Origin of the sequence: Pseudomonas izuensis, assembly GCF_009861505.1 — a bacterium.
In the GTDB taxonomy this organism is placed as follows: domain Bacteria; phylum Pseudomonadota; class Gammaproteobacteria; order Pseudomonadales; family Pseudomonadaceae; genus Aquipseudomonas; species Aquipseudomonas izuensis.
Genome location: NZ_WTFT01000040.1, coordinates 56,665 through 285,862, shown reverse-complemented (window position 1 = coordinate 285,862; position 229,198 = coordinate 56,665). Strand labels below are relative to the sequence as shown.

Below are 229,198 nucleotides of genomic sequence, written 5' to 3'. Positions count from 1 at the left end.
CTTACCCAATTTGCTGAAACGCGGCCAGCCGGCCACGCCTCGGTCCCCGAATTTCTTGACGACCATAGAGCATTGGAACCACCTGATCCCATCCCGAACTCAGCAGTGAAACGATGCATCGCCGATGGTAGTGTGGGGTTTCCCCATGTGAGAGTAGGTCATCGTCAAGATTAAATTCCGAAACCCCTATCTGCGTACGCAGGTAGGGGTTTTGTTTTGCCCGCAGGAAAGTTCGTACAGCAGTACCGGACAGGTCCACGCTGTCACAGTCTCCCGACAATGCTAAGGTTCGGCCCTAGCATTTGTATTTTCCAAGGAAGCCTTTATGCCGGACGCGACGTCCCTCAGTGCTGGTTTTATGGTGGTTCACGGCAACCGCCTGGACGAGTTGCGCAGCCTGGTGGTTAGCTGGATGCGGCGTTATCCGCTGGCTCCCCTGGAGGATGAGATCGCGCTGGTACAGAGCAACGGCATTGCACAATGGCTCAAGCTTGCACTGGCCGAAGATGCTGAAGAAGACGACATGGGCGGCTGTGGAATCGCCGCTGCCATTGATGTGCAGTTGCCCGGTAGTTTCATGTGGCAGCTCTATCGCATGGTGCTTGGTCGTGACGAAATTCCGGCGAAGTCCCTGCTCGATAAAGCTCCATTGACCTGGCGTCTGATGCGCCTGCTTCCGCAGCTGATCAATCAACCGCACTTCGAGCCCTTGCAGCGCTTCCTTACCAATGACACCGACCTGCGCAAACGCTATCAGCTCGCTGAGCGGCTGGCGGATCTCTTCGACCAATACCAAGTGTATCGAGCTGACTGGCTCGAAGACTGGGCAGAAGGCCATCATCAGTTACGCAATGGTAGAGGCGAAGCCAAACCGCTGCCGCCAGCGAATTGCTGGCAGGCAGAATTGTGGCGAGCCCTCTTACATGATGTCGGTGAAGAGGGCATGGCGCAGAGCCGTGCGGGCGTCCATCAGCGGTTTATCGAACGTATCAACAACCTCGACGTAGCGCCCAGTGGATTGCCCTCCCGAGTGATCGTGTTCGGGATTTCCTCTCTGCCGGCTCAAGCCCTGGAAGCGTTGGCCGGATTAGCTCGGTTCAGCCAGGTGCTGCTTTGCGTGCATAATCCGTGTCGTCACCATTGGGCGGACATCGTCGCCGATAAAGACCTTTTGCGGCATCAATACAAACGACAGGCCCGCAAAAGCGGCATGCCGGTTGTGCTCGACCCGCAAACCCTTCATCAACATGCCCATCCATTGCTCGCTGCATGGGGCAAGCAGGGGCGCGACTATATAAACTTGCTCGACAGCTATGATGATCCGAATAGCTATCGCTCGGCGTTTCGCGACGGGCGCATCGACTTGTTCAGCGACAGCCTGCCACTGAACATGCTCAATCAGTTGCAGGATGACATCCTTGAGTTGCGGCCACTGAACGAGACTCGCGAGCGTTGGCCAGCAATAGATCCGCATAAAGATCAGTCGATCCGTTTTCACATCGCTCACAGTGCACAACGTGAAGTAGAGATCCTTCACGATCAGTTGCTCGCGCGCTTTAGCGCCGATCCACAATTGCGTCCTCGCGATGTGATAGTGATGGTCCCGGATATCGACAGCTATGCACCGCACATTCGTGCGGTATTTGGTCAACTCGAACGTCATGATCCGCGCTTCATCCCCTTCACCCTGGCTGACCAGGGGCAGCGGGGCCGTGATCCGTTGCTGATCGCCGTCGAGCATCTGCTCAAGTTGCCCGACAGTCGATTCCCTGTCAGCGAAATCCTCGATCTGCTCGACGTTCCGGCGTTACGCGCCCGCTTTGGTGTAGAGGAACGCGACCTGCCGACCCTGCACCGCTGGATTGAAGGCGCAGGCATCCGTTGGGGCATGAATGCCGAACAGCGTGCGGGCCTCGGTTTGCCACAGGCACTGGAGCAAAACAGTTGGCGTTTTGGTCTGCGACGCATGTTGCTTGGTTATGCCGTAGGCAGTGCCAGTGCTTGTGGTGGAATCGAGCCATATGACGAGATCGGTGGTCTGGATGCCGCACTTATCGGCCCATTGGTTGCGCTGCTGGATGCGTTGGAAATTGCCCATCAGGAACTCACGCAGCCGGCATCGCCTCAGCAGTGGAGCGTGCGCTTGCAGGCATTGGTGTCGCTGTTCTTCCTGGCCAGCAACGAACATGACGACTTCTTGCTGACTCAATTGGAAGAATTGCGGGAAGCCTGGCTCGAGAATTGTGAGTCGGTAGGTCTGCAAGACGAACTGTCGCTGACCGTAGTCCGTGAAGCCTGGCTTGCGGGTCTCGATCAGGGACGATTATCCCAACGCTTTCTCGCCGGTGCGGTGAATTTCTGCACCTTGATGCCGATGCGGGCGATTCCCTTCAAACTGGTGTGCTTGCTGGGAATGAACGATGGCGATTACCCGCGTGCACAGCCACCCCTCGATTTCGACCTCATGGGCAGTGACTACCGTCCTGGCGATCGCTCACGGCGCGAAGATGACCGCTACTTGTTGCTGGAAGCGCTGTTGTCGGCACGAGACCAGCTATACATCAGTTGGGTCGGCCGCAGCATTCGCGATAACAGCGAACGCCCTGCTTCGGTGTTGATCGGTCAGCTCCGTGACCATCTGGCCAGCGGTTGGCGATTGACCGGGTCCGACGAAGACCTGCTTGAAGCCATTACTCAGGAACATCCGCTGCAACCTTTCAGCGCTCGTTACTTTCATGAAGGCGATGACCTGTTCAGCTACGCCAACGAGTGGCAGGTGCTTCACCACTTGACCGAGCAAGTGACTGAATGCGAGATCCTTGATCCTCATGTTCAGGAGGAGCCACTGAGTCTCGGTCAACTCCAGGACTTCCTGCGTAACCCGGTGCGGCATTTCTTCACTCAGCGGTTGAAGGTGTTCTTCGAGGCCGCCGAGGTGCCTTTGGCGGATGAAGAGCCCTTTGTACTCGACGCTTTGCAACGCTACAGCCTCAGCGACACTTTGCTTGAAGCTGCGCTGGCTGATGCGGACAACGCCGACCAGGCGCTAGAGGCGCAGGCCCGGCGCCTGCAAAACAGTGGCCTGTTACCCATGGCCGGATTCGGTGAGTGCCTGCAGCGCGAACTGATCGAGCCGTTGCCGGATCTGCTGCAGCGCTATCAGCAGCTTCTGGCTCTGTGGCCAACGCCATTGACCAGCGCTCTGCCGGTGAATCTGGAGTTGCATGACCTGCGTCTTGAAGGTTGGCTCAGTGGCCTGCATCAACGTGCCGATGGTGGCTTGCTGTCCATTACCACGATCCCCAACAGCATCGGTTCGATCAAGTCGCGCAAATGGCATCGCCTGACGCGGCCTTGGGTCAATCATCTCGTCGCTTGCGCCAGTGGTCTGGCGATGACCACGGCTTTGGTGGCCAGTGATGACAGTCTGGTGCTCGCACCAATGGAGGCGGACTCCGCGCAACGGATTCTGGGTGACCTGTTGCTGGCCTGGCAATCGGGTATGCGCCAGCCATTGCCGATCGCGGTCAAGACTGCCTTCGCCTGGCTGGGTCAAACCGAACCGGTCAAAGCCGAAGCGGCGGCTCGCAAGGCTTATGAAGGTGATGGATTGACCACTGATGGAGAACGACGCGAAAGCGTGGCGCTGGCTCGTCAGTTCCCTGATTACGATGCCTTGGTCGCCGACGAGACATTCGTCGATTGGTGCAATGCTCTGTACCGGCCATTGCTTGAAGCCGCTTGGCGTTCGATGTCCAGCGAGGAGGCACGCCCATGACCGGCAAAATACCTTTGGCCCTGGCATTTCCGCTACGCGGCAGCCAACTGATCGAAGCCAGCGCCGGGACTGGCAAGACTTTCACCATTTCTGCGCTGTACCTGCGCCTGGTCCTTGGCCATGGTGGCGAGGACAGTGGCTTCGGGCGCGAGCTGTTGCCTCCGCAAATCCTTGTCGTGACCTTTACCGATGCCGCCACCAAAGAATTGCGTGAGCGAATTCGTACCCGTCTGGCGGAAGCCGCCCGTTTTTTCCGCGAGGAAACACCGGCCCCCGATGGCCTGATTGCCGAACTGCGTGAGCAGTACTTGCCCGAACAATGGTCCGGTTGCGCAAACCGCCTGGACATCGCCGCCCAGTGGATGGATGAAGCGGCGGTTTCGACGATCCACAGTTGGTGCCAGCGCATGCTGCGCGAACACGCATTCGACAGTGGAAGCTTGTTCACCCAGACCCTGGAAACCGATCACAGCGATTTGCTCGGTGAAGTCCTGCGTGACTACTGGCGGCTGTTTTGTTATCCGATGCAAGGCGATGCGCTGAATTGGGTGCGTAACAATTGGGGTGGTCCGGCGGCATTGTTGCCACGGGTTCGTGGGCTGTTTGCCAGCGAGCGGGACAACGTCGAAGGCAAAGAGCCTGCAGAACTGATCACGGTGTGTTTGCAGGAGCGGCGGGCTGCGCTACTGGAGCTCAAGATGCCCTGGCGTCAGTGGGCGGATGAGTTGCTCGCCATCTGCCATGAGGGTGTCACCAGCAAGAGTGTCGACGGCCGCAAGATGCAGCCGCGTTACTTCGAGCCCTGGTTCGAGAAGATCAAAGCCTGGGCCGAGGACGAAACCCTTGAGCAACTGGACATCGGAACCGGCTTCACGCGCCTGACCCCCGACGGCATGGCTGAAGCCTGGAAGAAAGGCGATGCTCCCAATCATCCTGGCCTGGACGCGATGCCTGGCCTGAAGGCCTGTCTTGATGGCTTGCCGACGCCTGACGCTGCCGTTTTAAAACACGCCGCCCATTGGGTGGGTGCGCGCTTCGAGGAAGAAAAACGCCGCCGCGCGGAAATGGGTTTCGACGACATGCTTTTGCGCCTCGATGCTGCCTTGCAAGCCGAGGGTGGCGAGCGATTGGCAAGCTTGATCCGTGAGCAATTTCCAGTGGCGCTGATCGACGAGTTTCAGGATACCGACCCGGTGCAGTACCGGATCTTCGAGAGCATCTATCGCATCGAGGACAACAATCCGGAAAGTGGCCTGTTCCTGATCGGCGACCCGAAGCAGGCGATCTATGCCTTCCGCGGTGCCGACATCTACACCTACCTGCGCGCCCGTCAGGCGACCGCTGGCCGCCTGCATACCCTGGGCACCAACTTCCGTTCGAGTCATGGCATGGTCAACGCCGTAAACCATGTCTTTGAGCGCGCCGAGACTCGTGAGGCCGGACGGGGGGCCTTCCTGTTCCGTGAAAGCAATGGTGATAACCCGGTACCGTTTTTGCCGGTCGAATCCCAGGGCCGCAAAGAGGTTTTGCACATCGACGGTCAGGTGGTGCCCGCGCTGAACATCTGGCACTTGCCCGCCGAGCAGCCGTTGTCCGGTGCGATGTACCGGCAACAACTGGCCGCCGCGTGTGCCAGTGAAATCACCGCATTGCTCAACGGTGGGCAACAAGGTCGTGCGGGGTTCGTACGGGACGGCGAATTCAAAGGCTTGCTGCCGGCGGATATCGCGATCCTGGTCCGCGATGGCAAGGAAGCACAGGCCGTACGTGCCGAGCTTTCCGCCCGGGGAGTGCGCAGCGTTTACCTGTCGGACAAGGATTCGGTGTTCGCCGCCCAGGAAGCTCACGACGTGCTGACCTGGCTCAAGGCCTGCGCCGAGCCGGATGTCGAACGACCACTGCGGGCCGCATTGGCCTGCATCACACTGGATCTGTCGTTGGCGGAGCTGGAACGGCTCAATCAGGACGAACTGGCCTGGGAAGCGCGGGTCATGCAGTTCCGCCGTTATCGAGAGATCTGGCGCAAGCAGGGCGTGTTGCCCATGTTGCGATGCTTGCTGCATGACTTCCAACTGCCACAGGCACTGATTGCACGCAGCGATGGCGAGCGGGTGTTGACCAACCTTTTGCATCTCTGCGAGTTGCTGCAACAGGCGGCCGCCGAACTGGATGGCGAACAGGCTCTGATCCGTCATTTGTCCGAGCATCTGGCGCTGTCCGGCCAGGCCGGCGAAGAGCAGATCCTGCGTCTGGAGAGTGATGAACAACTGGTCAAGGTCGTGACCATCCACAAGTCCAAGGGGCTTGAATATCCCTTGGTGTTCCTGCCGTTCATTTGCTCGGCGAAACCGGTGGATGGCAGTCGGTTGCCGTTGCATTACCACGATGCCACGGGCAAGGCTCAGGTGACCTTGAACCCGACCGCCGAGTTGATTGCTCTGGCCGATGATGAGCGTCTGGCGGAAGACCTGCGCTTGCTCTATGTGGCCCTGACCCGCGCGCAGCATGCCTGCTGGCTGGGGGTGATGGACCTGAAACGCGGCAGTAACAACAGCTCGGTGCTGCACCTGTCGGCGCTGGGTTACCTGCTGGGTGGCGGCGCGGCCTTGACCGAGCCGGCGGGGTTGAGGCGTTGGCTGGAAGACTTGCAGCAGGACTGCCCTGCATTGAGTTACAGCGAAATGCCTGAAGCCACGGGCGAGCACTACCATCCGCCGCAAAACGAAGCAGCATTGCGCTCGCCGCTGGTCCCCAAGCGCAAGGCCAGCGAAAACTGGTGGATCGCCTCCTACAGTGCCTTGCGCATGAGCGACATTCTGAGCATCGGCAGTGACGAGGCGCCGGAGAGCCCGCAGGCGCAGAAGCTCTTCGACGACGAGCGTCTCGATCCGCAGGTGCCTCGGGAAATGGCTGCGGGTGGCGCCGATATCCATCGATTCCCCCGTGGCCCGAACCCCGGCACCTTTCTTCATGGCTTGCTCGAGTGGGCGGGCGACGAAGGTTTTTCTGCCACGCCGCAAACCGTGGAGGACGCCATCGCCCGTCGCTGCAATCGTCGTGGCTGGGAAGGCTGGATCACCACGCTGAGCGATTGGCTGCAGCATCTGCTCAAATCACCGCTGCCTGTGGGAGCTGGCCAAACCCCGGTGATTTTCGAGCGCCTGACCCAATACCAGGTCGAAATGGAATTCTGGTTCGCCAGCCATAAGGTCGATGTACTCAAACTCGATGCGTTGGTACGCGAACATACGCACAATGGAGTTGCCCGAGTGGCCGCCGAGCCAGTGCTGCTCAATGGCATGTTCAAAGGCTTCATCGACCTGACGTTCGAACACGATGGCCGCTACTACGTCGCTGACTACAAATCCAACTGGCTGGGCATTGATGACTCGGCCTACACCGGGCAGGCCATGGAACAGTCGATCCTCGACAACCGTTACGACCTGCAATACGTCTTGTACCTTCTGGCCCTGCATCGTCAGCTCAAGGCGCGGCTTGCCGATTACGACTACGAGCGGCATGTCGGTGGTGCCTTGTACCTGTTCCTTCGCGGTACGCGCGCGCCCAGCCAGGGCGTGTATTTTGCCCGTCCGCCAAGGGAGCTGATCGAGCGACTGGACCGACTGTTTCAGGGGAAAGCAGAACCGAAGGCCGAACCGGCATGGGAACAGGGAGTATTACTATGAGCCGCACCTTCGCCGATTTACTGCCCACCTCGTTGGCCGCTGAAAGCCTGGCGAACCTCGACCCCTTGAATAGTGCCGACGACTTGCTGCTGTTGCTCACGCGCTGGGTCGAGCGTGGCTGGTTGCGGGCGCTGGACAAAGCCTTCGTTGCCTTCCTTCATGAACTGGCACCGGACGATGACCCGCTGGTGTTGCTGGCGGCGGCATTGACCAGTCATCAACTGGGCCACGGGCATGTTTGCCTGGATCTGTTCGAGACATTGAAAGAGCCGGACTTCGCCCTGTCACTGCCACCGGAAGGCGATCTGCACAGTGGCGCGATGTTGCTGCCGTCACAGATGCTGGAGACCCTGGACGGTGCCCATTGGTGCAAGGTGCTGGCTTCGGGCAGCCTGGTCGCATTGGCCGCTGACAGACGTGAGACCGTGCAGCAGCGACCGTTGGTGTTGTCGGGAAAGCGCCTGTACTTGCGGCGCTACTGGGCCTACGAGCGGCGTATCGATCATTCGCTGCGTCAACGCCTGGCCGAACAAGAAGCAGTACCGAGTGATTTGCTCCAGCGCCTTACCGGCTTGTTCGGTGCGGCCAGGCCCGGTGAGGTCATCGATTGGCAGAAACTGGCGTGTGCTCTCGCGACTCGCAGTGCCTTCAGCATCGTCACCGGCGGTCCGGGCACCGGCAAGACCACGACCGTCGTGCGCTTGCTGGCCTTGCTCCAGGCGCCCGCAGTGGAGGCTGGCAAGCCGCTGCGCATTCGTTTGGCCGCGCCGACCGGCAAAGCTGCGGCGCGATTGACGGAATCCATCAGTCAGCAAGTCAGAACCTTGAAAGTCGCTGAAGCCATACGCAACAAGATTCCCTCGGATGTCACCACCGTTCACCGCCTGCTCGGCAGTCGCCCCGGTACGCGACATTTCCGTCACCACGCGGGCAATCGCTTGCCGCTGGATGTATTGGTGGTGGACGAGGCCTCGATGATCGACCTGGAAATGATGGCCAACCTGCTTGATGCCCTGCCGTCTCACGCCCGCCTGGTGTTGCTCGGAGATAAGGACCAGTTGGCTTCGGTGGAGGCCGGTGCGGTGCTCGGCGATTTGTGTCGGGACGCCGAGGCCGGCTGGTACAGCCCGCAGACCCGCCAGTGGCTGGAGGCGGTCAGCGGCGAAAGCCTGGAGGCCAGCGGGTTGCAGGAGGATACCCAAGGCACTCATCCATTGGCGCAACAAGTGGTGATGCTGCGCCACTCGCGACGGTTCGGCGAGGGCAGTGGAATCGGCCAGTTGGCGCGTTGGGTCAATCAGCAGCAGCCCGAAGAGGCGCGCAAGTTGCTGGCGGCTCGAAGCCACGACGATGTGTTTTGCCTGCCCCTCAAGAGTGAACAGGATCGGGCACTGGAGCGTTTGTTGCTTGAAGGTCATGGCGATGGGCCGCAGGGTTATCGGCACTACTTGAGCCTGCTGCGAAACCAGCGGCCTGCTATCGGCACGCCGCTGGACGATTCGCGCTGGATGGAGTGGGCTCGACAAATCCTGCAAGCCTTCGATGCTTTCCAGTTGTTGTGCGCGGTCCGCAAAGGGCCGTGGGGTGTGGAGGGGCTGAACCAGCGAGTGACCGAAGCGTTGCTCAAGGCCCGGCTGATCGACAGCGACCAGCAGTGGTATGAAGGACGACCCGTGCTGATGACGCGCAATGATTATGGTCTGGGCTTGATGAACGGCGATATCGGCATCACGCTCAAGCTGCCCGAACGTGATGGGCCTGAAGCGGGCAAACAAGTGCTTCGGGTGGCGTTCCCGCGCAATGACGGACAGGGCGGGGTACGTTTCGTTCTGCCGAGCAGGCTCAATGATGTCGAAACCGTTTATGCCATGACGGTACACAAATCCCAGGGCTCGGAATTTGCCCATACCGCGCTGATCCTGCCGGATGCCCTGAATCCGGTGCTTACCAAGGAACTGATCTATACCGGGATTACCCGGGCCAAGCACTGGTTCACCTTGATCGAACCGCGTGCCGGCGTATTTGAAGAGGCCGTGCGGCGCAAGGTCAAGCGCTTGAGCGGGTTGATGCTGGAGCTCAAAGAGGACGTTGTTACGGTGGATTGAAATGGCGGCACCCGGCAAAGCGATCTGTCCGAAGTGCCCCTTCTCTGTTTGTTCGCCTGACCTTGCGTTCGTGGTGAGCGCCGACTAATCGGCGAACAGCATTTCTCGGCTTGCGCCCATCAACAGGGCCTGATTCTGTTCAGTCACTTCGCGTATGTAATCCCACAACAGGGTAATCCGCTTGAGCTTGCGCAGGTCCTCCCGGCAGTACATCCAGAACTGTCGGGTGATATTGATTTCGTCCGGCAGCACCGGCAGCAGACGTGGGTCCTGAGCCGCGAGGAAGCAGGGCAGGATCGCCAGTGATCGCCCTTGCTGCGCCGCCACGAACTGGGCGATCACGCTGGTACTGCGCAGATTGGCGCTGGCGCCGGGCAAGACGTTGGCCAGGTACAGCAGTTCCGAGCTGAATGCCAGATCGTCGACATAACTGATGAATGAATGCTTGCCAAGGTCGGCCGGGCGGCGGATGGCCGGGTGTTTGTCCAGGTATTCCTGGGTCGCGTACAGCTGGAGTCGGTAGTCGGTCAGTTTGCAGCAGACGTACGGCCCATGTTCCGGGCGTTCCAGGGCGATAACGATATCCGCCTCGCGCTTGGACAGGCTGATGAAGTGCGGCAGCGGCAGGATGTCCACCGAGATCGCCGGGTAGGCATCCACAAAATGGCTGAGTTGTGGGGTGATGAAGAAACTGCCGAAACCTTCGGTGCAGCCCATGCGCACGTGACCGGACAATGCCACTCCAGACCCTGAAACCTGTTCGCAGGCCATGTGCAGCGTGCTTTCGATCGACTCGGCATAACCCAGCAACCGCTGGCCTTCGGTGGTCAGGACAAAGCCAGTGGTCCGGGACTTCTCGAACAATAACGTGCCCAATGAGGCTTCCAGCGAACTGATGCGTCGGGACACAGTGGTGTAGTCGACTGCCAGGCGCTTGGCTGCGGTGCTGGCTTTGCGGGTCCGGGCGACTTCAAGGAAAAACTTGAGGTCATCCCAGTTCAACGAGCCTAACGAGGTGATGTTTTTTTGCATGTTGGACCGGCTTTTATGTGCGTTCTTATCAGAAGTTTGCACATCTATACTCCAAAAACAGCCCGATAACCAATCGCGGCGCAAGGCTCCTCTCAAGGCGGCTATCCCGCCTTGACTCCCTGATAGCTCTCTTCCACAAGAATAATGCCCAGGAGACCCACATGAACGCACCGATCACATCTAACGAAACCACCGTACAAAAGGTCAAATTATTGATCGATGGCGAGTGGGTCGAATCCAAGACCACCGAATGGCACGACATCGTTAACCCGGCGACCCAGCAAGTGCTGGCCAAAGTGCCATTCGCTACCGCTGAAGAAGTCGACGCAGCGATCAGTGCGGCCCATCGCGCCTTCCAGACCTGGAAGCTGACGCCGATCGGCGCGCGGATGCGCATCATGCTCAAGCTCCAGGCACTGATTCGCGAACACTCCAAGCGCATCGCCGCGGTGCTGAGCGCCGAGCAAGGTAAAACCATTGCCGACGCCGAAGGTGACATTTTCCGTGGCCTGGAAGTGGTTGAGCACGCCTGCTCCATCGGCAGCCTGCAAATGGGTGAGTTCGCTGAAAACGTCGCGGGTGGTGTCGATACCTACACCCTGCGTCAGCCCATCGGCGTGTGTGCCGGCATCACCCCGTTCAACTTCCCGGCGATGATCCCGCTGTGGATGTTCCCGATGGCCATCGCCTGCGGCAACACCTTCGTCCTCAAGCCGTCCGAACAGGACCCGATGTCGACCATGCTGCTGGTGGAGCTGGCCATCGAAGCCGGCATTCCGGCCGGTGTGCTGAACGTCGTGCACGGTGGCAAGGATGTGGTGGACGGGCTCTGCACTCACAAGGACATCAAGGCTGTTTCCTTCGTCGGTTCAACGGCAGTCGGTACTCACGTCTATGACCTGGCCGGCAAACACGGCAAGCGCGTGCAATCGATGATGGGCGCGAAGAACCATGCCGTGGTGCTGCCGGATGCCAATCGCGAACAAGCGCTGAACGCGCTGGTGGGTGCCGGTTTCGGCGCGGCCGGGCAGCGCTGCATGGCCACGTCGGTCGTGGTGTTGGTGGGCGCGGCGAAGCAATGGCTGCCAGACCTGAAGGCGCTGGCGCAGAAACTCAAGGTCAATGCCGGCAGCGAGCCAGGCACCGACGTCGGTCCGGTGATCTCGAAAAAGGCCAAGGCGCGAATTCTCGATCTGATCGAGAGCGGCATCAAGGAAGGCGCGAAACTGGAACTGGACGGTCGCGAGATCACGGTTCCCGGTTACGAGAAAGGCAACTTTGTCGGCCCGACCTTGTTCTCCGGCGTGACCACCGACATGCAGATCTACACCCAGGAAATCTTCGGCCCGGTACTGGTGGTACTGGAAGTCGCCACCCTCGATGAGGCCATTGCCCTGGTCAACGCCAACCCGTTCGGTAACGGCACGGGCCTGTTCACCCAGAGCGGTGCGGCGGCGCGCAAATTCCAGAATGAAATCGACGTCGGCCAGGTGGGTATCAATATCCCGATTCCGGTGCCGGTACCGTTCTTCAGCTTCACCGGTTCCCGTGGTTCCAAACTCGGCGACCTCGGCCCGTATGGCAAGCAAGTGGTGCAGTTCTACACTCAGACCAAGACCGTCACCAGCCGCTGGTTTGATGACGACAGCGTCAACGACGGTGTGAACACCACCATCAACTTGCGTTAAGGAGCCGGACATGAAAATTGCTTTTATCGGTCTGGGCAACATGGGCGCGCCGATGGCGCGCAACCTGATCAAGGCCGGTCACTCGCTCAATCTGGTCGACCTGAACAAAGCCGTGTTGGCGGAGCTGGAACAATTGGGCGGCACCATCAGCCCCTCGGCCCGTGACGCGGCAAAGGGTGCGGAACTGGTGATCACCATGCTGCCGGCCGCCGTGCATGTGCGCAGCGTCTGGCTGGGTGAAGACGGCGTACTCGCCGGTATCGGCAAAGGCGTGCCGGCGGTGGATTGCAGCACCATCGACCCTCAGACCGCCCGCGACGTGGCCGCCGCTGCGGCAAAGCAGGGCGTGGCCATGGCCGATGCACCGGTTTCCGGCGGCACTGGCGGTGCGGCAGCCGGGACGCTGACTTTCATGGTCGGTTGCACCCCGGAACTGTTCGCCACCCTGCAACCGGTGCTCGCGCAGATGGGCCGCAACATCGTCCACTGCGGCGAAGTCGGCACAGGGCAAATTGCCAAGATCTGCAATAACCTGCTGCTGGGGATTTCCATGGTCGGCGTCAGCGAGGCCATGGCCCTGGGCGATGCCCTGGGTATCGACACCAAAGTGCTCGCAGGCATCATCAACAGCTCCACCGGGCGTTGCTGGAGTTCGGAGATGTACAACCCGTGGCCGGGCATCGTCGAAACGGCACCGGCTTCGCGCGGCTATACCGGTGGTTTCGGTGCCGAATTGATGCTCAAGGATCTGGGCCTGGCCACGGAAGCAGCACGTCAGGCGCACCAACCGGTGGTGCTTGGCGCGGTAGCCCAGCAGTTGTATCAGGCGATGAGTCTGCGTGGGGAAGGCGGCAGCGACTTCTCGGCGATCATCAATAGCTATCGCAAACCGCAATAACTAACGGAAAACCTGTAGGAGCGAGCCTGCTCGCGATGGGGCCGGCACATTCAACATTGATGGTGATTGACCTACCGCCATCGCGAGCAGGCTCGCTCCTACAGGTAGAGCATTTGCGCATCGACATTTACCGGGAGATCACGTCGGGTGATCTCCCGGCTTTTTTATGTCTGAAAGATCTCGCTCAGGTTCGTTCGCTCATCCGCACACTGGCAAAGGTCGATTCATTTCTCGCCTGCTCCAGGGCCGTCAGCGGCCGAGTCGATGCCTGCCCGGCAATGGCAAGAACCGCCGGCTTGCGACTTATTTCCGAGCCTGAGCGCTCATCGCTCGGTGGAACGCCGAAGTGCTCGCGATAGCATTTGGAAAAGTGTGGCGTGGACACGAAACCGCAGACCGTCGCCAGCTCAATGAGCGACATCGACGTTTGCTTGAGCAATTGCCGCGCGCGGATCAGGCGCAATCTGAGGTAGTAACGCGATGGCGTACAGTTCAGGTATTTCTGGAACAGCCGCTCCAACTGTCGACGTGACAGATCCACATAATCGGCCAGGTTATCCAGGTCGATTGGCTCCTCGAGGTTGGCCTCCATCAACGCGACGATTTCTTGCAGCTTGGGCTGATGCGTGCCCAGTACGTGCTTGAGCGGTACGCGCTGATGGTCCTGCTCATTGCGTATGCGCTCGTAGACAAACATCTCCGAAATGGCGGCCGACAACTCACGGCCATGGTCGCGACCGATCAGGTGCAGCATCATGTCCATCGGCGCGGTCCCGCCGGAGCTCGTGAACCGGTTGCGGTCGAGGGTAAACAGGCTCGCACTCATGCTGACCCGCGGAAAAGCTTCCTGCATGGCTGCCAGAAATTCCCAATGCACACTGCATTCGTATCCGTCGAGCAGGCCGGCCTTGGCCAGTGCCCAGCTACCGGTACATATACCCCCCAGACGCCTGGATTGACGCGCCAGGGCTTTGAGCCAGGTGATGTGCTCGCGGGTGACCACGCTCTGGATACCTACGCCACCGCAGACGATCACCGTGTCTGCCACCCACGGCTTGTCCCAGGAAGCATCGGGGGTGATCGGCACGCCGTCACTCGCCCAGACGGGCTGGCCACCGGAGCTGAAGGTATGCCAGCGATACAACTCCTGCCCCGATAGCTGATTGGCCATGCGCAAGGGTTCCACGGCGGAGGCCAGGGAAATCAGGGTGAATTGATCCAGCAGCAGAAAACCGACGCATTGGGTCGGCTTGCCGTCCAACGGGGTGGACCTTGATGACATCGTGGCCATGTCCTTACGAAAAGCGATGACGGCCAGCGGCACGGTAGCGTGGAACGCCATGCCGCTGGTATGCGCAGCCGATATCTCTCCCGGGTTATCCCACGGACGTCGCCCTTGCAGGCTGCGCAGGATGGCGCGAGGTGACCAGGCCGATAAACGAAATTGCCAGTGCCAGGCCGATGGTCGTCGTCACTTCGGTACGGTGTTGCGGCGAGACCATCATCACTACCAGCGCAGCGCAAATGAACACGATCACCAACCATGTCAGCCAAGGGAACAGCCACATGCGGAAAGTCAGTTCGACGTTCTGTCGACGCAACATCCGGCGCATGCGCAACTGCGACACGGCAATGGCCAGGTACACCACCAAGGCAATCGCGCCGGAACTGGCCAGCAGGAACTCAAACAACCCGGCGGGCATGAAGTAGCTCCAAACGGTAATCGCCGCACCCAGCACGGTACTGGCGATGACCGCCGCCCGTGGCACGCCTTCGGAGGAGGTCGCCTTCAACGCTTTCGGCGCATCGCCGCGACGTCCCAGCGAGTACAGCATGCGCGAAGCGATGTAGATCGAGGAGTTCATGCAGCTGGCCACGGCAATCAGCACTACCACGTCCACCATGAACTTGGCGTGGGGAATGTTCATGATTTCCAGCGCTCGCTGGTAGGACCCCACCTCGGCCAGCAGCGGATCGTTCCAGGGCACCACGGAGATGACCACGAAAATCGACAACAGATAGAACACGCCGATGCGCCAGATCACCGAACGTGTGGCCTTGGCGATGTTCTGCGAAGGATTGTCGGATTCGGCGGCGGCAATGGTGACCGCCTCCGTACCGATAAAACTGAACATGATGGTGATGAAGGCGCCGACGACCGCCGACAGGCCATTGGGAGCGAACCCGCCGTGTTCGGCCATCAGGCCGCTCAAGCCGCTGACTTGCCGATCGGGAATCCAGCCCATCAACACCGCGAACCCCACGCCGATGAAACCAATGATTGCCACGACCTTGGCCATGGCGAACCAGAATTCGAATTCGCCGTACTTGGAGACACTGAACAGGTTGGTGATCACCAACGCAATGATCGACAGCAGGGCGAACAGCCAGGCATCGATCTGGGGAAACCATTGGTTCAGCACATGACCGGCGGCCAGCGCTTCGATCGGGATCACCAGCACCCAAAACCACCAATAGAGCCACCCGATGGTGAAGCCCGCCCAACGGCCGATGGCCTGGTCGGCATAAGTGGAGAACGAACCGGTGTCGGGATTGGCCACCGCCATTTCACCGAGCATGCGCATGACCAGCACGACTAGCAGGCCCGAGAACAGATAGGCCAGCAATACGGCGGGGCCAGCGGCCGCAATGGCATGCCCAGAGCCTACGAACAAACCGGCGCCGATAATCCCGGCGATAGACAACATGGTGACATGACGAGGCTTGAAGCCCTGCGCCAATTGGCCAGTGGAATCCTTTGAGCTCGGGCTAATCATTATTTTTCTTCTCTGGTGAACGACATTTGAGCGTGCTGATGGGGGCGGGATAGTGTCACGGTTGCCGGATGCCCTTTCTGAACGCCGCGCTCTCCAGGCGCCGCCATTCTTGTCAGACCCATCATCGCGATGAGGTTAAATCGGTGAAAAGCAGCGCCACCTTACCCGGCTTGTCCGACAATCCAGTTTCCTGATTGCGCCACCTCGGTGTCTGATATCGACACGGGAAAACTTTGTGTTCGTTATTAGAACCAGTGGGTCACTGAGTGGCAAAAAGCAATCGCCGTGTTTTTCGAGCGTTCAGCCGATTGTTGCGGCGAAGTGTTTAGCGCGGGTGTCTGGAGCGTGAAGGGAATGTTCGGGAGGTGAGGCGAGTGCGTCTATGGAGGGTGTATCGCGCACCGAGTCGCTACTCGAGTAACGACTCGTTGCGGGTGTCGCTTTTGTAATCAGGTGTCGTTTTGCGCAGGGATCAGGCGAACACAAAATACTTGCGCACGGTTTCCACCACTTCCCAGGTGCCTTTCATCCCCGGTTCGATGACGAAAATGTCGCCGGCGCGCAGGTGGATCGGCTCTTTGCCTTCCGGGGTGATGATGCAGTAGCCCTCGCGGAAATCGCAGTACTCCCACTTCACGTATTCCACGTACCACTTGCCCGGCGTGCAGATCCAGGTGCCCATGATCTTGCTGCCGTCTTCGCTGGTGTAGGCGTTGAGATTGACGGTGTGCGGGTCGCCTTCGAGTTTTTCCCATTTGCAGGCGTCGAGTACGGGCAGCGGGTGGGTGTCGCGAAGAACGGTAATCGGTGCGGTCATGATGACTCCGGGCGTTGGTGGAGAGCTGAAGCCGCACCCTATCGGGCTTGGCCCGGCATCAGTTGTCTGTGCTCGACACTGAGGTATCCAGAAACGCTCGATCATTTGCGCACCCCATGAAAAACGCCCCGGTATTCATCGAATGCCGGGGCGTTTTATTTTGCGGGGTTACTGAGCCACTGGCAGGTTTCGATGCCGGGCCATGCGCAACCGGTAGCAACCGTAGATGAGCAACACCCATACCGGCATGGCGTATACCGAGGCGCGTACCGGCGGAATCATCCAGATGACGCAGATGATCACGGCCATGAACGCCAGGCACAGGTAGTTGGTGTACGGCGACCAGAACGCCTTGAAGCCGGGCACGATGCCGCGCTGGCCCATGGCCTTGCGAAACTTCAGGTGCGTCAGGCTGATCAGCGCCCAGTTGATCATCAACGAAGCGACCACCAGGGCGAACAGCAACTCCAGCGCTTCGTGCGGGGCGATGAAGTTGACCAGTACAACCAGCATCGTGATCAGCGCCGATACGCCCAGCGCCAGCAACGGCACGCCTTGCTTGTTCAGTTTCATCAGCACCTTGGGCGCGTCGCCTTGCTCGGCCAGACCGTAGAGCATGCGGCTGTTGCAGTAGACGCCACTGTTGTAGACCGACAGTGCCGCGGTGAGCACCACAAAATTGAGGATTTGCGCGGCGGTGTCGCTGCCGATCAAGGCGAAAATCTGCACGAACGGGCTGCCGCTGTAGGCATCGCCCGAAGCACCCAGGGTTTGCAGCAGTTGGTCCCACGGATACAGCGACAGCAGTACAGTGAGTGCGCCGACGTAGAAGATCAGCACCCGGTAAACCACCTGGTTGATGGCTTTGGGAATGACTTTTCTCGGTTCGCTGGCTTCAGCAGCGGTGATGCCGACCAGTTCCAGGCCGCCAAAGGAGAACATGATGAACGCCATCGCCATCAGCAGGCCGCTGTAACCGTTGGGGAAGAACCCGCCGTGGTCCCACAGGTTGCTCACCGACGCTTGTGGGCCGCCGGTGCCGCTGAACAGCATGTAGCAGCCCAGGACGATCATGCCGATGATGGCCACGACCTTGATGATCGCGAACCAGAATTCCATTTCACCGAACACTTTGACGTTCAGCGTGTTGATCAGGTTGACCAGCACGAAGAACACCGCGGCGCTGACCCAGGTCGGCACCTCTGGCCACCAGAACTGCACGTACTTGCCGACGGCCGTCAGCTCGGCCATGCCCACCAGCACATAGAGCACCCAGTAGTTCCAGCCGGACAGGAAGCCGGCGAAGCCGCCCCAGTAGTTATGGGCAAAGTGGCTGAAGGAGCCGGCGACCGGTTCCTCGACAATCATCTCGCCGAGCTGGCGCATGATCAGGAACGCGATGAAACCGGCAATCGCGTAGCCGAGGATCATCGACGGTCCGGCGGACTTGAGCACGCCGGCGGAGCCCAGGAACAGTCCCGTACCAATGGCTCCACCCAGGGCGATCAGTTGAATATGTCGATTTTTCAGCCCCCGCTTGAGCGTCCCCTGTTGCACTATTTCATCCGCCATCTGGTTCCCTTCTGGTTGTTGTGGCCAGGCCTGATTTCAAAGGTCGAATATTACTCTGGCTCACCTCTTCGTCATACCGCCGCACGTTGCCTTGAACGCAGGTTTTCACGGGGTTTCACTGCTGTTTGCAGTATGTAGCGCCTGGAACAAGGCTTTGGCATAGCCAGGCAGGTGATCGAACGAGCGTGCGCACAACAGCAGTTTGCGCTGTGCCCATGGCTCTTTCAGCGCGAAGCTCTTCAAGGATTGATCGACTGTCCAGCGTCGCAAGGCGGCCAACGGCACAATGCCGAGCCCGGCGCCGTGAGCGACCATGCGCATCACCGCATCGAAGCCTTCGGCACGGATGCGGATCTGCATGCGCAGGCCTGCGTGCAGGGCCTGTTCTTCCAGGTACACCGCCAAGGCGCTGTTGGCGGTCAGACCGACGAAGTGATGCTGCAAGGTATCGGTGAAGCTCGGCGCTTCGCCTTCACCCAAAGGGTGCCCGGGCGGCATGATCAACACCAGCGGATCGTCGCGAAAGGGCAAGGTGTCGAGGGTGTGGGTGTCGACTGCATCAGAGACGATCCCCAGGTCCGCCGCACCCTGGCGCAAGGCGTGGGTGATGCGCGCACTGGGCAGTTCCTGCAGATCGATGTCGAGGTTGGGGTGGTCGCGCAGGAAATCGGCGAGCACTTCCGGCAGGTACTCGGTGATTGCCGTGGTGTTGCACAGCAATCGCACCTGGCCTTTGACGCCGTTGGCGTATTCGGCGAGGTCCTGCTGCATGCGCTCGGCGTGCTGCAGCAGGGTGCGGGCGTGCTGGGCCAGGGCCTTGCCGGCAGGTGTCGGCGTGACGCCGCGCCGCCCGCGTTCGAGGAAGTCGAGACCCAATGAGGCTTCCATGGCCCGGATGCGTGCACTGGCGGCTGCCAGGGACAAATGGCTGCGGACGGCGCCGGCGGTGATGTTGCCGGTGTCGAGGATGTTCAGGTAGAGGCGCAGGTCGGTGAGGTCGAAGTGCATCGGGGCAATCCTGGGATGTGTGTTGTCAGTGCGTACGCCATCGCGGGCAAGCCTTGCTCCCACAGGATTGATGTTGATCGCGGGATCCCGGCACAACTCGGGCCTGTGGGAGCAAGGCTTGCCCGCGATGGCGTCGGTTGCCTCACTCATAATGCAGCCTCTTGTTTTGACAGAGGCACCCTCAGTATATGGCAGATTTTCAACCGACCCTACCGGGCTCACCATAGCCCCATGAATACATTCGCCGCGTTCTACCAAAACCTCGGTCTAGCCCTTTCAATACTGGTCATCGGCACCTTTCTGCTGGCCGGCATGATCAAGGGCGTGATCGGTCTCGGCCTGCCGACCATCGCCATGGGCTTGCTCGGTCTGGCTATGGCACCGTCGCAGGCTGCGGCGCTGTTGATCATTCCGGCAACGCTGACCAATGTCTGGCAACTGGCATTCGGTGGTCATTTGCTCGGGCTGATCAAACGGCTGTGGCCGATGTTGTTGGCCATTTTCATCGGCACCGGTGCGGGCACCCTGTGGATCGGCATGGCAGGTGGGCACTGGGTGGTGCGGGGATTGGGGGCGGCGTTGTTGCTCTATGCATTGAGCGGGCTGTTCCTGCGGACCTTGCGTGTCAGTGGGCGCAACGAAGCCTGGCTCGGTCCGTTGTGCGGGGGACTGACCGGTGTGATCACCTCGGCCACCGGCGTATTCGTGATTCCCGCGGTGCCGTACCTCCAGGCGCTGGGTTTGAGCAGGGATGAACTGGTGCAGGCGCTGGGATTGTCGTTCACCGTCTCGACCCTGGCCCTGGCCGGCGGGTTGTTATGGCGCGGCGCCCTCGGCGGTGGCGAGTTGAGCGCGTCGTTGCTGGCGCTGATCCCGGCGGTGCTCGGCATGTGGCTGGGGCCGTGGTTGCGCCAGCGGATCAGCGCCGTGTTGTTCAAGCGTGTGTTCTTCATCGGCCTGGGATTACTCGGTGGCCATTTGTTGATCAGCGGCTAGCGGACGACGCGCTGATCATCTCGATGGCGCGGATCTCGAAATCCCGCTCCAGGTAATCATCGCGCTGCTCAAGAAACTGCTTCATGTGCGGCAGGTTCGAATGCACATCGAGGTGGGCCTGGGACTGCCAGATCTCGTAAAAGATAAACAGGGTCGGGTCCTGTTTGTCGCGCAGCATGTGGTACTCGATGCAACCCGGTTCGGCACGACTCGCTTCCACATGACGACTGAAAAACGCTTCGAAGGCGTCGGATTTTTCCGGGCGGGTCTTGGCGTGCAGGATGAAGCCTTGCAGTTCACTCATGAACATTTCTCCTCAAGTCAGAATTGGCCGCAGTCTAAGACAACAATCCCCTCTTGATTCGTGCGTATGGGTCAAATGATTTTTGCCCCACTAGTGCTTATTCCGCGCGAGGACGATCGTTACGCTGCCGCCATCAATTTCTGACCTTCCCGAGACCTCTCATGAAAAAAGTTCTGTTGCTCAATGGCGGCAAAAAATTCGCTCACTCCGATGGCCGCTACAACGCCACCCTGCATGAAGCCGCGTTGAGCGTGCTGGACCGTGGCGGCTTGGACGTCAAAGCTACCTTCATCGACGAGGGTTACGACGTCGCTGAAGAAGTCGCCAAATTCCTCTGGGCCGACGTGATCATTTACCAGATGCCTGGCTGGTGGATGGGCGCGCCGTGGACCGTCAAGAAATACATCGACGAAGTCTTCACCGAAGGTCATGGCAGCCTCTACGCCAGCGACGGCCGCACCCGTTCCGACGCCTCGCAGAAATACGGCAGCGGCGGCCTGATTCAGGGCAAGCAGTACATGCTGTCGTTGACCTGGAACGCACCGCAGCAAGCCTTCGACGACCCGACCGACTTCTTCGAAGCCAAAGGTGTGGACGCGGTGTACTTCCCATTCCACAAGGCCAACGAATTCCTCGGCATGACCGGTTTGCCGACGTTCCTCTGCGTGGATGTGATGAAACGCCCGAACATCGAAAGCGATGTGGTGCGTTATGAGCAGCATTTGGCCGAGGTGTTTGGCCTTAAGGCGTAACGCTCGGCTACTATCGAAAGCGTGACCCATACCTGTGGGGGCAAGCCTTGCTCCCACAAAAAAGCCGTCGCTGAATTTTCGATAAGGAAAGCAGGTGAAAGCCAGATCCGATGAGTTGCAGATTTTCGTCTGCGTGATTGAGTGTGGGTCGATTTCGGCGGCGGCCGAGCAGGTCGGGCAAACGCCGTCGGCGGTCAGCCGCACGCTGTCGCGGCTGGAGGCCAAGCTCGATACGACGTTGATCAATCGCACCACGCGGCGCATGGACCTCACCGAGGAAGGCAAGTATTTCTTCGAGCACGCCAAGCTGATACTTGATCAAATGGACGAACTCGAAGAGCGCTTGTCCTCCCGCCAGCAAACGCCGTCCGGGCGCTTGCGCATCAATGCGGCATCGCCGTTCATGCTGCACGCCATCGTGCCCTACATCGATGAGTTCCGCGGGCTCTACCCCGATATTCAGCTCGAACTCAACAGCAACGACCTGATCATCGACCTGCTCGAACAAAGCACCGACATCGCCATCCGCATTGGCACGCTGACGGACTCGACCCTGCACGCCCGCTCCCTGGGCTGCAGTCCGTTGCACATCGTCGCCAGCCCGGCGTACCTGGAAAAGCACGGCACACCGACGGCGGTGGCGGATCTGTCCGGCCATTCGCTGCTGGGCTTCACGCATAACGAAGGCCTCAACCAATGGCCGCTGCGCCATGTGCAGGGTGATCGCTGGCCGATCCAGGCGTCGCTCGGTGCCTCCAGCGGCGAGACCATCCGCCACCTGGCGCTGGAGGGCCAGGGCATCGCCAGCCTGTCGCACTACATGACCATCGAAGACATTCGTGCCGGACGCTTGAAAGTGTTGCTGGCGGAGTTCAACAGTGGTTATCGCCAGCCCATCAACGCCGTGTACTACCGCAACTCGCAATTGGCGCTACGAATCCAGTGTTTCCTCGACTTCATCCAGGGCAAGTTGGCGCTTTATGCGAACTCGGATTTCAAGGACTGATTCGTGATCCCTGCGCAAGAGTGAATTGGGTCAGCGGGGATTTTTCGCCACGGATCTCTCCCTGATACTCGTTGCATCACTTATCAACGCAGGGAGTTTCTCCATGAACGTATTCGTTACCGGCGCTGCCGGTTTTATCGGCGGCTCTATCGCCACAGGCCTGATCAAGGCCGGTCACAACGTCACCGGTCTGGTGCGCAACGCCGAACAAGCTGATGAGCTGAAAGCGCTGGGCATGGCGGCGGTAATCGGCACGCTGGATGACAGTGCATTACTCGCCGATCAGGCTCGTGCCGCCGACGCCGTGATCAACGCCGCCAGCAGCGACCACCGCGGCGCGGTGGAAGCCTTGGTCAATGCCTTGCGCGGCTCCAACAAGGTGTTCCTGCATACCAGCGGTTCGAGCATCGTCGGCGATGCTTCGGGCGGCCAATCCAGTGACGTCATTTACTTCGAAGACAATCTGCCGGAGCCGACCGTGGACAAGGCCGCACGGGTGGCCATCGACAACCTGATCCTCGCCGCGGCGAAGGACGGGGTGAACTCGGCGGTCATCTGCAACACCCTGATCTATGGCCACAGCCTGGGTGTCCATCGCGACAGCGTGCAACTGCCGCGCTTGCTGAAACAGGCGCGCAAGAGCGGCGTGGTGCGTCATGTCGGCACCGGCCAGAACATCTGGTCCAACGTGCACATCGAAGACGTGGTGTCGCTGTACCTGCTGGCGCTGACCAAGAACATCCCGGGCACGTTCTACTTCGTCGAAAGCGGCGAAGCGTCGTTCATCGACATGACCACGGCCATGGCGCAGGCGCTGAACCTGGGTGAGCCGCAAGACTGGCCGCTCAAGGATGCCGAGGCCGAGTGGGGCTACGAGATGGCCAACTATGGCCTGGGCTCCAACAGCCGGGTTCGCGGCAAGCATGCGCGGGAACTGCTGGGGTGGGTGCCGAAGCGGACCTCGGTGGTTGAGTGGATTCTTAACGAAATGGTGTGAGTTCGCTGTAGACCGCATCATCGTTCATCGCGGGCAAGCCTTGCTCCCACAGGGTTTGTGTCGTTCATTTATTTTGTGAGCGACACAAAACCTGTGGGAGCGTGGCTTGTCGGATCGCCGCACCGCCGCGATGGCGTTTTCAGCAACCCAACAACTGGTCGGGCCGCCCTCGATTCCGTAACATCCGCACACTCTTTTCTCGCTTCTCCCTGCATGCGGTCCCCCATGAAACCAAAACACCTGCGCGCCGATGCCCTGGCCGGCCTCACCACGTCTTTTGCCCTGTTGCCCGAATGCATCGCCTTTGCGCTGGTGGCCCACCTCAATCCGCTGATGGGGCTGTATGGCGCGTTCATCATTTGCACGCTCACTGCGCTGTTCGGTGGTCGGCCGGGGATGGTGTCCGGGGCTGCCGGGTCGATGGCCGTGGTGATTGTCGCGCTGGTGGTGCAGCACGGTGTGCAGTACTTGCTGGCCACTGTGTTGCTGGGTGGTTTGATCATGTCCGCCTTCGGCCTGCTCAAGCTCGGCAAACTGGTGCGCATGGTGCCGCACCCGGTGATGCTCGGTTTCGTCAACGGCCTGGCGATCATCATCGCGCTTGCGCAGTTGGAGCACTTCAAGCGTGGTGATGCGTGGCTTAGCGGCGCGCCGCTGTACATCATGATTGGCCTGGTGGCGATCACCATGGCGATTGTCTACGTGCTGCCGCGCCTGACCCGCGCGGTGCCGCCAGCACTGGCGGCGATTCTGGGGGTGGGCCTGGCGGTTTATCTATTGGGCCTGCCGACCCGCACCCTCGGTGACATGGCGCACATTGCCGGTGGCTTGCCGACCTTTGCCTTGCCGGATATACCGTGGAATCTGGACACCCTGCGCATCATCGCCCCTTACGCGATCCTGATGGCGTTGGTCGGCCTGCTGGAAACCCTGCTGACCCTGAACCTCACCGACGAAATCACCGAGAGCCGTGGCTACCCGGACCGAGAGTGCGTGGCGCTGGGGGCGGCGAATATGGTGTCCGGTGTCTTGGGCGGCATGGGCGGCTGCGCGATGATCGGCCAGACTGTGATCAACCTCAGTTCCGGTGGGCGAGGCCGCGTGTCCGGCGTGGTGGCCGGGGTATCGATTCTGTTGTTCATCCTGCTTCTGTCGCCGCTGATCGAGCGCATTCCGCTGGCAGCGCTGGTCGGGGTGATGTTCGTGGTATCGCAACAGACCTTCGCCTGGGCTTCGCTGCGGGTGGTGAACAAGGTGCCGCTCAACGACGTACTGGTGATCGTCGCCGTGACGGTAGTCACCGTGTTCACCGACCTGGCCACGGCGGTGCTGTGCGGGATCATCATTGCGGCGCTGAACTTTGCCTGGCAGCAGGCTCGCGAACTCTATGCAGACAGCCACTTTGAAGCCGATGGCAGCAAGCTTTACCGGCTGCATGGCACGCTTTTCTTCGCTTCGACGACACCGTTCCTCAATCAATTCGACCCTGCCAACGACCCGTCGGTGGTGACGATCGATTGTCGCCACTTGAGTTTCGTTGACTACTCAGCCATCGCCGCGCTCAAGACGCTGCGCGAGCGCTACGAAAAAGCCGGCAAGCACCTGCGCGTGCTGCACTTGTCCGAGCGCTGCAGAAAACTGCTCAAGCGTGCCCGGGTGGATCACGATTGACGGCCTCCGGCGATGAAAATTCGCCGGTCCGATTTTCATTATTTGCGACACGGCATATCCCTCAGCGACATCACTTGCCTCTCTACGAAAATTACTTTCACCTCGTTTGAAAATCACGCCTCGAAATGTTTTAAGAGTTTCACAACTATTTCGACGTGACCCTCTCGAGGAGTACCGCATGACCCTGTCCTTCGGCTATTGGCTGCTGGTGTATGCCGCCATCGCCATCATTGCATTGATCGTTCTGATCGCCCGCTACCGGCTCAACCCGTTCATTGTCATCACCCTGATTTCCATTGGTCTGGCGCTGGTGGCGGGGATGCCGCCGTCCGGCGTGGTCGGGGCTTATGAGGCCGGAGTCGGCAAGACCTTGGGGCATATCGCGCTGGTGGTGGCCCTGGGTACGATGCTCGGCAAGATGATGGCCGAGTCCGGCGGTGCCGAGCAGGTGGCGCGGACCTTGATCGACCGTTTCGGCGAGAAGAACGCGCATTGGGCGATGGTGTGTATCGCGTTCCTGGTGGGCCTGCCGCTGTTCTTCGAGGTCGGTTTCGTGTTGCTGGTGCCGATTGCGTTTACCGTGGCGCGGCGGGTGGGTGTGTCGATCCTGATGGTCGGCTTGCCAATGGTTGCCGGGCTCTCGGTGGTGCATGCGCTGGTGCCGCCGCACCCGGCGGCGATGCTGGCGGTGCAGGTCTATCAGGCGTCGGTGGGGCAGACCTTGCTCTACGCGATTGCGATTGGCATTCCCACGGCGATCATCGCCGGTCCCCTGTACGCCAAATTCATCGTGCCGCGCATTCAGCTGCCGGCGGAAAACCCGCTGGAGCGCCAGTTCCTCGAACGTGAACCGCGTGACAGCCTGCCGGGATTCGGCATCACCATGGCGACCATTTTGTTGCCGGTGGTGCTGATGTTGATCGGCGGTTGGGCCAACCTGATTTCTACGCCGGGCACGGGTTTCAACCAGTTCTTGCTGTTCATCGGCAACTCGGTGATCGCACTGCTGTTGGCGACGTTGCTGAGCTTCTGGACCCTCGGCCTGGCCCAGGGTTTCAACCGCGAATCGATCCTCAAGTTCACCAACGAATGCCTGGCGCCGACTGCCAGCATTACCCTGTTGGTGGGCGCTGGTGGCGGCCTGAACCGGATTCTGGTGGATGCCGGTGTCACTGACCAGATCGTCGGCCTGGCCCATGAATTCCATCTCTCGCCGTTGCTGATGGGCTGGCTGTTCGCCGCGCTGATGCGCATCGCCACCGGCTCGGCTACCGTGGCCATGACCACCGCCTCGGGCGTGGTCGCGCCGGTGGCGATTGGCCTGGGATACCCACACCCGGAATTGCTGGTGCTGGCAACTGGCGCAGGCTCGGTGATTTTTTCCCACGTCAACGACGGCGGCTTCTGGTTGATCAAGGAATACTTCAACATGACGGTGACCCAGACCTTCAAGACCTGGACCGTGCTTGAGACCCTGATTTCGCTCGTCGCCTTCGGCCTGACCGTTGGTCTTTCCTACCTGATTTAGCCCTGATTTAGCCGGAGTAGCCTGCCATGGACATCCTTTACCAGATTCGCGCCCGCCAGGATTCTTTCAGCGCCGGTGAAGGACGCATCGCCCGTCTGATGCTCGACGACGTAGGATTTGCCGCCTCCGCCAGCCTCGATGAGCTGGCGCAAAGGGCGGAAGTCAGTACCGCCACTTTGTCGCGTTTCGCCCGCACGGTCGGCTGCCGCGACTTGCGTGACCTGCGCCTGCAACTGGCCCAGGCCAGCGGTGTCGGCAGCCGGTTTCTCGACCCGGCGGGAACCCCCGAGCAGTCGGCGTTTTACGGGCAGATTGTGGGCGATATCGAATCCACCCTGCGCCAGCATCTGGCGGCGTTCGATGAGTCACGTTTCGCCGATGCGGTGAAACTGTTGGGCAAGGCGCGGATGATTCATGCCTTCGGCATGGGGGGCTGCTCGACCCTGTGCAGCGATGAGCTGCAAGTGCGCCTGGTGCGGCTCGGCTACCCGATCGCGGTATGCCATGACGCGGTGATGATGCGAATCACCGCCGCCAGCCTCAGCGCCGAGCACGTGGTCATCGTCTGCTCATTGACCGGCATCACCCCCGAGTTGCTCGAAACGGTGGAACTGGCCCGCAATTATGGCGCACGGATCCTGGCCATCACTCGCGGCGACTCGCCGCTGGCGCAACTGGCCGACATCGTGCTGCCGCTGCAAAGCGCCGAAACCTCCTTCATCTACAAACCGACGGCGGCACGCTACGGCATGCTGCTCGCCATTGATGTGCTTGCCACCGAGCTGGCACTGGCCAATCCTGAAGACAATCAAGAACGTCTGCGGCGGATCAAACTCGCCCTGGACGATTACCGCGGCGGCGACGATCACCTGCCGCTGGGAGACTGACATGCAGTACGACACGCTGATCCGCAACGCCCTGATCATCGATGGCAGCAACAGCCCTGGTTACCCCGCCGACGTGGCGCTACTCAACGGTCGCATCGAGCGTATCGGCGACTTGCGCGACGCCCGCGCCGCTGAGGAAATCGATGCGAAGTGTCACGTGCTGGCGCCTGGGTTCATCGACGTGCACACCCACGACGACACCGTGGTGATCCGCCAGCCGCAGATGCTGCCCAAGCTCAGCCAGGGCGTGACCACGGTGATCGTCGGCAACTGCGGGATCAGCGCCTCGCCGGTGAGTTTACGCGGTGATCCGCCGGACCCGATGAACCTGCTCGGCACATCCGCCGCGTTTGTTTACCCTAAATTCAGTGATTACCGCGCCGCTGTCGAAGCGGCGAACACCACGCTGAACGTTGCCGCCCTGGTCGGTCATACCGCGTTGCGCAGCAATCACCTCGATGACCTGTATCGCACCGCCACGCCTGATGAAATCACCGGCATGCGTGAGCAATTGCGCGAAAGCCTGGAGGACGGGGCACTGGGCTTGTCCACCGGTCTGGCCTACGCCAGCGCCTTCTCGGCGTCCACCGATGAAGTCATGCAACTCACCGAAGAGCTCACGGCCTTCGGCGCGGTGTACGCCACCCATTTGCGCAGCGAATTCGAACCGGTGCTGGAGGCCATGGACGAGGCGTTCCAGATCGGCCGCCACGCGAAATCCCCGGTGATCATTTCCCACCTCAAATGTGCCGGCGCCGGTAATTGGGGGCGCAGTCCGCAACTGCTGACATCGCTGGAAGAAGCGGCGAAAACCCACCCCGTGGGCTGCGACTGCTATCCCTATGCGGCAAGCTCCTCGACCCTGGACCTCAAGCAAGTCACCGATGCCCACCGCATCACCATCACCTGGTCCACGCCCCATCCGGAAATGGGCGGACGCGACCTGATGGACATCGCCACGCAATGGAACCTGTCGTTGCTCGATGCGGCCCGCCAACTGCAACCGGCCGGCGCGGTGTATTACGGGATGGACGAAGCCGATGTGCGAAGGATCCTGGCGCATCCGTTGTCGATGGTCGGCTCCGATGGTTTGCCGGAAGACCCGTTTCCACATCCACGGCTGTGGGGGGCATTCCCGCGAGTGCTCGGACATTTCAGCCGAGACGTAGGACTGTTTCCGCTGCACACCGCCGTGCACAAGATGACCGGGCTGTCGGCAGCGCGATTCGGCTTGAAGGGCAGGGGCGAGATCCGTGAAGGGCATTGGGCCGACCTGGTGTTGTTCGACCCGGCGACTATCCGTGATGTGGCGGACTTCAATGATCCGCAACGGGCAGCCGAAGGCATCGAAGGTGTATGGGTCAACGGAGTGCTGAGTTACCGCGACGGTCAGGCGAACGGACGCAGGGAAGGACGGTTTCTGGCGCGGGAAGGGGATTTGCGCGACGGCTTTCTGAGCGTTTTGGGGGGTACGTCACAGTGATGGCATATTGAGATTAAAGAATGCCTGCACCAAGCCGATTCGCTGACGTACCGCCCGGCTACACTGTGGGCTACTTCTGTCTGGGAGCAACTCGATGAGCTTCGGCAAAACCACTCCGATCCTGCGGATCTTCGATGAAAGCAAGGCCGTGGAATTCTACGTCGACTTCCTTGGATTCAAGATCGACTGGCAGCACCGCTTCGAAGCCAACTTCCCGTTGTACCTGCAAGTGTCCCGTGGTGAATGCGTATTGCACCTGTCCGAACATCACGGCGACGCGACACCAGGCTCGGCCCTGCGCATCGAGACCGATGAGCTCGAAGCCTTTCAGCAGCAACTGCTGGCCAAGGATTATTCATTCTCCCGCCCGCAGATCCAGGCCATGCCGTGGGGCAGCCAGGACATGACCATCAGCGATCCGTTTGGCAATCGGTTGGTGTTTACCAATGCGATCAGCGTGTAAACGTTAGACCGCTTTCGCGAGCAGGCTCGCTCCCACAGGGTGTTCATTGAACCTGTGGGAGCGAGCCTGCTCGCGAATGGGCCTTTCATTCAATGCAGATTGAACGTCAGACGCGGAAGTGGCTGACCATCATCTGCAACTGATTCCCCAACCGCGCCAGTTCCACACTGGACTTGGCCGTCTCATCGCTGGCCGCAGCGGTCTGTTCCGATACATCGCGCACATTGATGATGCTGCGGCTGATTTCTTCGGCCACGGCGCTTTGCTGCTCGGCGGCGGCGGCGATTTGCTGGTTCATCGACTGGATGTTGGACACCGTGCGGGTGATGCTTTCCAGTGACTCGCCGGCCTTGCGGGTCAGGGCCACGCTGCTGTCGGTGAGAACGCGGCTGTTGTTCATCACTGCCGAGACTTGTTGCGTGCCGTTTTGCAGACCGGCGACCAGGCCTTCGATTTCTTCGGTGGATTTCTGCGTGCGCTGGGCCAGGCCACGGACCTCGTCGGCCACCACGGCAAAGCCACGCCCGGCTTCACCGGCACGGGCCGCTTCAATGGCGGCGTTGAGCGCCAGCAGGTTGGTCTGTTCCGCCACTGCCTTGATCACGTCCATGACGCTGCCGATCTTGTCGCTTTCCTGTTGCAGCACGCTCATGGCCTCGGTGGAACGCACCACTTCGCTGGCCAGGCGCTCGATCTGTGCAATCGCTTCGTTGACGACTTTGTCACCTTCGCGGGCTTCACCGTCGGCAGCGGCGGCGGCCTGCGAGGCCTGTTCGGCGTTGCGCGCAACTTCCTGAACCGTGGCCGTCATCTCGTGCATGGCAGTGGCAACCTGGTCAGTCTCGACCTTCTGGCTGTTGACCCCGGCGCTGGTTTGCTCGGTCACGGCCGACAGCTCTTCGGCGGCGCTGGCGATCTGGGTGACGCCGTCGCGGATCCCGCTGATCAAATCGCGCAGGGTTACGCCCATGCGCGCAATGCCTTGCTGCAATACACCGAGTTCGTCGCGGCGGGTCACCCTGACGTTATGGGACAAGTCACCACTGGCGATGCGATCGACCACGGCCAGGGTATCGCGCAGCGGACCGGTGATCTGGCGGGTGATGAGGACGGCGGCAATGATGCCCACCAGCAGCGCCAGCAATGTGCTGACCAGTTGCAGGGTGCGCGCCTTGGCGCTTTCGGCATCGCGGCGGTCGAGCTGGATCTGATACAGCTGCTCGCTCAGGGAGACGATGGCGGCGCCCTCGTCGGTCATTTCCTTGCGCGCCTGCACCACATCGATGTTCGCGTTTTTGTAAGCCTGCAAGGCGTTGCGGTAGTTGCCCAGCGCGGTGACCAGTTGAGGCAGGGCGTCTGGTTGCACGTCGGCGAAATGCACGCTCAGCGGTTTCAGGCTGGCGATGGCGGCGTCCAGTTGGGTGACGGCTTTCTGCTCGGTCTCTGCGTTGGTGGAAGCGGTGTAGCCGCGCACTTCGTAGCGGGCCAGCAGGAACGCTTCCCGGGCGGCGGTGATGGCCTGGAACTGTTCGAAACGCTGATCGCCCGGCGGCAGTTGTTGCACGCGGGTGTTCAAGGCGTTGATCAGCGTGTTGGCGGTTTCGGCATTGGCGGTCATGACGTCCCGTGCGCTGTTGCCGGCGCGGTAGGCGCCACGCATTTTGTCCAGCGACGTCTTGTAGGCGTCGATGACGGCACCTTGCTCTTTGAGCAACTTGAGGTTTTCCGGGCTCTTGAATTTCGCCAGCAGGGCCTGCTGTTGCGCGGAAAAGGCTTCCAGGCTGGTCTGGACGGTCTGGGCGGTGGTTTCGTCGCCGTTGGTCAGCATGTATTGCAGGCGAACCACACGCAGTTTGGTCAGCCCGGCGTTGAGCTGGGTGATGTCGCTCATCCAGTTGCTGCGGTCAATCAAGCTGCCAAGGCTGGTCCAGCCGGTGAGGGCGAGGACGCAGGTCAGGGCGAGGACCAGGCCGAATCCCAGGCCCAGTTTCAGGTTCACGCTGATATTGCCGAACCAGCTATTCATCAAAATTCCTCCAGGAACGTGGTGCTTCTTTATCGTCGGTTGGCTGGAAGATTGTTGTTTTTAGGTGCCAGCAAGCTGTGTAGAAGGTCTGTATCGGCCGCGATCACCAGAGCTGAAAGGATTTTGTGGATGGTTCTGTAACAAGACTTTTGCGTTTTATTTGCAGGCCTTAAGCTTTTTTTCACAATCGTTTCACTGCCTGCCCACGCCCGTCTCTGTACCCTCAGCCCATCCAACGAAGTGGTGTATGCCGGCGAGGCGGCTTGATGTGGAATTGAGACTGAGTCTGTTCGGTATAAGTCGCTCGATCGATCTGAGCCGTTTGGCCCGACATCGCAAAGCGGTCGTGGTGCTGGCCTCGGCGCTGCTGGTGATCCCGTTGGCCGTGTTTTTACTTCGTCCCGCCGCCGTACCGGACCTGGCCCATGGCAACGTCGCCGGTGCTCGGGCATTGCAGACAGGATGGGCCAAGGGTGACATCATTGTGCTGGTGCGCCATGTCGAGCGCTGCGATCACTCCTCGGCACCTTGCCTGAGCGGCAACGACGGGATTACCGATCGCTCGCGCAGTGTGGCGGTGGACGTCGGCGCGCAGTTCGAACATTTGGGTATCGACAAGGCTGACATCTACAACAGCCCGATGATGCGCACGGCGCAGACCGCTGGTTTCATGTTCAACAAGGTCGGTGTGGGTGACGAGTGGTTGGTGAACTGCAAGGGCACCATGTTGCGCGACGCACTGGCGCACAAGGTCGCCGGGCGCAACCTGATCCTGGTGACCCATAGCGAATGCATGTCGGAACTGGAGAAAGACCTCAAGTTGCCGGCCTCGACCCTGGGCTACGGCGCTTCGCTGTTTATCAATGCCGAAACGCTGCAGAAACCGCACATGCTCGGTTACATTGAAGCCTCGGACTGGCGTTCGATGACCTCTAAATAAACTCATTCTATGGATCAGGAAACACGATTTTGACTTCCACCCGCTCCCGTTTTTACTGGATGAACTTCGGTATTCCGCTGGTCTGTGCCGCCGTGGTGTTCCTGATGTTCGACATGACAAAAATCGACATCGCCTTCAGCGATCTTTTTTTTGACCCGGTAACGCAGACCTTTCCGCTGGAACACGTACATCTGTTCGAAAAGATCACCCATAAATGGGCGCGGATCATCCCGAACTGGACCGGCGAAATTGCGATCATCGGTGCCTTGTTGTCGTTTCTGTGGCCGCGGCTGAAGGCGGAGAAACACACGAAACTCATCGCGTTTCTGGAGAAAATCAAAGTCGCGCCCGTGCTGCGGTTTGCCACCAAACACCGGCGGGATTTTCTCTACGTGGTGTTCGCGTTTTCCATCTGCACCGGTGTCATCCATTACCTCAAGAGCCATACCAGCGTGTACTGCCCGATTGAAACGACGCAGTACGGGGGCAAAATCGAGCACAAGGAGTGGTACGAGAATTTCGATTTGCTGAAGGACGCCGGTGATGGCCGCTGCTGGCCCGGTGGGCATGCCTCCGGTGGCTTTACCATGTTGGCGCTGTACTTCGTCGCGCGCCGTTATCGCTGGCGTTATTCCAAGGCGCTGATGTACGGCTCGCTGGGGTTGGGTTTCGTGTATGGCACGACGCGGGTGCTGCAAGGCTGGCACTACATGTCCCACACCTTCTGGTCCGGGATCTTCGTGTGGCTGGCTTGTTTGCTGACGGCGCTGGCGTTTTATGGGCGGGCGCGGCTGGAGCAACCTGTGTTGAAAAAGCATGAAGGAACGCAGTTGGGGGCTCAGGCAGAGTCTGTGAACTGAAATTTCTGTTGCGTGGCGAAACCCGTCTCCTGAGTAAGGGGGCGGGTTTTTTGTTGTCTGGGACATCGCTTTCGCGAGCAGGCTCGCTCCCACAATGGGTTGATGTCGTTCACGAAACCTGTGAATGACGATGTTCCTGTGGGAGCGAGCCTGCTCGCGAAGAACGATAACGCGGTCGTTCAGGCTGACTCCTGCGACTCACTGCCCGACGAAGTAATAAGCCTGTTGCCCCACCTTCATCGTCTTGAGCACCTTCAATGGTGCGACAGGTTCAGCATTGCCGGACAGGATCGCGACATGATCGGGCGATGCCCTCAGAAATTCATGAAGCTGCGCCTCGGTATCGAGCCCCTTGAGCAGGCTGCGGGTATAGAACACGCTGGCGCCGCCCACCCGTTCATTGGCCTGGAACAGCGCAACCTGTTGCCCATGGGCCTGCATCGACTTGATTTGTTCTATCAGTGGCAGGAAAGACAATTTGCGATCGGCATGGGGCAGCGCCCATTGCGCGGCGGCCAGGTAGCCGCCGATGACCAGGGTCAGCGTGCCGATGGCCAGGCCGTGGCGGTATCCGGCGAGGCGCCCCAGCCAGGTCGAAGAGCCTTCCCGGGCCTTCAGGCGTTCGAACAGCACACTCGCGTATTCGGCCGCGATGACCGCAGCGGCGGGTGTCATCGACATCAGGTACACCGTGCGTTTGCTCGACGCCAACGTCAGCATCACAAACTGCGCCAGTACCCACAGGGTGAAGAACAGCAAGTAACGGTTGGCCACCAGGCTTTTGCGAAAGTGCCACAGCCCCAGGTACACCAGAATGTTCCAGGGCAGAAATGCTTGCGGCAGTTTGGCCAGGTAGTAGTAGAACGGTTCGTAATGCCCGGCCTCGACGAAGGCACCGCTGAACCGACCGACACTGTTGGTCAGCAACACATCGGTCACCGCCTGGATGCCGTCGCGCCCATACAACACGGCGAGCCAGATCATCAGAGGCACTAGCCCCAGCAGCGTCAGTAGCCCTGGCCGTAACCAGTCCGCCGGCTTCACGCGTCTGTCCATCAACGTCTCGGCCAGCAGGTACGCGAAGATCACCACCCCCGGCATGGCCAGGCCCAGTACGCCTTTGCTCAACGTGGCGACCGCGATGCCCGAGGCAAACAGCAAACCGTTGCCGACGCCCGCCTGCCGTTGCCCGGCAAAAAACGCCAACAGGGCCATGCTCACGCCGAGGGCGAGCAGCGCATCCTCGCCGACACCGCGCACGTTGCTCCAGTAACTGGCCATGGTCGCCAGCAAAATGGCGGCGGTCCATGCAACGGTGACGGGCCGGTCATAGCGGCGCAGCATCCCGTACAGCAGCATCACGCTGAACAGCCCGGCAAACGCCGATGTCAGGCGCACGGCCCAGGGTGTGCCGCCCAATTCACGGATCGCGGCGGCATCGAGCCACAGGCTCAGGGGCGGTTTTTCCAGAAACGGTTCGCTGAACAGGCGGGGCGTCACCCAATCGTTTTCCAGGTGCATTTCCATGGCGATCCCGGCGACCCGGGGTTCGGTGGAACCTTGTAACTGGTGATTGCCCAAGGCAAAGAAAAACAGCATCGCGGCAAGCAGCAAGAGCGAAGTGGCGGGGCGCGACATGGGCTTCTGGTGACCAAAGGAGGACCGGGAAAGCCCAGCATACGAGGCGATAACTTAACGAATCGTGAACGGCGAGTGAAACTTACGAAAGCTGTCGCGACCAGAGCTCGTCCGGGTTTTCGTAAACCTTGCTGACCAGCGCCGTCAGCACATGATCCTGCCAGCGCCCGGCAATATTCAGGTACGCCTTGGCATACCCCTCGCGCTCGAAACCCAGGCGCTCCAGCAACCGCGCGCTGCGTTCGTTACCGGGGATGTAGTTGGCCATGATCCGGTGCAGGTTCATGGTTTCGAACATATAACCGATGCCCGCCTCGAGCGCTTCCTGCATCAGGCCCTGGCCCTGGCGGGATTGGCAAATGTGGTAGCCGAGATAGCACGCCTGAAAGGCCCCGCGAACGATACCGCTGAAATTGCAGGCGCCGATCATCTGCTCGCTCTCGCGATCCAGCACCGCAAAATGCACCGCGTACCCTTCGTCGAAGGCCATTTCCTGCTGCGCCAGGCGCGAACGGATTTTTTCCGGGCTGTAGTAGTCGTCCGGCCGAACCGGCGACCACGGTGCGAGATGTGCCTGGTTGCGTCGATAGAAATCGCTTTCCAGCACGGCCTGGCTGGGGCTCAGGATCGCCAGCGTCAGGCGTTTGCAGGGCAGGGTGAGGATCGTCATCTGGCGCTCCGGGCGCTATGCCCTATCGGTGGAGAGAGTGACGAGCAATCTACAGGCAAAAAAAAGCCCGCGGGAGGGCGGGCAAACCGTAGTTTCTTGAATGAGCGATGGAAATGTACAGGGTGTGGCATTAAGGCGGGATGAAGAAAAGTTCATATGCCGGCCGATGTGCAGCGCTACCGCTGCCTGTGAGCCAGGCTCAGGGCAAATGATCCGCCGCAAAATCGGCGTCTGAACGTGCGCGTAACGTCCCCTTGCGGCAGGCTTGCTGGAAGCGTTCGAAGTCGCGTTCGTTTTGCTCGGTATAGCCCTGGGCATACGTGTAGAGTGCATCGGCCAGTGCGTCGCCTTTGCCGATGTAGCCGCTGATCACCGCGGCGTGTCCCGATGACTTGGCATGCGCGCGGCCCAATGCCCGCCCGCAAAGCCGCCCGTAGGCGGCAAAGCTTTCGCCATCGAAGGTTTCCAGTTCGGCCGAGATTTTCATGTCGCGCAATTGCCGAACATAAAAATGACGCCCGCTGGGGCCGGTGGTCCAGCCGAGGAACAAATCACTGGCCGATTGCATGAGCCGCTGGCCATCGACGACGCGCTGGCCTTCATGCCGTACCCGTGACTTGCGTTTAACGTAGCGGGCCAACACCGAGGGACGTGCTTCCTTGAATTGCAGGAACAACGGGAAGTTCTGCCCATCGGTCAGCAAAGCCACGAGGCAGCGGGTACCGACACTGCCGACGCCCACCACTTTGAATGCCATGTCCTGAACCTCGAAGCGTGACAACAGTTCGCGGCGGTCGGCTTGCAGTGTGACGCGATAATCGCGCATGAGCGTGTCGAACAGCGGTCGCCAGTCGGACAACCGCAGCCAGTCATCGTCGGCATCGAGCAGCGTGGTGCTGTTATGCAGGTGGAAGATTTCCGGCAGGTCATCGCGAATGATCAGGCGACCTTTGGCGTCGCGCTCACTTATTTTCGGCAACAGTTCGGCGTGGGTGCGCCGCTCGGCTTTTTCGATGGCGCGCTGCACATGCTCCAGCGTGCTTTTGTTTGCCTGCTGCAGCAGATCGTCATAGCTGATGGATTCGTACCAGGTTTCCAGCGCGCTCTGTTCGGCGCACTCAAGCAGGGTTTTCTGATAGGCCCTCACCACTTCATGACAGATCGCTTCTTCAACCGAACCGCCGTGACGCAGGTCGCGGGCGGCCACCAGAAAACTCGCGACCAGGCGTTTCAAATCCCACTCCCAAGGTCCGGGATGGGCTTCGTCAAAGTCGTTGACGCTGAACAGCAGATTGCGTTCGGGTGTGGCAAAGCCACCAAAATTCATCAGGTGACAGTCGCCGCAGATCGGCGACACCAGCCCCATGTCCGGTGTTCCCGCCAGGTCGTGCGCGTGCAGCAAGGCATTGCCCCGGTAAAAGGTAAACGGCGACACGAGCATGCGCCCGTAACGCAACTCGACCAGCGACTTGACCCGCCCCTGACTCGACGCCTTGATCAACGGAATCGGATCGCGATTGGCTTTTCCCAGCGAAGCCTGAGCGCTGCGCGGGCACTTCTTGCGCGCGTCCTTACCTTGTTTGAAATCGTCTTTGAGGGTGGTCATGGGGGCTCATTTCGGCGGTTGTTTTAGGTGGTTGCCGATTGAGTGTAGAAGGGCTTTGCATCCTGACTGGAAGGGCTTGCCTGGCGACAAATCCAGTGAATCGGGCGTGCCCTGAAAGCAGGTATGCACAATAGCTTAAATGTTACGTATACTTTACCTTTAAGGGTAAATGTTACGGTAACTGGACATGGATTATTCGCTGATCGTTTCCCGCCTGGGTCAACAGATTCGTGAAAAGAGGATAAATCGAGGCCTGACGCAAGCACAGCTTGCCGAGCTTGCCGGTTTGACTCGACAGAAAGTCATTGCGGTAGAAAAGGGCACTCTTTCTGTCGCCATGGTTGCTTATGCCCGAGTCCTGGGCGCTCTGGATTCTGAGTGCGCGGTTGTTCCGGCTGCCATGCCGACTCTTGAAGAGCTTGGAGGTTTGTTCGAATGAAAATGACCTCTCTCAAAGTCGATACGCCAGAGGGAATCAGCGGCAGAGTCCTTGCCGGCGCAGAGGACTACATTTTTCGCTATCACGAAGACGCATTACCCGCTGCTGCAATCAGCCTCACGATGCCGGTACGACCGGACGAATTTCGTCGACGGGATTTACACCCTGTTTTCCAGATGAACCTGCCAGAAGGTTATGTACTGGAGCATTTACGCAATCGCCTGGCCAAAACCGTTAACGTTGATCCCATGCTGTTGCTGGCGCTTTCCGGCAGCAGTTCACCCATCGGCAGGGTTCAGGTACGTTCCGAGACAGTCGATGCCTTACTGGCGAGTCAACAATTTGCAGGCGAGAAACTCGAAGAGATTCTGACGTGGGATGGTGCGGAGGATATTTTTGCCGACCTGCTCGATCGTTACATCCTGCGTGCCGGGATTTCAGGGGTTCAACCCAAGGTGTTGGTGCCGGAACAGCAGGATGCCGGGTTGCGACGTGTGACTTCCAGAACATCGGATTTGATCGTCAAGAGCGGTCGTGACGAGTTCCCGGGACTGGCGATCAACGAGTTCATTTGCATGTCCATTGCCAGGGACGCCGGCATACCTGTGCCGGAGTTTTACCTGTCTGATAATACGAAGCTGTTTGTCATGCGCCGATTCGATCGGGACGATCAGATGAACCCGGTAGGGTTCGAGGATATGGCTGCCCTGATGGGGCTTTCGGCGGATCAGAAGTACAGCAAAAGCTACGCGGCAATCGCCAAGGCCATTCGGTTGTTTTGCCCAGCGGAACATTTGCGTACTTCCCTTGAGCAACTGTTCGACAGTGTCGCCTTGAGCTGCATTGTCGGAAATGGCGACGCTCACTTGAAGAACTTTGGATTGCTCTACTCGCAGCCGACGCAACGCGATGCGCGACTGGCGCCGGCTTATGACATCGTCAATACCACCGTCTATATACCGGACGATGTGTTGGCGCTGGATCTGGCGGGCAATAAATCCATGTTCGCCTCACGACAAGGGGTGCTGGAGTTTGCACGGACTTGCGAGATCGAGCGGCCAAGGGAACGCATTCAGAATCTGCTGGCGGCTGTTGAAGTGGTGATTGGACGTTATCCCCAGCATCGTGAGCAGGCGCCGCATGTCATCAGCGCCATCGAGCAAGCGGCGGCGCCATTCATTCTGAGTTTTGGATAGTTTTTGTATTGCGAGCCCATGCTCACGCCTGACTCAACTTCACCACACACCCGAACGACCCAGTGACGACCCCACCGTAAATCGTTTTCGACATTGACTCTCCCGTTACGGGCACACCCTATGCTCAAAGCTCCCCATTCAGGATGTACTGATGATGAGCAAGCGAGTACTGGTGATTCTGGGTCACCCCTCAATCGACAGTTTCTGTGGTGCGTTGACCGAGAGGTACGTCAAGGCAGCAAGAACTGCCGGGCATGATGTGCGTCTGTTGCGACTGGATGCACTGAGCTTCGATCCGGTGCTGCACGATGGCTACAATCAGATTCAGCGACTGGAACCCGATCTGCTCAAGGCCCAGGCCGATATCACTTGGGCTGAGCACCTGGTATTTGTCTATCCGATTTGGTGGGGGGGCATTCCGGCCTTGATGAAAGGCTTTTTCGACCGGATATTCCTGCCCGGTTTTGCCTTCAAGTACCGCGAAGGTAAAGCCTTTCCCGACAAGCTTTTAAAGGGGCGCACGGCTCACCTGCTGGTTACCATGGATACTCCACCGTGGTACTTCAAATGGGTCTATCGCATGCCTGGGTTGCACCAAATGCGCAAGACCACGCTGGAGTTCTGTGGCATCAAACCGTTGAAGACCCTGACGTTTGGACCGCTAATCGGTTCCAGACCCAACCAGCGGGAAGCCTGGCTCAAGCAAGCCCAGGATATCGCCAGCCACTGATACACACGGTATGCAGCATCGCCTTGCAACAGGCGATGCCAGCTTCATCCTTGCCAGTGCTCTGCCATTTGACACCCTCGGGTTCCCGACTCCGTATACCTATGCAAAGATGCGGCGCGCCAGTGCGCGCCTCCCGTTCTTGTGCGAAAAAAGGACTTTTCATGTATATCGGCAAAGCAGCCCAGTTGTCGGGTACGACAGTTAAAACCATCCGCCACTATGAAGACATTGGCTTGCTGCCAGCGCCCCAGCGTGAAGGCAAGTATCGCGTTTACAGCCAGCAAAGCGTTGAACTGCTGACCTTCATCAAATGCGCTCAGAAATTGGGCTTCAAACTTAAGGAGATGCAGGCGATCCTCCAGGATCACCGGGGCCAGGAGCTGCCCTGGGATTTGGCGAACAAGGCGATCGCCGACAAAAAACTGGAGCTGATGACCCGGATTCAAGGGTTGCAGAAGGTCTATGCGGGGCTGGCGGATTTTGAAGCCAGCCTCAAGGACGCCCAGTATCAGTGCCAGTTTGAACATCTCGCCAAAACCGCTTGAACGAACTTGTTACATGGCCTGATGAAGCGCTGTGCACTGTGTGGATAGCCGCCAAGCCCCACCCTGGAGCATTTGCCGTCGGCTTTTTTGTTGCGCAATTGCCATGACATCAAGCCGTCCGGTTTCATGCGAAAGAACAGACCATCACCGTCCAGCTCAAGACTGGTGAGCAAAAAAGCGGCTAGCGGGCGGTGTTTGATCTGGTTGCGCTTCACCTCGTGTATCCCTTCGGTTTACTTTTTCAGCGAGGATGCATGGAGGGATGCACGGTCGGCAACGATATGCGGATATGTTCGGGAGCATTCAGAAACAAGAAAGCCCGCACGGGGCGGGCTTCTTGGGATGCTTCCAGTCATGTCGGAACATGTGGAAACGGGTATTTGGTGGAGCCGGGGGGATTTGAACCCCCGTCCGCCAGTACTCCGCTGTCGGTACTACATGCGTAGCCGTGTCTATTAAGTTAACCCTCAGCGACCCGACGGGCAGGGTGCTTTGGGCGAGTTGTGTAAGTTTTAGCCGCTTCGTCCACAACGTACTGCACGGCGATTCTGTTCTATATGACAATCATTTCGGGTTTACAGACATCCCCTAATGATTGCTGGACCCGAAGGTACCAGAAGCTCAGGATCTAAGGCTGCTTACGCAGCGATAGCGAATTCCTGGCCGTAGTTTTCGTCATTGGCAACTATAAGAAGTTGCAACAGTGGATTTACGAGTTCTGTTACCAACTCGGCATGCACCTAAAGTTTCGCAACCGGCGTCGAATCCTAAACGGCCCCGAACTCATTGCTCGTGAATCAAATGAGCAACAAGCCTGTACAGTCTACGTCAATGTGGCCCGGAAGGCCAACCCGAAGGTTGGCCTTGAGCCAAGAGTTACTTTCCGCCTTTGCTCGCGTTCTTGAGGTCCTGGATGGTTTGGTTGGTCTCGGCAATGCAATCATCAATACCTTGTTTGGTGCCTTTTGCCTGGTCGGCTTGGGCTTTCTCGACAGAGTCTGCTACCTGGTCAGTCATTTCGGGAGGAATCTGTGCCTTTGCGTTTTCGATGGTTTTCAGATTGAGCGCGCATTGATCTTTTTCGGCGGCAAACGAGGGGGAGGCCAGCATTGAGGCAGTAACGAACAGACCAAACAGTACAGAACGTTTCATGAGTATCTCCTTGAACTGAGTGGCCAGGCATCGCTGACCATCAGGACGGGCTGCCGAGTGTTGGGAAGGCCCCGCATTGGCGGGACTTGATCGGTGGACTGCGGCGACACGTCAGGGTTCTGTTTTTCTGTGTTGATACCCGCAAGAAACTACTGAACAGGCGCTTGAATGCGTCTTCCTTGAGGCCTTGTCATCAGGTCGCCCTGGCCTGGGTAACGCGGTCCACCAAATAGACTAGCCCGTGGTAGTCGATTCCGCCGTGTTGTGTCAGGCCGATCTCACAAGTACGGCTGGTGGATATTCCCTCGCTGCAATGCTGCACCGTCTCCTTGAGCGTGCGCAGCGAATGGGCGTTCAACTGCGGCGTGGTGAAACCCTTGTCGCCAGCGAAACCGCAGCAGTGAATACCTTCGGGAATGACCACGTTTTTGCTGCACTTGCGCGCCAGATCGATCAGCGCCTGGCTTTCTCCCAGGTGTTGGGTGCTGCAGGTCACGTGCACCGCAATCGGTGCCTCCTGCGGGGTGAACTCCAGGCGATCCATCAGATGCGTGCGAATGAAGCGCACCGGGTCGTACAGGTCGAGGCGGGCTTCACCCAGGTCTTGAACCAGACGCAGGGTGCACGGGCTGGTGTCGCAGTAGATGGGGTCGAGGCCCCCACGGCTGGCGTGGAGCAGTGCGCCGATCAGCTCCTGGCGTTTGTGCTCGGCCTGTTCGGCGTAGCCCTTGGAGGCGAAGGGCTGGCCGCAGCAGAGATTGTCCAGATTGTCCGGAAAGACTACTTGGTAACCGGCTTTTTCCAGCAGTCCGCGAGTTTTGTCGTACAGCGACATTTGTTCCTTGTCGCCGGCAGCCGGGCCCATGGCGCGTGAAACGCACGCGGCCAGGTATACCACTCGCGGTCGCTCGTCCGTCACGGGCGGGCTGAAGCGGATCGCCCGCTCAGGCTGCGGCATGGCGTTGGTCCACTGCGGGATTTGCCCTTTGGACAGTCCGGTCACGGCAGCGGAAAGCTTTGTCAGCCGCGGTGCCCCCAGCAACATCCGGGCACCGTTTGCCACATGTAGGGTCAGTCGCGCGCCTTGCAGCGCCGTGGCGAAATTTCCTTCGATCCAGTTGGCGGTTTTCGTATGGGTTGCGTGCTGGCCGCGAAGCTTTTTCACCAGCTCGCCGGTGTTAATTCCTACCGGGCAGCGTTGCGCACAAAGACCCGTCGCGGCGCAGGTTTCGATGCCCTGGTATTCGTAGGCGGTTTCAAGGTCTCGGGTATCGACCCCGGCGCGTTTTTTCGCCTGGATGTCCCGCCAGATCACGATGCGCTGGCGCGGGCTCAGGGTCAGGCCCTTCGATGGGCAGACCGGTTCGCAGAAGCCGCATTCGATGCACTTATCCACAATCTCGTCGGCGGCTGGCAGTGGTTTCAGGTGCTTGAGATGGATCTGTGGATCCTCGCTGAGGACCACGTCCGGGTTGAGGATGCCGTTGGGATCGAGCAGGCGTTTGAGTTGCCACATCAACTGATAGGCATCGCTGCCCCATTCCAGCTCGACAAACGGTGCCATGTTGCGCCCGGTACCGTGTTCAGCCTTGAGCGAACCGCCAAACTCCACGGCCACCAACTGTGCCACGTCGTCCATGAACGCCTGGTAGCGTGCGATTTCTTCCGCGCTGTTGAAGCCTTGGGTGAAGACGAAATGCAGATTGCCTTCCAGCGCGTGTCCGAAAAGAATCGCTTCGTCGTAGTGATGTTTGTCGAACAACTCGATCAGGCGGTTCACGCCGATGGCCAGTTGTTCCACCGGGAAGGTCACGTCCTCGATGATCACCGTGGTGCCGGTCTTGCGCACCGCGCCGACGGCGGGGAAGGTGTCCTTGCGGATCGCCCAGAGGCGGGCGTTTTCCGTTGGGTCTTCAGTGAAGTCGACTTGTTTCTCCACTGGGAACGAAGCCAGTGACGCCATGATCTGCGCCAGTTGTTCCTGTAGCAACGTGGACGACGCCGCGCGGGATTCGATCAGCAAGGCGCAGGCATTGTTCGACAGGTGCTGTACGAAAGCGGGCATGCCGGGTTTGTTCTGCACCGAGCGCAGGCTGCGGCGGTCCAGCAGTTCCACGGCTGACACCGGTTGGTTTTTCAGCACGGTGACGGCGTTGCAGCAAGTCTCCACGTTCGGGAAGACGATCAGCGCCGAGGCCTTGTTCGGGTGGTCGATCACCGTGTCGTAGGTCACTGCGCTGATGAAGCCCAAGGTGCCTTCGGAGCCCACCAGTAAGTGGCTCAAGATATCCACAGGCTCGTCGTAATCCACCAGGGCGTTGAGAGACAAGCCAGTGGTGTTTTTCAGGCGGTATTTGTGGCGAATTTTTGCAGCGAGTTCGGTGTTGGCGCGTGTTTCGCGACCCAGTGTCGCCAGACGTTCCAGCAGCGATGCATGGCTTTGCCGAAACGCAGAGACACTGGCGGCATCTTCGGTATCGAGACGGCTGCCATCGGCCAGTACCAGACGAATCCCGGCCAGGGTGTGATAGGTGTTTTGCGCGGTGCCGCAGCACATGCCGCTGGCATTGTTAGCGACGATGCCGCCGATTTTGCAGGCGTTGATCGATGCCGGGTCCGGGCCGATCTTGCGGCCGAACGGTGCCAGCCAGGCATTGGCCTGGGCGCCGATCACGCCCGGTTGCAGGCGAATTTGTGTGCCCTGGCCTCGGATCTCGCGACCGTTCCAGTTATCCCCAAGGACGATCAACACCGAGTCGCTGATGGCCTGGCCGGACAGGCTGGTGCCGGCGGCGCGGAAGGTCACCGGAACCTGATCGCGCTGTGCCAGTTGCAGCAGCGCCACCACTTCATCTTCAGACTCGACGCGGATCACCAGTTGCGGGATCAGGCGATAGAAACTGGCGTCGGTGCCGAACGCCAACGTCGACAACGGGTCGTCGAAGCGACGTTCCCGGGGGATCAGTTGCTGCGCATCGCGCAGGAAAGCGGCCGGTAGACTCATTGGTCCTCCAGGATCAACACCACCAAATCCTTCGGGCCATGGGCGCCGTAGGCCAGCACCTGCTCGATATCGGCCGTCTTCGACGGGCCGGACACCAGCAAAGCGTTGGTCGGCATACCCTGGGCCCATTCGTATTCCTGCTGCACCTGATAGAAGTTATCGCGGATTTCGCTGGCCTTGAGCAAAGCGAAATGCACCGGTGGCACCAGGCTCATCAAGCGCGGTTCTTCCCGTGTTGGCCAGAGAATCAGGCTACCGGTCGCCGCGATTGCGCCCAGGGTAGAGGTCAGGCTGGCCGTGGTGTCGTTGAACAGCTCGGCTTTCCATTCTTCAACCGGACGATCGTAGGCCTTGAGTGTCGGCAGGTTCGGATTTTTCGCCCAGTGCCGAGTGACGCATTGACCGTGAGGTGTCGTCGGTGCGATCAACAGGCTCGGCAGCTGACGATCCAGCAGCAGTTTCGCCAGCAAGGCCGGCCAGTCTTCACCCGAGGTCAGATGGATTTCCGTGTGCACGGCCTCCATCAGTTTGCGCAGTTGCGGGATGCGTTGTTCCGGGGTGTAGGTGTAAGGCTCGGTGACCAGACCGACGTCGAAGTTGTCGGCCACAGGTGTGGTACCTGTCAGACTTTTGCGCAGTTTGCCGAGGATGTTTTGCTTGGCGCTCATCAACGATCTCCCTGTTTGGCCAGATGCTCACGAGCCATGTCATGCAGTGAACGGGCGGCGGGTTTCGGCGCGCTGTGGTTTTGCGTCCACGGCCCGACATTTTTTGGCGTGAGTGCGCGCAGGCGCGTGGCGAAGAAACCGAATAGGCGATACAGCGTCGGTGAACTGTTGAGCCTGGCCCAGGCATTCCAGATGAACCGTTCCTTGCGCGAGTACTTGCTGCCCTGGCCGCGCATCGCTTGATGCGGGCTATCGGGTGCCTTGACGTTTTCTTCGCGCAGACGCCGCAGCAGGGAAGGGATCGGAATCTTGACCGGGCACACTTCACCGCAGGCACCGCATAGTGAAGAGGCGCTAGGGTGGTCCGAAACTTTCGCCAGGCCGACCATGTGCGGGGTGATGATTTTTCCGATAGGGCCGGGGTAGACCTCGCCGTAGGCATGGCCACCGATTCGGGTGTAGACCGGGCAATGATTCATACAGGCGCCGCAGCGGATGCAGTTCAGGGTCTGGCGCAATTCGCTGTCGGCAAATGCCTGGCTGCGGCCGTTGTCCAGCAACACCAGGTGCACTTCCTGCGGACCGTCGAGCTCATGTTCCTTGCGCGGCCCGGAGATCATGTTGACGTAGGTGGTGATCGGGATGCCCAGGGCCGAACGGGTCAGCAGTGACAACAACGGCACCACGTCGCGCAGGTTTTCCACGACTTTTTCGATACCGGTGACAGCGATGTGCACCGGTGGCACTGTGGTCGTCATGCGACCGTTGCCTTCGTTTTCCACCAGCAGCAGGGTGCCGGTTTCGGCCACGGCGAAGTTGACGCCGGAGACGCCGATGTCCGCTTCGAAGAATTTCTGCCGCAGGACCCTGCGACCGATCTGAATGAGTTGGTCAACGTCCTTGGTGTATTCCACGCCAAGTTTGTCGTGGAACAAGGACGCGACCTGACCGGCGTTCTTGTGGATCGCCGGCATAATGATGTGTGAAGGCTTCTCGTGGTCGAGCTGGACGATGTACTCGCCCATGTCCGATTCCAGGCATTCAATGCCCTGTTCAGCGAGGACATGGTTCATCTCCATCTCTTCGCTGACCATCGATTTGCCCTTGATCACTTGCCGCCCCTCGTGAGCGCGGATGATCGAGAGGACGATGCCATTGGCTTCGTCCACCGTTTCCGCCCAGTGCACTGTCACACCGTTGCGGGTCAGGTTCTGTTCAAGTTGCTCGAGCAAGTCGGGCAGCTTCGATAACGCACGGGCGCGGACAGCATTGCCCAGCGCTCGCAGGTGTTCTCTTTCATGGGCATCGCTGAAAGCCGTTGCCCGTTTTGTCATCAGTGAATCCATCGCCTTGCGAAAGTTGTTTCGCAATTGCGCATCACCCAGCGCCTCGTGAGCCCGGGTGCGGAAATCTTCTTCTACGGCGACCGTAGGAATAATCGTGGAGGCGTTCATTGTGCGCCTCCGGTTCGCTGCCAGAGGAAACTGGCCAGGTGTTGGCCGCGCAACGCTTCCTTCTGTTTCTCCAGCGAGCCATTGATGTTCATCAGGCAACCGCAGTCGGCACTGAGCACCTTGTGCGCACCGGATTCCTTCAACGATCGGGTCTTGTCAGCGACCATCGCCCCGGAAATGTCCGGCATACGGACGCTGAATGTCCCACCGAAGCCACAGCATTCACTTTCGTGATCGTGATTGACCCTCACCACGTTGCTCAACTGCGCCAACAGCTCGCGCCCGTGCAGGTGGGTGTTCATTTCACGGCGTGCCGAACACGACGTGTGCAACGCCACCTTCACCGGTTCCCCGCTGTCCTTGAGCTGCACCTTGCAGACAAACAGCAAGAACTCGGCGAGTTCATAGGTCCTGGCAGCCAGTGCCTGAACCTGTTTCAACGTGTCCGGCTCGTCCTTGAACAAATCGGCATAGTGCTCGCGCAACATGCCGGCGCAGGAGCCGGACGGCACCACCACTGGATAATCCCCGGCGAACAGCGCCAGTTGCGAGCGCGCGACGGTCCTGGCCTGTTCGGTGTAACCCGAGGTGTAGGCCGGTTGCCCGCAGCAGCTTTGCCCTTGCGGGTACTCGACACGGATGCCTTCGCGCTCCAGCAAGTGGATCGCGTCCATTCCGGCTTCCGGGTAGAACAAATCCACTACGCAGGTCCCGAACAGGTACACCCGTTGCGGTTTCTCGCTGGGGTATTGCCGAGGCTCGGGCAGTGGCGGGGCGACGCGGGTCGCATTCGGCACGGCGTTGTAAAAAAGCTCGCTCATCAGGCGTGTCTCTCGGCCGGTTGTCCGTCCGTTGAGGCTGCTGACTATAGCGATGCACGCTTTCAGCAGCCTTACGGACCAGGTGTGAATTGCTGACGCCGGAGTGGTGGTCCGGCGTCGGTTTTTTTCAGATTGGCTGTAGGACTCAGTGCACCAGCATGCCGGTGAACCAGTAGGCCTGAGCCAGGGTGATCAGGCCGACGATGGTGGCGAAGAACAGGCTGTGCTTGAGCGTGAAGCGGAACAGATCCGACTCCTTGCCCACCAGGCCGGTCGCGGCGCAGGCCACGGCGATCGATTGTGGCGAGATCATCTTGCCGGTCACCCCGCCGCTGGTATTCGCCGCCACCAGCAAGGTGTCATTGACACCGATCTGGTGCGCAGTGGTCGCTTGCAACGAGCTGAACAGCGCATTGGACGAGGTATCAGAGCCGGTCAGGAACACGCCCAGCCAACCGAGGAACGGCGAGAAGAACGGGAAAGCTGTGCCGGTGGCTGCCAACACCAGGGCCATGGTCGATGACATGCCCGAGTAGTTGGTGACGAAGGCGAAGGCCAGCACCATGCCGATGGACAGAATCGGCCAGCGCAGTTCGTAGAAAGTCTCTCTTAAAGTGGTCAGACCAGTTTTGATGTTGATCTTCAGGATCAGCATCGAGATCAGCGCCGAGAAGAAAATCGCCGTGCCGGTCGCGGAAATCGGATCAAGCTTGAACACCGCCGGAATGGCAGTCGGTGCGGCAACAATCGGCGCAACCTTGATCACCATCTGGTCCAAGTGCGGTATGGCGAAGTTGAACACCCAGCTGTACATCGAACCGCCGGCGGCAAACATCGCCTTGAACGGTTTCAGGGTCCAGATGGTGACCAGCACGGTGAGGATCAGAAACGGCGACCAGGCCTTGAAAATTTCCCCCAGGCTGTAGGGCGAAGCCATTGTGGTGCGCTTCTGGCCGAAGCCACCGGCGCTGGCACTCACGACGGAAGCGGAGACGGCACCGACGATGTGTTGGCCGGCGGCGCGTTTCGGCTGCCAGATTTTCAGGAACAGCGTCAGGGAAACCAGGCTGACCAGGGCCGACGTGATGTCTGGCAGTTCCGGGCCAATGAAGTTCGAGGTGAAGTACTGGGTCACGGCAAAGCTCAAGCCGGCCACCAGTGCGGCAGGCCAGGTCTCGCGGACGCCGCGCAGGCCATCCATCATGAACACCAGCCAGAACGGTACGAACAGCGACAGCAGTGGCAGCTGGCGGCCGGCCATGGCGCCGATCTTGAATGCGTCGATACCGGTCACTTGGCCGGCAACGATGATCGGAATGCCCAAGGCGCCGAACGCGACGGGGGCCGTGTTCGCGATCAGGCACAAGCCAGCGGCGTACAGCGGGTTGAAGCCCAGTCCTACCAGCAGTGCGGCGGTAATCGCCACCGGCGCACCGAAGCCGGCTGCACCTTCGAGGAAGGCGCCGAAGCAAAAACCGATCAGCAGCACCTGCAGGCGCTGGTCGTCGGTAATCGACAGCACTGAGCTGCGGATCACTTCGAACTGGCCGCTCTTGACCGTCAGCTTGTAGAGGAACACGGCCGCCACGATGATCCAGGCAATCGGCCACAAGCCATAGGCGAAGCCATATCCGGCGGCGGCGAATGCCATGTCCACCGGCATCTGAAAGGCAAAGATTGCCACCAGAATCGAGAGGGCCAGGGTAATGCTGCCGGCCACGTGCCCTTTTAGGCGGAACACGGCCAGGGCCAGAAAGAAAAACACGATGGGAATGACGGCTGCGAGCGCGGATAAACCGAGGCTGCCGAGAGGGCTGTAGAGCTGTTGCCAGGTTTGCATATGGGGTGGCCCCTAATTGTTGTTGGTCAGGCACTGATCAGCGTTCTTGGATAATTGGTAATACCAATTTACAATCGCTGTTGGCTAGGGTAAAAGCCTTGTAGGCGGTGTGTCAATTTGCCGCCCTAAAACTTTTGTCGAATGCGTGATCCATCGGGGCTTCCGGGGCGCGCGAGTAATTGATCACCGACAGGTGCCGACGTGCGGCGAATGGGCCAGAATAGAGCCCCGGCGAGCCGTCGGGTCGTGGAGAAATCGAGTTATGGGCTTTGATCAGATTCGTCAGCGCCGTTTGTCTGACGATATTGTCGAGCAGTTGGAGGGCATGATCCTCGAGGGCACGCTGAAGGCGGGTGAACGCCTGCCGGCGGAGCGGGCATTGGCCGAGCAGTTCGGTGTATCGCGTCCTTCGTTGCGCGAAGCGATTCAGAAACTGGTTGCCAAGGGTTTGCTGGTCAGTCGCCAGGGCGGCGGTAATTATGTGGTGGAATCGCTGGGCGCGACCTTCAGCGATCCACTGCTGCAATTGCTGGAAAGCAATCCCGAGGCCCAGCGTGATTTGCTGGAGTTTCGGCACACGCTGGAAGCATCCTGCGCTTATTACGCGGCGTTGCGCGCCACGGATGTTGATCGCGAGCGACTGACCGCGGCGTTCAACGAATTGCAGGACTGTTACTCACGACACGATGAAGTCAGTCGGGCGGAAGAGGGCGCGGCAGATGCGAAATTCCATCTGGCGATTGCCGAAGCCAGTCACAACGCGGTGCTGCTGCACACCATTCGTGGCTTGTTCGACCTGCTCAAGCGCAATGTGGTGACCAACATTGGCGGCATGTACAAGCAGCGCACTGAAACCCGTGACATGCTGATCACGCAGCACCGGGAATTGTATCTGGCGATTATCGAAGGTCGGGCGGAGGAGGCGCGGGAAGTCTCCAGCCGTCACATCCTGTATGTGCAGGAAGTGCTGGAAGAGGTGCGTCAGGAAGTACAGCGCATGGCCCGGGCGGAGCGGCGCAAGGGGATGTAAGTCAGTTTGAGTTGCGTTGAAGCATTCGCGGGCAAGCCTCGCTCCTACAGACGGGCGCGTCTGTGGGAGCGAGGCTTGCCCGCGAAGAGGTAAGAAGCGACGTTAGTCCTCTTTGCCCTTGTTCCGCACCGCACGCTGCAACTCGCGGCCGGCGTCGCGTTCGCGCTCGGTATCTCGCTTGTCGTATTCCTTCTTGCCCTTGCCCAGAGCGATCTCGCACTTGACCATGTGCTTGCTCCAGTACCAGGACAGGCAGACGCAGGCGTAACCCTTCTGCTGTACGGCGGCGGCCAGCTTTTCCAGCTCGCGCCGGTTGAGCAGCAATTTTCGGGTGCGGGTCGGATCGGCAATGACGTGGGTACTGGCCGTCGTCAGCGGCGTGATGTGGCTGCCGAGCAGCCAGGCTTCGCCGTCCTTGAGCAGTACATAGCTGTCAACCAGTTGCAGCTTGCTTGCCCGCAAACTTTTTACTTCCCAGCCGGCCAGGACCAGACCAGCCTCGAACCGATGTTCGATGAAGTAATCGTGTCGCGCCTTTTTATTTTGCGCGATGGTCCCTGTGGGGTGTTTCTTCTGTTTAGCCATAGGGGCGGCATTATAGGGAGTTGCAAGCGAGTCGGCTACGGTGATGCTGCGTGCTTGAGCAGGTTGATTGAATCCCGGACAATGCGCGCTCTTTTTTGAACGCTTGGTCGTAATATCGATGTCGACAGACAAGGTTTCTGTCCACGGCAGTTGGGCTAGCCGCTGGGTTTTCATACTCGCCGCGACCGGTTCGGCCGTGGGGCTGGGCAGCATCTGGAAGTTCCCTTATATGCTCGGCGTCTATGGCGGCGGCGCTTTTGTGCTGATGTTTCTGGCGTGTATCGCACTGATCGGCATTCCGGTCATGTTGGCGGAAACCTTGATCGGCCGGCGTGCCCGGCAGAGTCCGGCCAACGCCTTGAAAGTGTTGGCGCTGGAAGCCGGACATTCGGCCAAATGGTCCTGGGGCGCCTTTGCCGGGATGATCACGGCGTTACTGATCCTGTCTTTCTATAGTGTGGTCGGCGGCTGGTCGCTCGATTACATCATCGACATGGGACGCGGCGACTTCCAGGGTGCGACACCGGAGCAGGTGGGGGCGTACTTTGGCAATGTCATTGCCGACCCGTGGCGCCTGACACTTTGGCACACGATTTTCATGCTGCTGTCGGCGGTTGTGATCGCCAAAGGTGTGGTCGCCGGGCTTGAGCGCAGCCTGCGAGTCATGATGCCGATGCTGTTCGTGATGGTGATGGTGTTGCTGGGCTACAGCATGACCACCGGATATTTCATGGAGGGCGTGCATTTCATGTTCGACTTCCATCCGGAAAAAGTCCTCGACGGCTTACTGCCGGCCATGGGGCACGCGTTCTTTTCCCTGAGCGTGGGCGTGGGTTCGATCATGATCTACGGTGCCTACATGCCGAAGAATTCATCGATTTCCGGGACCGTCGTCGGTGTGGCGCTGCTCGATACTTTTGTTTCCCTGGTGGCCGGCCTGGCATTGTTTCCGATTGTGTTCGCTGCGGGTCTGAACCCGAGCGAAGGGCCTGGATTGATGTTTGTGAGCCTGCCGTTTGCCTTCGGTAACGTAGCATTCGGTCAGTTGATGGGCGTAGTGTTCTTCGTGCTGGTGGCGATTGCAGCCTGGAGCTCGGCGATCTCGCTGCTCGAGCCGATGGTGGCTTACCTGGTCGAACGGACAAGAGTCAGTCGTGCCTGGGTGACTTTCTGGCTGGCATTTACCTGCTGGTTTGTTGGTCTGGGCACAGTGTTTTCCTTCAATATCTGGAAGCCAGCCAGGTTTTTCGTGAACGAAGACGGCTTGTTCCACCTCTATCAATGGGGTGCCACGGGCGGGCTGGATTTCTTCGGTGTGATCGATTTCTTTACTTCGCGGATCATGTTGCCACTCGGTGGTTTGTGTTTCGTGGTGTTTGCGGGCTGGGTGATGAGGCGGGAAGCGGTGCACGACGAACTGTCGATCCGTAATCCTGCGTTGTTCGCCCTGTCTTTGTTCTTGATGCGCTATGTGGCGCCCATCGGCATTCTTGTAGTGTTTGCCGCCCAACTGTGGAAGTGACGCTGACATGACGACACACATTTCACGTTCGGCCTTGCTGCCGTATCCGGCACAAGCCCTGTATGACCTGGTCAACGACGTGGCGCGATACCCGGAATTTCTGCCGTGGTGTTCTACTGCCGAAGTGCTGGAAAGCTCGCCCGAGCATATGCGTGCCAGCGTTGGCGTGGCCAAGGGCGGACTCAGCCAGCATTTCGTGACGCGCAATACCCTGGTTCCAGGGAAGTCGATCGAGATGAACCTTGAGGAAGGCCCATTCACTCAACTGCATGGCAATTGGGTATTCAAGGCATTGACCGACAAGGCCTGCAAGATCAGCCTGGACCTTTCGTTCGATTATGCCGGGCCTATTGTTCGCGCGACCTTGGGACCGTTGTTCAATCAGGCGGCCAATACGCTGGTGGATGCATTCTGCCAGCGGGCCAAGCAAATATATGGCTGAGGCCGTGATCGAGGTCGAGGTGGTCTATGCCGCCGTTGATCGTCAGGTGCTTTTATCGGTGCAAGTACCGCCAGGATCAAGCGTTCGGGCGGTATTGCTTCAATCCGGTATTGGCAAAGCATTTCCTGAGCTGGATTTGGCGGTGTGTCCCGTGGGGGTCTTCGGCAAGGTGATCGCCGATCCTAACAGTCGTATGGTTCAGGCGGGGGATCGTATCGAGGTCTACCGGCCGTTGCTGGCGGATCCGAAGGAAGTTCGTCGGCTACGAGCGGCCAAGGCTGCCGAGGCTCGGAATCAGTGAGTCGAGTAAACGCCAGATAATAAAAAACCCGGACATGCCGGGTTTTTATTGCGTCGCAAATTATTGCGGCTTGGTATCCAATGGTTCTGGTGTCGGGACTGGAACAGTTTCTACACCGTCCACTTCCTTCTGGATCTGATCCAGCAGCGAACCCGGTTTCACTGGTTTTTCCGGTTTTGGCTGCTCGGCCTTTTCAGCCGGCGCGGTTACGGTAGTGCCGCTGTCCTTGCCGAGGATAGCCTCGTCGCGGCTCACGCCGGGCATGAAATCACCGGAGAGGCTGACAAGTTGATCATTTGGGTTGAAGATAACGCTGATGCGTTCCTGTTGGCGTTCACCGCCCCCCGGTTGCAGGCTGTACAGGTAATCCCAGCGATCGGCATGGAACGTGTCGGTCAACAGAGGGTTGCCCATGATAAACCGTACTTGCTTGCGGGTCATTCCCGGGCGTAACTGGTCTATCATGTCCTGCGTGACGACATTGCCCTGCTGGATGTCGATTTTGTAAACCCCGGGGAATGAACAACCGGCGAGTGCGAGCAGTCCCACAAAGGTGAAACTGGTTAGCAAGAGCTTGGTGTTTTGCATCGGTGGGCGACTTCCACTATCTTGGCTGGGACAACGTAAACGCCGATCATACCCGCATTAAGAGAAGCTGCGAAGCAGCATCGCGAGAAAGCTGACCATGGTTGAAAATAGCGAACTACGCAAAGCCGGCCTCAAAGTGACCCTGCCACGGGTCAAAATTCTGCAAATGCTCGATTCCGCCGAGCAACGCCACATGAGTGCCGAGGATGTCTACAAGGCACTGATGGAGGCTGGCGAGGACGTCGGTCTGGCCACGGTTTACCGTGTACTGACTCAGTTCGAGGCAGCTGGCCTTGTGGTGCGGCACAACTTCGATGGAGGCCATGCGGTCTTCGAACTGGACGACGGCAAGCATCACGACCATATGGTCAACGTCGAGACCAGTGAAGTGATCGAATTCTTCGACGAAGAAATCGAGCGCCTGCAGAAAGCAATCGTCGACAAGTATGGCTTCGAGATGGTTGATCACAATCTGGTGCTGTACGTACGCAAGAAAAAGTAAGCATGTCGCGCGAACACAAGGTTCGCGAAACGAACGAAGGCGACCCCAGGGTCGCCTTCGTGCTTTCTGCCCTACCTCAAGCTTTTGCGGCTACTACCATTTTTTTGGCGTGAGCCAGGGATTCCTTGGTCAGATCGATGCCGCCCAACATTCGAGCCACCTCTTCGACGCGATCGTTCCTGCTCAATTTGGAAACTGCAGTTCGGGTGGCGTCCTCACCTCGTACTTTGTGCACAAATAGATGTTGATGACCTTGCGCTGCTACTTGTGGCAAGTGGGTTACGGTCAGTACCTGCCCTCGCTCACCAAGTCTGCGCAGCAACTGGCCGACGATCTCTGCGGTCGGACCGCCAATGCCCACGTCCACTTCGTCGAACACCAGGGTTGGTACGCGAGAGGTTTGTGCGGTGATCACCTGGATAGCCAGGCTGATCCGCGACAGCTCGCCACCCGATGCGACTTTCGCCAGGGCTTTGAGCGGTTGCCCCGGGTTGGCGCTGACCAGCAGTTCTACCTGCTCGAGCCCGTTAGGCAGCAGTTCGTCGCCGCTGTTGGGGCGCAGTTCGATGGTGAAGCGGCCGCCGGGCATGCCCAGGCGCTGGATTTCCTGTTCCACGGCGCTGGCCAGGCTGCTCGAGGCCTGGTGACGCAAGTCGCTTAGCTCGCGGGCCTTTTCCTGGTAGTGGCGGGCATAGGACGACAGCTCATCGCTCAGTCGCTCGATGGATTCGTCGTTGGCATTCAGGGTTTCGATTTCATCCAGCAGCTTTTGCTGCATCTCGGCGACTTCGGTCGGCTGGATGCGGTGTTTGCGCGCCAGGGTGTAGATCGAATCGAGACGTTCCTCCAGATATTGAAGGCGTGACGGGTCGGCGTCGAAGTTGTCGAGGAAGCGATTCAACTCGCCGACGGCTTCTTCCACCTGGATCTGCGCGCTGGTCAGCAGGCTACTGGCCTCGCCCAGTGCGCCGATCGAGTTGTTCACGCTCGACAGGCGGTTGAGGCTGGCAGTCAGCGCGTTGAGCACATTGCCTGAATCACTTTCACTGCATTGCTCGACCACTTGCCGGCAGATACCCAGCAGGGTTTCGGCGTTGGTCAGGTTCTTGTGTTCCTGCTCAAGTTGTTCCAGTTCATTGTCGCCAAGTCCCAGGTTTTCCAGTTCTTCCAGTTGATAGCTGAGCAGTTGGTGGCGAGCACGCTGCTCGTCACCGGAATTGGAGAGTCGTTCCAGTTCCTGGCGGGTCTGGCGCCAGCGTTGGGCGGCCAGTTGTACCTGGCGGGCAAGGTCCGTCGCGCCGGCATACTCGTCGAGCAGGCGGCGGTGGGTGTCGGTCTTGAGCAGGGATTGGTGTTCGTGCTGGCTGTGAATATCGATCAGCAGTTCGCCCAGTGCCTTGAGGTCGCCCAGCGGGCAGGGCGTGCCGTTGATGTAGCCGCGCGAACGCCCTTCCGCCGTGATCACCCGGCGCAGGATGCACGGGCCATCGTTCTCGAGGTCGCGTTCGGCGAGCCAGGCGCTGGCTTCCGGGATGTCGACCAGATCGAAGGTCGCCAGGATGTCGGCCTTGTCTGCGCCGGGACGGACCACGCCGCTATCGGCGCGATCGCCGAGGGTCAAGCCAAGCGCGTCGAGCATGATCGACTTGCCGGCGCCGGTTTCTCCTGTGATCACGCTCATCCCGCGATCGAGTTCGAGATCGAGATGTTCAACGATGGCGTAGTTATGTACGGACAGGTGCACCAGCATAAAGGCCGCTCCCAGGCATTAGGTCTGGTTATTTATACAGTGTTTTGTTTCGGGCTGACAATGCCCCCCTTTAGCTCGATTCGCTTGATCCGACGAAATCCTTAGTGCGCCCTGGAATGATAATGCAGGTGTTTTTGTAGGGTTAATGCGTGGACACCCCTTGAAGGTTGATTTTGCGGCCCCATATAACTGGGCAGAAGCGCGAGTCAGGCTCGCGGACGATCTTGAAAGGAGAATTCTATGGCTGACGAACAGACAGTGGATACGCAAAACCCAGACGCCAACCAGGCGCCCGAGGCTTCGGGTGAAGACCTGGCGGCTCGTGTACAAGTGCTCGAAGAGCAGCTGGCAGGCGCGCAGGATCAAGCTTTGCGTGTGGCCGCCGATCTGCAGAACGTCCGCCGTCGTGCCGAGCAGGATGTAGAAAAAGCTCACAAATTCGCGCTGGAAAAATTTGCTGGCGACCTGCTGCCGATCATCGACAGCCTCGAGCGTGGCCTGGAGTTGTCCAACCCGGATGACGAAAGCATCCGCCCAATGCGCGAGGGCATCGAGCTGACCCTGAAAATGTTCCAGGACACCCTGAAGCGTTATCAGCTGGAAGCGATCGATCCGCATGGCGAACCGTTCAACGCCGTCCTGCATCAGGCAATGGCCATGCAGGAAAGCGCCGACCTCGAGCCGAACAGCGTGCTCAAGGTGTTCCAAAAGGGCTATCAGCTTAATGGCCGCCTGCTGCGCCCGGCGATGGTCGTGGTCAGCAAAGCGCCTGCGCCAGTTTCGCCTTCCATTGATGAGCAGGCTTGAAATTAGCCGCAAGGCCCCCATTTAGAAGTCAAGCGTTTAAGTGCTACCGCAGTTAGCCACCACTGCTGCGGCAACCAAATCCAAAGTTTCGGGAGAGTGAACATGGGCAAAATTATCGGTATCGACCTGGGGACTACCAACTCCTGCGTCTCCGTGCTGGAAAACGGCAAGGCAAAAGTTATTGAAAACGCCGAAGGCGCGCGTACCACGCCGTCGATCATCGCTTACGCCAACGATGGCGAAATCCTGGTCGGCCAGTCCGCCAAGCGTCAGGCAGTGACCAATCCGCACAACACCCTGTACGCGGTGAAGCGTCTGATCGGTCGTCGTTTCGAAGAAGAAGTGGTACAGAAAGACATCCAGATGGTCCCTTACAAGATCGTCAAGGCTGACAACAACGACGCCTGGGTTGAAGTGAACGGCCAGAAAATGGCGCCGCCACAAATCTCGGCTGAAATCCTGAAAAAAATGAAGAAGACCGCCGAAGACTACCTCGGCGAGCCTGTGACCGAAGCGGTGATTACCGTTCCGGCCTACTTCAACGACAGTCAGCGTCAAGCTACTAAAGACGCCGGCCGCATCGCGGGCCTGGACGTAAAACGTATCATCAACGAACCAACCGCAGCTGCTCTGGCCTACGGTATGGACAAGGCCAAGGGCGACCACACCGTGATCGTTTACGACCTGGGTGGCGGTACTTTCGACGTTTCCGTGATCGAAATCGCTGAAGTCGACGGTGAGCACCAGTTCGAAGTATTGGCCACCAACGGCGACACCTTCCTGGGTGGTGAAGACTTTGACATCCGTCTGATCGACTACCTCGTCGACGAGTTCAAGAAAGAAAGCGGCATGAACCTCAAGGGTGACCCGCTGGCGATGCAGCGCCTGAAAGAAGCCGCTGAAAAAGCCAAGATCGAGCTGTCGTCCGCTCAGTCGACCGACGTGAACCTGCCGTACATCACTGCAGATGCCACCGGTCCTAAGCACTTGAACGTGAAAATCTCCCGCGCCAAGCTGGAAGCGCTGGTAGAAGACCTGGTTCAACGCACCATCGAGCCATGCCGCATCGCGCTGAAAGACTCCGGTATCGACGTTGGTTCGATCAACGACGTGATCCTGGTTGGCGGTCAGACCCGTATGCCACTGGTTCAGAAGCTGGTGACCGAGTTCTTCGGTAAAGAAGCCCGTAAAGACGTGAACCCGGACGAAGCCGTTGCCATGGGTGCTGCGATCCAGGGTGCTGTTCTGGCTGGTGACGTGAAAGACGTTCTGCTGCTGGACGTCAGCCCGCTGACCCTGGGTATCGAAACCATGGGTGGCGTGATGACTGCGCTGATCGAGAAAAACACCACGATTCCTACCAAGAAATCGCAAGTGTTCTCGACTGCCGACGACAACCAGGGCGCCGTGACCATTCACGTGCTGCAAGGTGAGCGTAAGCAAGCGGCGCAGAACAAGTCCCTGGGCAAGTTCGACCTGGCCGAGATTCCACCAGCACCACGTGGCGTGCCACAGATTGAAGTGACCTTCGACATCGACGCCAACGGCATTCTGCACGTAGGCGCCAAGGACAAGGCCACCGGCAAGACTCAGTCGATCGTGATCAAGGCCAACTCCGGTCTGTCCGACGAGGAAATCGAGCGCATGGTGCGTGATGCCGAGGCCAATGCCGAGGAAGACCGCAAGTTCGAAGAGCTGGCCGCTGCCCGTAACCAGGGTGATGCACTGGTTCACTCGACGCGCAAAATGGTCGCTGATGCTGGCGACAAGGTGAGCGCTGAAGAGAAGACTGCGATCGAAGCTGCCGTAGTTGCCCTGGAAGCCGCTGTAAAAGGCGACGACAAGGCAGCTATCGAAGCCAAGGTTGAAGAGCTGTCCAAGGTCTCCGCACCAGTGGCTCAGAAGATGTACGCCGAACAGGCTCAGCCTGCTGAAGGCGCGGCACCACACGACGACAAGGCGGAAAAGGCTGACGACGTTGTCGACGCCGAGTTCGAAGAAGTCAAAGACCACAAGTAAGTTGTTGGTCGGCCGGTTGACTGCCTTTGGGCGGTGACTGGTAGGATGTCGCCGCGCGGGAGCTTGCTCCCGCGTTGGCGTGTCTGGAACACGCGAATTTTTACAGCATGCGACAAGGTTCGGGTGCTGGTGGCATGGCCGGGAATGCTCCTGCTTTCCGAGCTGAAAGTGCCAGATTGAAACAAAGACCAGGATCGTTGAATTGACGTGAGTTGGGTCCGGGCCTGTATTGGGGCTCAACGAGTTTGGCGAAGCTCAGGAGAGGTTGGCCGAACGTCCTCAAGAGTGCAGAAGACATATGGCAAAGCGTGACTATTACGAAGTATTGGGTGTTGAGCGAGGCTCAAGCGAGGCGGACCTGAAAAAGGCCTACCGTCGCCTGGCGATGAAGCACCACCCGGACCGTAATCCCGATGACAAAGCGTCGGAAGAGATGTTCAAGGAGGCCAACGAGGCCTACGAAGTGCTGTCCGATTCCAGCAAGCGTGCGGCGTACGACCAGTACGGCCATGCTGGCGTCGACCCGAGCATGGGTGGCGGCGGTGCCGGTTTTGGTGGTCAGAACTTCTCTGACATCTTTGGCGATGTCTTCAGTGACTTCTTCGGTGGCGGTCGCGGTGGTTCCCGCGGGGGCGCGCAGCGCGGCAGCGATTTGCGCTACACCCTGGAGCTGGATCTGGAAGAAGCGGTGCGCGGCACGACCGTGAATATCCGCGTTCCGACACTGGTCAACTGCAAGCCGTGCGATGGCTCGGGTGCCAAGAAGGGCTCCTCGCCGGTCACCTGCCCGACCTGTGGCGGTATCGGCCAGGTGCGCATGCAGCAAGGTTTCTTCTCGGTGCAGCAGACCTGCCCGCGTTGCCATGGCCAGGGCAAGATCATTTCCGATCCGTGCGATTCCTGCCACGGCGAAGGTCGTGTCGAAGAGTACAAGACCCTGTCGGTGAAAGTGCCGGCGGGCGTCGATACCGGTGACCGCATTCGCCTGTCTGGCGAAGGCGAGGCGGGCGCCCAGGGCGGGCCGACCGGCGACCTGTACGTGGTGATCAATGTGCGCGAGCACTCGATCTTCCAGCGCGACGGCAAGCACTTGTTCTGTGAAGTGCCGATCAGCTTTGTCGATGCGGCGCTGGGTGGCGAGCTGGAGATTCCGACCCTCGATGGTCGGGTCAAGCTGAAGATCCCTGAGGGCACTCAAACCGGCAAGCAGTTCCGTGTGCGTGGCAAGGGTGTTGCGCCTGTGCGTGGCGGCGGTGCGGGTGACTTGATGTGCCGTGTAGCGGTCGAGACGCCGGTCAACCTGAGCCGTCGTCAACGCGAAATGCTGGAAGAGTTCCGCAGCTCGCTGGCAGACGACAACAGTCATTCACCGAAGACCACGGGCTGGTTCGAAGGCGTGAAGCGCTTCTTCGGCGATTTGTAAGGAGGCAGGCATGCGACGTATAGCTGTGATGGGCGCCGCCGGGCGCATGGGCAAAACCCTGATCGAAGCCGTGCATCAAGCGCCTGGTGCGGGGTTGACGGCAGCAGTGGATCGCCCGGACAGCACGCTGGTCGGCGCTGATGCCGGTGAGCTGGCTGCACTGGGTCGTATCGGTGTGCCACTGTCCGGTGATCTGGATCGTGTCGTTGACGAATTCGATGTGTTGATCGATTTCACACACCCGACGGTGACCCTGAAGAACCTCGCCTTCTGCCGCAGGCACGGCAAGGCGATGATCATCGGCACCACCGGTTTCAGTGTTGAAGAAAAGCAGTTGCTGGCCGAGGCGGGCAAAGATATCCCGATCGTCTTCGCGGCCAACTTCAGTGTGGGTGTGAACCTGTGCCTGAAGCTGCTCGACACGGCTGCGCGCGTGCTGGGGGATGATGTCGATATCGAGATCACCGAAGCCCATCATCGCCATAAAGTCGATGCGCCGTCCGGTACCGCAGTGCGCATGGGCGAAGTCATCGCCGATGCTCTGGGTCGTGATCTGAAGAAGGTGGCGGTTTACGGTCGTGAGGGGCAGACCGGTGCGCGTGATCGTGAAACGATCGGTTTCGCCACTGTTCGCGCCGGCGACATCGTCGGTGATCACACCGTGCTGTTTGCGGCAGATGGCGAGCGTGTCGAGATCACTCATAAGGCATCCAGTCGCATGACCTTCGCCAAGGGTGCGGTGCGTGCCGCATTGTGGCTGGACGGGCGTGAGCCTGGCCTCTATGACATGCAAGACGTGCTCGACCTGCGTTAAGATGCGCCCGAAATCGGGCCCGAACCTAGCGTTTGGGCCCGGTTTTACTCCGCCAAGCGACGACCTGTCGCATTCTCCGGCCTTTCGGGCTCATTGGCGGTAGACCAAAAATGCCTTTTTCTGTAAGCTACAGCTTTAGTGTGTCCACTAAAAGCGCGCAGAATAATTCAGTGAAGAAGCGGGGTGACGTGTCCATACGTCACTCCGCTTTTTTACAACCTGCGATCGCCCTTTCAGGCTTTATTTACGGGAGGTCTTCTTGACTAAGCCAGCCATACTCGCCCTTGCTGATGGCAGCATTTTTCGCGGCGAAGCCATTGGAGCCGACGGTCAGACCGTTGGTGAGGTGGTGTTCAACACCGCAATGACCGGCTATCAGGAAATCCTTACCGATCCTTCCTACGCCCAACAGATCGTTACCCTGACTTACCCGCACATCGGCAACACCGGTACCACGCCGGAAGACGCCGAATCGAACCGCGTCTGGTCTGCCGGCCTGGTCATTCGTGACCTGCCACTGGTGGCGAGCAACTGGCGTAACACGATGTCCCTGTCCGACTACCTGAAAGCCAACAATGTTGTGGCAATCGCCGGTATCGACACCCGCCGCCTGACGCGCATCCTGCGTGAAAAAGGTGCGCAAAACGGCTGCGTCATGGCCGGTGACAACATTTCCGAAGAAGCCGCCATCGCCGCCGCCCAGGGTTTTCCTGGTCTCAAGGGCATGGACCTGGCGAAAGTCGTCAGCACCAAGGACACCTACGAGTGGCGCTCGACGGTCTGGGATCTGAAAACCGACAGCCACGCAACCATCGAAGCGTCCGAGCTGCCATATCACGTCGTGGCCTACGACTACGGCGTCAAGGTGAACATCCTGCGCATGCTGGTCGAGCGTGGTTGCCGCGTAACCGTGGTGCCTGCTCAAACCCCGGCGGCTGATGTGCTGGCACTGAGTCCGGACGGCGTGTTCCTGTCCAACGGTCCTGGTGATCCGGAGCCTTGCGACTACGCGATCCAGGCGATCAAGGATGTGCTGGAAACCGAGATCCCGGTGTTCGGTATCTGCCTCGGTCACCAACTGCTCGCCCTGGCCTCCGGTGCCAAGACCTTGAAAATGGGTCACGGCCACCACGGTGCCAACCACCCGGTCCAGGACCTGGACACCGGCGTGGTGATGATCACCAGCCAGAACCACGGTTTTGCGGTTGACGAAGAGACCCTGCCAGCCAACGTCCGCGCGATCCACAAATCGCTGTTCGACGGCACCCTGCAAGGTATCGAGCGTACCGACAAGAGCGCCTTCAGCTTCCAGGGTCACCCGGAAGCCAGCCCTGGCCCGAACGACGTAGCGCCACTGTTCGATCGCTTCATCAACGAGATGGCCAAGCGACGCTGATCGCTCGCCCTGATGTAGCAAAGCTTGAGGGCGGTCCCGATATCGGCGACCCCCTCAAGTCTTCAGAGATTGAACAAGACGGCTTGCCGACTGACCTGCGGATTTGAGTGACAAACCCATGCCAAAACGTACAGACATTAAAAGCATCCTGATTCTCGGCGCTGGCCCGATCGTGATCGGCCAGGCCTGCGAATTCGACTACTCCGGCGCCCAGGCCTGTAAAGCCCTGCGCGAAGAGGGTTATCGCGTCATCCTGGTGAACTCCAACCCGGCCACCATCATGACCGACCCGGCCATGGCCGACGCCACTTACATCGAACCGATCAAATGGCAAACCGTTGCCAAGATCATCGAGAAAGAACGTCCGGACGCACTGCTGCCGACCATGGGCGGCCAGACCGCTCTGAACTGCGCCCTGGACCTGGAGCGCGAAGGTGTTCTGGAGAAGTTCGGCGTAGAAATGATCGGTGCCAACGCCGACACCATCGACAAGGCTGAAGACCGCTCGCGTTTCGACAAAGCGATGAAGTCCATCGGTTTGGCGTGCCCGCGCTCCGGTATCGCCCACAGCATGGAAGAGGCCAACGCGGTCCTTGAGAAGCTGGGCTTCCCGTGCATCATTCGTCCGTCCTTCACCATGGGCGGCACCGGTGGCGGTATCGCTTACAACCGTGAAGAGTTCGAGGAAATCTGCGCCCGTGGTCTGGACCTGTCGCCGACCAAAGAGCTGCTGATCGACGAATCGCTGATCGGCTGGAAAGAGTACGAGATGGAGGTTGTCCGTGATAAGAAGGACAACTGCATCATCGTCTGCTCCATCGAAAACTTTGACCCGATGGGCGTGCACACCGGTGACTCGATCACCGTGGCGCCGGCACAGACCCTGACCGACAAGGAATACCAGATTCTGCGTAACGCCTCCCTGGCGGTACTGCGCGAGATCGGTGTGGAAACCGGCGGTTCCAACGTTCAGTTCGGTATCTGCCCGAACACCGGTCGCATGGTCGTGATCGAGATGAACCCGCGCGTATCCCGCTCCTCGGCACTGGCTTCGAAAGCCACCGGTTTCCCGATTGCCAAGGTCGCCGCCAAACTGGCTGTGGGTTACACCCTGGACGAGCTGTCGAACGACATCACCGGCGGCAAGACCCCGGCGTCTTTCGAACCGTCCATCGACTACGTCGTGACCAAGCTGCCACGTTTCGCCTTCGAGAAATTTGCCAAGGCTGACGCGCGCCTGACCACCCAAATGAAGTCGGTGGGTGAAGTCATGGCCATCGGTCGTACCTTCCAGGAATCCCTGCAGAAAGCCCTTCGCGGTCTGGAAGTCGGTGTTTGCGGTCTGGACGAGAAGGTTGACCTAAGCAACCCGGAAAGCATGAGCGTGCTCAAGCGCGAGCTGACCGTGCCGGGCGCCGAGCGTATCTGGTACGTGGCGGACGCGATGCGCGCCGGCATGAGCGTTGAAGACATCTTCGGCATGACCATGATCGATCCTTGGTTCCTGGTGCAGATGGAAGATCTGATCAAGGACGAAGAGAAGGTCAAGACCCTGGGTCTGACCAGCATCAACCGTGACCTGATGTTCCGCCTCAAGCGCAAAGGCTTCTCCGATCAGCGTCTGGCCAAGCTGCTGGGTGTGACCGAGAAGAGCTTGCGTGCGCATCGCCACAAGCTGGAAGTGTTCCCGGTCTACAAACGCGTCGATACCTGCGCCGCCGAGTTCGCCACCGACACCGCTTACCTGTACTCGACGTACGAAGAAGAGTGCGAAGCTGCTCCATCGGGTCGCGACAAGATCATGATCCTGGGCGGCGGTCCGAACCGTATCGGTCAGGGCATCGAGTTCGACTACTGCTGCGTGCACGCGGCACTGGCCCTGCGCGACGATGGTTACGAGACCATCATGGTCAACTGCAACCCGGAAACCGTTTCTACTGACTACGACACCTCCGATCGCCTGTACTTCGAGCCAGTAACCCTGGAAGACGTGCTGGAAATCGTCCGCGTCGAGAAGCCGAAAGGCGTGATCGTCCAGTACGGCGGCCAGACCCCGCTGAAACTGGCTCGTGCCCTGGAAGCCGCCGGTGTGCCGATCATCGGCACCAGCCCTGACGCCATCGACCGTGCCGAAGACCGCGAGCGCTTCCAGCAAATGGTCCAGCGCCTGAACCTGCGTCAGCCGCCAAACGCCACCGTGCGCAGCGAAGACGAAGCAATTCGCGCCGCTGCCAAGATCGGTTATCCGCTGGTGGTGCGTCCGTCCTATGTACTGGGCGGACGTGCGATGGAAATCGTTTACGAAGAAGAAGAACTCAAGCGCTACCTGCGTGAAGCGGTTCAGGTGTCCAACGACAGCCCGGTGCTGCTGGACCACTTCCTCAACTGCGCCATCGAAATGGACGTAGATGCGGTCTGCGACGGCAAGGACGTGGTGATTGGCGCGATCATGCAGCACATCGAGCAGGCCGGTGTTCACTCCGGTGACTCCGCGTGCTCGCTGCCACCGTACTCGCTGCCTGCGCACATCCAGGACGAGATGCGCGAACAGGTCAAGAAAATGGCCCTGGAGCTGGGTGTGGTCGGCCTGATGAACGTACAGTTGGCGCTGCAAGGCGAAGACATCTACGTCATCGAAGTCAACCCGCGCGCTTCGCGTACCGTACCGTTCGTGTCCAAGTGCATCGGTGTTTCCCTGGCGATGATCGCGGCGCGCGTGATGGCCGGTAAAACCCTGAAAGAGCTGGGTTTCACCAAGGAAATCATCCCGAATTTCTACAGCGTGAAAGAGGCGGTGTTCCCGTTCGCCAAATTCCCTGGCGTTGACCCGATCCTCGGCCCAGAGATGAAGTCCACCGGTGAAGTGATGGGCGTGGGTGATACCTTCGGTGAAGCGTTCGCCAAGGCGCAAATGGGCGCCAGCGAAGTGCTGCCGACCGGTGGTACCGCGTTCATCAGCGTCCGTGACGACGACAAGCCACTGGTTGCAGGCGTGGCCCGTGATCTGATCAACTTGGGCTTTGAAGTGGTTGCCACTGCCGGTACTGCCAAGCTGATCGAAGCGGCAGGCCTTAAAGTGCGCCGCGTGAACAAGGTGACCGAGGGTCGTCCGCACGTGGTCGACATGATCAAGAATGATGAAGTCACTCTGATCATCAACACTACCGAAGGTCGCCAGTCGATCGCTGACTCCTATTCCATTCGTCGCAATGCCCTGCAGCACAAGATTTACTGCACCACCACCATTGCTGCTGGCGAAGCGATCTGCGAAGCACTGAAGTTCGGTCCCGAGAAGACCGTGCGCCGCTTGCAGGATCTACACGCAGGATTGAAGGCATGAGCATAACGAAGTACCCCATGACTGTTCAGGGCGCTCGCGCCCTGGAAGAAGAGCACACTCACCTGACCAAGGTCGTTCGTCCGAAGCTCAGCCAGGACATCGGTACGGCCCGTGAGTTGGGTGACTTGAAGGAAAACGCCGAATATCACGCTGCTCGCGAGCAGCAGGGTATGGTCGAGGCACGGATCCGTGACATCGAAGGCCGCATGCAGAATGCGGTGGTGATCGACGTCACGACCATTCCTCACACGGGCAAGGTAATTTTCGGCACGACTGTCGAGATTGCCAACGTCGAGACAGATGAGAGTGTCACGTACCAGATCGTGGGTGAGGACGAAGCTGACATCAAGCTCGGCAAGATCTCCGTCGGCTCGCCCATTGCCCGTGCCTTGATTGCCAAGGAAGAGGGGGATGTGGTCGCCGTCAAAACGCCAGGTGGCGTTATCGAGTACGAGATTGTCGAAGTTCGCCACATCTAAAGGCAGGCGCCCGCTCCGTGCGGGCGCCGTGCTTTGGCAACTGGCCCAGATGCTATGGGTCGGCGGTCTGTGGCTGTTGCATATCGGTCTGCTGCCGGTGCTGGGGAAAATTGGCCTGGCACCGCTGCTGATCGACGAAATCGCAGGCATGCTGAATGCGCTGATGGTTGGATTTGCCGCAGCGTGCGTGGTTTTTCAGGTTTTGGTGCTGATTCAGGCCGAGGGCCTTGTCAGTCTATGGCGGGATATTCGCGGGCAACTGTTGTTGGTGGCGTTAGGTGCGTGTGCGATGTACTTCGCGGTGCGTATCGGTTGGCCTCAGGCAGTGCGTTGGCAGGTATTCAGCTATCTTGTCCTGGGTTTTTCCGGGCTGCTGCTGGTGTTGCAGCCGGTGCCGGGATGGAGTGGCAGGGTGCGCGAAGCACACCCTTGACCCTTGTCATCACTTGAAGCGATGGACGTTCGACAGCTGCTTGTTGACGCTGAAGTTTTTGCGGTAAATCAGTGCCATCTTGCCGATGACCTGAACCAGATCCGCTTTGCCGACCTTGCACAGTTCTGCAATGGACGCCAGGCGCGATTCGCGATCCAGGATGTTGAGCTTGATCTTGATCAGCTCGTGATCCGCCAAAGCGCGTTCAAGTTCGGCTAGCACACCTTCAGTCAAACCGTTGTCAGCCACAATCAAAACCGGTTTCAGATGGTGGCCAATGGATTTGTACTGTTTCTTCTGCTCTTGAGTGAGCGGCATAATCTGACCCTTTCGTCTGGATTCTGTAAAATGGCGGCCATTTTACCCGAGGGTTCGTGGATCCGCCCAACTAATCACGACCCTTATTATCGAGGTGCCCAATGGCGCGTTCCAAGACAAGCCTTGGTTGGCTGAAAAGACATGTCAATGATCCCTATGTGAAGCAGGCACAGAAGGATGGCTACCGCTCGCGTGCGAGTTACAAGCTTCTGGAGGTACAGGAGAAATACAAGCTGATCCGTCCGGGTATGACCGTTGTCGACCTGGGGGCGGCGCCCGGTGGCTGGTCGCAGGTTACTAGCCGGCTGATCGGTGGCCAGGGGCGTCTGATCGCTTCGGACATCCTGGAAATGGACAGCATTCCGGACGTGACTTTCATCCAGGGTGACTTCACCCAGGACGAAGTGCTCGCCCGGATCCTGGAAGCCGTGGGTAATTCGCAGGTGGACCTTGTGATTTCCGATATGGCCCCCAATATGAGTGGTACGCCTGCCGTAGATATGCCAAAAGCCATGTTTCTTTGCGAGCTGGCTCTTGATCTGGCTGCTCGGATACTCAAGCCGGGTGGTAATTTCGTGATCAAGGTTTTTCAGGGTGAGGGGTTTGATGCTTACGTGAAGGACGCTCGTCAGAAATTCGACAAGGTCCAGATGATCAAGCCGGACTCTTCCCGTGGCAGTTCCCGTGAGCAATACATGCTGGCTTGGGGCTACCGCGGCCGGAGTGAATAAAGCGAGGTTTTTTTGCGGGGCGATAGGTTTTTCGTATTTCGCCTTGTGGGAATTAGCGAATATTGTGTAGGAAGTGTTTCACAAAGGGTTACAGACGGCGCCTGCCAAGTTGTAGGTAATGTAGTAAGTTAGGCCGGTGAATATCATGCGAAGCGCGCGCCATTAGCGGAGCTTGCTTCAGAGGGTAGTTAATTGAACGATATGGCAAAGAATCTGATCCTGTGGTTGATCATCGCGGCTGTCCTGGTGACGGTGATGAACAACTTCTCCAGCCCTAACGAGCCGCAGACCCTCAACTATTCCGACTTCATCCAGCAGGTCAAGGATGGCAAGGTCGAGCGCGTGGCGGTTGATGGCTACGTGATTACCGGCAAGCGCAACGATGGCGACAGTTTCAAGACCATTCGTCCGGCAATTCAGGACAATGGCCTGATTGGCGATCTGGTGGATAACCACGTCGTGGTCGAAGGCAAGCAGCCTGAACAGCAAAGCATCTGGACTCAACTCCTGGTCGCGAGCTTCCCGATCCTGGTGATCATTGCCGTGTTCATGTTCTTCATGCGGCAAATGCAGGGCGGTGCCGGTGGCAAGGGCGGGCCGATGAGCTTCGGCAAGAGCAAGGCACGCCTGCTCTCCGAAGATCAGGTCAAGACTACTTTGGCTGACGTTGCCGGTTGCGACGAAGCCAAGGAAGAGGTTGGTGAGCTTGTCGAGTTCCTGCGTGATCCGGGCAAGTTCCAGCGCCTGGGCGGGCGCATTCCTCGCGGCGTGCTGATGGTGGGGCCACCGGGTACCGGTAAGACCTTGCTGGCCAAGGCCATTGCCGGCGAAGCCAAAGTGCCGTTCTTCACCATTTCCGGTTCCGACTTCGTTGAAATGTTCGTCGGTGTCGGGGCCAGCCGTGTTCGCGATATGTTTGAACAGGCGAAGAAGCACGCGCCATGCATCATCTTCATCGATGAAATCGACGCCGTTGGTCGCCACCGTGGCGCCGGCATGGGCGGCGGTCACGACGAGCGCGAGCAGACTCTCAACCAGTTGCTGGTGGAGATGGACGGCTTCGAAATGAATGACGGCATCATTGTGATCGCTGCGACCAACCGTCCTGACGTACTGGACCCTGCGCTGCTGCGTCCAGGTCGTTTCGACCGTCAGGTTGTGGTCGGTCTTCCGGACATCCGTGGTCGTGAACAGATTCTCAAGGTCCACATGCGCAAAGTGCCAATGGGTGACGACGTCGCTCCGGCAGTGATCGCTCGTGGTACTCCTGGGTTCTCCGGTGCTGACCTGGCCAACCTGGTGAACGAGGCGTCGTTGTTCGCCGCCCGTGCCGGCAAGCGCATCGTTGAAATGAAAGAGTTCGAACTGGCCAAGGACAAGATCATGATGGGCGCCGAGCGCAAATCCATGGTCATGTCCGAGAAAGAAAAGCAAAACACCGCTTACCACGAGGCGGGTCACGCTATCGTCGGTCGCGTCGTGCCTGAGCATGATCCGGTGTACAAAGTGTCGATCATCCCGCGCGGTCGAGCGCTGGGTGTAACCATGTTCCTGCCGGAAGAGGATCGCTACAGCCTGTCCAAGCGCGCACTGATCAGCCAGATCTGTTCGCTGTACGGTGGTCGTATCGCCGAAGAAATGACACTGGGCTTCGATGGTGTCACCACCGGTGCGTCCAACGACATCATGCGTGCCAGCCAGATTGCCCGGAACATGGTGACCAAGTGGGGCCTTTCGGAGAAGCTCGGTCCGTTGATGTACGCCGAAGAAGAGGGCGAAGTGTTCCTCGGTCGCGGCGGCGGTGGTCAGAATGCAAGTTTCTCGGGTGAGACGGCGAAGCTGATCGACTCCGAGGTGCGCAGCATCATTGATCAGTGCTACGGCACGGCGAAGCAGATCCTCACGGACAACCGTGACAAGCTCGACGCCATGGCTGATGCGCTGATGAAGTATGAGACGATTGACGCCGAGCAGATTGACGACATCATGGCGGGGCGCACTCCTCGTGAACCTCGCGACTGGTCGGGTGGTGCCGGTACTTCTGGAACGCCTCCGGCGGTACAGGATGAGCGTCCACAAACACCTATCGGCGGCCCGGCTGCTGACGTTTAAGGTTTGAAATGACTTCTGTTCAGTCCTCGACCCGGTTGCCTTGCGGCAACCGGGTTCTTGATTTGGCCCAGACGCATGTCATGGGTATTCTCAATGTCACTCCCGATTCTTTCTCCGATGGCGGTCAGTACAGCCAGCTCGATGCGGCCTTGCGCCACGCCGAAGCCATGGTGGTGGCTGGAGCGACTCTGATTGATGTCGGGGGTGAGTCGACGCGCCCGGGCGCCAGGGCGGTTTCGCCCCTGGAAGAGCTTGAGCGCGTTGCTCCGATCGTCGAGCGAATCCATCGCGAGCTTGATGTGATCATATCGGTCGATACCTCCACGCCAGCCGTCATGCGTGAAACCGCGCGTCTGGGAGCAGGGTTGATCAACGATGTTCGTTCGTTGCGTCGCGATGGCGCGCTGGATGCTGCGGCGGCCACGGGGTTGCCGGTCTGTCTGATGCATATGCTCGGTGAGCCGGGTGATATGCAGGATAACCCGCAGTACCAGGACGTTACGAAAGAGGTGGGAGAGTTTCTTGCCGGGCGCATGGCTGAATGCGCCTTGGTGGGGATACCGGCTGAACGAATCATTCTTGATCCAGGTTTCGGTTTCGCAAAAACCTTGCAGCACAATCTAAGCTTGTTTAAGCATATGGAGGCTCTGCATGCCTTTGGGCGGCCCCTATTGGTCGGGGTTTCGCGCAAGAGCATGATAGGTCAGGCACTGAATCGTCCGGTGGATGAGCGCCTGTATGGTGGGCTCGCCCTCGCGGCGCTGGCTTCGCACAAGGGGGCGCGCATATTGCGCGTTCATGATGTAGCCGAAACAGTCGATGTGGTGAAGATGATCGCCGCAGTGGATTCAGCCGAATAAGAATGATGGAGCACTTATGACTAGAAAATATTTTGGTACTGACGGCATTCGTGGTCGAGTCGGCGAATACCCGATTACTCCTGATTTCATGCTCAGACTTGGCTGGGCAGCGGGTATGGCGTTCCGCAAGATGGGTGCCTGCAAGGTGCTGGTCGGCAAGGACACCCGGATTTCCGGGTATATGTTTGAGTCCGCGCTTGAAGCCGGTCTGACATCGGCGGGTGCTGATGTGATGCTGCTCGGCCCCATGCCGACGCCGGCTATTGCCTACCTGTCGCGTACGTTCCAGGCCGAGGCCGGTATTGTGATCAGCGCCTCGCACAACCCGCATGATGATAACGGCATCAAGTTTTTTTCTGGCAAGGGCACCAAGCTGCCGGATGAGCTGGAGCTGATGATCGAAGAGCTGCTGGACACGCCGATGACCGTGGTTGAGTCGAGCAAGATCGGCAAGGTCTCGCGAATCAATGACGCGTCCGGCCGTTATATCGAGTTCTGCAAGAGCAGCGTGCCGACCGGTACCAATTTCTCTGGTCTGAAGATCGTTCTCGATTGTGCTCATGGTGCGACCTACAAGGTCGCACCTAGCGTGTTCCGTGAGTTGGGCGCCGAAGTCGTGGTCATGTCCGCCCAGCCTAACGGTTTGAACATTAACGAGAACTGTGGCTCGACCCACATGGGGCAGTTGCAGGCGGCCGTGCTGGCCGAGCACGCTGATATGGGTATCGCTTTCGATGGCGATGGTGACCGTGTTCTGATGGTCGATCATACCGGTGCAATCGTTGATGGTGATGAGCTGCTGTTTATCATTGCCCGCGATCTCCATGAGCACGGCAAGCTGCAAGGTGGCGTGGTCGGTACGTTGATGAGTAACCTGGGTCTTGAGCTGGCGTTGAAGGACCTTGCGATTCCATTTGTGCGGGCCAACGTCGGCGACCGTTATGTAATGGCGGATCTGATCGAGCGCAACTGGTTGGTAGGTGGTGAGAACTCGGGGCATATCGTTTGCTTCCATCACACCACCACCGGTGATGCGATCATTGCGGCTTTGCAGGTGCTGATGGCGCTGAAGACGCGTTCCGAGGGGCTGGCTCAGGCCCGCCAGGCGCTACGCAAGTGTCCTCAGGTGCTGATCAATGTGCGCTTCGGTGGCGGTGCAAATCCTCTCGAGCATGCGTCGGTCAAGGAGGCCAGTGAGCGTGTGACCAAGGCCATGGAAGGGCGCGGGCGTGTGCTGTTGCGCAAGTCCGGCACAGAACCGCTGGTGCGTGTGATGGTCGAAGGTGAAGACGAAAAGCAGGTTCGCGCTTACGCCGAAGAGCTGGCAAAACTGGTTAGTGAAGTTTCTGCCTGAATTCGGCTTGCCAGCCATGATTGTGTTGGGTAACATCTGCGCCCACTTTGACCGACGAGGTACAGCATGCGTCGCCCTATGGTAGCTGGTAACTGGAAGATGCACGGTACCCGCGCCAGCGTCGCTGAGCTGATCGATGGCCTTCGAGAGTTGGCCTTGCCGAGCGGTGTTGATGTAGCGGTATTCCCATCTTGTCTGCATGTCAATCAAGTGATTGATGGCGTGAAAGGAAAGTCGATTTCGGTCGGCGCGCAGAATTCTGCGGTGGAATCCGGGCAAGGTGCGTTGACCGGTGAGATTGCGCCGAGTCAGTTGGTGGATGCAGGTTGTTCCCTGGTGCTTGTCGGGCACTCCGAGCGCCGCCAGATCATGGGCGAGCAGGACGGAATGTTGATCCGCAAGTTCGCAGCGGCACAGGCGTGCGGCTTGATTCCGGTGCTGTGCATAGGGGAGACCCTTGAGCAGCGCGAAGCCGGGAAGACACTTGAGGTTGTCGGGCGTCAGCTGGATAGCGTCATCGAGGCGTTGGGTGTCGATGCTTTTGCAAATGCAGTAATTGCTTACGAGCCGGTCTGGGCCATTGGCACCGGGCTGACTGCTTCGCCGCAACAGGCGCAGGATGTGCACGCAGCCATTCGCGCTCAGTTGGCGGGAAAAAATTCTGAAGTCGCACAAGGTGTGCGGCTTCTATACGGCGGCAGCGTGAAGGCGGCCAATGCGGTCGAACTGTTCGGCATGCCGGATATCGATGGGGGCCTCATTGGCGGGGCTTCCCTGAATGCAGATGAGTTCGGTGCGATTTGTCGCGCCGCGGGAAACTGAAAAAATGCTGGAAACAGTCGTAGTCGTTTTTCATCTGCTGGGTGCGTTGGGCGTAGTTGCTCTGGTATTGCTGCAGCAGGGTAAGGGTGCGGATGCTGGCGCGTCTTTCGGAGCAGGTGCTTCAAATACTGTGTTCGGAAGCCAAGGTTCCTCTACCTTTCTTAGTAAGTTTACTGCTATACTTGCCGCAGGTTTTTTCATAACCAGCTTGGGGTTAGGTTACTTTGCTAAAGAGAAGGCTCATCAGCTGACTCAAGTAGGTCTCCCAAATCCAGCGGTGTTGGAAGTTCCAAAGCAACAACCGGCTTCTGATGATGTCCCGGTGCTTCAAGAGCAAAAGTCGGCTACTCCAGCGACTGACGTACCTCCAGCTCAAGAGCAGAAGTAAGAAGGGTTTCAAACGTAGTATTGCCGAGGTGGTGGAATTGGTAGACACGCAACCTTGAGGTGGTTGTGCCCATAGGGTGTAGGGGTTCGAGTCCCCTTCTCGGTACCAATTAGTCAGGAGAGCCCGCTGTTGCGGGCTTTCTTGCAGGTGGAAGGTTACATTGACCCTGTTAGGGATCGGTCGTATACTTCCGCCCCAGCTTTGTCGCGGGGTGGAGCAGTCTGGTAGCTCGTCGGGCTCATAACCCGAAGGTCGTCGGTTCAAATCCGGCCCCCGCAACCAGTTTAAGGAGCCCCTTTTAAGGGGCTTTTTGTTAGCTGGACACTTTCAACGCCGCTGTTCGACGGCGTTTCAAGGATGGGCGTTTCGCCCATTTTTTTATTTTGCATAGCATGCACATACATGCACTAGGGGGTTCAGGTGTCGAGCAAGCTAGAAGAGTTGCAGGCCTTGCTGGCCCCGGTGGTCGTGGCCCTAGGCTATGAATGCTGGGGTATTGAGTTTTCGGCTCAAGGTCGTCACTCAATGTTGCGCGTTTATATCGATAAAGAGGGCGGTGTACTGGTGGACGATTGCGCCATCGTAAGCCGTCAGATCAGCGGCGTCCTGGATGTTGAAGATCCAATCTCCGTTGAATACACCCTTGAAGTTTCCTCGCCTGGCATGGAACGCCCGCTGTTCACTCTTGAGCAGTTTGCAAAATTTGCCGGTGAACAAGTGAAGATCAAGCTGCGCTCGCCTTTTGAAGGACGACGCAACTTTCAGGGCCTTCTGCGCGGTGTAGAAGAGCAGGATGTCGTGGTGCAGGTAGATGACCATGAATTCCTGTTGCCGATCGATATGATCGACAAGGCCAACATTATTCCCAGTTTTGACTGAGACGCGGATCCCGCGGATCCAATGGCTTGCGAAAGGCGAGGCGTACGATGAGCAAAGAAGTACTGCTGGTTGTTGAGTCGGTATCCAATGAAAAGGGTGTACCGGCAAGCGTGATTTTTGAAGCGTTGGAGCTGGCTCTGGCCACTGCTACCAAAAAGCGCTTCGAGGACGAAGTTGATCTGCGTGTGGAAATCAATCGCCACACTGGTGCCTACGAGACTTTCCGTCGCTGGACGGTCGTCGAAGAGGCAGACCTGGACGATCCAGCCATCGAAACCTGGCCAAGCAAGGTTGCGGAAACGCACCCTGGCGCCAAGGTCGGCGACGTCGTTGAAGAAAAAATCGAGTCCATCGAGTTCGGTCGTATCGCGGCACAGACTGCCAAGCAAGTCATTGTGCAGAAAGTTCGTGAAGCCGAGCGCGCTCAGGTTGTTGACGCTTACCGCGAGCGCCTGGGTGAAATCATCTCCGGCACCGTGAAGAAAGTGACCCGCGACAACGTGATCGTTGATCTGGGTAACAACGCCGAAGCGTTGCTGGCTCGTGAAGACATCATTTCTCGCGAAACCTTCCGGGTTGGCGTGCGCCTGCGTGCACTGCTCAAGGAAATCCGCACCGAGAACCGCGGCCCGCAGCTGATCCTGTCGCGTACCGCGCCGGAAATGCTGATCGAGTTGTTCCGCATCGAAGTGCCGGAAATCGCTGAAGGCCTGATCGAAGTCATGGCTGCGTCCCGTGACCCGGGTTCGCGCGCCAAGATCGCCGTTCGCTCCAAGGACAAACGCATCGACCCGCAGGGCGCTTGCATCGGTATGCGCGGCTCGCGTGTCCAGGCAGTGTCGGGTGAGTTGGGTGGTGAGCGTGTCGATATCGTCCTGTGGGACGACAATCCGGCTCAGTTCGTGATCAACGCCATGTCCCCGGCCGAGGTTGCGGCAATTATCGTTGACGAAGATGCCCATGCCATGGACATCGCCGTCGGCGCAGACAATCTGGCTCAGGCCATCGGTCGCGGTGGTCAGAACGTGCGTCTGGCCAGCCAGTTGACTGGCTGGACCCTGAACGTGATGACCGAATCGGACATCCAGGCTAAGCAGCAAGCAGAAACCGGCGACATCCTGCGCAATTTCATCGACGAGCTGGAAGTCGACGAAGAGCTGGCGCAGGTGCTGGTTGATGAAGGCTTCACCAGCCTGGAAGAGATTGCCTACGTACCGTTGGAAGAAATGCTCAACATCGACGGCTTTGACGAAGACATCGTCAACGAGCTTCGCGCTCGTGCCAAGGATCGTTTGTTGACCAAAGCCATCGCTACTGAGGAAAAGCTGGCAGACGCCCATCCGGCCGAAGACCTGCTCTCGCTTGAGGGTATGGACAAGGATTTGGCGATGGAACTGGCGGTGCGCGGCGTAATTACCCGCGAAGACCTGGCCGAGCAGTCTATTGACGATCTGCTCGACATCGACGGCATTGACGATGATCGTGCCGGCAAGTTGATCATGGCCGCCCGAGCCCACTGGTTCGAGTAATTAGGCGCGGCCTGAGGAGAGAAGTGCATGACGCAAGTCACGGTGAAACAACTGGCCGATGAGGTCAAAACACCGGTAGAGCGCCTGTTGCAGCAGATGCGTGAGGCAGGTCTGCCGCACACCGCCGCCGAAGAAAGTGTGACTGACAGTGAGAAGCAATCCTTGCTGACTCACTTGAAAAGCAGTCACAAGGCGAAAGTGGAAGAACCACGCAAGATCACGCTGCAGCGTAAAACCACCAGCACCCTGCGGGTTGCTGGCAGCAAAAGCATCAGTGTTGAAGTACGCAAGAAGAAAGTCTTCGTACAGCGCAGCCCGGAAGAAATCGAAGCCGAGCGCAAGCGTGAACTGGAAGAGCGTCGCGCAGTAGAAAATGCTGCTCGTCAGAAGGCTGAAGAAGAAGCCAAGCGTCGCGCCGAAGAAGAAGCGCGTCGCCAGCCTGCTGCTGCGCCGACCGCTCCAGCCGAACCTGTTGCCGCACCTGTTGCAGTGGCCGAGCCTGTGCGTGAAAGCGCGCCGGTCGTGGCTGTCGCACCGGTTGCCGATACCCGCAAGCGTGACGAACCACGCCGTCCTGACAAACCACGTGCCGACGATAACAATCGTCGCGGTGGTGGCGATGGCGAGCGTAAAAACGCTCCGCATCGTGCTTCGGTCAAGGAAAAAGCGCCCGCTCCACGCGTTGCCCCACGTACTACCGACGAAGAAAGCGATGGCTTCCGTCGTGGTGGTCGCGGCAAGGCCAAGCTGAAGAAGCGCAACGCCCACGGATTCCAGAGCCCAACCGGCCCTGTCGTGCGCGAAGTGAAGATCGGCGAGACCATCACTGTGGGCGATCTGGCTCAGCAGATGTCGGTCAAGGCTGCTGAAATTATCAAGTTCATGTTCAAACTGGGTACTCCAGCGACCATCAACCAGGTACTGGATCAGGAAACTGCTCAACTGGTTGCTGAGGAACTGGGCCACAAAGTGACCCTGGTCAGCGACACTGCCTTGGAAGATTCCCTGGCCGAGTCCCTGAAGTTTGAAGGCGAGGCCGTTGCCCGTGCGCCGGTCGTGACCGTAATGGGCCACGTTGACCACGGTAAGACTTCCCTGCTCGACTACATCCGTCGTGCCAAGGTAGCGGCTGGTGAAGCTGGCGGCATTACCCAGCACATCGGTGCTTACCACGTTGAAACCGACCGTGGCATGGTGACGTTCCTCGACACCCCTGGTCACGCCGCGTTTACCGCCATGCGTGCCCGTGGTGCCAAGGCGACCGACATCGTGATCCTGGTGGTTGCAGCGGACGACGGCGTAATGCCACAAACCATCGAAGCTGTTCAGCACGCTCAGGCTGCTGGCGTGCCGCTGGTGGTTGCTGTGAACAAGATCGACAAGCCGGGCGCCGATCTCGATCGCATCCGCAGCGAACTGTCGGTACACGGCGTGACGTCGGAAGAGTGGGGCGGTGACACTCCATTCGTACCGGTTTCGGCGAAGATGGGTACCGGTGTCGACGAATTGCTCGAAGCCGTATTGCTGCAAGCCGAGGTTCTGGAACTGACCGCTACCCCATCGGCTCCTGGCCGTGGTGTTGTCGTCGAGTCCCGTCTGGACAAGGGCCGTGGCCCGGTGGCTACCGTTCTGGTTCAGGACGGTACTCTGCGTCAGGGCGACATGGTCCTGGTCGGCTCGAACTATGGCCGTGTCCGCGCCATGCTCGACGAGAACGGCAAAGCCATCAAGGAAGCCGGTCCAGCCATCCCTGTCGAGATCCTCGGCCTGGACGGTACCCCGGACGCTGGCGACGAGATGAGCGTGGTTGCCGACGAGAAGAAAGCCCGTGAAGTGGCTCTGTTCCGTCAAGGCAAGTTCCGCGAAGTCAAACTGGCTCGTGCTCACGCAGGCAAGCTGGAAAACATCTTCGAAAGCATGGGTCAGGAAGAGAAGAAGACGCTCAACATCGTCCTCAAATCCGACGTCCGTGGTTCGCTGGAAGCGTTGAACGGTGCCTTGAACGGCCTGGGTAACGACGAAGTGCAAGTGCGTGTTGTCGGTGGCGGTGTCGGTGGTATCACCGAGTCCGACGCCAACCTGGCACTGGCCTCCAACGCTGTACTGTTCGGCTTCAACGTGCGTGCCGATGCCGGCGCTCGCAAGATTGTCGAGCAGGAAGGCCTGGATATGCGTTACTACAACGTGATCTACGACATCATCGAAGACGTCAAGAAAGCGTTGACCGGTATGCTCGGCAGCGATGTTCGCGAGAACATCCTGGGTATCGCCGAAGTCCGTGACGTGTTCCGTTCGCCGAAGTTTGGCGCGATCGCCGGTTGCATGGTTATCGAAGGTGTTGTTCACCGTAACCGTCCAATCCGTGTACTGCGTGAAGACATCGTTATCTTCGAAGGCGAGCTGGAATCCCTGCGCCGCTTCAAGGATGACGCTTCCGAAGTGCGTGCCGGCATGGAATGCGGTATCGGCGTGAAGAGCTACAACGACGTCAAAGTCGGTGACAAGATCGAAGTCTTCGAGAAGGTGCAGGTTGCTCGCAGCCTCTAATTCGCGTACTTCAAGGGCCACGTTGAGCCGCTGCATGCAGATGCGCGGCACAGCGTCAGGACTCTAAACGCAACGCCCGGTCTGGCTTTTGTCAGGCCGGGCGTTTGCCGCTTTCAGACCCTTCGGGTTTCACCGTGGGGCAGTAACAGGTAACAAGACATGGCAAAAGAATACAGCCGTACCCAACGTATCGGCGATCAGATGCAGCGTGAGCTGGCACAGCTGATCCGTCGTGAAGTCAAAGACCCGCGCGTCGGCCTGGTCACCATTACCGCAGTGGAAGTCAGCCGTGACGTCGGTCACGCCAAGATTTTCATTACCGTGATGGGGCAGGACAACGCCGAAGACATCGCGCAAAGCATCAAGGTGCTCAATTCCGCCGCCGGCTTCCTGCGCATGCAGTTGGCTCGCGAGATGAAGCTGCGCAGCGTCCCGCAGTTGCACTTCCACTACGACGAAAGCGTCGTGCGCGGTGCGCATCTGTCGGCACTGATCGAGCGCGCAGTAGCGGAAGACAATCAGCATCCGGTTGCGGCAGAAGCCGAAGACACCAAGGAGTAATCGGTGGCTCAGGTCAAACGTATCCGTCGTAACGTCAGCGGTATCATCCTGCTCGACAAGCCGCTTGGGTTCACCTCCAACGCGGCCTTGCAAAAGGTCCGCTGGCTGCTCAACGCCGAGAAGGCCGGACATACCGGCAGTCTCGATCCGCTGGCCACCGGCGTGTTGCCGTTGTGCTTCGGTGAAGCCACCAAGTTCTCGCAATACCTGCTCGATTCCGACAAGGGTTACGAAACCCTGGCTCAACTGGGCAAGACCACCACCACGGCGGACGCCGAGGGCGAAGTTTTGCAGGAGCGCCCGGTGACCGTTGGTCGCGCCGATGTCGAGGCTGTACTGCCGAAATTTCGCGGGCAAATCAATCAGATACCGCCGATGTACTCAGCCCTCAAGCGTGATGGCCAGCCGCTGTACAAGTTGGCTCGCGCAGGCGAAGTAGTGGAGCGCGAACCGCGTTCTGTTACTATTACGCGCTTGGAATTGCTGGCCTTCGAAGGTGATACTGCGCGGCTTGCGGTGGATTGCAGCAAAGGCACCTATATCCGCACTCTGGTGGAGGATATTGGTGAGCAACTCGGTTGTGGCGCTTATGTCGCGGAACTGCGACGTACCCAGGCCGGGCCTTTCACGCTGGCGCAGACCGTCACCCTGGAAGAGCTGGAAGCGGTACATGCCGAAGGTGGCAATGAAGCGGTCGATCGCTTCCTGATGCCATCTGACAGCGGCCTGCTGGATTGGCCACTGCTGCAGTTCTCGGAAGCGAGCGCGTTCTACTGGCTCAACGGCCAGCCGGTACGCGCCCCGGATGCACCGAAGTTCGGCATGGTACGGGTACAGGATCACAATGGTCGCTTCATCGGTATCGGTGAAGTGAGCGAAGACGGGCGCATCGCGCCACGTCGACTGATTCGGTCAGAATGACCGAACGAGGGTGGCTGTTAACAGGCACGGTCACTACTCATTTTTAGATACAGGGATTTGTCCCTGGCCTGTTGAAACTGTTTTTCTGAAACAGTTTCCTGATAAAAGGATTGCCTCATGGCTCTCGACGTTCAAGAAAAAGCTCAAATCGTAGCTGACTACCAGCAAGCCGTTGGTGACACTGGTTCGCCAGAAGTGCAAGTTGCACTGCTGACCGCCAACATCAACAAACTGCAAGGTCACTTCAAGGCCAACGGTAAAGACCACCACTCCCGTCGTGGTCTGATCCGCATGGTTAACCAGCGTCGTAAGCTGCTGGACTACCTGAAAGGCAAAGACGTGAGCCGTTACAGCGCTCTGATCGGTCGCCTGGGTCTGCGTCGCTAATAAGCGATTGCGCTAGAGGTTGGTTGTCTGTCGTGCGTCAGCGGGTTTCCCGCCGGCGCATGGCAGGCTCCCAGCCTCAAGTTTTATCTGGCTTTCTGCTTTACCTGAGTGACACCTGGACAAACCGACCGGGCCGATTCCCGGCATTGCCCAAGAATTTCGCAAGAAACCCGTTTCCCCAAGAGCCACAAAAGAAGGTAGGACACCGTGAACCCGGTAATCAAAAAATTCCAGTTCGGTCAGTCGACCGTTACCCTCGAGACTGGCCGTATCGCCCGTCAGGCCTCCGGCGCAGTATTGGTCACCGTTGACGACGACGTCAGCGTATTGGTGACCGTAGTCGGTGCCAAACAAGCCGATCCGGGCAAGGGTTTCTTCCCTCTGTCTGTTCACTACCAGGAAAAGACCTACGCTGCCGGTAAGATCCCTGGCGGTTTCTTCAAGCGTGAAGGCCGTCCTTCCGAGAAAGAAACCCTGACTTCCCGACTGATCGACCGTCCGATCCGTCCGCTGTTCCCTGAAGGCTTCATGAACGAAGTGCAGGTTGTCTGCACCGTCGTTTCCACCAGCAAGAAGACCGATCCGGACATCGCTGCGATGATCGGTACCTCGGCTGCCCTGGCCATCTCCGGCATTCCTTTCGATGGTCCGATCGGCGCTGCCCGCGTTGCCTTCCACGAAAGCACCGGCTACCTGCTGAACCCGACCTATGAGCAATTGGCTGCTTCGAGCCTGGACATGGTCGTTGCCGGTACTTCGGAAGCCGTTCTGATGGTTGAATCGGAAGCCAAAGAGCTGACCGAAGACCAGATGCTGGGCGCCGTACTGTTCGCTCACGACGAGTTCCAGGCTGTTATCCAGGCCGTCAAAGAGCTGGCCGCAGAAGCTGCCAAGCCAACCTGGACCTGGGCTCCACAAGCCGAAGCCACCGAACTGCTGGGCGCTATCCGCTCCGAGTTCGGCGAAGCGATCTCCCAGGCCTACACCATCACTGTCAAGGCCGACCGTTACGCTCGCCTGGGCGAGTTGAAGGACCAGGTTGTTGCCAAGCTGTCCGGTGAAGAAGGCCAGCCTTCTGCTGCTGACGTCAAAGCGGCTTTCGGTGAAATCGAATACCGCACCGTTCGCGAAAACATCGTTAACGGCAAGCCACGTATCGACGGTCGCGACACTCGCACCGTTCGTCCGCTGAACATCGAAGTCGGCGTTCTGCCGAAGACCCACGGTTCGGCACTGTTCACCCGTGGTGAAACCCAGGCTCTGGTAGTCGCGACTCTCGGCACTGCCCGTGACGCACAGTTGCTGGACACCCTGGAAGGCGAGAAAAAAGACCCGTTCATGCTGCACTACAACTTCCCTCCGTTCTCGGTGGGCGAGTGTGGTCGCATGGGTGGCGCTGGTCGCCGCGAAATCGGTCACGGCCGTCTGGCTCGTCGTTCGGTTCAGGCCATGCTGCCAGCCGCTGACGTGTTCCCGTACACCATTCGCGTTGTATCGGAAATCACCGAATCCAACGGTTCCAGCTCCATGGCTTCCGTTTGCGGTGCTTCCCTGGCGCTGATGGATGCTGGTGTACCGATGAAGGCACCGGTTGCCGGTATCGCCATGGGTCTGGTTAAAGAAGGCGAGAAATTCGCCGTTCTGACCGACATCCTGGGCGACGAAGACCACCTGGGCGACATGGACTTCAAGGTAGCCGGTACCGCCAAAGGCGTAACCGCGCTGCAGATGGACATCAAGATCAAGGGCATCACCGAAGAAATCATGGAAATCGCTCTGGGCCAAGCCCTGGAAGCGCGCCTGAACATCCTCGGTCAGATGAACCAGATCATTGGCCAGTCGCGTACCGAGCTGTCGGCCAACGCACCGACCATGATCGCGATGAAAATCGACACCGACAAAATCCGTGATGTCATCGGTAAAGGCGGCGCGACCATTCGTGCAATCTGCGAAGAAACCAAGGCTTCGATCGACATCGAAGACGACGGTTCGATCAAGATCTTCGGTGAAACCAAGGAAGCGGCTGAAGCTGCACGTCAGCGCGTTCTGGGCATCACCGCCGAGGCCGAGATCGGCAAGATCTACGTCGGTAAGGTTGAGCGCATCGTCGACTTCGGCGCATTCGTCAACATCCTGCCTGGCAAGGACGGTCTGGTTCACATTTCGATGCTGAGCGACGCTCGCGTTGAGAAAGTGACCGACATCCTGAAAGAAGGCCAGGAAGTGGAAGTGCTGGTACTGGACGTGGACAACCGCGGCCGTATCAAGCTGTCCATCAAAGACGTAGCAGCAGCCAAGGCTTCGGGTGTTTGATCTGCCCTCTAGCCTGACTGTTTCAACGTTGTAAGAAAGGCCCCGCAGTGAAAACTGCGGGGCCTTTTTTTGCCTGCGGAAAAACGAAACGGTGGACGAAGTTGCCGGCATGGCTTCGCGATGCTAGGTTTAGCCCACTGCCCGTGTAGCTCAGTCGGTAGAGCAGCGCACTCGTAACGCGAAGGTCGCAGGTTCGATTCCTGTCTCGGGCACCAGCGACACTCTGTTTTCAGATGATCCCGAATGGTTCTGAAGGCCAGAAAAGCCAGGCTTCAATAGGTTTTTTTGCGTCAGAGAGATCCTTGATGATCCAGATCCATCTTCCATTCCCCAGATCAGCGAGAACGCCATGACCGTTAAAGAATTGACTCAAGAAGCCAGACACGAAGAAGCCCTCAGGAAGTACGTGCTGGACGCACCCGAATTGATGGAAGAGATCAAGGACTTGCCAGCCGATGATCAGAAGGACCAGATCCAGTGGGCGTTCGAGGATGAAGCGGAAGCCCAAGGCTTGCAGCCGTGGGAGCTGACGCTCAAGTACACCTCAAGCCCGGAAGAATACGAGGTCGAGCGCCTGAAGCTGCATAAGGAAGCGGCCGAGGTGTTGGGCGTCGAGTGGGAAGAGTACTGCGAGATGAACAATCTGGTGGTCTGATGCAAAAACGCCAGCCTTATCGAGGCTGGCGTTTTTTATTGCGCGCTGATCTCAGAGGCTCAAGCGCATCGACAAGTCGACAGCCTTCACGTCCTTGGTCATCGCGCCAATCGAAATATAATCCACACCGGTTTCGGCGATCGGCAGCAATGTGCTTTCGTTGATCCCGCCACTGGCCTCCAGTTTTGCCTTGCCGCCGTTCAGGCATACGGCTTCGCGCATATCATCCAGGCTCAATTCGTCGAGCATGATGATATCGGCGCCGGCCGCCAAGGCCTCTTTGAGCTCGACCAGGCTTTCCACTTCGATCTCCACCGGTTTGCCCGGTGCGATTTTGTGTGCAGCTGCGATAGCCTGGGAGACCCCTCCGCAAGCGGCGATATGGTTTTCCTTGATCAGGAAGGCGTCATACAGGCCGATGCGGTGGTTGTGGCAACCGCCACAGGTCACCGCGTACTTTTGCGCCAGGCGCAGCCCTGGCAGGGTCTTGCGGGTGTCGAGTAATTTCACCTGAGTCTGGGCCACGAAGTCTGCCAGGTACTGCGCGCGAGTGGCCACGCCGGACAACAGTTGCAGGAAATTCAGCGCGCTGCGTTCACCGGTCAGCAGCGAGCGAGCGGGACCTTCGAGGTGGAACAGCACTTGATTGGGCTTGACTCGTTCGCCATCGGCGACCTGCCAGTGCACCGCTACCCGCGGGTCCAGTTGCCGAAACACGGTATCCACCCAGGCAGTACCGCAGATGACGGCGGCGTCACGGGTAATGATGGTGGCTTTGGCCAGGCGTTCGGCCGGGATCAATTGCGCAGTGATGTCGCCACTACCGACGTCTTCGAGCAACGCACGGCGCACGTTGGCTTCGATTTCGGCGGTCAAATCGGCGAGACGTAGATTCGGCATAACGGGCTCCACAAACAAAGTGGCTCGATTATAGGGCCATGGTGCTGGGCAACCCAAGGTATCCGAAGTGCTCCCATCGCTCTGAAGCCTGCATTTGGTCGATTCCCGCCAGGGACCGAGGTCCGGGCAATCCCGGTGATGGCCGAAGTAAGTCGGTGATCGGCCATCTGCGACACCACAATCGCGGCAAGTGATCGCGTCTGGAGGGGCTATCGCGGCATACTGGGCACCAACACAGTCGTCGTTGAAGGAATCGGTATGCAGTTGGACCCCGCGAGCGGTTGGTGTCAGGACGTACGTTTGTGTCCCTCACCCAACTTCAATGCGCGCCCCACGGGCGAAATTTCCCTGCTGGTGATTCACAACATCAGCCTGCCGCCGGCGCAATTCGCCACCGGCAAGGTGCAGGAGTTTTTCCAGAATCGCCTGGATGTCACTGAGCACCCTTACTTTGAAGGGATAGCCGATCTACGGGTGTCTGCGCACTTTCTGATCGAGCGTGACGGCACCGTCACCCAGTTTGTCTCTTGTCTTGAGCGCGCCTGGCACGCAGGGGTGTCGAGTTTCGAGGGGCGGGAAACCTGTAACGATTTTTCCGTGGGCATCGAGCTTGAAGGCACGGATGATCTACCGTTCACCGATGCCCAGTACGATGCATTGATTGCCCTGACCCGGCAGCTGCAAAGCGCCTTCACGGCCATTACTCCACAGCGTATCTGCGGGCACAGCGACATCGCGCCGGGACGCAAGACCGATCCGGGGCCGGCATTCGACTGGACACGCTATCGTGCGGCCCTGGCCAAGGCCGCTGGGGACAAAGAGGAACGACAATGAGTTTTCTGGTGTTGCTGCTGGCGGTGTGGATCGAGAAATTCTCGGCCCTGCGCCATCAGGTTCAGCGAGATGGCGGTTGGGTTCGCGAGTTACACAAGCTTGAATCCAGCCCGCGCCTGGCTAAAAGTCCATGGCTGGTTTTGGTCGTACTGGTATTGTTCCCGGTCGCGCTATTGGGGTTGCTGCTGCTGGTGCTGGACCCGGTGGCCTACGGTCTGCTGACGCTGCCGGTGCACCTGCTGGTGGTGATTTACAGCCTGGGGCGGGGCGATCTGCTGGGAGGGCTGGGGCCGTTTCGCGACGCCTGGCGCCGGGAGGACTTGCAAGCCGCGGCCCATGTCGCCAAACGCGACCTCGATATCTGCGCCGACAGCGGCGAGCAGCTGCTGGAACGGGTCGAAGGGCATTTGTTGTGGGAGGCCTACCAGAGTTTTTTCGCGGTGATTTTCTGGTACTTCCTGCTGGGGCCGGTCGCCGCCCTCAGCTACCGGCTGCTGGCCCTGGCTGAAGAGCATGGGCAAAACCCCACGGTAGTCGAGCGCGCTGCTCAACTGCGTCATGCTTTCGATTGGGTGCCGGTACGCTTGCTGGCGGCGAGTTTTGCCCTGGTTGGCAATTTTGTCGCGGTCAGCCGGGTGATGTTGCACGAGCTGCTGAACTGGAACATCAGCGCCGCTCAATTGATCGAGAAGGCCGGGCTGGTGGCCGCCGAAATCCCGGCACCTGTGGTCGGACCGGAAGGCATCATCAACCTTGACCGGATCTGGGAGTTGCTGCTGCGGGCGGCAGTGCTCTGGTATGCGGGGTTTGCATTGTGGACGGTGTTGCCGTAACCCGTTGAAGCATATTCCATTGTGGCGAGGAAGCAGGCTCCCTCGCCACAGGGCGTTCATCCGTCCGACGATCTGCGTCCGCCGTTAACCTTATGTTACAAAACCCTCCCTTGATTTGAGCTATATAGAGATAGCGCCCAATAGTGGCTATCTGCTGTCGAGCTGCGCCTGCCAATAAAAATAAGAAATCAAAGGGAGACTTCCAGTGAAGAGCTTGCTCTATCCCGCCGTCGCGCTGATGAATCGCCTGAGCTTCGGCATGAAGTTCAGCCTGATCAGTGTCTTGTTCCTGGTGCCGATGCTGGTGACCAACTTTTATCTGGTGCGTGATTCCTATCGCGAATTCCAGGGCACCCGGGTCGAACTGCAGAGCCTCGACCTGTTGGGCAGCGGCCTGACGCTACGGCGTGACCTGGAAACCCTGAACAACCTGGTGCAGATCAATGTCACCCTCGGTCAGTCCGGCAAGGCCGGTAACGTCGAATCGCAGATCAGCACCCTGGGACAAAGCGTGCTGAACCGTTTGCAGGGCCTGACGGCGATGACCACCGACCCGGAGCAAATCGCGGTTTTTGAGGGCAAGCGTGATGAAATGATCGCCGCGTTCAAGGCTCAACAGGCTGAAACCTCCCTGCAAAGCAAAAGTGCCTTGATCGCAAAGTTGCTGGGCAATGCGCAGATTTTCAGCCAGATCATCGCCAGTCAGGCAGGCTTGAGTCGCGATACCCAGAGCGACATGCGCCAGTTGAGCGAACTCATCACCAGCGTCACCCCGGCCGTCACCCAGCTATTGGGCGAAGGCCGGGCGATGGGGTCTTACTCGTTGGGGCAGGGCTTTCTCAATTCATCGTCGAGTACCCGTTTCGATGAACTGTTGGCGCAGATCGAGAAACTCCAGGGCGAATATGGCTTGAAGTTGCAGGATGCGCTGGCGTCCAGCAAAGCCGCACGAGAAACCCTGGCCGCGCAGGCCGACACCAGCAAGGCGACGCTGAAAAAAGCCAGTGAGTTGTTCGAAGAGCAAGTGGTCATGGCCGACACGCTAGATGCGCCGTGGCAGACTTTTTACGGTCAGGTCTCCGGCCTGATGGACCAGACTTACCAGCTCAACGAAGCCACCCTGAAGTTTCTTGGCGCCCAATTGCAGCAGCGCCTGGAGCAGAACCGCACCCACATGATCTTGCAAGCCGTGGCGTTGTCGGTGGTGTTCGTATTGATCTTTTACCTGTACGGCGGCTTCTATGCCTCAACCCGCACCACGCTCAAACGCCTTGGCGGGGTGATGGATAAAGTGGCGGCCGGGGACATGACCGTCACTTTCAGCGCCAACAGTCGTGATGAGTTGGGCGAGTTGGGTGAGGTGTTCAACGGCACCGTAAAAAAAATCCATGACCTGATCGAACGTGTCGGCCACACCGTCAGTGAAGTCGAGCGCCAGGCCGGGCAGGTGGAGAATGTCTCGGCGCAGAGCAACCAGGCCGTGGCCGGGCAGCGCACGCAGATCGAGCAGGTTGCCACGGCAATGAACCAGATGTCCGCCACCTCCCTGGAAGTCGCGAGAAGTGCCGCTGCGGCAGTCAACAGTGCCCACAGTGTCAACGACGAAACCATCAGCGGCCGCGGGCTGGTGCAATCCCAGCAGGGCAGCATTGCCGCGTTGGCTGGCGAGATCGATCAATCGGTGCTGGTGATCAATCAGCTGGCCAGCGACAGCCAGTCCATCAGCCGCGTGCTGGAAGTGATCAAGAGCATTGCCGAGCAGACCAACCTGTTGGCGCTCAATGCCGCGATCGAAGCGGCACGCGCCGGAGAGCAGGGGCGTGGTTTCGCGGTGGTGGCGGACGAGGTCCGGACGCTGGCCAAGCGTACCCAGCAGTCGACCGAGGAAATCGAGCAGATGATCGCCAAACTCCACGGTGGAGTCGGCGCGGCGGTGAAGGCCATGGGTGTCAGCCATGAGATGGCCAACGGCACTGTAAGTCAGTCGGAAAAGGTCCAGCTGGCGCTGGAAAACATCCTCGGCGCGGTGGGGATGATCGTCGACCAGAACCAGCAGATCGCTGCGGCTGTGGAGCAGCAAACCGCCGTAGCCCATGACATCGATCAGAACATCGTCGAGATCAATCGCGCAGGCGAGCGCACTGCCGAAGGTGCGCACCGGACCGAAGATGCCAGCCGTGCGTTGTCGGCGCAGGTGGTGGAGCTCAAACAACTGATCAGTGCGTTTCGGGTTTAACAGGCAGCGCGGTAAAAAATGTGGGAGCGAGCCTGCTCGCGAAAGCGGTTAGTCAGTCACATGGATGTTGGATGTGGCAACGCTTTCGCGAGCAGGCTCGCTCCTACAGGTGTTTTGTATTGTCGGTGATTACCAGTTGAACAAGTCGCAAGCATTGGCCGTGCTCGCGGCGGCCAACTGCTCCGGCGTGACCGCCATGATCCCGGCCAGCGCTTCACAGATCGCCGGCAAGTGCGCCGGACTGTTGCGCTGGCCCGCAAACATGGCGGGCGCCATGTCCGGTGAGTCGGTTTCCAGTACCACGGACTCCAGTGGCAACTCGGCCAGTACGCGGTGCATGCGCAGTGCCTGTGGCCAGGTGGCGGCACCGCCCAATCCCAGTTTGAAACCGAGCTTGATGTATTCCCGGGCCTCTTCGCGACTGCCGGCGAAGGCGTGGATGATGCCGGCACGCTTCAGGCGAAACCGTTTGAGCGTGGCAATCACCGCCGCATGGCTGCGCCGTACATGGATCAGCGCCGGCAGATTGAAATCCGCTGCCAGTTGCAATTGTGCGTCGAACAGCGCTTGTTGGCGTTCACGGTCGAGGGTTTCGATGAAGTAGTCGAGGCCGATTTCACCCACCGCGCACAGTTGCCGATGACCGGCGAGCCGGGTCAGCCAATCCCCGAGTTCCGCCAGGTGTTCGGGATGGTGATCGTCCAGGTACACCGGATGCAAGCCGAATGCGGCATGCAGGTCGGGATCGCTTTGCACCAGATCCCAGACCCGCTGCCAATTGCCCTGATAAACCCCCAACACCACCATTTGTCGCACCCCAAGGGCGCGGCTCTCGGCCAGCAACGCCTGACGGTCGGCGTCGAAGTCCGGGAAATCCAGATGGGTGTGGGTGTCGATCAGCTCCACGGTTCAGTCCTGGCGAATGCGCTGCTTGAAGGTGCGGGCGATGGCTTGCACGCCGGGTTGGTAATCGGACTGCTCGATGGCGGCCAAGGCCAGTGCCAGGGCTTTGTCGGCGATCAGCTGATGTTGCTGGGCCATGGCATTGACCGGCAACGGCAGAAAGTCCAGCAACTGGGTGTCGCCGAATGTGCCGAGGCGCAATGGGCGGGTTTTCAAAGGGAAGTCATGCAAGGCATCGAACACGCCCTGAAGCAGCACGTAAGACGTGGTCACCAGGGCTTCGGGCAAATGTCCTACACGCTGGAGCAGTTCTTCCATCAACTGTTTGCCACATTCACGACTGAACGATTCGCCATGTTCGATCAGCACTACACCGTTGTATCCGGACAGCGCCTCTTTGAAGCCCGCGGCCCGTTCCTGGCTGATGCTCAATTCCGGGCGGGCGCCGATCAAGGCGATCTGTTTGGGCAGCGGGTCGAGCAGGCTGCGGGTCAGGTGCAGGCTGGCTTCGCGGTCGTCGCTGATCACCGAGCAGAAATGCTCCGGCTCCATGACCCGGTCAATGGCGATGATGGGAATGCCCTTGGCCTGCAACTGGCGATAGCTGTCATCTCCGGGCGGCAGGCAACTGGCGACAATCAATGCGTCACAGCGCCGGGCGCGGAACAGTTTCAGCAATTGCCGTTCGCTGTCCGGTGCGTCGTCGGAACTGGCGATCAGCAACTGATAGCCGCGAGCCCGTGCGCCTTGTTCCAGCAGTTTGGCGATTCGCGCGTAACTGGGGTTTTCCAGATCCGGCAAAATGAAACCCAGCGTACGGGTGTGGCGACTGCGCAGGCCGGCGGCCTGGGGATTGGGCGTGAAGCCATGCTGATCGACCACCGCGCGCACGCGTTCGACGGTGGCACTGCTGATGCGTTGCTGTTCGGCCTTGCCATTGATGACGTAGCTGGCGGTGGTAACGGACACACCGGCCAGCTGGGCGATATCACTGAGTTTCAACCCGTTATTTCCTTGTTTTTGCGAGCATGCCCGACATTTTCGTCAATCCTAACCGATTCGGGCAGTCGACCATTGTCGTGACGCATCCGACAATTGGACTTCATGTGGGCGAGATTATCGAGTAACGTGCCAATCATGCTAGATTAAACGTTTCAGCAAGCGTATTTTCCAGATAATTGGTCCCTTTGGCCGGTTCTGCCGCAAAACCGCCAAATACTGTCTTCAGACAAGCGCGTAAGCTGAATCATTCAAAAACAATACCTGGTGCCCACAGGCGCCAAAAAGGAGAAAGCATGCTCGAGCTCACTGTTGAGCAGATATCCATGGGCCAGTCGGCTGTGGATAAGTCAGCCGCCTTGCAGTTGCTGGCCCGGCATCTGGTTGCCGACGGCCTGGTCGCCGAGGGTTACCTCGCCGGTTTGCAGGCACGCGAAGCCCAGGGCTCGACCTTTCTCGGTCAGGGTATTGCCATTCCCCACGGAACGCCGGAAACCCGCGACCTGGTGTTCACCACCGGCGTGCGCCTGATGCAGTTCCCCGACGGCGTGGACTGGGGCGACGGGCACATCGTCTACTTGGCGATTGGTATTGCCGCCAAATCCGATGAGCACCTGCGCCTGCTGCAATTGCTGACCCGAGCCCTCGGCGAAACCGATCTGGGCCAGGCGCTGCGACGCGCCGGTTCCGCCGAAGCCTTGTTGAAACTGCTGCAAGGCGCACCGCAGGAACTGGCGCTGGACGCGCAAATGATTGGCCTGGGCGTTGCCGCCGAAGATTTCGAAGAGTTGGTCTGGCGCGGCGCACGTTTGCTGCGCCAGGCCGACTGTGTCAGCAATGGTTTTTCCGCTGTGTTGCAGCAGGTCGAGGCGCTGCCGCTGGGCGATGGCCTGTGGTGGCTGCACAGCGAACAAACGGTCAAGCGCCCGGGGCTGGCCTTCGTCACGCCCGACAAACCCTTGCGTTACCTCGGTCAGCCGCTGAGTGGGCTGTTCTGTTTGGCCAGCCTTGGCGAAGCCCATCAAGCCTTGCTCGAACGCCTGTGTGCGTTGCTGATCGAAGGCCGCGGCCACGAATTGGGGCGCGCCACCAGTTGCCGCGCGGTGCTGGAGGTGCTCGGTGGTGAACTGCCGGCTGACTGGCCGAGCGCGCGTATCGCACTGGCCAACGCCCACGGTTTGCATGCACGTCCGGCGCAAATCCTCGCGCAATTGGCAAAAAGCTTTGAAGGCGATATTCGTATCCGCCTCGTTGATAGCCAGGACAGTGCAGTGTCGGTGAAGAGTCTGAGCAAGTTGCTCAGCCTCGGCGCCCGTCGCGGGCAGGTGCTGGAAATCATCGCCGAGCCGGGCATCGCCGCCGATGCATTGCCGGTGCTGTTGAAAGCCATTGAAGAAGGCCTCGGCGAGGAAATCGAACCATTGCCGGCGGTGAGCCCGCCACGGGAAGACGTCGTCGAAGTGGCCGAAGTGCTGTTGGCCCCCGCGTCCGGCAGTTTGTTGCAGGCGATTGCTGCCGCACCGGGCATTGCTATCGGCCCGGCGCACATTCAAGTGCTGCAACACATTGATTACCCGCTGCGCGGTGAGTCCGCAGCCATCGAACGCGAACGTCTCAAGCAGGCGCTGGCGGATGTACGGCGTGACATTGGCGGCTTGATCGAGCGCAGCAAGGCCAAGGCCATCCGCGAGATTTTCGTCACCCACCAGGAAATGCTCGACGACCCGGAACTGACTGATGACGTCGACACCCGGCTCAAGCAGGGTGAAAGCGCGGAGGCCGCGTGGATGTCGGTGATCGAAGCCGCAGCCCGGCAACAGGAGTCGCTGCAGGATGCATTGCTGGCCGAGCGCGCCGCTGATTTGCGTGATATCGGTCGTCGCGTGTTGGCACAGTTGTGTGGTGTCCAAACCCCAAGTGAGCCTGAGCAGCCGTACATTCTGGTGATGGACGAAGTCGGCCCGTCCGATGTAGCGCGTCTTGATCCGACCCGCGTCGCCGGCATTCTCACCGCCCGGGGTGGCGCCACCGCCCACAGCGCCATCGTCGCCCGGGCACTGGGTATTCCGGCACTGGTCGGCGCCGGCGCGGCGGTGTTGCTGCTGGCATCGGGCACACCATTGCTGCTCGATGGCCAGCGCGGTCGTTTGCATGTGGATGCCGATGCAACGACCCTGCAACGTGCCATCGAAGAGCGTGACACCCGTGAACAGCGACTCAAAGCCGCTGCCGAACAACGTCATCAACCGGCGCTGACTACCGACGGGCACGCGGTCGAAGTAGTCGCCAACATCGGTGAAAGCGCCGGTGTTGCCAGCGCAGTGGAGCAGGGTGCCGAAGGCATCGGCCTGTTGCGCACCGAACTGATTTTCATGGCCCACCCGCAAGCGCCGGACGAAGCGACCCAGGAAGCGGAATACCGCCGTGTGCTCGATGGCCTGGCCGGACGGCCGCTGGTGGTGCGCACCCTCGATGTTGGCGGTGACAAACCGCTGCCCTATTGGCCGATCGCCAAGGAAGAGAACCCCTTCCTCGGCGTACGCGGCATTCGCCTGACCTTGCAGCGGCCGCAGATCATGGAAGGGCAGTTGCGCGCCCTGCTGCGGGCCGCCGACAACCGCCCATTGCGCATCATGTTCCCCATGGTCGGCAGCGTTGATGAGTGGCGCCAGGCCCGGGACATGACTGAACGCCTGCGCCTGGAAATTCCGGTGGCGGACTTGCAGCTCGGGATTATGATCGAAGTGCCATCAGCCGCCTTGCTGGCGCCGGTGCTGGCCAAAGAGGTCGATTTTTTCAGTGTCGGCACCAACGACCTGACCCAATACACCCTGGCCATTGACCGTGGCCATCCGACCTTGTCGGCCCAGGCCGACGGCTTGCATCCGGCGGTGCTGCAACTGATCGACATCACCGTGCGCGCGGCCCATGCCAATGGCAAATGGGTTGGCGTGTGCGGTGAGCTGGCGGCCGATCCGCTGGCGGTGCCGGTGTTGGTCGGGCTTGGCGTGGATGAGCTGAGCGTGGGGGCGCGCAGCATTGCAGAGGTCAAGGCGCGGATTCGTGAACTGAGCCTGGGCCAGACCCAAACCCTCGCCCAAGCGGCACTCGCCGTGGGCAGCGCCAATGAAGTGCGCGCATTAGTGGAGGCCCTGTAATGGCCAGGATTTTAACGTTGACCCTCAACCCGGCACTGGATCTGACCGTGCAGTTGCCGCAACTGGAACCCGGTCAGGTCAACCGCAGCGATGCCATGCACACCCACGCCGCCGGCAAAGGGGTGAACGTGGCGCAGGTGCTGGCGGACCTGGGGCATCAATTGACCGTCAGCGGTTTCCTCGGCGAAGACAACCAGCAGGCGTTCGAAACCCTGTTCGCCAAACGCGGTTTTACTGATGCGTTCATCCGTGTGCCGGGCGAGACGCGCAGCAATATCAAACTGGCGGAAAGCGATGGCCGCATCACCGACCTCAATGGTCCAGGGCCACAGGTCAGTGCCGCGGCGCAGCAAGCGTTGCTTGATCGGCTCGACCAGATTGCGCCGGCCCATGACGCTGTCGTCGTCGCCGGCAGCCTGCCCCAAGGCGTCAGCCCGCAGTGGTTGCAGGCTTTGGTGCTGCGCTTGAAAAACCTCGGTTTGAACGTTGCCCTCGACACCAGCGGCGAGGCCCTGGCGGCCGCGCTCAAGGCCGGCCCGTGGCTGATCAAACCCAACACGCAAGAACTGGCCGAGGTGCTGGGTGGCGAGGTGATTTCGGTGCTGGCCCAGGCCGAAGCGTCGAGCCGCTTGCACGCCCAGGGCATCGAACACGTGGTGATTTCCCACGGTGCCGAGGGCGTGAACTGGTTCAGCGTCGGCTCGGCGCTGCATGCCACGCCGCCCAAGGTCAGCGTTGCCAGTACGGTGGGCGCGGGTGACGCGTTGCTGGCGGGCATGCTCCATGGGTTGCTCAGCGCCGACACGCCCGAACAGACCTTGCGTACTGCCACAGCGATTGCCGCGATGGCGGTGACACGGATCGGTTTCGGCATCGACGATGCGGCGTACCTGGCGCAGCTCGAACAGGGTGTGCGCGTGCGTCCCCTGACAGAACAATAAGAGGGTTGGTCATGAAGTTAGCCATTGTTACTGCCTGCCCGAACGGCATGGTCACCAGTGTGCTGTGCGCCCGTTTGCTGGATGCGGCGGCCCAGCGACAGGGCTGGAGCACCAGTGTCGAAGTCAACGATGCGGCACATCCCGAGCGGCAAATGTCGGCGGCCACGATTGAAGCAGCCGAGTGGGTGTTGCTGGTGACCAGTGCACCGGTGGATATGTCGCGGTTCGTCGGTAAACGCGTCTTCCAGAGTACGCCGGCTCAAGCCCTGCAAGATGTCGAAGCGGTGCTGCGGCGCGGCGCTGAAGAAGCTCAGGTTTACGCTGCCCCCAACGCCATGGCCGAGCCTGTGACCCTCGCTAAAAACGCCCCGCGTCTGGTCGCGATCACCGCGTGCCCGACCGGTGTCGCTCACACCTTCATGGCTGCCGAAGCCTTGCAACAAGCCGCCAAGCGTCTGGGCTATGACTTGCAAGTGGAAACCCAGGGCTCCGTGGGCGCGCGCAATCCCTTGAGTACGCAAGCGATTGCCGATGCCGACGTGGTGCTGCTGGCCGCAGACATCGAAGTTGCCACCGAGCGTTTTGCCGGCAAGAAAATCTATCGTTGCAGCACCGGCATTGCCCTCAAGCAAGCCGAAGCGACGCTGAACAAAGCGCTGGCCGAAGGCGCGCAGGAAAGCGCGGCGACCGGTGCGAAAGGCCCGGTCAAGCAAGAGAAGACCGGGGTCTACAAACACCTGCTGACCGGTGTGTCTTTCATGTTGCCGATGGTGGTGGCGGGCGGTCTGATGATCGCCCTGTCATTCGTGTTCGGCATCACCGCGTTCAAGGAAGAGGGGACGTTGGCGGCAGCGCTGATGCAGATCGGTGGCGACACGGCGTTCAAGCTGATGGTGCCGTTGCTGGCGGGCTACATCGCCTATTCGATTGCCGACCGACCGGGCCTGGCCCCCGGGATGATCGGCGGCTTGCTGGCGAGCACCCTGGGCGCGGGCTTCATTGGCGGGATCATTGCCGGGTTTATCGCCGGTTACGCCGCCCAGGCGATCAATCGTTATGCGCGGTTACCGCAAAGCCTCGAAGCGCTGAAACCGATCCTGATCATCCCGCTGCTGGCCAGTTTGTTCACCGGTCTGGTGATGATCTACGTGGTCGGCAAACCGGTGGCTGGCATGCTTGCCGGGCTTACGCATTTCCTCGACAGCATGGGCACCACCAACGCGATTCTGCTCGGCGTACTGCTGGGCGGCATGATGTGCGTCGACTTGGGCGGGCCGATCAACAAGGCCGCGTATGCGTTCTCGGTCGGGCTGCTGGCGTCGCAGAGTTATGCGCCGATGGCGGCGACCATGGCGGCGGGCATGGTGCCACCGATTGGCCTGGGGATCGCCACGTTCATTGCCCGGCGCAAGTTTGCGCAAACTGAACGCGAGGCCGGTAAGGCAGCGTTGGTGCTGGGCTTGTGTTTTATCTCCGAAGGCGCGATCCCGTTTGCCGCCAAAGACCCGCTGCGGGTGATTCCGGCAAGTATTGCCGGTGGTGCGTTGACCGGTGCGTTGTCGATGTATTTCGGCTGCAAATTGATGGCACCCCACGGCGGTTTGTTCGTGATGATGATTCCGAATGCGATCAATCATGCTCTGCTGTATTTGCTGGCGATTGTGGCGGGGAGTTTGTTGACGGCGGTGGTGTATGCGCTGGTCAAACGGTCCGAAGTGGTGGAGTTGGCAGTCGACCCCGTCAGCGCCTGACACCGACCCCCTTGTGGGAGCGAGCCTGCTCGCGAAGGCGGTCTGTCAGTAAAGTAGAAGTAGACTGACACGACGCCTTCGCGAGCAGGCTCGCTCCCGCAGAGATCGCGTTTTCACACGGGCGTCATGCGCACGTGCTTCAGTTTTCCTTTTTCAGGGAGAACACCATGAGCGAATTCGACCTCGGCCGTCGTCGAGTCATGCAAGCCGTCGGCGCCGGGCTGTTGTTGCCGGGGTTGGCGCCGGCGGTGATCGCTTCGGTCAAGGATCGGCCGCAACTCACCGACGGTGTGCAGTCGGGTGACCTGCTCGGCGACCGCGCAATGATCTGGAGCCGCTGTGATCGTCCGGCGCGAATGGTGGTGGAGTGGGACACCCGCAGCCTGTTTCCCAACCCCCGGCGGTTCGTTTCGCCCCTGGCGGATGCCCGCACCGACTTCACGGCTCGGGTGGAGCTCACTGGGCTGCCCGCCGATCAGGCGATTTTCTACCGGGTGCAATTTGAGGATGCCCAGAGCGGCGTCACCAGCGAACCCTGGTTCGGCCATCTGCGAAGCGTGCCCCAGACTCGCCGCGACATTCGTTTTGTCTGGAGCGGCGACACGGTCGGCCAGGGCTTCGGCATCAATCCGGACATCGGCGGTATGCGCATCTATGAAGCCATGCGCCTGCGTCTGCCGGACTTCTTTATCCACAGCGGCGACACCATCTACGCCGACGGTCCCGTGCCTGAGCAGATCGTCACCGAAGGCGGCCGGGTATGGCGCAACCTCACCAGCGAGGCCAAGAGCAAAGTCGCCGAGACCCTGGACGATTACCGTGGCAATTACCGCTACAACCTGATGGACGAGAACATCCGCCGCTTCAATGCCGAAGTGCCGCAGATCTGGCAGTGGGACGACCACGAAGTGGTGAACAACTGGTCGCCGGGCAAACAACTGGACCAACGGTACAAGAGCAAAGATATCCACAGCCTGGTGGACCGCGCGCGCCAGGCCTGGCTCGAGTACGCACCGATGCGCTTGCAGGGCGCCGATGGTGGCGGGCGGATTTATCGACAGCTCAGCTATGGGCCCTTGCTGGATGTATTCGTGCTCGACATGCGCAGTTATCGCGGCGCCAATGACGACAACCTGGGTGCCGCCAAGCCTTTCCTTGGACGTGAACAACTGGACTGGCTGAAGGCTTCGCTGAAAGCCTCCAAGGCCCAGTGGAAAGTCATTGCCGCCGACATGCCCATCGGCCTCGGCGTCCCCGATGGCGAGGTCAGCCCCGGTGTGGCGCGCTGGGAAGCGGTGGCCAATGGCGACCCTGGACCGGCCCAGGGGCGAGAGCTGGAAATCGCCGAGCTACTGGGTTTCTTGCGGGCGCAACAGGTGCGCAATTTCCTGTTCCTGACGGCGGATGTGCACTACTGCGCGGCGCATCATTACCACCCGGATCGCGCCGCCTTCCAGGATTTCGAGCCGTTTTGGGAGTTCGTCGCAGGACCCTTGAATGCCGGTAGCTACGGGCCTAATCCGCTGGATGAAACATTCGGCCCCGAGGTGGTGTTCCAGAAAGCACCACCTGCGCAAAACATGTCGCCGTTTGCCGGGTTTCAGTTTTTTGGCGAGGTGAATATCGAAGGGCAGAGCGGGGCATTGAGCGTGGTGTTGCGGGATCTGGATGGGGTGGCGGTGTTTGAGCAGAAGTTGCAGCCGGCATAACAACACCAACCCTCTGTAGGCGCTGGCTTGCCAGCGAAGGCGGCCTCACTTCCAACGAAAAGGATGGATGTTCTGGCCCCTTCGCTGGCAAGCCAGCTCCTACAAGGGAAATGCTTTGTATCAGTAAACGTCGCGGCGGTAGCGACCCTGTTCGATCAGACGCTCCACTTCCGCGGCACCGAGCAGGTCGTTGAGTGCTTGATCGACGCCAGCGGCCATCCCCTGCAAGCTGCCGCAGATATAGATCATGGCCCCCTCCGCCAGCCATTTCTTCAGCTCAGTGGCCGAATCGCGCAGGCGATCCTGTACATAGATTTTCTCGGCCTGGTCCCTTGAGAAGGCCAGGTCCAGGCGCTGCAGATCGCCGGAAATCAACCACTCCTCCAGCTCGTCGCGACACAGGTAATCGTGTTCCCGATTGCGTTCGCCGAACAACAGCCACTGACGCTGCTGCCCATCGGCAATCCTCGCCTTGAGCAGGCTGCGCAGGCCGGCCAGTCCGGTGCCGTTGCCGAGCAGGATCATCGGCACCGGTTCGTTCGGCAGGTGGAAGCCGCTGTTGCGCCGAACCCGCAGGCTGATGTTGGAGCCCACCGGCGCGTGTTCCGTGAGCCAGCCGGAGCCGACGCCCAGGCGGCCATCGGGGTGCAGTTCCTGGCGCACGATCAGTTCCAGGATGCCGTCGGCGGCAATCGAGGCAATGGAGTATTCGCGCATGGCCAATGGCACGAGGGCGTCCACCAGCGCTTGCGCATGCAGGCCGACCAGATGACTGCGGTTCTCGGGCAGTTGTCGGCGGGCGAGGGCTTGTTCCAGCGTTTGCGACAACCCATCGAGTGCAATCGTGGCTCGACCATCAATCCCCAGGCCATCGAGGAAATGTTCTATCGCCCAAGGGCAGTTGCGCGGCAGCACTTCCACCAGGTCCCCGGCCAGCCAACTGCTGGTGGTCGGCGCGGTGAGGCCCAGCAAATAGACGGGCGAACCACTGCTGTCCGGATTGAGCAGTTCGCGGCGGGTCAGGGTCCAGTTGTCGTAGCTCGGCGCTTGCCAGGTGTCCACGGGCGCCTGGCCGGTCAACAGACCGAGTTGCTGTTGCCAGTGACGCAAGGCATAAGGGTCGCCACTGTCGACCTCCACAGGGGCGAACAGGGTCTTGCCGCCGTGTTCACCCAGCCAGGTGTGCAGGCGTCGGGCGAAGCCGCAGAAGTGCTGGTATTGCCGGTCACCCAGACCGAGCACGGCGTAGTTCAGGCTCTCCAGGCTCAACGTCCGGCCCAGGACCTTGCGCTCGAAACCCCGGGCACTGTCCGGCGCTTCGCCGTCGCCGAAGGTGCTGACCACGAACAGCGCGTTGCTCGAATCCCGCAGGTCCTGTTCGCTGACACTGGCCAGCGGCTGCACCTTCACCGGCAGGCCGGCAGCCTGTAATTGGCCGGCGGTCTGCCACGCCAGTTGCTCGGCAAAACCGCTTTGGCTGGCGAAGCCGATCAGCCACGACGGCGCATCGCTACCCGGTTGGGCGAGGCCTTGGCGGGCGTCCTTGATCTGGCGCTTTTTGCGGCGACGATCGAGGTACAACATCCACCCGGTGATGAAAAACAGCGGCATGGTCAGGGCAGTGATCGTCAGGATGATGCGCCCGACAATGCCGAAGTAGCTGCCGACGTGCAGTGCATAAATGCTGGTCAGCAGCTGCGCCTTGAAGCTCTTGTCGCTGTAGCGCTCATGCCGTTTGATTACGCCTGTCACCGGGTCGAGGGTGATCTGGTTCAGGGCGCGGTCGTGGGGCGAGTCTTTCAACAGGTAATAAACCGTCGCCGGTTGTCCGGCCACCGGTGGCATGCGGGTGTTGTAGAAACTCAGGCCGGGACCGGCCGCGCTATAGATGCTGCTCCACATGGCCGAGTAATCGGCGGTCGGGGCCGGGCCGCTTGGCGCCGGGCCACGACCGCCGCGAACGCGTTCGTTCTGCGGCGAATCGGAGAGGAGTTGGGTCAGGCCCTTGTTGTACCACTCGTAGGACCAGGACAACCCGGTCAGCGCGGCCAGGAGGTAAAACACCAGGCACCAGGTGCCCGCGACCGAATGCAGGTCCCAGTTGAAGCTGCGACCTTTTTTCTTCCAGTCCAGGGTCAGCCAGGCGCGCCAGCTTTTCCACTGGCGAGGCCAACGCAGGTACAGGCCGGAGAGGCAGAAGAACACCAGGATCAGCGTACAGGCGCCGGTGATCTGGCGACCGGTGTCGCCCATGGCAAGGAAGCGGTGCAGTTGCAGCATCAGGCCGAAGAAGTCCTGGCCGGTGGCGTCGCCCATCAATTCGGCGGTGTACGGATCGAAGAAGCGCATCGGCCCACGGCGCTCCCCTGGCGGCGGGGTGAAGAACACGCGTGCGGCGATGTCGCTGTCGATGTCCACCGAAAGCATGGCGACTTTGTTACCGGTGGCCGCTTCGATTTTCTCCACCAGTTCGGCGGGCGGCAGTACACCGGCGACCTGCTTGTGCACCTGCAGCACGGAAGGGTTCAGCGCGTACAGGATTTCATCCTGAAACGATACCGTCGCCCCGGTGATGCCCATCAGGGCCAGGACGAGCCCTGCGCTGATGCCGAAAAACCAGTGCAACTGGAACAGGGTTTTCTTCAACACGTCGCTCGCCTTGTTCGTTCAAAAATAGTCATCACGGCGCGCATTATGATGCCGTGGGTTGTCGAGAAACATTCTTTTTTACACACAAAACTGTGGGAGCGAGCCTGCTCGCGATGGCGGCCTTACAGTCAGCATAAATGTTGAATGTTATGACCTCATCGCGAGCAGGCTCGCTCCCACAGGGATTGTGTTGCACCGCATGGCCTTTGTAGGAGCGAGCCTGCTCGCGAAAAACTCAAGAACGACGCGGGGTGTCAGGTTTCACGCGTTATCGTTGACGATCATCGCGAGCAGGCTCGCTCCTACAGGGATTGTGTTGCACCGCCTGGCCTTTGTAGGAGCGAGCCTGCTCGCGAAAAACTCAAGAACGACGCGGGGTGTCAGGTTCCACGCGTTATCGTTGACGATCATCGCGAGCAGGCTCGCTCCTACAGGGGGCGGGTTTCACCCTTTCATCAGAAGTGGAAGTTGGTGCTCAGCAAGGCAGTACGGCCCGCCGCCTGGTTGGCGAAGTGAGTCGAGAAGGCCTTGTCGTAGTAGGTTTCGTCGGTCAGGTTCTGTACGTTCAGTTGCAGGTCGATGTTTTTGCTCAACTTGTAGGCCGCCATCGCATCGTAGCGAACGTAGGAATCGACCATGGTGGTGTTGGCCGCGCTGCCGAACACATCGTCGACGTAGAACGCACCGCCACCGACGGTCAGCTTCGGCGTGACCTGATAGGTCGTCCACAGGCTGGCGCTGTTTTTCGGCGTGTTAGGCAGTTCGTTTCCGTTGTTGGCTTTGTTGGCCGGCAGATCACCACCATCGACTTGCTCGCTGTCCATGTAGGCGTAGCCGGCGAAGACTTGCCATTTGTCGGTGAGCTTGCCGGTGGCCGACAGCTCGAAACCTTGAACGCGGGTTTTACCGACGTTTTCGAACGACGTGGTGTTGGTCTGCACACGAGCGTTTTCTTTCTCGGTGCGGAAAATATCGGCCGTCAGCGACAGGCGATCATTCATCAGATCCCACTTGGTACCGATTTCGTAGTTCTTGGTGGTTTCCGGCTCCATGTCGCTGCTCAGCTGGTTGCCGTTGCGATCAGGCGTGCCGCTCAGCGGGTTGCCGTCCATGCCTTCGCCGAGAGTGGAGCCCGGTGGTGTGGCGGACGTGGCGTAGGACGCATAGATGCTGCCGTTTTCCGCCGGTTTGTAGACCACGCCGAACTGACCGGTGACGAACTCGCTGGTGTCATCGCCCTTGGCCGGGATGCCTTTGTTGACCACCGTTGCCCCGGAACCGTCGAAGGTGCGGTACTCGGTATCGAAATGGTCGTAACGCAAGCCCATGTTCACCAGCCACTGCTCGGACAACTCCAGGGTGTCGAACACATACAGCGCATAGGTGTTGGCCTTGGTGTCGGTGCCGGCGTAGTTGCGAGAGATCGCACCGTTCCACGGATCGTTCGGGTTCGGGTTAGACAACGAGGTGCAGTTGTAACCACTCGGTGCGCCAATCAGCGCCGGCGAGCAGTTGGTGGTGGCGCCCGCTGTGCCAGGCGTGGTGTCGGTGTCGACGTTGTACGAGGATTTCCTGCTTTCCTCGCGGCTCAACTCGATACCGGTGGCGAAGCTGTTCTTGAACCCGGCGATGTAGACATCACCAAACAGATCGGTCTGGTTGGTGGTGGTCTCGGTGTTGCTCACGCGTGTGTTCGCACGGCGCCAGACGCTGCCATTGTTGACGTTGCCCTTGCTGTCGTCCGGCTGGGTCAGGATGTAATCCTGCATGCTGGTGCCGTGGCGCAGGGTGTTCTTGATGGTCAGCGCGTCATTCAGGTCGTGTTCGATGGAAATGGTTGCGGTGTCGGTGCGGCCCTTGCGGAAGTCGCGGTCATTCAAACCGTAGAAGTTGCTGCTGTTGCCGCCGTCGTTAGGTTTGTCCGGGTTGGACTTGGTGCGGGCGGTGGAGCCTGCGGTCGGGATCGAGTACGGAATGCCCGAATCCGGCAAGTCGTTGCTTTCCAGATGGTAGTAATCGAGATTGACGCGGGTGTCGGTGCCCAGACCAAAAGCCAGGGAAGGTGCCACGCCCCAACGGTCGTAATTGATGCTTTGGCGACCGGCGACGTTGCTCTCGTGGCTCATCAGGTTCAGACGGCCGGCAGCGGTGTCGGAGAACTGATAGTTGCCGTCCATGGTGTAACGCTGGGTCTGGTCCGAACCCCAGGTGAAGCCACCGTCGAGGGAGTCGCCAAGGTGCGCTTTCTTGCTCACCAGGTTGATGCTGCCGCCCGCCGCGCCACGGCCGCCAATGGCGGAGTTCGGGCCCTTGCTGACTTCAATGGATTCAACGGCGAAGATTTCGCGGCTCTGCGAACCGGTATCGCGCACGCCGTCCAGGTAGGTGTCGCCCTGGGCATCGAAGCCGCGGATGAACGGACGGTCGCCCTGCGGGTTGCCGCCTTCACCGGCGCCGAAGGTGATGCCTGGAACGGTGCGCAATGCATCCTGCATGTTCAGGGCGCCGGTGTCCTTGAGGACTTGTTGCGGGATGACCGTGATCGAACGCGGTGTGTCGACCAGCGGTGCGGTGTACTTGGGCGAGGAGGCTTTTTCGACGTTGTAGGTTGTCTCGTCCCGGGCTTCGCCGTTGATGGAGGTAGCGCCCAGCGAAATCGTGTTGCCCGGCGCTTTCCCGTCGGTTTTTTCAGCCGCGAAAACCATGTGGCCCGCAGAGCCGGCAGTGATTGCCACGCCAATGGCAGAAGCGAGCAGACGTGGTGAACTGACCGGTGATTGTGGGTGTAGACGTGACATTTTAATTCCCCTCCCCAAGGATTTGAGGCGGCGGAATATAGGGTAGACGCGTCTCTGTATCAATTGCGAAACTTTGCTATTTGCATCGAATTTACATTCTTTACAATTTAGCCTTACGGTTTTTACTGTTTCATCCGTCCAGCGGGTTTTACACAGGCAATAAGAATCAATACCATTAGTGCCCCTTGTTTTCAGGCGTCCTTCCCATGCTGCTGCACATTCCCGGCTTGTTCGATAAAGAAGAGGTGCGGCGCATTCGCGAGGCTCTCGAACAGGCCGATTGGGCCGATGGCAAGATCACCGCCGGCTATCAGTCGGCCAAGGCCAAGCACAATCTTCAGCTTCCGGAAGGTCATCCGCTGGCCAAGGAAATCGGCGCGGCCATGCTGGATCGGCTGTGGAAGAATCCACAGTTCATGTCGGCGGCGCTGCCACACAAGGTCTTTCCTCCGTTACTGAACTGTTACACGGCCGGTGGCAGTTTCGACTTCCACATCGACAACGCCGTGCGTCAGCCCAAGGGGAGCATCGAACGGGTGCGCACCGATCTGTCGGCCACGCTGTTTTTCAGCGAGCCCGAGGATTACGACGGCGGCGAACTGGAAATCCAGGACACCTTCGGTACCCAGCGTGTGAAGTTGCCGGCCGGCGACATGGTGCTGTACCCCGGCACCAGTTTGCACAAGGTCAACGCGGTGACCCGTGGCGCCCGCTACGCCTCGTTTTTCTGGACCCAAAGCCTGGTGCGCGAAGACAGTCAGCGTGCGCTGTTGTTCGAGATGGACGGTGCAATCCGGCAACTGACCCAGGATGTGCCGGACCACCCTTCGCTGATCCGCCTGACCGGTACCTATCACAACCTGCTGCGCCGCTGGGTCGAGGTATGAGTGTTCAATTGCGCCGCGAGGAAGTGCTCGACGGTGAACGCCTCAAAGCCATGCTCGATGAAAGCCCGGCCCGTGCCGCCCAGGCGATTCTGATGGCGGCTCGTGAAGGCGTCGTCGATGCGCAGGCGTTGCTCGGGCAAATCCTGCTGGACGGGCGAGGGATTGCGCAGGACCAGCCCCTGGCGTTGCGCTGGTTCGAGATTGCCGCCCGGAAAGGGCACCTGATGGCGCGCAACATGCTGGGCCGGTGTCATGAGCATGGTTGGGGTTGCGTTGCCGATGCTTCGGTCGCTGCGCGGCATTACCGGGTCGGGGCGGAGGCCGGGCTGGACTGGGCGATGTACAACTACGCCAACCTGCTGGCGACGGGGCGTGGTGTCGTTGAGGATCAGCCACAGGCATTAAGTTTCTATCAACGCGCTGCTGATCTTGGCCACGCTAAATCGATGAACCTGCTGGGGCGATATCTGGAAGAAGGGCGCATTTGTCCGGCAGACACAAAAGCTGCCCGCGACTGGTATCGACGCTCGGCGGTCGGTGGGGATTTTCGCGGGCAGTTCAGTTATGCCGCGGTGCTGGCGGATGAAGGGAACATTGATGAGGCACTCGTGTGGCTACGCAAGGCATTGGCCGGCGGCAATATGAATTTCCTGCGGGTAGCGAGCCAGACATTGTCGTGCGCAACCGATCCGCAAATCCGCGCCTTGGCGCAAGATTATGTCCAGCGCTACGACGAACTGGAGCTGGAAACCACACCTCTGTAGGCGCTGGCTTGCCAGCGAAGGCGGCGTAAAGATCACCATCGATTCGCCAGCAAGCCGGCTCCTACGGGTTGGGCATCTTTTCAAATTCCAGGCACAAAAAAGCCCATGACACGTCATGGGCTTTTTGCTTTCTGCGTGTAGCGCTTACACGTAGAAGGATTTCAGCGGCGGGAAGCCATTGAATTCCACGGCGCTGTAACTGGTGGTGTAGGCACCGGTCGACAGCCAGTACAGACGATCACCGATGGCCAGGTTCAGCGGCAGGCCGTACTTGTAGTTTTCGTACATGATGTCGGCGCTGTCGCAGGTTGGGCCGGCGATGACGACTTCTTCCATCTCGCCTTTCTTCTCGGTCCAGATCGGGAACTTGATGGCTTCGTCCATGGTTTCGATCAGGCCGGAGAACTTGCCCACATCCGTGTACACCCAACGCTCTACAGCGGTACGGGATTTACGCGCAACCAGCACCACTTCACTGACCAGGATGCCGGCGTTGGCGATCAGCGAGCGGCCCGGTTCCAGGATGATTTCCGGCAGGTCGTCACCGAAGTCTTCCTTGAGGAAACGGATGATTTCTTCGGCGTAGGTTTCCAGGCTGTTGGTGCGGGTAATGTAGTTGGCCGGGAAGCCACCGCCCATGTTGATCAGCTTCAGGTGGATGCCATCTTCTTCTTTCAAACGTTCGAAGATCACTTTGACCTTGGCGATCGCCGCGTCCCAGACGCTGATGTCACGCTGTTGCGAGCCAACGTGGAACGAGATGCCGTAAGGCACCAGGCCCAGGTCGCGGGCGAGGATCAGCAGGTCCATGGCCATGTCGGTCTGGCAGCCGAATTTGCGCGACAGCGGCCAGTCGGCAGTGGTCGAGCCTTCGGTCAGGATGCGCACGTAGACTTTTGCACCCGGTGCCGCCTTGGCGATGTTGCGCAGGTCAGCTTCGGAGTCGGTGGCGAACAGGCGCACGCCCTTCTCGTAGAAGTAGCGGATGTCCTTGGATTTCTTGATGGTGTTGCCGTAGCTGATGTGATCGGGGCTGACGCCACGGCCCAGCACTTTGTCCAGCTCATAGATGGAGGCGATGTCGAAGCTCGAGCCTTTTTCCTTGAGCAGGTCAATGATTTCCACGGCCGGGTTGGCCTTGACCGCGTAATAGACCTTGGCGAATTCGAAACCGGCGCGCAGGTCGTCATAGGCCTGGCTGATCATCGCGGTGTCGATCACCACGAACGGGGTTTCTTGCTTGTCGGCGAACGCCTTCATTTTCTGAAAGGTTTCGCGCGCGAAATAGTCTTCGACCTGGATCGACATACTTGGGAGCTCCTAATGGCAAACGAGTAAAAACAATGGGTGCAAATGAACGTCCTCCGTATCCCCACTTTGGTTCGCCTACTTCCCAAGGCATGTCGCCGAAAGCAAAAAGGCCATGGGAAGTGCAGCTTTTCCCTTGGCCTTGCTGTCTCGTCGTCAGTACTTGAGCCGGATGGATCGTTTCCAGCATGGACGTTCGGCGCGAACTTTAGGGCGTGAGGGGCTTGAGATCAACAAAAAATGTCGCGTTTTTGCACGCTTCTGACGTGCGTTACGGGTATCACTCTTTGTAGCCGACCGAGATGACGGGCAGATGTTCCCCGATAATTTTCAGGTGTTAAAAATACCTGCACGTTCGACGCTTTTGTGTGCAAAGTTCTAGATAAGTACGATGGCGTCAATATAGGCGACGTTGGCGGCGAGAAGGTAAACTGAGGGGGATTTTGGTGGTCGCTCAAGCTAATTGCGGAGGCTGTCAGGGGCGGCCGGTGTTGAGATTTTTTTCCGCCCTGTGAATAACGAAAAATCACACCGATCCTGTAGGAGTGAGCCTGCTCGCGATTGCTTTTTTACAGTCGACATCTTGATTGACTGAAATTGCGACATCGCGAGCAGGCTCACTCCTACAGGTTTTGCATTTTTACGCCACTACAGCCTCGGCCGGCGACACGATATGGGTCTTCATCCCTCGCGAGCGACCGGAGCTCAAGTAAGCCGCAATCGATTCCTGAGTGACTTCGCCGAGGAACACCCGCTCCGCATTCATCACCGGCAACCACGCCCGATTGAACTCGTACATCCGCGACAACAGGATGCGCAAATGCTCGTCGTACGCTGCCGTGGCGTTGAACTCGCGCAGGTATTGCCCGCAGGTGCCGGTCTGACGGTGCAGGTCGCGACGTCTTACATAGCCCAGCGCCTTGTTCTCGGCACAGGTGACCACTACATAACGCCGGTCATGCTCATCCATCAATTCCAGTGCCTCAGCCACCGGCGTTTGCGGACTGACGGACGGCGCGTTGTCCGCCGCGTCTTCGGCCTTGACCAGCAACAGGCGCTTGAGGGTACTGTCCTGGCCGACGAAGTTGCTGACGAAGTCATCCACCGGATGCGCCAGCAAGGTGTCCGGGTGGTCGATCTGCAGCAGTTTGCCGGCGCGGAAGATCGCAATCTTGTCGCCCAGCTTGATCGCCTCATCGATGTCATGGCTGACCATGATCACGGTCTTGTTCAGCGCCCGTTGCATTTCGAAGAACTCGTTCTGGATCATTTCGCGGTTGATCGGGTCGACCGCGCCGAAGGGTTCATCCATCAGCAACAGCGGCGCATCGGCCGCCAGCGCCCGAATCACGCCGATCCGCTGTTGTTGGCCGCCGGATAATTCCCGTGGGTAGCGATGCAGGTATTGCTTGGGCTCAAGCTTGATCATGCTCATCAACTCGCGGGCGCGGTCGTGGCATTTCTGTTTGTCCCAGCCCAGTAGCTTCGGCACCACTACGATGTTCTCTTCGATGGTCATGTTCGGGAACAGACCGATCTGTTGGATGACATAGCCGATGTTGCGCCGCAGGGTCACGGCGTCGAGGTCGGTGGTGTCTTCACCGTTGATCAGGATCTTGCCCGAGGTCGGTTTGATCAGGCGGTTGATCATTTTCAGGGTGGTGCTTTTGCCGCAACCCGATGGCCCGAGGAACACGCAAATCTCGCCTTCATTGACGGTCAGGCTCACCGAGTCCACGGCTTTCACGTCCTTGCCGTTGCTTTGGAAGGTCTTGCTGAGGTTTTGAAGTTCGATCATTTCAGGAGTCCTTTTGGAGTCAGCGAGCGTTGCAGCGCTTGCAGAAGCAGGTCGGCGAAGATGGCCAGCAGGCTGACCAGTACGGCGCCGACGATCAGCATCGACATGTCACTGCGGCTGATGGAGGCGAGGATGAGTACGCCAAGGCCGCCGGCGCCGATGGTCGCGGCGATGGTCATGACGCCGATGTTCATCACCACGGCGGTACGTACACCAGCAAGAATCACTGGTACGGCGATGGGCAGTTCGACCCTGCGCAGGCGCTGGCCGAAGGTCATGCCGATGCCGCGCGCGGCTTCGCGAATGCCCGGTTCGACGCTGGTCAGCGCCAGGTAGGTGTTGCGCATGATCGGCAGCAGGGAATAGAGAAATACGGCAGTGATCGCCGGCATCGGTCCCAGGCCCTGGCCGAACTTCGAATAGAACGGCAGCAGCAAGCCGAACAGGGCAATCGACGGCACGGTCAGCAGCACCGTGGCGCTGGCCTGCAAGGGGCCCGCAAGTGTCGGAAAGCGTGTCATCAGAATGCCCAGCGGCACACCGACGACAATCGCCAGGGTGACGGCGATGCCTACCAGAGTGATGTGCTGCCAGGTCAGGTGCAGCACCTGTTGCCAGTCGAGGTGGGAAAAGGCGTTCAGGAATTCCATGGCTTTTCCTCCTTAGTGGATGGGGTGTTGGCGCAGAAAATCAGCGGCCACGACGGACGGGCTTTCATGATCGACATCCACCCGCGCATTGAGCTGGCGCATGGTGTCGTCATCGAACAATTCGGCCAGTGGTTTGAGTTGTTCGGCCAATTGCGGGTGAGCATCGAGAAACGCCTGACGCACCACAGGGGCAGCGGTGTAGTCCGGAAAGTAGCGCTTGTCGTCCTCCAGCAACTTGAGCTTGAAGGCATTCAGGCGACCGTCAGTGGTGTAGACCAGCCCGGCAAACACCTGACCGTTACGCAGGGCGGTGTAGACCAGCCCGGCGTCCATCTGGCGGATGTTTTGGCGTGTCAGGTTCATCCCATACAGCTGCACCATGCCGCCAAGTCCGTCGGAGCGGTTGGCGAATTCGGTATCGAGCGCCACCAGGTGATGGGTCTTGGCCTCATCACGCAGCACTTTGTTCAGCTCGCTGATGGTGTTGATTTGCGGGTATTGGTCAGCGACGTTCTTCGGCAGTGCGAGAGCGTAGGTGTTGCTGAATTTCGACGGGGTGAGCCAGATAAGTCCTTTCTGCGCGTCGAGTGCTTTCACCCGGGCGTAGGACTGTTCGCTGTCGAGTTTTTCAGTGACGTGGTTGTAGGCCACCAGCGACACGCCGGTGTATTCCCAGAGCATGTCCAGTTGGCCGCTTTCGTGGGCGCTGCGGGCCAGGTTGCTGCCCAGTCCACCCGTGACCTGCGCGTCGTAACCCTTGGCGCGCAGGTACTGCGAGGTGATTTCCGCCAGAAGGGTCTGTTCGGTGAACACCCGGGCACCGATGCGGATCAGCGGTTTTTCAGCGGCTTGGGCAAATCCTGCGCACAGCAGGACGCAGCCTAGTAAAAAGCTTGATGTCTTCATGAGAATTCCTTTGCCGGGGCTTAAGACGGGCGCAAGCCGCGTTCGAGCCAGACGCGGCTGGCCATTGTCACCAGGCCATCGAGCAACAGGGCCAGCAGCGCCGTGCAGGCCGCGCCGAGCAATAGTTGCGGCTGATTGTTCAGGGCAATGCCGGGGAAAATCAGGCTGCCGAGGCTGTTGGCGCCGATCAGGAACGCCAGCGGCGCGGTCCCGACATTGATCGCCAGCGCCACGCGCACGCCGCCGATGATGATCGGCACGGCATTGGGCAATTCGACTCTCCACAGCACCTGGTGCGGGGTCATGCCGATGCCGACGGCGGCTTCCTTGAGCGAACCCTGAACGTTTTTCAGGCCTTCATAGGTGTTGCGCACGATGGGCAACAGCGAGGCGAGGAACAGGGCGAAGATTGCCGGACCGCTGCCGATCCCGAGCACGCCCAGGGCGATGGCCAGCACCGCCAGCGGCGGAATGGTGTTACCGATGTTGAAGATCTGCATGAAGCGCTCGGCACGCGCGACCCGGGTCGGGCGGCTGAGGAAGATGCCGGCGGGGAGGCCCACGACAAGGGCGGCCAGCATGGAAGCGAGGACGAGAAGCAGATGAGCTTGCAGGTAAAACAATAAATCGTCGCGGTAATGCTCGATCGTGTCGATGCCGATCCAGTGGATCAGCAGGGCCAGAAGGGCGATTACCAGCGCGCCTCCTATCAGCCCTTTGCCATGGTGGATAGCCACAGGCGGACTCCTTTTTTCAGTCGGCGAACGCAGTCCCGTGTGGCAGGCCATCATTGGCTGCCGGGCAAAACGTTCGCGAGAAGCAGCTCAAGCCGAGCGCGTTCTACTGTAGGAGCGAGCCTGCTGGCGAAAAACGCCCAGACAACGCGGGCATTCAGATACCCAGCGTTATCGTTGACGTTCATCGCGAGCAGGCTCGCTCCTACAGAGGGCAGACGCACAGCAATCGAGCCATGAGCACAGCCTCGTCAGGCCGTTTTGCAGGTGTTGCAGGCCCCCGACGAGTGGTCGTAACAGGGGAGTGGACGTCTCCGTGCTTTAAAAGGTTCCCATCTGAAGCAGCATTTGGCCACCCCTAATGTGCTCAACGGTTCGGTTCTTCGATCAACTTGGGCTATAATCTGCGCCCTTTTTTGAATCACCTGCCAGGCGATTTCCCATGACCAAACAGGCCGCCGAAGTCGCGAAACGCCGCACTTTCGCCATTATTTCCCACCCCGACGCCGGTAAAACCACCATCACCGAAAAGCTCTTGCTGATGGGCAAGGCGATTGCGGTGGCCGGTACGGTGAAATCCCGTAAGTCCGACCGCCATGCCACCTCCGACTGGATGGAAATGGAAAAGCAGCGGGGCATCTCGATTACCACGTCGGTCATGCAGTTCCCGTATCGCGAGCACATGATCAACCTGCTCGACACCCCGGGCCACGAAGACTTCTCCGAAGACACCTACCGCACACTGACTGCGGTGGACTCGGCGTTGATGGTGCTCGACGGCGGTAAGGGTGTAGAGCCACGGACCATCGCCCTGATGGACGTCTGCCGTCTGCGTGACACACCGATCGTCAGCTTCATCAACAAACTCGACCGTGACATCCGCGATCCGATCGAACTGCTCGACGAAATCGAAGCCGTCCTGAAAATCAAGGCCGCGCCGATCACCTGGCCGATCGGTTGCTACCGTGATTTCAAAGGCGTGTATCACCTCGCCGACGACTACATCATTGTCTACACCGCCGGTCACGGCCATGAGCGCACCGAAACCAAGATCATCGAGAAGCTCGATTCCGATGAAGCCCGCGCGCACCTGGGCGACGAGTACGAGCGCTTCATCGAGCAGCTTGAGCTGGTGCAAGGGGCCTGCCACGAGTTCAACCAGCAGGAATTCCTCGACGGTCAGTTGACCCCGGTGTTCTTCGGTACCGCACTGGGCAACTTCGGGGTGGATCACGTCCTCGACGCCGTAGTCGACTGGGCCCCGCGCCCGCTGGCGCGCGTCGCCAACGAACGTACCGTGGAACCGGTGGAAGAGAAGTTCTCGGGCTTCATCTTCAAGATCCAGGCGAACATGGACCCCAAACACCGCGACCGTATCGCGTTCATGCGTATCTGCTCCGGCAAGTACGAGAAAGGCATGAAGATGCGTCACGTGCGTACCGGCAAGGACGTGCGCATCGGCGATGCGCTGACGTTCTTCTCCTCCGAGCGTGAGCAACTGGAAGAAGCCTTTGCCGGCGACATCATCGGTTTGCACAACCACGGCACCATCCAGATCGGCGACACCTTCAGCGAAGGCGAAACCCTGGGCTTCACCGGCATCCCGCACTTCGCCCCGGAACTGTTCCGCCGCGTACGCCTGAAGGACCCGCTGAAATCCAAGCAACTGCGTCAGGGCCTGCAACAGCTGGCCGAAGAAGGCGCGACCCAGGTGTTCTTCCCCGAGCGTAGCAACGACATCATCCTCGGCGCCGTCGGTGTGCTGCAGTTCGATGTGGTCGCCAGCCGCCTGAAAGAGGAATACAAGGTCGAGTGCTCCTATGAGCCGATCACCGTCTATTCCGCGCGCTGGGTCGATTGCAGCGATAAGAAGAAGCTCGAGGAATTCTCCAACAAGGCGGTGGAAAACCTGGCACTGGACGGCGGCGGTCACCTGACCTACCTCGCTCCTACGCGGGTCAACCTGGCACTGATGGAAGAGCGTTGGCCGGACGTGAAATTCCGGGCGACGCGTGAGCATCACTAAGCGCTGAGTTGCCGTACCCAAAACCCCGCCGCGAAAGCTGCGGGGTTTTTTCATGGGTGCTCATTACCCTGTAGGAGCGAGCCCGCTCGCGATGTTCTCAAGTGCACCGCGTTCATTCAGGCATCACGCGTCATCGTTGGCGTCCATCGCGAGCAAGCTCGCTCCTACACTTAGTGGGTTTGGTTATAGGGCTTATTCAAAACCAGTCTCGGCATCCACCGCATTCCGTCCCTTCGCCAGCGTCCTATCTGGAGAACCCGGCAGATCGGAACTAGATTTCATTCAGCGCCAGACAGGCACCTCAAGAAAGGATGGATTCGGCTATGAACAGGTTGCTACGTGTTTTATTGCTGTTGAAGGTCTTGGTCATGTTGTCCCTCGGCAGTGCGGCGGCGCTGGCCGAATGTGAGAATCACGATACGCAGGCGTCGAGCGGTCAGGCGGGGCAGGGTGAATTGATGATTGCCGCGTCCGACTCCGAGGCGGGCGACAAGGGACAGGGTGGCAGCGAAGGCGACGATGATTCGACCACCGATGAGCCAGACTCCGATGATTCGGATGAAGGCGATAGCCAGACGTAGATTTGAGACAAAAGAAAACCCCTTCTGCCTCGACTGATGCGCAATCGAGATAGAAGGGGTTGGGTTAACGCAAATCCCTGTGGGAGCGGGCTTGCCCGCGATGGCGGCGTGTCAGTGACAGTATCGCTGACTGACACTCCGCTATCGCTGGCAAGCCAGCTCCCACAGGTTTTTCACATCATTGTTACGCCGCGCCGTCGAGGAATTGCTCGGCGTAATGGCACGCTACCTGGCGGGTGTCGAGCTTGCGCAAGGCCGGCTCTTCAGTGCTGCAACGCTCGGTGGCGTACGGGCAGCGCTTGTGGAAAGCACAGCCCGGCGGCGGGTTCAGCGGGTTGGGCAACTCGCCGACGATCTTGATTTTAGGCTTGGACGGATCCGGGTGAATGGTCGGAGTGGCCGACAACAATGCCTGGGTGTACGGGTGCAGGGGGCGGGCATAGATGTCGTTTTTCGGACCGATTTCCACCGGGCGACCGAGGTACATCACCATCACGTCATCGGCCACGTGTTGCACCACGGCCAGGTTGTGGGAGATGAACACGTAACCGGTGTTGAACTCTTGCTGCAGGTCCATGAACAGGTTCAGCACCTGGGCCTGGATCGACACGTCCAGTGCCGAGGTCGGTTCGTCCGCCACCAGCACCTTCGGTTGCAGCATCATGGCGCGGGCCAACGCAATACGCTGGCGCTGACCACCGGAGAACATGTGCGGATAACGCTGGTAGTGCTCGGGACGCAAGCCCACCTGCTTCATCATCGCCTGGACTTTCTCGCGACGTTCGGAGGCCGACAGGTTGGTGTTGATCAGCAAGGGTTCTGCCAGTTGATCACCGATTTTCTGCCGTGGGTTCAGCGACGCGTACGGGCTCTGGAACACCATCTGCACGTCTTTGCGCAGTTGCTTGCGCTGGGCCTTGTCGGCACCGGCGACTTCCTGGCCGGCGATTTTCAGGGAGCCCGAAGACGGCTCTTCGATCAGGGTCAGGGCACGGGCGAGGGTGGATTTGCCGCAACCCGACTCGCCGACGACAGCGAGGGTCTTGCCGGCTTCCAACTCGAACGACACACCATTGAGTGCACGGACGGTGGCGTGCCCCTTGAACAGGCCACGGGACACTTCGTAGTGACGGGTCAGGTCGCGGGCGGTAAGTACGACGGCCATTACGCCACCTCCTGGTTCAACGGATAGAAGCAGCGGGCGAGGCTGTTGCTTTTCGGGTCAAGGGTTGGACGCTGCGCGCGGCAGTTGTCTTGCACGTACGGGCAGCGCGGCGACAGCAGGCAGCCCTGCGGACGGTCGTAGCGGCCGGGAACGATGCCCGGCAGGGTCGACAGGCGCGAGGCGCCCAGGCTGTGTTCCGGAATCGCCTTGAGCAGCGCTTCGCTGTACGGGTGCGCCGGAATGTCGAACAGTTGTGGCACCTGGCCGACTTCAACGGCTTGACCGGCGTACATCACGCACACGCGCTGGGCGGTTTCGGCCACGACCGCGAGGTCGTGGGTGATCAGCACCAGGCCCATGTTCTGCTCTTTCTGCAACGCCAGCAGCAGGTCCATGATCTGCGCCTGAATCGTTACGTCGAGGGCGGTGGTCGGTTCGTCGGCGATCAGCAGTTTAGGTTCGCCGGCAATCGCCATGGCGATCGCGACACGCTGGCTCATGCCGCCGGACAGTTGATGCGGGTAGGCGTCCATACGGCTGGCCGCGCCCGGGATTTCAACTTTTTCCAGCAGTTCGATGGCGCGTTTACGCGCGGCCTTGCCGGACATCTTCAGGTGCAGGCGCAGCACTTCTTCGATCTGGAAACCGACGGTGTAGCTCGGGTTCAGCGCGGTCATCGGGTCCTGGAAGACCATGGACAGGTCCTTGCCAACGATCTGCCGACGCTGGCGATTGCTCAGTTTGAGCATGTCCTTGCCGTCAAAGCTGAGCGAGTCGGCGGTGACGATGCCTGGATGCTCGATCAGTCCCATCAGCGCCATCATGGTCACGGACTTACCGGAACCGGACTCGCCAACGATGGCCAGCACTTCGCCCTTGTCCACTTGCAGGTCGAGTCCATCGACGACTGGGGTCGCGTTCTTGTCGCCGAAGCGAACGTTGAGATTCTTGATTTCTAACAGTGACATTGGAATCTCCTCAGGCGGCGTTCTTGAGTTTCGGATCCAGCGCATCGCGCAGACCGTCGCCCATCAAGTTGATTGCCAGCACGCTGAGCAAAATGGTCAAACCGGGCAGACTGACTACCCACCAGGCGCGTTCGATGTAGTCGCGGGCAGAGGCCAGCATGGTGCCCCACTCAGGGGTTGGCGGTTGTACGCCAAGGCCCAGGAAGCCCAGTGCGGCGGCATCGAGAATCGCCGAGGAGAAGCTCAGGGTCGCCTGAACGATCAGGGGGGCCATGCAGTTGGGCAGCACGGTCACGAACATCAGGCGTGGCAGGCCGGCACCGGCCAGGCGCGCGGCGGTCACGTAGTCGCGGTTCAGTTCGCCCATCACCGCGGCGCGGGTCAGACGAACGTAGGACGGCAGGGACACCACGGCGATGGCGATCACGGTGTTGATCAGGCCAGGGCCGAGGATGGCGACGATCGCCACGGCCAGCAGCAGGGATGGCAGGGCCAGCATGATGTCCATCAGACGCATGATGGTCGGGCCGACCACGCGCGGGAAGAACCCGGCGAACAGGCCCAGCAGGATGCCCGGGATCAGCGACATCACCACCGACGACAAGCCGATCATCAGCGACAGGCGCGAGCCGGTGATCAGGCGCGACAGCAAATCACGGCCCAGTTCATCGGTACCCAGCAGGAACTGCAGTTGCCCGCCTTCGAGCCAGGATGGCGGCGTCAGCAGGAAGTCACGGAATTGCTCGCTCGGGTCATGCGGCGCGACCCACGGGGCGAAGATGGCGCAGAAAATCACCAGCAGCATGAACAGCAGGCCGGCGACAGCGCCCTTGTTCTTGGAAAACGCTTGCCAGAACTCTTTGTACGGCGACGGGTACAGCAGGCTTTGATCCACGGCGGTGGCGGCGGTGGCTACTGAGGAAGTTGAAGTGTTCATGGGTATTGACCTCAGCGCTGATGACGGATGCGTGGGTTGGCAAAGCCGTAGAGGATGTCCACTACGAAGTTGACCAGAATCACCAGGCAGGCGATTAACAGGATGCCGTTTTGTACTACCGGGTAGTCACGGGCGCCAATGGCTTCAATCAGCCATTTGCCGATGCCCGGCCAGGAGAAGATGGTTTCGGTCAGGACCGCACCGGCCAGCAGCGTGCCGACTTGCAGGCCGACCACGGTCAGCACCGGAATCAATGCGTTGCGCAAACCGTGCACGAACACCACGCGCGATGGCGACAGGCCCTTGGCCTTGGCGGTACGGATGTAATCCTCGCGCAGCACTTCGAGCATCGACGAACGGGTCATCCGCGCGATAACCGCCAGCGGAATGGTGCCGAGCACGATGGCCGGCAGGATCAGGTGGTGCAGGGCATCGAAGAACGCGCCGACATCATCGGCCAGCAACGTATCGATGAGCATGAAGCCGGTGCGCGGCTCGATGTCATACAGCAGGTCGATCCGCCCGGACACCGGGGTCCAGCCCAGGGACACCGAGAAGAACATGATCAGGATCAGGCCCCACCAGAAGATCGGCATCGAGTATCCCGCCAGGGAGACACCCATCACCCCATGGTCGAACAGGGATCCTCGCTTGAGTGCCGCGATCACCCCGGCCAGAAGGCCCAGGACGCCGGCGAACAACAGCGCGGCCGCGGACAGTTCCAGGGTCGCGGGGAATAGGGAGGTGAACTCGTGCCAGACGCTTTCACGGGTACGCAGGGATTCCCCGAGATCGCCGTGAGCCAGTTTACCGATGTAATCCAGGTACTGGGCGTACAGGGGTTTGTTCAGACCAAGGCGTTCCATTGCCTGAGCATGCATCTCGGGGTCGACCCGACGTTCGCCCATCATCACTTCCACGGGGTCGCCGGGGATCATGCGAATCAACGCGAAAGTCAGCAAGGTGATGCCGAAGAACGTGGGGATCAATAACCCCAGTCGGCGGGCAATAAAACTAAACATCGTGTGGTGTACCTCATCAGCCGGTTAGGCGTGCCCGGCATGCCTGGGGTCAGGAATGCCGGGAGTTTCTTATCTACTTCACCTGGGTGGTGGCGAAGTTATTAGTGGTGAGCGGGCTAATGTGGTAGCCCTCTACATTGTTGCGCATTGCGGTAAACATTCTAGTGTGCGCCAGACTGATCCATGGCTGGTCCTGGTTAAAAATAACCTGAGCCTGTTCGTACAGTGCTGCACGTTCGGCCGGGTCGGTTTTTTCACGGGCCTGGTCGATCAGAGCCTGGAATTTGTCATTGCACCAGCGTGCATAGTTTTCGCCGTTCTTCGCGGCCTCGCAACTGAGCATAGGCGTCAGGAAGTTATCCGGGTCACCGTTATCGCCCGCCCATCCGGCGGAAACCATATCGTGCTCGCCGTTTTTCGCGCGTTTGAGCATTTCGCCCCATTCCATGACCTTAATGTCGATCTTGATTCCGACTTTGGCCAGGTCGGCCTGCATCATCTGCGCGCCGAGCATCGGGTTCGGGTTAGTCGCACCACCGCCGTTACGGGTGAACAGGGTGAACACGGTGCCTTCCGGTACGCCAGCTTCCTTGAGCAGGGCGCGGGCCTTGTCCAGATCGCGGACAGGGTTCTTCATGTCGTGGTTGTAGCCCAGCAGGGTGTCCGGGAACGGGTTGACCGCCGCGGTCGCATTGCCTTTACCAAATAGCGCGTTGACGGCCGCTTCCTTGTCGAAGGCGATGTCGATGGCTTTACGTACGCGCACGTCACTCAGGTATTTGTGTTGGGTGTTGATGGCGATGTACGCGACGGTCATCGCATTCAGTTCGTCGACCTTCAGTTTGGTGTCTTTCTTGATGCTCGGGATGTCGTCCGGTTTCGGGTATAGCGCGACCTGGCATTCGTTGGCCTTGAGCTTCTGCAGGCGCACGTTGTTGTCGGTGGCGATGGCGAAGATCAACGAGTCAGCCGGTGCCTTGCCTCGGAAATAGTCCGGGTTGGCTTTGAAACGAACCTGGGCGTCCTTGTTGTAACGCTGGAAGACGAACGGGCCGGTGCCGATTGGCTTGTTGTTCAGATCGCCGGTCTTGTTGGCCTTGAGCAGCTGGTCGGCGTACTCGGCGGAGTAGATCGAGGAGAACGCCATGGCGATGTCGGCCAGGAATGGCGCTTCGCGGCGAGTCAGGGTGAATTTGACCGTGTTGTCGTCGACTTTCTCGACACTTTTGAGCAGCTCTTTGAAGCCCATGCTTTCAAAGTACGGGAAGCCTACGCTCGACAGTTTGTGCCATGGGTGATTCGGGTCCAGCTGGCGCTGGAAGCTCCAGACCACGTCGTCGGCGTTCATGTCGCGGGTCGGCTTGAAGTATTCGGTGGTGTGAAACTTGACGCCTTTACGCAGGTGGAAGGTGTAGCTCAGGCCATCGTCGCTGATGTCCCAGGATTCGGCCAGCGCCGGAATCACCTCAGTGGTGCCGGGCTTGAAGTCAGCCAGGCGATTGAAGATGGTTTCGGCCACCGCATCGGCTGTGACTGCAGTCGTGTACTGGACCATGTCGAAGCCTTCGGGGCTGTTTTCGGTGCAAACCACCAGGGGTTTGGCCGATACACCAACCGCGACACTCAGCAACGCGGCCGCGATGGCCGCACGTAGGGGAAGCATTTTCATCAAGAACCCTCTGCAATCGGTTAGAAGGACAAGATCGAACGGCCGATTCATCACTGAATCAGCCGTTCGACCGGTGCATTACAGAATGTTGAACGGAACAGTGGTCACGAGACGGAACTCGTTGATGCTGCCGTCAGCCTGGTTTTCACTGGCGCGGTGAGCGGTGTAGGTCGCGCGAACAGTGGTGGCCTTGAGCGGGCCGCTCTGTATCGCGTAGGAGCCACCGATGCCGTATTCGTAATGGGTTTCGCCATCTTGCGACTGGATGCCGTCGTAGCCTTTGCCGGCCACACCGCCGTTACCGGTGTAGTGAGTGCCGTCGATACCCCAGCCGCGGGCCTGGTAGATGTTGAACTTCAGGCCTGGCACGCCGTATTCGGCCATGTTCAGACCGTAGGCAATCTGGAACGATTTCTCGTTCGGGCCGTTGAAGTCCGACAGCAGGGAGTTGGCCAGGTAGATACCGTTGGTTTCGTGCAGGTAGTCGAAGTACTCGTTACCGTTCACTTCCTGGTACGAGAAGGTCAGGCTGTGAGCCTGGTGGGTCAGGCCGAACGACAGCGAGTAGGTGTCGTTGTCGATGTCGCCGATCAGGGCCTTACCGGTGTCCTTGGTTTTGTAGTAGTTCAGGCCGGTGGTCAGGCTCAGTACCTGGCTATCGCCCAATACGTGAGAGGCGCCGAAGTAGTACTGGTTCCAGATGTCTTCAGCCTGGGTTGCCCAGAGGCTGGTGGTCAGGCTGGCGAGCGGGTTGTAGGTGATACCGCCGGTGTAAATGTGGTCGGTTTCGACGATGCCATTGGCGTATTCGGTGCGGAATTTACGCTGGCTTTCTTCGGTACGCGGAGAGTTGCGATCGAAGGTGGCCAGGTCGAATGCCAGGTTGTTCAGCTCTTCGCTGTGGATCGCCACACCTTCGAAGCTTGAAGGCAGCGCACGGTTACCGATCACGTCGACCATCGGGCTGCTGAAGTTCATGCGACCGGCGGTCAGGGTGGTGTTGGAAACACGCGCCTTGACGTTGGCCAGGCCCAGTTTGCTCCACTGGCCAACAGCGTCGCCGCCTTCTTCGGTCAGGGTACGGTTGTTGCCTGCGCCTGGACGAGTGCCTGGTGCGCCACCGTTGTTGGAGGCCAGGTCCTTGCGGTCGCGATCCAGGGCGATGGCGTTGTAGGCCGCCACTTCAGTGCTGAAACCGATAGCACCTTCGGTGAAGCCCGAGTTGTACTTGACGATTGTGCCCTGAACCCAGTTGATACGACGGTCGGTTTCGGTCGAGACGCCGTCTTTTTTGTAGGCGAATTTAGCGCCACGTTGCAGTTGTTCGTTGGCGTACCAGTTACGGGTAGTGCCGCTGATCGACTGGCCTTCAAGAAAGCCGGTGGCTTCGCTTTGGGCGCTTTTTTCGTTCACGGTAACCGGAGTGAACGCCTGGCTCTGGGTTTCAGCGTAAGCCGTGGCGGTTACGCTGCTGATGGCCAACGCCAGTATTGCGGTGCTGCTCAGTTTCATGGGTGAAGCTCCTTACTTTCTTTTATTAATGCCGGTCTTTTTTGGTGATCCGGCTATTCGCTTTGGAACTCATTTACGCATCGCAAACGTTTGCTGTACGCCGGATTGGCGAATTGCGGCAATACGCTTGCGTGAGGGTGCAATGCACCCCCAGCGTTTCAGCTACACGGTTTTATTTATCGATACTGACACCCGAGAACACGTTGCGACCGAAAGGGCTGACCTTGAACCCTTCGATTTTGGCGCTCAACGGCTGGTTGACCGTCGAGTGGGCGACCGGCGTGATCGGTACCTGCTGTTTGAGGTACTGCTGCGCCTGTTTGTAGAGCACGGTGCGCTGCTCGCGGTCGGTCACGACCTTGGCCTGCTTGATCAGCTTGTCGTAAGCCGGATCGCACCACATGGAGTAGTTGTTGCCGCCGATGGCGTCGCAGCTGTACAGCGTGCCGAGCCAGTTGTCCGGGTCACCGTTGTCACCGGTCCAGCCGATCAGGCTGATGTCGTGCTCGCCGTTCTTGGTGCGCTTGATGTACTCGCCCCATTCGTAGCTGACGATCTTGACCTTCAGACCGATCCTGGCCCAGTCAGCCTGGAGCATCTCGGCCATCAACTTGGCGTTGGGGTTGTACGGACGCTGGACGGGCATGGCCCACAGGGTGATTTCGGTGCCTTCCTTAACGCCGGCGGCCTTGAGCAGTTCCCTGGCTTTTTCCGGGTTGTAGGCGGCGTCCTTGATCGTGTCATCGTAGGACCACTGGGTCGGCGGCATGGCGTTGACCGCCAGTTGCCCAGCACCCTGGTAAACGGCGTTGAGAATGCTCTGCTTATTCACCGCCATGTCCAGCGCCTGGCGTACTTCAAGCTGGTCGAATGGCTTGTGGCGCACGTTGTAGGCGATGTAGCCGAGGTTGAAGCCGGGTTTCTCGATCAGCTTGAGCGCCGGGTCGTTTTTCAGCGCGGTCACGTCGGCGGGGCGCGGGTGCAGGGTGATCTGGCACTCGTCGGCCTTGAGTTTCTGCACACGCACCGACGCGTCGGTGTTGATGGCGAAAATCAGGTTGTCGAGCTTGACGCGGCTCGGGTCCCAATAGTGCTTGTTACCGGCGTAACGGATATTGGAATCTTTCTGGTAGCTCTTGAACACGAACGGCCCGGTGCCGATCGGCTTCTGGTTGATGTCGCTCGGCTTGCCTTCGGCCAGCAGCTTGTCGGCGTACTCGGCGGAAAGAATGGCGGCGAAACTCATGGCAATGTTCTGGATGAACGCGGCGTCCACGCTGTTGAGCGTCATGACCACGGTCAACGGCCCGGTCTTTTCGACCCTGGCGATATTCTTGTTCAGGCTCATGCCGTTGAAATACGGGAATTCGGTCGGGTAAGCCTTACGGAACGGTTGTTGCGGATCGAGCATGCGATTGAACGTGAACAGCACGTCATCGGCATTGAAGTCGCGGGTCGGGGTGAAGTATTTGGTTGTATGAAATTTCACCCCCGGGCGCAGGTGAAAGGTGTACGTGAGACCGTCCTCGGAAATATCCCAACTCGTAGCCAGGCCGGGTACGACATTGGTCGAGCCCTTCTCAAACTCTGCCAGGCGGTTGTACAGCGGCTCGGCGGCGTCGTTATCGGTCGCGGTCGTGTACTGCGCCGTATCGAAACCGGCGGGACTGCCTTCGGAGCAGAACACCAGGCTGTTATTGGCGGCCTGGCTCATGGAAGTGGCGGCCAACAGGCCGGTGCCCAGCAATGTGGATAAAACCAAGGAATGGCGCATGACGCTCCCTCTTGTTCAGTGTTTTGCAATACGCCTTCGTCCGTCCGCAGACGTGGAAGGCGTCATTGCTCTCAAACCATGACGTGCAGCCAAAAAAACCGATGACCCACGCATGGACTGGTCGGATCCCGACGGTATGAACCGTGGGTCCGGCAGTAAATGCGTAAAGTCCGAAAGACTTGTGGGAAAAGACGACGCGTCCTAGTGGTCTGCTGTAGTCAGTAGACGATCTGGATGTAGGCGATTTCCTGCTTTCTCGGTAGATCAAGCAGCGGCGACGTCAGAAACGTCGCCGCTGCCAAACCTTACTTGCTGACGCTGACGCCGTAGAAGGAGTTCAAGCCAAACGGGCTGATCTTGAAGTCCTGCACTTCGGCGCGCATGGGTTGGAACACCGTCGAGTGAGCGATAGGTGTGTAGGGAACCGCGTCTTTCAGGACGTGCTGAGCCTGCTTGTACAGCTCGGTGCGCTTGCTCTGGTCCGAAGTGCGCTTGGCTTGCTTGACGATGTCGTCAAACTTCTTGTCGCACCATTTGGAGAAGTTGTTGCCCTGCAGCGAGTCGCAGCCGAACAGTACGTTGAGCCAGTTGTCCGGATCACCGTTGTCGCCGCTCCAGCCAATCAGCATCGCGCCGTTTTCGCCGCCTTTGGAGCGCTTGATGTACTCGCCCCATTCGTAGCTCTGGATCTTGGCCTTGATACCGATCTTCGCCCAGTCGGACTGCAGCATTTCTGCCATCAGCTTGGCGTTCGGGTTGTACGGACGCTGTACCGGCATTGCCCACAGAACGATTTCGGTGCCTTCCTTCACACCGGCTTCCTTGAGCAGCTCCTTGGCTTTCTCAGGATTGTACGGCGCATCCTGGATGGTGGTGTCGTAGGACCACTGGGTCGGTGGCATGGCGTTGACAGCCTTTTGGCCGGCGCCCTGGTAAACGGAATCGATGATCTGCTGCTTGTTGACGGCCATGTCCAGTGCCTGACGCACTTTCAGTTGGGCCATCGGGTTCGGCTTGTCGTCACCCTTGATCTTGTCCATTACGTTGTAGGCGATGTAACCCAGGTTGAAACCGGCCTGGTCAGGCACCTTCAGGGTCTTGTCTTCTTTCAGCGCCTTCAGGTCCGCCGGACGTGGGAACAGAGTGATCTGGCACTCGCCCTTCTTCAGCTTCTGGATGCGTACCGACGGGTCGGTGGTGATGGCGAAGATCAGGTTGTCGATCTTGACGTCTTCAGGCTTCCAGTAGTCCTTGTTCCCGGTGTAGCGGATGTTGGAGTCTTTCTGGTAGCTCTTGAACACGAACGGGCCAGTGCCTACCGGCTTCTGGTTGATGTCGGCGGCCTTGCCTTCCTTGAGCAGCTGGGCAGCGTACTCGGCGGACTGGATCGAGGCGAAGCTCATGGCCATGTTCTGGATGAACGCGGCATCAACGTCTTTGAGGGTGAACTTGACGGTGTTGTCGTCGACTTTATCGATCTTGGTGATGTTGGTGTCCATCCCCATGTCGGTGAAGTACGGGAATTCGGTCGGGTACGCTTTGCGGAACGGGTCATCCTTGTTAATCATGCGATTAAAGGTGAACAGCACGTCGTCGGCGTTGAAGGTACGCGTTGGCTTGAAGTACGGGGTGGTGTGGAACTTGACGCCTTCACGCAGGTGGAAGGTGTAGGTCAGGCCGTCAGGGGAGACGTCCCAGCTGGTCGCCAGGCCAGGAATTACGGCGGTGCCGCCGCGCTCGAACTGGGTCAGGCGGTTGAACATGGTTTCGGCAGAGGCGTCGAAGTCGGTTCCGGTGGTGTATTGACCTGGATCGAAACCGGCCGGGCTCCCTTCGGAGCAGAACACCAGGTTACTCGCAGCTTGGGCGAACGGTGCGGCGGCCAAAAGGCTGGCGCCGACTAAAAACGGAATGACCGCGTGTTTAAGCATGGTGGCCTCATGATTTGTTGTCATTTTTTGATTTTGAGGACGACCTCGTGAGTCGTGCCTGCGGATACTTATGCAGGGCCCATACCCAATGCAAGATCCAGAGCGACTACAAGCCTTAAACGGTGGCACGAACGTACCTTAATGTCGCATTTGTATAAATGTTGACGCATTTGACCGTTTGCGCGGCATTTTTGCAGTGCAACTGGCGCACTTTTATGGTGCGTGCGCGGAATGGGCTGCCCGCTGGTGGGGCGGGGTGTTACCTATGTATACCCCGTCCTGTGGGGGTGTGTAGGGCGTGAATGGGAGTGGTTATCGTTGCACCGATAATGGGTTGAGGGTCATGGGTTCTACCAAGTGCAACTGATGTCGTTTTCCGGGGTTTGACTGCCCCTTCCCGGATTCAGCATAGACGCTGTTTGCAAAAAAAAAGGCGATCCCCGGGGGGATCGCCTTTTTTTGCACGGAGGTTATCGATTCAAGGCATCAACACTTCAATCGAACCGTCGGCCGTCATGCTGACCTGGCTGGTGCCGGCTTCAACTTCCGGTGTCACCGGTGCGCTGTCCATGCCGGCGGCTTTCATCATCATCGGTGCGCGCATGTACGGTTGCGGGTAGCCGTTGCTGTTGAGGTTCATGTTGACGATCTTGTAGCCCTTGCCACCCAGTGCGTCGGTGGCGAGTTGGGCGCGGGCCTTGAAGGCGGTCACGGCGTCCTTGAGCAAGGCGTCTTCGCTGGCCTTGCGGGTTGGCGTGGCAATCGCGAAGTCCATGCCGCCCATCTTCAGGTCGGTGAGCAGTTCGCCGGTCAGCTTCGACAGCGCGGCGAAATCCGTGCTTTCCAGGCGCAGCTCGGCGCGTTCGCGCCAGCCGGTGATTTTCTGGCCCTTGGCGTCGTAGATCGGGTAGCTGTTGCGGCTGCCCTGGCGCAGGGTGATGTCCTTGACTTGCTTGGCCTGGGCCAACGCCTTGTTCATGGTGGTGCTGACGTCGGCGGCGAGTTTGGCCGGGTCGGTGTTTTGTTCTTCTGTATAGAGGGTCACGATCATCAGGTCGCGAGCCACTTCCTGGCTGACTTCGGCGCGCAGGGAAATCTGGTTGTAATGAAGCTCGTCGGCAGCCAGGGCCGGGAGGCTGGCGAGAGTGCCGGCACTCAAGGCGAGGAGGGCGGCGCTGCGGCGGAATGTGTGCATGAAAGCTCCTTGGAGGGTGCGCAGGCAATGGTCCGGACCTGCGAGAAACCATCAGACTCTAGCTTTAATGATCCGGTTCGCACAGTTACAACTTCTATACAGATGTATGGCATTTAACCGCGTCACGGCCAATCGCGGGCAAGCCTTGCTCCCGCAGGTGCAATGACTCCCTGTAGGAGCAAGGCTTGCCCGCGATGACAATTTGACAGTCACCGGGCATGTGGCGGTTTGCCGCACTTTTGCCTGTCAGTCCTCGTGCTTGGTTATACTCCCTGCGATCCGCCTGGAGCGCTCATCAGGAGAGCTCATGCTCGCCCCCGTTCAAATCACTTCCGCCACGCGCCAGAACCTCTGGCGTCTGACATTCATCCGCACGTTGGTGTTGGCCGCACAGGCCGGTTCCGTGGGCCTGGCCTACTGGCTCGAACTGCTGCCCTTGCCCTGGTTCCAACTGGCGGCAACCCTCGGCTGCTCGATGCTGTTGTGCGCGTTCACGGCGATTCGCCTGCGCACCACCTGGCCGGTCACCGAGCTCGAATACGCCGTGCAACTGGCCTGCGACCTGTTTATCCACAGCGCCCTGCTGTATTTCTCAGGCGGCTCGACCAACCCGTTCGTCTCCTATTACCTGGTACCGCTGACCATTGCGGCAGTGACCTTGCCGTGGCGCTATTCGGTGATTTTGTCGGGCATCGCACTGACGATGTACACCCTGCTGCTGGCGCGGTTCTATCCGTTGCAGACCTTCCCGATCGCCCGGGAAAACCTGCAGGTGTACGGGATGTGGCTGAGTTTCGCCCTCGCGGCTGCGGTGATCACGTTCTTCGCGGCGCGCATGGCCGAAGAATTGCGCCGTCAGGAGGAACTGCGGGCGATCCGTCGCGAAGAGGGCCTGCGCGATCAGCAATTATTGGCCGTGGCCACCCAGGCGGCGGGCGCCGCCCATGAGCTGGGCACACCGCTGGCGACCATGAGCGTGCTGCTCAAAGAAATGCGCCAGGACCATCATGACCCGCTGTTGCAGGACGACCTGAGCGTGCTGCAGGATCAGGTCAAGCTGTGCAAGGAGACCTTGCAGCATCTGGTGCGCGCCGCGGAGGCCAATCGCCGTCTGGCGGTGGAGATGCAGGACGTTACCGATTGGCTCGATGAAGCGCTCAATCGTTGGCACCTGATGCGTCCGGAAGCCAGTTATCGCTTCCAGCGCCTGGGCCAGGGCACGGTGCCGCGCATGGCGCCGCCGCCGGACCTGACCCAGGCCCTGCTGAATTTGCTGAACAACGCGGCGGATGCCTGTCCCGAAGGGCTGCAAGTGACCCTGGACTGGAATGCCGAGGACTTGACCATCAGTATCCGCGACCACGGTGCCGGTGTGCCGCTGGCCATCGCCGAACAGATCGGCAAGCCGTTTTTTACCACCAAGGGCAAAGGCTTCGGCCTGGGCCTGTTTTTGAGCAAGGCGAGCGTGACACGCGCCGGCGGCTCAGTGAAACTCTATAGTCATGAGGAAGGCGGCACGCTCACCGAGCTGCGCCTGCCCCACGGCGCCCGAGGAGACCAACATGAGTGACGAAATCCAGGTTGAAGGCGAAGAACTGCCGCATTTGCTGCTGGTCGACGACGACGCGACCTTTACCCGGGTGATGGCCCGCGCCATGGCTCGCCGCGGCTTTCGCGTCAGCACCGCCGGTTCTGCCGAAGAGGGGCTGACCCTCGCCCAGAACGATCTGCCGGACTACGCCGCGCTGGATCTGAAAATGGACGGCGATTCGGGCCTGGTGTTGCTGCCCAAGTTGCTGGAAATGGATCCGGAAATGCGCGTGGTGATCCTCACCGGTTATTCGAGCATTGCCACCGCCGTGGAAGCGATCAAGCGCGGTGCCTGCAACTACCTGTGCAAACCCGCCGACGCCGACGACGTGCTGGCCGCGCTGCTGTCCGAACACGCCGATCTCGACAGCCTGGTGCCGGAAAACCCGATGTCCGTGGACCGCTTGCAGTGGGAACACATTCAGCGTGTGCTGACCGAGCACGAAGGCAACATCTCCGCCACGGCCCGCGCCCTGGGCATGCACCGCCGCACGCTGCAGCGCAAACTGCAGAAGCGTCCCGTTCGTCGCTGAACCTGCGCTGAACGAATGCGGGCCGCTCCTCGCGACAATCCGAACCGATCATCTATGATCGGTTCGTGTCTGTACTTTTCTTTATCGAGCCTTATCCATGAATCAGAACGCTGAATACTCCGCGGTCAACGATGCTGTGCGCGGGCAGTTTTTTCGCAAAGTCTGGGCGATCATCACGCCTTACTGGCGCAGTGAGGAGAAGGTCAAGGCCTGGTCGCTGCTGATCGCGGTGATTGCCCTGTCGCTGATCAGCGTAGGGATCTCGGTGTGGTTCAACACCTGGTACAAGGATTTTTACAACGCCCTGCAACAGAAGGACGAAGCGGCGTTCTGGCGGCTGATCCTGTACTTCTGCGCGATTGCAGCCGTCGCGATTGTCGGTGCGGTGTATCGGCTCTACCTGACACAGATGCTGACGATCCGCTGGCGGGCGTGGCTCACCGAGACGTATTTTTCCCGCTGGCTCACCGACAAGAATTACTACCGGCTGGAGCAGGGGGGCTACACCGATAACCCGGACCAGCGGATTTCCGAAGACCTCAACAACTTCACCTCGAACACCTTGGAACTGGGCATTGGTTTACTTCGCAACATTGTCAGCCTGGTGTCGTTCTCGATCATTCTGTGGGGCGTGTCGGGCAGTATTGAGGTATGGGGTTTCACCATTCCCGGCTACATGTTCTGGTGCGTACTGGTTTACGCCGCGGTGGGCAGTTGGCTGACGCATTTGATCGGTCGTCGCTTGATCGGCCTGAACAACCAACAACAACGCTTTGAAGCCGATCTGCGTTTCTCCATGGTGCGGATTCGCGAAAATGCCGAAAGCATCGCGCTGTACAACGGCGAACCGAACGAACATCGTCGCTTGAGCGGCCGATTCGGGATGGTCTGGCATAACTTCTGGGACATCATGAAGGTGTCCAAGCGCCTGACTTTCTTCACTGCCGGTTACAGTCAGGCCGCCATCATCTTTCCGTTCATCGTCGCTTCGCCGCGTTACTTGTCCGGCAAGATCGAACTCGGCGAGCTGATGCAAATCAGCTCGGCATTCGGCAACGTCCAGGAGAGTTTCAGCTGGTTCATCACCGCGTACCAGAACCTCGCCTCATGGCGCGCCACCTGTGATCGTCTGCTGAGCTTCCGCCAGGCCATGACCGACAACGAAGAGCGTGCTCCGGCCATCGATGTGCAGAATCAAGGTGATGCGTTGAAAGTGCACAACCTCGGCCTTGATCTGGCGGACGGTCGCCATTTGCTGACCAATGCCGATATGACCGTGGAGGAGGGTGAGCGCGTCATGCTCAGCGGCCGCTCCGGCAGTGGCAAGTCGACCCTGTTGCGAGCGATGGGGCACCTGTGGCCGGCGGGCCACGGCAGCATTCGCCTGCCGGCGGCGCGATATCTGTTCCTGCCGCAAAAGCCTTATCTGCCGATTGGCACACTGCGTGATGCCTTGAGTTATCCACAGGCCGGCGATACCTACCTGAACGAGCGCTATGTGCACGTCCTGGAAACCTGCCGTTTGCCGCATCTGGTGCCACGTCTGGACGAAGCCAATCATTGGCAGCGCATGCTGTCACCCGGTGAGCAGCAACGCCTGGCCTTTGCCCGCGCCCTGCTCTATGCGCCGCAATGGCTGTACATGGACGAAGCCACATCGGCGATGGATGAAGAGGACGAAGCGTCGCTGTACCAGGCGCTGATCGACGAGCTGCCGGGACTGAGCATCGTCAGCGTCGGCCATCGCAGCAGCCTCAAGCGCTTCCACCCTCGACATGTTCGAATCGAGAACGGCCATCTGGTGGACCAGGCCGTGACTGCATAACCACTATCGCCCCTGTAGGAGCAAAGCTTGCTCGCGATGAACGATGACATGGTCTCCAGTCGGAACCGCGTAACGGCCATCGCGAGCAAGCTTTGCTCCTACAGGGGCGGTAGTGATCGTACAACCGCGTTGAGCTATGATGCGGTTTCAGCCGAATTTTTCGAGACAGATGTTCACCATGGAAAACCCGAACGACGCACCACGCCTCCCTCGCAAGCGCCGCAGCCTCGCTCAGGAGTTGGTGACGGTGCTGTCCGAGCAGATTCGCGACGGGCACCTCAAGCGTGGCGACAAATTGCCCACCGAGTCGGCGATCATGGACGCCCATGGCGTCAGCCGCACCGTGGTACGCGAAGCGATTTCACGTTTGCAGGCGGCGGGGCAGGTGGAAACCCGCCACGGCATCGGCACCTTCGTGCTCGACACGCCGAGCCCGAGCGGTTTCCGCATCGACCCGGCCACCGTGGTGACCTTGCGTGACGTGCTGGCGATTCTGGAACTGCGTATCAGCCTGGAAGTGGAGTCCGCCGGTCTCGCTGCGCAACGTCGCAGCCCCGAGCAGTTGGGGTTGATGCGTGCAGCGCTGGATGCGTTGAATGAAAGTGTCTCCCACGCCAGCGATGCCGTGGCCTCGGACTTCCAGTTCCACCTGCAGATTGCGCTGGCCACCGGCAACCGCTACTTCACCGACATCATGACGCACCTGGGCACCAGCATTATCCCGCGCACCCGACTCAACTCCGCGCGGCTGGCCCATGATGACCAGCAGCACTACATGAATCGTCTGAGCCGCGAGCACGAAGAGATCTACGACGCCATCGCCCGCCAGGATTCCGATGCTGCGCGAGCGGCCATGCGGTTGCACCTGACGAACAGTCGTGAGCGGCTGCGCCACGCCCATGAAGAGGCCGAGGCGCAGCGGGGTTAAGGCGTTTCGGGATGAGATGATATTTTACCTTCGCGAGCAGGCTCGCCCCCACAGTGATCCAAAGTGGGAGCGAGCCTGCTCGCGATGGGGCCTATAGCCTTGTGTAAAACGCTCAGCCAGTGCGCAGAATCGAACGATCCACTCGCACTGCCATTGTGCCTTCAGGCTTGGCATCGAACGCCACCTGCCCATGCTTATCCACGATCGCCCGGGCAATGGCGACACCCTCGGACAGCAGCTCCAGCGGCGCACCTTCCAACGATTGGCCAGAGGCCAGTTGCAGTTTCAATTTGATCTTCATCCTTGATCTCCTGATCAGACATTGCCAGTGGGGTTGTAGTCTTTGAGCAGCAGGTAGGTGCTCCAGCCCCACCAGTCATCGATGGTGGCGGTGTCGTTCAGATTGTTCACATCCTTGCGTCGCAGCACCTTGTTGCCATCGACCTTGAACAGCGGCGAGATATTGCCCGTCGGGTTGAGTGCCGCTTGCAGGTCGGGGAGCTTTTTCAACGCAGAAAAGCTGCCCGGCGACGGAGTAATGCCACTCAAATACGTCGCAAAGATCTCGTCCGCAGAAACCTGAACCGCTTGATTGACCTGCGCCCGGTTAGCATTGTCGATCGCGTCGAAGTAACGCTTGTCGCCGTAGGCGCGCCATTGGTCGCCATCACCGTTGCGCACGTTGAGGCCGAACTTGCTGTCTTCGTCGTGCATGAAGCGGGTAATCAACGAGCCCAGGTCGCTGGGCGTGACCAACGCTGCCAACTGTTTGCGCGGCACGCGCAAATGGCCGGCGGAGAACAGGTCAGTCAGGTAATGGTCGGCAAACGCGTTCATCGCGTAGGCCAACTCCAGCAAGCGCTCATCGCCGCTGTTTTTTGCCAGCAGCGCTTGCTGCAATGCCGCCGTATGCCCGGCGACGTAGGCGGCCAGTGCCCCTTCGGCAAAATGATCGCTGTTGTTGGCCGCCAGTTTCAGATAACGGCCAAGCGGGAACAAGGCCGAGACGAAACTGCCGCCACCGGTGATCTTGTTCCACTCTTCCGACAACGTATCTCCCAGCGAGTCGTAAGCCTCATGGGCCTGTTTTCCATCCCGGATCGCCTGATTAACGGCGGCGATTTCCCTCTGCATGACCGCGAGGATTTGTTTCGCCTCGGCATTGGCAGCGGGCAGTACCGCGAGGGAATTGAAGGCGGTGGCGAAGCGCTGGATTCGATCGGCGGCGGTCGTGCCTTCGCTGATCGGCTGATCGGGAATTCCGTAGAAATCACCTCCCAGCGCAACCACCTGGCCATACTTCAGCGCCAGGCCATTGGGTAGATGCAGCTCGACCTGCGAAGCCGGGATGGCAGGCGCATCCTTGACGAAACGCAGCAGGGTGTTGTCGCCGATGGCGGTGTGCTCACCGCCCTCGAACCTCAACTGCGGCTTGCTTTTCAGGGCTTTTCCAGGCGCGGAGGCGGAGGGCTGGGCCGGGTGAGTGTGATGCTCGCCAATACGCAGAACCAACGAGTCGTTACCGGTGATGGCAATACCCTGCTCGGTAAAAAGATCATCCAGCGTGGCAAGGATCTGCCTGGATTTTTCCTGCGGTTGTGTGTGTAGACCTGACATTTCTATCTCCTTGATATGTCGTCGGTACGCTTTATATTTAACTGTATGTATATACAGTTATCTGGATCATAGATCAGAAACTTCCTACGTCAAGGAAATGTTTTTCCGAAGCAAAAATGGCGACTAACGATGAAATGCAGTTGACGGTTGTATTTTAAGTTGTACGATGACCTACAACTTCGGCGCAGGCTGAACAGTCTTCTCACACAAACGTCGCAACCCAGGGTGTTCGAATAATGAATCCACAAGAACTGAAGTCCATCCTTTCCTCCGGTCTGCTGTCTTTCCCGGTGACCGATTTCAATGCCCAGGGCGATTTCAATCGCGCTGGCTACATCAAGCGTCTTGAATGGCTGGCCCCATACGGCGCGTCGGCGCTGTTCGCCGCGGGGGGTACCGGTGAGTTCTTCTCTCTGGCGGCCAGCGAATACTCGGAAATCATCAAGACGGCCGTCGACACCTGCGCGACCAGCGTGCCGATTCTGGCCGGTGTTGGCGGTTCGACCCGTCAAGCCATCGAATACGCTCAGGAAGCCGAGCGTCTGGGCGCCAAAGGCCTGTTGCTGCTGCCGCACTACTTGACCGAAGCCAGCCAGGACGGCGTTGCCGCCCACGTTGAAGCCGTGTGCAAATCGGTCAGCATCGGCGTTGTGGTTTACAACCGTAACGTCTGCCGCCTGACCGCGCCTTTGCTGGAGCGCCTGGCCGAGCGCTGCCCGAACCTGATCGGTTACAAGGATGGCCTGGGCGATATCGAGTTGATGGTGTCGATCCGTCGCCGCCTCGGTGATCGCTTCAGCTACCTGGGCGGCTTGCCGACCGCCGAAGTCTACGCCGCGGCCTACAAGGCGCTGGGCGTGCCGGTCTACTCCTCGGCGGTGTTCAACTTCATCCCGAAAACCGCGATGGACTTCTATCACGCCATCGCCCGCGAAGATCACGCCACCGTCGGCAAGATCATCGACGACTTCTTCCTGCCGTACCTGGACATCCGTAACCGCAAGGCCGGCTATGCCGTGAGCATCGTCAAGGCCGGGGCCAAAATCGCCGGCTATGACGCAGGCCCGGTGCGTGCGCCACTGACCGACCTGACCGCCGAAGAGTACGAAATGCTCGCTGCGCTGATCGACAAGCAGGGCGCGCAGTAAAACCCGACATAACCAGAGCCGCTGAGCAGTCAGCGGCTTTTTGCGTGAGGAGTACATCCCGTGACAAAGCGCTATGACAACTACATCAACGGTGAATGGGTCGCCGGTGCCGATTACTCGGCCAACATCAACCCGTCGGAACTGAGCGACACCATCGGCGACTACGCCAAGGCTGACCTGGCCCAGGTCAACGCTGCCATCGACGCCGCCCGTGCCGCGTTCCCGGCATGGTCCACGTCCGGTATCCAGGCGCGTCACGATTCCCTGGATAAAGTCGGCACTGAAATCCTCGCTCGCCGTGAAGAGCTCGGTACCTTGCTGGCTCGGGAAGAGGGCAAGACCCTGCCCGAAGCCATCGGCGAAGTGACCCGCGCCGGTAACATCTTCAAGTTCTTCGCCGGCGAATGCCTGCGCCTGTCCGGTGACTATGTGCCGTCGGTGCGTCCGGGCGTCAACGTTGAAGTCACTCGCGAAGCCTTGGGCGTGGTCGGTCTGATCACCCCGTGGAACTTCCCGATTGCCATCCCGTCGTGGAAAATCGCCCCGGCCCTGGCCTACGGTAACTGCGTGGTGCTCAAGCCTGCGGATCTGGTGCCGGGTTGCGCCTGGGCGCTGGCAGACATCATTTCCCGCGCCGGCTTCCCGGCGGGTGTGTTCAACCTGGTGATGGGCAGCGGTCGCGTGGTTGGCGAAGCGCTGGTCAACAGCCCGAAAGTCGATGGCATCAGCTTCACCGGTTCCGTTGGTGTGGGTCGTCAGATCGCGGTCAGCTGCGTTTCGCGCCAGGCCAAGGTTCAGCTGGAAATGGGCGGCAAGAATCCGCAGATCATTCTCGACGACGCCGACCTTAAGCAAGCGGTCGAGCTGTCGGTACAGAGCGCGTTCTACTCCACCGGCCAGCGTTGCACGGCCTCCAGCCGCCTGATCGTCACCGCCGGGATTCACGACAAGTTCGTCGAAGCCATGGCCGAGCGCATGAAGTCGATCAAGGTCGGTCACGCGTTGAAGTCGGGCACCGACATCGGTCCGGTGGTCTCCCAGGCGCAGCTTGAACAGGACATGAAGTACATCGACATCGGACAATCCGAAGGTGCGCGCCTGGTGAGTGGCGGCGGCCTGGTGACCTGTGACACCGAGGGTTACTTCCTCGCGCCAACCCTGTTTGCCGACAGCGAAGCGTCGATGCGCATCAGTCGCGAAGAGATCTTCGGTCCGGTCGCCAACATTGTCCGCGTGGCCGATTACGACGCTGCGCTGGCCATGGCCAATGACACCGAGTTCGGCCTGTCGGCGGGCATTGCCACCACGTCCCTGAAGTACGCCAACCACTTCAAGCGCCACTCCCAGGCCGGGATGGTGATGGTCAACCTGCCGACAGCCGGCGTGGATTACCACGTTCCGTTCGGTGGGCGTAAGGGCTCATCCTATGGATCACGTGAGCAAGGCCGCTATGCGCAAGAGTTCTACACGGTCGTGAAAACCAGCTACATCGGCTCGTAACAAGAAGCACCGCGGTATCGGCAACGATACCGCGCCCCCTGTAGGAGCGAGCCTGCTCGCGATGGTCTCGAGGTCGCGAAGTTCAGCCTGATGTCCAGCGTCATCGTTGACGACCATCGCGAGCAGGCTCGCTCCTACAGTAAGGGCGCAAAAGATTCACCCCGCATAAAAATAATCAGTGGGAGTACATCTACATGCAATCGACCCAGAAGCCGACTCACGTCCGCTATTTGATCCTGCTCATGCTGTTTCTGGTGACCACGATCAACTATGCCGACCGGGCGACCATCGCGATCGCCGGTTCCAGCCTGCAAAAAGATCTCGGCATTGACGCGGTCACCCTCGGCTATATCTTCTCGGCATTCGGTTGGGCCTACGTGGCCGGACAAATTCCCGGTGGCTGGCTGCTGGACCGTTTCGGTTCGAAAAAGATCTATGCATTGAGCATCTTCACCTGGTCGCTGTTCACCGTGTTGCAGGGATATGTCGGTGAGTTCGGTATGTCCACGGCAGTGGTGGCGCTGTTCATGCTGCGCTTTTTGGTGGGCCTGGCCGAAGCGCCATCCTTCCCCGGTAACGCACGGATTGTGGCGGCCTGGTTCCCGACCGCTGAACGCGGTACGGCTTCGGCGATCTTCAACTCGGCGCAATACTTTGCCACCGTGTTGTTCGCGCCACTGATGGGCTGGATCGTCTACAGCTTCGGCTGGCAGCACGTGTTTATTGTCATGGGCGTGATCGGCATGATCTTCTCGGGGATCTGGCTCAAGGTTATCCACAGCCCGCGCCAGCACCCGATGATCAATGACGCCGAGTTCAAGCACATCGCCGACAACGGCGGTATGGTCGACATGGATCAGGACAAGGGCAAAGGCAAAAAGGTCGACGGTCCGAAATGGGACTACATCCGCCAACTGCTGACCAACCGCATGATGCTCGGTGTGTACCTGGGCCAGTACTGCATCAACGGCATTACTTACTTCTTCCTGACCTGGTTCCCGGTGTACCTGGTGCAGGAGCGTGGCATGACCATCCTCAAGGCCGGTTTCATTGCCTCGTTGCCGGCGATCTGCGGCTTTATCGGTGGCGTGCTCGGCGGAGTGATTTCCGATTACCTGCTGCGCAAGGGCCATTCCCTGACCTTTGCCCGCAAGGCGCCGATCATTGCCGGCCTGCTGGTTTCCAGCAGCATCGTGGCCTGTAACTACGTCGATATCGAATGGATGGTCGTGGGCTTCATGGCCCTGGCGTTCTTCGGCAAAGGCGTGGGCGCACTGGGCTGGGCCGTGGTATCCGACACATCGCCGAAACAGATCGCCGGTTTGAGCGGTGGACTTTTCAACATGTTCGGCAACCTCGCCTCGATCACCACCCCGATCGTTATCGGTTACATCATCAGCAGCACCGGTTCGTTCAAATGGGCGCTGGTGTTTGTCGGTTGCAACGCGCTGGTCGCGGTGTTCAGCTATCTGGTGATCGTCGGTCCGATCAAGCGTGTAGTACTCAAGGAGCCACCAGTGAGCGGCCCTGAAACCAACAACAAATTGTCTCAAGCGCATTCCTGAGGAGCGGCGTCATGCAGTTGATTGAACATTCCGACTCGCCGCGCTACATCCGCCTGCACGAGCGGGACAACGTAGTGATCGTGGTCAACGATCAGGGCGTACCGGCCGGCACCGAGTTTTCGGATGGCCTGGTTACCCTGGACTTCGTGCCACAGAGCCACAAGATCACCCTGGAGGACATTCCCGAGGGTGGCCAGGTGATTCGTTACGGCCAGACCATTGGCTACGCCTTGCAGCCGATTCCACGCGGTAGCTGGGTCAAGGAAGATCAACTGCGCATGCCGACCGCGCCACCGCTGGACAGCCTGCCGCTGTCCACCGAAGTGCCCGCCGCGCAAGCACCGCTGGAAGGCTACACCTTCGAGGGGTATCGCAACGCCGACGGTACCGTTGGTACGCGCAATATTCTGGGCATCACCACCACTGTGCAATGCGTGACCGGCGTGCTGGATCACGCGGTCAAGCGCATCAAGGACGAGTTGCTGCCCAAGTACCCGCACGTCGATGACGTGGTGGCGCTGACCCATAGTTACGGTTGTGGCGTGGCGATTACCGCCACCGACGCCTATATCCCGATCCGCACCGTGCGCAACCTGGCGCGCAACCCGAACCTGGGTGGTGAGGCGTTGGTTATCAGCCTGGGTTGCGAGAAACTGCAGGCCGGACAGGTGATGCACGAGGACGATGCCTCGGTGGATTTGAGCGAGCCGTGGCTGTATCGCCTGCAGGATTCCAGCCACGGTTTTACCGAAATGATCGAGCAGATCATGGCGCTGGCTGAAACCCGTTTGAAGAAGCTCGATCAACGCCGTCGGGAAACCGTGCCGGCGTCCGAGCTGATCCTCGGCATGCAGTGTGGCGGCAGCGATGCGTTTTCCGGGATCACCGCCAACCCGGCCCTGGGCTATGCCTCGGACCTGCTGCTGCGTGCTGGCGCGACGGTGATGTTTTCCGAAGTGACTGAAGTGCGCGATGCGATCTACCTGCTGACCTCGCGTGCGCAAACCAGGGAAGTCGCCCAGGAACTGGTCCGGGAAATGGACTGGTACGACCGTTACCTGGCCAAGGGCGAAGCGGATCGCAGCGCCAACACCACACCGGGCAACAAGAAGGGCGGTTTGTCGAATATCGTCGAGAAGTCCCTGGGTTCGATCGTCAAATCCGGTAGCAGCGCGATCAGCGGTGTGCTCGGCCCTGGCGAGCGATTCAAGGAAAAAGGCCTGATCTTCTGCGCGACCCCGGCCAGCGACTTTGTCTGCGGGACGTTGCAGCTGGCGGCGGGGATGAACCTGCACGTGTTCACCACCGGTCGCGGCACGCCCTACGGGCTGGCCATGGCGCCCGTGGTGAAGGTCTCGACCCGGACCGAACTGGCACAGCGCTGGCCGGACCTGATCGACATCGATGCCGGGCGCATCGCCACCGGACGCGCTTCTATCGAAGACCTCGGCTGGGAGTTGTTCCACTACTACCTGGACGTGGCCAGCGGCAAGAAACAGACCTGGGCCGAGCGGCACAAGCTGCATAACGACATCACCCTGTTCAACCCGGCGCCTATCACCTGATACCGAGTCGCCTGCATCGCGGGCAAGCCTTGCNNCTGTGGGAGCAAGGCTTGTCGAATCGTCGCACCGCCGCGATGACGGACTTCCAGACGCCAAAGTGCCTGGTGGCTTATCATTAGCTAACTAACGACGCTCACCCAAGGTTCTCCCCGGTATGCTGGCAATTTTCCTCGAAACCCTGAACATCACCGCGCCGGTGTTCGCCATGCTGTTTCTGGGGGTGTTGCTCAAGCGCATCGACTGGATCAACGACAACTTCATCCACACGGCGTCGTCACTGGTGTTCAATGTCACCATGCCGGCTTTGCTGTTTCTGGGCATCCTGCATGCCGACCTGCATGCCGCGTTGCAACCAGCGCTGCTGATCTACTTCTCCCTCGCGACCCTGGTGTGCTTTGCCATCGCCTGGGGCTGGGCGATCTTGAAATGCCCGCGGGAAGACCGCGGGATCTACACCCAGGGCGCCTTTCGGGGCAACAATGGAGTGATTGGCCTGGCGCTGGCGGCGAGCATGTACGGTGCCTATGGGATTTCCCTCGGGGCCATTCTCGCAGCGCTGGTGATCCTGTTTTACAACACGCTATCGACCATCGTGCTGGCGGTGTACAGCCCGGTGATCAAGTCCGACCCGTGGAGCATCTGCAAAAGCGTATTGAGCAATCCGCTGATCATCAGCGTGATCGTGGCGGCGCCATTTGCCTACTTCAAGATCGGATTGCCGGGATGGCTGGAGACGTCCGGCCAGTATCTGGCGCAAACCACCTTGCCGCTGGCACTGATCTGCATCGGCGGCACTCTGTCGCTCGCAGCGATGCGTAAAAGCGGCTCAATGGCGCTCAGTTCAAGCCTGGTGAAAATGCTCGGCCTGCCGGTGCTGGCGACGCTGGGCGCGTGGCTCTGGGGCTTTCGCGGGGCGGAGCTGGGGATTCTGTTTCTGTACTTCGGCAGCCCGACCGCCGCCGCCAGTTTCGTCATGGCCCGGGCGGCGGATGGCAACCATGAACTGGCGGCGGCGATCATCGTCATCACCACGCTGATGGCGGCGGTCACCACCAACATCGGGATTTTTTTGTTGCAGTGGGGTGGGTGGATCTAGCTTCAGAATTTTCGGTGTTCTTCAGGGCCTCATCGCGGGCAAGCCTTGCTCCCACAGGATTCGTGTTGTTCGAATAAGTTGTGTCCGACAGAAAACCTGTGGGAGCAAGGCTTGCCCGCGATGGCAATCTCATTGTCACTGCAAATGTTGGGTTGTTACTCCGGCTTCTGATAAGTGTCGATCACTTCCTGCGCCGCCCGAAACGCATCGATCGCCGCCGGCACGCCGGCATACACCGCGCAATGCAGCAGCGCCTCGCGGATCTCTTCCACGGTGCAACCGTTGTTCAGTGCGCCGCGCACATGCCCCTTCAACTCTTGCGGACACTTCAGCGCAGTCAGTGCGGCGAGGGTAATCAGGCTGCGGGTTTTCAATGGCAACCCTTCGCGGTTCCACACTCCGCCCCACGCGTGTTCGTTGACGAAATCCTGCAACGGCTGGGTGAACTCGGTGGCGTTGCCCAGCGCGCGATCGACGAAGGCGTCGCCCATCACTTGGCGACGTACTTCAACGCCGGATTTTTTATTCTCGGTCATGGCAATTCCTTCTTGTGGTGTTGGCGACGCCAGGCGCGCAGTGACGTGAACAGCAGAAACGCCACCAGCGCCGGCAGGACGAAAAACAGCATCAGGTGTTCAAGCTTGCCCGCCAGCGGCATACCGGTGGTGAACGACACCACGTGCAGGCCGTAAGCCAGGTACAAGCCCAAAAACAACAGGCCTTCGGCGCGGGTCACCCGGTAACCGGAATAGAACACCGGCAAGCACAGCGCCGCGACGCCGAGCATCACCGGCAGGTCGAAATCCAGGGCATTGGGCGACACCGACAGTGGCGATGGTGCAATCAATGCGGTGACGCCGAGCACACCCAGCAGATTGAACAGGTTGCTGCCGATCACGTTACCCACCGCGATTTCCCGCTCACCGCGCAAGGCGGCGATCAACGAGGTGGCGAGTTCCGGCAGGGACGTTCCAATGGCGACGATGGTCAGGCCGATGATCCGCTCCGACAACCCCAGTTCGGTGGCGACCGATACCGCCGCGCCCAGCAGCAAATGCCCGGCGTACACCAGTAGCGCGAGACCGACGAAGATCATCAGCAGGCTGCTGATCCACGGCGCCTGCTCGCCTTCGAGGCTGATCGAATGCGGACGAGCCGAGTGCCGGGACTGACGCAGCAGCAAGCCCAGGTACAACACCAGTGCCGCCAGCAAAATCGTGCCGTCGGTGCGGGTCAGCTCTTCGTTCCAGGCCAGCACGAACACCAGCAGGCTGGCGCCGATCATCAGGGGAATGTCCAGGCGCACCAGTTGCCGTGACACCCGCAACGGGATGATCAGCGCTGACAAGCCGAGGGTGACGAGGATGTTGAATATGCTGCTGCCGATCACGCTGCCGACGGCGATGTCGGCGTTATGTGTGAGGGTCGCTTGAAGGCTGACCGCCATCTGCGGTGCGCTACTGCCGAGGGCGACGATGGTCAGGCCAATGATCAGCGGTCGCACATGCAGGCGAGCGGCCAGGCGCACCGCTGCACGCACCATCAGTTCGGCGCCGGCAATCAACAGCGCCAGCCCGCTGAACAATTCGATCACGCTGATCAGGGGTAAATCGGCAAGTCCGAAAATGGTCGGGGCTCCGTGATTCAGTCGTCGAGGGCTTGCACGCGAACCCGTGCGGTGCCGCTCTTGAGCATGCCCAGGCGTGCGGCGGCTTCATGGGACAGGTCGATCAGGCGCCCACGGGTGTGTGGCCCGCGATCGTTGATGCGCACCACGCAGGTTTTGTCGTTGTTCAGATTGGTGACCTTCACCCGTGTGCCGAAGGGCAACTGGCGATGGGCGGCGGTCAGGGAATTCTTGTCGAAACGCTCGCCACTGGCGGTGCGTTTGCCTTGATGTTTGGCGCCGTAATAGGACGCTACGCCAGTCTTGTCATAGCCGTGCGGATCGACGGTTTCGGTGCTGGCGCAACCGGCCAGCAGAGAGAGCAGGGCGCAGGCGCCAAGTAGACGTTTCATTTGAAGGCTTCCAAAAAGAACTGTGGGAGCGAGCCTGCTCGCGAATGCCATTCTGACAGCCAACTTTGTGTTGAGTGCCAAACCCCATTCGCGAGCAGGCTCGCTCCCACAGTAAATGGAGCCAGATCTGAAAGCTGGCTCCATTCTCATCAGCCTTCGAGCTTGCTTTTGAGCAATTCGTTGACCTGTTGCGGGTTGGCCTTGCCTTTGGAGGCTTTCATGGCCTGGCCGACGAAGAAGCCGAACATCTTGCCGCGCTTGGCTTCGTCTGCCGCGCGGTACTGTTCGACCTGTTCGGCATTGGCCGCGAGCATTTCGTCCAGCACCGCCGAGATCGCGCCGGTGTCGGTCACTTGCTTGAGGCCGCGCTTGTCGATGATCTCGTCCGCACTGCCTTCGCCGTTGGCCATGGCTTCGAACACCACCTTGGCGATCTTGCCGGAGATGGTGTTGTCCTTGATGCGCAGCAGCATGCCGCCCAATTGCTCGGCGGAAACCGGCGATTCTTCGATGTCCAGGCCTTGCTTGTTCAGCAGGCTGCCCAGTTCAACCATGACCCAGTTGGCCGCCAGTTTGGCGTCGCCGCCAATGCTCGCGACTTTCTCGAAGTAATCGGCTTGCTCGCGGCTGGTGGCCAGGACGCTGGCGTCATAGACCGACAGACCGAATTGCGCCTGGAAACGCTCGCGCTTCTGCGGTGGCAATTCCGGCAGGGTGGCGCGTACGTCATCGAGGAAGGTGTTTTCAATCACCACCGGTAGCAGGTCCGGATCGGGGAAGTAACGGTAGTCGTTGGCTTCCTCCTTGCTGCGCATCGGACGGGTTTCGTCCTTGTTCGGGTCGTACAGGCGCGTCTGCTGGATCACCTTGCCGCCGTCTTCGATCAACTCGATCTGACGCTGGATTTCGCTGTTGATCGCCTTCTCGATGAAACGGAACGAGTTGACGTTCTTGATCTCGCAGCGGGTGCCGAACTCGACCTGGCCTTTCGGACGGATCGATACGTTGCAGTCGCAACGCAGCGAACCCTCGGCCATGTTGCCGTCGCAGATGCCCAGGTAACGGACCAGCGCATGGATCGCCTTGACGTAAGCCACGGCTTCCTTGGCGCTGCGCATGTCCGGCTCGGAGACGATTTCCAGCAACGGCGTGCCGGCACGGTTCAGGTCGATGCCGCTGGCGCCGCTGAATTCTTCGTGCAGGCTCTTGCCGGCGTCTTCTTCCAGGTGCGCGCGGGTGATGCCGACGCGTTTGACCGTGCCGTCTTCCAGGGCGATGTCCAGGTGCCCCTTGCCGACGATCGGCAATTCCATCTGGCTGATCTGGTAACCCTTCGGCAGGTCCGGGTAGAAATAGTTTTTACGGGCGAACACGTTGTGTTGGCCGATCTCGGCATCAATCGCCAGACCGAACATCACCGCCATGCGCACCGCTTCCTGGTTCAGCACCGGCAATACGCCAGGCATGCCCAGGTCGATCAGGCTGGCCTGAGTGTTCGGCTCGGAACCGAAGGTAGTGGAACTACCGGAAAAGATTTTCGACCGGGTGGTGAGCTGGGTGTGAATCTCCAGCCCGATCACGACTTCCCATTGCATGTGTGTCTCCTCAGAAGCCGGTTGGGGTGCGGGTGTGCCAGTCGGTGTTCAACTGGTACTGGTGCGCAACGTTTAGCAAGCGGCCTTCCTGGAAATACGGGGCGAGCAGTTGCACACCCACCGGCAGGCCATCGACAAAACCTGCTGGCATGGACAAGCCCGGCAGACCCGCGAGGTTGGCGGTGATGGTGTAGACGTCTTCCAGGTACGCAGCGACCGGGTCGCTGTTCTTGGCGCCGAGCTTCCAGGCCGGGTTCGGCGTGGTCGGGCCGAGGATGATGTCGACCTCATTGAAGGCAGCCATGAAGTCGTTCTTGATCAAGCGACGAATCTTCTGCGCCTTCAGGTAGTAGGCATCGTAATAACCGGCGGACAGCGCGTAGGCGCCGACCATGATCCGGCGCTGCACTTCAGGCCCGAAGCCTTCGCCACGAGAGCGTTTGTACAGGTCGATCAGGTTGACCGGGTTTTCGCAGCGATAGCCGAAACGCACACCGTCGAAACGCGACAGGTTGGAAGAGGCTTCCGCCGGGGCGATCACGTAGTACGCAGGGATCGCGTGCTGCATGTTCGGCAGGCTGATTTCCTTGACCACGGCACCGAGCTTTTCCAGCTCCTTGACGCTGTTGTGGATCAGATCGGCGATGCGCGGATCGAGACCTGGGCCGAAGTACTCTTTAGGTACGCCAATGCGCAGGCCTTGCAGCGAGCCGTTCAGGCTGGCGCTGTAGTCCGGCACGGGCTCGTCGATGCTGGTGGAGTCATTTGGATCGAAGCCGGCCATACCTTGCAACAAAATTGCGCAGTCTTCGGCGGTGCGAGCCAACGGGCCACCTTGGTCGAGGCTGGAGGCGTAGGCAATCATGCCCCAGCGCGATACACGACCGTACGTCGGTTTCAGGCCGGTGAGGTTGGTCAGGGCGGCGGGCTGACGAATGGAGCCGCCGGTGTCGGTGCCGGTGGCGGCAGGCAACAGACGAGCGGCAACCGCAGCGGCCGAACCGCCCGACGAACCGCCTGGAACGTGTTCCAGGTTCCACGGGTTTTTCACCGCGCCGTAGTAGCTCGACTCGTTGGCCGAACCCATGGCGAACTCGTCCATGTTGGTCTTGCCCAGGGTCACGGCCCCGGCAGCGGCCAGCTTGGCGACGACGGTGGCGTCGTACGGTGCCTTGAAGTTGTCGAGCATCTTCGAGCCGCAGCTGGTGCGGATGCCCTGGGTGCAGAACAGGTCTTTGTGGGCGATCGGCGCACCCAGTAGCGCGCCGCTCTCACCCTTGGCGCGGCGTGCGTCAGCGGCTTTCGCCTGCGTGAGCGCCAGGTCCTCGGTGAGGCTGATGAAACTGTTGAGCTGTGGATCGAGCTGGGCGATGCGCGCCAGCAGGACTTTGGTCAGCTCTTCGGAGGAAAACTTTTTATCGGCGAGTCCGCGGGCGATCTCGGCCAGAGTCAATTGATGCATTGCAGGCTCTTTCCCTTTAGTCGATGACTTTCGGAACCAGGTACAGGCCGTTTTCGACCGCTGGTGCGATGGACTGGTAAGCCTCGCGGTTATTGGTTTCGGTCACGACGTCCGCACGCAGGCGCTGGCTGGCTTCCAGTGGGTGGGCCAGCGGCTCGATGCCGTCGGTATTGACCGCCTGCATTTCGTCGACGAGCCCAAGAATGCTGTTGAGGGCCGAAGTGATGTGTGGAAGATCGGCTTCATTGAGGCCAAGGCAGGCCAGATGAGCGATTTTTTCCACGTCGGAGCGTTCTAGCGCCATTGGGATTCTCCAGTGGAAAACAAGACGGACGGCGTCCGTGTGTTAGATTGTCGGAACACTACCGCACTTCTACGGTCATAAGGCCGCGATTGTGGGGCTTGGTGCACAGAAAAGCGGCCAATTTAACATATTGGCGCCTTGCCCAAAATCCCTGTCGTTGTTAGAGTTTGCCGCACTTTTTTACCCACGCGTTGCCTAGGGTCCCTTTCCCATGTTCAAGAAACTGCGTGGCATGTTTTCCAGCGATCTTTCCATTGACCTGGGCACTGCCAACACCCTTATTTACGTGCGCGAGCGCGGTATCGTCCTGAATGAGCCATCAGTTGTGGCCATTCGGACACACGGTAACCAGAAAAGTGTCGTTGCTGTCGGCACCGAAGCCAAGCGCATGCTTGGTCGTACGCCGGGCAACATTGCTGCCATTCGTCCGATGAAGGACGGCGTGATCGCCGATTTCAGCGTCTGCGAAAAGATGCTGCAGTACTTCATCAACAAGGTTCATGAAAACAGCTTCCTGCAGCCTAGCCCTCGCGTGTTGATCTGCGTTCCGTGCAAATCCACCCAGGTTGAGCGTCGCGCCATCCGTGAATCGGCCCTCGGTGCCGGTGCCCGTGAAGTGTTCCTGATCGAAGAGCCAATGGCCGCTGCGATCGGTGCCGGCCTGCCGGTTGAAGAAGCTCGCGGTTCGATGGTCGTGGATATCGGTGGTGGTACTACCGAAATTGCCCTGATCTCCCTGAATGGTGTGGTTTACGCCGAATCCGTACGGGTTGGCGGCGACCGCTTCGACGAAGCGATCATCACCTACGTGCGTCGCAACTACGGCAGCCTGATCGGTGAATCCACCGCCGAGCGCATCAAGCAGGAAATCGGTACGGCCTACCCGGGCGGCGAAGTGCGTGAAGTCGACGTGCGTGGCCGTAACCTGGCCGAAGGCGTTCCACGCGCATTCACCCTGAACTCCAACGAAGTGCTGGAGGCTCTGCAAGAGTCCCTGGCGACCATCGTTCAGGCTGTGAAGAGCGCTCTGGAGCAATCGCCTCCGGAACTGGCTTCCGATATCGCCGAGCGTGGCCTGGTACTGACCGGTGGTGGCGCCTTGCTGCGTGACCTCGACAAGTTGCTGGCCCAGGAAACCGGTCTGCCGGTGATCGTCGCCGAAGACCCGTTGACCTGCGTTGCTCGCGGCGGTGGCCGTGCATTGGAAATGATGGACAAGCACACCATGGATCTGCTCTCCAGCGAGTAAGTCGCCGGATCGCCTCCATGCTGTTGAGCGCGCAGGCGGCACTTTGCAGTGCTGCCTGTTCGCGTTTATCTTCTGTCAGTCTGCATCCAGGCCGGATTGCTGCCGTATGAATAAACAGAACATTTGCCTGGGAGGAGCGGCTTATTAAACCGCTTTTCACCAAGGGCCCTTCACTGGGCGTGCGCCTGTTGGTGCTGGTCGTGTTATCGATCGCGCTGATGGTGGTCGATGCCCGTTTCAGTCTGCTCAAGCCTGCACGCAGCCAGATGTCGCTGGTGCTGATGGACGCCTACTGGATCACCGACCTGCCCGGACGATTGTGGGATGGCGTTGCCAGTCAGTTTGGCAGCCGGACCGAACTCGTCGCCGAAAACGAAAAACTCAAGACCGAAAACCTGTTGCTGCAGGGGCGGATGCAAAAGCTCGCCTCCCTGACCGAGCAGAACGTTCGGCTGCGCGAGTTGCTCAACTCTTCTGCACTGGTCAACGAAAAGGTTGAAGTGGCCGAATTGATCGGCATGGACCCCAACCCGTTCACCCATCGCATTATCATCAACAAAGGTGAGCGTGACGGGGTGATCCTCGGTCAGCCGGTGCTCGATGCCCGTGGCCTGATGGGGCAGGTGGTCGAGTTGATGCCCTATACCTCCCGGGTCTTGTTGCTGACCGATTCCACCCACAGCATTCCGGTGCAGGTCAACCGCAACGGCTTGCGGGCGATTGCCAGCGGCACCGGTAACCCGGAACGCCTCGAACTGCGTCACGTGGCGGATACCGCCGACATCAAGGAAGGCGACCTGCTGGTCAGCTCTGGCCTCGGTCAGCGTTTCCCGGCGGGTTACCCGGTGGCCACGGTCAAGGAAGTGATACATGACTCCGGCCAGCCGTTCGCCATTGTTCGCGCGGTGCCGACCGCTGCCTTGAATCGCAGTCGTTACCTGCTGCTGGTGTTCAGCGATGGCCGCACTGCCGAAGAGCGTGCGAACGACGCCGCGCAGGCTCAGGAGTCTCTGGATGCGCAAGGCGGTGGGCCAATCATCCCGGCGACCGTGCCCAAGCCTGCGGTGGTTCCGGCGGCCGCTGCGACGCCAGCTACTCCAGCTGTCTCGACACCTGCTCCGGCAGCAGCCCCGGCCAAGCCTGCCGCCGCACGTCCTGCCGCTTCCAAACCGCCTGCGACTGCCCCGGCGGCCAAGCCTCCAGCAGCGCAACCCGCGAAACGTGTTGCCAAACCGCCTGTCGCTGAGCCGGCTACCACTGGGAGGCAAGAATAATGGTCGGTGTCAAAGCCTCGCGAAATGGCTGGATCGTCTGGTTGACGTTTGCCGTCGGCATGCTGCTCAGCGTTTCGCCGCTCCCGCAATTCATGGAAATCCTTCGCCCGCTGTGGCTGGCCTTGCTGCTGGCGTTCTGGGCGTTGACCCTGCCGCAGAAAGTCGGGATGGTTACCGCGTGGTGCCTGGGGCTGGCTGAAGACGTGCTGTATGGCACGTTGCTGGGCCAAAACGCATTGATCCTGACTCTCATCACCTACCTGGTGCTGGCGCTGCAACAACGCCTGCGGATGTTCCCGATGTGGCAGCAGAGCCTGGTGATCCTGGTGATCTTCGGCCTCGCTCAGTTGGTTCAACTATGGCTGAGCGCCCTGACCGGCAATCGTCAGCCAACACTGGCACTGGTATTGCCGGCTCTGGTCAGCGCGTTGCTCTGGCCCTGGATCAGCTACGGTTTGCGCGGATTGCGTCGACGCTACAAAATCAATTAATTGGGTCAGGCATTTGCCCGAACTTGGACAGAGGGAGATGTCTTGATGAAACGGCTGTATCTTGCCTCTGGTTCGCCGCGTCGGCGTGAACTGCTCACGCAGATCGGCGTGCCATTCACCGCCATCAGTGCGGACATCGATGAAACCCCTCTGACTCATGAATCCCCCTCGGCCTACGTCGAACGGCTCGCGCGTGGCAAGGCTGCGGCCGGGCGCGATTCGGTGGTGAGCGACGATTCCTTCTGTGTGCTGGGCGCTGATACCGCCGTGGTGCTCGACGGCAAAATTCTTGGCAAACCGGTTGATGAAGCCGACGCTTGCGCCATGCTGAAGATGTTGTCCGGTAAAGAACATGAAGTCCTGACGGCGATTGCGCTGCTCGACGGTGAACGCTGCGAGTCGCGGGTGGTGCGCAGTGTGGTGCGTTTTCGCCCCATCGGCAGCGATGAGGCGGCGGCCTACTGGTCAAGCGGCGAGCCTCAGGACAAGGCGGGTGGTTATGGAATTCAAGGATTGGGTGCGGTGTTTGTCGCCGGGCTCGATGGAAGCTACTCGGCGGTGGTTGGACTGCCGCTGTGCGAAACCGCGGAACTGCTCGGCCATTTCGGCATACCCTGTTGGCAAACCCATAACGCGCGCTAAGCGTCGTACTGACCAGATGCGGCCATTATCGTGAACATGCCTGAACGAGATCCTGCCATGAGTGAAGAGATTCTGATCAACATCACGCCGATGGAATCGCGCGTGGCGGTGGTCGAAAACGGTGTCCTGCAAGAGGTTCATGTCGAGCGCACGCAAAAGCGCGGGATCGTCGGCAACATCTATAAAGGCAAAGTCGTGCGGGTATTGCCGGGCATGCAGGCGGCATTTGTCGATATTGGCCTGGATCGCGCAGCGTTCATCCATGCTTCGGAAATTTCCCTGCGTGAAGGCCCGGCGGTGGAGAGCATCAGTGCCCTGGTGCACGAAGGCCAGAGCCTGGTAGTGCAAGTCACCAAAGACCCGATCGGCTCCAAAGGCGCGCGCCTGACCACTCAGCTGTCGATCCCTTCGCGCTACCTGGTGTACATGCCGCGCACCGCACATGTCGGCATTTCGCTGAAGATCGAAGACGAAGCCGAGCGCGAACGCCTCAAGCAAGTGGTCAGTGATTGCGTCGCCAAAGAAGGCATCCAGGAGGCCGGTGGTTTTATCCTGCGCACGGCAGCCGAAGGCGCCGGGGCTGACGAGATACTCATGGACATTCGCTATCTGCGAAGGCTCTGGGATCAGATCAATGTCCAGATCAAAACCATCAGTGCGCCCAGCGTGATCTATGAAGATCTCGGCCTGGCGCTGCGCACCTTGCGTGACCTGGTCAGCCCGAAGATCGAGAAGATCCGCATCGACTCACGGGAAACCTTCCAGAAAACCACGCAGTTCGTCGCCGAACTGATGCCGGAAATCGCCGATCGTCTGGAGCACTACCCTGGCGAGCGACCGATTTTCGATCTGTACGGCGTCGAAGACGAAATCCAGAAAGCCCTGGAACGCAAAGTCCCGCTGAAGTCCGGCGGTTACCTGGTGGTCGATCCGGCAGAAGCCATGAGTACCATCGACGTCAATACAGGGGCGTTCGTCGGTCATCGCAATCTCGAAGAAACCATCTTCAAGACCAACCTCGAGGCTGCAACCGCCATCGCTCGTCAATTGCGCCTGCGCAACCTGGGCGGGATCATCATCATCGACTTCATCGACATGGAAGATGAAGAGCACCAGCGCCAAGTGCTGCGCACGCTGGAGAAGCAGCTGGAGCGTGACCACGCCAAGACCAACATCATCGGCATCACCGAGTTGGGCCTGGTTCAGATGACGCGCAAGCGCACCCGCGAAAGCCTCGAGCAGATATTGTGCGAGCCGTGCACCAGTTGCCAGGGCCGTGGCAAGTTGAAGACCCCGGAAACCGTTTGCTACGAAATCTTCCGCGAAATCCTCCGCGAAGCTCGCGCCTATCAGGCGGAAGGCTATCGTGTATTGGCGAACCAGAAAGTCGTCGATCGCCTGCTTGATGAGGAGTCGGGCAACGTTGCCGAGCTTGAAGGGTTTATCGGGCGCACCATTCGGTTCCAGGTAGAAACCATGTATTCCCAGGAACAATACGACGTGGTGCTGCTCTGATTCGTTGCATTTTGATTGTTTCTGAACGGCTGGCCTCAGCTTTTTGCAGGATTTTTTGCCATGGGAGCCAACTGACATGGAGCGTCTGACACGCATTTTGGCCGCATTGACCCGCTGGGGTCTGGGCCTGTGCGCGTTGGTTTTGGTGTTGATGGCGTTGTACGTCAGTCTGGGCCGGGAGCTGGCGCCCTTGTCGGCCGAGTACCGTGCCGAAGTCGAAGCAAAGGCCGGCGAGGCCTTGGGCATGCCGCTGCAAATCGGTGAGTTGAAAGGCAGCTGGAGGGGTTTCGCCCCTGTTTTGTCGGCTCACGATGTGACCGTGGGCGAGGGCGCGAACGCCCTCCACCTGGATCATGTGCAAGCAGTGCCGGACCTTTGGGCGAGTGTGCTGGCGCGTGACGTGCGCATCGCCCATCTGGAACTCAGCGGCCTGAAGATCAGCCTCAAGCAAGGCGACGACGGTCAGTGGGCGCTGGAAGGCTTGCCGGTCAAGGACGATCAGCCCCTCGATCCGGAACAGTTGCTCAATCGCATGCAGATGCTCCAGCAGTTGTCGTTGCTCGACAGCCAGATCACCTTGCAGCCGTGGGGAGCGTCGCCGCTGACCTTGACCTACGTCGGCCTGAATCTGAAAACCGGTGCCACCCGGCAACGGCTCGATGCCCGCCTGACCCTGCCGGATGGGCAACCGCTGGCCATGAGCCTGCGCACGCGCATTCGCGCGAGCGAGTGGAAGGAGGGGGCAGCCGAGATTTACCTGAGCCTGCCGCAAAGCGACTGGTCGAAATGGTTGCCCGAGAGCATCAGCCAACAGTGGAATTTTTCCGAAATAAAGGCCGGTGGCGAGCTGTGGGCAACCTGGGGCCAAGGCATGCTGCAAAGCGCCGCAGTGCGTTTGAATGCCCCCCAACTCAAGGGTGCCTATGCCGACCGTAAACCGGTTCAGATCAATAATCTGGCGCTAAACGGCTATTTCCAGCGCAGTGCTGAAGGCATGTTGGTGACGGTGGACTCCCTGGCGATGAACCTCGGCGAGACCCGCTGGGAATCGCGTCTGCAAGTCAAGCAGTCTGCCGCTGACGACAAGTCCGGGGAACTCTGGCATTTGCAGGCCGACCGCTTCGAGCTTACCCCGCTCACGCCATTGCTCAATGCCTTGGCACCACTGCCTGAAGGCTTTGCCACGGTGGTCGAGCGACTAAAGGTCACCGGCGGGTTGCGTAATGTGCTGATCGATGTGCGGCCCGATGCCACGGATGACAGCAAGTTCAGCTTTGCTGCCAACCTCGACCGGGTCGGTTTCGACGCCTATCACGGTGCGCCGGCGGCGCGAAATGTCACGGGCAGCATCAGCGGTGACCTTGGTCATGGCGAATTGCGCATGGACAGCAAGGATTTCATGCTGCACCTGGACCCGATTTTCGCCAAGCCATGGCAGTACATTCAAGCCAATGCCCGCCTGACCTGGAAGCTCGACAAAGAAGGTTTCACCCTGATCGCGCCCTACCTGAAAGTGTTGGGCGAAGAGGGCAAGATAGCCGGCGATTTCCTGATCCGCCTGCATTTTGATCACACCCAGGAAGACTACATGGACCTGCGGGTCGGTATGGTCGAGGGTGACGGTCGTTATACCGCCAAGTACCTGCCGGCGGTCCTCAGCCCGGCGTTGGACGAATGGCTGCGCACGGCGATTCTCAAAGGTGCGGTGGATCAAGGTTTCTTCCAGTACCAAGGGTCGTTGAACCACGGCGCGGCCGACACCGCGCGCAGCATCAGTCTGTTTTTCAAGGTGCACGATGCCGAATTGGCATTCCAGCCGGGTTGGCCCCATGTCAGCAAGGTCACGGGTGATGTGTTCGTGGAAGACAGTGGTGTGAGGATACTGGCCAGCAAGGGGCAACTGCTCGACACCCAGGTCAGCGATATTTACGTCAATATTCCCCATGCACCGGAAGGGCAAAGTCCTCACCTGTTTCTCGACGGCGCGTTCGCCGGGGGCCTGGGCGATGGCCTGAAAATCCTGCAGCAAGCACCGATCGGTACCGCCGACACCTTCGCCGGATGGGAAGGCGACGGTGATTTGCAAGGCAAGTTGAAACTGGATATTCCACTGACCAAGGGCGAACAGCCGAAAATTCTGGTCGACTTCAAGACAGCCAAGGCTCGCCTGAAGCTGGCCGAACCGCCTCTGGAACTGACTCAGCTCAAAGGCGACTTCCGATTCGACAGTGCCAAAGGACTGAGCGGGCAGAACATCACCGCCCGTGCGTTCGACAAACCGGTGAGCGCGCAGATCTTCGCCGATGGTCGCGAGGGCAAGCTCAATACACGGGTCACCGCTTCGGGGCAGGTCGAAGTCAAAAAACTCTCGGAGTGGCTGAGCGTAACCCAGCCACTGCCTGCCAGCGGCGTGATTCCGTATCAGCTGAAACTGACCCTGGATGGGGCTGATAGCCAATTGATGGTCAACTCCGATCTCAAAGGCGTTGCAATTGATTTGCCGGCACCTTTCGGTATGACAGCAGATGCGGGGCGCGATACGACGTTCCGCATGACCCTGCAAGGAGCGGAGCGTCGTTACTGGGTGAATTATGGCGAAGTGGCCAACTTCACCTTTGCCGCACCGACCGGCAATTTTGCCGAGGGGCGCGGTGAGTTGTTCCTGGGCAATGGCGATGCGGTGCTGCCTGACGTAAAAGGCCTGCGGGTGCGCGGTGTGCTGTCGGAGCTGGACATCGGCCCGTGGCAGGACCTGATGAACAAATATGCCGGGAAAGACCCAAGTGGCAGTGCCAAGCAGCTGCTCAGCGGCGCGGATTTCAAGGTTGGCAAGCTCAGCGCCCTCGGCACCACGCTGGATCAGGCGTCGGTGCAGTTGACACGCAAGCCGGCCTCCTGGGCTTTGCAACTCGACAGTCAACAGGTCAAGGGCAGCGCCAGCATTCCTGATGCGAAAGCCGCGCCGATCGTGATCAATCTGCAAACCATACGTCTGCCGGCACCCGACCCCACGGTCCTGGCCGACGAGAATTCGCCGGATCCGCTGGCGTCTGTAGACCCGAGCAAGATCCCGGCACTGGATATCACCATCAATCAACTGTTCCAGGGCAATGACCTGGTGGGCGGCTGGTCGTTGAAGGTGCGTCCGACGGGCAGGGGCATTGCTCTCAACTCGCTGGACATGGGCCTCAAGGGCATCCTGTTGCAAGGCAACGGCGGTTGGGAAGGCGTACCCGGCTCCAGCACAAGCTGGTTCAAGGGGCGGATCAACGGCAAGAACCTGGCGGATGTGCTCAAGGGCTGGGGCTTTGCGCCAAGCGTCACCAGTCAGGAATTCCGTATGGATGTCGATGGCCGGTGGCCCGGCTCACCGGCCTGGTTAGCGTCCAAGCGATTCTCCGGCACCCTCGATGCTTCGATGAAGGAAGGCCAGTTTGTGGAAGTCGAGGGCGGTGCTCAGGCATTGCGGGTGTTCGGGTTGCTCAATTTCAACTCCATTGGCAGGCGTTTGCGCCTGGATTTCTCCGACCTGTTCGGTAAAGGTTTGAGCTACGACAGGGTCAAGGGGCTGCTGGTGGCAACCAACGGTGTGTACGTCACCCGCGAGCCGATCCAGATGACAGGCCCCTCGAGCAATGTTGAACTCAATGGCACCCTGAACCTGGTGGGCGATCAGATCGACGCCAAATTGGTGGTGACCTTGCCGGTGACCAACAACCTGCCGATTGCCGCTCTGATCGTCGGCGCACCGGCCATTGGCGGGGCGCTGTTCCTGATCGACAAGTTGATTGGTGATCGTGTGGCCCGTTTTGCCAGCGTGAAATACACCGTCAAAGGCCCCTGGAAAGACCCGAAAATCACCTTCGACCAACCTTTTTGAAACGCCAGCCTTCGGACCTTTGGAGTAGCATGGTCAGAACGGCTCGCCCCCCTGTAGGAGCGAGCTTGCTCGCGAAGAATGTGAGAACACCGCATTCATCCAGGCAGTACGGGTTATCGCTCACGTCCACCGCGAGCAAGCTCGCTCCTACAGGTTTGTGTTGATTTCAATCAAGGAAAAGCCCATGTCTGTTGCGGTGATTCAAATGGTCAGCCAGAGCGATGTTCTGGCCAATCTGGCCCAGGCCCGTCGCTTGTTGGAGCAGGCTGCGGCCGCGGGTGCCAGGCTTGCCGTGCTGCCGGAAAACTTCGCCGCCATGGGCCGACGCGATATTGCCGACATCGGCCGCGCCGAGGCGCTGGGCGAAGGCCCGATACTGCCCTGGTTGAAACAGACCGCACGCGACCTCAAATTATGGATAGTGGCTGGCACTTTGCCGTTGCCTCCGGTGGATCAACCGACGGCCAAGTCGCATGCCTGCTCATTGCTGGTCAATGATCAGGGCGAAACGGTGGCGCGCTACGACAAGTTGCATTTGTTCGACGTGGACGTAGCCGACAATCGCGGCCGTTATCGCGAATCCGATGACTATGCTTATGGCAGTGGGGTAGTGGTTGCGGACACGCCGGTGGGGCGAGTCGGCCTGACGGTCTGTTATGACTTGCGCTTCCCGGAGTTGTACAGCGAATTGCGTGCCGCCGGCGCGGAACTGATTACCGCGCCGTCGGCCTTTACCGCGGTGACCGGCGCCGCGCACTGGGACGTGCTGATCCGCGCGCGGGCCATCGAAACCCAGTGTTATGTGCTCGCGGCTGCCCAGGGTGGGACGCATCCGGGGCCGCGGGAAACCTGGGGCCATGCGGCAATCGTCGATCCATGGGGACGCGTGTTGGCGCAACAGGATCAGGGCGAGGCCGTGCTGCTGGCCGAACGTGACAGCAACGAACAGGCGTCCATCCGGGCGCGGATGCCGGTATCCAGTCACCGGCGCTTTTTCTCGCAGGGCGCCCAGCGACCTGCATCAGAACGACGAATTTAAGGCGTAAAACATATGAGCGAGTTGTTGTCCTCAGTCAGTGAACACCTCCTGGCGCCCGGCGGCGTAACGATCGAAAGTCTGCAAGGTGTGCTTGGCGACCTGGCCGGTCCGGGTATCGATGCTGCCGACCTGTATTTCCAGGGGCAGATCTCCGAGTCCTGGGCGCTGGAAGACGGCATCGTCAAGGAAGGCAGCTTTAACCTTGACCAGGGTGTGGGGGTGCGGGCGCAATCGGGTGAAAAAACCGGTTTCGCCTACAGCAACGCGATCACCCTGGAAGCCCTGGGGGCGGCGGCCCGTGCTGCCCGTTCGATCTCCCGTGCCGGGCAAAATGGCACGGTGCAAGCGTTCACCACCCAGGATGTCGCGCAGTTGTACGCGCCGGACAATCCTCTGGAAGTGTTGAGCCGTGCCGAGAAGGTCGACCTGCTCAAACGTATCGATGCCGCCACGCGCGCGCTCGATCCGCGTATCCAGCAAGTCACCGTAAGCATGGCCGGTGTCTGGGAGCGAATTCTGGTGGCATCCACCGACGGCGGGCTGGCGGCGGATGTGCGGCCGCTGGTGCGTTTCAACGTCAGTGTGATCGTCGAGCAGAACGGCCGTCGCGAGCGCGGTGGTCATGGCGGTGGCGGTCGCACCGATTACCGTTATTTCCTCGCCGAAGATCGTGCCATGAGTTATGCCCGCGAAGCGCTGCGTCAGGCACTGGTCAATCTGGAGGCAATTCCTGCGCCGGCTGGCACATTGCCGGTGGTGCTCGGTTCGGGCTGGTCAGGCGTGCTGCTGCACGAAGCGGTCGGCCACGGTCTGGAAGGTGACTTCAATCGCAAGGGCAGCTCGGCCTATAGCGGGCGCATGGGCGAGATGGTTGCCTCCAAGCTCTGCACCATCGTCGATGACGGCACCCTGTCCGGTCGCCGTGGCTCCTTGAGCGTTGACGACGAAGGTACCCCGACCGAGTGCACCACGCTGATCGAGAACGGCGTGCTCAAGGGTTATATGCAGGACAAGCTCAACGCGCGCCTGATGGGCGTGGCCCGCACCGGTAACGGGCGTCGTGAATCCTACGCGCACTTGCCGATGCCACGCATGACCAACACCTACATGCTGGCCGGCGAAAGCGACCCGGCGGAAATCATTGCGTCGGTGAAGAAGGGCATCTACTGCGCCAACCTTGGCGGCGGTCAGGTCGATATCACCAGTGGCAAGTTCGTGTTCTCCACCAGCGAGGCGTACCTGATCGAAGACGGCAAGATCACCGCCCCGGTCAAAGGCGCGACCTTGATCGGCAACGGCCCGGAAGCCATGAGCAAGGTGTCGATGGTCGGCAACGATCTGGCGCTGGATAGTGGAGTAGGGACGTGCGGCAAGGATGGGCAGTCGGTGCCGGTGGGTGTCGGCCAGCCAACGCTGAAAATTGATGCGATTACCGTGGGTGGCACGGGCTCGTAAGGAATGGAGCGGCGGGTGAGTCGCGTGGCGACTCACCCGGTTCGGGAATCAACGCAGACCGCGTTGAGTCTCGTCCAGCTCACGGATGTACTTGAAGATTTTACGGCTGGAAGCAGGAGGCTTGTTTTGCGCAACCTCGTGCTGGGCCTGACGGATCATGGAACGCAGTTGCTGGCGATCGGCGTCAGGGTAGTCGACGACGAATTTTTCCAGAACGGCATCGTCACCGGCAATCAGGCGATCCCGCCAGCGCTCCAGGTTATGGAAGCGCTCGTTGTACTGGCGAGTGGAGGCATCGAGTTGGTCGAGCAAAACCAGAATGGCGTCAGTGTCCTGATCGCGCATCAATTTGCCGATGAACTGAAGATGCCGTTTACGCGCGATGTTCGCGGTGTGCTTGGGGGCATCGGCCAGGGCCCGGCGCAAGGCGTCGGTCAAAGGCAGTTTTGCCACCAAGTCAGGCTTGAGTGTTGTAAGGCGCTCGCCAAGATCAACCAGAGCATGCAGCTCGCGTTTGACCTGGGATTTGCTTTTTTCTCCCGTATCGAGGGAGTCGTCGTAAGAATCAACCATGGTGGCCGTCCGCAAAGAAACGCCGCCATGATAACCAGTCGGGGGCCGCTTGTCCGGCCCGGTCGCTCGATGACCGTCACCGAAAGCAGAATTTGAGTGGAGAACAGCATGAGTGCAGTTGAAAGCGTCGGCCCACAAGCATTGCCGGCACTGCAAGAACAAGTCGAGCAGATCATCGCTGAAGCCAAGCGCCAGGGTGCCAGTGCCTGTGAAGTGGCGGTGTCCCTGGAGCAGGGGCTGTCGACTTCGGTACGCCAGCGTGAAGTCGAAACCGTCGAATTCAACCGTGATCAGGGCTTTGGTATCACCCTGTACGTGGGTCAACGCAAGGGGTCGGCCAGCACCTCGGCCAGTGGTCCGGAGGCGATTCGGGAAACCGTGGCGGCGGCACTGGCCATCGCCAGGCACACCTCCGAAGACGAAGCGTCGGGCCTGGCCGATGCGGCGTTGATGGCCAGGGATCTGCAAGATTTTGATCTGTTCCACGAATGGGACATCACCCCGGAGCAAGCCATCGAAAAGGCCCTGCTCTGCGAAGCGGCGGCATTCGATGCCGACGCACGCATCAAGAACGCCGACGGCACCACCCTGAGTACCCATCAGGGTTGCCGAGTCTACGGCAACAGCCACGGGTTTATCGGCGGCTATGCATCGACCCGGCACAGCCTGAGCTGCGTGATGATCGCCGAGGCCGATGGCCAGATGCAGCGTGATTACTGGTACGACGTGAACCGTCAGGGCAACCTGCTGGCCGACCCGGTGAGCATCGGCCAGCGCGCCGCGCAACGGGCGGCGAGTCGCCTGGGCGCGCGTCCGGTGCCGACCTGCGAAGTGCCGGTGCTGTTTTCCGCGGAATTGGCCGGTGGTTTGTTCAGCAGTTTCCTGTCGGCGATTTCCGGTGGCAACCTGTATCGCAAGTCATCGTTCCTTGAAGGCACGCTGGGGCAGAAGCTGTTTCCGGAGTGGCTGACCCTCGACGAGCGTCCGCACCTGATGCGAGCCTTGGGCAGTGCGGCGTTCGATGGCGATGGCCTGGCAACCTACGCCAAACCGTTCGTCGAGAAAGGCGAACTGGTGTCCTATATCCTCGGTACTTACTCCGGTCGCAAACTCGGCATGCCGAGCACCGCGAATGCCGGCGGTGTGCACAACCTGTTCGTCACCCATGGCGACGAAGACCAGGCGGCCTTGCTGCGGCGCATGGGACGTGGCTTGCTAGTGACAGAGTTGATGGGGCAGGGCCTGAACATGGTGACGGGCGATTACTCCCGTGGCGCGGCGGGTTACTGGGTTGAGAACGGCGAAATCCAGTTCGCGGTTCAGGAAGTGACCATCGCCGGCAACATGCGTGACATGTTTAAGCAGATCCTCGCCGTGGGTAACGATCTGGAACTGCGCAGCAACATTCGTACGGGCTCGGTGCTGATCGAGCGGATGACAGTCGCCGGTAGCTGATCTTTCTCGCTGTAAAAAAAGGCGCGCCACCCATCGGGTGGCGCGCCTTTTTTTATGCGCCGTGCGCTGCCCCCTGTAGGAGCAAAGCTTGCTCGCAATGGCGACGTAATAGTCGACATCGATGCTGAATGTTAATCCGTCCTCGCGAGCAAGCCTTGCTCCTACAGAAGCATTTGTGCGCTGCGGTACACTTGTTTTGGTTCTCATTATCATCTAATAATAAATCTCATTACCGAATGAGCCCGGATCATGAGTTCTGCCTTGCACGAGCAGCCTTACCTCGAAAACTGGCGCTGGATGAGTCGCCAGATCCGTTGCGCGATGGATCCCGACGAGCCTCGCCTGATCGAACATTATCTGGCCGAGGGCCGGTACCTGGCCTGTTGCACGGCAACCTCACCCTGGACCGTCGCTGAAACCTCCTTCCGTTTGCTACTCGATACCGCCGCCGATGTCGCGCTGCCCTGGCACTGGCGCACCTACTGCCTGGATCAGGCCTGGCGCCCGTTGCGTGATCTGGAACGCCTCTCTCTGTGCAAATGCCGCCTAAAGCGCTGGCAAAGCTACACCTGGCAACTGGCGACCTGCGAGTTGCAACCCTCGATTCCCTTAATTGAACTGGTGCAAGGATTTTCAGATGACCAAGACACGTATTGAGCGCGACAGCATGGGTGAACTACAGGTCCCGGTAGATGCCCTCTACGGCGCGCAGACGCAACGTGCGGTGGATAACTTCCCGATCAGCGGCAAACCGATGCCGGTGCAGTTCATTCGCGCGCTGATCCTGGCCAAGGCCGCGGCCGCCCGCGCCAACATCGAGCTCAAGCAGATCAGCGAATCCCAGGGCAAAGCCATCGTCGATGCAACGCAAGGTCTGCTTGAAGGCGATTTCATGCAGCACTTCCCTGTGGATATCTTCCAGACGGGCTCCGGCACCAGTTCCAACATGAACGCCAACGAAGTGATCGCCACGCTGGCCAGCCGTTTGCTCGGCGAACCGGTGAATCCCAACGATCACGTCAACTGCGGCCAAAGCAGCAACGACATCATTCCGACCACCATCCACGTCAGTGCGGCGCTGGCGCTGCATGAACAGCTGCTGCCGGCGTTGACCGGGCTGGTGCAGGTGATCGAGCGCAAGGCCGGGCAGGTGCATCACTATGTCAAAACCGGGCGTACCCACCTGATGGATGCAATGCCGGTGCGCATGAGCCAGGTGCTCAACGGTTGGGCGCAGCAGCTCAAGGCCAACATCGGTCATCTGCAGGATTTGCAGCCAAGCCTGCAATCCCTGGCCCAGGGTGGCACGGCGGTGGGCACCGGGGTCAATGCGCATCCCGAGTTCGCCGCGCGGTTCAGCCAGCAGCTGAGCAAACTGACCCAGGTTCAATTCACGCCGGGTGTGGATCTGTTTGCGCTGATCGGTTCCCAGGACACCGCCGTCGCTGTCTCCGGGCAACTCAAGGCGACTGCCGTATCGCTGATGAAAATCGCCAACGACCTGCGCTGGATGAATTCCGGACCGTTGGCCGGCCTGGGTGAAATCGAACTCGAAGCCTTGCAACCGGGCTCTTCGATCATGCCGGGCAAGGTCAACCCGGTGATTCCTGAAGCCACCGCCATGGTGGCGGCTCAAGTCATCGGCAACGACACCGTCATTACCATCGCCGGGCAGTCGGGCAATTTCGAGCTGAACGTCATGCTGCCGATCGTCGCCCAGAACCTGCTCAGCAGCATCGAATTGCTGGCCAATGCCAGCCGTCTGCTCGGTGAAAAGGCTATCGCCAGCTTCAAGGTCAACGACGCACGGCTCAAGGAAGCGTTGTCGCGTAACCCGATTCTGGTGACCGCACTCAACCCGATCATTGGCTACCAGAAGGCTGCGGAAATCGCCAAGAAGGCTTATCAGCAAGGCCGGCCCGTGATCGATGTCGCCCTGGAACATACCGACCTGTCGCGCAGCCAGCTGGAAGAGCTGCTTAACCCGGAAAAACTCACCGCTGGCGGCGTGTAAATACCACCACCGCTTTGGAGGTTCACCATGGAGCACTGGAAACGCACGATCGAAAGAGCCAACCGCTTTTTCATGTTGGGTGAACTGGTCGATGCTCGCGAGGCTTACTTGCAGGCATTGGCCCTGGCCCAAGTGTTGTTCGAGCGCTGGGCGGATGCCGATGAAGCGGTGGCGGCCTGCGTGATTTCCCATCACAACCTGGCAGACCTGCATTTGCGTTTGAACCAGCCGGAGGAGAGCGCCGAGTACCTGTGCGCGATTCACCAGCGGCTGTTGCAGGTCATGCAGGATCCGCGGCTGCCGCAAGCCTTGCGTGAAGCTGCGTTGCGCCAGAGCAGCAAAACCTACGTCGAGCTGCTGAATTTCATCAGCGAACATGGCGAGTACCCGCGCACCCATCGCTTGCTGCACATCGATGCCGCCACGCCTGCGCCCCAACCACATGGAGTTCATTGAAATGGCTTTTACCTTGCCTGTTTTGCCGTACGCCTATGACGCCCTGGAACCGCACATCGATGCGCAGACCATGGAGATTCACTACACCAGGCATCACCAGACCTACATCAACAACCTGAACGCCGCGGTCGAAGGCACTGAGTTTGCCGAGTGGCCGGTGGAAAAACTGGTGGCCGCCGTGCAGCAACTGCCGGAAAAACTCCGTGCGGCAGTGATCAATCAGGGCGGTGGTCACGCCAATCATTCGTTGTTCTGGGAAGTCATGGCGCCCCATGGCGGTGGCAAGCCTGAAGGTGCACTGGCCAACGCCATCGATGAGCAACTGGGTGGTCTCGACAGCTTCAAGGATGCCTTCACCAAAGCGGCGCTGACCCGTTTCGGCAGTGGTTGGGCCTGGTTGAGCGTGACGCCGCTAAAGACTCTGGTGGTGGAAAGCAGCGGTAACCAGGACAGCCCATTGATGAGCGGCAATACGCCGATCCTCGGCCTGGATGTCTGGGAGCACGCCTATTACCTGCAGTATCAGAACCGCCGCCCGGAATACATCAGTGCGTTCTACAACGTGATCAACTGGCCTGAAGTTGCTGCGCGCTATCAGGCTGCACTGATTTAAGTCTTCATAAAAACAATCCAAGGCTGACTATGGGCACTGAAACACTGGCGATCGGAAGTGGACGAATGTTTCGTTACGCGTTTGGATCGCTGTTAATGCTGGCGGGCATGAGCTTGCTGGTGGCGCACGGGCTGGAGTGGCTGGAACTGGAACCCAGGTTGTCGCGGGCGTTGCAGGGCGGGGCGATCTGCGCCCTCGGCACTGCGCTGGGTGCGGTGCCGGTGCTGGTGATCCGGCGCATGCCCCAGGCTCTGGGCGATACTTTGTTGGGGTTTGGTGCTGGCGTGATGCTGGCGGCGACTGCGTTTTCGCTGATCGTACCCGGCATAGCGGCAGCAGAAAGCCTTGGCATGACCCCTTGGACGGCCAGTGGCCTGATCTGTATGGGCATCATGCTCGGCGCATTTGGTCTGTATCTGGTGGATCGCAAAGTGTCCGGTGCATCGCCGCAAATGCTCGTGGGCACGGTGGAGCATCCGGTGATTGCGCCGCGGATCTGGCTGTTCGTGTTCGCGATCATTGCCCATAACATTCCCGAAGGCATGGCCGTCGGCGTTTCGGCAGGTGGTGGTATGCCTGATGCCGACAGCCTGGCGATGGGCATTGCGTTGCAGGATGTGCCGGAAGGGCTGGTGATTGCCCTGGTATTGGCCGGAGCAAGGATGTCGCGGTTCAAGGCGTTCCTGATCGGTGCCGCATCAGGCCTGGTCGAGCCGGTGTTCGCCCTGTTGTGCGCGTGGCTGGTGAGCCTGGCCGAACTGCTGTTGCCTTTGGGCCTGGCATTGGCAGCCGGGGCGATGTTGCTGGTGGTGACCCACGAAGTCATTCCCGAGTCGCGTCGACACGGTCATGACAAACTGGCCAGCCTTGGGCTGTTGATCGGATTCTGTCTGATGATGGTGATGGACACTGCGCTCGCCTAGGCGAGCATTCACTCGCCTTCGTCGAAGAAGTTGTTGATCAAGGCCACCAGCGCATCCATCGCTTCCTGCTCCTGCTCGCCTTCCGTGCTCAGATGGATTTTGGTGCCCTTGCCGGCGGCGAGCATCATCATGGCCATGATGCTTTTGCCATCGACGGTGGATTCCGGCGTGCGTCCTACCCTGATCGTGCAATCCTTGAATTGACCGGCGACCCCGACGAATTTTGCAGACGCCCGGGCATGCAGGCCCAGTTTGTTGATGATTTCGATTTCCAGAGCAGGCATCGCGATGTGAATCCTTTAGCTGAGGTCGCGGTGGCGGACCTGGACGTTCTTCAGGGATTGCTGCAGGGTCTTGCCCAAACGTTCGGTCAGGTAGACAGAGCGGTGATGTCCGCCGGTGCAACCGATGGCAATGGTGACATAAGCACGGTTGCTGGCAGCAAAGCGGGGTAGCCATTTGAGCAGGTAGGTGGAGATATCCTGGAACATTTCTTCGACATCCGGCTGTGCCGCCAGGTATTCGGCAACTGGTTGATCGAGCCCGGACTGCGCGCGCAACTCCGGTTTCCAGTAGGGATTGGGCAGGCAGCGCACATCGAACACCAGGTCGGCATCGACCGGCATGCCACGCTTGAAGCCGAAAGACTCCACGAGGAAAGCTGTGCCGGGTTCCGGCTGGTTCAACAGGCGTAGCTTGATGGTATCGCGCAGTTGATACAGGTTCAGGTTGGTGGTGTTCACCTTGAGATCGGCCAGGTCGGCGATAGGGCCGAGCAGGTCCGTTTCATCATTGATCGCCTCGGCCAGCGAGCGATTGGCACTGCTCAGCGGGTGGCGACGGCGGGTTTCAGAGAAACGTTTGAGCAGGGTTTCTTCGTCGGCATCCAGGTAAAGGACATCACACTGGATGTGACGGCTGCGGACTTCTTCCAGCAGCTCTGGGAACCGCGACAAGTGGCTTGGCAGGTTGCGTGCATCGATGGAGACGGCAACCAGCGGCTGTGACAGCTCAGTGTGAATCAACGCACGTTCGGCCAGCTCCGGCAACAAGCCGGCAGGCAGGTTGTCGATGCAGTAGTAGCCGTTGTCCTCAAGCACATCGAGGGCGGTACTTTTACCTGAGCCTGAGCGGCCGCTGACGATGATCAAGCGCATGATTAGTGCCCGTTTTGCTCGTCCAGGACAACCTGATACAAGGCTTCATTGCTCGGAGCGCTACGCAGTTTGTCGCGCACGTCCTTGCGGTCGAGCATGCTGGCGATCTGGCGCAACAGCTCCAGGTGCGCATCGGTAGCGGCTTGCGGGACCAACAGGACGAACAGCAGGTCAACCGGTGCGCCATCGATGGCGTCGAAATCGATAGGGGCGTCAAGGTGCATCAAGGCACTGATGGGCGAGATGCAACCCTTCAGGCGACAATGGGGGATGGCGATGCCGTTGCCAAAACCGGTCGAACCGAGTTTTTCACGGGCAATCAAAGCCTCGAAGACATCTTGCATCTCCAGACCCGGCACTTCGCGGGCGATCAGATTGGCAATTTGCTCGAGGGCTTTCTTTTTGCTGCCGCCCGGCACGTTCACCAGGGAACGGCCGGGGGTCAGGATGCTTTCAAGTCGGATCATGGGTTGGGAGTGTTAACGACCGGTAGCGCCCTGGAGGAGGCTCTGGGTCTTTTCCTTATGCTTTTTGAGTTGTTTATCCAGCTTGTCGGTCAGTGCGTCGATCGCCGCGTACATATCGGTATGTTCCGCGTTGGCGACCACTTCATTGCCGGGAATATGCAACGTGGCTTCGATTTTCTGCTTCAGCTTTTCGACCGTCATCGTGACCTGCACGTTGGTGATCTTGTCGAAATGTCGCTCCAATCGTTCGAGTTTTTCGCCGATGTAGGTGCGAAGAGGTTCGGTCACTTCCAGTTGGTGTCCACTGATGTTGACTTGCATACAGCTTCTCCTTCGTTGCCAGTGCATAAAGCGGTAGATCAGATGATCTACCACTGGAACGCTGTGGCGTGGCTCTACATCAACCGCTTGCGTTCGCTCGAAGGCGCGATCCCGAGGGATTCGCGGTACTTGGCGACGGTGCGGCGAGCCACCTGAATGCCTTGTGCCTCCAGTAAACCAGCGATCTTGCTGTCACTCAACGGCTTTTTCTGATTTTCCGCGGCAACCAGTTTTTTGATGATCGCGCGGATCGCCGTGGACGAGCATTCGCCGCCTTCAGAGGTGCTGACGTGACTGGAGAAAAAGTACTTCAGTTCATAGATGCCCCGGGGGGTATGCATGAATTTCTGTGTGGTCACTCGAGAGATCGTTGACTCGTGCATGCCGACCGCTTCAGCGATGTCATGCAGGACCAGTGGTTTCATGGCTTCGTCGCCATATTCCAGGAAGCCGCGCTGATGCTCGACGATCTGGGTGGCCACTTTCATCAGGGTTTCGTTGCGGCTTTGCAGGCTCTTGATGAACCAGCGGGCCTCCTGCAACTGATTGCGCATGAAGGTGTTATCAGCGCTGGTATCGGCGCGGCGCACGAAGCCGGCGTACTGGGCGTTGACCCGCAGCCGTGGCACCGACTCCTGGTTCAGCTCCACCAGCCAGCGCTCATTGTCCTTGCGCACGATCACGTCAGGGACGACGTATTCGGCTTCGGTGGATTCGATCTGCGAGCCGGGACGCGGATTGAGGCTCTGAACCAGTTCGATGACCTGGCGCAACTCATCTTCCTTGAGCTTCATGCGGCGCATCAACTGGCTGTAGTCACGGCTGCCGAGCAGGTCGATAAAATCGGTCACCAGGCGCTTGGCCTCGGTCAGCCATGGAGTCTTGGCCGGCAACTGGCGCAATTGCAGCAACAGGCATTCGCCCAGGTTGCGGGCGCCGATGCCGGCAGGTTCGAATTGCTGGATGCGGTGCAGGACGGCTTCGATTTCGTCCAGTTCGATGTCCAGTTCCGGATCGAAGGCCTCGAGTATTTCCTCGAGTGTTTCGTCCAGATAGCCCTGATTGTTGATGCAGTCGATCAGGGTTACGGCGATCAGGCGGTCGGTGTCGGACATCGGCGCCAGGTTCAATTGCCAGAGCAAGTGGCTTTGCAGGCTTTCACCGGCGGATGTGCGGGTGGTGAAATCCCACTCATCGTCATCGTTGCTCGGCAGGCTGCTGGCGCTGGTCTGGTAAACGTCTTCCCATGCCGTGTCGACAGGAAGTTCGTTGGGGATGCGCTCGTTCCAGTCGCCTTCGTCGAGGTTATCAACGGTTGGCGCGCTTTCCTGGTAGGAGGGTTCCTGAGTCTCGGTGTTGGGCTTCTGTTCGGCGTTGTCGGCCAAGGGGTCAGTGTTATCGAAGTCGTCGCCTTCTTCCTGGCGTTCGAGCATCGGATTGGACTCCAGGGCCTCCTGGATTTCCTGTTGCAGGTCCAGGGTCGACAATTGGAGCAGACGGATGGCCTGTTGCAGCTGCGGTGTCATCGTCAGCTGCTGGCCCATTCTCAAGACTAGCGATGGTTTCATGGCAGGGGCTTAACACCTTATTCGCCGGCGCACATGCGCCATCCACTACAGGGCGCCGGAGCGCCAAACATAAGCAAATTATATGCCCGAAGTTGCGGTGTTTGCCTAGAGCGCCGTAACAATAAAAAAGAGTTGATTTTTTATCGAGACAAGCGCTCGGTCGACTAGCCAGGCGCCTCAGTGCTTACAGGCGGAACTCATGCCCCAGGTACACTTCCTTGACCAGGTCGTTGGCCAGGATGGTATGAGCGTCACCTTCGGCGATCAGTTGGCCATCGTTGACGATGTAGGCGGTTTCGCAGATATCCAGGGTTTCACGGACGTTGTGGTCAGTGATCAGGACGCCAATGCCCTTGGCCTTCAGGTGGTGAATGATCTGTTTGATGTCGCCCACCGAAATCGGGTCCACGCCAGCGAAGGGTTCGTCGAGCAGGATGAATTTTGGATTGGTGGCCAGTGCACGGGCAATTTCCACGCGGCGACGCTCGCCACCGGACAGGCTCATGCCAAGGTTGTCGCGAATGTGGCTGATGTGGAATTCCTGCAGCAGGCTTTCCAGCTCTTTGCGACGACCGGCCTTGTCGAGTTCCTTGCGGGTCTCGAGGATGGCCATGATGTTGTCGGCCACCGAGAGTTTGCGGAAGATCGACGCTTCTTGCGGAAGATAGCCGATACCGGCCTTCGCGCGACCGTGCATGGGCTGGTGGCTGACGTCCAGGTCGTCGATCAGCACGCGGCCCTGATCGGCCTGAACCAGGCCAACGATCATGTAGAAACAGGTGGTCTTGCCGGCACCGTTGGGGCCAAGCAGGCCGACGATCTGACCGCTGTCGATGGACAGGCTGACGTCACGCACGACCTGGCGGCTCTTGTAGCTCTTGGCCAGATGCTGAGCTTTCAGAGTTGCCATTACTGGGCCTTTTGCTCGTCGGTTTTCTTTTTCGGCTGGATCACCATGTCGATGCGCGGACGCGCCTCGGTGACTTTACTGCCGGTGGCGCGACCGGCACTGGCCAGCTTCTTGACCGTGTCGTAGACGATTTTCTCGCCTTGGGTGGTGTTGTTGTCCTTGTCGATGACTTTGGCGCGATCAATCAGCACGACGCGGTTCTGCGTGGCGTGGTACTGGATCGTCACTCCCCAACCTTGGACGGGCTTGGTGTCACCCTGGGTTTGCAATTGCTCGAAGTAAGCCAGGTTGCCCACTGAAGTCATCACGTCGATATCGCCGGCAGGGGTGCGGGTGACGGTCACGGTGTTGCCGGTAACCTTCATCGAGCCCTGGGTAATGATCACGTCACCTTTGTAGGTGGCAATGCCATTCTTGTCGTCCAGCTGGGCATCGTCGGCCTGGATGCGGATAGGCTGCTCTTGATCGTTCGGCAGGGCCCAGGCGCTCACGCTTCCCAGTGCTGCGCCCAGACTGAGCAAAATAGGGAGGGTTTTAACGAGCCTCATACTGTCCTCTTACGTTCGAGAGCAGGTGTATCCTGCTTTCTTTCAAATACGCTTTCATTCCAATGCCTGTCGATACACCGCCGGCGCCGTCGATTCTAACGGGTTGCTCGGTCTGCGCATATTGCTGCTGCGGGAACACCGTCATGCGAGTGGTGGTGATCAGGGTTTTGCGGTTTTTCTCGTCGAAACGCGTGATGCGTACAGAATCGATCAGTTCGACCTGTGTGCCGTCGGGGTTGACTTCACCCTTCTCGCTCTGGACGTGCCATGGAAACTCGGTGCCACGGAATATGTTCAGGTCGGGGTTGGTCAGCAATGTCACTTCGGTGGCTTTGAGGTGCTCGACCTTGTCCGAAGTCATGTCGTATTGCAATTTCCCGTCCGGCAGGAACTGCACGCTATGGGCGTTGGTGGCGTAATAGTCGATCGCGCTTTCGTCGACTTGCGCAACCGGCTTGTCGAGGAAGCGTTCCGGGCTGATGTTCCAGTAGCCGACCGCGGCGAAAATCGCCGCGATGCAGCCGAATATCAGGATGTTGCGAATCTTTTTGCTCAGCATGTCTGGCTCACAGGTACGCGGCGTTGGCCGCATCGAGGCGGCCCTGGGCGCGCAGGATCAATTCGCAGAATTCGCGGGCGGCACCTTCGCCACCGCGGGCCTGGGTAATGCCATGGGCGTGTTCGCGCACGAAACTGGCGGCGTTGGCCACTGCCATGCCCAGTCCCACGCGGCGAATCACCGGCAAGTCAGGCAAATCGTCACCCAGGTAGGCGACCTGTTCATAGCTTAGGTTGAGTTGGCCAAGAAGCTCGTCGAGCACCACCAGTTTGTCTTCGCGACCCTGATACAGATGTGGAATGCCGAGGTTCTTCGCCCGTCGCTCGACCACCGGAGTCTTGCGGCCGCTGATGATGGCGGTCTGCACGCCGGCGGCCATCAGCATTTTGATGCCTTGGCCGTCGAGGGTGTTGAACGTCTTGAATTCGCTGCCGTCTTCGAGGAAGTACAGGCGCCCGTCGGTGAGAACGCCGTCGACGTCGAAAACTGCCAGCTTGATCTGTTGGCCGCGTTGCAGCAGGTCCGTGCTCATTACATTACCCCCGCACGCAGCAAGTCGTGCATGTTCAAGGCGCCGACCGGGCGGTCTTCACCGTCGACCACCACCAGTGCATTGATTTTATGGTCTTCCATGATTTTCAGGGCCTCGGCGGCGAGCATCTCGGCGCGGGCGGTCTTGCCGTGGGCGGTCATGACCTGATCGATGGTGACGCTGTGGATGTCGATGGTGCGGTCCAGGGTGCGGCGCAGATCGCCGTCGGTGAAGATCCCGGCCAGCTTGCCGTCGGCTTCAAGGATTACAGTCATGCCCAGGCCCTTGCGGGTCATTTCCATCAGGGCGTCCTTAAGCAGGGTGCCGCGCTGAACCTGCGGCAGTTCTTGCCCGGCGTGCATGACGTTTTCCACTTTCAGCAACAGACGTCGGCCCAGTGCACCACCAGGATGGGAAAAGGCGAAGTCTTCGGCAGTGAATCCGCGGGCTTCCAGCAAGGCGACGGCCAGGGCATCGCCCATGACCAGCGCGGCGGTTGTCGAAGAGGTGGGCGCCAGGTTCAGCGGGCAGGCTTCATGCTCGACGATAACATTGAGGTTGACCTCGGAGGCCTTGGCCAGCGGCGAATCGGGATTACCGGTCATGCTGATCAGTTGGATGCCCAGGCGCTTGATCAGCGGCAGCAGGGTCACGATTTCATGGGTGGAGCCGGAATTCGACAGCGCCAGGATGATGTCGTCGCGGGTGATCATGCCCATGTCACCATGACTGGCTTCAGCCGGGTGGACGAAAAATGCCGGGGTGCCGGTGCTGGCCAGGGTAGCGGCGATCTTGTTGCCGATATGCCCCGACTTGCCCATGCCGACCACGACTACGCGGCCTTTGCTGGCCAGAATCATCTCGCAGGCGCGTACGAAATCTGCGTCGATATGCGGCAGCAAGCCTTGTACGGCTTCCACCTCGAGGCGGATGGTGCGTTGGGCGGATTGAATCAGGTCGCTGGATTGGCTCATGTCAGAAATCATTTAGCCTGATGAAAAGGCGGCGATTATAACGGTTATGATCAAAACCCTCACGCAAGTTCGTCGCGCATTGTCATTCCCTGCTACCGAATCCCGCCAGGTAATGCTTTTGGCTCGTCATGTTGCTGCACATGGCCCGGCAATGACCTTGGGTGCCTGGCGTTTGCAGTGATATAGTTCGCCGCCAGTTCGGCCCGCCCGGGAATATGTGCTTTCGTCAGAAAGTCAGGCGTCCGAGTGAGAGGCTGCATCGCAAGGAGTTTAGATGAGTGCCGATAACGCCTACGCGGTCGAGCTGAAGGGACTGACCTTCAAGCGCGGTGCGCGCAGCATTTTCAATAACGTCGATATCCGTATTCCCCGCGGCAAGGTCACCGGCATCATGGGACCTTCCGGGTGTGGCAAGACTACGCTGTTGCGGTTGATGGGCGCGCAATTGCGGCCTACCCGGGGCGAAGTCTGGGTCAACGGCCAGAACCTGCCGAAACTCTCGCGCAGCGATCTGTTCGATGCCCGCAAGCACATGGGCGTGCTGTTTCAGAGTGGCGCACTGTTTACCGATCTCGATGTGTACGAGAACGTGGCCTTTCCGCTGCGCGTTCACACCGAGCTGCCGGATGAAATGATCCGCGATATCGTCCTGCTCAAGTTGCAGGCCGTGGGTTTGCGTGGCGCCATCGAACTGATGCCTGACGAACTGTCCGGTGGCATGAAGCGTCGTGTCGCACTGGCGCGGGCGATTGCGCTCGATCCGCAGATTCTCATGTATGACGAGCCCTTTGTCGGTCAGGACCCTATCGCCATGGGTGTGCTGGTGCGCCTGATCCGCCTGCTCAACGATGCTCTGGGCATCACCAGTATCGTGGTTTCCCACGACCTGGCCGAGACCGCGAGCATTGCCGATTACATTTATGTAGTGGGCGACGGGCAGGTGTTGGGGCAGGGCACGCCCAAGGAGCTGATGAATTCGGACGACCCGAAAATTCGTCAATTCATGACCGGGGAGCCCGATGGCCCGGTTCCGTATCACTTTCCAGCGCCGGATTACCGCGCAGATCTCCTGGGGAAGCGCCGCTGATGCGCAGAATTACATTAATAGAACGCGTACGCCGGTTTGGTCGGGCCGGGATCGACACTGTTGCGGTGTTCGGTCGTTCGACGCTGTTCCTGTTTCACGCGTTGCTGGGCCGCGGCGGCATCGGCGGCGGTTTCGGCCTGCTGGTCAGGCAATTGCACTCCGTGGGCGTGATGTCGCTGGTGATCATCGTGGTCTCCGGCATCTTCATCGGCATGGTGCTGGCGCTGCAGGGCTTCAATATCCTGTCCAGTTACGGTTCGGAGCAGGCGGTAGGGCAGATGGTAGCGCTGACCCTGTTGCGCGAATTGGGTCCGGTGGTGACGGCTTTGCTGTTTGCCGGGCGTGCCGGTTCGGCGTTGACGGCCGAAATCGGCAACATGAAGTCCACCGAACAATTGTCCAGCCTGGAAATGATCGGGGTCGACCCGCTCAAGTACATCATTGCCCCACGCCTGTGGGCCGGTTTCATTTCCCTGCCGGTGCTGGCGATGATTTTCAGCGTGGTGGGTATCTGGGGTGGCTCGTGGGTGGCGGTTGACTGGCTGGGTGTTTATGACGGCTCCTACTGGTCGAACATGCAGAACAGCGTGACCTTCGCGGACGATGTGCTCAACGGCATCATCAAAAGCATGGTTTTTGCCTTTGTCGTGACCTGGATCGCCGTATTCCAAGGCTATGACTGCGAGCCCACTTCCGAGGGGATCAGTCGTGCCACTACCAAGACCGTGGTGTATGCCTCTCTGGCTGTGCTCGGCCTGGACTTTATTCTGACCGCCTTGATGTTTGGAGATTTCTGATGCAAAACCGCACCCTGGAAATCGGTGTCGGCCTTTTCTTGCTGGCCGGCGTCCTGGCTTTATTGTTGCTGGCGCTGCGGGTGAGTGGCTTGTCCCCGAGTCCGAGCACCGACACTTATAAACTTTATGCGTATTTCGACAATATCGCCGGTTTGACGGTCAGAGCTAAAGTGACCATGGCCGGTGTGACCATCGGCAAGGTCACGGCGATCGATCTGGACCGCGACAGTTTCACCGGTCGAGTGACCATGCAGCTGGAAAAGCGTGTGGATAACCTGCCCGCCGACTCCACTGCGTCTATCCTGACTGCTGGCCTGTTGGGCGAGAAATACATCGGCATCAGCGTGGGCGGGGAAGAAGCCCTGCTCAAGGATGGCGGGACCATCCATGACACCCAGTCGTCGCTGGTGCTCGAGGATCTGATCGGTAAGTTTCTTCTCAATACCGTAAGCAAAGACGCCAAATGAGGAATTGCTAAATGATCTCTACCTTGCGACGTGGCCTGTTGGTGTTGTTCGCGGCCTTGCCGTTGATGGCTAACGCCGTGGCGGCGCCTTCCGCGCACGATCTGGTCCAGGACACCACCAACCGTATGCTGGCCGATCTGGCCGCCAACAAAGAAAAGTACAAGCAAGACCCGCAGGGTTTTTATACGGCGCTGAACACCATTGTCGGGCCTGTCGTGGATGCCGAGGGCATTTCCAAGAGCATCATGACGGTCAAGTACTCGCGCAAAGCCACGCCGGCGCAAATGAAGACCTTTGAAGAGAACTTCAAGAAGGGTCTGTTCCAGTTCTATGGCAATGCCTTGCTCGAGTACAACAACCAGGGCATCACCGTTGAGCCTGCCAAGGACGAGTCGGGTGACCGTACGAGCGTCGGCATGACCGTCAAGGGCAGCAGCGGCGCGATCTACCCGGTGTCCTACACCCTGGAAAAGATCGGTGGCGAGTGGAAACTGCGCAACGTCATCATCAATGGCATCAACATCGGCAAGCTGTTCCGCGATCAGTTCGCCGATGCGATGCAGCGCAATGGCAATGACCTGGACAAGACCATCAATGGTTGGGCCGGGGAAGTCGCCAAAGCCAAGGAAGCCACCGACAAGACTCAAGGGCAGCAAGCCCAATGAGTGAGTCGGCCATCATGATGGACGACTCCGGCGAGCTGCGGCTCAGCGGCGTGCTGGACTACCGCACCGGTCCTGCCCTGCGCGAGCAGGGGCAGGCGCTGATCAAGGCCAGCGAGGCCCCGGCGCTGGTGGTCGATTGTTCTGCGGTGACCAAGTCCAGCAGTGTCGGTCTGTCGTTGCTGTTGTGCTTCATGCGCGATGCACGGGCGACCGGCAAGGCGCTGAGCATCCGCGCGATGCCGGAAGACATGCGCGAAATCGCTCAGGTCAGTGAGTTGACCGAGCTGTTGGAGCAACCCTAACCCGCATCTATAAGGAAGCCCCCCGTCAGAGTCCTGCTTCGCGGGGTTCGCAGGCGCGGGGCTTTTTTGTATGATGTCCGACCCGCGCGCACAGGGCGCCGATTGAGGTTGAGCATGCAGGCCGTAGAAGTTAAAAGCTTCCTTGAAGGAAAGCTGCCAGGAACGCTGGTGGAAGTTGAGGGCGAAGGCTGCAATTTCCAGCTGAACGTGATTAGCGATGAACTGGCGGCATTGAGCCCGGTCAAGCGTCAGCAGCAGATCTATGCCCATTTGAACCCATGGATCACCGATGGCAGCATCCATGCGGTCACTATGAAATTTTTCAGCAGCGCGGCCTGGGCCGAGCGCACCTGAGCCCAAGGGCGTCGAGATTCTTATGGATAAATTGATTATTACTGGCGGTGCTCGTCTTGACGGCGAAATCCGCATCTCCGGGGCAAAGAACTCTGCCCTGCCGATCCTGGCTGCCACGCTGCTGTGCGATGGTCCGGTGACTGTTGCCAACCTGCCGCACCTGCACGACATCACCACCATGATCGAACTGTTCGGTCGCATGGGGATCGAGCCGGTGATCGACGAGAAACTGGCCGTCGAAATCGATCCGCGCACCATCAAAACCCTGATCGCTCCGTACGAACTGGTTAAAACCATGCGTGCATCGATCCTGGTGCTGGGCCCGATGGTTGCCCGTTTCGGTGAAGCCGAAGTTGCACTGCCTGGCGGTTGTGCCATCGGTTCGCGTCCGGTTGACCTGCACATCCGCGGCCTGGAAGCCATGGGCGCGATCATCGACGTCGAAGGCGGCTACATCAAGGCCAAGGCCCCTGAAGGCGGCCTGCGCGGCGCTCACTTCTTCTTCGATACCGTCAGCGTGACCGGTACCGAAAACATCATGATGGCAGCCGCGCTGGCCAAGGGCCGCAGCGTACTGGCTAACGCCGCGCGCGAGCCTGAAGTGGTCGACCTGGCGAACTTCCTGAACGCCATGGGCGCCAAGGTTTCCGGCGCCGGCACCGACACCATCACCATCGATGGCGTCGAGCGTCTGCACACCACCACTTACAAAGTGATGCCTGACCGTATCGAAACCGGTACCTACCTGGTTGCTGCTGCCGTGACCGGCGGTCGCGTGAAGGTCAAGGACACCGATCCGACCATCCTCGAAGCCGTTCTGGAAAAGCTTCGGGAGTCGGGTGCGGAAATCACCACCGGTGAAGACTGGATCGAGCTGAACATGCACGGCAAGCGGCCTAAAGCCGTCAACGTGCGGACCGCTCCGTACCCGGCGTTCCCGACGGACATGCAAGCGCAGTTCATCTCCCTCAACGCCATTGCCGAAGGCACCGGTGCGGTGATCGAGACGATCTTCGAAAACCGTTTCATGCACGTTTACGAACTGCACCGCATGGGCGCCAAGATCCAGGTCGAAGGCAACACCGCCATCGTCACCGGCACCGAAAAGCTCAAGGGCGCGCCAGTCATGGCCACCGACCTGCGTGCTTCGGCCAGCCTGGTGATTTCGGCGCTGATCGCCGAAGGCGACACCCTGATCGACCGCATCTACCACATCGACCGTGGTTACGAGTGCATCGAAGAGAAACTGCAGATGCTGGGCGCCAAGATCCGTCGCGTTCCGGGCTAGTCGTTGCAGATAGGGCACAGGGAGGTGCCCATTGGTTTTCAAGTCGAGCCGGTTTCCGGCTCGATGCGTGTCCGGCGCCGATTGTGACCGGGCATAAGATTCCTGATAAAGGGCTGACGTTTCCCATGCTGACTATCGCACTGTCCAAGGGCCGCATCCTTGACGACACCCTGCCGCTTCTGGCTGAAGCGGGCATCGTGCCGACCGAGAATCCGGACAAGAGCCGCAAGCTGATCATCCCCACGACCCAGGACGATGTTCGTCTGCTGATCGTGCGTGCCACCGATGTGCCGACCTATGTCGAACATGGTGCCGCCGACCTGGGTGTCGCCGGTAAAGATGTGCTGATGGAATACGGCGGCCAGGGCTTGTACGAGCCACTGGACCTGCAAATTGCCCAGTGCAAGCTGATGACCGCCGGTAAGGTTGGCGCGGTCGAGCCCAAGGGCCGCCTGCGTATCGCCACCAAGTTCGTCAACGTTGCCAAGCGCTACTACGCCGAACAGGGCCGCCAGGTCGACATCATCAAGCTGTACGGCTCGATGGAGCTGGCACCGCTGATTGGTCTGGCCGACAAGATCATCGACGTGGTCGACACCGGCAACACGCTGCGGGCCAACGGCCTGGAGCCCCAGGATTTCATTGCTGCCATCAGCTCTCGCCTGATCGTCAACAAGGCATCGATGAAAATGCAGCACGCCCGTATCCAGGCGTTGATCGACACCCTGCGCAAGGCAGTGGAGTCTCGACACCGCGGCTGATTCACCTGCGCGACCTTGAGTCGCGCCCGTCTATCCGCCTCATAGCCAGAATTCTCAGGTGCCCAAGCGGAACGACTGCTAAGTTAGGGCGCCTGAGTTTTTTGCCAATTCTATGAGGCTCTCGCTATGACCGCACCGACTGCAATTCGCCGACTCAACGCTGCTGACCCGGATTTCGCACATCATCTGGATCATCTGCTGAGTTGGGAAAGTGTGTCTGACGACTCGGTCAATCAGCGCGTGCTGGACATCATCAAAGCCGTGCGCGAGCGTGGCGATGCGGCGTTGGTGGAATTCACCCGCCAATTCGACGGGCTGGACGTCGCCTCCATGGCGGATCTGATCCTGCCGCGCGAACGTCTGGAACTGGCGCTCACACGTATCACCGTGGCGCAGCGCGAAGCCCTGGAAAAAGCCGCCGCCCGCGTGCGCAGCTATCACGAAAAGCAGAAACAGGATTCCTGGAGCTACACCGAAGCCGACGGCACCGTGCTGGGCCAGAAGGTCACGCCGCTGGATCGCGCGGGCCTGTACGTGCCAGGCGGTAAGGCATCGTATCCGTCGTCGGTACTGATGAACGCGATTCCGGCCAAGGTCGCCGGTGTGACCGAAGTGGTCATGGTGGTGCCGACTCCACGGGGTGAAATCAACGAACTGGTGCTGGCCGCTGCCTGCATCGCCGGCGTGGACCGGGTGTTCACCATCGGCGGAGCTCAAGCCGTCGCTGCGCTGGCCTACGGCACCGAAAGCGTGCCGAAGGTCGACAAGGTGGTGGGGCCGGGCAACATCTATGTGGCCACCGCCAAGCGCCACGTGTTCGGGCAAGTCGGTATCGACATGATCGCCGGGCCGTCGGAGATCCTTGTGGTGTGCGACGGCAAGACCGATCCGGACTGGATCGCCATGGACCTGTTCTCTCAGGCTGAGCACGACGAAGACGCCCAGGCGATTCTGGTCAGCCCGGATGCCGCGTTTCTCGACCAGGTTGCCGCCAGCATTGCCAAGCTGCTGCCGACCATGGACCGCGCCGCGATCATCGAAACCTCGATCAATGGCCGCGGTGCGCTGATTCAGGTCCGTGACATGGAACAGGCCATCGAAGTCGCCAACCGCATCGCGCCGGAGCACCTCGAGTTGTCGGTCGCCGACCCGCAGGCCTGGCTGCCGCAGATCCGTCACGCCGGTGCGATCTTCATGGGCCGTCACACTTCCGAAGCCCTGGGCGACTACTGCGCAGGTCCGAATCACGTGTTGCCAACCTCCGGCACCGCGCGTTTCTCCTCGCCGTTGGGTGTGTACGACTTTCAGAAGCGTTCTTCGATCATCTTCTGTTCCGAGGCCGGTGCCTCTGAGCTGGGCAAAACCGCCTCGGTACTGGCCCGTGGCGAATCGTTGAGCGCCCACGCGCGCAGCGCCGAATACCGTATTCTTGATGAACAGAAGGGGAACTGAACATGAGTAAATTCTGGAGCCCGTTCGTCAAGAATCTGGTGCCTTACGTACCGGGCGAGCAGCCGAAGCTGGCCAAACTGGTGAAGCTCAACACCAACGAAAACCCGTACGGTCCATCGCCGAAAGCCTTGGCTGCGATGCAAACCGAACTGAACGACAACTTGCGTCTGTACCCTGACCCCAACAGCGACCTGCTCAAGAACGCAGTGGCCAGGTACTACGGCGTACAGAGCAACCAGGTGTTCCTCGGTAACGGGTCGGACGAAGTCCTGGCGCACATATTCCATGGGTTGCTGCAACACGATCAGCCGCTGCTGTTCCCGGACATCAGTTACAGCTTTTATCCGGTTTACTGCGGGCTGTACGGCATCAAGTTCGACGCCGTGCCGCTGGACGAGCAGTTCCAGATCAACCCGGCGGACTACGCCAAGCCGAACGGCGGGATCATCTTCCCCAACCCGAACGCACCGACCGGTTGCCTGTTGGCGCTGGACGCCGTCGAGCAGATCCTCAAGGCCAGTCCGGATTCGGTGGTCGTTGTGGATGAGGCTTATATCGACTTCGGCGGGGAAACGGCGATCAGTCTGGTGGACCGTTATCCGAACCTGCTGGTGACACAGACATTGTCCAAGTCCCGCTCTCTGGCTGGTCTGCGGGTCGGTCTGGCGGTTGGGCATCCGGACCTGATTGAGGCGCTGGAGCGCATCAAGAACAGCTTCAACTCCTACCCGTTGGATCGCATGGCGAATGTCGGCGCGGCGGCGGCGTTCGAGGATCGCGAGTATTTCGACAAGACCTGTCGATTGGTGATCGAAAACCGTGAGTGGGTGATCTCGCAGTTAAAGGCCAAGGGCTTTGAAGTGCTGCCGTCGGCAGCAAACTTCATCTTCGCCCGTCACCCGCAGCACGATGCGGCGGGGCTGGCGGCGAAGCTGCGTGAGCAGGGTGTGATTGTCCGGCACTTCAAGCAGCAGCGGATTGCGCAGTTCTTGCGGATCTCGATTGGTACGCCGGATCAGAATCAGGCGCTGATCGACGGCCTCGGCGAGCTCTGATCCAAAACTAACCCTTGCAGGAGCGAGCAAGCTCGCTCCTGCAAGAGAATGTATCAGCTGCTTACTCTTCTTCTTTCTCTTTGACCGGCGCGGGCGGCGGGCGCAGGCCGATTTCCGCGGTGAGCTTGAGTTCCTTGCCGTTGCGCATCACCTGGACCACGACCTTGTCGGTCGGCTTGATCCGTGCCACCTGGTTCATCGAACGGCGACCATCACCCGCCGGTTCTCCGTCGATGGAGAGGATCACGTCCCCCAATTGCAGGCCGGCCTTCTGGGCTGGGCCGTCGCGGAAAATCCCGGCGACCACAATGCCCGGGCGCCCCGACAGACCAAAGGATTCCGCCAGTTCCTGGCTCAATGGCTGTACCTCGATGCCTAGCCAGCCACGAATCACCTGGCCGTGCTCGATGATCGACTTCATCACCTCCATCGCCAGTTTGACCGGGATCGCGAAGCCGATGCCCTGAGAGCCGCCGGACTTGGAGAAAATCGCCGTGTTGATGCCGGTCAGGTTGCCGTTGGCGTCCACCAGCGCGCCGCCGGAGTTGCCGGGGTTGATGGCGGCATCGGTCTGGATGAAGTCTTCGTAGTTGTTCAGGCCCAACTGATTGCGCCCGGTGGCACTGATGATGCCCATGGTCACAGTCTGGCCGACGCCGAACGGGTTGCCGATGGCCAGCGCGACATCACCGATGCGGATGTTGTCGGAGCGGCCGACAGTGATCGAAGGCAGATTCTTCAAGTCGATCTTCAACACCGCGAGATCGGTTTCCGGGTCGCTGCCGATCACCCGGGCCAGGGTTTCACGACCGTCCTTGAGTGCCACCACGATCTGGTCGGCGCCAGTGGTCACGTGGTTGTTGGTCAGGATGTAGCCTTCCGGGCTCATGATTACGCCGGAACCGAGGCTCGATTCCATGCGCTTCTGTTTGGGCGAGTTGTCGCCGAAGAAACGCCGGAACTGCGGATCTTCAAACAATGGATGGTTGGGTTTGTTGATGACTTTGGTGGTGTACAGGTTCACCACCGAAGGCGCGGCGGTAATCACCGCTTCGGAGTAGGACACCGGACCTTGCTGCATGCTCGTGGTTTGAGGGGCTTGTTGCAGATTGACGTCGAGGCTCGGAAGCCCGACCCACTGCGGGTAACGCTGGATGATTAACAGAGCGACAAGCACGCCGGCCAACAACGGCCAGCCGGAAAAACGCAGCGCCTTGAGCATTAAGCACGTCCTGAGAGGTTGCAGGCGGTTAGAGACCGCCCATAATGTCGCGCATTATACGAGGCCGCGCGCGCCTCTGAACGGGATATTTAGGAGTCTTTTATGGCCGTCGCCCTGAGCACACTCGTCGAAGAAGCCGACCGTTACCTGAACAGTGCAAAGATTGCCGATTATTGCCCTAACGGCCTGCAGGTTGAGGGTCGGCCGCAAGTGATGCGCATTGTCAGTGGCGTCACCGCCAGCCAGGCATTGCTCGATGCCGCCGTCGAAGCCAATGCCGATCTGGTGCTGGTGCACCACGGCTACTTCTGGAAAGGTGAAAACCCGTGCATCACCGGCATGAAGCAGCGCCGCTTGAAGACCCTGCTCAAGCACGACATCAGTCTGTTGTCCTATCACCTGCCGCTGGACCTGCACCCTGACGTGGGCAATAACGTGCAGCTCGCACGGCAGCTCGACATCACCGTCGAAGGCCCGCTCGATCCCGACAATCTGAAAATCGTCGGCCTGGTCGGCTCGTTGAGCGAACCGATGACACCCCGGGATTTCGCCCGCCGCGTGCAGGAAGTCATGGGCCGCGAGCCGTTGCTTGTTGAGGGCAGCGCAATGATTCGTCGCGTTGGCTGGTGCACCGGTGGTGGTCAGGGTTACATCGATCAGGCGATCCTGGCGGGTGTCGATCTGTACATCAGCGGTGAAGCGTCCGAGCAGACTTTCCACAGCGCCCGGGAAAACGACATCAGCTTCATCGCCGCCGGTCACCATGCCACTGAGCGCTATGGCGTACAGGCGCTGGGTGACTATCTGGCGAAGCGGTTTGCCCTCGAGCACATCTTCATCGATTGCCCCAACCCGATCTAACGGGCAAACGCGATCCCTGTAGGAGCGAGCCTGCTCGCGATGTACCTGAGAACACCACGGGGTGTCAGACTCCCTGTGTTTTCGTTGACGACCATCGCGAGCAGGCTCGCTCCTACAGGGGGCGCGTTTCGCCCAAACAGGCAGGCATATTCATATGCTCTTTCGATCTAGTTGGCGTCCTGATTAGAAGAGGTCGCTGTGCTAGGATTCCTCGCTCGAACACGGCCCGCTGGCCGTTCATAAGAAAGATTTCGTGAGTAGCCATGGTCGACAAACTGACGCATCTGAAACAGCTGGAGGCGGAAAGCATCCACATCATCCGCGAGGTGGCCGCCGAGTTCGATAACCCGGTGATGCTGTACTCCATCGGTAAAGACTCCGCCGTGATGCTGCACCTGGCACGCAAGGCATTCTTCCCCGGCAAGCTGCCGTTTCCGGTGATGCACGTCGACACTCGCTGGAAATTCCAGGAGATGTACGCCTTCCGCGACAAGATGGTCGCCGAGCTGGGCCTGGACCTGATCACCCACGTCAACCCGGACGGCGTGGCGCAGAACATCAACCCGTTCACCCACGGCAGCGCCAAGCACACCGACATCATGAAGACCGAGGGCCTGAAACAGGCACTGGACAAGCATGGTTTCGATGCCGCCTTCGGCGGCGCCCGTCGCGATGAAGAGAAATCCCGCGCCAAGGAGCGCGTGTACTCGTTCCGCGACAGCAAGCACCGCTGGGATCCGAAAAACCAGCGTCCCGAGTTGTGGAACGTCTACAACGGCAAGGTTAACAAGGGCGAGTCGATCCGCGTGTTCCCGCTGTCGAACTGGACCGAGCTGGACATCTGGCAGTACATCTACCTCGAAGGCATCCCGATCGTGCCGCTGTACTTCGCCGCCGAGCGTGAAGTCATCGAGAAGAACGGCACCCTGATCATGATTGACGACGAGCGCATCCTCGAGCACTTGAGCGATGAAGACAAAGCCCGCATCGTCAAAAAGAAAGTGCGTTTCCGTACCCTTGGCTGCTACCCGTTGACGGGCGCGGTGGAGTCCGAGGCCGAAAGCCTCACGGACATCATTCAGGAAATGCTCCTGACGCGAACTTCCGAGCGCCAGGGCCGTGTCATCGACCACGATGGCGCAGGCTCGATGGAAGACAAAAAACGTCAAGGTTATTTCTAAGGGGCTGTCATGTCGCATCAATCTGATTTGATCAGCGAGGACATCCTCGCCTACCTGGGCCAGCACGAACGTAAAGAGCTGCTGCGCTTTCTGACCTGCGGTAACGTCGACGACGGCAAGAGCACCCTGATCGGGCGCCTGCTGCACGACTCCAAGATGATCTACGAAGATCACCTGGAAGCCATTACCCGCGACTCGAAAAAAGTCGGCACCACCGGTGAAGACATCGACCTGGCGTTGCTGGTCGACGGCCTGCAGGCCGAGCGTGAGCAAGGCATCACCATCGATGTCGCCTACCGCTACTTCTCCACCGCCAAGCGCAAATTCATCATTGCCGATACCCCCGGCCATGAGCAGTACACCCGCAACATGGCCACCGGTGCGTCCACCTGTGACCTGGCGATCATCCTGGTCGACGCCCGTTATGGCGTGCAGACCCAGACCCGTCGCCACAGCTTCATCGCCTCGCTGCTGGGCATCAAGCATATCGTCGTCGCCATCAACAAGATGGACCTCAAGGATTTCGATCAGGGCGTGTTCGAGTCGATCAAGGCCGACTACCTGCAGTTCGCCGAAGGCTTGAAGCTCAAGCCAACCAGCATGCACTTCGTGCCGATGTCGGCACTGAAGGGCGACAACGTCGTGAACAAATCCGAACGCTCGCCGTGGTACACCGGCCAGTCGCTGATGGAAATTCTCGAGACCGTGGAAGTGGCGGGCGACCGCAACTTCACCGACCTGCGTTTCCCGGTGCAGTACGTCAACCGTCCGAACCTGAACTTCCGTGGTTTCGCCGGCACCCTGGCCAGCGGCATCGTCAAGAAGGGCGACGAAGTCGTGGTGTTGCCGTCGGGCAAAAGCAGCCGCGTGAAATCCATTGTCACCTTCGAAGGTGAACTGGAGCACGCGGGTCCAGGTCAAGCCGTGACGCTGACCATGGAAGACGAAATCGACATTTCCCGTGGCGACTTGCTGGTGCACGCCGACAACGTGCCGCCAGTCACCGACAGCTTCGAAGCGATGCTTGTGTGGATGGCTGAAGAGCCGATGCTGCCGGGCAAGAAATACGACTTCAAGCGCGCCACCAGTTACGTACCAGGCTCCATTGCCAGTATCGTCAACAAGGTCGACGTGAACACCCTTGAGGAAGGCCCGGCCAGTGCGCTGCAGCTGAATGAAATCGGCAAGGTCAAGATCGCGCTCGACGCGCCGATTGCCCTCGATGGTTACGACAGCAACCGCACCACCGGCGCTTTCATCATCATCGACCGCTTGACCAACGGCACCGTCGGCGCCGGCATGATCGTTGCTCAACCCCTGGCCCATGGCACCAGCACGCACCACGGCAAACTGGCCCACGTCGCCACCGAGGAACGCGCCCAGCGCTTCGGCCAGCAACCGGCCACCGTGTTGTTCAGCGGCTTGTCGGGTGCGGGCAAAAGTACACTGGCCTATGCGGTAGAACGCAAGTTGTTCGACCTGGGCCGTGCGGTGTTTGTGCTCGATGGCCAGAACCTTCGTCACGACCTGAACAAAGGTCTGCCACAGGATCGTGCCGGGCGCACCGAGAACTGGCGTCGCGCCGCGCACGTGGCGCGTCAGTTCAACGAAGCCGGTCTGCTGACCCTCGCAGCGTTCGTTGCACCGAGTGCCGAAGGTCGTGAGCAGGCCAAAGAGCTGATCGGCAAGGAGCGTCTGCTGACGGTCTACGTCCAGGCGTCGCCGACAGTGTGTGCCGAGCGTGATCCGCAAGGCCTGTACGCGGCGGCCGGGGATAATATCCCGGGCGAGTCCTTCCCGTACGACGTGCCGCTGGATGCCGACCTGGTGATCGATACCCAGTCCGTGTCGCTGGAAGAAGGCGTCAAGCAGGTGCTGGAGCTGCTGCGCAAGCGTGGCGCGATCTAAGTTGGAAGCAGTGACAAGCTTTTAGCTTCAAGCTGCAAGAAAAAACCCGCCGGTGGGTGATCATCGGCGGGTTTTTTGTGTCCTTAAGTCCGTCATCGCGGGCAAGCCTTGCTCCCACAGATTTCGGGGGGTCACCACCTTGAGCACGACACTAACCTGTGGGAGCAAGGCTTGCCCGCGATGAGGCCGGTACAGGCGCCTCAAGACTTCGCAGGATACTCCCGATGCATCTGCCCCAACAACGCATCCTTGTCCTGCCACAACTGGTTGATCCAACCCTGGAACTGCAAGCGGTACTCGCCATCCTGGTCATAGTTCTTGCCGATGAACTGCGGCGGAATGTTCAGTTCCTGAAAATGCACCACTACATCCTTCACGTTCCCACACAGCAGGTCCCAGAAGCCGGGACGACCTGCCGGATAATGGATGGTCACGTTGACGATCGATTCCAGCTGCTCGCCCATCGCATCCAGCACAAACGCAATGCCACCGGCCTTGGGTTTGAGCAGATATTTGAACGGTGATTGTTGCTGGGCATGCTTGCCTTCGGTGAAGCGTGTGCCTTCAACGAAGTTGAAAATGCCCACCGGGTTGTCACGAAATTTCGCGCAGGTCTTGCGGGTGGTTTCCAGGTCCTTGCCTTTCTTCTCCGGGTGCTTTTCCAGATAGGCCTTGGAGTAGCGTTTCATGAACGGAAAGCCGAGCGCCCACCACGCCAGTCCAATCACCGGCACCCAGATCAGCTCCTGCTTGAGAAAGAACTTCAACGGCTGGATGCGCCGATTGAGCGCGTATTGCAGCACCAGAATATCAACCCAGCTCTGGTGGTTGCTGGTGATCAGGTACGAGTGCTGATAGTCGAGGCCTTGCAGGCCGGTGATGTGCCAGCGCGTTCGGCGGACCAGATTCATCCAGCCCTTGTTGAGGCTGATCCAGGCTTCATGGGTATGGCTCATCAACCAGAGTGCCAGACGTTGGGTGGCGGCGAACGGCAATACCTTGACCAGCGCCACGCAGAACAGAAACGAGCAGAGCAAAATCGTATTGAGCGCCAACAGCAGCGCGGCGATCACGCCGCGCACGGGGGCAGGGAGAAAATCCAGCATTTAAACATCCATGGGTCGGTTGGCTGCCTGAATCGCGGTCAAGGCGATGGTGTAAACGATGTCATCGACCTGCGCGCCGCGCGGCAAATCGTTCACCGGTTTGCGCAGGCCTTGCAGCATCGGCCCGAGACTGACGCAGTCGGCGCTGCGCTGCACGGCTTTGTGGGTGGTGTTGCCGGTGTTGAGGTCCGGGAACACGAACACCGTGGCGCGACCGGCCACCTGACTGTTCGGCGCCAGTTGCCGGGCCACGGTTTCGTTGGCGGCGGCATCGTACTGCAACGGGCCGTCGATCAGCAGCGAGTGTTGCTGTTCATGGGCGAGCAAGGTCGCCTCGCGTACTTTCTCGACTTCTTCGCCACTGGCCGATTCACCGCTGGAGTAACTGATCATCGCCACCCGTGGCGTGATACCGAATGCCGCCGCCGAGTCGGCGCTTTGCAGGGCAATCTCCGCCAGTTCGCTGGCACTTGGGTGCGGGTTCATCACGCAGTCGCCATAGACCAGCACTTCTTCCGGAAACAGCATGAAGAATACCGACGACACCAGGGTGCAGCCCGGCGCCGTTTTAATCAGCTGGAGGGCCGGGCGGATGGTGTTGGCGGTGGAGTGAATGACACCCGATACCAGGCCGTCGACTTCATCCAGCGCCAGCATCATGGTGCCGATCACCACGGTGTCTTCCAGTTGTTGCTCGGCCATTGGCGCGTTGAGGCTTTTGCTCTTGCGCAACTTCACCATCGGCTCGACGTAGCGCTCACGGATCAGGTCCGGATCGAGGATCTCCAGCCCCGGTGGCAGTTCGATGCCCTGGGCGCGGGCGACAGCTTCGACGTCGGCCGGTTTGGCCAGCAGAACGCAGCGGGCAATGCCACGGGCCTGGCAGATCGCCGCCGCCTGTACGGTCAATGGCTCGCTGCCTTCGGGCAACACGATGCGTTTGTTGGCGGTCTGTGCGCGCTGGATCAACTGATAGCGAAACACCGCTGGCGACAGGCGCATTTCCCGTGGCGTGCCGCAGCGCTGGTGCAGCCAGTTGGCATCCAGATGGCTGGCGACGAAATCGGTGATGATCTCCGCGCGCTCGCGGTCGTCGATCGGGATTTCCTTGTTCAGGCCGTTCAGCTGGTTGGCGGTGTCGTAGGAACCGGTGCTCACCGACAACACCGGCAGGCCGGCCTGCAAGGCGCCACGGCAGAGGTCCATGATGCGCGGGTCGGGCAGGGTGTCACTGGTCAGCAGCAGGCCGGCCAGGGGCACGCCGTTCATGGCCGCGAGGCTCACGGCGAGGATGATGTCGTCGCGATCGCCGGGGGTCACCACCAGCACGCCAGGCTTGAGCAGCTCCACGGTGTTGCGCATGGTGCGCGCGCAGATGATGATTTTGGTCATGCGCCGGGTTTCATAGTCACCGGCGTTGAGCACCTGGGCACCCATCAGATCGGCCACGTCGCGCGTGCGCGGGGCGTTCAGTTCCGGCTGAAACGGGATACAGCCCAGCAGACGGAAATCGCCACTGCGCAACAGTGGCGAATGCTCGTTCAGACGTGCAGCGAAAGCCTCCATGCTCTCCTCGGTCTTGACCTTGTTGAGGATCACGCCGAGGACTTTCGGGTCTTTCGGACCGCCGAACAACTGCGCCTGCAATTCCACGCGGCCGGACAATTCGGTCAGCACCTCGTTTTCCGGTGCCGACACCAGGATCACTTCGGCATCGAGGCTCTTGGCCAGGTGCAGGTTGACCCGCGCGGCGTAACTGGCGCTGCGGGTCGGCACCATGCCCTCCACGATCAGCACGTCCTTGCCGATGGCAGCCTGCTGATAGAGGGTGATGATTTCTTCAAGCAACTCATCCAGCTGACCATCGCCGAGCATCCGCTCGACATGGGCCAGACCCAGCGGTTGCGGCGGTTTCAGGCCGTGGGTGCGGGCCACCAGTTCGGTGGAGCGCTCAGGTCCCGTATCACCCGGATGCGGCTGGGCAATCGGTTTGAAGAAGCCGACCTTGAGGCCGGCCCGCTCAAGGGTACGCACCAGCCCCAGGCTGATGGAGGTCAGGCCCACACCAAAGTCGGTGGGAGCGATAAAAAAAGTTTGCATGCGGATTCTCTGGAGGTGCATGGCAAGGGTGACGACCCAGGACGGGGCGACCACCGAAATTCAGTCGCCAAGGTTATCGCTAACCGAGCCTTGTGCGCACCAACCGCAATCAAAGGGTTGGCCTATTTTTTCATGGCGCTGCAAAGGGTCCATGACCCAGGCCCGGGATTGCCAGGGCGGCTGATGGCGCAGGTGTTGGGTATGGCCGCAGGAAAGGTCGGCCACCCAGTGGCCGTCTTCGTCCTGATGGAAGCCTGTGATCGTCGCACCCCGTCTGTCCGGGTTGTGTTCGCTTTCGGGCGATTGCTTCGCTAAACTGGGTCTTTCATCATTCTTTTGCAAAAGGTCTCGCCCCATGCTGATCGCCGCCAATAAGGCTGTCTCCATCGACTATACCCTGACCAACGACGCTGGTGAGGTCATCGACAGCTCCGCCGGCGGCGCGCCGCTGGTCTACCTGCAAGGCGCAGGCAACATCATCCCGGGCCTGGAAAAGGCCCTGGAAGGCAAGGCAGTCGGCGACGAGCTGACCGTAGCCGTTGAACCTGAAGATGCCTACGGCGAGTACGCGGCCGAACTGGTCAGCACCCTGAGCCGCAGCATGTTCGAAGGTGTCGATGAGCTGGAAGTGGGCATGCAGTTCCACGCTTCCGCTCCGGACGGCCAGATGCAGATCGTGACCATCCGCGACCTGGACGGCGACGACGTTACCGTTGACGGCAACCACCCGTTGGCCGGTCAGCGCCTGAATTTCCAGGTCAAGATCGTTGCTATCCGTGACGCCAGCCAGGAAGAAATCGCCCATGGCCACGTCCATGGCGAAGGTGGCCATCACCACTGATTTCTGCGCTAAGCTCAGATAACTGGAGAGGCGCCCCGAGGGCGCCTTTTTAGTCTGCGGCTGTCCGAGGCGACACCGCCAAGTGGCTGTTTCGAGAAGAACACGGGAATCTGGAGTACGTCATGAGTGCTTTTCACGACCTTAATTTGACAGCCCTGAATGGTCAGGCGCTACCTTTGGCGCCTTTCAAGGGGCACGTCGTGCTGGTGGTCAACGTTGCCTCCAAATGCGGCTTGACCCCACAGTACGCGGCGCTTGAAAACCTCTACCAGCAATACAAGGGTAAGGGTTTCAGCGTGCTGGGCCTGCCGTGCAATCAATTTGCCGGGCAGGAGCCTGGTTCCGAGCAAGAAATTCAGGCGTTTTGCAGCCTCAACTATGGCGTGACCTTCCCGTTGTCCAGCAAGCTGGACGTCAATGGTCACGAACGTCATCAGCTGTACAAGCTGCTGGCGGGCGAGGGTGCCGAATTCCCTGGTGACATCACCTGGAACTTCGAAAAGTTCCTGCTGGGTAAAGACGGGCGTGTACTGGCGCGGTTCTCACCACGTACAGCGCCGGACGATCCAAGCGTCGTTCAGGCAATCGAAAAGGCCCTGAGCTGACACCCCGCATTACCTGCATTTACACCTGTACCTGTAGGAGCGAGCCTGCTCGCGATGAACGCAAATACGCCGCGGAGCATCAGATACCCAGCGTTTTCGTTGACGACCATCGCGAGCAGGCTCGCTCCTACAGGAAACAGCGCTCCGTGCCTTTTGAGCCTTAATCACCCAAATCAATAGTGCTATTCAGCACGTGCGAATCTCCATATTATCGCCGTCATAAAGTCTATTCCCGTGGAGCGCTCACATGCCCGTCAAAGCCCTGTTCAAACCGTTCCACCTCGGCACCCTCGAACTGCCGACCCGTGTCGTCATGGCACCGATGACCCGTTCGTTTTCGCCGGGTGGCGTGCCCAATTCCAAAGTGATCGAGTACTACCGCCGTCGCGCCGCGGCCGGCGTCGGGCTGATCATTACCGAAGGCACCACTGTTGGTCACAAAGCTTCCAACGGTTACCCGAACGTGCCGCACTTCTACGGTGAAGCCGCGTTGGCCGGCTGGAAAAAAGTCGTCGACGCCGTACACGCCGAAGGCGGCAAGATCGTTCCGCAGTTGTGGCACGTGGGCAGCGTGCGTCGCATCGGCACCGAGCCGGACGCCAGCGTGCCAGGCTACGGTCCGTCGGAAAAAGTGAAGGATGGCAATGTCGTGGTTCACGGCATGACGAAGCAAGATATTCAGGATGTGATCGCCGCGTTCGCCCAGGCAGCCAGGGATGCCCAGAGCATCGGCATGGACGGCGTGGAAATCCACGGCGCCCACGGCTACCTGATCGACCAGTTCTTTTGGGAAGGCAGCAACCAGCGTACCGACGAATACGGCGGCAGCCTGGCCAATCGTTCGCGTTTCGCCATCGAGTTGATTCAGGCGGTGCGTGCGGCGGTCGGTGAAGGCTACCCGATCATCTTCCGCTTCTCCCAGTGGAAACAGCAGGATTACACCGCGCGGCTGGTGCAAACACCGGAGGCGTTGGGCGAGTTCCTCAAGCCGTTGTCCGAGGCTGGCGTGGATATTTTCCACTGTTCGACCCGCCGTTTCTGGGAGCCGGAATTCGACGGCTCCGAATTGAACCTGGCCGGCTGGACCCGCCAACTGACCGGCAAGCCGACCATCACCGTGGGCAGCGTCGGCCTGGACGGCGAGTTCCTGCAATTCATGGTCAACACCGACAAGGTGGCACAACCGGCCAGCCTGGAAAAACTTCTGGAGCGTTTGAACAACGATGAGTTCGACCTGGTAGCAGTGGGCCGCGCGCTGCTGGTAGACCCCGACTGGGCACAGAAAGTGCGCGACGGTCGCGAGGAAGACATCCTGCCGTTCAGCCGTGAGGCGTTGATGACGCTGGTTTAAGCAGCGCCCGAAAGGGCCTCTTCGCTGGCAAGCCAGCTCCTACCGGAACCACACCGGACCTGGAGGAGCTGGCTTGCCAGCGAAGCTTTTATGGCAACAACGCCACATCAGACAGGGGCTGCGACTGCACACAAGCCCCCCGCAACTGCCCCTCGAACTGCTCGATAATCGCCGCCCAGCCCTGACGACTGGCATGCTGGCGCGCATTGAGGCGCATGCAGCGCAATGTTTCGCGCTCTTCCAGCAACCACGTCGCCGCATCGCAGAACGCTTCTTCGTCCCCGGGCATCGCCAGCACGCCGTTGTAGCCATGGCGAATATGCTGTGCCGCCGCCGCCTGATCGTAAGCCACCACCCCCAGCCCGGAGGCCAGCGCCTCGAGCACTACGTTGCCGAAGGTTTCAGTCAGGCTCGGAAACAGAAACACATCCCCCGACGCATAGTGACTGGCCAGGGCCTCACCCCTTTGGCTGCCGCAGAAAATCGCTTCGGGTATTTCGCTTTCCATGAGCAGGCGTTGAGGGCCGTCGCCCACCACGATCAGCTTCAGGGTGCGTTGTGGATACGTCGACTTCAACCGATCGAAACAGCGTTTGAGCAAACCCAGATTTTTCTCCGGTGCCAAACGTCCTACATGGATGACGGCAATGTCGTTCTCGCCCAGTCCCCATTGTTCGCGCAACGCATTCAAACGTTTGGCCGGATGAAACAACTGGCTGTCGACGCCGCGAGACAGCAGCGCCAGACGCTCGAAATGCCGCCGTTCCAGCTCCATCCGCTGGCTGACGCTGGGCACCAGCGTCAAGGTCGAGCGATTGTGGAACCAGCGCAGGTAGTGGGTCAGCAGGCGCGTCAGTAACCCGAGCCCGTACTGGCTGGAATACTGCTGAAAATTGGTATGAAAGCCGCTGACCACCGAAATGCCCAGGCGTCGTGCCGCGCGCAGTGCCGACAGCCCGAGCGGTCCCTCGGTGGCGATGTACAGGACATCCGGGCGGTGACGTTTCCAGCGTCTGAGCAGCTTGTGCATCGACGACTGCCCCCATTGCAGGCCGGGATAACCCGGCAGCGGCCAGCCACGGCACAGCAACAATTCATCGTCGCCGCCCGCCGAAGGATCACCGCCCTGGCGCGGTCGCACCAGCTCCACCTGATGCCCGCGCGCGCGCAAACCGTCGCACAGGCGACCAAGGGTATTGGCCACGCCGTTGATTTCGGGAGGGAAGGTTTCGGTGATCAGGGTGATATGCAGAGCTGTCGTCATGACCTCAGTGTCAGCTGAGGCCATGTCGTCGTTGTGACGGTCAGATGATGGATTTATGAACGCTTTTGTGGGAATGGCTCAGCGCTGGCTCACCAGGTTCTCGGCCCCACGCTCGCGCACCCAGAACAAGGTCGCCCCGGCCACGGCCGCCGGCATCATCAGGATGTTCACCACCGGAATCAGCAACACCAGGTACACGATCCCGCCGAAGCTCATGCTCTGCCAGCGCTTCTGCCGCAGCCAGGCGAGCATTTCGTTCCAACCGAGCTTGTGGTTGTCCGCCGGGTAGTCAATGTACTGGATCGCCATCATCCAGACACCGAACAGTAGCCAGAGCGGCGCGGCGATGATGTTCACGACGGGGATGAACGAGAGAATGAACAGCCCGATTGCCCGCGGCAGGAAGTAACCGAGTTTGCGCATTTCCCGGCCCAGGGTCCGCGGGATCATGGCGATCAGCTCGCCCCAGCTGAAAGCCGGGAAGTCGTCGGTGCCGCGCACCACCACCTCGACTTTTTCCGCCAGGAAGCCGTTGAACGGCGCGGCGATGACGTTGGCGAGCATCGTGAAGGTGAAGAACACCATCAAGGTCACGAGTACCACGAACAGCGGCCACAGCACATAGCTGAGGAAACTCAGCCAGTCGGGCAGGGAAGGCATCAGCGAATCGACCCACAGGCTGAATTGATGGCCAGCCAGGTAGATCAATCCGACGAACAGCACCAGGTTGATTGCCAACGGCAACAACACAAACAAACGCAGGCTTGGACTCAAGACCAGCTTGAGACCTTCGCGCAGGTATTGCGGGCCGGACAGTACAGGGGCGGGCATAACGTGCTCCGAGCAGAGGGAAAACGCGCCGACCTTACCGGCTTTGCCTGACGGGCGAAAGCGCGGCAGCGGTATCGACATTAACTGTAACAAAGGCGCCCTGTTCATCGCGCCGACGGGATAGAGACCACCTATGAGCTGGATTGTTAAACCGTATTTCCTTAATCTTCGCCCCCTCGATACGCTGCACCCATTCTTTTACAGGACTGTCGAGTTCAAGCCTTCCCCAAGTGCTTTCAATGGTCCTTTTTTATTCCCGCCGGCAACCCGGCGTTCCGCGCCAGGTATTCCGGGCCGGTCAACAGGAGCAGGTCATGTCTGAAGTCCGTCATTCGCGAGTGATTATTCTCGGTTCCGGCCCTGCCGGTTACAGCGCTGCGGTCTATGCCGCCCGTGCCAACCTCAAGCCACTTTTGATCACCGGCATGCAGGCCGGCGGCCAACTGACCACCACCACCGAAGTCGACAACTGGCCGGGCGACGTCCACGGCCTGACCGGCCCGGCGTTGATGGAGCGCATGAAAGAGCACGCCGAGCGCTTTGAAACCGAGATCGTCTTCGATCACATCAATGCCGTGGACTTTGCTTCCAAGCCGTACACCCTGATCGGTGACAGCGCGACTTACACCTGCGACGCCCTGATTATCGCCACCGGTGCCAGCGCTCGTTACCTGGGCCTGCCGTCGGAAGAAGCCTTCATGGGCAAAGGCGTTTCGGCCTGCGCCACCTGTGATGGCTTCTTCTATCGCAACAAGCCAGTGGCTGTGGTTGGCGGCGGCAACACCGCTGTTGAAGAAGCCCTGTACCTGGCCAACATCGCCAGCACCGTAACCCTGATTCACCGTCGCGAAACCTTCCGCGCCGAGAAAATCCTGATCGACAAGCTCAATGCCCGGGTTGCTGAAGGCAAGATCATCCTGAAGCTGAACGCGACTCTGGACGAAGTCCTGGGCGACAACATGGGCGTGACCGGTGCGCGCCTGAAAAACAACGACGGCAGCTTCGACGAAGTGAAAGTCGACGGCGTGTTCATCGCCATCGGCCACACCCCGAACACTTCGCTGTTCGAAGGCCAGTTGACCTTGAAGGACGGCTACCTGGTTGTGCACGGCGGCCGTGACGGCAACGCGACGGCCACCAACCTCGAAGGTATCTTCGCGGCGGGTGACGTGGCTGACCACGTCTACCGTCAGGCCATCACCTCGGCTGGCGCTGGTTGCATGGCGGCACTGGATGCCGAGCGTTATCTGGACAATCTGCAGAACGCTTGATTCGGTAGATACGAAAAACCGGCTTCGGCCGGTTTTTTGTGCCCACGATTTCATGTTCGATCAAATCTTTTGTAGGAGCGAGCCTGCTCGCGATTACGGTGATTCAGTCGACCTCAATATTGAATGAAAAATCGCCATCGCGAGCAGGCTCGCTCCTACAAGGATTGTGCGTTCAAATCAGTTTTGCGAGGCACGCCTCAAGAATGTCCAGGCCTTCCTCCAGCACAGCCGCCTCGGTCGTCAGGGGCGCCAACAACCGAATGATGTGCCGCGATTTTCCGCTCGGCATCAGCAACAAACCTGCATCCCGCGCCAGTGCCAGCAGTTGCGTCAACTGTGCCGAAGCAGGCGTACCGTCGGCATTCGCCAACTCAATCCCACGCATCGCGCCAACGCCGGTCAAGCGCCCGAGGTACGGTGACAGGTTGCGATCACGCCAGGATTGGTAACGGCTGACAATCGCCTCTTCCTGCTGCGTGCCCCAGGCTTGCAGATGGGGATCGGTCATTTCGTCCAGGGTCGCCAGCGCGGCGGCGCAGGCGATGGGGTTGCCGGAATAGGTGCCACCCAGGCCGCCCTTGGGCAAGGTGTCGAGCAGCGACTTGCGTCCAACCACCGCACCCAGCGGCACGCCGCCGGCGATGCTTTTGCCGAGCAGGATCAGGTCCGGCTCGATGCCCAGTCGCGAGAATGCAAAGCGCTGGCCGGTGCGGCCGAACCCGGACTGGATTTCATCGGCGATCAGCACAATGCCTTTCTCGTCGCACAAGCGCCGCAGTGCTTGGGCGAACGCCACGTCCATGGCCAGGAACCCTGCTTCGCCCTGCACCGGCTCGACAATAAAGCAGGCCACGTCTTCGATGTCGATTTCGACGCTGAACAGACGCTCCATGGCCTTGAGCGCTTCGGCGCAGGTCACGCCATTATCCTGGCTAGGGAAGGGCAGGTGATACACCGGCCCCGGCAATACGCCGACTTTCTGCTTGTAGGGTGCGACTTTGCCGTTGAGATTGAGGGTAGCCAGCGTACGACCGTGGAAGGCGCCGTCGAAGGCAATGACTGCCGTGCGGCCGGTCGCGCCACGGACGATCTTCAGCGCATTTTCGGCCGCTTCGGCACCGCTGTTGGTGAGCATGCCGCTGACCGGGTAGCTCACAGGCATGAACGCCGCCAGGCGATCCATGAGTTCGATATAGGGCGTATGGGGGGCGGCGTTGAACGCGTAGTGAGTCAGCCGCGTGGCCTGATCTTGAATGGCTGCGACAATGCGTGGATGGCAATGGCCGAGGTTCAGCACGCCGATGCCGCCGACGAAGTCGATGTAGCGTTTGCCGTCAATGTCCCAGACTTCGGCATTTTTGCCGTGGCTGAGCGTGACAGGGTGAACGATGTTGATCGACTGACTGATGGTTTCGCTGCTCATGGATGACCGGCTCGGAAGTGGGAGGACTTCTTTTTATCTAAGCCGTGAGCAGTGCTGGCCGGCAAACGAAATAAAGTCGCCGGGTCAATCTTAAAAGTGGGGATGTGTCGCAGAACACCTGTAGGAGCGAGCCTGCTCGCGATGATCGCCAACGATAACGCTGGCTACCTGAAACCCCGCGGTGTTCTTGCGTCCATCGCGAGCAGGCTCGCTCCCACAGGGGTCAGGTTCACAGCCGGGTTTGGTTCAGCGGCGGGTCAGTGGTTGCTGGATGAATTTCACCCCGGCCAGACCATGGACCATTAGCGCACGGATATTGCCGTGATCACTGCCCTCAGGTGTCGCCAGCACCGAACGGTAATGCTCGCCGAATGCCAGCAGGGCTTCGTCATCGCTCAGGCCTTCCAACAATGCCAGCCCCAGGGTCTTGCACGAGCCTTCGTTCTGCCCTGCCGCGTTTTCCACGCCGCCGTTGTTGAATGCCTGTGGCTGATAGTCGTAGCCGGCGGCAATGAACGCCAGGGTATCGGCAAAAACGTGTTCGCCGCTCTTGAAGCTGGCGCGCAGGGTATTCAAATCACTCATGGGTTTTTCCTTTGGCGAACGCCGCTTGTTGATCGGCGCTGGCTTCTTGCTGATATTGGGCTTTCCACTCGGCGTACGGCATGCCGTAAACCATTTCGCGGGCTTCATCGAGGCTGACCTCGATCTGGCGTTCGTCGGCGGCGGCCTTGTACCACTTGGACAGGCAGTTGCGGCAGAAACCCGAGAGGTTCATCAGGTCGATGTTCTGCACATCCTTGCGGCTGTCCAGGTGGGCCACCAGTCGGCGAAAGGCGGCGGCTTCGAGTTCGAGGCGTTCTTGATCAGTCATGGGGGTCTCTGCGAGACAGCTGCAAGCCACAAGCTTCAAGCTGCAAGATGGGTTTCGGTGGCTTGTAGCTTACCGCTTGAAGCTTGAAGCTTGAAGCTTGAAGCTTGAAGCTTGAAGCTTAGCGGCTTGCCGCAAGTGTAATCGACACCGACTCTGCAAACCTCAGGGCGTGAGGCTTGTCGACTTCGACCTCGGCGTACAGCACCGACTCGTTGGCCATGACCAGGTCCAGCAGTTCCTGGGTCAGGCGTTCGAGCAGGGCAAAGCGATTGCCCTCGACATGCGCAATGATCGCCTTGGTGATGGTCCGGTAGTTCAGGGCATGGTCGATATCGTTGTCACGCACCGCGTCCTGGGCCGCGTAGAGGATGGTCAGGTTGATCAACACATCCTGCTTGTTGAGGATTTCGTCCTCATTGATGCCGATGTACGTGCGCAGGCACAGGTCCTTGACCCGAATGCGTGCCATGCCTGGTTGAAGTTGTGGCATTACGTCTTGCTCCGTCCAATCAATTGCAGGAACTCCTGGCGGGTATTGCTCGACTCGCGGAAAGCGCCGAGCATCACCGAGGTGTTCATGGTCGAATTCTGTTTCTCGACGCCGCGCATCATCATGCACATGTGTTGGGCTTCGATGACCACGGCAACGCCAGCCGCACCGGTGACCTTTTGCACCGCCTCGGCGATTTGCCGGGTCAGGTTTTCCTGGATTTGCAGGCGACGGGCGAACATGTCCACCAGTCGTGCAATCTTCGACAGGCCCAGCACCTTGCCCGTTGGAATATAAGCCACATGCGCCTTGCCGATGAAGGGCAGCATGTGATGTTCGCAGAGCGAGTAGAGCTCGATGTTGTCGACGATCACCATTTCATCGTTGTCGGAGGCGAACAGCGCACCGTTGACGATTTCTTCAACGCACTGTTCGTAGCCATGACAGAGGTACTGCATGGCTTTGGCAGCACGCATCGGGGTGTCGAGCAGGCCTTCGCGGTCGGGGTTTTCACCCACGCCGATCAGGATCTCGCGATAGCTTTCGGACAGGGCGTTCCGGGGCAGGGATAGCGTCATGGAAGATCCTCGCGGGGCACTATTTGATGTGCCTTCCGCCGTTGACGGTCAGGGTTGTGCCGGTGACATAAGGGTTGTCGAGCAAATAACGCAGGCTTTGGTAGATCACTTCGCTGCCGGGCTCGATGCCCAGCGCGGATTTGGCCAGCGCCTTGGCGCGATAGGCCGCGTCGTCATCAGGGTTGAACATTAGCAGGGCCGGGGCGATTGCGTTGACCTTGATGCCAGGCGCGTACTTGGCGGCAAAGGACAGGGTCAGGTTATCGAGTCCGGCTTTGCTGGCGCAGTAGCCGATGTGCCGGCTGCTGCCCTTGCGGGTCACGTCATCGCTGATGTGGACGATGTCGGCGGGGCTCGAGCGTTCGAGCAGATCAGCGCAATGCAGATTGATCAGGTAGGGTGCCAGCATGTGCACATTGAACATGCGGGTGAATGCCGTCGCATCGGTGTCCGGGGTTTCGGCCAGCCACTCGGAGGCGTTATGGACAATCGCCCGCAGGCTGTCGGCATGGGTTTTCAGTTCGCCGATGAAGGCGAAGATCCCGGCTTCGGTGGAGAAGTCTGCAAACACCGCCGTCGCCCCCAGGTCGCGCAGGATTTGCACGCCGGGACGTTCACTGCGGTAGCTGAAGATCACGCGATGGCCGTCTTCGAGCAATCGCTGTGCACAGTGCAGGCCGACACGTTGGCCGGCACCGGTGATAAGGATTGGGGCTACGGAGGAATTCATGAACGGCTCGCGTCGCGGTGAGAGCAAAACTATACCAGCGACAACAGCGGACTACCTATGGGTGCAGCGTCCTCTGTGGGAGCGAGCCTGCTCGCGAAGGCGATTCTATTCGCGACGTCTGTGTCCTGCGTAACAATCAATGTCTTGAATCATGACGGGGCGGCAGGGGTACAATGGGATCCAAATAAAAACACGGACGCCAATCCGCTGATGCCTGTCCTGACTGACGTTGCTACCGGTAAGTCGCCTATGCTCTCTCTTGAACGGGAAGAGCTCTTTCCCATTCGCGAAGTGGCGCGGCTGACGGGCGTCAACCCGGTCACGCTTCGCGCATGGGAACGGCGTTACGGCCTGATCGTTCCCACGCGTACCGAAAGCGGACACCGTCTGTACTCCATGGCCGATATCGAGCGTGTGCGCAGCATCCTCGAGTGGATCGAGCGCGGCGTGGCGGTGAGCAAGATCGGCAAGATCCTGGCCAAGGCTGCACCGCTTGAAGCACTGTCGCACTTCATCCCCAATGACCTGGTACTCGCCGACTACGCGCAATGGCAGCAGCAAGTGCAGGCTGCGGTAAGTGCTTTCGACGATGTTCAGCTGGAGCAGGTCTACGGACAGATCTTTTCCACTTACTCCCAGCCGGTGGTGTTCCAGGACATCCTTGTCCCGCTCTGGAAGCAATTGCTGCAACGCCACGACTCATTCGGCCGGACCAGTGAGTGGCTGTTCCTGGATGGTTTTCTGCGATCACGGGTTTTGCAGCGTTTGCTGTTGATCCGCGACAAGCAACCCAGGCGAGTCCTCGTCAGCGCCCTGGCAGGCCAGTGCCGGGAACTTGAGTTGCTGGTTGCCGCCCTGTTCCTGAGCAGCGGACATACCGGCGTGCGCGTATTGACCACCGGCCAGCCGTTCGACGAATTGACGCTGGTCTGCGATCGAATCAAACCCCAGGCGCTGGTTCTGTTTTCCAATCATGTACCCACCCCTGATCTGCCACGGCGGTTGAATCGCCTGGCGATGAGCCTGGAGTGTCCGGTGATGCTGGCTGGTGATGCGTCCGATCTCGCTCAGGACAGCCTGGCCGGCTCGTCGATCGGCTGCCTGGGGAACGAAGGCACGGTGATGCGCCAGCGACTGAAACAGTTTCTGGCGGGCAACCTGGATACTTGACGTCAGAGATGCAGGGCAGGGTGGGTCAGGCGGTGCTGCTGCAGGATGTACTGGCGCAGGCGTTCGGTTTCATCCTTGTCGCTCTGGCTCAGGGTGTAGGCATAGAAGCCGTTCTCGGTTTCCTTCTCGAGCGTGCCACGCAAGGCAATCCGCTCGTAGCCTGAGGGGCTGAACCACAACGCAAAATGCTTCGGCGCCTTGGTCTTGTTGTGAATCTCCAGCAAAACACCTTTGAACGACACTTCGTGCACCCACATCGTGCCAGGCTGGCCCTTGGCGTTTTCCAGTGCCACGGGTTCGTCGAGCACCAGGCGCCATGGCCGAACCAGTGGCCCGTCTTCATAGATGCTGGGGACACCCAGGCGCAGATGCAGGGCATGAAACTCGTCTTCCACCAGATGCAGCGGGAAAGTCATTTGCTGGTTTTCGAAGTTGGCTTGAATGGTGACTTGCTCATGGGCAGCAAGGCGCGTGAGCAAGTCACGGATTTGCGAACCGCCGTTGACGAGCAGGCTCGACGTCGCGTCCCGCACATTGAGTTGCGGGTTGTGTTGCATGCTCTGAATGAAATCCAGTTCATCCTGGGTCAGGAGCGCGTCGCGTTGCATGGCTAGCTCGAAAGAAAGAATTACAAAGTCATTGGTGATTGTAGTTAATGACAACTAATTCGCAGATTTGTTTGTACCGTTCGTCGCCTTGAGCGCAGCAAGTTCAGCCTGGACTTCCGCCAATTGCGCCTCAAGCTGCGCCACACGCTGTTGCGCCTTGACCTGCACGGTCACGTCTTTCTGCACGCCGATGAAATAAACCTGCCCATCATTCGGGTTTTTCACCGTTGAAAGGGACAGCTCATTCCAGAACGGTGTGCCGTCCTTGCGGTAGTTACGCAGGATTTCCCGGCAGGATCCTTCATTGTTCAACGCGTCACGGATCTTCGGCAGCGCCTCCTGATCGCGGTCGCCGGATTGCAGGAAACGGCAATCCTGATAGAGGATTTCTTCGCTGGTGTACCCGGTCAGGCGTTCGAACGCCGGGTTGACGTAAATCAGGATCTTGTCTTGATCGCCTTCCTTTTCGGCAATCACGATACCGTCGTTGGAGGCGTTGATGGCCAGCTGCAGCAGTTTTGCGTTGATCATGGGTGAACCCCTTCCTTGTTGGTTGTCTGGGGCATTCTAAAAGAACAATACAGGCCGTGCTGTTAAGATCCCGGTCTTTTACTCAGCTTCAGGATCAGATTGATGAAAGTCGCCATCATTTCCGGCTCGGTGTACGGCACGGCTGAAGAAGTCGCCCGCCATGCCTCCAGTATTTTGAAAGCCGCCGGTTTCGAAACCTGGCACAACCCGCGTGCAAGCCTGGCCGATGTGCAGGCCTTTGGTCCCGAAGCCTTCCTGGCCGTGACCTCGACCACTGGTATGGGCGAGCTGCCGGACAACCTGCAGCCGCTGTACTTCGCAATTCGCGATCAGTTGCCCGCTGCCTGGCGCGGCTTGCCAGGGGCGGTGATCGGTCTGGGTGATGCCAGTTATGGTGATACGTTCTGCGGCGGCGGTGAGCTGATGCGTGAGCTGTTCGCTGAGCTGGGCATCCGCGAAGTCCTGCCGATGCTGCGCCTGGACGCCAGCGAAAGCGTGACGCCGGAAGCGGACGCCGAGCCCTGGCTGGCGGAACTGGCCGGCGCTCTACGCGGCTGACCGGTCCGTTGGAAGTACCCGCGACCGGGCTCGTCATTGTTCTGGCGGGGCGGCTGAACGCGCGCCCCACCTCTTCTCTGGCGGCGGCTGTTTGACATGGATCCACGATCCCCTGTCCGCTGACTCGTTCGGCCATCAAGCTGGCTGCCAATGCAACTACGCGAACCCGGAGGGCTGACTAGACTCGGTAGTTATTGGAAACACTCCATAATAAAAACCAGAGGTTCCTAGCCGTGAGCGTAGCCCCCGTCCAATCGCCCCACAGTGTCAAAGAGCTGGTCAGCCCCGCTGAATGGCAGACCCGTATCGACCTCGCTGCCTGTTATCGCCTGGTGGCCCAGCATGGCTGGGATGATCTGATTTTCACCCATATCTCCGCCAAAGTGCCGGGCACTGAAGACTTCCTCATCAATCCGTTCGGGCTGATGTTTCATGAAATTACCGCGTCGAGCCTGGTCAAGGTCGATCAGGCCGGCAACAAACTGATGGACAGCCCCTACGAAATCAATCCAGCCGGGTACACCATCCACAGTGCGGTGCATGAAGTCCGTCACGATGTCGTCTGTGTGCTGCACACTCACACGGCGTCCGGGGTGGCGGTGTCGGCGCAGAAACAGGGCGTATTGCCGATCAGCCAGCAGTCGCTGTTCGTCCTTTCGAGTCTGGGGTATCACGCCTACGAAGGCGTCGCGCTCAACCATGAGGAGAAGGCACGGTTGCAGGCCGATCTCGGCGAAAACAATTTCCTTATGCTGCACAACCACGGTCTGCTGACCTGCGGCAGCAGCATTGCCGACACCTTCCTGATGATGTTCACCTTCCAGCGCGCCTGCGATATCCAGGTCATGGCACAGACCGGCGGCGCGGAACTGATCGCCATCGAGCCGCACATTCTGGCGGGTGCCAAGGCGATGATCGCCGGTGTCACCAAAAGTGCTCAAGGCATGGGCGGCGCGTTGGCCTGGCCAGCGCTGCTGCGCAAACTCGATAAACAAGACCCGGGTTATAAACTCTAATGGCACTCGCCGAGATCCCGCTGTGTATCTGGCGCAAGCGTGGCCAGACGTTCGAGTTCCGTGGCCAGACCATCCGTTACTGGACGGCGGGGCAGGGTGAGCCACTGCTGCTCATCCATGGCTTCCCAAGCGCCAGTTGGGACTGGCATTACCTGTGGCAACCACTGACTCAGCGCTATCGTGTGATCGCCTGCGACATGCTGGGTTTCGGTGACTCGGCCAAACCGGTGAGCCACGCCTATAGCCTGCTGGAGCAGGCCGATCTGCAACAGGCGCTGCTGGAGCACTTGGATGTCGGGCAACCGGTACATTTATTGGCTCACGATTATGGCGACAGCGTGGCTCAGGAAATGCTGGCCCGGCATTACGAATCGCAGATCAATATCGCAAGCTGTGTGTTCCTCAATGGTGGGTTGTTTCCGGAAACCCATCGCCCGGTCCTGATGCAAAAATTGCTGCTCAGCCCCTTGGGCTGGATGATCGGCCGTGCGTTCAGTCGTGACGGGCTGGTGAAGAGTTTCCGCCAGATCTTCGGCCCGCACACCCGTCCCAGTGAAAGCGAGATGGATGATTTCTGGAGCCTGATCGAAAACAATCACGGTCCAAGGATCATGCACAAATTGATCACCTACATTCCCGAGCGGCGCGTACAGCGCGAGCGCTGGGTCGGCGCGATGCAACGCGGCGACGTGCCGCTGCGGGTGATCGATGGCGAGGTCGATCCGATCTCCGGGGCGCACATGGTCGCTCGTTATCGAGAGCTGATCCCCGAACCCGACACGGTGTTGTTGAGCGACATCGGCCATTACCCGCAGATCGAGGCACCGTGCCAGGTCCTCAAGCACTACCTGGCCTTTCGCGACCGGCTGATGTTGCCGCCACTGAAAGTAGCGTGTTCATAGTGCTGAGCCTGCTGTAGGAGCCGGCTTGCCGGCGAAGGCGACCTGATTGGCGGTGCAAGACTCCAGGTCGTCTTCGCTGGCAAGCCAGCTCCTACAGAAGCCGGGGATGAATGAACCATCCGCGGCTACATCATCCCCCTGCCTTATCGCACACCATTCAGCCTCCCCCCTGTTCATTGTGACCCGCAGCGCCGTGCCTGAAACTCCAAGGCAATGTCCCTGGCCTGCTGGAGTTCCCCATGAATGAATCTGTGCGCTTCGAAGATAAAGTCGTGATCATCACCGGTGCAGGTGGCGGCCTGGGACGGGCGCACGCACTGCTGTTCGCCAAACAGGGCGCCAAAGTGCTGGTCAACGATCTCGGCGGCTCGACCCAGGGTGAAGGCGCCAACGCTTCGGCGGCGGATCGCGTGGTCGCGCAAATCCGCGAAGCCGGCGGCACCGCCGTGGCCAACCACGACTCGGTCACCGACGGCGACAAGCTTGTTCAACACGCCCTCGACGCCTTCGGTCGTGTCGATGTCGTAGTCAACAACGCCGGCATCCTGCGCGACAAGACGTTCCATAAAATGGAAGACGCCGACTGGGACCTGGTTTACCGCGTCCACGTCGAAGGCGCCTACAAAGTCACCCGCGCCGCCTGGCCGCACATGCGCGAGCAAAACTACGGCCGGGTGATCTTCACCGCGTCCACCTCGGGTATCTACGGCAACTTCGGCCAGTCCAACTACGGCATGGCCAAACTCGGCCTCTACGGCCTGACGCGCACCCTGGCCATCGAAGGCCGCAAGAACAACATCCTGGTCAACGCCATCGCCCCCACCGGCGGTACCCGCATGACCGAAGGCCTGATCCCGCCGCAAGTGTTCGAGCAACTCAAACCGGAACTGGTCAGTCCACTGGTGGTGTACCTGGCCAGCGAAAACTGCCAGGAGACCTCCGGTTTGTTCGAAGTCGGCGGCGGCTGGATGGGCAAGGTGCGCTGGGAACGCAGCCTCGGTGCCGGGTTCGATCCACGGGTGGGTTTCTCCCCGGAAGACGTGGCGGCGCACTGGCAGCAGATCTGTGATTTCGAGGGCGCGGCGCATCCGAAGGACAATATTGAGGCGCTGAAGGAAATGATGGGGAATTTGCAGAGGTATTCGTTGTAAGGGGCGCGAGACCCCCAAGCCGCTGGGTGCGGCTTGGGGTATCTTTGCTATCAGCCGTATCTGTTCTTTGTTACAAATTTGGGAGCTTTCCAGTTAGGGCCTTTTTTCGCCAATCCCTTTTCTCCTTTTTCTAGCACACCCTTTTCGAACAGTCGCGTATAGGCGAGTTGAAGCTCTCCGTGCCTGATTGTTTCCGGCTTGTAGCGACTGATCATCATGTCCAAGTGGGGTGGAGCCTTGACCAATGCGAACACGGTAACGATATCCTCCAGGGATTCATCTTTTACTAGCTGCTCAATAATGCTCATTTCAACATCTCCTTCAAAAAGCGTTGATAATCGCGCTCATCTTGCTCCGCAGCAGCTGCTAGTGCTTCCGGCGTGTAGAGTAGAGAAAGATCATCTTTCAGTTTAAAGTCTTCCAGCGTTGCAGTATGAACATTGTTCCATACTGGGGAATCGGGATCCGGCATTTCAGTGTCTCCATATCCCAAAGCTTTAAATCTTTCAAATTCTCTGATCTCGTGAGTGTAGAAGCGTTTATCGGTATCGGTTATCTCCAGTTCTCCACGGAAAATTCGATCCAGCCGGTCAATCATCACTTTATTGGCATCGGACTGAATAAATTTTGATGTATGTAGTTTCACGATGTCGGATCCTTCTTGTGAAACGACTGCATCGTTCCAGTTCATATTTAAAGTTGGCCCACCCGATTGATCAGGGTTGAAATCGCGGCCGCTGTGTTCACCCTCAACAACAGCACCCTCGTATGGGCTGTTGAACACCACATACAGAGGCGGAATTCCCGACTGCGGTGGAAATACGTAGATCTCAACCCCAAAGCTGTAGAGATCCAGCTCCGGGTTCGGATCGATCCTCCCTTCGAGTGGGGTTGCGGTAGCGCCGGTGTAAGGGGCAACGTCCGGTTGAGTCACAGGAAGAGCCGTTGACGCGTCGCCCGGGCTGACAATTGGCGTCCATGTCATGCCGGGGGATTGGGCGTCCGTGCTCTCGGTTCTGTAAAGGTTCAGGCCCGGATCATAGATGGCGGGACGCACCGGTACTTTGCGCGGCACCGTGGTGCCGTTTGTGGCAGCGACGAAAAACTCTGTGGAGTTATCTACAGTCCGGGAGCCGAGCGCGACAGGTAGTTCGATGTCTCCGTTGGCCTGAGCGATGTCACGCAGTTGATCGGCGTCGTAGGTCGTCAGATCCGAGAGCGGAACGCTCAAAGCGTACGGTTCGTTGTTATCTCGTAGCGCGTGGTAAACCAGCGCTGCAACCCCAACAACAATAACTGCACCAGATGCAACTCCGACGGCCGCTGCCGATGCCGTGATTGCAGTAGCAATTGCCGAACTCAGGGCGGTCCTGATCGCAAGCGCAGTTGCGGTTTCAACGGCCAGCGTGCCAGCACCTACAGCGAATACAGGGCCATTTGCAGCTGCCGCACCCGATACGGGAAACGGGCGAATGCCTTTGCCGGCATTCAGCGATTCCATTGCCTCACGGAACGCTTGTTCTTCCGCTAGCCGTTCATTCTCTTGGCGCAGTTGTTCGGCTTGCCGTTGAACCTCGGCCTCGGCTTCGAGGCGAGCCCGTTCAGCCGCGATGTACTGTGCAGCTGCTTCCGCGGCAATCCGGGCTTGCTCGCCGGCCACTCGCTCGGCTTCTGCCAATGCAGCCAATCGTGCTTGCTCTTGAGCATGGGCCTTTGCTTCAGCTTCTGCCCTGATGCGCGCCTGTTCAGCAGCAACACGTTGAGCTTCTTGTTCGGCTGCCACTCGAGCCTGCTCAGCGGCCTGCAAAGCAGCCAGGGTGTGTTGTAAGTTGATGCTTCGCTGATTGAGCGTCTGAATGGTTTGGGTTAGTAACCTTAGGTCGTATGCAGCTCTGGAAGCATTGGTCCATACTTGCATTCCAACGCCGTTAGCACGCAGTGGTGTTTCAAATTCCTTGGCTCTCTGGGAAAACTCCTGCCATGGTCTGTCAATGGGATCGTAACCATAAAAACTATTGGTCACGATTGTTTTTTGACTAAATTCGACTTGTTTGCGAACCCAGAGTCTGTGAAGTACTCCCAACTCGCGAATGATGCCTTCTATAGGCGGCACCGGGTTGGTGGGGCCCTCAAGTCTCGTGGCAGCTAACTCATTTTCAATGATTTGCGGAAGTTGGTTTGTTCGGGTTTGATAGTCTTCCGCTAGTGATTTTCTGGTGTTGAAAAAGTTGCGGGAGACATTTGCGTTGCCTGGTTGAATGCCGAATTGTCCACTGTGATTAATCGGTAGACTCGTTGTCGATGAAGGGTTACGGCCTTTGCCTTTAGTTCCGGTTATGTTGACAGCCGTTTCGAATTCAAGAAAACCTGGTCTCTGATCTTTTATAACGATGTCTGTTGGCGGTTTTTGCATTTTCATATCCCTTTGAATTGGCGCGTCGCTGGTGACGAGTTTTCTGGCGAGTGTGAATTGCCAGTTGTTTCGTTGCGCCAATTAAAGTTACAGCGATATGAAAATAGACGGGTCTGAGAAAGCCATGGGAATTTACATGTGATTTTGAAGGGTGTTTCGAGGTGGCTGAAATAAAGTTGAGAAAATCTTCTACGTAAAAAGATATTTCTTATGCAGTTACAGGAAATGTCTTGTAGGACTCATGTTAAACGCTAAGTTTAAATTGACTGCGACCACAAACCCTTCGCCCATAAAAAAGGCCGCTGCAAACGCAGCGGCCAAAGCAAGACGTTGGATCCAGGAGCTACAAATCAACGTCGGTGTACACGGGGCGATGACTCGAAACCTTCAAATCATCTGAAATCTGTCGCGAACGGCGTGAGTACATCAAACGCTGCCGCTTCGTGCTTTCAGGCTGTTTTCCGTGAAAGCCCAGCAAGAATAAGTCTTTGTCGGTAAAGGAAAAATAGCGATTCCGGACATGCACTGTTACGGGGCGCGCAACAGTCGAATGCGCTGTAGGCTCTTTCACTGTAGCAGCTGGCTGTAGGAGCTGCCGCAGGCTGCGATCTTTTTGATCTTGCCTTGAGAATGATTAAAAGATCGCAGCCTCGTTTCACTCGACAGCTCCTACACAGCTCAGGTGTTTATCGCCCCCCATGCGTTGCGCTGATAGCTCGCCATTGCGGGCATTCATACCCCGCGAAAAACCCCGCTCCATGCGGCCAGTCATCCTTTGGAGGTACACCGCGAATACCTCCTTGGTGCGCTTATCGCCCTCGGCGGGCGGCAGTAGGGTGAGGCCTTCTGTCACTCACCGGGGAAGACGCATGACAAAAACAACAATGCGCGCCATCTTCAAACCGCAGGCGCTGGCCGCTGCGGTGGCCTTGGGTTGCTGTGCCCAGGCACAGGCCGTTTCATTCAACATCGGGGAAATCGAGGGGACGTTCGACTCTTCGCTGTCGATCGGCGCGAGTTGGGGCATGCGCGATGCCGACAAATCGCTGGTGGGTATCGTCAACGGCGGGACTGGCCAGGCATCGACCGGCGACGACGGGCGTCAGAACTTCGGAAAGGGCGAAACCTTCTCGAAAATTTTCAAAGGCATCCACGACCTTGAACTGAAGTATGGCGATACCGGTGTGTTTCTCCGTGGCAAGTATTGGTACGACTTCGAGCTCAAGGATGAAGACCGGCCGTTCAAGCAAATAAGCGATGACAATCGCAAGGAAGGCGCCAAGTCCTCCGGGACCCAACTCCTCGACGCTTTCGTCTATCACAACTACTCCATCGCGGATCTGCCCGGCACGGTGCGCGCCGGTAAACAGGTGGTCAGTTGGGGGGAAAGTACCTTCATCGGCAACTCGATCAACAGCATCAACCCGGTCGACGTCTCCGCGTTCCGTCGTCCCGGCGCCGAGATCAAGGAAGGCCTGATTCCGGTCAACATGCTGTTCGCCTCCCAGGGCCTGACGGACAAATTGACGGTCGAAGGTTTCTATCAACTGGAGTGGGACCAGACCGTCGTCGACAACTGCGGCACCTTCTTCGGCAACGATGTGGTGGCCGACGGCTGCAACAAGAACTACACCGTCGCCAGCCCGGCCATTGCGCCGTTGCAGCCGGTAGCGGCGGCTTTTGGCCAGGGCTTTGAGGTCACCCGGGAAGGGGTGGTCGTTCCTCGCGGTCAGGACCGCGATGCCCGGGACTCGGGGCAGTGGGGTACGGCGCTGCGCTGGCTGGGGGATGATACCGAGTACGGCCTGTACTTCATGAACTACCACAGCCGCACGCCCAACGTCGGTACGACGACAGCGGGCGCCTCCACGCTGGCGAGCATTCCGGGGATCGTCGCGGCGGCCAACCGTCTTGCACCCGGCAGTGGCTCGGGCCTGGCGCAAAGCGTGATGCTCGGTCGCGGCCAGTATTTCCTCGAATACCCGGAAGATATTCGCCTGTACGGCGCGAGCTTCTCCACCACATTGCCCACCGGCACGGCGTGGACCGGTGAGATCAGCTATCGCCCCAACCTGCCGATTCAGGTCAACAGCACCGACCTGACCCTGGCCATGCTCAACCCGATTGCCGGCGGCGCAGCGTCACCCATCGCGACCGCGCCTGGCGCCGACAACAAGGGCTATCGGCGCAAGGAAGTGACGCAGGTCCAAAGCACCCTGACGCATTTCGTCGACCAGGTCGCGGGCGCGGATCGCCTGACCCTGGTAGGCGAAGCGGCAGTGGTCCATGTCGGTGGCCTGGAGCCCCGCAGCAAGCTGCGCTACGGCCGCGACTCGGTCTATGGCCAGTATGGTTTCGGCGGCGATACCAATGGTTTCGTGACCTCGACTTCGTGGGGTTATCGTGCCCGGGCGATCCTCGACTACAACAACGTCATTGCCGGCATCAACTTCCGCCCCAACCTGTCGTGGTCCCACGACGTCTCCGGTTACGGCCCCAACGGGCTGTTCAACGAGGGGGCCAAGGCCGTCAGCCTCGGCGTCGATGCGGACTACCGCAACACCTACACCGCAAGCCTCAGTTACACCGACTTCTTCGGTGGTAACTACAACACGCTCGAGGACCGCGACTTCGTGGCGTTGAGCTTTGGCGTGAACTTCTGACCTGTCTCGAGAAGGATGATTTCCATGCGCAAGATGATTCTGCAATGCGGTGTCCTGGCCCTCGGTCTGCTGGCCGTCAACGTCATGGCCGCAGTGTCGCCGGAAGAGGCGAATAAACTTGGCACCAGCCTCACTCCGCTGGGGGCCGAGAAGGCCGGCAACGCCGACGGCTCGATTCCGGCGTGGACCGGCGGCATCCCGAAAAACGCCGGTGCGGTGGACAGTAAGGGTTTCCTGGCGGATCCGTTTGCCAATGAAAAACCGCTGTTCATCATCACGGCGGCGACGGTCGACAAGTACAAGGACAAACTCTCCGACGGGCAGATCGCGATGTTCAAGCGCTACCCCGACACTTACAAAATCCCGGTGTATCCGACCCACCGCACAGCCGCACTGCCAGCGGAAATCTACGAATCGGCCAAGCGCAGCGCATTGAACGTTACCCCAATCAACGACGGTAACGGCCTGGCCAATTTCACCGGCAATCGCTACTACGCCTTCCCGATTCCGAAGAACGGCGTCGAAGTGATCTGGAACCACATCACCCGTTATCACGGCGGCAATCTGCGCCGCACCATCACTCAGGCCACGCCGCAGACCAATGGCGAATTCACCGTGATTCGCTTCAAGGACGAGGTGGCCGTGCCGTCGTTGCTGGGGGATCTGAAGCCGGGCAGCGATGACAACGTGCTCAACTATTTCAAACAGGAAGTGACGGCACCAGCGCGGCTGGCGGGTAACGTACTGCTGGTCCACGAGACCCTCGATCAGGTCCAGGAGCCGCGCAAGGCCTGGATCTACAACGCCGGTCAGCGCCGTGTGCGGCGTGCGCCGCAGGTGGCCTATGACGGCGTGGGCACCTCGTCCGACGGTCTGCGCACCACCGACAACTTCGACATGTTTTCCGGTGCGCCGGACCGCTACGACTGGAAGCTGATCGGCAAGAAGGAAATGTACATCCCGTACAACAGCTACAAACTCGACTCGCCTGACCTGAAATACACCGATGTGATCAAGGCCGGCCATATCAACCAGGACCTGACCCGTTACGAATTGCACCGGGTCTGGGAAGTCGTCGCTACGGTCAAGCCCAACGAGCGGCACGTGTATGCCAAGCGGCACATGTACCTCGACGAAGACACCTGGCAGGTGGCGCTGGCCGATCACTATGACGGTCGCGGCCAGCTCTGGCGTGTGGCCGAAGGGCATGCGCAGTTCTACTACGATCATCAGGTGCCGGCCTATACGGTCGAAGCACTGTATGACCTGATTGCCGGTCGCTACATCGCACTGGGGATGAAGAACGAAGAGAAACGCAGCTTCGAATTCAACATCGCCGCCAAAGCCGGGGACTACACACCGGCAGCCCTGCGGAGCACGGGGGTGAGGTAGTCTTCCTACAAGCTCCTACACAAAAAGGTGACTTCGCGGTCACCTTTTTTATGGCTGCCAATCAGCCTGCTGAATACTTCTTCAACAAGGGCTCCGGAGAGGGCTAGGGTGGCGCCACAATTATAAAAAGGCGCACCACTATGACCGCCATGACGACGTGTCTGGACCGGCCTGGACTTCTGCCTCGCTTGTGTTCCCATCATGTATCCCGCGAGCGATTGGTCGAGCCATTGCTGGCCTCCACGGCACGGGTGAAATTGCTTTGCGCGCCGGCCGGTAGCGGCAAGAGCGCGCTGCTTACCGAGTGCCTGTTGCGGGCGCCGACGCACTGCCGGGTGTATTGGCTGCCGTTGGCCGGCGAGTCATTGAGTGTTGCCGATTTCCGCCAGCAGCTGGCGCAAGTGTTGGGGCTGGTAGCGTCGGATGAGCTTGCATTGCTGGAGCATCTGGCCCGGTTGCGAACGCCAACCTGGCTGTTTATCGATGATTACTGTCGCTCCTCCCATCCTGAACTCGACCGTCTGCTCGATCGTTTGCTGGCCCTCACGAACCCGGCGTTGAGTTGGTGGCTGGGTTCGCGCAGGCGTCCGTCCTGCAACTGGCCACGGTTGTTGCTCGACGACGAGGTGTATGAGTGCAACGGTCCGGCGCTGGCTTTTACCGAGGTGGAAGTCGAGCAGTTGCTCGGCCATTTAGAACCCTCCCAGGCGGCCAGTTTGGCCAAACGCGTCGTTCAGCGCAGCGGCGGATGGGGTGCCGGTGTGCGCATTGCCTTGCTGGAGGGTTGTCCGTGGTCTGCCGGGCAGGACAGGCAGGGACGCTCGACGACATTGCTCGATTATCTGCAGCATGAATTGTTCAACACCTTGCCGCCGGAACTGGTGGAAGCCTGGCAAGTGCTGGCCCATTTGCCGCGCTTCAATGCCGGTCTCTGCGAACATCTGTTCGGTGCCGGAGAGGGCGCAGGATGGTTGCAGGCCTTGCAGGAGATGGGGTGCTTTATCGAACCCTGGGAAGATTCCGGGGAATGGTTTCGTGTGTTCGTACCACTGGCCCGAGCCATGCGTGACGAACAGGGAACGGTGGGGCGTTCCTGGCATCGACGCGCCTGCCAATGGTTCTGCGCCGAAGAGGACTGGCAGGGGGCGTTCGAGCAGGCGTTGCTGGCTGAAGAGTTCGAGGTGGCGGTCAGCCTGTTGCAGCACTTCAATTTCGAGCATTTGTTCCGGCGCGAGAATGTACGTCTGTTATTGAGCCTGCATGAGCGCCAGGGGCAAGAGTTGACCCTCGGTTCGCCGCAACTGGTTGGTCTGATCACGGCGGCGCTGCTGTTTGCCGGACGCTTCGACCAGGCGGCGCTGTGCATCGAACAAATGGCGCGGTTTGCTCCGCAACCGACGGCGGCATCGCAGCGGCAATTGTTCGCACGCTGGCAGGCGCAGCAAGGCTGGTTGCTGCATTTGCAGGGGCGCATGCCGGCCGCTCGCGGGCATTTCGTCGAGGCATTGGCCGAACTGGCAGCAGAGGCCTGGCCGGCACGCTTGCTGTGCCTGTCCGGGTTGACCCAGCAGGCGCTGCTCAATGCCGAGCTGGATGTCGCGCAGGCCCTCAATCGTGAGGCGCTGTGCCTGGCGCGGGCACAAGGGTCGTTGCTGTTCGAAGGCTTGCTCGAACTCGATCACGCACAATTGCTCGAGCATCGTGGCGCTCCCCGGCGCGCCGAGAGCTTGTTGGCCGATATTCATGAATTGTTGAGCCGACAGGCTGATCGCCCGACACCGTTGCTGGGACGTATTGCATTGCGACGCGGGCGTCTGGCGCTGTGGCAGGGACAGGATGAAGTCGCCGCCGAGTTCTTCCAGAGCGGCTTTCAGGATTGCCTGCATAGTCAGGACAAGCGTGCGTTGTACGGCTTTCTCGGGCAGGCCCAGGTAGCGGCCAACCAACGGGATTACGCCCACGCGTTTGACCGCTTGCGTGAGGCCGAGCGGTTGATGCAACAACGACAGATTCCCGACACCGTTTATCGCAGTGCGCTTCTGCAAATCAGCGGTCACTTCTGGTTGCAGCAAGGTCGACCGGAGCTGGTCCACGAAGCACTGACTCGTGTGTTACGCCATTACCGCGGGCCTCAGGCCCGGCAGGCGCCTCCGGCCACGGTGGAGTTGATTGCACGGATCGAGTACCTGCTGATCATCGCCGAGACCCAACTGCAATTGACGCAGACTCCGCTGGAGCGGCTCAAGGCTTTGCTCGATCACGCGCAACAGCATGGAATGCTGGCGCTGGAAACCGAATTGCAGTTGGCCATCTGCGAAGTGGCGGACATCGTCGGCGAAACAGAGCTGGCGACCTCGGCGTTACAGGCGGGACTAGCGTTAGTGAGGCGTTGTCATCTACAGCAGGTGTTGAATGAGTTGCGGCTGCGTCAACCGACCTTGCTCGCTCGCCTGGGCGTGGACGACGAGCCTGCGGTACCTCTGGACGCCAATCCGTTGAGCGGACGTGAGCTGGAGGTGCTCGGCCTGATCGCCCAAGGCAACTCCAATCAACAGATCGCCGAGCAGTTGTTTATCTCATTGCATACGGTGAAAACCCACGCGCGACGTATTCACAGCAAGCTGGGCGTCGAGCGCCGGACTCAGGCCGTGGCCACGGCGAAGAAGCTCGGTTTGATTGCGCAAGGGTAGGAGGGGACGACCAGACTTTCGCCCCGATCCCTGTGGGAGCAAAGCTTGCTCGCGATGGCGTCGTGACAGTCGACCACGCAGTGTCTGGAGTTCCGCCATCGCGAGCAAGCTTTGCTCCCACAGTAGAGCGTCAGGCTACGGGTGCAGCGTCAGGCTCAAAGCCCATTCGCCAACTGACTGCGCGAGTGGCGGACAGCAGGCGCTGCGCCGCCGGGCCATCTTCATCGGCATGAAACAGCGACGTCGGGCCAACCACTGTCAGTACGGCCACGACATTGCCCATGGCGTTGAAGACCGGCGCCGACAAGGCATCGACCCCGGGCATCAGCAAACCATGCACATGATGCAGGCCGCGTGCGCGGATCTGCTCGCACATGGCGGCATAGGTCTGCTCGTCGGCCAGCGCATGGCCGGTGTGCGCCAGCAGTTCCTGCTCGCGCAGCTCCACTGTTTCGCGCTTGGGCAGATAGGCGCCAAACACCAGGCCTGTGGAAGAACTGAGCAACGGTAACACCGAGCCCAATTGGGTCACCACGGTGACCGCACGCACCGCCGGTTCGATGTGCACCACGGTCGCGCCCTGATTGCCCCACACCGCCAAAAAGCAGGTTTCGTTCAAGTCGTCGCGCAGTTCGGCCAAGGGCAGGGCGGCGACTTTCAGCACGTCCATACTGTTGAGAGCCGCCAGCCCCACGCGCAAGGCCTCGCGGCCCAGCCCGTAATGGTTGGTCGCGGGATTCTGCTCGGCAAAGCCGCTGGCAATCAGCGCCTGCAAATAGCGGTGAACCTTGCTCGCAGGCATCTGCACGTGTTCTGCCAGGCGCGAGAGTGAGGTCGAAGGTGACAACTCGGCCAGCGCCTTGAGGATGTCGGTACCCACCTCGGCGGAGCGGACTTTCTGTTTACCGTTACTGTCGCTCGCGGGCTTTTGCATGGTGGCGCCGTCTTTCAAGGGAGGAGTTCCGGGGATGAATGGGCGTCTTTATAGCTTGACGGTCAATACGTATCAAATTACGTTATGCGTAATTGAATTACGAAGAAATAATTTTCGACACGCCAAGGCCTCGGCTATCGGTCCACAGGCTTCGGTCCGGTCCCTGTTCAGGAGGCTCCATGAACCTCGATTCAACGACACCTGCACTGGCTTATCAGTCAGGCTTCGGCAACGAATTCAGCAGCGAAGCATTGCCCGGTGCACTGCCGGTCGGCCAGAACTCCCCGCAAAAGGCCCCTTACGGCCTCTACACCGAACTGTTTTCCGGTACCGCGTTCACCATGGCCCGCAGCGAAGCACGGCGGACCTGGATGTACCGTATCCAGCCATCGGCCAATCACCCGGCGTTCGTCAAACTCGAGCGGCAACTGGCTGGCGGGCCGTTGGGTGAAGTGACCCCCAATCGCCTGCGCTGGAATGCCCTGGATATGCCCGACGAGCCGACGGATTTCATCGACGGCCTGGTGAGCATGGCCGCCAACTCCGGCGCGGACAAACCGGCCGGGATCAGCATCTACCAGTACCGCGCCAACCGCTCCATGGAGCGAGTGTTCTTCAATGCCGATGGCGAGATGCTGCTGGTGCCGCAACTGGGGCGCCTGCGGATTGCCACCGAACTGGGCGTGCTGGAGCTGGAGCCACTGGAAATCGCTGTACTGCCACGGGGTTTGAAATTCCGCGTCGAGCTGCTCGACCCACAAGCCCGCGGCTACATCGCCGAGAACCATGGCGCGCCCCTGCGCCTCCCTGACCTGGGGCCGATCGGCAGCAACGGCCTGGCCAATCCGCGGGACTTCCTGACCCCGGTCGCCCATTACGAACACCTGGCACAACCGACCACCCTGGTGCAGAAGTTCCTCGGCCAGTTGTGGGGCACCGAGCTCGATCATTCGCCGCTGAACGTGGTCGCCTGGCATGGCAACAACGTGCCGTACAAATACGACCTGCGCCGTTTCAATACCATCGGCACCGTCAGCTTCGATCATCCGGACCCGTCGATCTTCACCGTATTGACCTCGCCGACCAGCGTTCATGGCCTGGCCAACCTCGATTTCGTGATCTTCCCGCCACGCTGGATGGTCGCCGAGAACACCTTCCGTCCACCGTGGTTCCACCGCAACCTGATGAACGAATTCATGGGCCTGATCCAGGGTGAGTACGACGCCAAGGCCGAAGGCTTCGTCCCCGGCGGCGCGTCGTTGCACAGCTGCATGAGTGCCCACGGCCCCGACGGCGAAACCTGTACCAAGGCGATCAACGCGGACCTCAAACCGGCAAAAATCGACAACACCATGGCCTTCATGTTCGAGACCAGCCAGGTGCTGCGCCCGAGCCGTTTCGCCCTCGATTGCCCGCAACTGCAAACCAACTACGACGCTTGCTGGGCCACGCTGCCCGCCACTTTCGATCCGACCCGGAGATAACCCATGACGCAGACTTCCATCACTCGCAGCTGGGTCGCTTCCGCCAACGGCCATGCTGATTTTCCGCTGCAAAACCTGCCGCTGGGCGTGTTCAGTGTGAAGGGTTCGGCACCGCGCAGCGGTGTGGCCATTGGCGAGCATATTTTTGACCTGGAAGCGGCACTCGAAGCCGGCCTGTTCGACGGTGTGGCAAAAAACGCCGTCGAAGCCACCCGTGGCGGTCAGTTGAATGCGTTTTTCGAGCTGGGCCGCGAGGCGCGTGTTGCCCTGCGTGAACGCTTGCTGGAATTACTGAGCGAAGGCAGCACCCTGCACGGCAAGATCGAAGCCCAGGGCGCAAAACTGCTGCCACTGGCGGCGAATTGCGAGATGCACCTGCCGGCGAAAATCAACGATTACACCGACTTCTATGTCGGCATCGAGCACGCGCAGAACGTCGGTAAACTGTTCCGCCCGGACAATCCGTTGCTGCCGAACTACAAGTACGTGCCGATCGGTTACCACGGCCGCGCCTCGACCATTCGCCCGTCCGGCACCGACGTGCGCCGTCCCAAAGGCCAGACCTTGCCGGCTGGCCAGACCGAGCCGACCTTTGGTCCGTGCGCTCGCCTGGATTACGAACTGGAGCTGGGCATCTGGATTGGCCAGGGCAACGATATGGGCGACTCGATTGCCATTGGCGACGCCGCCGATCACATCGCCGGTTTCTGCCTGCTCAACGACTGGTCGGCGCGGGACATCCAGGCCTGGGAATATCAGCCGCTGGGGCCGTTCCTGTCTAAGAGTTTCATCACCAGCATTTCCCCATGGGTGGTGACCGCCGAAGCCCTGGAGCCGTTCCGTCGTGCCCAGCCTGCGCGCCCGGAAGGTGATCCGCAGCCGCTGCCGTACCTGTTCGACAAACGCGACCAGGCCGCCGGCGCCTTCGACATCGAACTGGAAGTGCTGCTGCTGACCGAAGCCATGCGCGAGCAGAATCTGCCGGCCCATCGTCTGACCCTGAGCAATTCCAAACACATGTACTGGACCGTGGCGCAAATGGTCGCGCACCACAGCGTCAACGGTTGCCAGTTGCAGGCGGGTGATCTGTTTGGTTCGGGCACGTTGTCGGGACCGCAAAGCGGTCAGTTCGGCAGCCTGTTGGAAATCACCGAGGGCGGCAAAAAGCCGATCGAGCTGGCGTCGGGCGAGGTGCGCAAGTTCCTTGAAGACGGCGATGAAATCATCCTGCGTGGCCGTTGCAGCCGCGAGGGCTTTGCCTCCATCGGCTTCGGCGAATGCCGTGGCAAAGTGCTGCCGGCGCGCTAAGGAGAACGGGTCATGGAACTCTATACCTACTATCGTTCCACCTCGTCTTACCGGGTACGCATCGCGCTGGCGTTGAAGGGGCTGGATTACCAGGCGCTGCCGATCAACCTGATCGCGCCGCCCGGTGGCGAGCACCGCCAGCCAGCGTATCTGGGCATCAACCCGCAAGGCCGCGTGCCGGCCTTGCGCACTGATGAAGGCGAGTTGCTGATCCAGTCGCCGGCGATCATCGAGTACCTCGAAGAACGTTATCCACAGGTGCCACTGCTGTCCAAAGACCTCGCCGCCCGCGCCCACGAGCGCGGCGTGGCAGCGTTGATCGGCTGCGATGTGCATCCGCTGCACAACGTCAGCGTGCTCAACCGGCTGCGTCAGTTGGGCCAGGATGAAGCGCAGGTGGTCGAGTGGATCGGCCACTGGATCAGCCAGGGACTGGCGGCGGTGGAGCAGTTGATCGGTGATGAGGGATATTGCTTTGGTCCGCAGCCGGGGTTGGCGGATGTGTATCTGATACCGCAACTGTACGCGGCCGAACGCTTTAACATTTCCCTGGAAGCCTGGCCGCGGATTCGTCGTGTGGCGACGCTGACGGCCACGCATCCGGCGTTCATCAAGGCGCATCCGTCGAATCAGCCGGACACCCCATAGCAACCACATACCAACCCCTGTGGGAGCGAGCCTGCTCGCGAAAGCGGTCTGTCAGTCACGCCAATTTTGGATGTGACTCCGTCTTCGCGAGCAGGCTCGCTCCCACAGGGGAACTGTGTTTAGTGGACGATGGAGTTGGGCGGCAAATGCCCCAGCCGCTCCGTCAGACGAATCCGCTGAATCGGATCGTCGCTGAGCAGCAAGGCATGTTCCAGGTCGAAGCGCTCGGCGTTCGGGCAATCCAGCCGTTGGTAGAGGCTGGCCCGGGCCAGGTAGTCGGCAGCGGTGCCGTTGCCCAGTTCCAGCACGCGTTCGGCGTCGATAAGGGCACCGATGTAGTCGTCGTTGGAAAGGTGCAGCTGGCGCAGGTTGCGCGACAGGCGTTGCAGCATCTGCACGGGCTCGGCAGTGACCAGGTGTTCGGCGCTGAGCTTCAGGTTCGGGCCGTACTGGCGTTGCAGCAGTTCCCGGCAGTCGTTGGGGTAGAGACGACGCCCGCCGCAGGGATCGAGCAGATGATCGGCACCCGGTACGCGCAGTAGAAAATGTCCGGGGAAGTTGACCCCGACCAAAGGGATTTCCAGGCCTCTGGCCAATTCCAGCGCAATCAGACCCAAGGCGAGGGGTTGTCCACGTCGGCGTTCCAGCACGCGATTGAGCAGCGCCACTTGCGGGCGCAAGGGCGTGAAGTCGTCCTGGGCGAACCCCAGGTCATTCATGCGCCGCAGCAGCGGTTGCGCCAATTCGCTCACCGGCAGCATGGGCAGGCTGCCACTGATCCGCTGCTGCAGGGTCTTGAAGTCCACCAGCAGCGATTCGAGGTTCATCTCGCTGTCATGTTCAGCGGCAATCCACAGTGCCGCCTCGAACAGCGCGGGCGGTGATCGTTGCAGACAGGCAAAAAACGATTGTCGCGGGGTCATCAAAATCTCCGGGCAATGCCTCGTTTTAGCCCCGTCTCTGCCATTCGTCCAGTGCTCCACAAGGGGGTGTGGCGGTTATTTCCGAATGTCTGAATAGACGATCTGTTTATTCCGGCGCGCTTCTGCAATTTTTGTGCGCAAGCCTATACTGGCGACTACAAGAAGTGATTCGGGAGCCTTACGATGTTCGCTCTCATGCAAAGCACTCGCCTTGAATCGCTGCATCTGAGCGTCGACCCGGCCACCGGGTTGAAGGCGGTCATTGCCATTCATAACAGTCGCCTGGGGCCTGCCCTGGGTGGTTGTCGTTACCTTGCCTACCCCAGCGACGAGTCCGCGGTCGAGGATGCCGTGCGCCTTGCCCAGGGCATGAGTTACAAGGCCGCACTGGCCGGCCTCGCCCAGGGCGGTGGCGTAGCGGTCATCATCCGCCCCGTTCACGTGGCCAATCGCGCGGCGCTGTTCGAAGCCTTCGGACGCTGCATCAATCAGCTCGACGGGCGCTACATCACTGCCATCGACAGCGGTACTTCGGTGGCGGACATGGATTGCATCGCCCAGCAAACCCAACACGTCACCAGCACCACGTCAGCGGGCGACCCTGCTCCCCACGCGGCGATGGGCGTGTTCACCGGCATTCGCGCCACCGCCATGGCGCGGTTGGGCAGCGACAATCTCGAAGGTTTGCGCGTGGCGATTCAAGGTTTGGGCAATGTGGGTTATGCACTGGCGGAACAGCTGCATGCCGCCGGTGCCGAACTGCTGGTCAGCGACATCGACCACGGCAAGGTGCAACTGGCCATGGAGCAACTCGGCGCCCACCCGATTGCCAACGATGCACTGCTCAGCACGCCTTGCGACATTCTGGCGCCATGTGGCCTGGGGGGCGTGCTCAACAGCCATAGCGTGACGCAACTGCGCTGCGCGGCGGTGGCGGGTTCGGCGAACAACCAGCTGACTCATCTGGACGTTGCCGATCTGCTGGAACGGCGGGGCATATTGTATGCGCCGGATTACGTGATCAATGCCGGCGGCCTGATCTATGTTTCACTCAGGCATCGGGGTGAAGCGTTGGCGACCATCACGGCGCATCTGTCGAAAATCAGCTCGCGGCTGACCGAAGTCTTCGCCCATGCCCAGGCGGAGAAGCGCTCGCCAGCAAGGGTTGCGGATGAGTTGGCGGAGAAAGTGTTGTATCGGTGAAGCAGCGCTTTTTCATCAAGTATTAAAAAGGCCCTGAGTCATTCGACTCAGGGCCTGTTCAATTCGGCTGTCACTTATTTTGCTGCTTTTGTGGCCTTGGCTGGCTTGGCCGGGGCAATCGATTCAACGACCGCCTCTTCAACAGGCGCCGCCACTTCAACCGGTTGCGGGACTTCGACGGGCGCGCTGAGCAACTCGGACAAGGCGTCCGGCTGGCTCTTGAATGCCTTGGCAAAGACATCGCGATTTTTCGCCATGTAGATCCCGGCTTCTTCCACTTGCTGTTCGGTCAGGGACGGAACGGCTTTTTGCAACACTTCAGCCAGCAGCTCGGCCAGCTCGAGCATTTTGTCATGACGGTCAGCTTCGGCTTTATCCATGAACAAGCGCTCCAGATCTCGGCTGCTGCGGTATACCACTTCGACGGCCATTCACCACCTCACATGCCTTCACATTTGGTTGTCTGATTCGACTACTGTATTTATATACAGCGAAAAGGATAAGCGAATCGCTGGAGTTTGGGTAGTGGCTTTTTAATGTAGACCGGATTTCGGGTTTTTCACCTGTACCGAGTCGCTCCCATCGCTGGCAAGCCAGCTCCCACAGGATCTTCGACGTCCAGAAGAGGTGCGACCAAACGCCACGGGGCGCAATCCATAGCGGCTCGCCATGATGGCGTGGCCTTGTTTCTGCATACAGAACAATCGTCACGTCCAACCCGCATTATCCGGTCGAACCGACCTGAGGAAGCATCATCTTGAAAATCAACTGGGCCGAAAACCTGCGGCAGACCGTGCATCATCTTGCAGAGTCGCTGGGCAACCTGTTCGTCGAGACCTTTCACTACCTGGCACTGTTCGCCATCGGCGCCGTGACCGCGTGGGCGGCGGTGATGGAGTTTCTCGGGATGATCGAGCAGGGACACATCAAGATCGATGACATCCTGCTGCTGTTCATCTACCTGGAACTGGGGGCGATGGTCGGGATTTATTTCAAGACCAACCACATGCCGGTGCGCTTCCTGATCTACGTGGCGATCACCGCGCTGACACGCCTGCTGATTTCCAACGTGTCGCACCATAATCCGCCGGACCTGGGGATCATTTACCTGTGCGGCGGGATTCTGCTGCTGGCGTTTGCGATTCTGGTGGTGCGTTACGCGTCTTCGCAATTTCCGTCGGTGAAGATTGAAAACCCGCACCGCAAGACCGGTGCGGGCTCCAGTGAGCATCCGGAAGTAGAAAAGGGCGAGATTTAAAGGCCCAAGGCAGGTCGGTGCCGGCCTTTGGCAGGTGGAGGCGGCTGGTTGCGCGTGCCGCCATCGGTCATGGCTTCGAGGATGGCCACCGCGCTGTGGCCCTGTTCGATGGCGATGCCGAACTGAATGCTTTGCACCAGGCGTTTGAGGCGCTCGGGGTCATTGCGTTGTTCGGCGCTGATCATGCGCTTTGCGACTACGTGGCCACAGTTGGACAGGGTCAGCATGATGCTGCCGTCCAGACCCTGAATGCTCAGGTTGATCTGATAGTCCGCTGCAAAGGCATCGGTAATGAGCTGAAAGGGGTTGTCCATGATGCGTCACCGCCTGATTGAACGTGCAATTGTTGACCGGTTCGGATCGGGATTAGTTCGCCACACCAGACCATCGGCCATTCCATGGCCACATCGCCATCAATGCCTGCATCAGGGATAAAGCAAGGGGCATGCCGGATAGATTTTCGGACAATGCTCGCGACCTGCAAAACCTGTAGGAGCGAGCCTGCTCGCGATAGCGGACTGTCAGCCAAGCAGAAGTTGACTGTACAGCCGTCATCGCGAGCAGGCTCGCTCCCACAGACCCGCATTATTTTTGCCTGCCCGTTTCAGGGCAATTAAATCCGACGTGCCTCCAAACCGGTCAGCATTCCACCCAACTCACCGCCAGACCGCCCCGTGACGTTTCCTTGTATTTGTCGTGCATGTCGGCGCCGGTATCGCGCATGGTGCGGATCACCCGGTCCAGGGAAATAAAGTGTTTACCATCGCCGCGCAGGGCCATTTGCGTGGCATTGATCGCCTTCACCGCGGCAATCGCATTGCGCTCAATGCACGGTACTTGCACTAGCCCGCCCACCGGGTCGCAAGTCAGGCCAAGGTTGTGTTCCAGGCCGATTTCCGCGGCGTTTTCCAACTGCTCCGGTGTGGCGCCCAGCACCTCTGCCAGGCCGGCGGCAGCCATGGCGCAGGCCGAGCCCACTTCACCCTGGCAGCCGACCTCGGCACCGGAGATCGAGGCGTTTTTCTTACAGAGAATGCCGACAGCCGCCGCGCCCAAAAAGAACGCCACCACGTCATCGTCCGACGCGTCCGGATTGAATTTCATGTAGTAGTGCAGCACGGCCGGAATGATCCCCGCCGCGCCGTTGGTCGGTGCGGTGACCATGCGACCGCCGGCGGCGTTTTCTTCGTTCACGGCGAGGGCGAACAGGTTGACCCACTCCATGGCCGACAGGGTCGAGGTGATGACGTTCGGCTTGCCGATTTCCAACAGGCTGCGGTGCAATTTCGCCGCGCGACGCGGCACATTCAGACCACCGGGCAGAATGCCTTCGTGGTGCAAACCCTGCTCGACGCACTCGCGCATCACCGACCAGATATGCAACAGGCCCTGACGGATTTCTTCGTCACTGCGCCAGGCCCGTTCGTTGGCCATCATCAATTCGGAAACCCGCAAGCCGTGCCGGTTGCACAGCTGAAGCAATTCGACGGCGCTGGAGAAGTCGTACGGCAACACCACGTCGCTCGCCGGGGGAATCCCGGACTCCGCTTCGGCCGCTTCGATGATGAAACCGCCACCAATCGAGTAGTAGGTTTGCTCGAACAGCTCGCCGGTTTCGCCGAAGGCTGTCAGGGACATGGCGTTGGGGTGGTAGGGCAAACTCTCGTCGAGCAACAGCAGATCACGCGTCCAGTCGAAGGCGATTGTCACCTGGCCGGCCAGGGACAGCTCGGCGGTTTCGCGCAGGGTGTGAATTCGGCTGTCGATGGTGCCGGGATCGATACGGTCTGGCCACTCGCCCATCAAGCCCATGACACAGGCGCGGTCGGTGGCGTGACCGACGCCGGTTGCCGACAGGGAGCCATAGAGTCGGATTTCTACGCGCCGCACGTCAGACACCAAACCCTGATCGACCAGCGCCTGGGCGAAGGTCGCCGCAGCGCGCATCGGGCCAACGGTATGAGAGCTGGACGGGCCGATGCCGACTTTGAAAAGATCGAAAACACTGATAGCCATGCTAAAGCCTATTCCCGCAATGGAGGATGAATCGCTGCCATTTTTGTAGGACAAGCGCACTATCAACGATACTGCCAACCTCGGTCCTACGTGACCAACGAAACTTCCTAAGACAGCCTTTAGCAGGACTAAACGATGAGCCGTCAATTACACGCCCAGACCTATGTGTGGCTGCAGGTGTTTTCCTGTGCCGCCCGGCACTTGTCGTTCACCCGCTGCGCCGAAGAGTTGCACATCACACCGGGGGCGGTCAGCCAGCAGATCCGTCAACTCGAGGAACGCCTGGGTTTTCGCCTGTTTCATCGGCGTGCCCGGGGCGTGGAGTTGAGTGCCGAAGGCCAGCGACTGGCCATCACCGTCAACGAAGCCTACGGCAGCATCGACGCGGAATTGCGCCGACTGGACGCGGGCATGATCAGCGGGACGCTGCGGGTGCGTTCGATTCCGTCGTTCCTGAGCAAATGGTTGACCCCACGCCTGCCGCGATTACAGCAGCGCTTTCCGGACATCCAGTTGCGCCTGGTGGCGGAGGACAGCAGTGTGCCGTTGCATGAGGGCGACTTCGATCTGGCCATCGACCTGAACGACGGCAGCTACCCCGGACTGTTATCCACAGCCTTGCTCGATGAACAGATTTTTCCGGTGTGTGCACCGGGCTTGTTGCGCGGTCGTCCTCCGCTGCATGGCCCCGCCGACCTGATGCATTTCCCGCTGCTGCACGACATCACCGCCTGGCGCGGCAGCTACGAATATGCGGAATGGGAGTTCTATCTCAACGCCATTGGTTTTGAAGGCGCGGATGTGCGGCGTGGGCACACGTTCAATCGTAATCACCTGACCATCGAAGCGGCCATCGCCGGAATGGGCGTGGCGATTGCCCGGCGAACACTGTTGAACGACGAGCTGGAGCGCGGGGCGCTGATCGTGCCGTTTGGCCTTGCGGTGCCCAATCACAAGCGCTACATGGTGCTCTATGCGCCGGGTGCGCTGAGTCATCCGGGCGTGCGTGCGGTGCATGACTGGCTGGTGGAAGAGGCGGGGATTTTTCGCGGCCTGCACCCGCTTGGGGAGCGGCAAATGTGAGAATTTGTGACAGGGGAGCGGGGCGAATCAACTCCCGACCTTAACAGCGCTTTTACCGGTTGTCCGGCTTTTTTTGCGATTACAAAATTATCTTTTTTCAGGGGTTGAATTGTTCAGCGTACAGACCGATTGTGTAACCAAGAGGTCACGGTGACGACGCCCAAGGGCTTAGCTGACCGGCCTCTCGCGAGCTAGCTGAAATAAGGGATGAACTATGCAAATCCAAGTCAATAGCGATAACCATATTCAAAGCAGTAAACGACTGGAGGAGTGGGTACGAACCACCATTGAGAGCACGCTCGAACGTTATGAGGAGGACTTGACCCGAGTCGAAGTTCACCTGCGGGACGAGAACGGCGACAAGCCCGGTCCCCACGATTTACGCTGCCAGCTGGAAGCGAGGCCAAAAGGCCACCAACCGATTTCTGTCACCCATAAAGCCGCCAACCTGGAACTGGCGATCGACGGGGCCGCCGAGAAGCTCGAGCATGCCCTTGAACACCTGTTCGGCAAATTGCGCGGAAAACCACGCGCCGCCGTGGTGCCGTTCGAGCGCAGAGCTCACGCGGATGTGCTGCTGGAAGAAGAGTTTCTTGAAAACGAGCAGGCTGCGCAAAACGCCTGAAGCCTGATTCACCTTCCCAATGAAAACGGGCCTGCATTGCAGGCCCGTTTTGTTTTCTGCGCTCACCGATGCCTGTAGGAGCCGGCTTGCTGGCGAAGGCGGTGTGTCAGGTTTCATCAGTGTTGATTGATGCACCGCCATCGCCAGCAAGCCGGCTCCTACAGGTTCGCATTAATGATCTTTTGCGCATGAGAATATTTATCATTAGTATTGCGCCTCGCTGACTAGCCCGATTGCCCTTTGCGCAGTACTGAACCGATGATCACGAGTCCCCCCGAACCCCACGATCTTGCGCACGACGAACCGCGCGGCGATCGTGCGCATTTTCTCCAGGTATTCCTGTCGCAACGGTCGCAAATGGAAGCGCTGGTCAATCGCCGCGTCGGTTGCCGGGCGACGGCCGCGGACCTGGTGCAGGACTTGTTCCTGCGTTTCTGGCGGCGGCCGCTGGTGCAGGTCGAGGAACTCAGCACCTACCTGTTACGTTGCGCCGGCAACATCGCCATCGATCATTTACGCAGTGAAGGCACGCGCGCCCGGGCCAGCGAAGGCTTGATGGTGGAACCATCCGACGGTATCGGCAGTGAGCCGCAAGCTGCGCTGGAGGCGGGCAACGATTTACGGCATGTCGAAGCCGCGTTGCGCGCCTTGCCCGAACGCACGCGGCAGATTTTTTTGCTCAACCGCATCCATGGCCGCAAGTACGCCGAAATCGCCAAGGCCATGGGCCTGTCCCAAAGCGCCGTGGAAAAACATATGATGCGCGCACTCGAAGCATGCAAGGCCAGCCTTCGGGAACCGGAACCGCGTACGCCAGGGAAAGCACCGTGAACAACTTTCAAACCGTCACTCCGACGCCCGTTCAAGAGCAGGCCGCGTTGGCCTGGCTGAGCCTGTTGCATGACCAGCCGAGCAGTGGCGACCAAGCCACCTTCAGCCAATGGTTGCAGGCTGACCCGGCCCATGCCGAGGCCTATGCCCGCGCGCAAGTGCTGTGGGAGTTGAGCGAAGTGCCGGCACGCACCCTGGCCGATGAAGACGCCTTGGCCTTGCAGCGTTACCTCAATGCAATGAATCACTCGCGCCGCCACAGCGTCATGCGCTGGTCCGGGGCGCTGGCGATGGCCGCATGCCTTGTGCTGATGATCTGCCTCGGCACTGGTTGGCAGCCGTCGCGCTGGCTTGATGACCTGGGCGCCGATTATGTCTCGGCGCCGGGGGAAATCCGCACCGTCACCCTGGCCGATCAGTCACAAGTCACCCTCGATGCCGACAGTGCCATCGCCGTGGATTTCAGTCGCGGTGAACGGCATGTGCAGGTGCGTCGCGGTGCCGGTTTCTTCAGCGTGACCCACACGGGCGAGCCGTTTGTGGTCGACGCCGAAAAGGGCCAGGCGCGAGTGCTGGGCACGCAGTTCGAAGTGCGCCTGCAGCCCCACGGCGCGCAGGTCACGGTATTGTCCGGTCGCGTCGCCGTGACGGCGGATAAAAACGCCGCGCAGCAAATCATCACCGCCGGCCAGCAAGTGGCCTATGGCGAAGGCACGGCGCAACCCTTGCTCGCGGTGGACAGTGAAGCGCAACTGGCGTGGCGCCAGGGTTGGCTCAACTACTACAAGGCGACGTTGGCTGACGTGGTGCAGGACCTCGGCCGGTATTACCCGGGAAGGATCGTGCTGCTCAACGATGAACTGGCCAAGCGACGGGTCAGTGGCAGTTTCCCGAGCAAGAACCCGCAGGCGGTGTTGAGTTCGTTGCAGGGGGTGTTGGGGTTTGAGCAGCATCCGGTGTTGGGGCATCTGATTATTTTGCGTTGATCCGACGCGCCTCTTCGCTGGCAAGCCAGCTCCTACAGTCGCCCCGATCTTCTGTAGGAGCTGGCTTGCCAGCGAAGAGGCCAGATCAGGCACCACATCTTTCTGAATAAAAAATATTTTCACTTTCTGCTGAGGTAAAACCGAACGCCATCCGTGTAGTGACTGAAACTGCGAGTCATTCGCATCCGTTGCGGTTCTACACAGGTCACGAGTCATGAAGTCCAGGGCAAAATCGGGTTCGGTCAAACAATGGTTGGGTGTTTCTGCCTTGAGCTTTTCGGCGTTGGCATTGCTGCCGCCGAACGTGGCGATGGCCGCTGAGGCTGGCGGTAGCCAGCAGCGTGAGCAGTTCAGTTTCTCGATGGCCGCCAAACCCCTGCCCCAGGCCTTGAGCGATTTCAGCCGGGTGACCGGCATCAGCGTCGTCTACACCGATGAAGCGCCCTACGGCCTCAACGCGCCGGCGGTGAATGGCCAGATGAGCGCCGAACAGGCACTGCAGCGTTTGCTCAGCGGTACGGGCCTCACCTTCCGTCGTACCGATGGCCACACCATGGCACTTGAGCCGCAACCTACCGAAGGTGCCTTGAACCTGGGCGCGACCAACATCACGTCGGTGATGGAGCAGTCGACCAGTTACCAGCCACCGCCCGTCAGTTCGGTCATGCGCTCCTCGACCCCCATTCAGGAAATTCCGCAAACCATCAACGTGGTCGCGGCCCAGGTCATTCGCGATCAGGCGCCGCGCAATCTGGATGATGCCCTGGCCAACGTCAGCGGCATCACCCAGGGCAATACCCTGGGCAGCACCCAGGACTCGGTCATGACTCGCGGTTTCGGTGATAACCGCAATGGTTCGATCATGCGCGACGGCATGCCGATCGTTCAGGGCCGTGGCATGAACGCCACGGTGGATCGGGTCGAGGTGCTCAAGGGGCCCGCCTCGTTGCTCTACGGGATTCAAGACCCGGGCGGTGTGGTGAACATGGTCAGCAAGAAGCCGGAGCTTGAGCAGTACAACGCCATGACCCTGCGTGGCTCGACCTATGGCGAAGGCAAGAACGGCAGCGGTGGCACCTTCGACAGCACCGGCGGGCTAGGGGATTCCGGCCTGGCCTATCGCATGGTGCTGGACCATGAAGACGAAGATTACTGGCGCAATTTCGGTGTTCATCGCGAGAGCCTGGTGGCGCCCTCCCTGGCCTGGTTCGGCGAAAGCACAAAGTTGCTATTCGCCTATGAGCACCGTGAATTCCTGACCCCGTTTGACCGTGGCACGCTGATCGACCCGCGTGACAATCATCCTCTGAGCATCTCGCGCGAAGAACGCCTGGATGAACCGTTCAACAACATGGAAGGGCGCTCCGACCTCTATCACTTCGAGGCCGACCACGAGCTCAACGACAACTGGAAAGTCCACTTCGGCTACAGCTGGAACCGCGAAACCTACGACGCCAGCCAGGTACGCGTGACGGCCATCGACACCAACAAAGGCACGCTGACCCGCAGCATGGACGGTACCCAGGACGCCATCAGCACCGACCGCTTCACCACCGCCAGTCTCGAAGGCAACGTGAATGTGCTGGGGATGCAGCATGACCTGTTGATAGGCGTCGATGACGAGTACCGCAAGATCTTCCGTGAAGACCTGATTCGCCAGAAAAGCCTGACCAACTTCAGCTACATCAATCCGGTGTATGGCCGTGAAGTGCCAGGCACTACCGTCAGTGCAGCCGACAGCGCGCAGACCGATGAACTGCGCAGCGACTCGATCTTCCTGCAAGACTCCATCCACCTCACCGACCAGTGGATTCTGGTGGCGGGCGGGCGTTTCCAGGCGTACGACCAGTACGCCGGCAAAGGCGTGCCATTCCACGCCAACACCGACAGCAACGGGCAGAAATGGGTGCCGCGCGCGGGCCTGGTGTATCGCTTCACCGACGCGTTGTCGTTCTATGGCAGCTACACCGAATCGTTCAAACCCAACTCGACCATTGCGCCGTTGAGCGGCAGCACCACCGTGCTGGACGGCAGCATCGCGCCGGAAGAAGCCAAGTCCTGGGAAATTGGCGCCAAGCTGGATCTGCCGGGCCGTGTGACGGGCAACATCGCCTTGTTCGACATCAAGAAGCGCAACGTACTGGTGGCCAACGCCGAAGGCCCGACGACGGTTTACAGCGCGGCCGGCGAAGTACGTTCCCGTGGTCTTGAAGTGGATTTGAGCGGCCAGCTCACCGATCGCTGGAGCATGATCGGCAGCTACGCCTATACCGATGCCGAGGTCACCGAGGACCCGCTTTACGAAGGCAAGAAATTGCAGAACGTCGCCAGGAACAGTGGCTCGCTGTCGGCGGTTTATGACTTCGGTAACGTCGTCGGTGGCGATCAACTGCGGGTCGGTGCGGGGGCGCGTTATGTCGGTGAGCGGGAGGGCAATGCGGTCAATGATTTCGACCTGCCGGCCTACACCGTGGCCGATGCGTTTGCGACCTACGACACCAAGGTCGAGGGGCAGAAGGTCAAGTTTCAGCTCAACGTGAAAAACCTGTTCGATCAAACGTACTACACCTCAGCGGTGAGCCGTTTCTTTGTGTCGATGGGTGATTCGCGGCAGGTGACACTGTCCAGCACCCTGGAGTTCTGATGAAAGCCTTGAGCCTGTTTTTGCTATTGGCCAGCGCCTTGGCCAACGCTGCACCCGCGCCGGACGCACGGGTGTATCACCGCGAGCAGCAAGTGACGCTGCCCGGCTCGGGTGACAGTTGGGGGTTCGTGGCGCTGGATGCGACACGGCCCTTTCTGTTTCTGGCCCGTCGGGAAAACGGCCTGAGCGTGTTCGATGTCAGCACACAGCATCTGATCAAAACCGTCGACAACTCTGCGGGCGCCAATGGCGTGGTGTTCGTGCCGGCACTGGACCGGGCGTTTGTGCTCAACACCGATGGCAGCCTGGGTGTTCTGGCGTTGTCCACGCTCAAGCTGCTCAAGCGCATTCCGGTGGCGCAGAGCAATCTCAACAGCGCGGTGTATGAGCCGGGCACCGGGCAAGTCATCATCGTCAGCGGCCGGCGCGCGGATCGGTCGACGTTGTTTGTGTTTGATCCGAAGCAGGAACGCGTGAGCGCCCGCCATGAACTGGACGTGAAGAAGATTGATCCGTTGCTGGTCAAGGGCGACGGCAGTTTCTTCCTGCCGATGCGTGATGAAGGCAAGGTCGCGCGATTCTCCGCGACCGGGTTCGAGATCCTCGACACCTGGCAATTCGACGGCTGCACTCGCCCGAGTGCGTTGGCCCAGGATGTCGAACGGAGCCGGTTGTTCGTGGCGTGTCGTGGTGACGCGCCGAGCCTGGTGGTGGCCGATCGGGAAACCGGTGAGGTGAAAGCCAGCCTGCCGATCACCCGGGACGTGAACGCCCTGGCATACGACGTCGACAACCGGCGTTTGCTGATTCCCAGTGGCGTTGATGCCAGCCTGACCGTCATCAAGCAGCTGGACGCCGATCATTACCAGGTCCAGGCGAGCATCAGCACGTTGCCGATGGCGTACAACATGGCCTTTGATGGGCGAAGTAAAAAAGTCTATCTACCGGCGATGGATTTCACGCAGCCGGTCGCGGCCAAGGGAGAGGCCAGGCTCGATCCGGTGTTCCACGCCAATACGTTCAGCATTACCACGCTGGCGCCTTAACGCAAAAACGCCTGGCGATATTCGCCGGGCGTTCCCCCCAACGTCTGCCGGAACCGGTTGGTAAAGTGACTGGCACTGGCGAACCCGCAAGCCAGCGCAATCTCCCCCAATGGTTGCGATGTTGTGCGCAGCAAATCCCGCGCCCGGCTCAGGCGGCGTGCCAATACATATTGATGCGGCGGCAAGCCGAAGCTTTCGCGGAACATCCGCGCAAAGTGGTATTCCGACAACGCGCACAGCGCCGCCAATTGCCCCAGGCTGATGGCGTCGGCCAGGTGGCCGTCGATGTATTCCACCAACAACCGCCGTTGATGCGCCGCCAGGCCACCCTTGAGGCGCAAGTCCGGACGGGTGCTGACCTGGCTGAGCAGCGCATGGCTGAGCATTTCGTGGGCCAGGCTGCTGGTGAGCAGGCGTTCACCCGGTTCGTCCCAGTTGAGGGCGATCAACTGTCGAAAACGCGACGCCTGCTGTGGGTCCTCCAGAAAGGTTTGCTCGCGCAGTTGCAATTCGCGCGGTTCGCGATCGAGCAGCGTGACGCAGCCAAGGGCAAATTGTTCGGGGCTGAAATACAGGTGAGCCAGGCGAATGTCGCCGTTGATGACCCAGCCGGACTGATGATCGGCGGGCAGGATGCACAGTTTGTCCGGGCCACCCTTGGTGCCGGGCTGGTCGCGGCGGAAGGTGCCGGTGCCGCCGGCGATGTAGCACGACAGCGTGTGGTGGCTCGGCGCTTCGTAGTCCTGGGCATCGTGATGGTTGCTCCACAAGGCCGCAGACAGGCCGTCACCGAGCTCGGCGCTGTGCTCCAGGCGAGCATTGGGCGAGCGGTTGAGGGCTTGAAAGACTTGTAGGGTTTCCAGGGCGGACATGTTCGGTGCTCTCTAATGCCTGCATCCTACTCCGTAGGCCTTCGCCTGCCAGCCTGTCGCGCGATAAAAGCGCAAGTTTATGCAAGTGCGCCAAGGCCCGGCGCAGGACACTGGGCACCTATCGAGGAGCCTTTGCCATGAACCTTTCTTTGTACCTGCTGACCGTGCTGATCTGGGGCACCACCTGGATTGCCCTGAAATGGCAACTGGGCGTGGTGGCGATCCCCGTGTCGATTGTCTATCGCTTCGGCCTCGCAGCGTTGGTGCTGTTCGCGATGCTGCTGCTCAGCCGGCGTCTGCAAGTGATGAACCGGCGCGGGCATCTGATCTGCCTGGCGCAGGGACTGTGCCTGTTTTGCGTCAACTTCATGTGTTTCCTGACCGCCAGCCAGTGGATTCCCAGCGGCCTGGTCGCTGTGGTGTTTTCCACCGCTACATTGTGGAATGCCCTGAATGCACGGGTGTTCTTCGGCCAGAAAATCGCCCGCAATGTGCTGATGGGCGGCGCGTTGGGCTTGCTCGGCCTGGGCCTGTTGTTCTGGCCGGAGCTGGTCGGCCACACCGCCAGCCCGCAAACCTTGCTCGGCCTGGGCCTGGCCCTGTGCGGCACCTTGTGTTTCTCGGCGGGCAACATGCTCTCGAGCCTGCAGCAGAAAGCCGGGCTCAAGCCGCTGACGACCAACGCCTGGGGGATGGCTTACGGCGCGGCGATGCTATCGGTGTGGTGCCTGGTCAAGGGGATTCCGTTCGACGTGGAATGGAGTGCGCGCTACATCGGTTCGTTGTTGTATTTGGTCATTCCGGGTTCGGTGATCGGCTTCACCGCGTACCTGACGCTGGTCGGTCGCATGGGGCCGGAGCGTGCCGCCTATTGCACCGTGCTGTTCCCGGTGGTGGCGCTGAATGTCTCGGCGTTTGTCGAAGGCTACCAGTGGACCGCTCCGGCGCTGGTGGGGCTGGTGATGGTGATGTTGGGCAATGTGCTGGTGTTCCGCAAACCCAGGGCGAGTGTGAATCCGGTGGCGGGCAAGTTGGCGTGAGAAACACGCTGTTTAATTATCCTTGGCCACCAGCAGAAATATCAGCCCGAGGAACATGTATTCAATGTTGCTTCTTGCCCATTCAAAGGCATTGCGCTGGGCGGAGTACTCCATGTCGAACCATTCGTTGAGTATGGTGACGTACAAGGTCTGGTAAACGAAAATTGCTGTACTGAAACCAATGATGGCGAACTTCTTCGCTTCGTGAAATTCACTGCGCGGTGCAGAGAGTTTTCGACACAGCTGATAAGTGCCTACCAGGAAGCTGAAGGTGAATATGATCTCAAGGGTGATGATTGCCCAATAAAAGCGGTGATGGAAAATCATGGAAGTGACGGCCCGGTAACGTCGGGAATCATTACCGACGGTATCGCTCATGCTGATGATTCGTCCGATGTAGTCGGAGTACGCCGCATAGTCGGTGAAGTTGTTGGTGAGCGTCATGAGGCCGAAAAGAGCCGCCATCAGGACGACCAGTATTTTGCTCCGCCTGATAACGCCAGCGGTGGTGAAGTTGTTCATGCCAATACGCTCCGAGTGCACATCAGTGCTTTTTTGTCGTCGGAGTTTATCGGCGTTTTTTTGTAAAGTGGC

The 229,198-nt window shown here is 59.7% G+C and carries 199 protein-coding genes, 3 tRNA genes, 1 rRNA gene, 1 other RNA gene and 3 pseudogenes; 122 read left to right on the top strand and 85 right to left on the bottom strand.

Going from position 1 to position 229,198, the window contains the following annotated elements; translation table 11 throughout:
• The first annotated feature begins 54 nt into the window (after window positions 1-54).
• The 4 genes from rrf (at window position 55) to recD (ending at window position 9,569) form a co-directional block, all read left to right on the top strand.
• Window positions 55-170, top strand: a 5S ribosomal RNA gene (gene rrf / locus GPL81_RS27355).
• A gap of 155 nt (window positions 171-325) precedes the next feature.
• On the top strand, window positions 326-3,778 hold the full coding sequence (gene recC / locus GPL81_RS27350; protein WP_160109229.1) for an exodeoxyribonuclease V subunit gamma: 3,453 nt from the start codon (window positions 326-328) through the stop codon (window positions 3,776-3,778).
• Complete coding sequence (gene recB / locus GPL81_RS27345) at window positions 3,775-7,464, top strand: exodeoxyribonuclease V subunit beta (protein WP_160109228.1); 3,690 nt, start codon at window positions 3,775-3,777, stop codon at window positions 7,462-7,464. Before recC ends, recB begins: the two co-directional genes overlap by 4 nt.
• On the top strand, window positions 7,461-9,569 hold the full coding sequence (gene recD, locus GPL81_RS27340; protein WP_160109227.1) for an exodeoxyribonuclease V subunit alpha: 2,109 nt from the start codon (window positions 7,461-7,463) through the stop codon (window positions 9,567-9,569). The genes recB and recD overlap by 4 nt, the downstream gene beginning before the upstream one ends.
• Before the next feature lie 84 nt (window positions 9,570-9,653).
• Here recD and GPL81_RS27335 read toward each other — a convergent pair whose 3' ends face one another.
• On the bottom strand, window positions 9,654-10,601 hold the full coding sequence (locus GPL81_RS27335; protein WP_160109226.1) for a LysR family transcriptional regulator: 948 nt from the start codon (window positions 10,599-10,601) through the stop codon (window positions 9,654-9,656).
• A gap of 161 nt (window positions 10,602-10,762) precedes the next feature.
• Between GPL81_RS27335 and GPL81_RS27330 the strand changes: the two genes are divergently transcribed.
• Both GPL81_RS27330 and mmsB read left to right on the top strand, forming a co-directional pair.
• Window positions 10,763-12,289 (top strand): CoA-acylating methylmalonate-semialdehyde dehydrogenase, encoded by a 1,527-nt coding sequence (locus GPL81_RS27330; RefSeq protein ID WP_121104890.1) that lies wholly within the window; start codon window positions 10,763-10,765, stop codon window positions 12,287-12,289.
• A 10-nt stretch (window positions 12,290-12,299) separates the two neighbouring features.
• Complete coding sequence (mmsB, locus tag GPL81_RS27325) at window positions 12,300-13,187, top strand: 3-hydroxyisobutyrate dehydrogenase (protein WP_160109225.1); 888 nt, start codon at window positions 12,300-12,302, stop codon at window positions 13,185-13,187.
• A 184-nt stretch (window positions 13,188-13,371) separates the two neighbouring features.
• Here the strand turns inward: mmsB and gbdR are convergent, their stop codons facing one another.
• The 5 genes from gbdR to GPL81_RS27300 form a co-directional block, all read right to left on the bottom strand.
• Window positions 13,372-14,469, bottom strand: coding sequence for a choline metabolism transcriptional regulator GbdR (gbdR, locus tag GPL81_RS27320; RefSeq protein WP_160109224.1), 1,098 nt, complete (start codon window positions 14,467-14,469; stop codon window positions 13,372-13,374).
• A gap of 94 nt (window positions 14,470-14,563) precedes the next feature.
• Window positions 14,564-15,964 (bottom strand): GABA permease, encoded by a 1,401-nt coding sequence (gene gabP, locus GPL81_RS27315; RefSeq protein WP_160109223.1) that lies wholly within the window; start codon window positions 15,962-15,964, stop codon window positions 14,564-14,566.
• Between the two features lie 472 nt (window positions 15,965-16,436).
• Window positions 16,437-16,781, bottom strand: a complete 345-nt coding sequence (locus GPL81_RS27310; protein ID WP_007946320.1) for a cupin domain-containing protein — start codon at window positions 16,779-16,781, stop codon at window positions 16,437-16,439.
• 168 nt (window positions 16,782-16,949) lie between these two features.
• Entirely contained in the window at window positions 16,950-18,353 is a 1,404-nt protein-coding gene (locus GPL81_RS27305) for an amino acid permease (protein ID WP_096513545.1), read from the bottom strand.
• Window positions 18,354-18,458: 105 nt separating this feature from the next.
• Complete coding sequence (locus GPL81_RS27300) at window positions 18,459-19,361, bottom strand: LysR family transcriptional regulator (protein WP_160109222.1); 903 nt, start codon at window positions 19,359-19,361, stop codon at window positions 18,459-18,461.
• A gap of 231 nt (window positions 19,362-19,592) precedes the next feature.
• Between GPL81_RS27300 and GPL81_RS27295 the strand changes: the two genes are divergently transcribed.
• Window positions 19,593-20,357 carry a sulfite exporter TauE/SafE family protein gene (locus tag GPL81_RS27295; protein WP_160109221.1) on the top strand — a complete coding sequence of 255 codons (765 nt, stop codon included), beginning with the start codon at window positions 19,593-19,595 and terminating at the stop codon, window positions 20,355-20,357.
• Here the strand turns inward: GPL81_RS27295 and GPL81_RS27290 are convergent.
• Window positions 20,347-20,661: a putative quinol monooxygenase gene (locus GPL81_RS27290; protein WP_160109220.1), complete on the bottom strand. Its 315-nt coding sequence runs from the start codon at window positions 20,659-20,661 to the stop codon at window positions 20,347-20,349. The two genes, GPL81_RS27295 and GPL81_RS27290, sit on opposite strands and share 11 nt — an antisense overlap.
• 161 nt (window positions 20,662-20,822) lie before the next feature.
• On the opposite strand from GPL81_RS27290, the gene mdaB reads away from it, so the two are divergent.
• The 8 genes from mdaB to GPL81_RS27250 all read left to right on the top strand — a co-directional run bounded on the left by mdaB (window position 20,823) and on the right by GPL81_RS27250 (window position 29,448).
• Complete coding sequence (gene mdaB, locus GPL81_RS27285; RefSeq protein ID WP_160109219.1) at window positions 20,823-21,413, top strand: NADPH:quinone oxidoreductase MdaB; 591 nt, start codon at window positions 20,823-20,825, stop codon at window positions 21,411-21,413.
• A 94-nt stretch (window positions 21,414-21,507) separates the two neighbouring features.
• The gene (locus tag GPL81_RS27280; RefSeq protein ID WP_160109218.1) at window positions 21,508-22,419 is read left to right on the top strand and encodes a LysR family transcriptional regulator; all 912 of its coding nucleotides are present in this window, start codon (window positions 21,508-21,510) and stop codon (window positions 22,417-22,419) included.
• A 103-nt stretch (window positions 22,420-22,522) separates the two neighbouring features.
• Window positions 22,523-23,416, top strand: a complete 894-nt coding sequence (locus tag GPL81_RS27275) for an NAD-dependent epimerase/dehydratase family protein (RefSeq protein ID WP_160109217.1) — start codon at window positions 22,523-22,525, stop codon at window positions 23,414-23,416.
• Window positions 23,417-23,641: 225 nt separating this feature from the next.
• Window positions 23,642-25,087 carry a SulP family inorganic anion transporter gene (locus GPL81_RS27270; protein WP_160109216.1) on the top strand — a complete coding sequence of 482 codons (1,446 nt, stop codon included), beginning with the start codon at window positions 23,642-23,644 and terminating at the stop codon, window positions 25,085-25,087.
• 178 nt (window positions 25,088-25,265) lie between these two features.
• Window positions 25,266-26,615 carry a GntT/GntP/DsdX family permease gene (locus tag GPL81_RS27265; RefSeq protein WP_056854921.1) on the top strand — a complete coding sequence of 450 codons (1,350 nt, stop codon included), beginning with the start codon at window positions 25,266-25,268 and terminating at the stop codon, window positions 26,613-26,615.
• Window positions 26,616-26,641: 26 nt separating this feature from the next.
• Window positions 26,642-27,502 carry a MurR/RpiR family transcriptional regulator gene (locus GPL81_RS27260; protein WP_096513538.1) on the top strand — a complete coding sequence of 287 codons (861 nt, stop codon included), beginning with the start codon at window positions 26,642-26,644 and terminating at the stop codon, window positions 27,500-27,502.
• A 1-nt stretch (window position 27,503) separates the two neighbouring features.
• Window positions 27,504-28,985, top strand: a complete 1,482-nt coding sequence (locus GPL81_RS27255) for an N-acyl-D-amino-acid deacylase family protein (RefSeq protein WP_160109215.1) — start codon at window positions 27,504-27,506, stop codon at window positions 28,983-28,985.
• Between the two features lie 94 nt (window positions 28,986-29,079).
• Window positions 29,080-29,448, top strand: a complete 369-nt coding sequence (locus GPL81_RS27250; RefSeq protein WP_160109214.1) for a glyoxalase superfamily protein — start codon at window positions 29,080-29,082, stop codon at window positions 29,446-29,448.
• A 106-nt stretch (window positions 29,449-29,554) separates the two neighbouring features.
• On the opposite strand, the gene GPL81_RS32065 is transcribed toward GPL81_RS27250, so the two are convergent.
• Both GPL81_RS32065 and GPL81_RS32060 read right to left on the bottom strand, forming a co-directional pair.
• Window positions 29,555-30,418, bottom strand: coding sequence for a methyl-accepting chemotaxis protein (locus GPL81_RS32065; RefSeq protein WP_372237759.1), 864 nt, complete (start codon window positions 30,416-30,418; stop codon window positions 29,555-29,557).
• Window positions 30,413-31,339: pseudogene (locus GPL81_RS32060) on the bottom strand (methyl-accepting chemotaxis protein); the annotation flags it as partial. The pseudogene GPL81_RS32060 and the gene GPL81_RS32065, both read right to left, overlap by 6 nt.
• A gap of 403 nt (window positions 31,340-31,742) precedes the next feature.
• On the opposite strand from GPL81_RS32060, the gene pmrG reads away from it, so the two are divergent.
• Both pmrG and GPL81_RS27235 read left to right on the top strand, forming a co-directional pair.
• On the top strand, window positions 31,743-32,414 hold the full coding sequence (pmrG, locus tag GPL81_RS27240; protein WP_160109212.1) for a lipopolysaccharide core heptose(II)-phosphate phosphatase PmrG: 672 nt from the start codon (window positions 31,743-31,745) through the stop codon (window positions 32,412-32,414).
• Between the two features lie 26 nt (window positions 32,415-32,440).
• Window positions 32,441-33,274: a phosphatase PAP2 family protein gene (locus tag GPL81_RS27235; protein ID WP_160109234.1), complete on the top strand. Its 834-nt coding sequence runs from the start codon at window positions 32,441-32,443 to the stop codon at window positions 33,272-33,274.
• 198 nt (window positions 33,275-33,472) lie between these two features.
• On the opposite strand, the gene GPL81_RS27230 is transcribed toward GPL81_RS27235, so the two are convergent.
• The 3 genes from GPL81_RS27230 to GPL81_RS27220 all read right to left on the bottom strand — a co-directional run bounded on the left by GPL81_RS27230 (window position 33,473) and on the right by GPL81_RS27220 (window position 37,188).
• A complete protein-coding gene (locus GPL81_RS27230) occupies window positions 33,473-34,912 on the bottom strand; it encodes a glycosyltransferase family 39 protein (RefSeq protein WP_160109211.1) in 1,440 nt (479 codons plus the stop codon).
• A gap of 82 nt (window positions 34,913-34,994) precedes the next feature.
• Window positions 34,995-35,582: a ribosomal protein S5-alanine N-acetyltransferase gene (gene rimJ / locus GPL81_RS27225; protein WP_160109210.1), complete on the bottom strand. Its 588-nt coding sequence runs from the start codon at window positions 35,580-35,582 to the stop codon at window positions 34,995-34,997.
• A 199-nt stretch (window positions 35,583-35,781) separates the two neighbouring features.
• Window positions 35,782-37,188: a DUF2252 domain-containing protein gene (locus GPL81_RS27220; protein ID WP_160109209.1), complete on the bottom strand. Its 1,407-nt coding sequence runs from the start codon at window positions 37,186-37,188 to the stop codon at window positions 35,782-35,784.
• 187 nt (window positions 37,189-37,375) lie between these two features.
• Between GPL81_RS27220 and GPL81_RS27215 the strand changes: the two genes are divergently transcribed.
• The 4 genes from GPL81_RS27215 (at window position 37,376) to GPL81_RS27200 (ending at window position 40,098) form a co-directional block, all read left to right on the top strand.
• Window positions 37,376-37,627, top strand: a complete 252-nt coding sequence (locus tag GPL81_RS27215) for a helix-turn-helix transcriptional regulator (protein ID WP_160109208.1) — start codon at window positions 37,376-37,378, stop codon at window positions 37,625-37,627.
• Window positions 37,624-38,823, top strand: a complete 1,200-nt coding sequence (locus tag GPL81_RS27210; protein WP_160109207.1) for a type II toxin-antitoxin system HipA family toxin — start codon at window positions 37,624-37,626, stop codon at window positions 38,821-38,823. Before GPL81_RS27215 ends, GPL81_RS27210 begins: the two co-directional genes overlap by 4 nt.
• A 151-nt stretch (window positions 38,824-38,974) precedes the next feature.
• Complete coding sequence (locus GPL81_RS27205) at window positions 38,975-39,553, top strand: NAD(P)H-dependent oxidoreductase (protein WP_160109206.1); 579 nt, start codon at window positions 38,975-38,977, stop codon at window positions 39,551-39,553.
• Between the two features lie 161 nt (window positions 39,554-39,714).
• Window positions 39,715-40,098 carry a MerR family transcriptional regulator gene (locus GPL81_RS27200; RefSeq protein WP_160109233.1) on the top strand — a complete coding sequence of 128 codons (384 nt, stop codon included), beginning with the start codon at window positions 39,715-39,717 and terminating at the stop codon, window positions 40,096-40,098.
• A gap of 44 nt (window positions 40,099-40,142) precedes the next feature.
• Here the strand turns inward: GPL81_RS27200 and GPL81_RS31605 are convergent.
• The 8 genes and pseudogenes from GPL81_RS31605 to GPL81_RS27165 all read right to left on the bottom strand — a co-directional run.
• Window positions 40,143-40,313, bottom strand: a pseudogene (locus GPL81_RS31605) (tyrosine-type recombinase/integrase); the annotation flags it as partial.
• Between the two features lie 166 nt (window positions 40,314-40,479).
• Window positions 40,480-40,877, bottom strand: a transfer-messenger RNA (tmRNA) gene (ssrA, locus tag GPL81_RS27195).
• A 97-nt stretch (window positions 40,878-40,974) separates the two neighbouring features.
• Window positions 40,975-41,250, bottom strand: coding sequence for a hypothetical protein (locus GPL81_RS27190; protein WP_096513530.1), 276 nt, complete (start codon window positions 41,248-41,250; stop codon window positions 40,975-40,977).
• A gap of 193 nt (window positions 41,251-41,443) precedes the next feature.
• Window positions 41,444-44,254, bottom strand: coding sequence for an FAD-binding and (Fe-S)-binding domain-containing protein (locus GPL81_RS27185; RefSeq protein WP_160109205.1), 2,811 nt, complete (start codon window positions 44,252-44,254; stop codon window positions 41,444-41,446).
• Window positions 44,251-44,922, bottom strand: coding sequence for a LutC/YkgG family protein (locus tag GPL81_RS27180; protein ID WP_160109204.1), 672 nt, complete (start codon window positions 44,920-44,922; stop codon window positions 44,251-44,253). Before GPL81_RS27180 ends, GPL81_RS27185 begins: the two co-directional genes overlap by 4 nt.
• Window positions 44,922-46,376, bottom strand: a complete 1,455-nt coding sequence (locus GPL81_RS27175) for a LutB/LldF family L-lactate oxidation iron-sulfur protein (protein ID WP_160109203.1) — start codon at window positions 46,374-46,376, stop codon at window positions 44,922-44,924. Before GPL81_RS27175 ends, GPL81_RS27180 begins: the two co-directional genes overlap by 1 nt.
• Window positions 46,373-47,197: a (Fe-S)-binding protein gene (locus GPL81_RS27170; protein ID WP_160109202.1), complete on the bottom strand. Its 825-nt coding sequence runs from the start codon at window positions 47,195-47,197 to the stop codon at window positions 46,373-46,375. The genes GPL81_RS27175 and GPL81_RS27170 overlap by 4 nt, the downstream gene beginning before the upstream one ends.
• A 145-nt stretch (window positions 47,198-47,342) precedes the next feature.
• Window positions 47,343-49,037 (bottom strand): lactate permease LctP family transporter, encoded by a 1,695-nt coding sequence (locus GPL81_RS27165; RefSeq protein WP_160109201.1) that lies wholly within the window; start codon window positions 49,035-49,037, stop codon window positions 47,343-47,345.
• Between the two features lie 262 nt (window positions 49,038-49,299).
• On the opposite strand from GPL81_RS27165, the gene GPL81_RS27160 reads away from it, so the two are divergent.
• On the top strand, window positions 49,300-50,067 hold the full coding sequence (locus GPL81_RS27160) for a GntR family transcriptional regulator (protein ID WP_160109200.1): 768 nt from the start codon (window positions 49,300-49,302) through the stop codon (window positions 50,065-50,067).
• 102 nt (window positions 50,068-50,169) lie between these two features.
• Here the strand turns inward: GPL81_RS27160 and smpB are convergent, their stop codons facing one another.
• Window positions 50,170-50,652, bottom strand: a complete 483-nt coding sequence (gene smpB / locus GPL81_RS27155) for an SsrA-binding protein SmpB (protein ID WP_018929470.1) — start codon at window positions 50,650-50,652, stop codon at window positions 50,170-50,172.
• Window positions 50,653-50,770: 118 nt separating this feature from the next.
• Between smpB and GPL81_RS27150 the strand changes: the two genes are divergently transcribed.
• The 3 genes from GPL81_RS27150 to GPL81_RS27140 are packed head-to-tail and all read left to right on the top strand — an operon-like array spanning window position 50,771 to window position 52,917.
• Complete coding sequence (locus tag GPL81_RS27150; protein ID WP_160109199.1) at window positions 50,771-52,174, top strand: sodium-dependent transporter; 1,404 nt, start codon at window positions 50,771-50,773, stop codon at window positions 52,172-52,174.
• A 7-nt stretch (window positions 52,175-52,181) separates the two neighbouring features.
• On the top strand, window positions 52,182-52,616 hold the full coding sequence (locus tag GPL81_RS27145) for a type II toxin-antitoxin system RatA family toxin (RefSeq protein WP_096513522.1): 435 nt from the start codon (window positions 52,182-52,184) through the stop codon (window positions 52,614-52,616).
• Window positions 52,609-52,917 carry an RnfH family protein gene (locus tag GPL81_RS27140; RefSeq protein ID WP_160109198.1) on the top strand — a complete coding sequence of 103 codons (309 nt, stop codon included), beginning with the start codon at window positions 52,609-52,611 and terminating at the stop codon, window positions 52,915-52,917. The genes GPL81_RS27145 and GPL81_RS27140 overlap by 8 nt, the downstream gene beginning before the upstream one ends.
• A 60-nt stretch (window positions 52,918-52,977) precedes the next feature.
• Here the strand turns inward: GPL81_RS27140 and GPL81_RS27135 are convergent, their stop codons facing one another.
• Window positions 52,978-53,505, bottom strand: a complete 528-nt coding sequence (locus tag GPL81_RS27135) for an outer membrane protein assembly factor BamE (protein ID WP_160109197.1) — start codon at window positions 53,503-53,505, stop codon at window positions 52,978-52,980.
• A 97-nt stretch (window positions 53,506-53,602) separates the two neighbouring features.
• Between GPL81_RS27135 and fur the strand changes: the two genes are divergently transcribed.
• Entirely contained in the window at window positions 53,603-54,007 is a 405-nt protein-coding gene (gene fur, locus GPL81_RS27130) for a ferric iron uptake transcriptional regulator (RefSeq protein ID WP_003197684.1), read from the top strand.
• A gap of 76 nt (window positions 54,008-54,083) precedes the next feature.
• On the opposite strand, the gene recN is transcribed toward fur, so the two are convergent.
• Window positions 54,084-55,757 carry a DNA repair protein RecN gene (recN, locus tag GPL81_RS27125; protein ID WP_160109196.1) on the bottom strand — a complete coding sequence of 558 codons (1,674 nt, stop codon included), beginning with the start codon at window positions 55,755-55,757 and terminating at the stop codon, window positions 54,084-54,086.
• 240 nt (window positions 55,758-55,997) lie between these two features.
• On the opposite strand from recN, the gene grpE reads away from it, so the two are divergent.
• From grpE to GPL81_RS27085, 8 genes are all read left to right on the top strand, one after another.
• On the top strand, window positions 55,998-56,564 hold the full coding sequence (grpE, locus tag GPL81_RS27120) for a nucleotide exchange factor GrpE (protein WP_077046411.1): 567 nt from the start codon (window positions 55,998-56,000) through the stop codon (window positions 56,562-56,564).
• 102 nt (window positions 56,565-56,666) lie between these two features.
• Window positions 56,667-58,583, top strand: a complete 1,917-nt coding sequence (gene dnaK / locus GPL81_RS27115) for a molecular chaperone DnaK (RefSeq protein ID WP_096513518.1) — start codon at window positions 56,667-56,669, stop codon at window positions 58,581-58,583.
• A gap of 298 nt (window positions 58,584-58,881) precedes the next feature.
• The gene (dnaJ, locus tag GPL81_RS27110; RefSeq protein WP_007973132.1) at window positions 58,882-60,006 is read left to right on the top strand and encodes a molecular chaperone DnaJ; all 1,125 of its coding nucleotides are present in this window, start codon (window positions 58,882-58,884) and stop codon (window positions 60,004-60,006) included.
• A 10-nt stretch (window positions 60,007-60,016) separates the two neighbouring features.
• Window positions 60,017-60,820, top strand: coding sequence for a 4-hydroxy-tetrahydrodipicolinate reductase (gene dapB / locus GPL81_RS27105; RefSeq protein ID WP_160109195.1), 804 nt, complete (start codon window positions 60,017-60,019; stop codon window positions 60,818-60,820).
• A gap of 259 nt (window positions 60,821-61,079) precedes the next feature.
• On the top strand, window positions 61,080-62,216 hold the full coding sequence (gene carA / locus GPL81_RS27100) for a glutamine-hydrolyzing carbamoyl-phosphate synthase small subunit (RefSeq protein ID WP_160109194.1): 1,137 nt from the start codon (window positions 61,080-61,082) through the stop codon (window positions 62,214-62,216).
• 118 nt (window positions 62,217-62,334) lie between these two features.
• Window positions 62,335-65,556 carry a carbamoyl-phosphate synthase large subunit gene (gene carB, locus GPL81_RS27095; RefSeq protein WP_160109193.1) on the top strand — a complete coding sequence of 1,074 codons (3,222 nt, stop codon included), beginning with the start codon at window positions 62,335-62,337 and terminating at the stop codon, window positions 65,554-65,556.
• Window positions 65,557-65,558: 2 nt separating this feature from the next.
• Complete coding sequence (gene greA, locus GPL81_RS27090) at window positions 65,559-66,035, top strand: transcription elongation factor GreA (RefSeq protein WP_160109231.1); 477 nt, start codon at window positions 65,559-65,561, stop codon at window positions 66,033-66,035.
• Between the two features lie 28 nt (window positions 66,036-66,063).
• The gene (locus tag GPL81_RS27085; RefSeq protein ID WP_160109232.1) at window positions 66,064-66,468 is read left to right on the top strand and encodes an MFS transporter; all 405 of its coding nucleotides are present in this window, start codon (window positions 66,064-66,066) and stop codon (window positions 66,466-66,468) included.
• 9 nt (window positions 66,469-66,477) lie between these two features.
• Here GPL81_RS27085 and GPL81_RS27080 read toward each other — a convergent pair whose 3' ends face one another.
• The gene (locus tag GPL81_RS27080; protein ID WP_007942889.1) at window positions 66,478-66,786 is read right to left on the bottom strand and encodes a YhbY family RNA-binding protein; all 309 of its coding nucleotides are present in this window, start codon (window positions 66,784-66,786) and stop codon (window positions 66,478-66,480) included.
• Between the two features lie 101 nt (window positions 66,787-66,887).
• On the opposite strand from GPL81_RS27080, the gene rlmE reads away from it, so the two are divergent.
• From rlmE to GPL81_RS26995, 17 genes are all read left to right on the top strand, one after another.
• Entirely contained in the window at window positions 66,888-67,517 is a 630-nt protein-coding gene (gene rlmE / locus GPL81_RS27075) for a 23S rRNA (uridine(2552)-2'-O)-methyltransferase RlmE (RefSeq protein ID WP_096513513.1), read from the top strand.
• Window positions 67,518-67,718: 201 nt separating this feature from the next.
• Window positions 67,719-69,629 carry an ATP-dependent zinc metalloprotease FtsH gene (ftsH, locus tag GPL81_RS27070; protein WP_096513512.1) on the top strand — a complete coding sequence of 637 codons (1,911 nt, stop codon included), beginning with the start codon at window positions 67,719-67,721 and terminating at the stop codon, window positions 69,627-69,629.
• Window positions 69,630-69,637: 8 nt separating this feature from the next.
• A complete protein-coding gene (gene folP, locus GPL81_RS27065; protein WP_160109192.1) occupies window positions 69,638-70,489 on the top strand; it encodes a dihydropteroate synthase in 852 nt (283 codons plus the stop codon).
• Window positions 70,490-70,505: 16 nt separating this feature from the next.
• A complete protein-coding gene (gene glmM, locus GPL81_RS27060; RefSeq protein ID WP_160109191.1) occupies window positions 70,506-71,843 on the top strand; it encodes a phosphoglucosamine mutase in 1,338 nt (445 codons plus the stop codon).
• Between the two features lie 66 nt (window positions 71,844-71,909).
• Entirely contained in the window at window positions 71,910-72,665 is a 756-nt protein-coding gene (gene tpiA, locus GPL81_RS27055) for a triose-phosphate isomerase (protein WP_160109190.1), read from the top strand.
• Window positions 72,666-72,669: 4 nt separating this feature from the next.
• Entirely contained in the window at window positions 72,670-73,053 is a 384-nt protein-coding gene (gene secG, locus GPL81_RS27050; protein ID WP_017336473.1) for a preprotein translocase subunit SecG, read from the top strand.
• A 22-nt stretch (window positions 73,054-73,075) separates the two neighbouring features.
• Window positions 73,076-73,161, top strand: a tRNA-Leu gene (locus tag GPL81_RS27045).
• Between the two features lie 97 nt (window positions 73,162-73,258).
• A tRNA-Met gene (locus GPL81_RS27040) sits at window positions 73,259-73,335 on the top strand.
• Window positions 73,336-73,473: 138 nt separating this feature from the next.
• Entirely contained in the window at window positions 73,474-73,932 is a 459-nt protein-coding gene (gene rimP, locus GPL81_RS27035; RefSeq protein ID WP_007915250.1) for a ribosome maturation factor RimP, read from the top strand.
• 47 nt (window positions 73,933-73,979) lie between these two features.
• Window positions 73,980-75,461: a transcription termination factor NusA gene (gene nusA / locus GPL81_RS27030; RefSeq protein WP_096513508.1), complete on the top strand. Its 1,482-nt coding sequence runs from the start codon at window positions 73,980-73,982 to the stop codon at window positions 75,459-75,461.
• A gap of 27 nt (window positions 75,462-75,488) precedes the next feature.
• The gene (gene infB / locus GPL81_RS27025) at window positions 75,489-78,008 is read left to right on the top strand and encodes a translation initiation factor IF-2 (RefSeq protein WP_096513507.1); all 2,520 of its coding nucleotides are present in this window, start codon (window positions 75,489-75,491) and stop codon (window positions 78,006-78,008) included.
• 159 nt (window positions 78,009-78,167) lie between these two features.
• Entirely contained in the window at window positions 78,168-78,569 is a 402-nt protein-coding gene (gene rbfA / locus GPL81_RS27020) for a 30S ribosome-binding factor RbfA (RefSeq protein ID WP_008149016.1), read from the top strand.
• 3 nt (window positions 78,570-78,572) lie between these two features.
• On the top strand, window positions 78,573-79,490 hold the full coding sequence (gene truB, locus GPL81_RS27015; RefSeq protein WP_160109189.1) for a tRNA pseudouridine(55) synthase TruB: 918 nt from the start codon (window positions 78,573-78,575) through the stop codon (window positions 79,488-79,490).
• A gap of 117 nt (window positions 79,491-79,607) precedes the next feature.
• A complete protein-coding gene (gene rpsO / locus GPL81_RS27010; RefSeq protein ID WP_046820615.1) occupies window positions 79,608-79,877 on the top strand; it encodes a 30S ribosomal protein S15 in 270 nt (89 codons plus the stop codon).
• Window positions 79,878-80,084: 207 nt separating this feature from the next.
• Window positions 80,085-82,190 (top strand): polyribonucleotide nucleotidyltransferase, encoded by a 2,106-nt coding sequence (pnp, locus tag GPL81_RS27005; RefSeq protein ID WP_096513505.1) that lies wholly within the window; start codon window positions 80,085-80,087, stop codon window positions 82,188-82,190.
• Between the two features lie 139 nt (window positions 82,191-82,329).
• Window positions 82,330-82,405 (top strand) — tRNA-Thr (locus tag GPL81_RS27000).
• A gap of 134 nt (window positions 82,406-82,539) precedes the next feature.
• Window positions 82,540-82,845, top strand: a complete 306-nt coding sequence (locus GPL81_RS26995) for a DUF6388 family protein (protein WP_160109188.1) — start codon at window positions 82,540-82,542, stop codon at window positions 82,843-82,845.
• Window positions 82,846-82,896: 51 nt separating this feature from the next.
• Here the strand turns inward: GPL81_RS26995 and nadC are convergent, their stop codons facing one another.
• Window positions 82,897-83,745, bottom strand: coding sequence for a carboxylating nicotinate-nucleotide diphosphorylase (gene nadC, locus GPL81_RS26990; RefSeq protein WP_160109187.1), 849 nt, complete (start codon window positions 83,743-83,745; stop codon window positions 82,897-82,899).
• Between the two features lie 258 nt (window positions 83,746-84,003).
• On the opposite strand from nadC, the gene ampD reads away from it, so the two are divergent.
• From ampD to GPL81_RS26975, 3 genes are all read left to right on the top strand, one after another.
• Entirely contained in the window at window positions 84,004-84,579 is a 576-nt protein-coding gene (gene ampD, locus GPL81_RS26985) for a 1,6-anhydro-N-acetylmuramyl-L-alanine amidase AmpD (protein ID WP_160109186.1), read from the top strand.
• Complete coding sequence (gene ampE, locus GPL81_RS26980; RefSeq protein WP_160109185.1) at window positions 84,576-85,412, top strand: regulatory signaling modulator protein AmpE; 837 nt, start codon at window positions 84,576-84,578, stop codon at window positions 85,410-85,412. The genes ampD and ampE overlap by 4 nt, the downstream gene beginning before the upstream one ends.
• Before the next feature lie 205 nt (window positions 85,413-85,617).
• Entirely contained in the window at window positions 85,618-87,648 is a 2,031-nt protein-coding gene (locus GPL81_RS26975) for a methyl-accepting chemotaxis protein (RefSeq protein ID WP_160109184.1), read from the top strand.
• Window positions 87,649-87,777: 129 nt separating this feature from the next.
• On the opposite strand, the gene GPL81_RS26970 is transcribed toward GPL81_RS26975, so the two are convergent.
• A complete protein-coding gene (locus GPL81_RS26970; protein WP_160109183.1) occupies window positions 87,778-88,554 on the bottom strand; it encodes a TatD family hydrolase in 777 nt (258 codons plus the stop codon).
• 3 nt (window positions 88,555-88,557) lie between these two features.
• Complete coding sequence (cra, locus tag GPL81_RS26965) at window positions 88,558-89,553, bottom strand: catabolite repressor/activator (RefSeq protein ID WP_096513497.1); 996 nt, start codon at window positions 89,551-89,553, stop codon at window positions 88,558-88,560.
• A 293-nt stretch (window positions 89,554-89,846) separates the two neighbouring features.
• On the opposite strand from cra, the gene ptsP reads away from it, so the two are divergent.
• The 4 genes from ptsP (at window position 89,847) to GPL81_RS26945 (ending at window position 97,109) form a co-directional block, all read left to right on the top strand.
• Window positions 89,847-92,708, top strand: coding sequence for a phosphoenolpyruvate--protein phosphotransferase (gene ptsP, locus GPL81_RS26960; protein ID WP_160109182.1), 2,862 nt, complete (start codon window positions 89,847-89,849; stop codon window positions 92,706-92,708).
• Entirely contained in the window at window positions 92,708-93,649 is a 942-nt protein-coding gene (pfkB, locus tag GPL81_RS26955) for a 1-phosphofructokinase (protein WP_160109181.1), read from the top strand. The genes ptsP and pfkB overlap by 1 nt, the downstream gene beginning before the upstream one ends.
• A gap of 11 nt (window positions 93,650-93,660) precedes the next feature.
• On the top strand, window positions 93,661-95,400 hold the full coding sequence (locus GPL81_RS26950; RefSeq protein ID WP_160109180.1) for a PTS fructose-like transporter subunit IIB: 1,740 nt from the start codon (window positions 93,661-93,663) through the stop codon (window positions 95,398-95,400).
• 167 nt (window positions 95,401-95,567) lie between these two features.
• Window positions 95,568-97,109 carry an alkaline phosphatase D family protein gene (locus GPL81_RS26945; protein WP_160109179.1) on the top strand — a complete coding sequence of 514 codons (1,542 nt, stop codon included), beginning with the start codon at window positions 95,568-95,570 and terminating at the stop codon, window positions 97,107-97,109.
• 120 nt (window positions 97,110-97,229) lie between these two features.
• Here GPL81_RS26945 and GPL81_RS26940 read toward each other — a convergent pair whose 3' ends face one another.
• A complete protein-coding gene (locus tag GPL81_RS26940) occupies window positions 97,230-99,758 on the bottom strand; it encodes a PepSY domain-containing protein (RefSeq protein WP_160109178.1) in 2,529 nt (842 codons plus the stop codon).
• Window positions 99,759-100,213: 455 nt separating this feature from the next.
• Window positions 100,214-102,556 carry a TonB-dependent receptor gene (locus tag GPL81_RS26935; protein WP_160109177.1) on the bottom strand — a complete coding sequence of 781 codons (2,343 nt, stop codon included), beginning with the start codon at window positions 102,554-102,556 and terminating at the stop codon, window positions 100,214-100,216.
• A gap of 206 nt (window positions 102,557-102,762) precedes the next feature.
• Between GPL81_RS26935 and GPL81_RS26930 the strand changes: the two genes are divergently transcribed.
• Together GPL81_RS26930 and GPL81_RS26925 are read left to right on the top strand one after the other, a co-directional pair.
• Window positions 102,763-103,443 (top strand): Fe2+-dependent dioxygenase, encoded by a 681-nt coding sequence (locus GPL81_RS26930; protein WP_160109176.1) that lies wholly within the window; start codon window positions 102,763-102,765, stop codon window positions 103,441-103,443.
• The gene (locus GPL81_RS26925) at window positions 103,440-104,207 is read left to right on the top strand and encodes a tetratricopeptide repeat protein (protein ID WP_160109175.1); all 768 of its coding nucleotides are present in this window, start codon (window positions 103,440-103,442) and stop codon (window positions 104,205-104,207) included. The genes GPL81_RS26930 and GPL81_RS26925 overlap by 4 nt, the downstream gene beginning before the upstream one ends.
• A 144-nt stretch (window positions 104,208-104,351) precedes the next feature.
• Here the strand turns inward: GPL81_RS26925 and GPL81_RS26920 are convergent, their stop codons facing one another.
• The 5 genes from GPL81_RS26920 to GPL81_RS26900 all read right to left on the bottom strand — a co-directional run bounded on the left by GPL81_RS26920 (window position 104,352) and on the right by GPL81_RS26900 (window position 109,606).
• The gene (locus GPL81_RS26920; RefSeq protein ID WP_096513488.1) at window positions 104,352-105,515 is read right to left on the bottom strand and encodes a type III PLP-dependent enzyme; all 1,164 of its coding nucleotides are present in this window, start codon (window positions 105,513-105,515) and stop codon (window positions 104,352-104,354) included.
• A gap of 640 nt (window positions 105,516-106,155) precedes the next feature.
• A complete protein-coding gene (locus GPL81_RS26915) occupies window positions 106,156-107,313 on the bottom strand; it encodes an osmoprotectant ABC transporter ATP-binding protein OsmV (protein ID WP_160109174.1) in 1,158 nt (385 codons plus the stop codon).
• A complete protein-coding gene (locus tag GPL81_RS26910; RefSeq protein ID WP_160109173.1) occupies window positions 107,310-107,963 on the bottom strand; it encodes an ABC transporter permease in 654 nt (217 codons plus the stop codon). The genes GPL81_RS26915 and GPL81_RS26910 overlap by 4 nt, the downstream gene beginning before the upstream one ends.
• 12 nt (window positions 107,964-107,975) lie before the next feature.
• On the bottom strand, window positions 107,976-108,869 hold the full coding sequence (locus tag GPL81_RS26905) for a glycine betaine ABC transporter substrate-binding protein (protein ID WP_160109172.1): 894 nt from the start codon (window positions 108,867-108,869) through the stop codon (window positions 107,976-107,978).
• Between the two features lie 20 nt (window positions 108,870-108,889).
• On the bottom strand, window positions 108,890-109,606 hold the full coding sequence (locus GPL81_RS26900; RefSeq protein ID WP_160109171.1) for an ABC transporter permease: 717 nt from the start codon (window positions 109,604-109,606) through the stop codon (window positions 108,890-108,892).
• 439 nt (window positions 109,607-110,045) lie between these two features.
• On the opposite strand from GPL81_RS26900, the gene GPL81_RS26895 reads away from it, so the two are divergent.
• Together GPL81_RS26895 and GPL81_RS26890 are read left to right on the top strand one after the other, a co-directional pair.
• Window positions 110,046-111,629: a peptide chain release factor 3 gene (locus GPL81_RS26895; protein WP_096513483.1), complete on the top strand. Its 1,584-nt coding sequence runs from the start codon at window positions 110,046-110,048 to the stop codon at window positions 111,627-111,629.
• 323 nt (window positions 111,630-111,952) lie between these two features.
• Window positions 111,953-112,210 carry a hypothetical protein gene (locus GPL81_RS26890; protein WP_160109170.1) on the top strand — a complete coding sequence of 86 codons (258 nt, stop codon included), beginning with the start codon at window positions 111,953-111,955 and terminating at the stop codon, window positions 112,208-112,210.
• Window positions 112,211-112,394: 184 nt separating this feature from the next.
• On the opposite strand, the gene GPL81_RS26885 is transcribed toward GPL81_RS26890, so the two are convergent.
• The 9 genes from GPL81_RS26885 to GPL81_RS26845 all read right to left on the bottom strand — a co-directional run bounded on the left by GPL81_RS26885 (window position 112,395) and on the right by GPL81_RS26845 (window position 124,383).
• On the bottom strand, window positions 112,395-113,375 hold the full coding sequence (locus GPL81_RS26885; protein ID WP_160109169.1) for a peptide ABC transporter ATP-binding protein: 981 nt from the start codon (window positions 113,373-113,375) through the stop codon (window positions 112,395-112,397).
• Entirely contained in the window at window positions 113,375-114,343 is a 969-nt protein-coding gene (locus GPL81_RS26880; protein WP_160109168.1) for an ABC transporter ATP-binding protein, read from the bottom strand. The genes GPL81_RS26885 and GPL81_RS26880 overlap by 1 nt, the downstream gene beginning before the upstream one ends.
• 10 nt (window positions 114,344-114,353) lie before the next feature.
• The gene (locus GPL81_RS26875) at window positions 114,354-115,280 is read right to left on the bottom strand and encodes an ABC transporter permease subunit (RefSeq protein WP_096513479.1); all 927 of its coding nucleotides are present in this window, start codon (window positions 115,278-115,280) and stop codon (window positions 114,354-114,356) included.
• Between the two features lie 11 nt (window positions 115,281-115,291).
• Entirely contained in the window at window positions 115,292-116,302 is a 1,011-nt protein-coding gene (locus GPL81_RS26870) for an ABC transporter permease subunit (RefSeq protein ID WP_160109167.1), read from the bottom strand.
• Between the two features lie 73 nt (window positions 116,303-116,375).
• Window positions 116,376-117,971, bottom strand: a complete 1,596-nt coding sequence (locus tag GPL81_RS26865; RefSeq protein WP_160109166.1) for an ABC transporter substrate-binding protein — start codon at window positions 117,969-117,971, stop codon at window positions 116,376-116,378.
• Window positions 117,972-118,049: 78 nt separating this feature from the next.
• Window positions 118,050-119,483, bottom strand: a complete 1,434-nt coding sequence (locus tag GPL81_RS26860) for an OprD family porin (protein ID WP_160109165.1) — start codon at window positions 119,481-119,483, stop codon at window positions 118,050-118,052.
• Window positions 119,484-119,655: 172 nt separating this feature from the next.
• Window positions 119,656-121,257, bottom strand: a complete 1,602-nt coding sequence (locus tag GPL81_RS26855; RefSeq protein WP_160109164.1) for an ABC transporter substrate-binding protein — start codon at window positions 121,255-121,257, stop codon at window positions 119,656-119,658.
• Between the two features lie 305 nt (window positions 121,258-121,562).
• Window positions 121,563-123,188, bottom strand: coding sequence for an ABC transporter substrate-binding protein (locus GPL81_RS26850; protein WP_096513474.1), 1,626 nt, complete (start codon window positions 123,186-123,188; stop codon window positions 121,563-121,565).
• A gap of 478 nt (window positions 123,189-123,666) precedes the next feature.
• The gene (locus tag GPL81_RS26845) at window positions 123,667-124,383 is read right to left on the bottom strand and encodes an SIMPL domain-containing protein (protein ID WP_160109163.1); all 717 of its coding nucleotides are present in this window, start codon (window positions 124,381-124,383) and stop codon (window positions 123,667-123,669) included.
• A 307-nt stretch (window positions 124,384-124,690) separates the two neighbouring features.
• Here GPL81_RS26845 and GPL81_RS26840 point away from each other — a divergent pair, with 307 nt between their 5' ends.
• From GPL81_RS26840 to GPL81_RS26825, 4 genes are all read left to right on the top strand, one after another.
• A complete protein-coding gene (locus GPL81_RS26840) occupies window positions 124,691-125,953 on the top strand; it encodes an ATP-binding protein (RefSeq protein WP_096513472.1) in 1,263 nt (420 codons plus the stop codon).
• Window positions 125,946-126,506: a response regulator transcription factor gene (locus tag GPL81_RS26835; protein ID WP_160109162.1), complete on the top strand. Its 561-nt coding sequence runs from the start codon at window positions 125,946-125,948 to the stop codon at window positions 126,504-126,506. The genes GPL81_RS26840 and GPL81_RS26835 overlap by 8 nt, the downstream gene beginning before the upstream one ends.
• Window positions 126,507-126,603: 97 nt before the next feature.
• Entirely contained in the window at window positions 126,604-128,331 is a 1,728-nt protein-coding gene (locus GPL81_RS26830) for an ABC transporter ATP-binding protein/permease (RefSeq protein WP_160109161.1), read from the top strand.
• A gap of 178 nt (window positions 128,332-128,509) precedes the next feature.
• Window positions 128,510-129,259, top strand: a complete 750-nt coding sequence (locus GPL81_RS26825; RefSeq protein ID WP_178122630.1) for a FadR/GntR family transcriptional regulator — start codon at window positions 128,510-128,512, stop codon at window positions 129,257-129,259.
• A 112-nt stretch (window positions 129,260-129,371) separates the two neighbouring features.
• Here GPL81_RS26825 and GPL81_RS26820 read toward each other — a convergent pair whose 3' ends face one another.
• The gene (locus tag GPL81_RS26820) at window positions 129,372-129,560 is read right to left on the bottom strand and encodes a hypothetical protein (protein ID WP_160109159.1); all 189 of its coding nucleotides are present in this window, start codon (window positions 129,558-129,560) and stop codon (window positions 129,372-129,374) included.
• 14 nt (window positions 129,561-129,574) lie between these two features.
• Window positions 129,575-130,876, bottom strand: coding sequence for a phospholipase (locus GPL81_RS26815; RefSeq protein WP_160109158.1), 1,302 nt, complete (start codon window positions 130,874-130,876; stop codon window positions 129,575-129,577).
• A gap of 236 nt (window positions 130,877-131,112) precedes the next feature.
• Between GPL81_RS26815 and kdgD the strand changes: the two genes are divergently transcribed.
• From kdgD to GPL81_RS26790, 5 genes are all read left to right on the top strand, one after another.
• Window positions 131,113-132,024, top strand: coding sequence for a 5-dehydro-4-deoxyglucarate dehydratase (gene kdgD, locus GPL81_RS26810; RefSeq protein WP_160109157.1), 912 nt, complete (start codon window positions 131,113-131,115; stop codon window positions 132,022-132,024).
• 60 nt (window positions 132,025-132,084) lie between these two features.
• On the top strand, window positions 132,085-133,524 hold the full coding sequence (locus GPL81_RS26805) for an aldehyde dehydrogenase family protein (protein WP_160109156.1): 1,440 nt from the start codon (window positions 132,085-132,087) through the stop codon (window positions 133,522-133,524).
• Between the two features lie 194 nt (window positions 133,525-133,718).
• Complete coding sequence (locus GPL81_RS26800; RefSeq protein ID WP_160109155.1) at window positions 133,719-135,089, top strand: MFS transporter; 1,371 nt, start codon at window positions 133,719-133,721, stop codon at window positions 135,087-135,089.
• Between the two features lie 11 nt (window positions 135,090-135,100).
• Window positions 135,101-136,654: a galactarate dehydratase gene (garD, locus tag GPL81_RS26795; RefSeq protein ID WP_160109154.1), complete on the top strand. Its 1,554-nt coding sequence runs from the start codon at window positions 135,101-135,103 to the stop codon at window positions 136,652-136,654.
• 154 nt (window positions 136,655-136,808) lie between these two features.
• Entirely contained in the window at window positions 136,809-137,750 is a 942-nt protein-coding gene (locus GPL81_RS26790; RefSeq protein WP_160109153.1) for an AEC family transporter, read from the top strand.
• A 155-nt stretch (window positions 137,751-137,905) separates the two neighbouring features.
• Here the strand turns inward: GPL81_RS26790 and GPL81_RS26785 are convergent, their stop codons facing one another.
• The 6 genes from GPL81_RS26785 to gatC form a co-directional block, all read right to left on the bottom strand.
• Window positions 137,906-138,286: a carboxymuconolactone decarboxylase family protein gene (locus GPL81_RS26785; RefSeq protein WP_057398868.1), complete on the bottom strand. Its 381-nt coding sequence runs from the start codon at window positions 138,284-138,286 to the stop codon at window positions 137,906-137,908.
• On the bottom strand, window positions 138,283-139,344 hold the full coding sequence (locus GPL81_RS26780) for a calcium/sodium antiporter (protein WP_160109152.1): 1,062 nt from the start codon (window positions 139,342-139,344) through the stop codon (window positions 138,283-138,285). The genes GPL81_RS26785 and GPL81_RS26780 overlap by 4 nt, the downstream gene beginning before the upstream one ends.
• Window positions 139,345-139,394: 50 nt before the next feature.
• Window positions 139,395-139,769: a septal ring lytic transglycosylase RlpA family protein gene (locus GPL81_RS26775; RefSeq protein WP_160109151.1), complete on the bottom strand. Its 375-nt coding sequence runs from the start codon at window positions 139,767-139,769 to the stop codon at window positions 139,395-139,397.
• Between the two features lie 149 nt (window positions 139,770-139,918).
• Window positions 139,919-141,364: an Asp-tRNA(Asn)/Glu-tRNA(Gln) amidotransferase subunit GatB gene (gatB, locus tag GPL81_RS26770; RefSeq protein ID WP_096513459.1), complete on the bottom strand. Its 1,446-nt coding sequence runs from the start codon at window positions 141,362-141,364 to the stop codon at window positions 139,919-139,921.
• Between the two features lie 10 nt (window positions 141,365-141,374).
• Window positions 141,375-142,826, bottom strand: coding sequence for an Asp-tRNA(Asn)/Glu-tRNA(Gln) amidotransferase subunit GatA (gatA, locus tag GPL81_RS26765; RefSeq protein ID WP_160109150.1), 1,452 nt, complete (start codon window positions 142,824-142,826; stop codon window positions 141,375-141,377).
• Window positions 142,827-142,842: 16 nt separating this feature from the next.
• Window positions 142,843-143,130, bottom strand: coding sequence for an Asp-tRNA(Asn)/Glu-tRNA(Gln) amidotransferase subunit GatC (gatC, locus tag GPL81_RS26760; protein ID WP_077045271.1), 288 nt, complete (start codon window positions 143,128-143,130; stop codon window positions 142,843-142,845).
• Between the two features lie 211 nt (window positions 143,131-143,341).
• On the opposite strand from gatC, the gene mreB reads away from it, so the two are divergent.
• The 8 genes from mreB to tldD all read left to right on the top strand — a co-directional run bounded on the left by mreB (window position 143,342) and on the right by tldD (window position 154,675).
• A complete protein-coding gene (mreB, locus tag GPL81_RS26755; RefSeq protein ID WP_002555108.1) occupies window positions 143,342-144,379 on the top strand; it encodes a rod shape-determining protein MreB in 1,038 nt (345 codons plus the stop codon).
• 143 nt (window positions 144,380-144,522) lie between these two features.
• On the top strand, window positions 144,523-145,653 hold the full coding sequence (mreC, locus tag GPL81_RS26750; protein ID WP_160109230.1) for a rod shape-determining protein MreC: 1,131 nt from the start codon (window positions 144,523-144,525) through the stop codon (window positions 145,651-145,653).
• On the top strand, window positions 145,653-146,144 hold the full coding sequence (mreD, locus tag GPL81_RS26745; RefSeq protein ID WP_160109149.1) for a rod shape-determining protein MreD: 492 nt from the start codon (window positions 145,653-145,655) through the stop codon (window positions 146,142-146,144). Before mreC ends, mreD begins: the two co-directional genes overlap by 1 nt.
• A gap of 45 nt (window positions 146,145-146,189) precedes the next feature.
• Window positions 146,190-146,786 (top strand): Maf family protein, encoded by a 597-nt coding sequence (locus GPL81_RS26740; RefSeq protein ID WP_160109148.1) that lies wholly within the window; start codon window positions 146,190-146,192, stop codon window positions 146,784-146,786.
• A 57-nt stretch (window positions 146,787-146,843) separates the two neighbouring features.
• Window positions 146,844-148,301 (top strand): ribonuclease G, encoded by a 1,458-nt coding sequence (gene rng, locus GPL81_RS26735; protein ID WP_096513454.1) that lies wholly within the window; start codon window positions 146,844-146,846, stop codon window positions 148,299-148,301.
• 76 nt (window positions 148,302-148,377) lie between these two features.
• Window positions 148,378-152,181: a YhdP family protein gene (locus tag GPL81_RS26730; RefSeq protein ID WP_160109147.1), complete on the top strand. Its 3,804-nt coding sequence runs from the start codon at window positions 148,378-148,380 to the stop codon at window positions 152,179-152,181.
• A gap of 184 nt (window positions 152,182-152,365) precedes the next feature.
• On the top strand, window positions 152,366-153,220 hold the full coding sequence (locus GPL81_RS26725; protein ID WP_160109146.1) for a carbon-nitrogen hydrolase family protein: 855 nt from the start codon (window positions 152,366-152,368) through the stop codon (window positions 153,218-153,220).
• 12 nt (window positions 153,221-153,232) lie between these two features.
• A complete protein-coding gene (tldD, locus tag GPL81_RS26720) occupies window positions 153,233-154,675 on the top strand; it encodes a metalloprotease TldD (protein WP_160109145.1) in 1,443 nt (480 codons plus the stop codon).
• Between the two features lie 48 nt (window positions 154,676-154,723).
• On the opposite strand, the gene yjgA is transcribed toward tldD, so the two are convergent.
• Complete coding sequence (yjgA, locus tag GPL81_RS26715) at window positions 154,724-155,248, bottom strand: ribosome biogenesis factor YjgA (RefSeq protein ID WP_008018722.1); 525 nt, start codon at window positions 155,246-155,248, stop codon at window positions 154,724-154,726.
• 108 nt (window positions 155,249-155,356) lie between these two features.
• Between yjgA and pmbA the strand changes: the two genes are divergently transcribed.
• From pmbA to GPL81_RS26685, 6 genes are all read left to right on the top strand, one after another.
• Window positions 155,357-156,703 carry a metalloprotease PmbA gene (pmbA, locus tag GPL81_RS26710; protein WP_096513450.1) on the top strand — a complete coding sequence of 449 codons (1,347 nt, stop codon included), beginning with the start codon at window positions 155,357-155,359 and terminating at the stop codon, window positions 156,701-156,703.
• Window positions 156,704-156,952: 249 nt separating this feature from the next.
• Window positions 156,953-157,360, top strand: coding sequence for a FagA protein (locus GPL81_RS26705; RefSeq protein WP_160109144.1), 408 nt, complete (start codon window positions 156,953-156,955; stop codon window positions 157,358-157,360).
• Window positions 157,341-158,717: a class II fumarate hydratase gene (locus GPL81_RS26700; RefSeq protein ID WP_160109143.1), complete on the top strand. Its 1,377-nt coding sequence runs from the start codon at window positions 157,341-157,343 to the stop codon at window positions 158,715-158,717. The genes GPL81_RS26705 and GPL81_RS26700 overlap by 20 nt, the downstream gene beginning before the upstream one ends.
• 27 nt (window positions 158,718-158,744) lie before the next feature.
• Entirely contained in the window at window positions 158,745-159,173 is a 429-nt protein-coding gene (locus tag GPL81_RS26695) for a hypothetical protein (RefSeq protein WP_160109142.1), read from the top strand.
• A 1-nt stretch (window position 159,174) separates the two neighbouring features.
• A complete protein-coding gene (locus GPL81_RS26690) occupies window positions 159,175-159,786 on the top strand; it encodes a superoxide dismutase (RefSeq protein WP_160109141.1) in 612 nt (203 codons plus the stop codon).
• A 29-nt stretch (window positions 159,787-159,815) separates the two neighbouring features.
• A complete protein-coding gene (locus GPL81_RS26685) occupies window positions 159,816-160,709 on the top strand; it encodes a ZIP family metal transporter (protein ID WP_160109140.1) in 894 nt (297 codons plus the stop codon).
• Between the two features lie 8 nt (window positions 160,710-160,717).
• Here the strand turns inward: GPL81_RS26685 and GPL81_RS26680 are convergent, their stop codons facing one another.
• The 10 genes from GPL81_RS26680 to GPL81_RS26635 form a co-directional block, all read right to left on the bottom strand.
• Window positions 160,718-160,993 (bottom strand): HPr family phosphocarrier protein, encoded by a 276-nt coding sequence (locus GPL81_RS26680; RefSeq protein WP_096513444.1) that lies wholly within the window; start codon window positions 160,991-160,993, stop codon window positions 160,718-160,720.
• A 15-nt stretch (window positions 160,994-161,008) separates the two neighbouring features.
• The gene (rapZ, locus tag GPL81_RS26675) at window positions 161,009-161,866 is read right to left on the bottom strand and encodes an RNase adapter RapZ (RefSeq protein WP_096513443.1); all 858 of its coding nucleotides are present in this window, start codon (window positions 161,864-161,866) and stop codon (window positions 161,009-161,011) included.
• Window positions 161,867-161,868: 2 nt separating this feature from the next.
• Window positions 161,869-162,333, bottom strand: coding sequence for a PTS IIA-like nitrogen regulatory protein PtsN (ptsN, locus tag GPL81_RS26670; protein WP_096513442.1), 465 nt, complete (start codon window positions 162,331-162,333; stop codon window positions 161,869-161,871).
• Between the two features lie 12 nt (window positions 162,334-162,345).
• The gene (gene hpf / locus GPL81_RS26665; RefSeq protein WP_007941242.1) at window positions 162,346-162,654 is read right to left on the bottom strand and encodes a ribosome hibernation-promoting factor, HPF/YfiA family; all 309 of its coding nucleotides are present in this window, start codon (window positions 162,652-162,654) and stop codon (window positions 162,346-162,348) included.
• Between the two features lie 74 nt (window positions 162,655-162,728).
• Window positions 162,729-164,222 (bottom strand): RNA polymerase factor sigma-54, encoded by a 1,494-nt coding sequence (locus GPL81_RS26660; protein WP_160109139.1) that lies wholly within the window; start codon window positions 164,220-164,222, stop codon window positions 162,729-162,731.
• Between the two features lie 184 nt (window positions 164,223-164,406).
• Window positions 164,407-165,132, bottom strand: coding sequence for an LPS export ABC transporter ATP-binding protein (lptB, locus tag GPL81_RS26655; protein ID WP_096513440.1), 726 nt, complete (start codon window positions 165,130-165,132; stop codon window positions 164,407-164,409).
• Window positions 165,132-165,680 (bottom strand): lipopolysaccharide transport periplasmic protein LptA, encoded by a 549-nt coding sequence (lptA, locus tag GPL81_RS26650; protein WP_096513439.1) that lies wholly within the window; start codon window positions 165,678-165,680, stop codon window positions 165,132-165,134. The genes lptB and lptA overlap by 1 nt, the downstream gene beginning before the upstream one ends.
• Window positions 165,667-166,239 (bottom strand): LPS export ABC transporter periplasmic protein LptC, encoded by a 573-nt coding sequence (gene lptC, locus GPL81_RS26645; protein WP_121104990.1) that lies wholly within the window; start codon window positions 166,237-166,239, stop codon window positions 165,667-165,669. Before lptC ends, lptA begins: the two co-directional genes overlap by 14 nt.
• 7 nt (window positions 166,240-166,246) lie before the next feature.
• Window positions 166,247-166,771, bottom strand: coding sequence for a KdsC family phosphatase (locus tag GPL81_RS26640; RefSeq protein ID WP_096513437.1), 525 nt, complete (start codon window positions 166,769-166,771; stop codon window positions 166,247-166,249).
• Complete coding sequence (locus tag GPL81_RS26635) at window positions 166,771-167,745, bottom strand: KpsF/GutQ family sugar-phosphate isomerase (RefSeq protein WP_096513436.1); 975 nt, start codon at window positions 167,743-167,745, stop codon at window positions 166,771-166,773. Before GPL81_RS26635 ends, GPL81_RS26640 begins: the two co-directional genes overlap by 1 nt.
• 274 nt (window positions 167,746-168,019) lie before the next feature.
• On the opposite strand from GPL81_RS26635, the gene GPL81_RS26630 reads away from it, so the two are divergent.
• From GPL81_RS26630 to hisC, 10 genes are all read left to right on the top strand, one after another.
• The gene (locus tag GPL81_RS26630) at window positions 168,020-168,832 is read left to right on the top strand and encodes an ATP-binding cassette domain-containing protein (protein WP_160109138.1); all 813 of its coding nucleotides are present in this window, start codon (window positions 168,020-168,022) and stop codon (window positions 168,830-168,832) included.
• Window positions 168,832-169,629 carry a lipid asymmetry maintenance ABC transporter permease subunit MlaE gene (gene mlaE / locus GPL81_RS26625; RefSeq protein WP_160109137.1) on the top strand — a complete coding sequence of 266 codons (798 nt, stop codon included), beginning with the start codon at window positions 168,832-168,834 and terminating at the stop codon, window positions 169,627-169,629. The genes GPL81_RS26630 and mlaE overlap by 1 nt, the downstream gene beginning before the upstream one ends.
• Window positions 169,629-170,096, top strand: a complete 468-nt coding sequence (gene mlaD, locus GPL81_RS26620) for an outer membrane lipid asymmetry maintenance protein MlaD (RefSeq protein ID WP_096513433.1) — start codon at window positions 169,629-169,631, stop codon at window positions 170,094-170,096. The genes mlaE and mlaD overlap by 1 nt, the downstream gene beginning before the upstream one ends.
• 11 nt (window positions 170,097-170,107) lie before the next feature.
• Entirely contained in the window at window positions 170,108-170,761 is a 654-nt protein-coding gene (locus tag GPL81_RS26615; RefSeq protein ID WP_160109136.1) for an MlaC/ttg2D family ABC transporter substrate-binding protein, read from the top strand.
• The gene (locus tag GPL81_RS26610) at window positions 170,758-171,063 is read left to right on the top strand and encodes an STAS domain-containing protein (RefSeq protein WP_160109135.1); all 306 of its coding nucleotides are present in this window, start codon (window positions 170,758-170,760) and stop codon (window positions 171,061-171,063) included. Before GPL81_RS26615 ends, GPL81_RS26610 begins: the two co-directional genes overlap by 4 nt.
• A 114-nt stretch (window positions 171,064-171,177) precedes the next feature.
• A complete protein-coding gene (locus GPL81_RS26605) occupies window positions 171,178-171,417 on the top strand; it encodes a BolA family protein (protein ID WP_007912386.1) in 240 nt (79 codons plus the stop codon).
• A gap of 22 nt (window positions 171,418-171,439) precedes the next feature.
• Entirely contained in the window at window positions 171,440-172,705 is a 1,266-nt protein-coding gene (gene murA / locus GPL81_RS26600) for a UDP-N-acetylglucosamine 1-carboxyvinyltransferase (RefSeq protein ID WP_096513430.1), read from the top strand.
• A 125-nt stretch (window positions 172,706-172,830) separates the two neighbouring features.
• Entirely contained in the window at window positions 172,831-173,466 is a 636-nt protein-coding gene (gene hisG / locus GPL81_RS26595) for an ATP phosphoribosyltransferase (RefSeq protein ID WP_007970278.1), read from the top strand.
• Window positions 173,467-173,592: 126 nt separating this feature from the next.
• Window positions 173,593-174,918 carry a histidinol dehydrogenase gene (gene hisD, locus GPL81_RS26590; RefSeq protein WP_096513429.1) on the top strand — a complete coding sequence of 442 codons (1,326 nt, stop codon included), beginning with the start codon at window positions 173,593-173,595 and terminating at the stop codon, window positions 174,916-174,918.
• Window positions 174,919-174,920: 2 nt separating this feature from the next.
• Window positions 174,921-175,973 (top strand): histidinol-phosphate transaminase, encoded by a 1,053-nt coding sequence (gene hisC / locus GPL81_RS26585; RefSeq protein WP_160109134.1) that lies wholly within the window; start codon window positions 174,921-174,923, stop codon window positions 175,971-175,973.
• A 61-nt stretch (window positions 175,974-176,034) separates the two neighbouring features.
• Here hisC and algW read toward each other — a convergent pair whose 3' ends face one another.
• A complete protein-coding gene (gene algW, locus GPL81_RS26580; RefSeq protein ID WP_096513427.1) occupies window positions 176,035-177,195 on the bottom strand; it encodes a Do family serine endopeptidase AlgW in 1,161 nt (386 codons plus the stop codon).
• Window positions 177,196-177,297: 102 nt separating this feature from the next.
• Between algW and GPL81_RS26575 the strand changes: the two genes are divergently transcribed.
• The 3 genes from GPL81_RS26575 (at window position 177,298) to cysN (ending at window position 181,145) form a co-directional block, all read left to right on the top strand.
• A complete protein-coding gene (locus tag GPL81_RS26575) occupies window positions 177,298-178,056 on the top strand; it encodes a Nif3-like dinuclear metal center hexameric protein (RefSeq protein ID WP_160109133.1) in 759 nt (252 codons plus the stop codon).
• Window positions 178,057-178,319: 263 nt separating this feature from the next.
• Complete coding sequence (cysD, locus tag GPL81_RS26570) at window positions 178,320-179,237, top strand: sulfate adenylyltransferase subunit CysD (protein ID WP_007970286.1); 918 nt, start codon at window positions 178,320-178,322, stop codon at window positions 179,235-179,237.
• A 9-nt stretch (window positions 179,238-179,246) separates the two neighbouring features.
• Entirely contained in the window at window positions 179,247-181,145 is a 1,899-nt protein-coding gene (gene cysN / locus GPL81_RS26565) for a sulfate adenylyltransferase subunit CysN (RefSeq protein WP_096513424.1), read from the top strand.
• Window positions 181,146-181,345: 200 nt separating this feature from the next.
• Here the strand turns inward: cysN and GPL81_RS26560 are convergent, their stop codons facing one another.
• From GPL81_RS26560 to GPL81_RS26550, 3 genes are read right to left on the bottom strand one after another with little or no spacing between them, the layout of a single operon-like run.
• Complete coding sequence (locus GPL81_RS26560; RefSeq protein WP_160109132.1) at window positions 181,346-182,251, bottom strand: acyltransferase; 906 nt, start codon at window positions 182,249-182,251, stop codon at window positions 181,346-181,348.
• On the bottom strand, window positions 182,252-184,351 hold the full coding sequence (gene pta / locus GPL81_RS26555; RefSeq protein ID WP_096513422.1) for a phosphate acetyltransferase: 2,100 nt from the start codon (window positions 184,349-184,351) through the stop codon (window positions 182,252-182,254).
• 60 nt (window positions 184,352-184,411) lie between these two features.
• Window positions 184,412-184,738, bottom strand: coding sequence for a DUF3565 domain-containing protein (locus GPL81_RS26550; RefSeq protein WP_160109131.1), 327 nt, complete (start codon window positions 184,736-184,738; stop codon window positions 184,412-184,414).
• Here GPL81_RS26550 and GPL81_RS26545 point away from each other — a divergent pair.
• The 3 genes from GPL81_RS26545 to GPL81_RS26535 all read left to right on the top strand — a co-directional run bounded on the left by GPL81_RS26545 (window position 184,707) and on the right by GPL81_RS26535 (window position 187,148).
• Window positions 184,707-185,192 (top strand): FKBP-type peptidyl-prolyl cis-trans isomerase, encoded by a 486-nt coding sequence (locus tag GPL81_RS26545; RefSeq protein WP_007942189.1) that lies wholly within the window; start codon window positions 184,707-184,709, stop codon window positions 185,190-185,192. The genes GPL81_RS26550 and GPL81_RS26545 overlap by 32 nt on opposite strands.
• Before the next feature lie 122 nt (window positions 185,193-185,314).
• Complete coding sequence (locus tag GPL81_RS26540) at window positions 185,315-185,797, top strand: glutathione peroxidase (RefSeq protein WP_096513421.1); 483 nt, start codon at window positions 185,315-185,317, stop codon at window positions 185,795-185,797.
• A 247-nt stretch (window positions 185,798-186,044) separates the two neighbouring features.
• Entirely contained in the window at window positions 186,045-187,148 is a 1,104-nt protein-coding gene (locus GPL81_RS26535) for an NADH:flavin oxidoreductase (RefSeq protein ID WP_160109130.1), read from the top strand.
• A gap of 88 nt (window positions 187,149-187,236) precedes the next feature.
• Here the strand turns inward: GPL81_RS26535 and GPL81_RS26530 are convergent, their stop codons facing one another.
• Together GPL81_RS26530 and cysZ are read right to left on the bottom strand one after the other, a co-directional pair.
• Window positions 187,237-188,436: a glycosyltransferase family 4 protein gene (locus GPL81_RS26530; protein ID WP_160109129.1), complete on the bottom strand. Its 1,200-nt coding sequence runs from the start codon at window positions 188,434-188,436 to the stop codon at window positions 187,237-187,239.
• Between the two features lie 54 nt (window positions 188,437-188,490).
• On the bottom strand, window positions 188,491-189,243 hold the full coding sequence (gene cysZ, locus GPL81_RS26525; RefSeq protein ID WP_096513418.1) for a sulfate transporter CysZ: 753 nt from the start codon (window positions 189,241-189,243) through the stop codon (window positions 188,491-188,493).
• Between the two features lie 314 nt (window positions 189,244-189,557).
• Here cysZ and trxB point away from each other — a divergent pair, with 314 nt between their 5' ends.
• Window positions 189,558-190,514 (top strand): thioredoxin-disulfide reductase, encoded by a 957-nt coding sequence (gene trxB / locus GPL81_RS26520; protein WP_096513417.1) that lies wholly within the window; start codon window positions 189,558-189,560, stop codon window positions 190,512-190,514.
• A gap of 172 nt (window positions 190,515-190,686) precedes the next feature.
• On the opposite strand, the gene GPL81_RS26515 is transcribed toward trxB, so the two are convergent.
• The 6 genes from GPL81_RS26515 to folM all read right to left on the bottom strand — a co-directional run bounded on the left by GPL81_RS26515 (window position 190,687) and on the right by folM (window position 194,609).
• Window positions 190,687-191,937, bottom strand: coding sequence for a 2-aminoadipate transaminase (locus GPL81_RS26515; protein ID WP_160109128.1), 1,251 nt, complete (start codon window positions 191,935-191,937; stop codon window positions 190,687-190,689).
• Between the two features lie 246 nt (window positions 191,938-192,183).
• Window positions 192,184-192,522 carry a HopJ type III effector protein gene (locus tag GPL81_RS26510; protein ID WP_160109127.1) on the bottom strand — a complete coding sequence of 113 codons (339 nt, stop codon included), beginning with the start codon at window positions 192,520-192,522 and terminating at the stop codon, window positions 192,184-192,186.
• The gene (locus GPL81_RS26505; RefSeq protein WP_160109126.1) at window positions 192,515-192,811 is read right to left on the bottom strand and encodes a DUF1244 domain-containing protein; all 297 of its coding nucleotides are present in this window, start codon (window positions 192,809-192,811) and stop codon (window positions 192,515-192,517) included. Before GPL81_RS26505 ends, GPL81_RS26510 begins: the two co-directional genes overlap by 8 nt.
• A 118-nt stretch (window positions 192,812-192,929) precedes the next feature.
• Window positions 192,930-193,301 (bottom strand): dihydroneopterin triphosphate 2'-epimerase, encoded by a 372-nt coding sequence (folX, locus tag GPL81_RS26500; RefSeq protein ID WP_096513413.1) that lies wholly within the window; start codon window positions 193,299-193,301, stop codon window positions 192,930-192,932.
• Window positions 193,301-193,879, bottom strand: a complete 579-nt coding sequence (folE, locus tag GPL81_RS26495) for a GTP cyclohydrolase I FolE (RefSeq protein ID WP_160109125.1) — start codon at window positions 193,877-193,879, stop codon at window positions 193,301-193,303. The genes folX and folE overlap by 1 nt, the downstream gene beginning before the upstream one ends.
• Window positions 193,880-193,898: 19 nt before the next feature.
• Window positions 193,899-194,609, bottom strand: a complete 711-nt coding sequence (folM, locus tag GPL81_RS26490) for a dihydromonapterin reductase (RefSeq protein WP_160109124.1) — start codon at window positions 194,607-194,609, stop codon at window positions 193,899-193,901.
• Between the two features lie 210 nt (window positions 194,610-194,819).
• Here folM and GPL81_RS26485 point away from each other — a divergent pair, with 210 nt between their 5' ends.
• The gene (locus tag GPL81_RS26485) at window positions 194,820-195,779 is read left to right on the top strand and encodes a MerR family transcriptional regulator (protein WP_160109123.1); all 960 of its coding nucleotides are present in this window, start codon (window positions 194,820-194,822) and stop codon (window positions 195,777-195,779) included.
• Between the two features lie 2 nt (window positions 195,780-195,781).
• On the opposite strand, the gene GPL81_RS26480 is transcribed toward GPL81_RS26485, so the two are convergent.
• A complete protein-coding gene (locus GPL81_RS26480) occupies window positions 195,782-196,387 on the bottom strand; it encodes a hypothetical protein (RefSeq protein WP_160109122.1) in 606 nt (201 codons plus the stop codon).
• Between the two features lie 54 nt (window positions 196,388-196,441).
• The gene (locus tag GPL81_RS26475) at window positions 196,442-196,918 is read right to left on the bottom strand and encodes a PAS domain-containing protein (RefSeq protein WP_160109121.1); all 477 of its coding nucleotides are present in this window, start codon (window positions 196,916-196,918) and stop codon (window positions 196,442-196,444) included.
• A gap of 102 nt (window positions 196,919-197,020) precedes the next feature.
• Between GPL81_RS26475 and GPL81_RS26470 the strand changes: the two genes are divergently transcribed.
• From GPL81_RS26470 to GPL81_RS26455, 4 genes are all read left to right on the top strand, one after another.
• The gene (locus GPL81_RS26470) at window positions 197,021-197,476 is read left to right on the top strand and encodes a flavodoxin (RefSeq protein WP_096513407.1); all 456 of its coding nucleotides are present in this window, start codon (window positions 197,021-197,023) and stop codon (window positions 197,474-197,476) included.
• A gap of 233 nt (window positions 197,477-197,709) precedes the next feature.
• Window positions 197,710-198,492 (top strand): class II aldolase/adducin family protein, encoded by a 783-nt coding sequence (locus tag GPL81_RS26465; protein WP_160109120.1) that lies wholly within the window; start codon window positions 197,710-197,712, stop codon window positions 198,490-198,492.
• Window positions 198,492-199,394 (top strand): alpha/beta fold hydrolase, encoded by a 903-nt coding sequence (locus GPL81_RS26460; RefSeq protein WP_160109119.1) that lies wholly within the window; start codon window positions 198,492-198,494, stop codon window positions 199,392-199,394. The genes GPL81_RS26465 and GPL81_RS26460 overlap by 1 nt, the downstream gene beginning before the upstream one ends.
• Window positions 199,395-199,633: 239 nt before the next feature.
• Window positions 199,634-200,545, top strand: coding sequence for an SDR family oxidoreductase (locus tag GPL81_RS26455; protein ID WP_160109118.1), 912 nt, complete (start codon window positions 199,634-199,636; stop codon window positions 200,543-200,545).
• A gap of 50 nt (window positions 200,546-200,595) precedes the next feature.
• Here the strand turns inward: GPL81_RS26455 and GPL81_RS26450 are convergent, their stop codons facing one another.
• Together GPL81_RS26450 and GPL81_RS31595 are read right to left on the bottom strand one after the other, a co-directional pair.
• Window positions 200,596-200,853: a hypothetical protein gene (locus GPL81_RS26450; RefSeq protein WP_160109117.1), complete on the bottom strand. Its 258-nt coding sequence runs from the start codon at window positions 200,851-200,853 to the stop codon at window positions 200,596-200,598.
• Window positions 200,850-202,958 carry an S-type pyocin domain-containing protein gene (locus tag GPL81_RS31595; protein WP_246218991.1) on the bottom strand — a complete coding sequence of 703 codons (2,109 nt, stop codon included), beginning with the start codon at window positions 202,956-202,958 and terminating at the stop codon, window positions 200,850-200,852. Before GPL81_RS31595 ends, GPL81_RS26450 begins: the two co-directional genes overlap by 4 nt.
• Before the next feature lie 869 nt (window positions 202,959-203,827).
• Between GPL81_RS31595 and GPL81_RS26440 the strand changes: the two genes are divergently transcribed.
• The 3 genes from GPL81_RS26440 to GPL81_RS26430 all read left to right on the top strand — a co-directional run bounded on the left by GPL81_RS26440 (window position 203,828) and on the right by GPL81_RS26430 (window position 209,703).
• Window positions 203,828-205,621, top strand: a complete 1,794-nt coding sequence (locus GPL81_RS26440) for a DUF1302 domain-containing protein (RefSeq protein WP_160109116.1) — start codon at window positions 203,828-203,830, stop codon at window positions 205,619-205,621.
• A 24-nt stretch (window positions 205,622-205,645) separates the two neighbouring features.
• Window positions 205,646-207,013, top strand: coding sequence for a DUF1329 domain-containing protein (locus GPL81_RS26435; RefSeq protein ID WP_160109115.1), 1,368 nt, complete (start codon window positions 205,646-205,648; stop codon window positions 207,011-207,013).
• Between the two features lie 140 nt (window positions 207,014-207,153).
• Window positions 207,154-209,703: a LuxR C-terminal-related transcriptional regulator gene (locus tag GPL81_RS26430; RefSeq protein WP_160109114.1), complete on the top strand. Its 2,550-nt coding sequence runs from the start codon at window positions 207,154-207,156 to the stop codon at window positions 209,701-209,703.
• 130 nt (window positions 209,704-209,833) lie between these two features.
• Here GPL81_RS26430 and GPL81_RS26425 read toward each other — a convergent pair whose 3' ends face one another.
• Window positions 209,834-210,637 (bottom strand): IclR family transcriptional regulator, encoded by an 804-nt coding sequence (locus tag GPL81_RS26425; protein ID WP_160109113.1) that lies wholly within the window; start codon window positions 210,635-210,637, stop codon window positions 209,834-209,836.
• A gap of 179 nt (window positions 210,638-210,816) precedes the next feature.
• On the opposite strand from GPL81_RS26425, the gene hmgA reads away from it, so the two are divergent.
• The 3 genes from hmgA to maiA are packed head-to-tail and all read left to right on the top strand — an operon-like array spanning window position 210,817 to window position 214,077.
• Window positions 210,817-212,121, top strand: coding sequence for a homogentisate 1,2-dioxygenase (gene hmgA / locus GPL81_RS26420; protein ID WP_160109112.1), 1,305 nt, complete (start codon window positions 210,817-210,819; stop codon window positions 212,119-212,121).
• Window positions 212,122-212,124: 3 nt separating this feature from the next.
• Window positions 212,125-213,429: a fumarylacetoacetase gene (gene fahA, locus GPL81_RS26415; RefSeq protein WP_160109111.1), complete on the top strand. Its 1,305-nt coding sequence runs from the start codon at window positions 212,125-212,127 to the stop codon at window positions 213,427-213,429.
• 12 nt (window positions 213,430-213,441) lie between these two features.
• On the top strand, window positions 213,442-214,077 hold the full coding sequence (maiA, locus tag GPL81_RS26410; RefSeq protein ID WP_160109110.1) for a maleylacetoacetate isomerase: 636 nt from the start codon (window positions 213,442-213,444) through the stop codon (window positions 214,075-214,077).
• Window positions 214,078-214,196: 119 nt separating this feature from the next.
• On the opposite strand, the gene GPL81_RS26405 is transcribed toward maiA, so the two are convergent.
• A complete protein-coding gene (locus tag GPL81_RS26405; protein ID WP_160109109.1) occupies window positions 214,197-215,000 on the bottom strand; it encodes a SirB1 family protein in 804 nt (267 codons plus the stop codon).
• A gap of 183 nt (window positions 215,001-215,183) precedes the next feature.
• Here GPL81_RS26405 and GPL81_RS26400 point away from each other — a divergent pair, with 183 nt between their 5' ends.
• On the top strand, window positions 215,184-216,203 hold the full coding sequence (locus GPL81_RS26400) for a Glu/Leu/Phe/Val dehydrogenase family protein (protein WP_096513396.1): 1,020 nt from the start codon (window positions 215,184-215,186) through the stop codon (window positions 216,201-216,203).
• Window positions 216,204-216,394: 191 nt separating this feature from the next.
• Here the strand turns inward: GPL81_RS26400 and GPL81_RS26395 are convergent.
• Window positions 216,395-216,634 (bottom strand): annotated as a pseudogene (locus GPL81_RS26395) (YebG family protein); the annotation flags it as partial.
• Between the two features lie 326 nt (window positions 216,635-216,960).
• On the opposite strand from GPL81_RS26395, the gene GPL81_RS26390 reads away from it, so the two are divergent.
• Window positions 216,961-217,461: a phosphate-starvation-inducible protein PsiE gene (locus tag GPL81_RS26390; RefSeq protein WP_096513394.1), complete on the top strand. Its 501-nt coding sequence runs from the start codon at window positions 216,961-216,963 to the stop codon at window positions 217,459-217,461.
• Here GPL81_RS26390 and GPL81_RS26385 read toward each other — a convergent pair.
• Together GPL81_RS26385 and GPL81_RS26380 are read right to left on the bottom strand one after the other, a co-directional pair.
• Window positions 217,458-217,775 carry a DUF3509 domain-containing protein gene (locus tag GPL81_RS26385; protein WP_160109108.1) on the bottom strand — a complete coding sequence of 106 codons (318 nt, stop codon included), beginning with the start codon at window positions 217,773-217,775 and terminating at the stop codon, window positions 217,458-217,460. The two genes, GPL81_RS26390 and GPL81_RS26385, sit on opposite strands and share 4 nt — an antisense overlap.
• A 325-nt stretch (window positions 217,776-218,100) precedes the next feature.
• On the bottom strand, window positions 218,101-219,477 hold the full coding sequence (locus tag GPL81_RS26380; RefSeq protein WP_160109107.1) for an L-serine ammonia-lyase: 1,377 nt from the start codon (window positions 219,475-219,477) through the stop codon (window positions 218,101-218,103).
• Window positions 219,478-219,612: 135 nt separating this feature from the next.
• Between GPL81_RS26380 and GPL81_RS26375 the strand changes: the two genes are divergently transcribed.
• The 6 genes from GPL81_RS26375 to GPL81_RS26350 all read left to right on the top strand — a co-directional run bounded on the left by GPL81_RS26375 (window position 219,613) and on the right by GPL81_RS26350 (window position 226,692).
• Window positions 219,613-220,560 carry a LysR substrate-binding domain-containing protein gene (locus GPL81_RS26375; protein WP_160109106.1) on the top strand — a complete coding sequence of 316 codons (948 nt, stop codon included), beginning with the start codon at window positions 219,613-219,615 and terminating at the stop codon, window positions 220,558-220,560.
• Window positions 220,561-220,774: 214 nt separating this feature from the next.
• Window positions 220,775-221,185 (top strand): HPF/RaiA family ribosome-associated protein, encoded by a 411-nt coding sequence (locus tag GPL81_RS26370; protein ID WP_096513390.1) that lies wholly within the window; start codon window positions 220,775-220,777, stop codon window positions 221,183-221,185.
• 258 nt (window positions 221,186-221,443) lie between these two features.
• Window positions 221,444-222,016, top strand: a complete 573-nt coding sequence (locus GPL81_RS26365) for an RNA polymerase sigma factor (RefSeq protein WP_160109105.1) — start codon at window positions 221,444-221,446, stop codon at window positions 222,014-222,016.
• Window positions 222,013-223,002, top strand: coding sequence for a FecR family protein (locus tag GPL81_RS26360; protein ID WP_160109104.1), 990 nt, complete (start codon window positions 222,013-222,015; stop codon window positions 223,000-223,002). The genes GPL81_RS26365 and GPL81_RS26360 overlap by 4 nt, the downstream gene beginning before the upstream one ends.
• 214 nt (window positions 223,003-223,216) lie before the next feature.
• Window positions 223,217-225,646 carry a TonB-dependent siderophore receptor gene (locus tag GPL81_RS26355; RefSeq protein WP_160109103.1) on the top strand — a complete coding sequence of 810 codons (2,430 nt, stop codon included), beginning with the start codon at window positions 223,217-223,219 and terminating at the stop codon, window positions 225,644-225,646.
• Window positions 225,646-226,692 carry a YncE family protein gene (locus GPL81_RS26350; RefSeq protein ID WP_160109102.1) on the top strand — a complete coding sequence of 349 codons (1,047 nt, stop codon included), beginning with the start codon at window positions 225,646-225,648 and terminating at the stop codon, window positions 226,690-226,692. Before GPL81_RS26355 ends, GPL81_RS26350 begins: the two co-directional genes overlap by 1 nt.
• Here the strand turns inward: GPL81_RS26350 and GPL81_RS26345 are convergent.
• Window positions 226,689-227,564: an AraC family transcriptional regulator gene (locus GPL81_RS26345; RefSeq protein WP_160109101.1), complete on the bottom strand. Its 876-nt coding sequence runs from the start codon at window positions 227,562-227,564 to the stop codon at window positions 226,689-226,691. The genes GPL81_RS26350 and GPL81_RS26345 overlap by 4 nt on opposite strands.
• A gap of 137 nt (window positions 227,565-227,701) precedes the next feature.
• Between GPL81_RS26345 and GPL81_RS26340 the strand changes: the two genes are divergently transcribed.
• The gene (locus GPL81_RS26340) at window positions 227,702-228,604 is read left to right on the top strand and encodes a DMT family transporter (RefSeq protein ID WP_160109100.1); all 903 of its coding nucleotides are present in this window, start codon (window positions 227,702-227,704) and stop codon (window positions 228,602-228,604) included.
• Window positions 228,605-228,616: 12 nt separating this feature from the next.
• Here GPL81_RS26340 and GPL81_RS26335 read toward each other — a convergent pair whose 3' ends face one another.
• Entirely contained in the window at window positions 228,617-229,126 is a 510-nt protein-coding gene (locus GPL81_RS26335) for a DUF2165 family protein (protein ID WP_160109099.1), read from the bottom strand.
• Window positions 229,127-229,198 lie beyond the last annotated feature (72 nt).

Bases quoted from the DNA above. Each gene is read 5' to 3' on its own strand.
- GPL81_RS27210 (WP_160109207.1), top strand. From the start codon at position 37,624: ATGAAAATGACCTCTCTCAAAGTCGATACGCCAGAGGGAATCAGCGGC.
- recN (WP_160109196.1), bottom strand. From the start codon at position 55,757: ATGCTGGTGCACCTGTCCGTACATAACTACGCCATCGTTGAACATCTC.
- ptsP (WP_160109182.1), top strand. From the start codon at position 89,847: ATGCTCGAGCTCACTGTTGAGCAGATATCCATGGGCCAGTCGGCTGTG.
- GPL81_RS26730 (WP_160109147.1), top strand. From the start codon at position 148,378: ATGGAGCGTCTGACACGCATTTTGGCCGCATTGACCCGCTGGGGTCTG.
- GPL81_RS27305 (WP_096513545.1), bottom strand. From the start codon at position 18,353: ATGGCGGATGAAATAGTGCAACAGGGGACGCTCAAGCGGGGGCTGAAA.
- rpsO (WP_046820615.1), top strand. From the start codon at position 79,608: ATGGCTCTCGACGTTCAAGAAAAAGCTCAAATCGTAGCTGACTACCAG.
- GPL81_RS26535 (WP_160109130.1), top strand. From the start codon at position 186,045: ATGCCCGTCAAAGCCCTGTTCAAACCGTTCCACCTCGGCACCCTCGAA.
- GPL81_RS26910 (WP_160109173.1), bottom strand. From the start codon at position 107,963: ATGGAATTCCTGAACGCCTTTTCCCACCTCGACTGGCAACAGGTGCTG.
- GPL81_RS26575 (WP_160109133.1), top strand. From the start codon at position 177,298: ATGGCCGTCGCCCTGAGCACACTCGTCGAAGAAGCCGACCGTTACCTG.
- GPL81_RS26660 (WP_160109139.1), bottom strand. From the start codon at position 164,222: ATGAAACCATCGCTAGTCTTGAGAATGGGCCAGCAGCTGACGATGACA.
- ampE (WP_160109185.1), top strand. From the start codon at position 84,576: ATGAGTTTTCTGGTGTTGCTGCTGGCGGTGTGGATCGAGAAATTCTCG.
- GPL81_RS26545 (WP_007942189.1), top strand. From the start codon at position 184,707: ATGCTGATCGCCGCCAATAAGGCTGTCTCCATCGACTATACCCTGACC.
- fahA (WP_160109111.1), top strand. From the start codon at position 212,125: ATGACGCAGACTTCCATCACTCGCAGCTGGGTCGCTTCCGCCAACGGC.
- GPL81_RS26845 (WP_160109163.1), bottom strand. From the start codon at position 124,383: ATGCACACATTCCGCCGCAGCGCCGCCCTCCTCGCCTTGAGTGCCGGC.
- GPL81_RS27175 (WP_160109203.1), bottom strand. From the start codon at position 46,376: ATGAACGCCTCCACGATTATTCCTACGGTCGCCGTAGAAGAAGATTTC.
- GPL81_RS26470 (WP_096513407.1), top strand. From the start codon at position 197,021: ATGAAAGTCGCCATCATTTCCGGCTCGGTGTACGGCACGGCTGAAGAA.
- GPL81_RS26890 (WP_160109170.1), top strand. From the start codon at position 111,953: ATGAACAGGTTGCTACGTGTTTTATTGCTGTTGAAGGTCTTGGTCATG.
- GPL81_RS26340 (WP_160109100.1), top strand. From the start codon at position 227,702: ATGAACCTTTCTTTGTACCTGCTGACCGTGCTGATCTGGGGCACCACC.
- GPL81_RS26920 (WP_096513488.1), bottom strand. From the start codon at position 105,515: ATGTCGATCCAGGTCGAAGACTATTTCGCGCGCGAAACCTTTCAGAAA.
- GPL81_RS27275 (WP_160109217.1), top strand. From the start codon at position 22,523: ATGAACGTATTCGTTACCGGCGCTGCCGGTTTTATCGGCGGCTCTATC.
- GPL81_RS27335 (WP_160109226.1), bottom strand. From the start codon at position 10,601: ATGCAAAAAAACATCACCTCGTTAGGCTCGTTGAACTGGGATGACCTC.
- hisD (WP_096513429.1), top strand. From the start codon at position 173,593: ATGACCGCACCGACTGCAATTCGCCGACTCAACGCTGCTGACCCGGAT.
- GPL81_RS26460 (WP_160109119.1), top strand. From the start codon at position 198,492: ATGGCACTCGCCGAGATCCCGCTGTGTATCTGGCGCAAGCGTGGCCAG.
- GPL81_RS27180 (WP_160109204.1), bottom strand. From the start codon at position 44,922: ATGAGCGCCAAGCAAAACATCCTCGGCAAACTGCGCAAAAGTCTGACA.
- pta (WP_096513422.1), bottom strand. From the start codon at position 184,351: ATGCAAACTTTTTTTATCGCTCCCACCGACTTTGGTGTGGGCCTGACC.
- GPL81_RS26690 (WP_160109141.1), top strand. From the start codon at position 159,175: ATGGCTTTTACCTTGCCTGTTTTGCCGTACGCCTATGACGCCCTGGAA.
- recB (WP_160109228.1), top strand. From the start codon at position 3,775: ATGACCGGCAAAATACCTTTGGCCCTGGCATTTCCGCTACGCGGCAGC.
- hmgA (WP_160109112.1), top strand. From the start codon at position 210,817: ATGAACCTCGATTCAACGACACCTGCACTGGCTTATCAGTCAGGCTTC.
- pmbA (WP_096513450.1), top strand. From the start codon at position 155,357: ATGAGTGCAGTTGAAAGCGTCGGCCCACAAGCATTGCCGGCACTGCAA.
- GPL81_RS26480 (WP_160109122.1), bottom strand. From the start codon at position 196,387: ATGCAACGCGACGCGCTCCTGACCCAGGATGAACTGGATTTCATTCAG.
- GPL81_RS26880 (WP_160109168.1), bottom strand. From the start codon at position 114,343: ATGTCACTGTTAGAAATCAAGAATCTCAACGTTCGCTTCGGCGACAAG.
- GPL81_RS26550 (WP_160109131.1), bottom strand. From the start codon at position 184,738: ATGGAGACAGCCTTATTGGCGGCGATCAGCATGGGGCGAGACCTTTTG.
- GPL81_RS26850 (WP_096513474.1), bottom strand. From the start codon at position 123,188: ATGCTTAAACACGCGGTCATTCCGTTTTTAGTCGGCGCCAGCCTTTTG.
- gatC (WP_077045271.1), bottom strand. From the start codon at position 143,130: ATGGCGCTAGAACGCTCCGACGTGGAAAAAATCGCTCATCTGGCCTGC.
- mmsB (WP_160109225.1), top strand. From the start codon at position 12,300: ATGAAAATTGCTTTTATCGGTCTGGGCAACATGGGCGCGCCGATGGCG.
- GPL81_RS26945 (WP_160109179.1), top strand. From the start codon at position 95,568: ATGAGCGAATTCGACCTCGGCCGTCGTCGAGTCATGCAAGCCGTCGGC.
- GPL81_RS27250 (WP_160109214.1), top strand. From the start codon at position 29,080: ATGAGCTTCGGCAAAACCACTCCGATCCTGCGGATCTTCGATGAAAGC.
- GPL81_RS26605 (WP_007912386.1), top strand. From the start codon at position 171,178: ATGCAGGCCGTAGAAGTTAAAAGCTTCCTTGAAGGAAAGCTGCCAGGA.
- GPL81_RS26430 (WP_160109114.1), top strand. From the start codon at position 207,154: ATGACCGCCATGACGACGTGTCTGGACCGGCCTGGACTTCTGCCTCGC.
- GPL81_RS26335 (WP_160109099.1), bottom strand. From the start codon at position 229,126: ATGAACAACTTCACCACCGCTGGCGTTATCAGGCGGAGCAAAATACTG.
- GPL81_RS26350 (WP_160109102.1), top strand. From the start codon at position 225,646: ATGAAAGCCTTGAGCCTGTTTTTGCTATTGGCCAGCGCCTTGGCCAAC.
- GPL81_RS27220 (WP_160109209.1), bottom strand. From the start codon at position 37,188: ATGACCACCCTCAAAGACGATTTCAAACAAGGTAAGGACGCGCGCAAG.
- grpE (WP_077046411.1), top strand. From the start codon at position 55,998: ATGGCTGACGAACAGACAGTGGATACGCAAAACCCAGACGCCAACCAG.
- GPL81_RS26905 (WP_160109172.1), bottom strand. From the start codon at position 108,869: ATGAAGACATCAAGCTTTTTACTAGGCTGCGTCCTGCTGTGCGCAGGA.
- hpf (WP_007941242.1), bottom strand. From the start codon at position 162,654: ATGCAAGTCAACATCAGTGGACACCAACTGGAAGTGACCGAACCTCTT.
- cysN (WP_096513424.1), top strand. From the start codon at position 179,247: ATGTCGCATCAATCTGATTTGATCAGCGAGGACATCCTCGCCTACCTG.
- GPL81_RS26385 (WP_160109108.1), bottom strand. From the start codon at position 217,775: ATGGACAACCCCTTTCAGCTCATTACCGATGCCTTTGCAGCGGACTAT.
- GPL81_RS27230 (WP_160109211.1), bottom strand. From the start codon at position 34,912: ATGTCGCGCCCCGCCACTTCGCTCTTGCTGCTTGCCGCGATGCTGTTT.
- GPL81_RS26400 (WP_096513396.1), top strand. From the start codon at position 215,184: ATGTTCGCTCTCATGCAAAGCACTCGCCTTGAATCGCTGCATCTGAGC.
- GPL81_RS27135 (WP_160109197.1), bottom strand. From the start codon at position 53,505: ATGCAAAACACCAAGCTCTTGCTAACCAGTTTCACCTTTGTGGGACTG.
- dapB (WP_160109195.1), top strand. From the start codon at position 60,017: ATGCGACGTATAGCTGTGATGGGCGCCGCCGGGCGCATGGGCAAAACC.
- GPL81_RS26800 (WP_160109155.1), top strand. From the start codon at position 133,719: ATGCAATCGACCCAGAAGCCGACTCACGTCCGCTATTTGATCCTGCTC.
- GPL81_RS26685 (WP_160109140.1), top strand. From the start codon at position 159,816: ATGGGCACTGAAACACTGGCGATCGGAAGTGGACGAATGTTTCGTTAC.
- GPL81_RS26830 (WP_160109161.1), top strand. From the start codon at position 126,604: ATGAATCAGAACGCTGAATACTCCGCGGTCAACGATGCTGTGCGCGGG.
- GPL81_RS26930 (WP_160109176.1), top strand. From the start codon at position 102,763: ATGCTGCTGCACATTCCCGGCTTGTTCGATAAAGAAGAGGTGCGGCGC.
- nusA (WP_096513508.1), top strand. From the start codon at position 73,980: ATGAGCAAAGAAGTACTGCTGGTTGTTGAGTCGGTATCCAATGAAAAG.
- recD (WP_160109227.1), top strand. From the start codon at position 7,461: ATGAGCCGCACCTTCGCCGATTTACTGCCCACCTCGTTGGCCGCTGAA.
- GPL81_RS26515 (WP_160109128.1), bottom strand. From the start codon at position 191,937: ATGAGCAGCGAAACCATCAGTCAGTCGATCAACATCGTTCACCCTGTC.
- GPL81_RS26790 (WP_160109153.1), top strand. From the start codon at position 136,809: ATGCTGGCAATTTTCCTCGAAACCCTGAACATCACCGCGCCGGTGTTC.
- kdgD (WP_160109157.1), top strand. From the start codon at position 131,113: ATGAATCCACAAGAACTGAAGTCCATCCTTTCCTCCGGTCTGCTGTCT.
- GPL81_RS26740 (WP_160109148.1), top strand. From the start codon at position 146,190: ATGAAACGGCTGTATCTTGCCTCTGGTTCGCCGCGTCGGCGTGAACTG.
- yjgA (WP_008018722.1), bottom strand. From the start codon at position 155,248: ATGGTTGATTCTTACGACGACTCCCTCGATACGGGAGAAAAAAGCAAA.
- gbdR (WP_160109224.1), bottom strand. From the start codon at position 14,469: ATGTCATCAAGGTCCACCCCGTTGGACGGCAAGCCGACCCAATGCGTC.
- tldD (WP_160109145.1), top strand. From the start codon at position 153,233: ATGAGCGAGTTGTTGTCCTCAGTCAGTGAACACCTCCTGGCGCCCGGC.
- GPL81_RS31595 (WP_246218991.1), bottom strand. From the start codon at position 202,958: ATGCAAAAACCGCCAACAGACATCGTTATAAAAGATCAGAGACCAGGT.
- GPL81_RS27165 (WP_160109201.1), bottom strand. From the start codon at position 49,037: ATGCAAACCTGGCAACAGCTCTACAGCCCTCTCGGCAGCCTCGGTTTA.
- GPL81_RS26995 (WP_160109188.1), top strand. From the start codon at position 82,540: ATGACCGTTAAAGAATTGACTCAAGAAGCCAGACACGAAGAAGCCCTC.
- GPL81_RS26785 (WP_057398868.1), bottom strand. From the start codon at position 138,286: ATGACCGAGAATAAAAAATCCGGCGTTGAAGTACGTCGCCAAGTGATG.
- GPL81_RS26935 (WP_160109177.1), bottom strand. From the start codon at position 102,556: ATGTCACGTCTACACCCACAATCACCGGTCAGTTCACCACGTCTGCTC.
- dnaJ (WP_007973132.1), top strand. From the start codon at position 58,882: ATGGCAAAGCGTGACTATTACGAAGTATTGGGTGTTGAGCGAGGCTCA.
- GPL81_RS26435 (WP_160109115.1), top strand. From the start codon at position 205,646: ATGCGCAAGATGATTCTGCAATGCGGTGTCCTGGCCCTCGGTCTGCTG.
- GPL81_RS26635 (WP_096513436.1), bottom strand. From the start codon at position 167,745: ATGAGCCAATCCAGCGACCTGATTCAATCCGCCCAACGCACCATCCGC.
- GPL81_RS27295 (WP_160109221.1), top strand. From the start codon at position 19,593: ATGAATACATTCGCCGCGTTCTACCAAAACCTCGGTCTAGCCCTTTCA.
- GPL81_RS26700 (WP_160109143.1), top strand. From the start codon at position 157,341: ATGACCAAGACACGTATTGAGCGCGACAGCATGGGTGAACTACAGGTC.
- GPL81_RS27255 (WP_160109215.1), top strand. From the start codon at position 27,504: ATGCAGTACGACACGCTGATCCGCAACGCCCTGATCATCGATGGCAGC.
- GPL81_RS26485 (WP_160109123.1), top strand. From the start codon at position 194,820: ATGCCTGTCCTGACTGACGTTGCTACCGGTAAGTCGCCTATGCTCTCT.
- GPL81_RS26375 (WP_160109106.1), top strand. From the start codon at position 219,613: ATGAGCCGTCAATTACACGCCCAGACCTATGTGTGGCTGCAGGTGTTT.
- GPL81_RS26875 (WP_096513479.1), bottom strand. From the start codon at position 115,280: ATGAACACTTCAACTTCCTCAGTAGCCACCGCCGCCACCGCCGTGGAT.
- ptsN (WP_096513442.1), bottom strand. From the start codon at position 162,333: ATGATCCGACTTGAAAGCATCCTGACCCCCGGCCGTTCCCTGGTGAAC.
- glmM (WP_160109191.1), top strand. From the start codon at position 70,506: ATGACTAGAAAATATTTTGGTACTGACGGCATTCGTGGTCGAGTCGGC.
- GPL81_RS26355 (WP_160109103.1), top strand. From the start codon at position 223,217: ATGAAGTCCAGGGCAAAATCGGGTTCGGTCAAACAATGGTTGGGTGTT.
- lptC (WP_121104990.1), bottom strand. From the start codon at position 166,239: ATGCTGAGCAAAAAGATTCGCAACATCCTGATATTCGGCTGCATCGCG.
- GPL81_RS27310 (WP_007946320.1), bottom strand. From the start codon at position 16,781: ATGACCGCACCGATTACCGTTCTTCGCGACACCCACCCGCTGCCCGTA.
- GPL81_RS27140 (WP_160109198.1), top strand. From the start codon at position 52,609: ATGGCTGAGGCCGTGATCGAGGTCGAGGTGGTCTATGCCGCCGTTGAT.
- GPL81_RS27270 (WP_160109216.1), top strand. From the start codon at position 23,642: ATGAAACCAAAACACCTGCGCGCCGATGCCCTGGCCGGCCTCACCACG.
- GPL81_RS26705 (WP_160109144.1), top strand. From the start codon at position 156,953: ATGAGTTCTGCCTTGCACGAGCAGCCTTACCTCGAAAACTGGCGCTGG.
- mreD (WP_160109149.1), top strand. From the start codon at position 145,653: ATGGTCGGTGTCAAAGCCTCGCGAAATGGCTGGATCGTCTGGTTGACG.
- GPL81_RS26540 (WP_096513421.1), top strand. From the start codon at position 185,315: ATGAGTGCTTTTCACGACCTTAATTTGACAGCCCTGAATGGTCAGGCG.
- maiA (WP_160109110.1), top strand. From the start codon at position 213,442: ATGGAACTCTATACCTACTATCGTTCCACCTCGTCTTACCGGGTACGC.
- GPL81_RS27205 (WP_160109206.1), top strand. From the start codon at position 38,975: ATGATGAGCAAGCGAGTACTGGTGATTCTGGGTCACCCCTCAATCGAC.
- tpiA (WP_160109190.1), top strand. From the start codon at position 71,910: ATGCGTCGCCCTATGGTAGCTGGTAACTGGAAGATGCACGGTACCCGC.
- GPL81_RS26860 (WP_160109165.1), bottom strand. From the start codon at position 119,483: ATGAAACTGAGCAGCACCGCAATACTGGCGTTGGCCATCAGCAGCGTA.
- gatB (WP_096513459.1), bottom strand. From the start codon at position 141,364: ATGCAATGGGAAGTCGTGATCGGGCTGGAGATTCACACCCAGCTCACC.
- trxB (WP_096513417.1), top strand. From the start codon at position 189,558: ATGTCTGAAGTCCGTCATTCGCGAGTGATTATTCTCGGTTCCGGCCCT.
- gatA (WP_160109150.1), bottom strand. From the start codon at position 142,826: ATGCATCAATTGACTCTGGCCGAGATCGCCCGCGGACTCGCCGATAAA.
- GPL81_RS26365 (WP_160109105.1), top strand. From the start codon at position 221,444: ATGATCACGAGTCCCCCCGAACCCCACGATCTTGCGCACGACGAACCG.
- GPL81_RS26510 (WP_160109127.1), bottom strand. From the start codon at position 192,522: ATGAGTGATTTGAATACCCTGCGCGCCAGCTTCAAGAGCGGCGAACAC.
- secG (WP_017336473.1), top strand. From the start codon at position 72,670: ATGCTGGAAACAGTCGTAGTCGTTTTTCATCTGCTGGGTGCGTTGGGC.
- GPL81_RS26450 (WP_160109117.1), bottom strand. From the start codon at position 200,853: ATGAGCATTATTGAGCAGCTAGTAAAAGATGAATCCCTGGAGGATATC.
- folE (WP_160109125.1), bottom strand. From the start codon at position 193,879: ATGACGCTATCCCTGCCCCGGAACGCCCTGTCCGAAAGCTATCGCGAG.
- GPL81_RS27160 (WP_160109200.1), top strand. From the start codon at position 49,300: ATGGGCTTTGATCAGATTCGTCAGCGCCGTTTGTCTGACGATATTGTC.
- GPL81_RS27300 (WP_160109222.1), bottom strand. From the start codon at position 19,361: ATGCACTTCGACCTCACCGACCTGCGCCTCTACCTGAACATCCTCGAC.
- GPL81_RS26855 (WP_160109164.1), bottom strand. From the start codon at position 121,257: ATGCGCCATTCCTTGGTTTTATCCACATTGCTGGGCACCGGCCTGTTG.
- GPL81_RS26775 (WP_160109151.1), bottom strand. From the start codon at position 139,769: ATGAAACGTCTACTTGGCGCCTGCGCCCTGCTCTCTCTGCTGGCCGGT.
- GPL81_RS26345 (WP_160109101.1), bottom strand. From the start codon at position 227,564: ATGTCCGCCCTGGAAACCCTACAAGTCTTTCAAGCCCTCAACCGCTCG.
- GPL81_RS27200 (WP_160109233.1), top strand. From the start codon at position 39,715: ATGTATATCGGCAAAGCAGCCCAGTTGTCGGGTACGACAGTTAAAACC.
- rlmE (WP_096513513.1), top strand. From the start codon at position 66,888: ATGGCGCGTTCCAAGACAAGCCTTGGTTGGCTGAAAAGACATGTCAAT.
- GPL81_RS26370 (WP_096513390.1), top strand. From the start codon at position 220,775: ATGCAAATCCAAGTCAATAGCGATAACCATATTCAAAGCAGTAAACGA.
- GPL81_RS26630 (WP_160109138.1), top strand. From the start codon at position 168,020: ATGAGTGCCGATAACGCCTACGCGGTCGAGCTGAAGGGACTGACCTTC.
- nadC (WP_160109187.1), bottom strand. From the start codon at position 83,745: ATGCCGAATCTACGTCTCGCCGATTTGACCGCCGAAATCGAAGCCAAC.
- folP (WP_160109192.1), top strand. From the start codon at position 69,638: ATGACTTCTGTTCAGTCCTCGACCCGGTTGCCTTGCGGCAACCGGGTT.
- GPL81_RS27145 (WP_096513522.1), top strand. From the start codon at position 52,182: ATGACGACACACATTTCACGTTCGGCCTTGCTGCCGTATCCGGCACAA.
- GPL81_RS26680 (WP_096513444.1), bottom strand. From the start codon at position 160,993: ATGCCTGCTCTGGAAATCGAAATCATCAACAAACTGGGCCTGCATGCC.
- GPL81_RS26405 (WP_160109109.1), bottom strand. From the start codon at position 215,000: ATGACCCCGCGACAATCGTTTTTTGCCTGTCTGCAACGATCACCGCCC.
- fur (WP_003197684.1), top strand. From the start codon at position 53,603: ATGGTTGAAAATAGCGAACTACGCAAAGCCGGCCTCAAAGTGACCCTG.
- GPL81_RS26610 (WP_160109135.1), top strand. From the start codon at position 170,758: ATGAGTGAGTCGGCCATCATGATGGACGACTCCGGCGAGCTGCGGCTC.
- GPL81_RS32065 (WP_372237759.1), bottom strand. From the start codon at position 30,418: ATGGGCGTAACCCTGCGCGATTTGATCAGCGGGATCCGCGACGGCGTC.
- GPL81_RS26560 (WP_160109132.1), bottom strand. From the start codon at position 182,251: ATGCTGGATTTTCTCCCTGCCCCCGTGCGCGGCGTGATCGCCGCGCTG.
- rbfA (WP_008149016.1), top strand. From the start codon at position 78,168: ATGGCAAAAGAATACAGCCGTACCCAACGTATCGGCGATCAGATGCAG.
- garD (WP_160109154.1), top strand. From the start codon at position 135,101: ATGCAGTTGATTGAACATTCCGACTCGCCGCGCTACATCCGCCTGCAC.
- cysZ (WP_096513418.1), bottom strand. From the start codon at position 189,243: ATGCCCGCCCCTGTACTGTCCGGCCCGCAATACCTGCGCGAAGGTCTC.
- hisC (WP_160109134.1), top strand. From the start codon at position 174,921: ATGAGTAAATTCTGGAGCCCGTTCGTCAAGAATCTGGTGCCTTACGTA.
- GPL81_RS26425 (WP_160109113.1), bottom strand. From the start codon at position 210,637: ATGCAAAAGCCCGCGAGCGACAGTAACGGTAAACAGAAAGTCCGCTCC.
- GPL81_RS26725 (WP_160109146.1), top strand. From the start codon at position 152,366: ATGTCTGTTGCGGTGATTCAAATGGTCAGCCAGAGCGATGTTCTGGCC.
- GPL81_RS26440 (WP_160109116.1), top strand. From the start codon at position 203,828: ATGACAAAAACAACAATGCGCGCCATCTTCAAACCGCAGGCGCTGGCC.
- rimJ (WP_160109210.1), bottom strand. From the start codon at position 35,582: ATGACGATCCTCACCCTGCCCTGCAAACGCCTGACGCTGGCGATCCTG.
- algW (WP_096513427.1), bottom strand. From the start codon at position 177,195: ATGCTCAAGGCGCTGCGTTTTTCCGGCTGGCCGTTGTTGGCCGGCGTG.
- GPL81_RS26455 (WP_160109118.1), top strand. From the start codon at position 199,634: ATGAATGAATCTGTGCGCTTCGAAGATAAAGTCGTGATCATCACCGGT.
- GPL81_RS27265 (WP_056854921.1), top strand. From the start codon at position 25,266: ATGACCCTGTCCTTCGGCTATTGGCTGCTGGTGTATGCCGCCATCGCC.
- folM (WP_160109124.1), bottom strand. From the start codon at position 194,609: ATGAATTCCTCCGTAGCCCCAATCCTTATCACCGGTGCCGGCCAACGT.
- carB (WP_160109193.1), top strand. From the start codon at position 62,335: ATGCCAAAACGTACAGACATTAAAAGCATCCTGATTCTCGGCGCTGGC.
- GPL81_RS26640 (WP_096513437.1), bottom strand. From the start codon at position 166,771: ATGAGCACGGACCTGCTGCAACGCGGCCAACAGATCAAGCTGGCAGTT.
- GPL81_RS26915 (WP_160109174.1), bottom strand. From the start codon at position 107,313: ATGATCGAACTTCAAAACCTCAGCAAGACCTTCCAAAGCAACGGCAAG.
- murA (WP_096513430.1), top strand. From the start codon at position 171,440: ATGGATAAATTGATTATTACTGGCGGTGCTCGTCTTGACGGCGAAATC.
- GPL81_RS26820 (WP_160109159.1), bottom strand. From the start codon at position 129,560: ATGAAGATCAAATTGAAACTGCAACTGGCCTCTGGCCAATCGTTGGAA.
- GPL81_RS27190 (WP_096513530.1), bottom strand. From the start codon at position 41,250: ATGAAACGTTCTGTACTGTTTGGTCTGTTCGTTACTGCCTCAATGCTG.
- mlaE (WP_160109137.1), top strand. From the start codon at position 168,832: ATGCGCAGAATTACATTAATAGAACGCGTACGCCGGTTTGGTCGGGCC.
- mreB (WP_002555108.1), top strand. From the start codon at position 143,342: ATGTTCAAGAAACTGCGTGGCATGTTTTCCAGCGATCTTTCCATTGAC.
- lptA (WP_096513439.1), bottom strand. From the start codon at position 165,680: ATGAGGCTCGTTAAAACCCTCCCTATTTTGCTCAGTCTGGGCGCAGCA.
- GPL81_RS26835 (WP_160109162.1), top strand. From the start codon at position 125,946: ATGAGTGACGAAATCCAGGTTGAAGGCGAAGAACTGCCGCATTTGCTG.
- GPL81_RS26840 (WP_096513472.1), top strand. From the start codon at position 124,691: ATGCTCGCCCCCGTTCAAATCACTTCCGCCACGCGCCAGAACCTCTGG.
- folX (WP_096513413.1), bottom strand. From the start codon at position 193,301: ATGCCACAACTTCAACCAGGCATGGCACGCATTCGGGTCAAGGACCTG.
- GPL81_RS26615 (WP_160109136.1), top strand. From the start codon at position 170,108: ATGATCTCTACCTTGCGACGTGGCCTGTTGGTGTTGTTCGCGGCCTTG.
- gabP (WP_160109223.1), bottom strand. From the start codon at position 15,964: ATGATTAGCCCGAGCTCAAAGGATTCCACTGGCCAATTGGCGCAGGGC.
- GPL81_RS26870 (WP_160109167.1), bottom strand. From the start codon at position 116,302: ATGTTTAGTTTTATTGCCCGCCGACTGGGGTTATTGATCCCCACGTTC.
- GPL81_RS26815 (WP_160109158.1), bottom strand. From the start codon at position 130,876: ATGTCAGGTCTACACACACAACCGCAGGAAAAATCCAGGCAGATCCTT.
- pfkB (WP_160109181.1), top strand. From the start codon at position 92,708: ATGGCCAGGATTTTAACGTTGACCCTCAACCCGGCACTGGATCTGACC.
- GPL81_RS26505 (WP_160109126.1), bottom strand. From the start codon at position 192,811: ATGACTGATCAAGAACGCCTCGAACTCGAAGCCGCCGCCTTTCGCCGA.
- GPL81_RS26950 (WP_160109180.1), top strand. From the start codon at position 93,661: ATGAAGTTAGCCATTGTTACTGCCTGCCCGAACGGCATGGTCACCAGT.
- lptB (WP_096513440.1), bottom strand. From the start codon at position 165,132: ATGGCAACTCTGAAAGCTCAGCATCTGGCCAAGAGCTACAAGAGCCGC.
- GPL81_RS26380 (WP_160109107.1), bottom strand. From the start codon at position 219,477: ATGGCTATCAGTGTTTTCGATCTTTTCAAAGTCGGCATCGGCCCGTCC.
- rng (WP_096513454.1), top strand. From the start codon at position 146,844: ATGAGTGAAGAGATTCTGATCAACATCACGCCGATGGAATCGCGCGTG.
- GPL81_RS26475 (WP_160109121.1), bottom strand. From the start codon at position 196,918: ATGATCAACGCAAAACTGCTGCAGCTGGCCATCAACGCCTCCAACGAC.
- GPL81_RS26530 (WP_160109129.1), bottom strand. From the start codon at position 188,436: ATGGCCTCAGCTGACACTGAGGTCATGACGACAGCTCTGCATATCACC.
- mdaB (WP_160109219.1), top strand. From the start codon at position 20,823: ATGAAAAAAGTTCTGTTGCTCAATGGCGGCAAAAAATTCGCTCACTCC.
- GPL81_RS27170 (WP_160109202.1), bottom strand. From the start codon at position 47,197: ATGAGCGAGCTTTTTTACAACGCCGTGCCGAATGCGACCCGCGTCGCC.
- GPL81_RS27185 (WP_160109205.1), bottom strand. From the start codon at position 44,254: ATGAGTCTACCGGCCGCTTTCCTGCGCGATGCGCAGCAACTGATCCCC.
- recC (WP_160109229.1), top strand. From the start codon at position 326: ATGCCGGACGCGACGTCCCTCAGTGCTGGTTTTATGGTGGTTCACGGC.
- GPL81_RS26895 (WP_096513483.1), top strand. From the start codon at position 110,046: ATGACCAAACAGGCCGCCGAAGTCGCGAAACGCCGCACTTTCGCCATT.
- GPL81_RS27215 (WP_160109208.1), top strand. From the start codon at position 37,376: ATGGATTATTCGCTGATCGTTTCCCGCCTGGGTCAACAGATTCGTGAA.
- dnaK (WP_096513518.1), top strand. From the start codon at position 56,667: ATGGGCAAAATTATCGGTATCGACCTGGGGACTACCAACTCCTGCGTC.
- infB (WP_096513507.1), top strand. From the start codon at position 75,489: ATGACGCAAGTCACGGTGAAACAACTGGCCGATGAGGTCAAAACACCG.
- ftsH (WP_096513512.1), top strand. From the start codon at position 67,719: ATGGCAAAGAATCTGATCCTGTGGTTGATCATCGCGGCTGTCCTGGTG.
- cysD (WP_007970286.1), top strand. From the start codon at position 178,320: ATGGTCGACAAACTGACGCATCTGAAACAGCTGGAGGCGGAAAGCATC.
- GPL81_RS26885 (WP_160109169.1), bottom strand. From the start codon at position 113,375: ATGGCCGTCGTACTTACCGCCCGCGACCTGACCCGTCACTACGAAGTG.
- GPL81_RS26925 (WP_160109175.1), top strand. From the start codon at position 103,440: ATGAGTGTTCAATTGCGCCGCGAGGAAGTGCTCGACGGTGAACGCCTC.
- GPL81_RS27290 (WP_160109220.1), bottom strand. From the start codon at position 20,661: ATGAGTGAACTGCAAGGCTTCATCCTGCACGCCAAGACCCGCCCGGAA.
- GPL81_RS27150 (WP_160109199.1), top strand. From the start codon at position 50,771: ATGTCGACAGACAAGGTTTCTGTCCACGGCAGTTGGGCTAGCCGCTGG.
- GPL81_RS26695 (WP_160109142.1), top strand. From the start codon at position 158,745: ATGGAGCACTGGAAACGCACGATCGAAAGAGCCAACCGCTTTTTCATG.
- ampD (WP_160109186.1), top strand. From the start codon at position 84,004: ATGCAGTTGGACCCCGCGAGCGGTTGGTGTCAGGACGTACGTTTGTGT.
- rapZ (WP_096513443.1), bottom strand. From the start codon at position 161,866: ATGCGCTTGATCATCGTCAGCGGCCGCTCAGGCTCAGGTAAAAGTACC.
- GPL81_RS26825 (WP_178122630.1), top strand. From the start codon at position 128,510: ATGGAAAACCCGAACGACGCACCACGCCTCCCTCGCAAGCGCCGCAGC.
- GPL81_RS27260 (WP_096513538.1), top strand. From the start codon at position 26,642: ATGGACATCCTTTACCAGATTCGCGCCCGCCAGGATTCTTTCAGCGCC.
- hisG (WP_007970278.1), top strand. From the start codon at position 172,831: ATGCTGACTATCGCACTGTCCAAGGGCCGCATCCTTGACGACACCCTG.
- GPL81_RS27330 (WP_121104890.1), top strand. From the start codon at position 10,763: ATGAACGCACCGATCACATCTAACGAAACCACCGTACAAAAGGTCAAA.
- GPL81_RS27080 (WP_007942889.1), bottom strand. From the start codon at position 66,786: ATGCCGCTCACTCAAGAGCAGAAGAAACAGTACAAATCCATTGGCCAC.
- mlaD (WP_096513433.1), top strand. From the start codon at position 169,629: ATGCAAAACCGCACCCTGGAAATCGGTGTCGGCCTTTTCTTGCTGGCC.
- GPL81_RS26865 (WP_160109166.1), bottom strand. From the start codon at position 117,971: ATGAAAATGCTTCCCCTACGTGCGGCCATCGCGGCCGCGTTGCTGAGT.
- smpB (WP_018929470.1), bottom strand. From the start codon at position 50,652: ATGGCTAAACAGAAGAAACACCCCACAGGGACCATCGCGCAAAATAAA.